At 57.1% G+C, this 228,840-nt stretch carries 217 protein-coding genes and 4 pseudogenes (2 of these 221 only partly in view); 107 read left to right on the top strand and 114 right to left on the bottom strand.

All coding sequences use genetic code 11. From position 1 onward, the window contains the following. Both purE and EAW52_RS02170 read right to left on the bottom strand, forming a co-directional pair. A protein-coding gene (gene purE, locus EAW52_RS02175; RefSeq protein WP_122041246.1) for a 5-(carboxyamino)imidazole ribonucleotide mutase crosses the window boundary here: on the bottom strand, positions 1-197 show its 5' portion. The gene continues 295 nt to the left of window position 1, outside the view; the window shows 197 of its 492 coding nt (coding positions 1-197); its start codon is at positions 195-197; its stop codon lies off the left edge, out of view. A gap of 207 nt (positions 198-404) precedes the next feature. Continuing rightward, a complete protein-coding gene (locus EAW52_RS02170) occupies positions 405-1,313 on the bottom strand; it encodes a LysR substrate-binding domain-containing protein (RefSeq protein ID WP_010796297.1) in 909 nt (302 codons plus the stop codon). Between the two features lie 168 nt (positions 1,314-1,481). Here EAW52_RS02170 and aspA point away from each other — a divergent pair, with 168 nt between their 5' ends. From aspA to EAW52_RS02150, 3 genes are all read left to right on the top strand, one after another. Next, on the top strand, positions 1,482-2,912 hold the full coding sequence (gene aspA, locus EAW52_RS02165; RefSeq protein WP_122041245.1) for an aspartate ammonia-lyase: 1,431 nt from the start codon (positions 1,482-1,484) through the stop codon (positions 2,910-2,912). A gap of 404 nt (positions 2,913-3,316) precedes the next feature. Next, positions 3,317-4,732, top strand: a complete 1,416-nt coding sequence (locus tag EAW52_RS02155) for a sodium:alanine symporter family protein (protein ID WP_122041244.1) — start codon at positions 3,317-3,319, stop codon at positions 4,730-4,732. After that, entirely contained in the window at positions 4,729-5,727 is a 999-nt protein-coding gene (locus tag EAW52_RS02150) for an asparaginase (protein ID WP_122041243.1), read from the top strand. Before EAW52_RS02155 ends, EAW52_RS02150 begins: the two co-directional genes overlap by 4 nt. 47 nt (positions 5,728-5,774) lie before the next feature. On the opposite strand, the gene EAW52_RS02145 is transcribed toward EAW52_RS02150, so the two are convergent. Next, positions 5,775-6,986, bottom strand: coding sequence for a YeeE/YedE family protein (locus tag EAW52_RS02145; protein ID WP_122041242.1), 1,212 nt, complete (start codon positions 6,984-6,986; stop codon positions 5,775-5,777). A 245-nt stretch (positions 6,987-7,231) separates the two neighbouring features. Here EAW52_RS02145 and EAW52_RS02140 point away from each other — a divergent pair, with 245 nt between their 5' ends. After that, positions 7,232-9,238 carry a bifunctional diguanylate cyclase/phosphodiesterase gene (locus EAW52_RS02140; protein WP_122041241.1) on the top strand — a complete coding sequence of 669 codons (2,007 nt, stop codon included), beginning with the start codon at positions 7,232-7,234 and terminating at the stop codon, positions 9,236-9,238. Between the two features lie 23 nt (positions 9,239-9,261). Here the strand turns inward: EAW52_RS02140 and oadA are convergent, their stop codons facing one another. Both oadA and EAW52_RS02130 read right to left on the bottom strand, forming a co-directional pair. Further along, positions 9,262-11,067 carry a sodium-extruding oxaloacetate decarboxylase subunit alpha gene (gene oadA / locus EAW52_RS02135; RefSeq protein WP_122041240.1) on the bottom strand — a complete coding sequence of 602 codons (1,806 nt, stop codon included), beginning with the start codon at positions 11,065-11,067 and terminating at the stop codon, positions 9,262-9,264. An 11-nt stretch (positions 11,068-11,078) separates the two neighbouring features. Then, positions 11,079-12,494 carry an acetyl-CoA carboxylase biotin carboxylase subunit gene (locus tag EAW52_RS02130; RefSeq protein WP_122041239.1) on the bottom strand — a complete coding sequence of 472 codons (1,416 nt, stop codon included), beginning with the start codon at positions 12,492-12,494 and terminating at the stop codon, positions 11,079-11,081. A 152-nt stretch (positions 12,495-12,646) separates the two neighbouring features. Between EAW52_RS02130 and EAW52_RS02125 the strand changes: the two genes are divergently transcribed. Beyond that, entirely contained in the window at positions 12,647-13,600 is a 954-nt protein-coding gene (locus EAW52_RS02125; protein ID WP_122041238.1) for a LysR family transcriptional regulator, read from the top strand. On the opposite strand, the gene EAW52_RS02120 is transcribed toward EAW52_RS02125, so the two are convergent. Both EAW52_RS02120 and hexR read right to left on the bottom strand, forming a co-directional pair. Then, the gene (locus tag EAW52_RS02120) at positions 13,572-13,763 is read right to left on the bottom strand and encodes a PA3496 family putative envelope integrity protein (protein ID WP_010796306.1); all 192 of its coding nucleotides are present in this window, start codon (positions 13,761-13,763) and stop codon (positions 13,572-13,574) included. The two genes, EAW52_RS02125 and EAW52_RS02120, sit on opposite strands and share 29 nt — an antisense overlap. Before the next feature lie 108 nt (positions 13,764-13,871). Beyond that, positions 13,872-14,750: a transcriptional regulator HexR gene (hexR, locus tag EAW52_RS02115; RefSeq protein ID WP_026004183.1), complete on the bottom strand. Its 879-nt coding sequence runs from the start codon at positions 14,748-14,750 to the stop codon at positions 13,872-13,874. A gap of 411 nt (positions 14,751-15,161) precedes the next feature. Between hexR and EAW52_RS02110 the strand changes: the two genes are divergently transcribed. The 15 genes from EAW52_RS02110 to EAW52_RS02040 all read left to right on the top strand — a co-directional run bounded on the left by EAW52_RS02110 (position 15,162) and on the right by EAW52_RS02040 (position 32,982). Further along, positions 15,162-15,680, top strand: coding sequence for an Hcp family type VI secretion system effector (locus EAW52_RS02110; protein ID WP_010796308.1), 519 nt, complete (start codon positions 15,162-15,164; stop codon positions 15,678-15,680). 233 nt (positions 15,681-15,913) lie between these two features. Continuing rightward, the gene (gene tssI / locus EAW52_RS02105) at positions 15,914-17,974 is read left to right on the top strand and encodes a type VI secretion system tip protein TssI/VgrG (protein ID WP_122041237.1); all 2,061 of its coding nucleotides are present in this window, start codon (positions 15,914-15,916) and stop codon (positions 17,972-17,974) included. Next, positions 17,964-18,704, top strand: coding sequence for a DUF4123 domain-containing protein (locus EAW52_RS02100; protein WP_122041236.1), 741 nt, complete (start codon positions 17,964-17,966; stop codon positions 18,702-18,704). The genes tssI and EAW52_RS02100 overlap by 11 nt, the downstream gene beginning before the upstream one ends. Further along, positions 18,701-23,509, top strand: coding sequence for an RHS repeat-associated core domain-containing protein (locus EAW52_RS26720; protein WP_122041235.1), 4,809 nt, complete (start codon positions 18,701-18,703; stop codon positions 23,507-23,509). The genes EAW52_RS02100 and EAW52_RS26720 overlap by 4 nt, the downstream gene beginning before the upstream one ends. Next, on the top strand, positions 23,506-23,922 hold the full coding sequence (locus EAW52_RS02090; RefSeq protein ID WP_122041234.1) for an Imm50 family immunity protein: 417 nt from the start codon (positions 23,506-23,508) through the stop codon (positions 23,920-23,922). The genes EAW52_RS26720 and EAW52_RS02090 overlap by 4 nt, the downstream gene beginning before the upstream one ends. Positions 23,923-23,998: 76 nt before the next feature. Further along, positions 23,999-24,244 carry a hypothetical protein gene (locus EAW52_RS02085; RefSeq protein WP_122041233.1) on the top strand — a complete coding sequence of 82 codons (246 nt, stop codon included), beginning with the start codon at positions 23,999-24,001 and terminating at the stop codon, positions 24,242-24,244. A gap of 295 nt (positions 24,245-24,539) precedes the next feature. Then, positions 24,540-24,956 carry a hypothetical protein gene (locus tag EAW52_RS02080; protein WP_122041232.1) on the top strand — a complete coding sequence of 139 codons (417 nt, stop codon included), beginning with the start codon at positions 24,540-24,542 and terminating at the stop codon, positions 24,954-24,956. A gap of 34 nt (positions 24,957-24,990) precedes the next feature. Beyond that, positions 24,991-25,314: a hypothetical protein gene (locus tag EAW52_RS02075; RefSeq protein WP_122041231.1), complete on the top strand. Its 324-nt coding sequence runs from the start codon at positions 24,991-24,993 to the stop codon at positions 25,312-25,314. Between the two features lie 131 nt (positions 25,315-25,445). Further along, positions 25,446-26,825, top strand: coding sequence for a tRNA 5-hydroxyuridine modification protein YegQ (gene yegQ, locus EAW52_RS02070; protein WP_122041230.1), 1,380 nt, complete (start codon positions 25,446-25,448; stop codon positions 26,823-26,825). Positions 26,826-26,898: 73 nt separating this feature from the next. After that, a complete protein-coding gene (uvrD, locus tag EAW52_RS02065) occupies positions 26,899-29,067 on the top strand; it encodes a DNA helicase II (RefSeq protein ID WP_122041229.1) in 2,169 nt (722 codons plus the stop codon). Between the two features lie 53 nt (positions 29,068-29,120). Continuing rightward, positions 29,121-29,549, top strand: coding sequence for an EamA family transporter (locus EAW52_RS02060; RefSeq protein ID WP_122041228.1), 429 nt, complete (start codon positions 29,121-29,123; stop codon positions 29,547-29,549). A gap of 509 nt (positions 29,550-30,058) precedes the next feature. Further along, positions 30,059-30,904 carry a Tim44 domain-containing protein gene (locus EAW52_RS02055; protein WP_010796317.1) on the top strand — a complete coding sequence of 282 codons (846 nt, stop codon included), beginning with the start codon at positions 30,059-30,061 and terminating at the stop codon, positions 30,902-30,904. 159 nt (positions 30,905-31,063) lie between these two features. Continuing rightward, positions 31,064-31,465 carry an SMI1/KNR4 family protein gene (locus tag EAW52_RS02050; RefSeq protein WP_010796318.1) on the top strand — a complete coding sequence of 134 codons (402 nt, stop codon included), beginning with the start codon at positions 31,064-31,066 and terminating at the stop codon, positions 31,463-31,465. Between the two features lie 156 nt (positions 31,466-31,621). Then, the gene (locus EAW52_RS02045) at positions 31,622-32,383 is read left to right on the top strand and encodes an SDR family NAD(P)-dependent oxidoreductase (RefSeq protein ID WP_010796319.1); all 762 of its coding nucleotides are present in this window, start codon (positions 31,622-31,624) and stop codon (positions 32,381-32,383) included. A 101-nt stretch (positions 32,384-32,484) separates the two neighbouring features. Then, positions 32,485-32,982 carry an acyl-CoA thioesterase gene (locus EAW52_RS02040; RefSeq protein WP_010796320.1) on the top strand — a complete coding sequence of 166 codons (498 nt, stop codon included), beginning with the start codon at positions 32,485-32,487 and terminating at the stop codon, positions 32,980-32,982. Between the two features lie 61 nt (positions 32,983-33,043). On the opposite strand, the gene EAW52_RS02035 is transcribed toward EAW52_RS02040, so the two are convergent. Both EAW52_RS02035 and EAW52_RS02030 read right to left on the bottom strand, forming a co-directional pair. Then, positions 33,044-34,108 carry an energy transducer TonB gene (locus EAW52_RS02035; RefSeq protein WP_122041227.1) on the bottom strand — a complete coding sequence of 355 codons (1,065 nt, stop codon included), beginning with the start codon at positions 34,106-34,108 and terminating at the stop codon, positions 33,044-33,046. A gap of 85 nt (positions 34,109-34,193) precedes the next feature. Next, positions 34,194-35,162 carry a GTP-binding protein gene (locus EAW52_RS02030; RefSeq protein ID WP_122041226.1) on the bottom strand — a complete coding sequence of 323 codons (969 nt, stop codon included), beginning with the start codon at positions 35,160-35,162 and terminating at the stop codon, positions 34,194-34,196. 55 nt (positions 35,163-35,217) lie between these two features. On the opposite strand from EAW52_RS02030, the gene EAW52_RS02025 reads away from it, so the two are divergent. Together EAW52_RS02025 and EAW52_RS25830 are read left to right on the top strand one after the other, a co-directional pair. Then, complete coding sequence (locus tag EAW52_RS02025) at positions 35,218-35,586, top strand: NADH:ubiquinone oxidoreductase (protein WP_122041225.1); 369 nt, start codon at positions 35,218-35,220, stop codon at positions 35,584-35,586. A gap of 200 nt (positions 35,587-35,786) precedes the next feature. Next, entirely contained in the window at positions 35,787-36,086 is a 300-nt protein-coding gene (locus EAW52_RS25830; RefSeq protein WP_125912912.1) for a glutamine synthetase, read from the top strand. 34 nt (positions 36,087-36,120) lie between these two features. On the opposite strand, the gene glmS is transcribed toward EAW52_RS25830, so the two are convergent. The 21 genes from glmS to rpmH form a co-directional block, all read right to left on the bottom strand. Further along, positions 36,121-37,956, bottom strand: a complete 1,836-nt coding sequence (gene glmS / locus EAW52_RS02020; protein WP_122041224.1) for a glutamine--fructose-6-phosphate transaminase (isomerizing) — start codon at positions 37,954-37,956, stop codon at positions 36,121-36,123. A gap of 77 nt (positions 37,957-38,033) precedes the next feature. Next, positions 38,034-38,804: a DeoR/GlpR family DNA-binding transcription regulator gene (locus tag EAW52_RS02015; RefSeq protein ID WP_122041223.1), complete on the bottom strand. Its 771-nt coding sequence runs from the start codon at positions 38,802-38,804 to the stop codon at positions 38,034-38,036. Between the two features lie 101 nt (positions 38,805-38,905). After that, complete coding sequence (glmU, locus tag EAW52_RS02010; RefSeq protein WP_122041222.1) at positions 38,906-40,267, bottom strand: bifunctional UDP-N-acetylglucosamine diphosphorylase/glucosamine-1-phosphate N-acetyltransferase GlmU; 1,362 nt, start codon at positions 40,265-40,267, stop codon at positions 38,906-38,908. A 141-nt stretch (positions 40,268-40,408) separates the two neighbouring features. After that, positions 40,409-40,834: a F0F1 ATP synthase subunit epsilon gene (locus tag EAW52_RS02005; protein ID WP_010796327.1), complete on the bottom strand. Its 426-nt coding sequence runs from the start codon at positions 40,832-40,834 to the stop codon at positions 40,409-40,411. Positions 40,835-40,873: 39 nt separating this feature from the next. Continuing rightward, positions 40,874-42,250 (bottom strand): F0F1 ATP synthase subunit beta, encoded by a 1,377-nt coding sequence (atpD, locus tag EAW52_RS02000; RefSeq protein WP_122041221.1) that lies wholly within the window; start codon positions 42,248-42,250, stop codon positions 40,874-40,876. A 32-nt stretch (positions 42,251-42,282) separates the two neighbouring features. Continuing rightward, on the bottom strand, positions 42,283-43,143 hold the full coding sequence (gene atpG, locus EAW52_RS01995; RefSeq protein WP_010796329.1) for a F0F1 ATP synthase subunit gamma: 861 nt from the start codon (positions 43,141-43,143) through the stop codon (positions 42,283-42,285). Positions 43,144-43,194: 51 nt separating this feature from the next. Continuing rightward, positions 43,195-44,739, bottom strand: a complete 1,545-nt coding sequence (gene atpA / locus EAW52_RS01990; RefSeq protein ID WP_010796330.1) for a F0F1 ATP synthase subunit alpha — start codon at positions 44,737-44,739, stop codon at positions 43,195-43,197. A gap of 18 nt (positions 44,740-44,757) precedes the next feature. Then, entirely contained in the window at positions 44,758-45,294 is a 537-nt protein-coding gene (locus tag EAW52_RS01985; protein WP_019366468.1) for a F0F1 ATP synthase subunit delta, read from the bottom strand. An 11-nt stretch (positions 45,295-45,305) separates the two neighbouring features. Continuing rightward, positions 45,306-45,776, bottom strand: coding sequence for a F0F1 ATP synthase subunit B (locus EAW52_RS01980; protein ID WP_010796332.1), 471 nt, complete (start codon positions 45,774-45,776; stop codon positions 45,306-45,308). Between the two features lie 56 nt (positions 45,777-45,832). Further along, on the bottom strand, positions 45,833-46,090 hold the full coding sequence (atpE, locus tag EAW52_RS01975; protein WP_010796333.1) for a F0F1 ATP synthase subunit C: 258 nt from the start codon (positions 46,088-46,090) through the stop codon (positions 45,833-45,835). 115 nt (positions 46,091-46,205) lie between these two features. Then, entirely contained in the window at positions 46,206-47,069 is an 864-nt protein-coding gene (gene atpB, locus EAW52_RS01970; protein ID WP_010796334.1) for a F0F1 ATP synthase subunit A, read from the bottom strand. A 16-nt stretch (positions 47,070-47,085) separates the two neighbouring features. Next, positions 47,086-47,490, bottom strand: a complete 405-nt coding sequence (locus EAW52_RS01965; protein ID WP_122041220.1) for a F0F1 ATP synthase subunit I — start codon at positions 47,488-47,490, stop codon at positions 47,086-47,088. Between the two features lie 144 nt (positions 47,491-47,634). Further along, positions 47,635-48,507 (bottom strand): ParB/RepB/Spo0J family partition protein, encoded by an 873-nt coding sequence (locus EAW52_RS01960; protein ID WP_122041219.1) that lies wholly within the window; start codon positions 48,505-48,507, stop codon positions 47,635-47,637. A 9-nt stretch (positions 48,508-48,516) separates the two neighbouring features. Continuing rightward, positions 48,517-49,302: a ParA family protein gene (locus EAW52_RS01955; protein WP_019366470.1), complete on the bottom strand. Its 786-nt coding sequence runs from the start codon at positions 49,300-49,302 to the stop codon at positions 48,517-48,519. 8 nt (positions 49,303-49,310) lie between these two features. Continuing rightward, on the bottom strand, positions 49,311-49,961 hold the full coding sequence (rsmG, locus tag EAW52_RS01950; protein ID WP_372238899.1) for a 16S rRNA (guanine(527)-N(7))-methyltransferase RsmG: 651 nt from the start codon (positions 49,959-49,961) through the stop codon (positions 49,311-49,313). Further along, the gene (gene mnmG / locus EAW52_RS01945; protein WP_122041218.1) at positions 49,961-51,853 is read right to left on the bottom strand and encodes a tRNA uridine-5-carboxymethylaminomethyl(34) synthesis enzyme MnmG; all 1,893 of its coding nucleotides are present in this window, start codon (positions 51,851-51,853) and stop codon (positions 49,961-49,963) included. The genes rsmG and mnmG overlap by 1 nt, the downstream gene beginning before the upstream one ends. Positions 51,854-52,290: 437 nt before the next feature. Next, entirely contained in the window at positions 52,291-53,658 is a 1,368-nt protein-coding gene (mnmE, locus tag EAW52_RS01940; protein ID WP_122041217.1) for a tRNA uridine-5-carboxymethylaminomethyl(34) synthesis GTPase MnmE, read from the bottom strand. A gap of 61 nt (positions 53,659-53,719) precedes the next feature. Then, positions 53,720-55,453: a membrane protein insertase YidC gene (gene yidC / locus EAW52_RS01935; RefSeq protein ID WP_122041216.1), complete on the bottom strand. Its 1,734-nt coding sequence runs from the start codon at positions 55,451-55,453 to the stop codon at positions 53,720-53,722. 14 nt (positions 55,454-55,467) lie between these two features. Then, positions 55,468-55,647: a membrane protein insertion efficiency factor YidD gene (yidD, locus tag EAW52_RS01930; protein ID WP_372238898.1), complete on the bottom strand. Its 180-nt coding sequence runs from the start codon at positions 55,645-55,647 to the stop codon at positions 55,468-55,470. Positions 55,648-55,696: 49 nt separating this feature from the next. After that, positions 55,697-56,104 (bottom strand): ribonuclease P protein component, encoded by a 408-nt coding sequence (gene rnpA / locus EAW52_RS01925; RefSeq protein ID WP_122041214.1) that lies wholly within the window; start codon positions 56,102-56,104, stop codon positions 55,697-55,699. A gap of 14 nt (positions 56,105-56,118) precedes the next feature. Then, the gene (gene rpmH / locus EAW52_RS01920; RefSeq protein WP_010796343.1) at positions 56,119-56,253 is read right to left on the bottom strand and encodes a 50S ribosomal protein L34; all 135 of its coding nucleotides are present in this window, start codon (positions 56,251-56,253) and stop codon (positions 56,119-56,121) included. Between the two features lie 547 nt (positions 56,254-56,800). Here rpmH and dnaA point away from each other — a divergent pair. From dnaA to EAW52_RS01895, 5 genes are all read left to right on the top strand, one after another. Then, the gene (gene dnaA / locus EAW52_RS01915; protein WP_122041213.1) at positions 56,801-58,294 is read left to right on the top strand and encodes a chromosomal replication initiator protein DnaA; all 1,494 of its coding nucleotides are present in this window, start codon (positions 56,801-56,803) and stop codon (positions 58,292-58,294) included. Positions 58,295-58,322: 28 nt separating this feature from the next. Further along, entirely contained in the window at positions 58,323-59,426 is a 1,104-nt protein-coding gene (gene dnaN / locus EAW52_RS01910; protein ID WP_122041212.1) for a DNA polymerase III subunit beta, read from the top strand. A 12-nt stretch (positions 59,427-59,438) separates the two neighbouring features. Continuing rightward, positions 59,439-60,548 carry a DNA replication/repair protein RecF gene (gene recF / locus EAW52_RS01905; RefSeq protein ID WP_122041211.1) on the top strand — a complete coding sequence of 370 codons (1,110 nt, stop codon included), beginning with the start codon at positions 59,439-59,441 and terminating at the stop codon, positions 60,546-60,548. Continuing rightward, positions 60,545-62,965: a DNA topoisomerase (ATP-hydrolyzing) subunit B gene (gene gyrB / locus EAW52_RS01900; protein WP_122041210.1), complete on the top strand. Its 2,421-nt coding sequence runs from the start codon at positions 60,545-60,547 to the stop codon at positions 62,963-62,965. Before recF ends, gyrB begins: the two co-directional genes overlap by 4 nt. A gap of 163 nt (positions 62,966-63,128) precedes the next feature. Next, positions 63,129-63,686, top strand: a complete 558-nt coding sequence (locus EAW52_RS01895) for a GNAT family N-acetyltransferase (RefSeq protein WP_122041209.1) — start codon at positions 63,129-63,131, stop codon at positions 63,684-63,686. 56 nt (positions 63,687-63,742) lie between these two features. Here the strand turns inward: EAW52_RS01895 and EAW52_RS01890 are convergent, their stop codons facing one another. Genes EAW52_RS01890 through glyQ form a run of 4 tightly spaced genes read right to left on the bottom strand, consistent with a single transcriptional unit; the run spans position 63,743 to position 68,063 of the window. Continuing rightward, positions 63,743-64,516, bottom strand: a complete 774-nt coding sequence (locus tag EAW52_RS01890) for a 1-acyl-sn-glycerol-3-phosphate acyltransferase (protein ID WP_122041208.1) — start codon at positions 64,514-64,516, stop codon at positions 63,743-63,745. A 3-nt stretch (positions 64,517-64,519) separates the two neighbouring features. Continuing rightward, positions 64,520-65,056, bottom strand: coding sequence for a D-glycero-beta-D-manno-heptose 1,7-bisphosphate 7-phosphatase (gmhB, locus tag EAW52_RS01885; RefSeq protein ID WP_122041207.1), 537 nt, complete (start codon positions 65,054-65,056; stop codon positions 64,520-64,522). 5 nt (positions 65,057-65,061) lie between these two features. Beyond that, the gene (glyS, locus tag EAW52_RS01880) at positions 65,062-67,116 is read right to left on the bottom strand and encodes a glycine--tRNA ligase subunit beta (protein WP_122041206.1); all 2,055 of its coding nucleotides are present in this window, start codon (positions 67,114-67,116) and stop codon (positions 65,062-65,064) included. Continuing rightward, positions 67,113-68,063, bottom strand: coding sequence for a glycine--tRNA ligase subunit alpha (glyQ, locus tag EAW52_RS01875; protein WP_026004032.1), 951 nt, complete (start codon positions 68,061-68,063; stop codon positions 67,113-67,115). The genes glyS and glyQ overlap by 4 nt, the downstream gene beginning before the upstream one ends. A gap of 102 nt (positions 68,064-68,165) precedes the next feature. Between glyQ and EAW52_RS01870 the strand changes: the two genes are divergently transcribed. The 4 genes from EAW52_RS01870 (at position 68,166) to EAW52_RS01855 (ending at position 71,413) form a co-directional block, all read left to right on the top strand. Continuing rightward, positions 68,166-68,735, top strand: coding sequence for a DNA-3-methyladenine glycosylase I (locus EAW52_RS01870; RefSeq protein WP_122041205.1), 570 nt, complete (start codon positions 68,166-68,168; stop codon positions 68,733-68,735). A 55-nt stretch (positions 68,736-68,790) separates the two neighbouring features. Beyond that, positions 68,791-69,678: a lysophospholipid acyltransferase gene (locus tag EAW52_RS01865; protein ID WP_122044697.1), complete on the top strand. Its 888-nt coding sequence runs from the start codon at positions 68,791-68,793 to the stop codon at positions 69,676-69,678. A gap of 120 nt (positions 69,679-69,798) precedes the next feature. After that, complete coding sequence (locus tag EAW52_RS01860) at positions 69,799-71,118, top strand: Nramp family divalent metal transporter (RefSeq protein ID WP_019366487.1); 1,320 nt, start codon at positions 69,799-69,801, stop codon at positions 71,116-71,118. A gap of 34 nt (positions 71,119-71,152) precedes the next feature. Beyond that, complete coding sequence (locus EAW52_RS01855) at positions 71,153-71,413, top strand: PilZ domain-containing protein (RefSeq protein ID WP_122041204.1); 261 nt, start codon at positions 71,153-71,155, stop codon at positions 71,411-71,413. Positions 71,414-71,432: 19 nt separating this feature from the next. Here the strand turns inward: EAW52_RS01855 and EAW52_RS01850 are convergent, their stop codons facing one another. The 4 genes from EAW52_RS01850 to def all read right to left on the bottom strand — a co-directional run bounded on the left by EAW52_RS01850 (position 71,433) and on the right by def (position 74,644). After that, positions 71,433-71,747 (bottom strand): tetratricopeptide repeat protein, encoded by a 315-nt coding sequence (locus EAW52_RS01850; RefSeq protein WP_122041203.1) that lies wholly within the window; start codon positions 71,745-71,747, stop codon positions 71,433-71,435. A 12-nt stretch (positions 71,748-71,759) separates the two neighbouring features. Next, positions 71,760-73,067: a 16S rRNA (cytosine(967)-C(5))-methyltransferase RsmB gene (gene rsmB / locus EAW52_RS01845; protein ID WP_122041202.1), complete on the bottom strand. Its 1,308-nt coding sequence runs from the start codon at positions 73,065-73,067 to the stop codon at positions 71,760-71,762. Beyond that, positions 73,064-74,008, bottom strand: a complete 945-nt coding sequence (gene fmt / locus EAW52_RS01840) for a methionyl-tRNA formyltransferase (protein ID WP_122041201.1) — start codon at positions 74,006-74,008, stop codon at positions 73,064-73,066. The genes rsmB and fmt overlap by 4 nt, the downstream gene beginning before the upstream one ends. A 123-nt stretch (positions 74,009-74,131) precedes the next feature. After that, the gene (gene def, locus EAW52_RS01835) at positions 74,132-74,644 is read right to left on the bottom strand and encodes a peptide deformylase (protein WP_010796360.1); all 513 of its coding nucleotides are present in this window, start codon (positions 74,642-74,644) and stop codon (positions 74,132-74,134) included. Positions 74,645-74,787: 143 nt separating this feature from the next. On the opposite strand from def, the gene EAW52_RS01830 reads away from it, so the two are divergent. Genes EAW52_RS01830 through EAW52_RS01820 form a run of 3 tightly spaced genes read left to right on the top strand, consistent with a single transcriptional unit; the run spans position 74,788 to position 77,589 of the window. Then, on the top strand, positions 74,788-75,813 hold the full coding sequence (locus EAW52_RS01830; RefSeq protein WP_122041200.1) for a LysM peptidoglycan-binding domain-containing protein: 1,026 nt from the start codon (positions 74,788-74,790) through the stop codon (positions 75,811-75,813). A 54-nt stretch (positions 75,814-75,867) separates the two neighbouring features. After that, a complete protein-coding gene (dprA, locus tag EAW52_RS01825; protein WP_122041199.1) occupies positions 75,868-76,983 on the top strand; it encodes a DNA-processing protein DprA in 1,116 nt (371 codons plus the stop codon). 51 nt (positions 76,984-77,034) lie between these two features. Continuing rightward, positions 77,035-77,589 (top strand): L-threonylcarbamoyladenylate synthase, encoded by a 555-nt coding sequence (locus tag EAW52_RS01820; RefSeq protein WP_010796363.1) that lies wholly within the window; start codon positions 77,035-77,037, stop codon positions 77,587-77,589. Between the two features lie 29 nt (positions 77,590-77,618). On the opposite strand, the gene EAW52_RS01815 is transcribed toward EAW52_RS01820, so the two are convergent. Continuing rightward, positions 77,619-81,269, bottom strand: coding sequence for a PAS domain S-box protein (locus EAW52_RS01815; RefSeq protein ID WP_122041198.1), 3,651 nt, complete (start codon positions 81,267-81,269; stop codon positions 77,619-77,621). Positions 81,270-81,339: 70 nt separating this feature from the next. Continuing rightward, positions 81,340-82,326: an NADPH:quinone reductase gene (locus EAW52_RS01810; RefSeq protein ID WP_122041197.1), complete on the bottom strand. Its 987-nt coding sequence runs from the start codon at positions 82,324-82,326 to the stop codon at positions 81,340-81,342. Between the two features lie 132 nt (positions 82,327-82,458). On the opposite strand from EAW52_RS01810, the gene hemF reads away from it, so the two are divergent. The 3 genes from hemF to EAW52_RS25825 all read left to right on the top strand — a co-directional run bounded on the left by hemF (position 82,459) and on the right by EAW52_RS25825 (position 84,579). Then, the gene (gene hemF / locus EAW52_RS01805; protein WP_026004033.1) at positions 82,459-83,373 is read left to right on the top strand and encodes an oxygen-dependent coproporphyrinogen oxidase; all 915 of its coding nucleotides are present in this window, start codon (positions 82,459-82,461) and stop codon (positions 83,371-83,373) included. 35 nt (positions 83,374-83,408) lie between these two features. Beyond that, positions 83,409-84,233: a shikimate dehydrogenase gene (aroE, locus tag EAW52_RS01800; protein WP_122041196.1), complete on the top strand. Its 825-nt coding sequence runs from the start codon at positions 83,409-83,411 to the stop codon at positions 84,231-84,233. Between the two features lie 187 nt (positions 84,234-84,420). Next, complete coding sequence (locus EAW52_RS25825; RefSeq protein ID WP_162997566.1) at positions 84,421-84,579, top strand: hypothetical protein; 159 nt, start codon at positions 84,421-84,423, stop codon at positions 84,577-84,579. 3 nt (positions 84,580-84,582) lie between these two features. On the opposite strand, the gene EAW52_RS01795 is transcribed toward EAW52_RS25825, so the two are convergent. After that, entirely contained in the window at positions 84,583-85,008 is a 426-nt protein-coding gene (locus EAW52_RS01795) for an OsmC family protein (protein ID WP_010796368.1), read from the bottom strand. 196 nt (positions 85,009-85,204) lie between these two features. On the opposite strand from EAW52_RS01795, the gene EAW52_RS01790 reads away from it, so the two are divergent. The 3 genes from EAW52_RS01790 (at position 85,205) to EAW52_RS01780 (ending at position 87,775) form a co-directional block, all read left to right on the top strand. After that, a complete protein-coding gene (locus EAW52_RS01790; RefSeq protein WP_122041195.1) occupies positions 85,205-86,185 on the top strand; it encodes an aldo/keto reductase in 981 nt (326 codons plus the stop codon). 160 nt (positions 86,186-86,345) lie between these two features. Beyond that, a complete protein-coding gene (locus EAW52_RS01785; RefSeq protein ID WP_019366498.1) occupies positions 86,346-86,780 on the top strand; it encodes a helix-turn-helix domain-containing protein in 435 nt (144 codons plus the stop codon). Beyond that, positions 86,777-87,775: an LLM class flavin-dependent oxidoreductase gene (locus EAW52_RS01780; RefSeq protein WP_019366499.1), complete on the top strand. Its 999-nt coding sequence runs from the start codon at positions 86,777-86,779 to the stop codon at positions 87,773-87,775. Before EAW52_RS01785 ends, EAW52_RS01780 begins: the two co-directional genes overlap by 4 nt. 116 nt (positions 87,776-87,891) lie before the next feature. Here EAW52_RS01780 and rfbD read toward each other — a convergent pair whose 3' ends face one another. The 3 genes from rfbD to EAW52_RS01765 form a co-directional block, all read right to left on the bottom strand. Next, entirely contained in the window at positions 87,892-88,770 is an 879-nt protein-coding gene (gene rfbD / locus EAW52_RS01775) for a dTDP-4-dehydrorhamnose reductase (protein ID WP_122041194.1), read from the bottom strand. A 495-nt stretch (positions 88,771-89,265) separates the two neighbouring features. Next, positions 89,266-89,910 carry a 3-oxoacid CoA-transferase subunit B gene (locus EAW52_RS01770; protein WP_122041193.1) on the bottom strand — a complete coding sequence of 215 codons (645 nt, stop codon included), beginning with the start codon at positions 89,908-89,910 and terminating at the stop codon, positions 89,266-89,268. Then, on the bottom strand, positions 89,907-90,581 hold the full coding sequence (locus tag EAW52_RS01765; RefSeq protein ID WP_074820994.1) for a 3-oxoacid CoA-transferase subunit A: 675 nt from the start codon (positions 90,579-90,581) through the stop codon (positions 89,907-89,909). The genes EAW52_RS01770 and EAW52_RS01765 overlap by 4 nt, the downstream gene beginning before the upstream one ends. A gap of 517 nt (positions 90,582-91,098) precedes the next feature. On the opposite strand from EAW52_RS01765, the gene EAW52_RS01760 reads away from it, so the two are divergent. Next, positions 91,099-91,392, top strand: a complete 294-nt coding sequence (locus tag EAW52_RS01760) for a hypothetical protein (RefSeq protein ID WP_122041192.1) — start codon at positions 91,099-91,101, stop codon at positions 91,390-91,392. 50 nt (positions 91,393-91,442) lie between these two features. Here EAW52_RS01760 and EAW52_RS01755 read toward each other — a convergent pair whose 3' ends face one another. Then, positions 91,443-91,742: a hypothetical protein gene (locus tag EAW52_RS01755; RefSeq protein ID WP_019366504.1), complete on the bottom strand. Its 300-nt coding sequence runs from the start codon at positions 91,740-91,742 to the stop codon at positions 91,443-91,445. Positions 91,743-92,405: 663 nt separating this feature from the next. Here EAW52_RS01755 and EAW52_RS01750 point away from each other — a divergent pair. Continuing rightward, positions 92,406-92,927 (top strand): hypothetical protein, encoded by a 522-nt coding sequence (locus EAW52_RS01750; protein WP_122041191.1) that lies wholly within the window; start codon positions 92,406-92,408, stop codon positions 92,925-92,927. Between the two features lie 23 nt (positions 92,928-92,950). Here EAW52_RS01750 and EAW52_RS01745 read toward each other — a convergent pair whose 3' ends face one another. The 6 genes from EAW52_RS01745 to EAW52_RS01720 form a co-directional block, all read right to left on the bottom strand. After that, positions 92,951-93,967 (bottom strand): MerR family transcriptional regulator, encoded by a 1,017-nt coding sequence (locus EAW52_RS01745; protein ID WP_122041190.1) that lies wholly within the window; start codon positions 93,965-93,967, stop codon positions 92,951-92,953. A gap of 119 nt (positions 93,968-94,086) precedes the next feature. Further along, on the bottom strand, positions 94,087-95,313 hold the full coding sequence (locus EAW52_RS01740; RefSeq protein WP_122041189.1) for a multidrug effflux MFS transporter: 1,227 nt from the start codon (positions 95,311-95,313) through the stop codon (positions 94,087-94,089). Between the two features lie 59 nt (positions 95,314-95,372). Beyond that, a complete protein-coding gene (locus tag EAW52_RS01735) occupies positions 95,373-95,990 on the bottom strand; it encodes a TPM domain-containing protein (RefSeq protein ID WP_010796380.1) in 618 nt (205 codons plus the stop codon). Positions 95,991-96,005: 15 nt separating this feature from the next. Continuing rightward, positions 96,006-96,785 (bottom strand): YgcG family protein, encoded by a 780-nt coding sequence (locus EAW52_RS01730; protein ID WP_122041188.1) that lies wholly within the window; start codon positions 96,783-96,785, stop codon positions 96,006-96,008. Next, entirely contained in the window at positions 96,782-97,390 is a 609-nt protein-coding gene (locus tag EAW52_RS01725) for a LemA family protein (protein ID WP_112297976.1), read from the bottom strand. Before EAW52_RS01725 ends, EAW52_RS01730 begins: the two co-directional genes overlap by 4 nt. Positions 97,391-97,797: 407 nt before the next feature. Further along, positions 97,798-98,013: a dodecin gene (locus EAW52_RS01720; protein ID WP_010796383.1), complete on the bottom strand. Its 216-nt coding sequence runs from the start codon at positions 98,011-98,013 to the stop codon at positions 97,798-97,800. A 179-nt stretch (positions 98,014-98,192) separates the two neighbouring features. Here EAW52_RS01720 and EAW52_RS01715 point away from each other — a divergent pair, with 179 nt between their 5' ends. Next, on the top strand, positions 98,193-98,513 hold the full coding sequence (locus EAW52_RS01715) for a YqjD family protein (protein WP_010796384.1): 321 nt from the start codon (positions 98,193-98,195) through the stop codon (positions 98,511-98,513). A gap of 49 nt (positions 98,514-98,562) precedes the next feature. On the opposite strand, the gene EAW52_RS01710 is transcribed toward EAW52_RS01715, so the two are convergent. Continuing rightward, positions 98,563-99,453, bottom strand: a complete 891-nt coding sequence (locus EAW52_RS01710) for a LysR family transcriptional regulator (RefSeq protein WP_122041187.1) — start codon at positions 99,451-99,453, stop codon at positions 98,563-98,565. Between the two features lie 99 nt (positions 99,454-99,552). On the opposite strand from EAW52_RS01710, the gene trpB reads away from it, so the two are divergent. Further along, the gene (trpB, locus tag EAW52_RS01705; RefSeq protein WP_122041186.1) at positions 99,553-100,761 is read left to right on the top strand and encodes a tryptophan synthase subunit beta; all 1,209 of its coding nucleotides are present in this window, start codon (positions 99,553-99,555) and stop codon (positions 100,759-100,761) included. Further along, positions 100,758-101,567 (top strand): tryptophan synthase subunit alpha, encoded by an 810-nt coding sequence (gene trpA, locus EAW52_RS01700; protein ID WP_122041185.1) that lies wholly within the window; start codon positions 100,758-100,760, stop codon positions 101,565-101,567. The genes trpB and trpA overlap by 4 nt, the downstream gene beginning before the upstream one ends. A gap of 179 nt (positions 101,568-101,746) precedes the next feature. Here trpA and pbpG read toward each other — a convergent pair whose 3' ends face one another. Continuing rightward, positions 101,747-102,667 (bottom strand): D-alanyl-D-alanine endopeptidase, encoded by a 921-nt coding sequence (gene pbpG / locus EAW52_RS01695; RefSeq protein ID WP_074821005.1) that lies wholly within the window; start codon positions 102,665-102,667, stop codon positions 101,747-101,749. A gap of 279 nt (positions 102,668-102,946) precedes the next feature. On the opposite strand from pbpG, the gene EAW52_RS01690 reads away from it, so the two are divergent. Next, complete coding sequence (locus EAW52_RS01690) at positions 102,947-103,453, top strand: anti-virulence regulator CigR family protein (RefSeq protein WP_177411886.1); 507 nt, start codon at positions 102,947-102,949, stop codon at positions 103,451-103,453. Between the two features lie 123 nt (positions 103,454-103,576). On the opposite strand, the gene EAW52_RS01685 is transcribed toward EAW52_RS01690, so the two are convergent. Both EAW52_RS01685 and EAW52_RS01680 read right to left on the bottom strand, forming a co-directional pair. Beyond that, entirely contained in the window at positions 103,577-103,912 is a 336-nt protein-coding gene (locus EAW52_RS01685) for a DOPA 4,5-dioxygenase family protein (protein WP_122041184.1), read from the bottom strand. A 3-nt stretch (positions 103,913-103,915) separates the two neighbouring features. Beyond that, positions 103,916-104,932: an NAD(P)-dependent alcohol dehydrogenase gene (locus EAW52_RS01680; protein ID WP_019366518.1), complete on the bottom strand. Its 1,017-nt coding sequence runs from the start codon at positions 104,930-104,932 to the stop codon at positions 103,916-103,918. Positions 104,933-105,126: 194 nt separating this feature from the next. Between EAW52_RS01680 and EAW52_RS01675 the strand changes: the two genes are divergently transcribed. Next, positions 105,127-106,296 carry a lactonase family protein gene (locus EAW52_RS01675; protein ID WP_122041183.1) on the top strand — a complete coding sequence of 390 codons (1,170 nt, stop codon included), beginning with the start codon at positions 105,127-105,129 and terminating at the stop codon, positions 106,294-106,296. After that, the gene (locus EAW52_RS01670; protein WP_019366520.1) at positions 106,296-106,679 is read left to right on the top strand and encodes a VOC family protein; all 384 of its coding nucleotides are present in this window, start codon (positions 106,296-106,298) and stop codon (positions 106,677-106,679) included. The genes EAW52_RS01675 and EAW52_RS01670 overlap by 1 nt, the downstream gene beginning before the upstream one ends. 64 nt (positions 106,680-106,743) lie before the next feature. Here the strand turns inward: EAW52_RS01670 and EAW52_RS26715 are convergent, their stop codons facing one another. The 3 genes and pseudogenes from EAW52_RS26715 to EAW52_RS01660 all read right to left on the bottom strand — a co-directional run bounded on the left by EAW52_RS26715 (position 106,744) and on the right by EAW52_RS01660 (position 109,407). Next, on the bottom strand, positions 106,744-107,505 hold the full coding sequence (locus EAW52_RS26715) for a methyl-accepting chemotaxis protein (RefSeq protein ID WP_372238897.1): 762 nt from the start codon (positions 107,503-107,505) through the stop codon (positions 106,744-106,746). A 93-nt stretch (positions 107,506-107,598) separates the two neighbouring features. Then, positions 107,599-108,369: pseudogene (locus tag EAW52_RS26710) on the bottom strand (MCP four helix bundle domain-containing protein); the annotation flags it as partial. Between the two features lie 102 nt (positions 108,370-108,471). Continuing rightward, positions 108,472-109,407, bottom strand: coding sequence for a LysR family transcriptional regulator (locus EAW52_RS01660; RefSeq protein WP_122041181.1), 936 nt, complete (start codon positions 109,405-109,407; stop codon positions 108,472-108,474). Positions 109,408-109,575: 168 nt separating this feature from the next. Between EAW52_RS01660 and EAW52_RS01655 the strand changes: the two genes are divergently transcribed. The 3 genes from EAW52_RS01655 (at position 109,576) to EAW52_RS01645 (ending at position 113,870) form a co-directional block, all read left to right on the top strand. Next, entirely contained in the window at positions 109,576-111,216 is a 1,641-nt protein-coding gene (locus tag EAW52_RS01655) for a methyl-accepting chemotaxis protein (protein WP_162997565.1), read from the top strand. A gap of 153 nt (positions 111,217-111,369) precedes the next feature. Next, a complete protein-coding gene (gene betC, locus EAW52_RS01650) occupies positions 111,370-112,881 on the top strand; it encodes a choline-sulfatase (RefSeq protein WP_122041179.1) in 1,512 nt (503 codons plus the stop codon). A gap of 68 nt (positions 112,882-112,949) precedes the next feature. Continuing rightward, positions 112,950-113,870, top strand: coding sequence for a choline ABC transporter substrate-binding protein (locus tag EAW52_RS01645; protein WP_122041178.1), 921 nt, complete (start codon positions 112,950-112,952; stop codon positions 113,868-113,870). Positions 113,871-114,348: 478 nt separating this feature from the next. Here EAW52_RS01645 and EAW52_RS01640 read toward each other — a convergent pair whose 3' ends face one another. Then, complete coding sequence (locus EAW52_RS01640) at positions 114,349-114,993, bottom strand: HAD family hydrolase (RefSeq protein WP_122041177.1); 645 nt, start codon at positions 114,991-114,993, stop codon at positions 114,349-114,351. Between the two features lie 97 nt (positions 114,994-115,090). On the opposite strand from EAW52_RS01640, the gene EAW52_RS01635 reads away from it, so the two are divergent. Then, entirely contained in the window at positions 115,091-115,849 is a 759-nt protein-coding gene (locus EAW52_RS01635) for an SDR family oxidoreductase (protein WP_122041176.1), read from the top strand. 121 nt (positions 115,850-115,970) lie between these two features. Further along, positions 115,971-116,510 carry a hypothetical protein gene (locus tag EAW52_RS01630; protein WP_122041175.1) on the top strand — a complete coding sequence of 180 codons (540 nt, stop codon included), beginning with the start codon at positions 115,971-115,973 and terminating at the stop codon, positions 116,508-116,510. Positions 116,511-116,945: 435 nt separating this feature from the next. Here EAW52_RS01630 and EAW52_RS01625 read toward each other — a convergent pair whose 3' ends face one another. Continuing rightward, a complete protein-coding gene (locus tag EAW52_RS01625) occupies positions 116,946-118,313 on the bottom strand; it encodes a glutamine synthetase family protein (protein ID WP_122041174.1) in 1,368 nt (455 codons plus the stop codon). A 23-nt stretch (positions 118,314-118,336) separates the two neighbouring features. After that, entirely contained in the window at positions 118,337-119,728 is a 1,392-nt protein-coding gene (locus EAW52_RS01620; RefSeq protein WP_122041173.1) for an aspartate aminotransferase family protein, read from the bottom strand. 173 nt (positions 119,729-119,901) lie between these two features. Here EAW52_RS01620 and EAW52_RS01615 point away from each other — a divergent pair, with 173 nt between their 5' ends. Continuing rightward, on the top strand, positions 119,902-120,525 hold the full coding sequence (locus EAW52_RS01615; protein WP_122041172.1) for a glutathione S-transferase family protein: 624 nt from the start codon (positions 119,902-119,904) through the stop codon (positions 120,523-120,525). A gap of 8 nt (positions 120,526-120,533) precedes the next feature. Here the strand turns inward: EAW52_RS01615 and EAW52_RS01610 are convergent, their stop codons facing one another. Then, a complete protein-coding gene (locus EAW52_RS01610) occupies positions 120,534-122,234 on the bottom strand; it encodes a sensor domain-containing diguanylate cyclase (protein WP_122041171.1) in 1,701 nt (566 codons plus the stop codon). A 198-nt stretch (positions 122,235-122,432) separates the two neighbouring features. Next, a complete protein-coding gene (locus tag EAW52_RS01605; protein WP_122041170.1) occupies positions 122,433-122,915 on the bottom strand; it encodes a GNAT family N-acetyltransferase in 483 nt (160 codons plus the stop codon). Positions 122,916-123,133: 218 nt separating this feature from the next. Here EAW52_RS01605 and EAW52_RS01600 point away from each other — a divergent pair, with 218 nt between their 5' ends. The 3 genes from EAW52_RS01600 to EAW52_RS01590 are packed head-to-tail and all read left to right on the top strand — an operon-like array spanning position 123,134 to position 126,492. Next, entirely contained in the window at positions 123,134-124,504 is a 1,371-nt protein-coding gene (locus tag EAW52_RS01600) for an aspartate aminotransferase family protein (RefSeq protein ID WP_010796407.1), read from the top strand. 4 nt (positions 124,505-124,508) lie between these two features. Then, the gene (locus EAW52_RS01595) at positions 124,509-125,621 is read left to right on the top strand and encodes a GNAT family N-acetyltransferase (RefSeq protein ID WP_256680712.1); all 1,113 of its coding nucleotides are present in this window, start codon (positions 124,509-124,511) and stop codon (positions 125,619-125,621) included. Then, on the top strand, positions 125,593-126,492 hold the full coding sequence (locus tag EAW52_RS01590) for an arginase family protein (RefSeq protein ID WP_256680711.1): 900 nt from the start codon (positions 125,593-125,595) through the stop codon (positions 126,490-126,492). Before EAW52_RS01595 ends, EAW52_RS01590 begins: the two co-directional genes overlap by 29 nt. Here the strand turns inward: EAW52_RS01590 and EAW52_RS01585 are convergent. From EAW52_RS01585 to EAW52_RS01545, 9 genes are read right to left on the bottom strand one after another with little or no spacing between them, the layout of a single operon-like run. Then, positions 126,465-127,715 (bottom strand): DegT/DnrJ/EryC1/StrS family aminotransferase, encoded by a 1,251-nt coding sequence (locus EAW52_RS01585; RefSeq protein ID WP_122041168.1) that lies wholly within the window; start codon positions 127,713-127,715, stop codon positions 126,465-126,467. The two genes, EAW52_RS01590 and EAW52_RS01585, sit on opposite strands and share 28 nt — an antisense overlap. After that, positions 127,696-128,079, bottom strand: a complete 384-nt coding sequence (locus tag EAW52_RS01580) for a multidrug efflux SMR transporter (RefSeq protein WP_122041167.1) — start codon at positions 128,077-128,079, stop codon at positions 127,696-127,698. The genes EAW52_RS01585 and EAW52_RS01580 overlap by 20 nt, the downstream gene beginning before the upstream one ends. Beyond that, positions 128,076-128,450 carry an EamA family transporter gene (locus EAW52_RS01575; protein WP_122041166.1) on the bottom strand — a complete coding sequence of 125 codons (375 nt, stop codon included), beginning with the start codon at positions 128,448-128,450 and terminating at the stop codon, positions 128,076-128,078. Before EAW52_RS01575 ends, EAW52_RS01580 begins: the two co-directional genes overlap by 4 nt. Beyond that, positions 128,447-129,295, bottom strand: coding sequence for a carboxylesterase (locus EAW52_RS01570; RefSeq protein WP_122041165.1), 849 nt, complete (start codon positions 129,293-129,295; stop codon positions 128,447-128,449). The genes EAW52_RS01575 and EAW52_RS01570 overlap by 4 nt, the downstream gene beginning before the upstream one ends. Next, positions 129,292-130,041, bottom strand: a complete 750-nt coding sequence (locus EAW52_RS01565; RefSeq protein ID WP_218567918.1) for an MtnX-like HAD-IB family phosphatase — start codon at positions 130,039-130,041, stop codon at positions 129,292-129,294. The genes EAW52_RS01570 and EAW52_RS01565 overlap by 4 nt, the downstream gene beginning before the upstream one ends. After that, positions 130,034-130,939, bottom strand: a complete 906-nt coding sequence (locus EAW52_RS01560; RefSeq protein WP_122041164.1) for an efflux RND transporter periplasmic adaptor subunit — start codon at positions 130,937-130,939, stop codon at positions 130,034-130,036. The genes EAW52_RS01565 and EAW52_RS01560 overlap by 8 nt, the downstream gene beginning before the upstream one ends. Next, positions 130,939-131,679, bottom strand: a complete 741-nt coding sequence (locus EAW52_RS01555) for an ABC transporter ATP-binding protein (protein ID WP_122041163.1) — start codon at positions 131,677-131,679, stop codon at positions 130,939-130,941. Before EAW52_RS01555 ends, EAW52_RS01560 begins: the two co-directional genes overlap by 1 nt. Positions 131,680-131,683: 4 nt before the next feature. Next, positions 131,684-132,820, bottom strand: coding sequence for an ABC transporter permease (locus tag EAW52_RS01550; protein WP_122041162.1), 1,137 nt, complete (start codon positions 132,818-132,820; stop codon positions 131,684-131,686). Continuing rightward, on the bottom strand, positions 132,817-134,217 hold the full coding sequence (locus EAW52_RS01545) for an efflux transporter outer membrane subunit (protein ID WP_122041161.1): 1,401 nt from the start codon (positions 134,215-134,217) through the stop codon (positions 132,817-132,819). The genes EAW52_RS01550 and EAW52_RS01545 overlap by 4 nt, the downstream gene beginning before the upstream one ends. A gap of 281 nt (positions 134,218-134,498) precedes the next feature. Between EAW52_RS01545 and EAW52_RS01540 the strand changes: the two genes are divergently transcribed. The 7 genes from EAW52_RS01540 (at position 134,499) to EAW52_RS01510 (ending at position 143,017) form a co-directional block, all read left to right on the top strand. Further along, a complete protein-coding gene (locus EAW52_RS01540; RefSeq protein ID WP_122041160.1) occupies positions 134,499-135,224 on the top strand; it encodes a response regulator in 726 nt (241 codons plus the stop codon). Continuing rightward, positions 135,209-136,366, top strand: coding sequence for a cell wall metabolism sensor histidine kinase WalK (locus EAW52_RS01535; protein ID WP_122041159.1), 1,158 nt, complete (start codon positions 135,209-135,211; stop codon positions 136,364-136,366). The genes EAW52_RS01540 and EAW52_RS01535 overlap by 16 nt, the downstream gene beginning before the upstream one ends. 149 nt (positions 136,367-136,515) lie before the next feature. Continuing rightward, entirely contained in the window at positions 136,516-138,009 is a 1,494-nt protein-coding gene (locus EAW52_RS01530; RefSeq protein WP_122041158.1) for a YdgA family protein, read from the top strand. Positions 138,010-138,129: 120 nt separating this feature from the next. Next, complete coding sequence (locus tag EAW52_RS01525; RefSeq protein WP_122041157.1) at positions 138,130-139,782, top strand: isovaleryl-CoA dehydrogenase; 1,653 nt, start codon at positions 138,130-138,132, stop codon at positions 139,780-139,782. A 90-nt stretch (positions 139,783-139,872) separates the two neighbouring features. Further along, positions 139,873-140,184: a hypothetical protein gene (locus tag EAW52_RS01520; RefSeq protein ID WP_162997564.1), complete on the top strand. Its 312-nt coding sequence runs from the start codon at positions 139,873-139,875 to the stop codon at positions 140,182-140,184. 39 nt (positions 140,185-140,223) lie between these two features. Then, positions 140,224-140,553: a four-helix bundle copper-binding protein gene (locus EAW52_RS01515; RefSeq protein WP_122041155.1), complete on the top strand. Its 330-nt coding sequence runs from the start codon at positions 140,224-140,226 to the stop codon at positions 140,551-140,553. A 103-nt stretch (positions 140,554-140,656) separates the two neighbouring features. Next, the gene (locus EAW52_RS01510; RefSeq protein WP_122041154.1) at positions 140,657-143,017 is read left to right on the top strand and encodes an FdhF/YdeP family oxidoreductase; all 2,361 of its coding nucleotides are present in this window, start codon (positions 140,657-140,659) and stop codon (positions 143,015-143,017) included. 31 nt (positions 143,018-143,048) lie between these two features. Here EAW52_RS01510 and EAW52_RS01505 read toward each other — a convergent pair whose 3' ends face one another. Further along, positions 143,049-143,249, bottom strand: a complete 201-nt coding sequence (locus EAW52_RS01505; protein WP_122044693.1) for a DUF2905 domain-containing protein — start codon at positions 143,247-143,249, stop codon at positions 143,049-143,051. Positions 143,250-143,271: 22 nt separating this feature from the next. On the opposite strand from EAW52_RS01505, the gene EAW52_RS01500 reads away from it, so the two are divergent. Further along, positions 143,272-145,941, top strand: a complete 2,670-nt coding sequence (locus tag EAW52_RS01500; protein ID WP_122041153.1) for a mechanosensitive ion channel family protein — start codon at positions 143,272-143,274, stop codon at positions 145,939-145,941. 84 nt (positions 145,942-146,025) lie between these two features. On the opposite strand, the gene EAW52_RS01495 is transcribed toward EAW52_RS01500, so the two are convergent. Beyond that, complete coding sequence (locus tag EAW52_RS01495) at positions 146,026-146,577, bottom strand: gamma carbonic anhydrase family protein (RefSeq protein WP_122041152.1); 552 nt, start codon at positions 146,575-146,577, stop codon at positions 146,026-146,028. 182 nt (positions 146,578-146,759) lie between these two features. On the opposite strand from EAW52_RS01495, the gene prlC reads away from it, so the two are divergent. From prlC to EAW52_RS01475, 4 genes are all read left to right on the top strand, one after another. Beyond that, entirely contained in the window at positions 146,760-148,811 is a 2,052-nt protein-coding gene (gene prlC / locus EAW52_RS01490; RefSeq protein ID WP_122041151.1) for an oligopeptidase A, read from the top strand. After that, on the top strand, positions 148,808-149,080 hold the full coding sequence (locus tag EAW52_RS01485; protein WP_122041150.1) for a YheV family putative zinc ribbon protein: 273 nt from the start codon (positions 148,808-148,810) through the stop codon (positions 149,078-149,080). Before prlC ends, EAW52_RS01485 begins: the two co-directional genes overlap by 4 nt. Then, entirely contained in the window at positions 149,080-149,850 is a 771-nt protein-coding gene (locus EAW52_RS01480) for a DUF1835 domain-containing protein (protein WP_122041149.1), read from the top strand. Before EAW52_RS01485 ends, EAW52_RS01480 begins: the two co-directional genes overlap by 1 nt. 100 nt (positions 149,851-149,950) lie before the next feature. After that, a complete protein-coding gene (locus EAW52_RS01475; RefSeq protein ID WP_256680710.1) occupies positions 149,951-151,501 on the top strand; it encodes a phosphatidylserine/phosphatidylglycerophosphate/cardiolipin synthase family protein in 1,551 nt (516 codons plus the stop codon). Here the strand turns inward: EAW52_RS01475 and EAW52_RS01470 are convergent, their stop codons facing one another. Continuing rightward, entirely contained in the window at positions 151,502-152,365 is an 864-nt protein-coding gene (locus tag EAW52_RS01470; protein WP_122041148.1) for a LysR family transcriptional regulator, read from the bottom strand. Positions 152,366-152,469: 104 nt separating this feature from the next. Here EAW52_RS01470 and EAW52_RS01465 point away from each other — a divergent pair, with 104 nt between their 5' ends. Then, positions 152,470-152,895 carry a VOC family protein gene (locus tag EAW52_RS01465; protein ID WP_122044691.1) on the top strand — a complete coding sequence of 142 codons (426 nt, stop codon included), beginning with the start codon at positions 152,470-152,472 and terminating at the stop codon, positions 152,893-152,895. Between the two features lie 5 nt (positions 152,896-152,900). Here the strand turns inward: EAW52_RS01465 and EAW52_RS01460 are convergent, their stop codons facing one another. From EAW52_RS01460 to EAW52_RS01435, 6 genes are all read right to left on the bottom strand, one after another. Then, on the bottom strand, positions 152,901-153,299 hold the full coding sequence (locus EAW52_RS01460; RefSeq protein WP_305955122.1) for a VOC family protein: 399 nt from the start codon (positions 153,297-153,299) through the stop codon (positions 152,901-152,903). Continuing rightward, positions 153,299-153,937, bottom strand: coding sequence for an SCO family protein (locus EAW52_RS01455; RefSeq protein WP_122041147.1), 639 nt, complete (start codon positions 153,935-153,937; stop codon positions 153,299-153,301). Before EAW52_RS01455 ends, EAW52_RS01460 begins: the two co-directional genes overlap by 1 nt. A gap of 122 nt (positions 153,938-154,059) precedes the next feature. Continuing rightward, positions 154,060-155,166: a Gfo/Idh/MocA family protein gene (locus EAW52_RS01450; RefSeq protein ID WP_122041146.1), complete on the bottom strand. Its 1,107-nt coding sequence runs from the start codon at positions 155,164-155,166 to the stop codon at positions 154,060-154,062. A 127-nt stretch (positions 155,167-155,293) separates the two neighbouring features. Continuing rightward, positions 155,294-156,697 (bottom strand): aminoacyl-tRNA deacylase and HDOD domain-containing protein, encoded by a 1,404-nt coding sequence (locus tag EAW52_RS01445; protein ID WP_010796438.1) that lies wholly within the window; start codon positions 156,695-156,697, stop codon positions 155,294-155,296. A gap of 85 nt (positions 156,698-156,782) precedes the next feature. After that, entirely contained in the window at positions 156,783-158,858 is a 2,076-nt protein-coding gene (gene recG, locus EAW52_RS01440; RefSeq protein WP_122041145.1) for an ATP-dependent DNA helicase RecG, read from the bottom strand. Beyond that, entirely contained in the window at positions 158,855-159,790 is a 936-nt protein-coding gene (locus EAW52_RS01435) for a hydrogen peroxide-inducible genes activator (RefSeq protein ID WP_010796440.1), read from the bottom strand. The genes recG and EAW52_RS01435 overlap by 4 nt, the downstream gene beginning before the upstream one ends. A 275-nt stretch (positions 159,791-160,065) precedes the next feature. Here EAW52_RS01435 and EAW52_RS01430 point away from each other — a divergent pair, with 275 nt between their 5' ends. Continuing rightward, a complete protein-coding gene (locus tag EAW52_RS01430; RefSeq protein ID WP_122041144.1) occupies positions 160,066-160,920 on the top strand; it encodes an NAD-dependent epimerase/dehydratase family protein in 855 nt (284 codons plus the stop codon). A 39-nt stretch (positions 160,921-160,959) separates the two neighbouring features. Here EAW52_RS01430 and EAW52_RS01425 read toward each other — a convergent pair whose 3' ends face one another. The 5 genes from EAW52_RS01425 to EAW52_RS01405 form a co-directional block, all read right to left on the bottom strand. Further along, positions 160,960-161,340 carry a RidA family protein gene (locus EAW52_RS01425; RefSeq protein ID WP_122041143.1) on the bottom strand — a complete coding sequence of 127 codons (381 nt, stop codon included), beginning with the start codon at positions 161,338-161,340 and terminating at the stop codon, positions 160,960-160,962. Positions 161,341-161,425: 85 nt separating this feature from the next. Further along, a complete protein-coding gene (gene spoT / locus EAW52_RS01420; protein WP_122041142.1) occupies positions 161,426-163,540 on the bottom strand; it encodes a bifunctional GTP diphosphokinase/guanosine-3',5'-bis pyrophosphate 3'-pyrophosphohydrolase in 2,115 nt (704 codons plus the stop codon). 50 nt (positions 163,541-163,590) lie between these two features. Continuing rightward, complete coding sequence (gene rpoZ, locus EAW52_RS01415; protein ID WP_122041141.1) at positions 163,591-163,863, bottom strand: DNA-directed RNA polymerase subunit omega; 273 nt, start codon at positions 163,861-163,863, stop codon at positions 163,591-163,593. Between the two features lie 86 nt (positions 163,864-163,949). Next, positions 163,950-164,579 carry a guanylate kinase gene (gene gmk / locus EAW52_RS01410; RefSeq protein ID WP_010796445.1) on the bottom strand — a complete coding sequence of 210 codons (630 nt, stop codon included), beginning with the start codon at positions 164,577-164,579 and terminating at the stop codon, positions 163,950-163,952. 10 nt (positions 164,580-164,589) lie between these two features. Next, positions 164,590-165,453 (bottom strand): YicC/YloC family endoribonuclease, encoded by an 864-nt coding sequence (locus tag EAW52_RS01405; RefSeq protein ID WP_010796446.1) that lies wholly within the window; start codon positions 165,451-165,453, stop codon positions 164,590-164,592. Between the two features lie 189 nt (positions 165,454-165,642). Between EAW52_RS01405 and rph the strand changes: the two genes are divergently transcribed. Together rph and EAW52_RS01395 are read left to right on the top strand one after the other, a co-directional pair. Continuing rightward, positions 165,643-166,362, top strand: coding sequence for a ribonuclease PH (gene rph / locus EAW52_RS01400; RefSeq protein ID WP_010796447.1), 720 nt, complete (start codon positions 165,643-165,645; stop codon positions 166,360-166,362). Positions 166,363-166,376: 14 nt separating this feature from the next. Further along, positions 166,377-166,739: a DUF4870 domain-containing protein gene (locus EAW52_RS01395; RefSeq protein WP_010796448.1), complete on the top strand. Its 363-nt coding sequence runs from the start codon at positions 166,377-166,379 to the stop codon at positions 166,737-166,739. 58 nt (positions 166,740-166,797) lie between these two features. Here EAW52_RS01395 and EAW52_RS01390 read toward each other — a convergent pair whose 3' ends face one another. Further along, positions 166,798-167,577 (bottom strand): exodeoxyribonuclease III, encoded by a 780-nt coding sequence (locus EAW52_RS01390; protein ID WP_037029885.1) that lies wholly within the window; start codon positions 167,575-167,577, stop codon positions 166,798-166,800. A gap of 82 nt (positions 167,578-167,659) precedes the next feature. Here EAW52_RS01390 and pyrE point away from each other — a divergent pair, with 82 nt between their 5' ends. Together pyrE and EAW52_RS01380 are read left to right on the top strand one after the other, a co-directional pair. Next, on the top strand, positions 167,660-168,301 hold the full coding sequence (gene pyrE / locus EAW52_RS01385) for an orotate phosphoribosyltransferase (protein WP_122041140.1): 642 nt from the start codon (positions 167,660-167,662) through the stop codon (positions 168,299-168,301). Between the two features lie 24 nt (positions 168,302-168,325). Further along, on the top strand, positions 168,326-168,925 hold the full coding sequence (locus tag EAW52_RS01380; protein ID WP_372238879.1) for a DUF4124 domain-containing protein: 600 nt from the start codon (positions 168,326-168,328) through the stop codon (positions 168,923-168,925). 41 nt (positions 168,926-168,966) lie between these two features. On the opposite strand, the gene argB is transcribed toward EAW52_RS01380, so the two are convergent. The 4 genes from argB to coaBC form a co-directional block, all read right to left on the bottom strand. Continuing rightward, positions 168,967-169,869: an acetylglutamate kinase gene (gene argB, locus EAW52_RS01375; RefSeq protein WP_010796452.1), complete on the bottom strand. Its 903-nt coding sequence runs from the start codon at positions 169,867-169,869 to the stop codon at positions 168,967-168,969. A 65-nt stretch (positions 169,870-169,934) separates the two neighbouring features. After that, positions 169,935-171,329 (bottom strand): phosphomannomutase/phosphoglucomutase, encoded by a 1,395-nt coding sequence (gene algC, locus EAW52_RS26705; protein ID WP_216822593.1) that lies wholly within the window; start codon positions 171,327-171,329, stop codon positions 169,935-169,937. A gap of 1,193 nt (positions 171,330-172,522) precedes the next feature. After that, positions 172,523-172,978: a dUTP diphosphatase gene (dut, locus tag EAW52_RS01365; protein WP_074821155.1), complete on the bottom strand. Its 456-nt coding sequence runs from the start codon at positions 172,976-172,978 to the stop codon at positions 172,523-172,525. After that, positions 172,971-174,191 carry a bifunctional phosphopantothenoylcysteine decarboxylase/phosphopantothenate--cysteine ligase CoaBC gene (gene coaBC, locus EAW52_RS01360; protein WP_010796455.1) on the bottom strand — a complete coding sequence of 407 codons (1,221 nt, stop codon included), beginning with the start codon at positions 174,189-174,191 and terminating at the stop codon, positions 172,971-172,973. The genes dut and coaBC overlap by 8 nt, the downstream gene beginning before the upstream one ends. Positions 174,192-174,367: 176 nt before the next feature. Here coaBC and radC point away from each other — a divergent pair, with 176 nt between their 5' ends. Next, positions 174,368-175,042, top strand: coding sequence for a DNA repair protein RadC (gene radC, locus EAW52_RS01355; protein WP_074821159.1), 675 nt, complete (start codon positions 174,368-174,370; stop codon positions 175,040-175,042). A 45-nt stretch (positions 175,043-175,087) separates the two neighbouring features. Here radC and EAW52_RS01350 read toward each other — a convergent pair whose 3' ends face one another. Further along, entirely contained in the window at positions 175,088-176,665 is a 1,578-nt protein-coding gene (locus tag EAW52_RS01350; RefSeq protein ID WP_122041137.1) for an ABC transporter substrate-binding protein, read from the bottom strand. A gap of 350 nt (positions 176,666-177,015) precedes the next feature. On the opposite strand from EAW52_RS01350, the gene rpmB reads away from it, so the two are divergent. Together rpmB and rpmG are read left to right on the top strand one after the other, a co-directional pair. Next, on the top strand, positions 177,016-177,252 hold the full coding sequence (gene rpmB, locus EAW52_RS01345; RefSeq protein ID WP_010796458.1) for a 50S ribosomal protein L28: 237 nt from the start codon (positions 177,016-177,018) through the stop codon (positions 177,250-177,252). An 11-nt stretch (positions 177,253-177,263) separates the two neighbouring features. Beyond that, the gene (gene rpmG / locus EAW52_RS01340; protein WP_010796459.1) at positions 177,264-177,419 is read left to right on the top strand and encodes a 50S ribosomal protein L33; all 156 of its coding nucleotides are present in this window, start codon (positions 177,264-177,266) and stop codon (positions 177,417-177,419) included. 108 nt (positions 177,420-177,527) lie between these two features. On the opposite strand, the gene EAW52_RS01335 is transcribed toward rpmG, so the two are convergent. From EAW52_RS01335 to xpt, 3 genes are all read right to left on the bottom strand, one after another. Next, a complete protein-coding gene (locus EAW52_RS01335) occupies positions 177,528-177,926 on the bottom strand; it encodes a YkgJ family cysteine cluster protein (RefSeq protein ID WP_010796460.1) in 399 nt (132 codons plus the stop codon). Positions 177,927-178,081: 155 nt separating this feature from the next. Then, positions 178,082-179,095: an SDR family oxidoreductase gene (locus EAW52_RS01330; RefSeq protein ID WP_122041136.1), complete on the bottom strand. Its 1,014-nt coding sequence runs from the start codon at positions 179,093-179,095 to the stop codon at positions 178,082-178,084. A gap of 203 nt (positions 179,096-179,298) precedes the next feature. Next, positions 179,299-179,871 (bottom strand): xanthine phosphoribosyltransferase, encoded by a 573-nt coding sequence (gene xpt, locus EAW52_RS01325; protein ID WP_010796462.1) that lies wholly within the window; start codon positions 179,869-179,871, stop codon positions 179,299-179,301. Positions 179,872-180,246: 375 nt separating this feature from the next. Between xpt and EAW52_RS01320 the strand changes: the two genes are divergently transcribed. The 3 genes from EAW52_RS01320 to EAW52_RS01310 all read left to right on the top strand — a co-directional run bounded on the left by EAW52_RS01320 (position 180,247) and on the right by EAW52_RS01310 (position 183,875). Beyond that, a complete protein-coding gene (locus EAW52_RS01320) occupies positions 180,247-182,187 on the top strand; it encodes an ATP-dependent DNA helicase RecQ (RefSeq protein WP_372238878.1) in 1,941 nt (646 codons plus the stop codon). A gap of 305 nt (positions 182,188-182,492) precedes the next feature. Further along, positions 182,493-183,221 (top strand): alpha/beta fold hydrolase, encoded by a 729-nt coding sequence (locus EAW52_RS01315; protein WP_122044688.1) that lies wholly within the window; start codon positions 182,493-182,495, stop codon positions 183,219-183,221. A 129-nt stretch (positions 183,222-183,350) separates the two neighbouring features. Beyond that, complete coding sequence (locus tag EAW52_RS01310; protein ID WP_122044687.1) at positions 183,351-183,875, top strand: cupin domain-containing protein; 525 nt, start codon at positions 183,351-183,353, stop codon at positions 183,873-183,875. Here the strand turns inward: EAW52_RS01310 and EAW52_RS01305 are convergent, their stop codons facing one another. Further along, positions 183,876-184,634 carry a DUF1080 domain-containing protein gene (locus tag EAW52_RS01305; protein WP_256680705.1) on the bottom strand — a complete coding sequence of 253 codons (759 nt, stop codon included), beginning with the start codon at positions 184,632-184,634 and terminating at the stop codon, positions 183,876-183,878. It lies immediately after the preceding gene. Here EAW52_RS01305 and EAW52_RS01300 point away from each other — a divergent pair. The 4 genes from EAW52_RS01300 (at position 184,626) to EAW52_RS01285 (ending at position 190,310) form a co-directional block, all read left to right on the top strand. Then, complete coding sequence (locus tag EAW52_RS01300) at positions 184,626-185,624, top strand: SDR family oxidoreductase (RefSeq protein ID WP_122041134.1); 999 nt, start codon at positions 184,626-184,628, stop codon at positions 185,622-185,624. The genes EAW52_RS01305 and EAW52_RS01300 overlap by 9 nt on opposite strands. A 153-nt stretch (positions 185,625-185,777) precedes the next feature. After that, positions 185,778-187,577, top strand: coding sequence for a thiamine pyrophosphate-requiring protein (locus EAW52_RS01295; RefSeq protein WP_122041133.1), 1,800 nt, complete (start codon positions 185,778-185,780; stop codon positions 187,575-187,577). A gap of 180 nt (positions 187,578-187,757) precedes the next feature. Continuing rightward, positions 187,758-188,804 (top strand): asparaginase, encoded by a 1,047-nt coding sequence (locus EAW52_RS01290; RefSeq protein WP_122041132.1) that lies wholly within the window; start codon positions 187,758-187,760, stop codon positions 188,802-188,804. 303 nt (positions 188,805-189,107) lie between these two features. Beyond that, positions 189,108-190,310 (top strand): MFS transporter, encoded by a 1,203-nt coding sequence (locus EAW52_RS01285; RefSeq protein WP_122041131.1) that lies wholly within the window; start codon positions 189,108-189,110, stop codon positions 190,308-190,310. Between the two features lie 45 nt (positions 190,311-190,355). Here EAW52_RS01285 and EAW52_RS01280 read toward each other — a convergent pair whose 3' ends face one another. Then, entirely contained in the window at positions 190,356-191,996 is a 1,641-nt protein-coding gene (locus EAW52_RS01280) for a sugar porter family MFS transporter (RefSeq protein WP_256680704.1), read from the bottom strand. 68 nt (positions 191,997-192,064) lie between these two features. On the opposite strand from EAW52_RS01280, the gene EAW52_RS01275 reads away from it, so the two are divergent. From EAW52_RS01275 to EAW52_RS01260, 4 genes are all read left to right on the top strand, one after another. After that, positions 192,065-192,667, top strand: coding sequence for a nitroreductase family protein (locus tag EAW52_RS01275; protein WP_122041130.1), 603 nt, complete (start codon positions 192,065-192,067; stop codon positions 192,665-192,667). 214 nt (positions 192,668-192,881) lie between these two features. Further along, entirely contained in the window at positions 192,882-193,073 is a 192-nt protein-coding gene (locus tag EAW52_RS01270; protein WP_010796474.1) for a hypothetical protein, read from the top strand. A 356-nt stretch (positions 193,074-193,429) separates the two neighbouring features. Continuing rightward, a complete protein-coding gene (shiA, locus tag EAW52_RS01265) occupies positions 193,430-194,734 on the top strand; it encodes a shikimate transporter (protein ID WP_122041129.1) in 1,305 nt (434 codons plus the stop codon). Positions 194,735-194,798: 64 nt separating this feature from the next. Then, positions 194,799-195,023 carry a hypothetical protein gene (locus EAW52_RS01260; protein WP_122041128.1) on the top strand — a complete coding sequence of 75 codons (225 nt, stop codon included), beginning with the start codon at positions 194,799-194,801 and terminating at the stop codon, positions 195,021-195,023. A 6-nt stretch (positions 195,024-195,029) separates the two neighbouring features. Here the strand turns inward: EAW52_RS01260 and EAW52_RS01255 are convergent, their stop codons facing one another. The 6 genes from EAW52_RS01255 to EAW52_RS25820 form a co-directional block, all read right to left on the bottom strand. Continuing rightward, complete coding sequence (locus EAW52_RS01255) at positions 195,030-195,710, bottom strand: methyltransferase (protein WP_122041127.1); 681 nt, start codon at positions 195,708-195,710, stop codon at positions 195,030-195,032. 184 nt (positions 195,711-195,894) lie between these two features. Further along, positions 195,895-196,104, bottom strand: a complete 210-nt coding sequence (locus EAW52_RS01250; protein WP_010796478.1) for a cold-shock protein — start codon at positions 196,102-196,104, stop codon at positions 195,895-195,897. A gap of 284 nt (positions 196,105-196,388) precedes the next feature. Next, the gene (locus tag EAW52_RS01245; RefSeq protein ID WP_122041126.1) at positions 196,389-196,940 is read right to left on the bottom strand and encodes a sugar ABC transporter ATPase; all 552 of its coding nucleotides are present in this window, start codon (positions 196,938-196,940) and stop codon (positions 196,389-196,391) included. 274 nt (positions 196,941-197,214) lie between these two features. Further along, a complete protein-coding gene (locus EAW52_RS01240; protein ID WP_122041125.1) occupies positions 197,215-197,745 on the bottom strand; it encodes a Dps family protein in 531 nt (176 codons plus the stop codon). A gap of 331 nt (positions 197,746-198,076) precedes the next feature. Beyond that, positions 198,077-200,086: a DNA helicase Rep gene (gene rep / locus EAW52_RS01235; RefSeq protein WP_122041124.1), complete on the bottom strand. Its 2,010-nt coding sequence runs from the start codon at positions 200,084-200,086 to the stop codon at positions 198,077-198,079. A gap of 203 nt (positions 200,087-200,289) precedes the next feature. Next, positions 200,290-200,457 (bottom strand): hypothetical protein, encoded by a 168-nt coding sequence (locus EAW52_RS25820; protein WP_162997563.1) that lies wholly within the window; start codon positions 200,455-200,457, stop codon positions 200,290-200,292. Between the two features lie 144 nt (positions 200,458-200,601). On the opposite strand from EAW52_RS25820, the gene EAW52_RS01230 reads away from it, so the two are divergent. Beyond that, positions 200,602-201,837, top strand: a complete 1,236-nt coding sequence (locus EAW52_RS01230) for a PrpF domain-containing protein (RefSeq protein WP_122041123.1) — start codon at positions 200,602-200,604, stop codon at positions 201,835-201,837. Positions 201,838-201,961: 124 nt separating this feature from the next. Here the strand turns inward: EAW52_RS01230 and EAW52_RS01225 are convergent, their stop codons facing one another. Beyond that, the gene (locus tag EAW52_RS01225) at positions 201,962-202,420 is read right to left on the bottom strand and encodes a GNAT family N-acetyltransferase (RefSeq protein ID WP_122041122.1); all 459 of its coding nucleotides are present in this window, start codon (positions 202,418-202,420) and stop codon (positions 201,962-201,964) included. A gap of 650 nt (positions 202,421-203,070) precedes the next feature. Then, the gene (locus tag EAW52_RS01220) at positions 203,071-203,781 is read right to left on the bottom strand and encodes a hypothetical protein (RefSeq protein ID WP_122041121.1); all 711 of its coding nucleotides are present in this window, start codon (positions 203,779-203,781) and stop codon (positions 203,071-203,073) included. A gap of 198 nt (positions 203,782-203,979) precedes the next feature. Here EAW52_RS01220 and EAW52_RS01215 point away from each other — a divergent pair, with 198 nt between their 5' ends. The 4 genes from EAW52_RS01215 to EAW52_RS01200 all read left to right on the top strand — a co-directional run bounded on the left by EAW52_RS01215 (position 203,980) and on the right by EAW52_RS01200 (position 209,087). Next, positions 203,980-204,852, top strand: a complete 873-nt coding sequence (locus EAW52_RS01215) for an alpha/beta fold hydrolase (RefSeq protein ID WP_122041120.1) — start codon at positions 203,980-203,982, stop codon at positions 204,850-204,852. 238 nt (positions 204,853-205,090) lie between these two features. Beyond that, a complete protein-coding gene (locus EAW52_RS01210) occupies positions 205,091-206,941 on the top strand; it encodes a sodium:proton antiporter (protein ID WP_122041119.1) in 1,851 nt (616 codons plus the stop codon). Between the two features lie 85 nt (positions 206,942-207,026). Next, positions 207,027-207,632, top strand: a complete 606-nt coding sequence (locus EAW52_RS01205; protein ID WP_122041118.1) for a flavin reductase family protein — start codon at positions 207,027-207,029, stop codon at positions 207,630-207,632. A 138-nt stretch (positions 207,633-207,770) separates the two neighbouring features. Then, on the top strand, positions 207,771-209,087 hold the full coding sequence (locus EAW52_RS01200) for a Na+/H+ antiporter family protein (RefSeq protein ID WP_122041117.1): 1,317 nt from the start codon (positions 207,771-207,773) through the stop codon (positions 209,085-209,087). 127 nt (positions 209,088-209,214) lie between these two features. Here EAW52_RS01200 and EAW52_RS01195 read toward each other — a convergent pair whose 3' ends face one another. Continuing rightward, positions 209,215-210,090, bottom strand: coding sequence for a CAP domain-containing protein (locus EAW52_RS01195; RefSeq protein ID WP_256680703.1), 876 nt, complete (start codon positions 210,088-210,090; stop codon positions 209,215-209,217). 156 nt (positions 210,091-210,246) lie between these two features. After that, positions 210,247-210,807 (bottom strand): histidine phosphatase family protein, encoded by a 561-nt coding sequence (locus tag EAW52_RS01190; protein ID WP_122041116.1) that lies wholly within the window; start codon positions 210,805-210,807, stop codon positions 210,247-210,249. Positions 210,808-211,451: 644 nt separating this feature from the next. Here EAW52_RS01190 and EAW52_RS01185 point away from each other — a divergent pair. The 4 genes and pseudogenes from EAW52_RS01185 to EAW52_RS01170 all read left to right on the top strand — a co-directional run. Further along, complete coding sequence (locus tag EAW52_RS01185) at positions 211,452-211,619, top strand: general stress protein (RefSeq protein WP_073450083.1); 168 nt, start codon at positions 211,452-211,454, stop codon at positions 211,617-211,619. 61 nt (positions 211,620-211,680) lie between these two features. After that, complete coding sequence (locus tag EAW52_RS01180; RefSeq protein WP_010796500.1) at positions 211,681-211,851, top strand: general stress protein; 171 nt, start codon at positions 211,681-211,683, stop codon at positions 211,849-211,851. A 91-nt stretch (positions 211,852-211,942) separates the two neighbouring features. Further along, positions 211,943-212,113, top strand: coding sequence for a general stress protein (locus EAW52_RS01175; protein ID WP_010796500.1), 171 nt, complete (start codon positions 211,943-211,945; stop codon positions 212,111-212,113). 116 nt (positions 212,114-212,229) lie between these two features. After that, a pseudogene (locus EAW52_RS01170) lies at positions 212,230-212,379 on the top strand (general stress protein); the annotation flags it as partial. Between the two features lie 232 nt (positions 212,380-212,611). Here the strand turns inward: EAW52_RS01170 and EAW52_RS01165 are convergent. Genes EAW52_RS01165 through EAW52_RS01155 form a run of 3 tightly spaced genes read right to left on the bottom strand, consistent with a single transcriptional unit; the run spans position 212,612 to position 216,026 of the window. Continuing rightward, complete coding sequence (locus EAW52_RS01165) at positions 212,612-213,283, bottom strand: cytochrome c (RefSeq protein WP_074821236.1); 672 nt, start codon at positions 213,281-213,283, stop codon at positions 212,612-212,614. Positions 213,284-213,286: 3 nt separating this feature from the next. Then, positions 213,287-214,276 carry a copper resistance protein B gene (locus tag EAW52_RS01160; protein WP_122041115.1) on the bottom strand — a complete coding sequence of 330 codons (990 nt, stop codon included), beginning with the start codon at positions 214,274-214,276 and terminating at the stop codon, positions 213,287-213,289. Then, on the bottom strand, positions 214,269-216,026 hold the full coding sequence (locus EAW52_RS01155; RefSeq protein WP_122041114.1) for a copper resistance system multicopper oxidase: 1,758 nt from the start codon (positions 216,024-216,026) through the stop codon (positions 214,269-214,271). The genes EAW52_RS01160 and EAW52_RS01155 overlap by 8 nt, the downstream gene beginning before the upstream one ends. Positions 216,027-216,260: 234 nt before the next feature. Between EAW52_RS01155 and EAW52_RS01150 the strand changes: the two genes are divergently transcribed. Continuing rightward, positions 216,261-216,698, top strand: coding sequence for a YqaA family protein (locus EAW52_RS01150; protein ID WP_122041113.1), 438 nt, complete (start codon positions 216,261-216,263; stop codon positions 216,696-216,698). A gap of 53 nt (positions 216,699-216,751) precedes the next feature. Here the strand turns inward: EAW52_RS01150 and EAW52_RS01145 are convergent, their stop codons facing one another. Next, on the bottom strand, positions 216,752-218,149 hold the full coding sequence (locus tag EAW52_RS01145; protein ID WP_122041112.1) for a NorM family multidrug efflux MATE transporter: 1,398 nt from the start codon (positions 218,147-218,149) through the stop codon (positions 216,752-216,754). A gap of 125 nt (positions 218,150-218,274) precedes the next feature. On the opposite strand from EAW52_RS01145, the gene EAW52_RS01140 reads away from it, so the two are divergent. From EAW52_RS01140 to EAW52_RS26695, 3 genes and pseudogenes are all read left to right on the top strand, one after another. After that, the gene (locus EAW52_RS01140; protein WP_122041111.1) at positions 218,275-219,201 is read left to right on the top strand and encodes a LysR substrate-binding domain-containing protein; all 927 of its coding nucleotides are present in this window, start codon (positions 218,275-218,277) and stop codon (positions 219,199-219,201) included. A 185-nt stretch (positions 219,202-219,386) separates the two neighbouring features. Next, positions 219,387-220,502: pseudogene (locus tag EAW52_RS26700) on the top strand (Cache 3/Cache 2 fusion domain-containing protein); the annotation flags it as partial. Continuing rightward, positions 220,497-221,357: a methyl-accepting chemotaxis protein gene (locus EAW52_RS26695; protein WP_372238896.1), complete on the top strand. Its 861-nt coding sequence runs from the start codon at positions 220,497-220,499 to the stop codon at positions 221,355-221,357. The pseudogene EAW52_RS26700 and the gene EAW52_RS26695, both read left to right, overlap by 6 nt. 62 nt (positions 221,358-221,419) lie before the next feature. On the opposite strand, the gene EAW52_RS01130 is transcribed toward EAW52_RS26695, so the two are convergent. The 3 genes and pseudogenes from EAW52_RS01130 to EAW52_RS01120 form a co-directional block, all read right to left on the bottom strand. After that, a complete protein-coding gene (locus EAW52_RS01130; RefSeq protein WP_122041109.1) occupies positions 221,420-223,408 on the bottom strand; it encodes a choline BCCT transporter BetT in 1,989 nt (662 codons plus the stop codon). 110 nt (positions 223,409-223,518) lie between these two features. Continuing rightward, the gene (locus EAW52_RS01125; RefSeq protein WP_122041108.1) at positions 223,519-225,024 is read right to left on the bottom strand and encodes a YifB family Mg chelatase-like AAA ATPase; all 1,506 of its coding nucleotides are present in this window, start codon (positions 225,022-225,024) and stop codon (positions 223,519-223,521) included. Between the two features lie 129 nt (positions 225,025-225,153). After that, positions 225,154-225,399: pseudogene (locus EAW52_RS01120) on the bottom strand (accessory factor UbiK family protein); the annotation flags it as partial. A gap of 395 nt (positions 225,400-225,794) precedes the next feature. Here EAW52_RS01120 and glnK point away from each other — a divergent pair. The 5 genes from glnK to cysE all read left to right on the top strand — a co-directional run. Continuing rightward, positions 225,795-226,133 (top strand): P-II family nitrogen regulator, encoded by a 339-nt coding sequence (gene glnK, locus EAW52_RS01115; RefSeq protein WP_003096476.1) that lies wholly within the window; start codon positions 225,795-225,797, stop codon positions 226,131-226,133. Positions 226,134-226,175: 42 nt separating this feature from the next. Continuing rightward, entirely contained in the window at positions 226,176-227,513 is a 1,338-nt protein-coding gene (locus EAW52_RS01110; protein ID WP_122041107.1) for an ammonium transporter, read from the top strand. Positions 227,514-227,714: 201 nt separating this feature from the next. After that, positions 227,715-228,140, top strand: a complete 426-nt coding sequence (locus EAW52_RS01105; protein WP_010796513.1) for a secondary thiamine-phosphate synthase enzyme YjbQ — start codon at positions 227,715-227,717, stop codon at positions 228,138-228,140. A 68-nt stretch (positions 228,141-228,208) separates the two neighbouring features. Next, positions 228,209-228,538 carry a transcriptional regulator SutA gene (gene sutA / locus EAW52_RS01100; RefSeq protein ID WP_010796514.1) on the top strand — a complete coding sequence of 110 codons (330 nt, stop codon included), beginning with the start codon at positions 228,209-228,211 and terminating at the stop codon, positions 228,536-228,538. Between the two features lie 96 nt (positions 228,539-228,634). Then, positions 228,635-228,840 carry the beginning of a serine O-acetyltransferase gene (gene cysE, locus EAW52_RS01095; protein ID WP_122041106.1) on the top strand. The gene runs 589 nt beyond the window's last position, so the window shows 206 of its 795 coding nt (coding positions 1-206); the start codon lies at positions 228,635-228,637; its stop codon lies off the right edge, out of view.

Here is a 228,840-nt window from a genome sequence, read left to right as displayed (position 1 = left end):
CCTGCGCCTGCAATGATGACCTCGATGCCGCGCCCTGCCGCTTCTTCAGCGTACCGGAACAGCAGGTCGGGAGTACGGTGGGCAGAGACCACCTTCACTTCAAAGGGAATGCCCAGCTTTTCCAGCATGTCGGCGGTGTGGCTCAAGGTAGACCAGTCGGACTTGGAGCCCATGATCACGCCTACGAGTGCGCTCATCGTCGTGCCTCTTGTCAGGCGCCCGCAGGCGCATCAGAAACCAACAAGCCACGTCGGAGGACCGCACGTGGCTTGTATATGCAGACCGGTATGTAGACCGGCCTCAGGGGCCACTGAGTATACCGTAAAGCCAGACCGGACAAAGGGGTTGAACGACCTTTTATAGCGACGGGTTATTTCATGTCTGGCTGCCTGTCCAGAGGCACTTCATGCAGTCGTCCCGGCGCCTGCTTCGAGCTTGCGCCATAACAGCCTCACCGCTGCCTTGCGCACGAGCGAGCAGCGATACAGGCGAATCTCCAGTGGAATCTGCCATTGCTCACCGCCACAGGGTACTAGCTCTCCCCGGGAGAGCTCGGCGGTCACACTCAGATGCGGAACCCAGGCAATGCCCAGCCCCTGTAAGGCCATGCTCTTGAGGCTATCGGCCATGGCCGTCTCGTAGACAGTGGTATAGCGCAGCTTGCGCTGACGTAGCAGCAAATTGACCGAGCGCCCGAGAAAGGCCCCGGCACTATAGGCAAGCAAGGGAAAGTTCTGCCCACTCTCCAGGTCGTACAACGGCGAGCCATCTTCCCGGGCTGCACACACGGGCAGCATTGAGGTCAGCGCCAGATGAATAGAAGGGAAGATCTCCGGATCCATCTGCAAGGCGGCGTCGGGATCGTAAAAAGCCATCATGAGATCGCAGCCGCCTTCCCTCAAGGCATGAACCGCTTCGCCGACGTTGGTGGCAATCAGACGACTCGCAATGTTGAGCCCTTCGCTTCGCAGACGAGCAATCCATCCCGGAAAGAACCCCAGCGCCAGGGAGTGTGCCGCCGCAAATTGCAGCACCTCGCCCTGCCCGCCTTCCAAGTGATGAAGGTGGCGGATCACTTCGCCAAGCTGCTCCACCACACTGCGCGCGGTGACCAGAAAGAGCTGTCCGGACTCGGTCAGCGATACTGGTGTACGCGATCGGTCAATCAGGGTCAGCCCCAGGCTTTGCTCCAGGCTGCGAATGCGTCGGCTGAACGCAGGTTGAGTCACGAAGCGGCGTTCGGCTGCCTGGGAAAAACTATGGGTAGCAGCCAGGGCAATAAAGTCTTCAAGCCATTTCAGTTCAAGGTTCATGGTCATACTCGAGGGGATGGATACGTCTGCCGATCCTGACGCGTCACATCACATCATATGCAATTTCGGCATAGGGTGCGCCGATACAGCATTGGTCAGCGTCTGGCTGGAAGCCTTATTGTATAACGCATCAGGCTTTTGCCACCCACCGGGAAGTGATCCCCTATCATGTCCGAATCTGCATTATCTCGCCTCGAAAAAGATCTGCTTGGTACCCTCGAAGTCCCCGCTGAAGCCTATTACGGCATTCAGACGCTGCGTGCGGTCAACAACTTCCGCCTCTCCGGCGTTACGCTGTCTCACTACCCCAAGCTGGTCGTTGCACTGGCGATGGTGAAGCAGGCCGCTGCCGAGGCGAACTATCGCCTGGGCTATCTGCCGGGAGACAAGTACGAAGCCATCGTGATGGCCTGTACCAAGATCATCAACGGCGAATACCACGAACAGTTCGTGGTGGACATGATTCAGGGTGGCGCGGGTACGTCCACCAATATGAATGCCAACGAGGTTATCGCCAACGTGGCGCTGGAAATCCTCGGCCATGGCAAGGGTGAGTACAAATACCTGCATCCGAATAATGATGTAAACATGGCGCAGTCCACCAACGATGCCTACCCAACAGCGATTCGCCTGGGTTTGCTGCTGGGCCATGACACCCTGCTTTCCAGCCTGGAGAGCCTGATCGAGTCGCTGTCAGGCAAGGCGGTGGAATTTGCCAGTGTTCTGAAGATGGGTCGTACCCAGCTTCAGGACGCTGTACCGATGACCCTCGGCCAGGAGTTCCGTGCCTTCGCTACTACGCTGGGCGAGGATCTGGGCAAATTGAAAACCATAGCGCCGGACCTGTTGACCGAAGTAAACCTGGGTGGTACGGCTATCGGTACCGGCATTAATGCGGACCCTGGTTATCAAACCCTGGCCGTGCGCAGCCTGGCTGAAATCAGTGGCCAACCGCTCAAGCCTGCCGCCGATCTGATCGAGGCCACCTCCGACATGGGTGCCTTCGTACTGTTCTCCGGCATGCTCAAACGCCTGGCGGTCAAGCTGTCCAAGATTTGCAACGACTTGCGCCTGCTCTCTAGCGGCCCGCGTACCGGCATCAACGAGATCAATCTGCCAGCCCGCCAGCCAGGCAGTTCGATCATGCCGGGTAAAGTGAATCCCGTTATTCCAGAAGCCGTTAATCAGGTCGCCTTCGAGGTGATCGGCAATGATCTGGCGCTGACTCTGGCAGCCGAAGGCGGACAGCTTCAGCTTAACGTGATGGAGCCCTTGATCGCCTACAAGATCTTTGACTCGATCCGCCTGCTCAAGCGTGCCATGGACATGCTGCGCGAGCACTGCATTGATGGCATCACGGCTAACGTCGACCGCTGCCGCGAGCTGGTGGAGCATTCCATTGGCCTGGTCACGGCGCTCAACCCGTACATCGGCTACGAAAACTCGACCCGTATTGCGCGTATGGCGCTGGAAACCGGCCGTGGTGTGCTGGAGCTGGTCCGAGAAGAAAACCTGCTCGACGAGATGACCCTAGCTGACATTCTGCGCCCGGAAAACATGATCGCTCCGCGCCTGGCGCCGAAAAAACTCAACGCTTAACCGGCGCTCCTCACACCCCCTCGTGAGGAGCTTTGAGCGGGTGCCCTCGGGTGCCCGCTTTTTTTTGAAGCTCTCTAAATCAGGCTTATCAGCCACATACGTTATCAAAGGCAGGTGTTTTACCGCTTGCCCGTTGCAACAAGCAGCACTGTTTCAATAGATCCTTTGAGGCAGTTAGATTTGATCTCTTCTGCTCTCTTCTGGATGATACGCGCGCTAACCTTGCCGCCTGCCGTGTTTCCGGCTCGCACACCTTGCGATTTAGGGGTTCTGTCATACCCTTGGGTTGGCACTGAAGGCAGCGGATATCCCATTGATGGCTTACCGCTCGCCCACATAATGCCTTGGCCAGGAATTATCCGGAGCCCAGGTGCTTCCATTACTACAATTAGGCGAAAGCACTCATGCTTGATCTCCTGAATGACTTTCTTTGGGGCAAACTGCTCATTGTCGGCCTGATTGGCCTGGGTATTGTCTTTACCTTGTTTTCGGGCTTTGTGCAGTTCCGCTATTTAGGCAGCATGTTCGGTATCCTTGGTGAAGCCTTTCAACGAAAACCCGGACAACTGAGCTCCTTCCAGGCGCTGATGCTTAGCGTGGCGGGCCGTGTAGGTGCCGGTAACATTGCAGGGGTTGCGGTTGCCGTTACGCTGGGTGGTCCAGGGGCGGTCTTCTGGATGTGGGTAGTAGCTCTGCTAGGCATGGCTACAAGCTATTTCGAATGTGCATTGGCCCAGCTGTACAAGCGTAGCGATGGCAACGGCCTGTACCGGGGCGGCCCTGCCTTCTATATTCAGCATGGCTTGAAGCAGCGCTGGCTGGGTATCCTGTTTTCGATCCTGCTGTTGGTGACGTTTGGTCTGGGCTTCAGCGCGCTGCAGTCCTATACGATCGCCTCCTCGCTCTCCGACTCGCTGGGCCTGCCTACACTAGTTACTGGACTGGCCTTCACGGCAGTAATAACCCTGATCATCTTTGGTGGCGTGGTACGGATCGCCAAGGTAGCCGACATTCTGGTACCGGTAATGGCGCTGTCTTACATAGCCATTGCGCTGGGTGTAATCGTTCTGCACATTGATCGTGTTCCCGAGGCGTTGACCCTGATCGTACGCAGTGCTTTTGGTCTTGAACCTGCGTTTGCCGGTGGCCTGGGTGCAGCGCTGATGATGGGCGTCAAGCGTGGCCTGTTCTCCAACGAGGCGGGTCTGGGTAGTGCTCCAAACGTGGCTGCCGTAGCGGAAGTTTCCCACCCGGCAGCCCAGGGCGTTGTGCAGTCCTTCAGCGTATTCATTGATACCCTGATCATCTGTACCTCCACCGCACTCATCATCCTGCTGTCTGGCGTCTATGAGCCGGGCGCCGATATCCCCGGTGTTGTTCTGACCCAGACGGCACTGGCCGCGACGGTTGGCGAGTGGGGCCGTGTCTTCATCAGTATCGCCCTGTTGCTGTTCGCCTTTACAACGATCATCTACAACTATTATCTGGGTGAGAATGCCTTGAGCTTCTTCACCAAAAGCCGCGTGGCGCTGATGATCTATCGGGTTCTGGTGGTGGCGCTGGTGATCTGGGGCTCACAACAAGACCTGACTACCGTGTTCGGCTTTGCCGACCTCACCATGGGCTTGCTGGCAGTGGTCAACCTGATCTCCCTGGCATTCCTGTTCAAGGTGGGTCTGCGCATCATGCGTGACTATGACCGTCAGATCCGGGCAGGAAACAAGGTTCCAACATTCGACCCCAAAGGCTTTGCCGATCTGGATCTTGATCCGGCGGTCTGGAAAGCCTCTGCCTCGGCCAAGGACATGACAAAGCCATGATTCAAACCGGTCACTCACAACGCCTGATGGTGCTTTATACCGGCGGCACCATCGGTATGCAGGCCACCGAAAACGGTTTGGCGCCGGCCTCAGGCTTTGAGGCACGCATGCGTGCCTTTCTGGCCCAGGCGCCTGAGCGGGCGTTACCGGAGTGGCAATTCCGGGAGGTGCTGCCTCTGATGGACAGCGCCAACATGACGCCAACCTATTGGCTAGCGCTCAGTGCAGCTATAGTCGAGGCAGCCGAACAGGGCTACACCGGCGTACTGGTGCTGCATGGAACCGATACGCTGGCCTACACCGCGGCGGCAATGAGTTTTCACCTGCTGGGGCTCGATATTCCTGTTGTACTGACAGGCTCGATGCTTCCGGCTGGCGTACCGGACAGCGACGCCTGGGAAAACCTGGACGGTGCCCTGCAGACGCTTGCAGACGGTGCCCCCCAGGGCGTGCACGTTTACTTTCACGGCGAGCTGTTACATGCGGCCCGCTGCAGCAAGATTCGCAGCTTTGGCCGTCATCCATTCAAGACACTCGCGCGCCAGCGGCTGGCCCAACCACGTCAGGCTGTACCCGCCGAGCTAAAGGCAGGCCAAGCCAGACAGGTTGCCCAAGTAGCGGTTCTACCGCTGTTTCCGGGCGTCTCGGCTCAGCACGTATCTGCCCTTGTAGGTACCGGCGTGCAGGGCCTGGTGCTCGAATGCTATGGCAGCGGAACAGGTCCCAGCGACAATGACGCCTTCCTGACCAGCCTGAGCGAAGCGTCTGCCAAGGGCGTTGTACTGCTTGCCGTCACGCAGTGCCACGAAGGGGGCGTCGAACTCGATGTCTACGAGGCAGGCAACAAGCTGCGTGCCTGCGGCGTTGTGTCGGGTGGCGGCATGACACGCGAGGCGGCTGTCGCCAAACTGCAGGTGCTGATTGGCTCGGGCTTAGCGCCTGAACAGGTCAACCACTGGCTGCAGCAGGATCTCTGCGGCGAGCTTGGCGAATAAGCCATACGAAAAAGGGCCCCAAAGGGCCCTTTTTTTACACCTACCGCTTAGCAACCGGTCAGCTGAGTAACAGGACGTTCACCCGGGAAGAACACCGGACGAATACGGACCCCTACGCTGTTGCCGATAAAGGCTGCGACCAGCCACAGCCAGCCATGCAGACTGCCGGAGGCGATACCACTAAAATACGCCCCGATGTTGCAACCGTAGGCCAGACGTGCGCCATAGCCCAGGAGCAGACCCCCTATCATGGCGGCTACCAGCGAGCGCGTCGGAATCTTCAGACTGGGCGCGAAGCGTCCAGCCAGACCCGCGGCAATCAGTGCCCCCAGGATAATACCAAAATTCATCACACTGGTAACATCGAACCAGACAGGCTGGCTCAGGGCCTTGGCATTAGCTGGCAACTGCCAGAAGTCCCAGCTGGCAACATCGATACCTAGCAGCTGAGCGCCTTTGGCACCCCAGACCGCAAAGGCTGACGTGATCCCCCACGGACGACCCGCCAGGGCCAGCGTACAGAAGTTCAGGATCGCCAAGGCAATAGCGCCCCAGACCAGCGGCCACGGCCCGCGCAGAAAACGCGCTGCGCCTTGATGCTCATTGGGTACCGTCGCTTCCAGACTGCCATAGCGACGGCGCTCCAGACGCACAGTCATCCAGGCAATAAAGGCAAACAGCGCCAGGCTGACTGCAATACCCGGCACAACGCCCAGGCTGGTCACCAGGGAGATCTTGGGCAATGAAGGCAACGCGAACCACCAGCCCAGATGATGCGTAGCGATAACGGAGCCAATCACGAAGAACAGCAGCGTTACCAGCATACGTGCATTACCACCTCCCACCGTGAACAGGGTTCCAGATGCACAGCCGCCGCCTAACTGCATACCGATGCCAAAAATGAAGGCACCAACTACAACGGAAGTGCCCGCAGGCGATACCAGGCCGGTAACCGGCTGGCCAAACAGCGTACCGGCACCCAGGGCCGGGAAAAACAGCACAACGGCAATGGCCAGCATGAGCATCTGGGCACGCAGGCCCGCGCCACGCCGGTCACGAATGAACACCCGCCAGGCAGACGTGAATCCGAAAGCGGCATGATAAAGCGTCAGCCCCAGTGCACCGCCCAGGATGAACAGCAAGGCTTGCCGTCCGCTGACAGCCATATCCAAAAACACAGCCCCCAGAACCACCAGCCCCAGCGCCACTACTGGCGTGGTGATCTGGCGAGGCGCCGTGGACGTAATAGAAAGGCTCATTGAGAATCCTCGACATCATTAAGCCTGACTATTTTAGTCAAGAATTAGCGCGATACCAATATCTAAATGTCATATCCACCATTAAGACGGCTATTAGTCCGCTGGTCCGGTGAAGATTACAGGATGTGAACTATTTCGCTAAATTTGGTCTTTTGGTGATGGCAAAAAGCTACATCCCTAAAAGGCCAGGTGCTGCTCATTTATGAGCTCTACCGTGACCTTCGCACTTTTAAACAGGTTCCGGCATGACCTTATCCAGCGATCTTGGCAAGCAAATCGAGATTGATATTGCTTATCCGTCTCGCGTGCTGATGTTTAGCGCCATGGTCGAGAATCAATACCAAGACGATATCCACAGGCGGCGCAAGCGACATATCTATCGGTCTCACGTAACGGCCTTCTTTGCCTACAACAGCTTTCTTTTCTGTGAATGGCTAATGTTGAAGGACATCTTCTTTCAAGCCGTTCTCTGGCACCTCTTCTGCGCCTCGCTGCCAACACTGGCCTGTCTTTTTACCCTGAAGAAAACGAATTCTTATCGACTCAGGGAGGTCTGTGCCTGGCTGCCCTGCCTTGCAGGATTTATCGCCGCGGTAGCCATTATCCTGTCGTCCTCGTCACCGGACAGAGCCTTGTGTCTGTTTTCACTCCCTTTGATCCTGATCTACGCTAATAACACCACGGCGTTGCCGTTCCGATACGCTTTGCCTTTTACGATACTGGTACTTCCAATCATCGTGGGCTGCGCCTTTACCGTGAACATGACCTTTCCCCAAGGGCTGTTTGCTACCTGCATTGCTCTGGTCACCGGTGCCTTTTCCCTACTGGCCAATTTCTGGCTGGAGCGCTCGGAGCGGTATTCCTATCTGCTTAATCTCAGGGAAAAACTGCGTGTTCAGAGTCTTTCCAGTACGAACCGTACCCTGCAGACGCTTTCAGATACCGACTCGCTGACCGGTATCGCCAACCGCCGCTATTTCGTCGCACAACTGGATGATCTGTGGAATCGGTACGAAGCAGGCGGTGCGCCTTTCTCCCTGCTAATCCTGGACGTTGACCACTTCAAGCGCTTCAACGACCTGTATGGGCATCCGGCCGGCGATAACTGCCTGCAGTGCATTGTTTCTGCCTTGCGTGAGCAGCTGCGTGAGGTCGATCTGCTGGCCCGGTATGGAGGTGAGGAATTCGCCGTTCTCCTGCCTAACTGCACCCTGGAACAGGCCCATATCACGGCCGAGCGCCTGCGGGCCGCCATTGAAACATTGGGCATTCCTCATCAGGCCCGGGGCGACGAGCTGCTGATTGTCTCTATCAGCATTGGCGCAGCGTGCAGCGATCAGGAATCACCCCAGCCAGATGACCAATCGCAATTGATCGAATTTGCCGACCGCGCGCTTTATCGGGCCAAACGGCTCGGGCGCAATCAGATTGCATTGGCCAGCCGAGCGGACAGCCAATTGTTCGAGACGCCTGATGGCCTGCCCGAATTGAAGCCGGCCGACCTGCGTCGCGCCCTGGATGAGGGTCGGCTGTACATGCAGTACCACTCGATCCATGACTGCTCGAGCACTGAAGTCGTCGGCTATGAGGCCCTGCTCCGCTGGGATGACCCGGCCCGGGGTCTGATATCCCCCAACTTTTTCATCCCTCTGGCCGAGCGAAGCGGATTCATCCTGGAGCTGGGCGAGTGGGCCCTGCGTACCGCCTGCCATCAGGCCGTTCAATGGCCAAAGGCCTATTCTCTTTCGGTAAATGTCTCGCCGCTGCAATTCGCCGATCCAAATTTCGCCGCGCGGGTAGCCGAGGTCTTGAGAGAAACCAAGCTGGCGCCTTCACGCCTGATCCTTGAGTTGACCGAAGGTGTTCCCTTGAACATCACCCCACAGGTCCGTGAGACGTTCGCCACCTTGCAAGCGTCCGGTATCCGCCTATCGCTGGATGACTACTGCACTGGGCATTCCAATATCGCCTATCTGCTTGCGCTACCGTTCAATACCGTAAAGATCGATTCTTCCATTATTCAGGTGGAAGATGCCGATAAGCGCCGGGCCCTGCTCAAGTCTCTGGTCGACATGAGCCGCGCGTTTGGTGCCAGGATCATTGCTGAGGGTATCGAGACCCAGGAGCACCTGGATCTCTTGTGTGAGCTGGGGTGCGATCTGGCCCAGGGCTTTTTCCTGGCAGAACCCCTCCTGCCGGAAGCTCTGGCACATCAACACACCCGTTGGACGGCAGAGCGGGCCGCTTTTTAAGCGCTAACAGCTCTGCCGTTGGCTCAAGCCTCGATCTCGACCAGAACCTCGCCTGGATTGACGCGATCGCCTTTCGCCACGTGTACAGCCTTGACGGTTCCGTTGATAGAGGCCTGGATCTCGGTCTCCATTTTCATCGCCTCGGTGATGAGTACCGACTGACCCGCCTTGACCACATCACCTTCCTTGACCAATACATCGACAATATTACCCGGCATGGTCGTACTGACATCCCCTGGCGCGCTGGCCTGACGGCGCTTGCCATCACCGCCTGAAACGTAGCTATTGAGCGGCTCGAAGACCACCTCTTCCGGCATACCATCAATGGACAGATAAAAGTGCCGCTTGCCCTCGCTCTTCAGACCGATACCTGTGATATCCACCCGATAGCTTTCACCGTGTACATCAATCACGAATTCAGTCGGCACGCCTTCACGCGCCAAAGGCGTACCGCTTCCATCCGGGATGGGCAGAAGCTCTTCAGGCTGCAAGGTTCCGGCTGCACGCGCCTCCAGAAACTTGCGTCCGATATCCGGGAACATGGCAAACGTCAGGACATCTTCCTCGCACCGGGCAAACTCTCCTGCCTCTCGGCGCAGGTTATCGAGTTCCGGCTTGAGCAAGTCGGCTGGACGCACCTCGATCACTTCCTCATTACCAATGGCTCGCTTGCGCAGCAGCTCGCAGACCTTGCCGGGTGCCTTGCCGTAACGGCCCTGCAAATACAGTTTCACTTCATTGGTGATGGTCTTGTAGCGCTCTCCCGCTAGGACATTGAAAAAGGCCTGGGTACCAACGATCTGTGATGTCGGCGTCACCAGCGGTGGATAACCCAGCTCGGCGCGTACACGGGGAATTTCTGCCAGCACCTCGCCCATGCGATTGAGTGCACCCTGCTCGCGCAGCTGGTTGGCCAGGTTGGAGATCATCCCGCCCGGCACCTGATTGACCTGTACGCGCGTATCCACTCCCGTAAATTCGCTTTCAAACTGGTGATACTTCTTGCGAACGGCATGGAAGTACAGGCCGATCTCCTGCAACAGCTCAAGGTCCAGCCCCGTGTCATAGGGCGTTCCACGCAACGCGGCAACCATGGATTCGGTCCCTGGATGGCTGGTCCCCCACGCCAGGCTGGAAATAGCGGTATCGATATGATCCGCTCCGTTTTCCACCGCCTTGAGCTGGCACATGGCAGCTACACCGGCCGTGTCATGGGAGTGGATAAACACCGGCAAATCCAATGCCTCTTTTAATGCCTTTACCAGCTCCCCCGTGGCGTAGGGTGTAAGCAACCCGGCCATGTCCTTGATCGCAATGGAGTCCACGCCCATGCCCGCCATGGTCCGGCCCATCTCGACGAACGCCTCGACGGTATGCACCGGGCTGGTTGTATAAGCAATGGTGCCTTGGGCGTGCTTGCCACTTTTCTTGACAGCCTTGATAGCCGTTTCCAGATTGCGCACATCGTTCATGGCATCGAAAATCCGGAAGACGTCGATTCCGTTTTCCGCCGCCTTGGCCACAAAGGCCTCGACCACATCGTCGCTATAGTGGCGATAACCCAACAGGTTCTGGCCCCGCAGCAGCATTTGCAGACGAGTGTTGGGCAAGGCGGCCCGCAGCGTGCGCAAACGCTCCCACGGGTCTTCTTTCAGAAACCGCACACAGGCATCGAACGTCGCACCGCCCCAGACTTCCAGTGACCAATACCCGACCCGATCCAGCTTGTCACAGATGGGCAGCATGTCTTCCGTACGCATGCGCGTTGCCAGCAGGGATTGGTGTGCGTCACGCAACACGGTGTCGGTAACAAAGATCTTTTTGGACATTCTTGTTTTCCTCACAGGCCCGCATGGGCGGCAATGGCGGCCGCGATGACCAGGGCCAGTTGCTCGGGGTTACGCTTGATCGAGTACTGCGTCAGCTCCGGATGGCTTTCCACAAAGCTCGTATTGAATTGGCCGCTACGAAATTCCGGGTTGCGCAGAATCGCTTCGTAATAAGGTGCTGTGGTCTTTACGCCCTGCACTCGCATGTCGTCCAGCGCCCGTAGGCCCCGCTCCAGTGCCTCTTCCCAGGTCAGCGCCCAGACAATCAGCTTCAAGCACATGGAGTCGTAGAACGGTGGGATCACATAGCCGGTATAGATGGCGGTATCCGTGCGCACCCCAGGGCCACCAGGTGCGTAATAGCGGGTGATCTTGCCAAAGCTGGGTAGAAAGTTGTTTTTAGGGTCTTCCGCATTGATACGAAACTGCAGGGCAAATCCACGATGGATGATGTCCTCCTGCTTGACCGACAGCGGTTGTCCAGCGGCAATCCGGATCTGCTCGCGAACGATATCGATCCCTGTAATTTCCTCGGTGATCGTATGTTCGACCTGAACCCGGGTGTTCATCTCCATGAAATACACTTCGCCTTCTGCGAGCAGGAACTCCACCGTACCGGCATTCTCGTATCTGACCGCCTTGGCAGCGCGTACCGCCAGATCGCCAATATAGGCACGCTGCTCAGGTGTCAGCTGCGGGCTGGGGGCAATCTCGATGAGCTTCTGGTTGCGACGCTGGATCGAGCAGTCCCGTTCGAACAGGTGAACGGTATTGCCCAGGCTGTCCGCCAGAATCTGAGCTTCGATATGCTTGGGATTGACGATGCACTTCTCGAGAAATACTTCAGCACTACCAAACGCCTTGGTTGCCTCGGAAATGACGCGGGGATAGGCCTGCTCCAGCTCCTCACGGCTATTACAGCGTCGGATACCACGACCGCCACCACCAGACGTGGCCTTGAGCATCACCGGATAGCCGATGCGCTCTGCTTCGATCAGTGCCTCATCCAGATCGGCTACGTTTCCTTCGGTACCGGGGGTACAGGGCACGCCTGCTGCAATCATGCTGCGACGCGCCTCGGTCTTGTCTCCCATCCGCCGAATCACGTCGGCGCTGGGCCCGATGAACTTGATGCCTCGTTGCGCGCAGATCTCTGCCAGCTCGGCATTCTCGGATAAGAAGCCATATCCCGGATGTAACGCATCACACCCGGTCTCAACTGCCAGGTTCACGAGCTTGCGAGGGTTCAGATAGCCTTCGAGCGGATCGCTGCCGATGCTATGTGCTTCATCGGCCCGTTTTACATGCAGCGCATGGCGGTCAGCCTCTGAATAGATGGCTACCGAGCGAATACCCATTTCGGCACACGCACGCACGATACGCACTGCGATTTCGCCACGATTGGCGATGAGGATTTTCTTGATCACACGCCGGCCTCTTGAGCGAGATAAGGAGCCCTTTGGGCATTTGTTCTTGTTCGCTCACAAACCTAGACGGCAATAAGGATTATGGAAAATCAATAATTATTAGCGTATCTATAAGGTATTACTTATAGATCAACGATGAGGCCGGCTCAGCCATGCGTAAACCTTTGATGCGTATCACCTTACGCCAGCTGCAAGTGTTTGAGGCCGTATGCGAGACACGCTCCTACAGCCGTGCAGCTGACGTCATGGCCCTAACGCAACCGGCCGTCAGCCTGCAGATTCGCCAGCTGGAAGAGCTGCTCGGACAACCACTGTTTGAATACAGTGGCAGAACCCTTTACCTGACCGAAGCCGCCGATGCCTTGCTGCGCGCCGGACAGGATATCTTTGGACGCCTCAACAGTCTCGATATGCAGCTCTCCAATCTCCTGGGCTCGCTTCACGGACAACTCCGTCTGGGGGTAGAAACCAGCGCGCAATACCTGGCGCCCCATCTGTTCGCTGCCTTCAAGCAGCAGCACCCGGAGGTCAGTGTTCATCTCTGCGTGGGCAACCACGATCACATGCTCAGACGGCTGTCTGAAAACCGTGACGAAATCATGATCATGTCTCTGGTACCGTCAGACCGAGACCTAGAGTTTCTTCCCTTTCTCAACAACGAGATTGTTGCAGTGGCCGCTCCGGAACATCCTGTCAGCCAAACCGGCAGCCTTACCTTGAAGGATCTGAGCGATTGTCCGCTGCTAGTACGAGAGTCGGGCTCCGGCACCCGTCAGGCGTGTGACGAGTACTTCAAGCAAAAGCGAGCCCACTTTTCAGACGTGCAAGAACTGACCTCGCTGGAAGCCATACGGGAAGGTGTCATTGCCGGATTGGGTATTGCACTGCTTCCACGACTGGCTGTTCACCGAGAGCTTAAAGCTGGCATACTGTGCGAGCTATCGGTACAGGAGCTTCCACTTTGCCGCAGCTGGTGCGTGGTTCATCCGCGCAGCAAACGCCTGTCTCCTGTGGCACAGGCGTTTTTTAACTTCATTCGGGAAGAACGGAGTCGAATCGCCGCGCTAGCCGAACGAATCAGTGCGCTGAGAGCTGAGCGCTCATAGCGACCGAAGCAGAAAATAGTTCGGGATAATCCGTTAACTCCTGCTCCAGACGTAACTGCTCGTTGCGATCCTCAATGGCACGTCGAAAGGCCATTCGGCGTTGATCCGCCAGTTTACGGCGAGTTTTGGCGTCGAGAAAATCGCTGTCCATAGACATGGCCATACCGTATCTCCCAAGCAAAGGTGGAGCCTTTAGCCTGCTCAGGAAAGATGACGGTTTGGCGAAGCCTTGGTGAAGCTTAAGGGACAGCCGAAGAGCTGCACCTGATCATCAATGCGAGTCGCGCTCGTCCTGATGTTTGATGCTCTTGGGTGATAACCGCAGGCTTCGCAGACTGCGCTTGACACCTTTGAGGTGGTTGACCAGCGTCGGGCCTCGGGACATCGCCACCCCCATCGCCAGCACATCGATAATGACCAGGTGTGCAATACGTGATGTCAGCGGCGTATAGATCTCAGTATCTTCCGGCACATCAATCGTCAGGCTGACATTGGCTAACTCTGCTAAAGGCGTCTGGCTTGGGCAGATCGTGATCAGCTTGGCCCCACTGTCCCGGACCAAGTTGGCCGTGATCAACAGGTCTTTCGAGCGTCCCGACTGGGAAATACAGATCGCCGCGTCATCTGGCGTCAGGGTTGCTGCCGACATCGCCTGCATGTGGGGATCAGAATAGGCAAACGCACTGAGCAAAAGACGGAAGAACTTGTGCTGGGCATCCGTCGCCACGGCGCCGGAAGCGCCAAAGCCATAGAACATTACCCGCTTGGCCTTGGAAATCTCTTCGATAGCCTGCTCGAGCGCCTGCATGTCCAAGCGCTCGCGGATATCCATCAGCGTGTGCAGCGTGGTATCGAAAATCTTCAGGCTGAAATCGACAACCGAGTCGTTCTCATGGATGGCGAACTGTCCAAAGCTCGCCCCTGAAGCCAGACTTTGGGCCAGACGCAGCTTCAAGTCCTGAAAACCATCGCACCCAATAGCACGGCAGAACCGCACGATAGTTGGCTCACTAACCCCTACCTCATGAGCAAGGTCCGCCATCGAACTGTGCATGACAGCCGCAGGATCCAGCATGACGTGCTCAGCCACCTTGAGCTCAGACTTGCGCAATAAATGGCGCGACTGGGCGATATGTTGCATCAGGTTCACAAGCGGCACTCGACTAGCAGAGGTGGAAAAGGCATGTAGTGGTACGTCTTTATACTACATCGACGCCAGGTCATTCATTCACTTAGTATTTCGCGTAATGGACATCTTTGCACTGAAGCCATAAGACAACCCGTCTACAGCGCAACTTTTGGCACACCCTCACCCGTTCACATCCTCGAAAAAAGCACAGACAAGGCGAGTTCACTCGCTTCTAGCGTAGTGCGCAAGATTTCTGCCTTAATGCGCAAAAAGCTGCGCACCTTTATGTGACAGCTGTCGCAAAGCTCATGCGGCACGCACTTCATTAAATCATAACTACTTGATTAATAAAGAATTTATTTTATTGGCACAGGGTTTGTAATAGGTATGGCTCCCGGGCCAAGGGCCCACTATTCAGGCAAGGAGAGCATCATGCCAACACCCGCGTATCTGTCCCTCGAAGGCACCAAGCAAGGTCTGATCACTGCAGGCACCTTCACGGAAGACTCCGTCGGCAACATCTTCCAGGAAGGCCATGAAGACCAGATTCTGGTTCAGGCTTTCAATCACCAGGTCATCATCCCACGCGATCCGCAGTCCGGTCAGCCGACTGGTCAGCGTGTACACAAGCCGCTGATGATCACCAAGGTCTTCGACAAGTCCTCTCCGCTGATCTTCAACGCACTGACCTCCGGCGAGCGCCTGAGCAAGTGCCGCCTGGAGTGGTACCGCACTTCTGCTACTGGTACTCAGGAACACTACTTCACCATCGAGCTGGAAGACGCCATCATCGTTGACGTGCAGTCCCGCATGCCGAACTGCCAGGACCCGAACATGGCTCATTTCACTCACCTGGAAGACGTGTACTTCACGTACCGCAAGATCGTCTGGACTCACGAAGTATCCGGCACTTCCGGCTCCGACGACTGGCGCTCCCCGATCTCCGCTTAATTTCGCGGCGATCCGTCAGACAGGTGTGAATCGGTGTCGGCTTCTGATCCCCTCCAGAAGCCGATTGGTCAGAAACAGACCCGATTCACTGCCTGCTAACCGATTGAGGTGGCACAATGAGTCAAGCGCCATGATGTCTGGCATTGGCTCATTCCATGCTAGTACGGTTAGCCTTTTCGGCCAGGTTTCCTGGCCGAAATTGTTTTTGCGACGACCATCTGGAGGAACACGGAATGTTCAACCCAGCGAATACGACTCACTTTTCGCTATCCATTCACGGATCGACCTCAGATGGGGTCACGCCTGATTTCCAAGTCCTGAGTTTTACGGGGCAGGAGTCGATCAGCCAGCCCTTTCGCTTTGACCTCGAACTGGTCAGCGAACGCCCCGACCTCGACCTTGAAGCCCTGCTGCATCAGCGCGCCTTTCTGGCCTTCTCGCCCAGCGGTAACGGCGTCCATGGTCAGCTCTACCAGATCGGCCAGGGCGATGCCGGCAAGCGCCTCACCCGCTATCACGTCGTGCTGGTGCCGCGTCTGACTTACCTTGCGCACCGTACCAACCAGCGCATCTTCCAGAAGCTCACCGTCCCGCAGATCATCGCCCAGGTGCTCGAAGACCACGGCATCCTGGCGGACGCCTACCGTTTCCAGCTGGGGCCAACGGTCTATCCGCCTCGCGAGTATTGCGTCCAATACGATGAGACCGACCTGCACTTCATTCAGCGGCTCTGCGAAGAGGAAGGCCTGCACTACCACTTCGAGCATACCCCGGATAACCACGTCCTGGTGTTTGGCGATGACCAGACCGGCTTTCCCAAGCTCACACCACCGACTGCTTATGTACAGGGCTCGGGGCTTGTAGCAGACGAGCCGGTAGTCAAGCGCTTTGGCGTACGCCTGGAAACCCGTACCGCCCGTGTCTCGCGTCGCGACTATGACTTCGAGCAACCGCGACTGCGCATGGAGGCCGCCTACAAGAGCGAGGCCAAGCCCGACCTGGAAGACTATGACTACCCGGGTCGCTTTACCGATCGCACCCGCGGTAAGCATCTCGCCCAGCGCGCCCTTGAACGTCACCGCAGCGACTATCAGCTGGCCGAAGGTGAAAGCGATCAACCCCAGCTGGTGACCGGCCACTTTTTGGAACTGTCCGAGCATCCCCGCCGTGACTGGAACCAGCTCTGGCTACTCACCGGCCTCTGGCATGAAGGCAAGCAGCCCCAGGTGCTGGAAGAGTCGGTTACCAGCGATGTGGACAAGCACGACGGCTTTACCCAGGGCTACCGCAACCGCTTCACAGCGACGCCCTGGGACGTACCCTTCCGTCCTGCGCTTGAGCATCCCAAGCCCAAGATCCTGGGCAGCCAGACCGCTGTGGTCACTGGACCCAAGGGCGAAGAGATCCATTGCGATGAGTACGGTCGGGTCAAGGTGCAGTTTCATTGGGACCGTGCAGGCCAGGCCAACGAGCAGACCAGCTGTTGGCTGCGCGTCTCGTCCAGCTGGGCGGGCGATCGCTACGGCGGCATCGCCATTCCTCGCATCGGCATGGAAGTACTGGTCACGTTTTTAGAGGGCGACCCGGACCAGCCCCTGGTCACGGGCTGCCTGTTCCACATGGAACATCAGGTGCCGTATGACCTGCCAGCCAACAAGACCCGCAGCGTTTTTAAGACCCTGAGCACACCCGGCGGTGGTGGCTATAACGAGCTGCGTATCGAGGACAAGAAAGGTCAGGAACAGATCTACATTCATGCCCAGCGGGACTGGGACGAGAACGTCGAGCACGACCAGAAGATCCGCGTAGGGCATGAGCGACACGACATTGTCGAGGCGAACAGCTATACGGAATACAAGGCTGAGGAGCATCGCACCACGGATGCGGACCGCAAGGTTGAGGTCAAGACCAACGACCACCTCACCATCGGGCAGAACCAGCATATCAAGATCGGTACGGGTCAGTTCGTCAGTGCGGGACAGGAAATCCACTTATCCAGTGGCTTGAAAGTTGTCCTGGAAGCTGGCAGCGAGCTTACGTTCAAGGCCGGCGGCAGCTTCATCAAACTGGACGCCAGCGGCATCACCATCGTCGGCCCAACGGTTCGTATCAATTCTGGCGGCAATGCTGGCAGCGGAACCGGTGCCGCTCCTCTGCTGCCGGGCCCTGTAAAGCCAGCCGACGCAGACAAGGCAGGTGCCCTGCTAACACCTGCACAGATCAATACCTTCAAGCGTAACGCACCCTTCTGCGAAGAATGCGAAAAGTGCAAGGAGGGGTTCTGTGCGTTCTGATAATTTGCTTACCCCTAAGGAGTGGTTGGCTCAACAGTCAACTGATAACTCATCCCTTTATGTCGTGATGAGTAACACCAGCGATGCCAATCCACTGAAGGCCTATTACGAAGCTCGTGAAGCTTTTGTCCCTTTGCCCATTTGGGAAGGTACCCCCTACGCTGACTGGCAGCCGGTGATGCCCTACCTAGGTAGGCTCAGTCTAAACAGTACATTTCTGGATTGGGCCGCTCAGGAAAAATATAAAGACTGGGGATGGCTAGCCCTATCCACGCATGAGCCAGCGGCTATCGTCGAACACCTCAAGAGTCTGACCAAAGTCTTTATGCCAGACGGTAGCGAAGTGTTTTTCCGCTTTTGGGATGGACGGCATCTGATCCCTGTGATTCAGACCCTGAATCAGCAGTTCTCTACCATATTACCTTGCTTCGATCAGTACTGGGTTAATCAATTCAACGCCAGCATAACCCCAAGTACTTACCAAATCGCTCGAACATACCCTTGGTGGAACGTGCCCCAGACGGTACTTGATGCATTGCATGAAAACGATGCCTCAACGCTGATCGATAACCTGATGCAGCACATTCAAGAAAATCACCCAGACATTTACTTCAAATTCCCAGAAATCAATCTTTTACAAAAGATCAAACGCTTTGTTCAGCGCCAGGAAACAGACATGGACGATACGGCGCAACTTATCGCTCAACTTGAAAAGGATGCTTCGCTATGATTCCTCGGCTCGGCTCGTTCTCGTTTATTGGTTTGGGTGCCGAGTCACCTGATGCAAGCAAAGTAATCTCTGAATTCAAGAGCTGCTTGGGCACCTATAAAGAGCTGGCAGAAAGCCTCTGGACCGGTTGGGCATTGGATGCCGATCAAACGTTCAAGATTGGCGATGAGTTAAGCATTAGCAAAGACAAGGATTACACCTCCCCTGTTACGAACTACGCAACGTGCCCGCTGAATGGAGAGTTCACGTTAGTTCATGCTTTTGAAGCCGCCCGCTTTGTTCCCATTGGCAATACACCCGTACGGCTGGAACCTGTCACGAGAGCCTGGAACGGAGATGAAGTTACAGGACCCGTCATTAATGATGAAATCGGCCCAAGCGGCATAAAAGTCATTTCTGGCTGCAAACGTGGACAGCTCTATCGCATTACGTTTTTCCCGAATGTAACAAAGGCTCAGGTAGAAGCCCTATATAGCTCTTATCAAGGCGTTATTCAAAAGCTTGCTGCATGGCTTCAAAGCGAATGGACCAATCAATTCCAACCTTTATGGAGCACCTATCAAAGCGCTAACTCGGGACAACGTTTAAAACTTCAACTGGAGGCTGCCCTAGAGGGCTTTGAGCATGCACTGCTCTCGCTCTGGGACGACATAAAGTCACTTTTTCAATTAATTGCTCATCCTTATGAGAATGCTAAAAAGCTCGCTAAATACCTGAGTTCAGACGAGCTGAAAAAGCTCTATACCGCCTCCAAGGAATCGCTAAGTACAGCCTTACTGATCGCTAGTGATGAGCCACTGATGTTTATTTACGTGGCGGCAATTGTTAGCTGGGTCAAGCTGTTACCGCCTCAGACATGTGTTGAAGTACTCGCTCAATTTACCGGCGAGCTTTTAATCAATATTGTCGTCGGGATTATTTTGAGCGGCGGTGCGGGGCTCGCAATCCGCGTTGGCACCAAAGCTTTGGAAACACTCAAGTCTGGTCAAGCGACGGCTTTAATCAGCAAGCTTGCCGATACGTTAATCAACGCAAGTCAATCCCATGCACTGTCTGTACATGCAGACACCTTAAAGCCTTTAGCGGCCCATGGTGAAATCAGCGAGGCGAATACAGCCCGTAAAATCAACGCCAAGGTGGCGCCTGCAAGCAAACGCCCTACCCCAGCCGATACGCCGAGCCAAACGATTGAAAATGCCTCGACAACAAGCCGAAATAAAACGCGGCGTCAAACGCGTCTGTCTCGTGAAGAAAAGGTTGATGACGTCTCCAAGCCGGCTAAGGATCCTAACGACAAACCTTCGCAGGAATGCGCCAAAACCTGCACTAACGGCTGTCCGGTTTCCATGGTTACAGGTGAGGAATTGCTTACCCTGACCGATGGAGAGCTGGATGGGGTGCTCGCCTTTCCCTGGTCTCGCCTCTATCGCACCAGTGCTGTCGAGTACAATGTTGGCTTGGGCTATGGATGGAGCCATAGTCTGGCCCACCGGCTAGACATTCAGGGCGACACGGTTATCTGGACAGACCATGAGAATCGCCGCACCGAGTTTCCGCTACCAAGCCAGCAACGCCCTGCCATTACGAACCGGCTTTCCGCTGCAGCGATCTATCTTGGTGAGGACCCAAGCGAGCTGGTTCTTGCGCAGGCGGGCGTAACGCCTCACTTTTATCACTTCCGTCGGATAGGTCAAAGCGCGCGTCTTATTTCGATAAGCGACTCATACAACAACGTCTTACGTATTTCTCGCGATGCGAGAGACCGTATTGTTCGCCTAACGAACACTGCGGGTCGCGCGCTGCGCTTCACGTATGAGCACGCTCATATCGTAGCGGTTGATTATCAAGTCTACCGCCCTGCCGATAATGAAGAAGCGAGTTGGCATACCGTCCAAACCCTGGCCACCTATGGGTATAACGCCCAAGGCCAGCTCTTGTCTGCTACAAACGCGGCAAGTGAAAGCGAGCATTATCGCTACAACGATCAGCACGTTATCCAAGAGCGCCAACTGGCGGGCGGAGCGACGTTCTTCTGGGAATGGGAAGGCGAAGGAAAACAGTCCCGTTGCGTCCATCACTGGGCCAATTTTGCCCAAATGGATACGCGTTACGTCTGGCAGGACAACGGTACCGTTACCGTTCATAACTCAGACGGCAGCCAGCAGGTCTACCAACATGATGAAAACGCTCGCCTCGTCCAACAGATAGACCCGGACGGCGCCAAGCATCACAAGGTATACGATGAAAAAGGCCAGCTGATTGCCGAGAAAGATCCGCTAGGCGCTATCACTGAATACCTGCATGACGAGGCGGGTCATCTCATTGCTGTCATTCCGCCTGAAGATGAGCCTACCTATTACGAATACCATAAAGGCTTCGTACGCATGGTCAGCCGAGGCAAGGCTGTCTGGAAATATCGGCGTAATACCCAAGGTGATATTACCGCTCAGACGGATCCGGACGGCAACACCACTCACTACCACTATGACAGCCGAGGCAACCTGCTCAGTATTCAACATCCTGATGATAGCCGTCATGAACTCACCTGGAATCCCCAAGGCCAGCTGATAGAAGAGTTGCTACCCGACGGTGGCAAGCGCCGCTATCGGTACGATGCGCTTGGCCGCCAAATCACTCGACAGGACGAATCAGGCGCTGTTACTCAGTATCAATGGGACGCCGTTGGCCGACTCAGTCAGGTTACGCTGCCGGGCGGTGGGACGCGCGCGTTTACCTACAATGCATACGGCAAAATAACAGCCGAGCGGGATGAGTTGGGACGCGTTACCCGCTACGAATACGCGGACAACCTGCACCTCGTCAGTCGCCGAATCAACCCTGATGGCAGCCAGCTGTGTTATCGATACGACAATGCTCGCCTGTTACTGACAGAGATCGAGAACGAGCGCGGTGAGCACTACCAACTTGATTACTATCCCAACGGCCTGATACGAGAAGAAACCGGCTTTGATGGCCGTACAACAGCCTATGCCTACGACCTTAACGGCCATCTGATAGAAAAAACGGAATTCGGCGAAGACGGTAGCCAGCTGGTTACCTGCTACCAGCGTGACTCGGCTGGACGGTTACTCGTTAAAACCCTCCCTGACGACCAGAAAATCCATTACGCCTACGATGCCCTTGGCCGGCTGGTCAGTATAGATGACGGCCAATGGCCGCTCGCCTATGAGTACGATCTTCAGGATCGCCTTATTACCGAGCATCAAGGTTGGGCAACGTTCCGTTATCAATATGATGCCCTTGGGCAGCTCAGCCATTGCCGCTTACCCGATGGCAGCCTGCTTGATTACCGCTATCGTAATGGCGGCCTGCTAAGCGCTATTGACCTGAATGGTCAGCCACTAACGGCCCACCAATACCTACCGGGCGGACGTGAGCAATACCGCCAGCAAGGTGCACTGCTTAGTCATTATCACTATGACGAGCAAGGCCGCCTCCAAGCCCACCGCATCAGCCAACAGGAGCGCAGCGTCTATCAACGTCGCTATGCCTACGATGCCAACGGCAATCTCGCTGCGATCGAAGACTCCCGCAAGGGCAACAAGCACTTCCATTACGACCCGCTGGATCGACTGATAGCTGTTCGGGGCGATCTGCCAGAGAGCTTTGCCCACGATCCTGCCGGTAACCTGCTTAGCCAGAAGGGGCAGGAAGGCGCACGCCTCGCCAACGTCAAAGGCAACCGTCTGTTGATGCAAGGCGATAGCCACTACGATTACGACGCCTATGGCAATCTGACTCGTGAACGACGCGGCGCAGGTCAACGACTGGTCACTGAATACCGCTATGACAGCCAGCACCGCCTGATTGCAGCGACACTCCCTGACGGGCGAATCGCCGAGTACCGTTACGACGCCTTCGGCCGACGCATCGCCAAAACTGTTGATGGCCAAACTACCGAGTTTCTCTGGCAAGGCGAACGGCTAATCGCCGAAAGCGGGAAAAACCATTACCGTAGCTATATCTACGAGCCCGGCACGTTCCGCCCCTTGGCAATGCTGCACGGTGAAGGGCAAGCAGCCGAACCTTATTACTACCAGCTCGACCACCTCGGCACACCACAGGAGATAACCAGTACGGCAGGCTCTATCGTCTGGTCTGCCAAGTATCGCGCCTACGGAAATGTGGCCAAGCTAGAAGTCGCTGAACTGGAAAACCCCCTGCGTTTCCAGGGGCAATACTTTGACCAAGAAACCGGCCTGCACTACAACCGACACCGCTACTACAATCCTAATACGGGCCACTTCCTAACACCCGACCCGATCAAATTAGCGGGTGGGTTGAATAACTATCAGTATGTGCCCAACCCAACGGGGTGGGTGGATCCGCTGGGCTTAGCAAGTTGTAAACCAGAGTGCCCTGGGAATAAAAAAAACATCTCAAATCAGCAAAAAGATGAGACTAAGGCCCCCGATGTATCTCGCAATGGAGCTTTCAACCAAGCTAAAAGAGATGCAGGAATACCTAAAAATCAACAACCCGATATAATATTTGATTCAAGAACGGGTAGAGAGCAACAATATAAATATGAACCCTTGACAGGAAGGGATAAGGAGCCAGTTCTTGATAATTCAGGAAAACCAATTTTAACAAGGGTCTACCAATTCACAAGAGCTGATGGCAGTAAAGTATTAATACAAGAGCACTCACTCGGACATAAGTTTAACGACATTGATGGTAAGGGTGACCAACCTCCACATTTTAATCTGCGTCCAGAGCATAATCCACGGACTGGCAAGGTAAATGGTGCAGACGACCATTATTATTTTAAGGTAAAAACATGAAATATTGGAATGAGCTTGAAGGTAGTAAACTTTTCAATATGGTTTTTAGCAAAAATATACCAATAGGCGAGCTTGAGCTATTTTCTATAAATATAGAAAATGACCAACCTAAGCTTGTATTTAGCTTTGATATACCTGAACTACCTGACTCCCCCCCTACAAAATGGGGTAAAAGCTTTAATAGGTGCAGACTTGGGCTGTACTGTCTATCGATCAAGGATTTATCTATAAGAAATCTTCCTTACCAAGGCAGATTTTTTATAGAAATTAGATTTTTAGAAGAAATCTTCACTGTGTCTTTATCAAATATTATGGACTCCTCTCCTAGCATTTATTTTAAATCAAAATACTTAAGCTTAAGTGGCCCTTCAGTTTATTTAAACGAGTTTTCTTTTCAAGAAACATATAATTAATTGTTTTCATGTTAAGCAAAAATCAATCAAAAAAACATGCTTTGATTTTATAAATTGATAAGCTATTGGAATAGTAATGCGCTCTGACTATCTTTACAATGAAGAGTTAGATGATCTATTTAGTTTCTTCACTTCCCATGCTGAAGAAATTAATCCAGATAAAATTCTTGATATTCTAGAGAAAATTAGATGTCTAAAAACAGTACCCATTAGAGCTATTCATCAACAATTCATGGAAATTAGAAAGTTTAATTCTTGCTATTTCTCGCTAACAACAAAAGAGAAAGAAATGTGGGATGATTTATTTCATTTTTGGGGATAGCTACATCTAAAGGACATGGATCTTTGCACAGCGGCACCAATTCCAATAGAAGAAATAAACAAACATTATTAATTTAAAATAATGAGATTAAATTTTTACCTGCACCTCTCTTGCATACCTCTGAAACTTCAACTTAAGTAAAGGCTTAGCTATAAGATCAATAACAGACTATCTCAGGTAAAACATTAAAGCCGGAAGCGAAAGAATCCATGATGATTTAGAAAAATAAAAACACCTATCTAACTTAAGCGCCATTGACCTGCTCTAATACAACCCTGACAAAAATTTATATATAATGCTTAAAGACCCTTTCCTAGACGAACCCTACATACCTGACATGAATTATTTCATAGGGGGTATCGAAATATATGATAGAGAAGAGACGTTAGGAGAGGAATTATGGAAATATGATCCAAATAAAGAATCTGATAGAGAAGAAATAATAAAAAAATATATTCTTGCCAGTTTGAGTTATCTTTCTTACAGGCATAAGTTTCTGCTTCTCGAGAAACTAGGAGAGCTATTAGCAAAGGAAGACCACGATTTTAGCTCTTATTTTGAATATTTAGAGGAAGAACATATAGCACTTGCCTGGTATGCAGATAAAATCGTCGATGCGAGAGGTTTCTTCTCAAACATCTATGAAATTGCTAAAATAGAGTGGAAGGAAGATCTTATAAAGGCAAAGTCTGAAGATCGCTCCACATGGTAGTTAATGTGTTACAACTCAATCAAGGAAGATAAACATGCTCTTAATATGGCAAGGTTTTGGTTTTTTAGTCGTCATCATTCCCCTTTTTGTAGCCTTGATTGGCTCCTTACTAGGTGGCTTTTTAGGCGCAAGTAATATCATCGTTTTTCCGCTAACGCTACTTGCATCTGCTATGGTCGTTTTCTATTTCGGTAAACAGCTGAATAGCCGTCCGGGAAAGATCCTGATTGACCCAGAAACCCAGCAAACCGTTGAGCTGCGAAAGCGTCACACCCTGTTCTGGATTCCAATGCAGTATTGGGCATTCCCGTTGGGGGTACTGGGATTTGCAATGCTGCTGGGCAATCTAGTCGCTTAATCGCATTCAAGTAAGGGTTCGCCAAGCGTTAGCGAATCCTTACTGCAAGCAGCATCAATAGGTTTGTAGATTTGGATCAATACCGTCCACAGTCTGCTCTCATAAGCTCATGGTTTTGAAGTCGCTATTCCATGAGCATAACGCCTTTATTCAAACCCGAACTCCTCTCCCCTGCCGGTACGCTCAAATCCATGCGTTACGCCTTCGCTTATGGGGCAGATGCTGTCTACGCGGGGCAGCCACGGTATAGCCTCCGGGTCAGAAATAATGAATTCGACCATGAGCACCTCGCGCTGGGCATTAATGAGGCACATGCGCAAGGCAAACGATTTTATGTGGTGGTGAACATTGCGCCGCATAACGCCAAACTGAAGACGTTTCTGAAGGATATCGAGCCCGTCATTGCGATGGGCCCGGATGCGTTGATCATGTCAGATCCTGGCTTGATCATGCTGGTGCGTCAGGCATTTCCCCAGATGCCGATTCATCTGTCAGTACAAGCCAATGCGGTGAACTGGGCGAGCGTGAAGTTTTGGGAGAGCCAAGGTCTGTCCCGTGTGATTCTGTCCCGAGAACTGTCGCTGGAGGAGATTGAAGAGATCCGCCAACAGGTGCCGGGAATGGAGCTGGAAGTGTTCGTTCACGGCGCGCTGTGCATGGCTTATTCCGGACGTTGCCTGCTGTCCGGCTATATCAACCGGCGTGACCCTAATCAGGGCACCTGCACCAATGCCTGTCGTTGGGAGTACAAGGCTCATCCAGGGAAAGAGGATGCATTAGGCGCTATCGTGCAGCACCATGACCCTATCGCACCCAACGTACCGGAACCAACGCTAGGCTCTGGTGCGCCTACAGATAAGATCTTTTTGCTGGAAGAGGCGGGTCGGCCCGGCGAGTTGATGGAGGCCTATGAGGATGAGCATGGCACCTACATCATGAATTCCAAGGACTTGCGAGCCGTGCACCATGTCGAGCGGCTGGCAAAGATAGGTGTGCACTCACTGAAAATCGAAGGCCGGACCAAGTCCCATTACTACGTGGCACGTACGGCGCAGATCTATCGCAAGGCTATCGATGATACAGTGGCGGGCCGCCCTTTCGATAAATCCTTGATGGATACCCTGGAGTCATTGGCTCACCGCGGTTACACCGAGGGTTTTCTGCGCCGCCATGTGCACGACGAATATCAGAATTATAACCAAGGCTATTCGGTATCCGAGCGCCAGCAGTTCGTGGGTGAGTTGACCGGTGAACGTCGCAACGGACTAGCTGAAGTAATCGTAAAGAATCGATTCGACTTGGGCGACTCTATCGAGGTCATGACGCCTAACGGCAATCTGAACCTTTCAGTCGAAGCGATGGAAAACGCACGTGGTATCCGCCTGGAAACCGCTCCGGGCAGTGGCCGTACCGTCTACCTGGCAGTTCCGGAAGGCATTGATCTCAGTTATGGATTATTGATGCGCAACCTGGAAGCGGGTACGACCACGCGAAACCCGCAATTTCAATAAAAAGCGGCTGGTTCGTGCATGAAGCTGACCAGCCGCCCATGCAGTCCAGCGCGCGAGTCGTTACAATGTGCTCATGCATGATGACCTCTCTCTCCTCCTGAATTTCCTGAATGCCGCCCAGCGTGAAGCGGTGGCGGCGCCTCTTGGCCGACAGTTAGTGCTTGCGGGTGCCGGTTCCGGCAAAACCCGGGTGCTGGTGCACCGCATCGCCTGGTTGATCCAGGTCGAGCATGCGTCGCCCCACTCGCTCCTGGCGGTGACCTTTACTAACAAAGCCGCTGCCGAAATGCGCTATCGGATCGAGCAGCTCTTGAACATGAATCCGCAAGGCATGTGGGTCGGCACGTTCCACGGGCTTGCCCATCGTTTGCTCAGAGCTCATTGGCAGGAAGCCAAGTTGTCTCAGAATTTTCAGATTCTGGACAGTGACGATCAGCAGCGCCTGGTCAAGCGGGTCATTCGGGATCTGGGGCTGGATGAGCAGCGCTGGCCGGCACGGCAGGCGCAGTGGTTCATCAACGGTCAGAAAGACGAAGGCCTACGTCCACAGCATATCCAGGCCAGTGGCGATCTGTTCCTGGCAACCATGCGCAGCATCTACGAGGCGTATGAAGCGGCGTGTGCTCGTGCCGGCGTCATCGACTTTTCCGAGTTGCTGCTCCGTGCCTTGGAGCTGTGGCGCGATAATCCGGACTTGCTTGCCCATTACCAGCGCCGTTTCCGCCATGTGCTGGTAGATGAATTCCAGGATACCAATGCCGTGCAGTACGCATGGCTCAAGCTGCTCGCCCAGGGCGGTGAAAGCCTGATGGTAGTGGGTGATGACGATCAGTCCATCTACGGTTGGCGTGGCGCGCGTATCGAGAATATCCAGCAGTTCAACCAGGACTTCTCTGCCGCCATCATTCGTCTAGAGCAGAATTACCGCTCCACCAGCACGATTTTGCAGGCAGCCAATGGCCTGATCGCCAACAATAGCGACCGGCTCGGCAAAGAGCTGTGGACAGATACGGGTGAAGGCGAAGCCATTACCCTTTACGCGGGCTTCAACGAGCACGATGAAGCCCGCTATATCGTCGAAACCATCGAAAGCGAATCGAAGAAGGGTCTCTCGCTAAGCGAAATGGCCATTCTGTATCGCTCCAACGCCCAGTCACGGGTATTGGAAGAAGCGTTGCTGAGGGAAAAAATCCCCTATCGCATCTATGGCGGCCAACGCTTCTTTGAACGCGCCGAAATTAAGAATGCGATGGCGTATTTGCGCCTGATTTGTCATCGCCATGACGATGCGGCGCTGGAGCGTGTCATCAATGTCCCGCCCCGCGGCATTGGTGAAAAGACGGTCGAGATCCTGCGTAACACTGCACGCACAAACGGCTACTCCATGTGGCAAGCACTACATGATGCGGTCGGCACCAAGTCCGTATCCGGTCGGGCGGCATCCAGTCTGAATGCCTTTGTCGAGTTGATCGATGAACTGGGGCTCAGGTCTGAAGATGTTCCGCTGCATACGTTGACTCAGATCGTGATCGAGCAGACAGGGCTTGTGGCCTATCACAAGGCTGAAAAGGGCGAGAAAGGTCAGGCACGGGTCGAAAACCTTGAGGAATTGATCAGCGCCGCGAAGTCCTTTGATTTCAGTGGTGACGATGATCGTTCTCCCCTGGCTAACTTCCTTGACCATGCGGCCTTGGAATCTGGGGATAATCAGGCAGACAGCCATGAAGACTGTGTACAGCTCATGACGCTGCACAGTGCGAAGGGTCTGGAGTTTCCGCTGGTCTTCCTGGCTGGTATGGAAGAAGGCCTGTTCCCTCACAAGATGAGCCTGGAAGAGTCCGGCCGCCTGGAGGAGGAACGCCGCTTGGCCTATGTGGGAATTACCCGGGCCATGAAACGTCTGGTGATGACCTATGCGGAAACGCGCCGGCTTCATGGAACCGAGACCTATAACAAGCTCTCGCGCTTTATCCGCGAAGTGCCACCAAACCTGATTCAGGAAGTCCGCCTGTCCAATTCGGTCAAGCAGCCGTTTGGCGTAGGTCGACCTAATCCGTTTGCAGGTGCCGCCATTCCAGACACGACGTTTGCATTGGGCCAACGAGTCAATCACGCCTTGTTTGGCGAAGGGGTCATTCTGAATTACGAGGGCTCAGGTCCACATGCACGTGTTCAGGTGAATTTCGACGCCGAAGGCAGCAAGTGGTTAATGGTGAGTTACGCCAAGCTGGAACCGGTTTAACGTATACCTCAGGGCGGCCAAGGTCGCCCTAACTGTTTAAAGAAGGACATTGCGTGGCGTCTTCCTGGCTCTTCTGGGCATTGCTGTCAGCCGTTTTTGCAGCGCTCACAGCCATTTTTGGCAAAATTGGCGTTGCCCAGGTCAATTCGGACTTTGCTACCTTGTTGCGGACTGGAGTAGTGCTCCTGTCGCTTGTGCTGATCGTTTATGCGACCCGCCAGTATCAGCCCTTAAGCTCGATCTCGCCAAAGAGCTATCTCTTCCTTGTGTTATCTGGATTGGCTACCGGTGCCTCCTGGATCTGTTATTTCCGAGCCTTGAAGATGGGTAACGCTTCGCTGGTAGCGCCAGTAGACAAGCTGAGCGTAGTGCTCGTGGCCCTATTCGGTGTACTGCTGCTAGGCGAAAAGCTGACGCTGCGCCAATGGTGCGGCATTGGCGCAATCGGTTTTGGCGTGGTGCTATTGGCGCTGAAACCCTAGGGTTGAAGGCGCAAGGAAAAGGCTTGTCAAACGGTGGGAGATTGCCGAAGCATGCAAGACAAGCCTATTCCCTGCATAGAGGTGCTCAGGCGCCCTACTCACCGAGCCCCGCCACGACTGCTTCTGTCAGGCATTTACAGGCCGGTATCCTTGTAAAGCGATAGCTACCATCCCTTGCATCACAACACTCCACTCCCGTAGCCCAAGATGCAAATGGTTTGGACAGCATACCGTCTCAAGGTAGTAATGAAATGATAGCGCTCAGCCATCAATTTCAGATCTGTGCTTTTAGCCACAGCCGATGTTTAGAAAACACCCTAATTGAGTACGCGCTAACGCTTTTTTGAAGCTGACCAGTGGTTTGAAATATTGCGCATAAAGCAATAGTCCAACAGCAAACGATAAGGCTTGAGTAAACCATGCAAAAAGCCGAAACAATTAGCGCTAGCCCTTACGCAATGTCCGGCGCAAGATGGACATCAACGTAGTTCACGATAAGAGATCTTACGATGCAACGCATAATGAGTTTTTTCATGATCATCTGCCTGGGCCTGACCCTGAGCCTTGATGCCAATGCCAAGCGCATGGGTGGAGGCAAGTCGGCTGGTGCAGCTCCCATTCACCAGACACGCCAGGCGGCACCGCCTCAACAGCAACCGGGCGCAGCGGCAGCCGCACCGGGTCGTCAGGCGCCAGCCGCTAGCGGTGCTTCTCGCTGGCTGGGTCCGTTAGCCGGTCTTGCCGCTGGTGGCTTATTGGCTTCCATGTTCATGGGTGACGGTTTCGAAGGCTTCCAGTTCTTCGACTTTCTGATCATGGCCCTGATAGCGTTTGTTCTGTTCAAGCTATTCACGCGCCGCCGTCAGCAGCAACATCAGCAGCATCAGCCCGCTCCGGCAGGCCACGCACCGATGTACCGTGAAGCGCCTGTACAGCAGCCTGGCGGATTCGGTCAGGGTGGTGCCGCGCCAGTCATGAATGCGCCTGCCTGGTTTGATGCAGAGCGTTTCGTTGCAGCTGGCCGTGAGCACTTCATGTCTCTGCAGCAGCACTGGGATGCCAACGAGATGGACAAAATCGCCGAGTTTGTGACGCCTCAGATGCTCCAGTGGCTGAAAGATGAGCGTGCCAGCTTGGGTGAAGGCTTCCAGTCCACCTACATCGAGAATTTGCAGGCCGAGCTGGATGGTGTGGAAGAGCTGGAAGGCAAGACCATTGCTACCATCACGTTCTCTGGCTTGTCGAAAGAGTCTCGCTTCGACCAGGGTCAGAATTTCAGCGAAAGCTGGCGTATGGAGCGCTTGGCAGGTAGCAACCAGCCCTGGCTGCTGGCCGGTATCCGTCAGAACGCTTGATCTCTCTGTGTTTCAGAAAAGCCCGGCCATGCCGGGCTTTTTCATTTCTACCGTTTGTCGCGCTGTTCGTACAGGTAGCGCTTTCTCGATGGCACCTTTTCCATCTTTTATATTCTTGACTAGGGTATAACACGCACCCCTGCATTAGAGGATGTATTGATGGAAGACGTGATTGAAAGGCTGCGCGAAGAGAACGAGCCTGTTCCGGTACCGCTCGAGCTGCCCGATGAGGACCTGTTGGTCGAAATCGAAGAAGAACTGTTGATCAGCCTTCCGCCCGAGTTTCGCGAGTTTCTTCTCACCGTCAGCGATGTGGTATATGGTAAGCTCGAGCCCGTAACGGTGACCGATCCGCAGTCCCATACCTACCTCCCAGAAGTGGCCGCTACAGCCTGGTCGGAAGGTCTACCTCGCGATCTAATACCCATTTGTGAGGACGGTGACGGCTACTACGCCGTCAGTCAGGAAGGCGAGGTTCTGCTCTGGACGGATGGTGAGCTGGACGATGACACCTGGGATTCCGTCTGGATCTGGGCACGGGATGTCTGGCTGGAAAGCTGATCATTGACCAGCTCTATAGCGTTAGCCTGCCGCTATTGGCAGGCTTTACGAGACGCTTGTAGCGGATTGCACGAGAATGGCAGGCCAGACGCTGAACGTAAGCGGCTGTGCAAGGTCTGGATATAGCTATCTTTTCCGCTAGAAGGTAATCCCTGGATGAGCACTCCTGTCGTTCTGATCACTGGTGCCGCTGGCGGGCTCGGTCGAGCACTGGCCCAGCGTTTTTCACAGAGTCACTGGCGCGTTGCAGCGGCAGATCTGGACAAGGATGGCCTGCATGATCTCAATGGCAATGTTCCCCTGGATTCGAGCGTCGTAGCTGATCTACGGACGGCCGAAGGCTGTCGTAACCTCATCAGCAAGGTGATGGCGCGTACCGGCCGCCTCGATGCTCTGATCAATGCGGCAGGTGTCTGGCGCGAAGGCCCTGTCGAGACGTTCAGCGAAGAGGATTATGACCTCGTCATGTCGGTCAACCTCAAGTCGACCTTCTTCATGTGCTCCGCTGCCATCCCGTTTCTCAAGGAAACCCGCGGAACGATCATCAATATTTCGAGCGGTGCGGGTCGCCAACCTGTCTCGGGTGCTGCCGCCTATGGCGCTGCTAAAGCTGCTATTCGTTTCTTCAGCCAGAACCTCGCCATTGAGCTGGCCAAGGACGGTGTGCGGGTCAATGCTGTCTCCCCAGGCGATATCGATACGCCCATGCTGGATTTTCAGGCGGCCCATTATGGCCAGGGCGACCCTACCGGCTACCGGCGCAACTTGCTTAATCGGTATCCGCAAGGTGATCAGGCCCGTTTTATCCAGCCTGAAGAAGTCGCTGAACTGGTGTACTTCCTATGCCAGCCGCAGGCCTCTGCTATTTCGGGGGCAGACATGCCTATCGATAGGGGATTGTCGGCGGGCCGCTCATAAGACAGATACAGCTAACGCATGAATTCTATGGCAAATCGCCATAACATTGCATACTGACGCCGCCGGAATTACCGGTGATTTGAGGATATGACGAGGCCTATATGGAAGCCGGTAATCACCAGCTCAGTATGACCATTCTGATGACGCCCGATTTGGCGAACTTCTCTGGCAAGGTGCACGGTGGCGCCTTGCTTAAACATCTGGATGAAGTGGCCTATGCCTGCGCCAGCCGTTATGCAGGCCGTTATGTGGTAACACTGTCGGTCGATCAGGTGATCTTTCGCGAACCGGTTAACGTAGGTGAATTGGTTACGTTTTTGGCATCGGTGAACTACACCGGAACGACGTCTATGGAGGTCGGTGTAAAGGTCATTACGGAAAACATTCAACAGCGCTCGGTACGCCATACCAACAGCTGCTTCTTCACGATGGTTGCATTGGGTGACGACGGCAAGCCCTGCCCCGTTCCTCAACTGGAACCCAAGACGTTCGACGAGAAACGCCGCTGCATACAGGCACAGCAACGCCGGCAAATTCGCCGAGAGTTGCAAGAACGGTATCAGGCGATCAAGGAAGACGTACTTCCTTCATCTGGCTGATCAGGGCCTAAACAAAAACGCCGCGATTATCCGCGGCGTTTTTATTGGAGCCAGTCGGCTGTTAGCGGCGTTGCAGCTTGAAAATAAATACTTTGGTAGCCTTGCGCGGTACGATTTGTCCACCTGATACACGAGGAGCAAAGCGCCAGCTGCTCAACGCATCGAGCACGGAGCGCTCGAACATCTTGTTGGACGACTCCAGTACTTCCACATCAGTAATACGGCCATCTGCGGTTACGGTAAATAGCACTTTGACCTCCCCGCTTAATCCGCGACGACGCAGCACATCAGGATATTTGGGCTGATCCATCTTTAAAGGACGGATATCGCTGTCGTCGATGCTCCCAGTAGGGAGGCCTGCAGGACCTGCAGAAGCGGCGGTCTTGGCGCCAGGCGTGGCCATGGGTGCCTGAACAGGTGCACTTGGTGCAGCCGCAGGCGTAGGAGCACTTGCTGCCGGTGCAGCAGGCGCAGGGGCTGGCTCAGGCTCTGCTTTAGGCTCAGGCTTCTTTTTGACCGGTAGCGGTTTTTGCTGGGTGTGCTCAACCGGCTTGGGTTTCGGCTTTGGCTTGGGCTTTTCGACTACCGGCTTGGGTGGTTCGACGGGCTTGGGCGGTTCAACCGGCTTAGGAGGCTCCGGCTTAGGCGGTTCGGGCTCTGGTGGGGCCGGAGGTGTAGGCGCTGCTGCCGGAGGCTCCGGGGCAGGCTCCTTTTTGGGCAGCTGGATAAAGCTGACCTTCAGCTCGCTTGGGCTATCACCCTTGCTGATTTTGAGTTCGGGCGGAGTCTGTACGACAAAAAACAATGCAGCCGCCAGCGCCGCGTGCATAACAAAGGAAGTCCCCGAGGCCAGCCACCAACGACGAGGAGGCGTTGTTTCGGTTGTCGGCTCGGCGTTGCCGACGTTCTCCTCCAGCGGAGGCACCTCATCGCTTCGTGAATACCCTTGCAGCGAAATGATCTCTGCGCCTGGATCCGTACGGCTGGCATTTACACCATCAACAGGCTCAACCTCACTGCGCACGACATACAGACGTACTCCTTCAGCCGATTCAGCAGGGTGCTCAGGCTGCAGCGAAGGGTCTTGCTCAGGCGATTTTGATCTCGCCGGCAACGTCAACGACATAGGAATGATCCACAAAGGCGGTCAGATTTAATAATCATTATCATTAAGATAACGAATTTATCAACTTTTAGCGACAACAGGATTCCTATTGCATGTAATTCATCAAATCTGACTCTAGGGCGGCTGCATCTATGACCGTTTCGAAGATCAATTCGACCCGGCTATCCTTGCGCCACTCACTGATCCGCCATTCACCTTGTCCACTAGCTTGATTGAAGCTCCACCACTGCCCATCTGCATGCAGAATGGCTTTTGCCCTGAGCAGTGCAGGTAATTCGCCCAGCCATGTCTGAACTGCTTGGCGGTTGAATTGGCTGCTATGGTGAAACCGCCACCCTATGGCGAAGCGCCCTTCAGCCTCATGAATTTGCCTTAAGGGCTGTCCAGGTAACAGCAGCGAAGGTAATGGTCCCTGCTGACCAGGGGGAGGCACTGGGAATGAATCGGGAGCACGTTGGCCAGCTATACAAGCGCTTCCGGGCAAAAGATTAAAAGGCAGCCTTCCCTGCTGGGTCCATTGCCACTGGATGTCGGGCAAGGAAGCTAGAAGCGCCTGTCGGCTTCTGTCATTCAACAACTCAGACTTGTTGAGTACCAGCAGCCCAACCCCGGGTAACGCCTCACGTTGAGCATCAGGCAGCTGTTCCCCGCTCGCCAAGCGGTGAGCATCAACCACCATGACTGCCGGTTGAATCGCCAGTACGCCCTGCCAGGTGCCTTCGGCGAGCTGCTTGAGCAATGTAGCCGGATGCCCCAGCCCTGACGGCTCAATGAAAAGGCGCTGGGGCTGAGCCCTGCGCAACAACTGCACCAGGGCTACCTGCAATGGCGCACCGTTGACGCAGCACAGGCATCCTCCCGGCAATTCAGTCAATGAGATACCGGCATCCGTGGTATGCAACAACGCAGCATCAAGCCCTATCTGACCGAACTCGTTAACCAGTACTGCCCACCGCTCGTGTTGAGGACGCTGCGTCAGCAAATGCCGGATGAGGCTGGTCTTGCCTGCCCCCAAAGGTCCTGTTATCACGTGGGTAGGTATATGCTTGAGCATGTTTATGTCTCGATTCGGTCAGTGGTAGAGTCGCCGATTTAAGCCGGTTACCTCTATGTATCGCCTATTTGCCTGCCTAGCCTTCCTCGCTCCGCTCTATGTGCAGGCCGAAGCGTGCCTGGTCCACAGCAAGGGTAAAGGCGTCGATGTGAAAGTCTGCCAGCAGAATCGCTCAATTCCAGCGAATCTATTTCATGATGGATTTTGTAAGCCTCAACTGGCAGAGCAGAACGTTGAGGTTACCTTTGCTGAACAATGCCCTACCGGCGGATTCGGTATCTGCCAGAACGCCCAAGTACAAGGCATGCCGTACAGACAGGACATCCATTATTACGGTATTGCTACGGATGCACGCTTCTTGAAGCCGTTCTGTGAACAGCAGAGCCAGGGCACGTGGCTGGATACATCCAAGCGGACTGAATGATGACAGGCTCTGATGCCTTTATGGATCATCCTGCTGATGGCAAAGGCTACTGGCACAAGGCAAATAGGTTATAAGATAACAACCTAATCTGTTTGACGGTTTTCTATCTTATGAAAAGACCGCCTGCCTGGTCTCTGCTACTTGCCCCTTCCTTGCTGTGCTCATCTTTTGCATTTGCCGATGGCTTACCTGTGAATTGTATGAGTACGGGGCAAATAGTCAGCTGCGAAGACCTTGCAGGCAGTCACTATCATGTATCGGTTGTGGATAAACATATTTTTATCCAAGGATACGATGCTGCAACCCAGCGCACCTGGACGCAAACCCAGGCACACTATGGTCGAATCAGTTTCTTGATGGGTTACGCCTCGGATGGCGAAATCTGGTCCGGCTTTACACGGGCCATTGGTTGGACTTCACGTGGACGCGTGTCCAGCTCGTCTGCAGGTCGACAAACACTTTTATGCGGCCGTATTGGTGGCTGCACGTCCAACCCATAAAAAAGCCCCGTTTAACGGGGCTTTGCTGAATACATTATTCAACCGTTACCGACTTGGCTAGATTGCGAGGCTGATCCACATCAGTCCCTTTCAATATAGCGACGTGATAAGACAGCAATTGCAGCGGTATGGTGTAGAGGATTGGCGCCAGCACATCATGAATGCTGGGCATACCGATTAGGTGGGTGCCTTCCCCGTTGGTAAGACCAGCTTCTGCATCCGCGAAGACAACCAGCTGACCGCCTCGAGCGCGTACTTCCTGAAGGTTGGATTTCAGCTTTTCCAACAACTCATTATTGGGCGCTACCGTAACCACAGGCATGTCGGTGTCCACCAGCGCCAGCGGGCCGTGCTTGAGCTCACCCGCCGGATAAGCCTCGGCATGAATATAGGAAATCTCCTTGAGCTTGAGCGCGCCTTCCATTGCCACTGGATACTGAGCACCTCGGCCGAGGAACAAGGTATGGTGCTTCTCTGCAAATAGCTCGGAAATCTTCTCTACATGCTTATCCATGGCAAGCGCTTCATCAAGACGCGCGGGCAAACGGCGAAGCTCTTCCACCAATTCAGCCTCAACGCCAGCCTCAAGACGGTTTTGAACACGGCCCAACGACAGCGTAAGCAGCAGCAGCGCAACCAGCTGAGTCGTGAACGCCTTGGTAGAAGCAACCCCGATCTCAGGGCCCGCCTGTGTCAGTAAGATCAGGTCCGACTCACGTACCAGCGAGCTGGTCGCAACGTTACAAATTGCAAGACTGCCCAAATAGCCCAGCGGCTTGGCATTTCTAAGCGCAGCCAAGGTATCCGCTGTCTCCCCTGATTGGGAGATGGTCACAAACAGCGTGTCAGCCTGTACCGCTACGCGCCGATAGCGGAACTCACTTGCCACCTCTACCTGGCAAGGGATACCCGTAAGCCCTTCCAGCCAATAGCGCGCCACCATACCGGCATGAAAACTTGTGCCGCAGGCAACGATCTGAATATTCCTGACACGCCCAAACAGGTCTGTTGCCTGAGGACCGAATGCCTCGGTCACCACACGGTCTAGACCTAACCGCCCTTCCAGGGTGCGCTGAACCACAGCAGGCTGCTCGTGAATTTCCTTGAGCATGAAGTGGCGGAACGAGCCTTTGTCAGCGGCTTCGGCCCCCTCGGTAAACTGAACAACTTCACGTGTTACCGGTTCACCGTCCACCGACCACAGCGAGACGCCATTCAGACGAATCTCTGCAATGTCGCCTTCTTCCAAGTAGATAAAACGATCCGTTACCTGCCGGAGCGCCAACTGGTCCGACGCCAGGTAGTTTTCCCCAATACCTAGGCCGATCACCAGGGGGCTGCCGCTTCTGGCAGCAACCAGACGATCAGGCTGGTCGATATTCATGACCGCTACACCGTAGGCACCATGCAGCTCTTTCACCGCTGCCTTCAGCGCATGCGTGATATCACCGGTTTCCTTCAGCTTGTGATGCAGAAGATGAACGATGACTTCGGTATCGGTCTGGGAGGTAAAGACATAACCGAGCCCCTTTAACCACTCGCGCAGGGGTTCATGGTTTTCAATGATCCCATTGTGGACCACTGCAATCTGACCATGGGAGAAATGAGGATGGGCATTCGCTTCAGTTGGCGCACCATGTGTGGCCCAGCGGGTATGGGCAATACCGAGGCGACCTGTCAGGCCTTCACTGTTAAGCGCGCTAGCCAGCTCGCTGACCTTGCCGGGGCGACGAATGCGCTCAAGGGTCTGCTGCGCCGTCAGTACGGCAAGACCTGCGCTGTCATACCCTCGGTATTCAAGGCGCTTGAGCCCTTCAACGAGGATAGCGGTGATATTACGCTCAGCAATGGCGCCTACGATGCCACACATGGAAAACTCCTAAACAAGCGATGCATATGAATGCTTCGTTCAAATTTTAAAGAGTGGCTGTGGATATTTGATGGAGATCATTTATCCACAGCCACACAAACGACAGTAATGCCCCGTTGTTCCAATTGGTGTCTGGCTTCATCAGGGAAACGCTCATCAGTCACAAGCGTGTGAATGTTCGACCAGGGCAGTTCCAGGTTGGGAATACGTCGACCAGCCTTGTCCCCTTCTGCCATAACGATAACTTCTCGGGCCACTTCAGCCATTACACGCGACAAGCCCAATAATTCATTGAACGTTGTCGTGCCCCGTTCAAGATCCAATCCGTCAGCACCAATGAATAGCTGATCGAAGTCGTAAGAGCGCAAGACCTGCTCAGCCACTTGCCCTTGAAAGGATTCCGAATGAGGGTCCCAGGTCCCGCCAGTCATTAACAAAACCGGCTCATGCTCAAGTTCACGCAAGGCATTGGCGATATGAAGCGAGTTGGTCATCACAACCAGACCTGCTTTGTTTTCCAATTCGGGAATAAGCGCAGCGGTCGTGCTGCCACTGTCAATAATGACCCGGGCATGTTCGCGGATACGTGAAGAGGCAGCCCGTGCAATGGCCTGCTTATACGGTGAGGGCGTTTGAGCAAGATCACTCAGAAGCTCATGGGGGATCGAAACGGCGCCACCGTATCGGCGTAGTAAAAGACCATTCTTTTCGAGCGCGGCCAAATCCTTTCGAATCGTAACTTCCGAGGTGGCAAACAGTTTGGTCAACTCATCAACTGTCACCTCGCCCTGATCATTCAAGCGGGCAAGAATGTCGTGGCGACGTTGTGGAGTGTTGCGCTTGGCCATAAGTTTCGATTCGAAATTTATATACTTCGAATCAAAACCTTTAACGGATAAAAAGTCAACCCAGAATGAAAAAGGCTGTGAGCATTTCACAGCCTTTTGGGTTACTTCTTCTTGAGAGGACGTTGCCAATCAGGCTTGTTAACCTGTCTTGCCCTACCCAGTGCCAGCGTCTGCGCAGGCACGTTTTCCGTAATGGTAGAACCTGCAGCCGTAGTTGCTCCATCGCCTAACGTGACTGGTGCTACCAACGAACTGTTGGAGCCAATGAAGACATCATCGCCAATCTCAGTTCTGTATTTGTTGGCACCATCATAGTTGCAGGTAATGGTGCCGGCGCCTACGTTACAGTTCTTTCCTAGAACAGCATCACCCAGATAAGACAGATGCCCCGCCTTGCTGCCTTCATTAAGATGAGCGTTTTTCAACTCAACGAAGTTACCTACATGAACCCTGGCTTCCAGAACAGAACCGGGACGTAGCCGAGCAAAGGGACCTACATCGGCACCCTCACCCACTACTGCGCCATCCAGATGACTGTTGGCCTTGATAACCGCCCCGCGTTTCAACGTGCTGTTGTGGATAACACAGTTGGGCCCAATTTCGACGTTGTCTTCGATAACCACCGTGCCACTCAGAATAACATTGATATCAATGGTGACATCACGGCCAGTCTGGACCTGCCCACGCAGATCAAATCGTGTCGGATCCAGTAGTGTTACACCTTGCGTCATGAGCGCTTGCGCAGCGCGCCATTGATAGTGTCGCTCAAGATCAGCCAACTGTTTTCTGTCATTGGCTCCCTGAACTTCCATAGCATCGTCTGGCTGAGCCGTTGCAACGCGCAAGCCATCGGATACTGCCATTGCGATGACATCCGTCAGGTAATACTCCCCTTGTGCATTGCTGTTGGAAAGTCTACCGAGCCACTCTCCCAACCGCTCGCCCGGAACGGCCAGAATACCGGTATTACCTTCGCGGATTGCCTTCTGCGTTGCATCGGCATCCTTATGCTCAACAATTGCATACACCTCACCGAGGTTATTCCGAAGGATACGTCCATAACCCGTGGGATCTGCCAGTTCTACAGTCAACAATGCCAGCTGCTGAACGCTAACCTGCTCTAGCAGGCGCTCAAGCGTAGACGTCTCAATCAGCGGAACATCGCCATACAGGATCAGTACCCGCTCCGCCGACAGATGGGGAAGCGCCTGGGCGACAGCATGGCCTGTACCCAACTGCTCCTGCTGAACGACGAAGTTGAGGTCATCTGCTGCCAGATGCTGCTTGACGGTTTCGGCTCCATGGCCGATCACTACATGGATCTTTTGCGGAGTCAGTTCGCGGGCGCGATCGATCACGTGTCCCAGCATGGCCTTCCCGGCAATCGGATGAAGAACCTTGGGCAGGGCGGAGCGCATACGGGTGCCTTGCCCCGCAGCAAGAATGACAATTTCAAGGGACATGTTTACGCCTCGATAGGGCCGTTAAGCCGTTAGACACGGATAAAGAGTCTCAGAAGAGAAACGGGCTCAGCAAGTGCTCACGGCCAGAAATGAAAAGGGGTAGCCGAAGCTACCCCTTTCATATACCCGAAGCGTATTGCTTCAGCGCTTGGCCTTGTTGCGTAGCTGCTGAATGGTACGCAGCTGAGCTGCGGCTTCAGCCAACTGTGCAGAGGCAGCGCTGTAATCGAAGTTCGAGCCTTTCTCGCTCAGCGTCTTCTCAGCCAGCTTCATGGCTTCCTGAGCAGCCGCTTCATCAAGATCGCTCGCCCGGCTGGCAATATCTGCCAACACTTCGACGACATTCGGCTGGACTTCGAGGAAACCACCAGAGATATAAAACACCTCTTCCTCGCCGCCCTGCTTGATCAGGCGAATCGGGCCAGGCATGAGATCAGTCAACAGCGGAGCATGGCCGGGAGAAATACCCAGATCCCCCAGGTTACCGTGGGCGATCACCATCTCCACCGCTCCGGAGAAGATGGCTCCTTCCGCGCTGACGATATCGCATTGGACTGTCTTGGCCATATGCATGCCTCGTAAGGCGCCCGTTTCCGGGCGCACGGATTACAGTTTCTTCGCTTTTTCGATAGCTTCGTCGATGCTGCCAACCATGTAGAATGCCTGCTCAGGCAAATGGTCGTAGTCACCTTTCAGAATGCCGCCGAAACCAGCGATGGTGTCCTTGAGCGAAACGTATTTACCTGGCGCACCGGTAAATACTTCTGCCACGAAGAACGGCTGGGACAGGAAGCGCTGGATCTTACGAGCACGGGATACCAACTGCTTGTCCGCTTCGGACAGTTCGTCCATACCCAGAATCGCAATGATGTCCTTCAGCTCCTTGTAGCGCTGCAGAACATACTGAACGCCGCGAGCAACGTCATAGTGCTCCTGACCGATCACCAGCGGATCAAGCTGGCGAGAAGTAGAGTCCAGCGGATCCACAGCTGGGTAGATACCCAGGGAAGCGATGTCACGGGACAGTACGACGGTTGCGTCCAGGTGAGCGAACGTGGTCGCAGGGGACGGGTCAGTCAAGTCATCCGCAGGTACGTATACAGCCTGGATGGATGTAATCGAACCGGTTTTGGTGGAGGTAATACGCTCCTGAAGAACGCCCATCTCCTCAGCCAGCGTCGGCTGATAACCTACTGCGGAAGGCATACGGCCCAGCAGAGCGGATACTTCCGTACCGGCCAGGGTGTAACGGTAGATGTTGTCGATGAACAACAGCACGTCACGGCCTTCGTCACGGAACTTTTCGGCCATGGTCAGGCCAGTCAGGGCCACGCGCAGACGGTTGCCCGGCGGCTCGTTCATCTGACCGTAAACCAGGGCTACCTTGTCCAGAACGTTGGAATCCTTCATCTCGTGGTAGAAGTCGTTACCCTCACGAGTACGCTCACCCACGCCTGCGAACACGGAATAGCCGCTGTGCTCGATGGCGATGTTACGGATCAGTTCCATCATGTTAACGGTCTTGCCTACACCGGCACCACCGAACAGACCAACCTTACCACCCTTCGCGAACGGGCAAACCAGGTCAATAACCTTGATGCCTGTTTCCAGCAGCTCGTTGCTACCGGACTGATCAGCATAGGACGGTGCCTTGCGGTGGATTTCCCAACGCTCTTCTTCACCGATGGGGCCCGCCTCGTCGATCGGGTTACCCAGAACGTCCATGATACGGCCCAGCGTCTTCACGCCTACCGGTACCTTGATCGCTTCACCAGTGTTGTTAACGTCCAGACCACGCTTCAGACCCTCGGTAGAGCCCATCGCAATGGAACGAACAATGCCGTCGCCCAGCTGCTGCTGAACTTCCAGCGTAGTTTCCACGCCCTGCACTTTCAGAGCGTCATAAACTTTCGGTACGGAATCGCGTGGGAATTCCACGTCGATTACGGCGCCGATGATTTGTACGATACGTCCGCTACTCATTTCGCGTTCCTCGAAGAATTAGAACCAGTCCGTCAAACCGCAGCGGCGCCGCCGACGATTTCCGAAATTTCCTGCGTAATCGCTGCCTGGCGTGCCTTGTTGTAGATCAGCTGCAGTTCGCTGATGATCTCGCCCGCGTTATCCGTAGCGTTCTTCATCGCGATCATCCGCGCCGCTTGTTCACAAGCGCTGTTTTCTACAACTGCCTGATACACCTGGGATTCCACGTAACGCACCAAGAGGCCGTCCAGCAACGTCTTGGCATCTGGTTCGTAGAGGTAGTCCCAATGCTTTTGCAGGCTGGTGTTCTGCTCAGCCACCAACGGAACCAGCTGCTCGATTGTCGGCTTCTGGACCATGGTGTTGACGAACTTGTTGGACACTACGTACAGGCGATCAATACGGCCATTCAGGTAAGCGTCGAGCATGACCTTGATACTACCGATCAGGTCGTTGATCGAAGGCTCTTCACCCAAATGGCTGATGGCTGCGACTACATTACCGCCGTAGCTGCGGAAGAAGGACGCACCCTTGCTGCCAATCACACCGAGATCGACTTCAGCATTGCGATCGCGTTGCTCTGCCATGTCGCGAATCAGCGTCTTGAACAGGTTGATGTTCAAGCCGCCCGCCAGACCACGGTCGGAGCTGACCACGATATAGCCCACGCGCTTTACCGGACGCTCCACCATAAACGGATGGCGATATTCCGGGTTCGCATTGGCCAAGTGGCCGATCACAGCACGAATACGCTCAGCGTAAGGCTTGCTGGCAGCCATGCGCGTCTGAGCTTTGCGCATCTTGCTGACAGCTACCTTTTCCATGGCGCTGGTGATCTTCTGTGTGCTTTTGATGCTCGCGATTTTACCGCGAATCTCTTTTGCGCCTGCCATGTAACACCTATCGGGTTAGCAAGCGGGAGCGCTTGACGCTCCCGCCTGGGCTTACCAGGTTTGAGTGGCCTTGAACTTCTCGAGACCGGCCTTGATGCCAGAATCGATTTCGTCGTTGAAGTCGCCCTTCTCGTTGATCTTGGCCATCAGTGCGGCGTGATCACGGTTGAAGTACGAAATCAGGGCCTGCTCGAAGCTGCCAATCTTGTCCAGCGGGATATCCGACAGGAAGCCACGCTCGGCGGCGTACAGCGACAGAGCCATCTCGGCGATGGACATCGGTGCATACTGCTTCTGCTTCATCAGCTCGGTAACACGCTGACCATGCTCAAGCTGCTTACGTGTTGCTTCGTCCAGGTCAGAAGCAAACTGGGCAAATGCTGCCAGTTCACGGTACTGAGCCAGTGCGGTACGGATACCACCGGACAGCTTCTTGATAATCTTGGTCTGAGCGGCACCACCCACACGGGATACGGAAATACCTGCGTTGACCGCAGGACGAATACCCGAGTTGAACAGACTGGTTTCCAGGAAGATCTGGCCGTCGGTAATCGAAATTACGTTGGTCGGAACGAACGCGGAAACGTCACCTGCCTGAGTCTCGATCAGCGGCAGAGCAGTCAAGGAACCTGTCTTACCGGTAACGGCGCCCTTGGTGAACTGTTCTACATACTCTTCGGATACGCGAGAAGCACGCTCCAGCAGACGGCTGTGTAGATAGAACACGTCGCCTGGGTAAGCTTCACGGCCCGGCGGACGACGCAGCAGCAGGGAAATCTGGCGGTAAGCTACAGCCTGCTTGGACAGATCGTCATAAACGATCAGTGCATCTTCACCGCGGTCACGGAAGTATTCACCCATGGTGCAGCCGGCATAGGGAGCCAGGAACTGCAGGGCTGCGGACTCAGAGGCACTGGCAGCTACCACGATGGTGTTCTGCAGTGCGCCGTGCTCTTCCAGCTTGCGTACGACGTTGGCAATGGTCGACTGCTTCTGACCGATGGCAACATAGACGCAACGAATGCCACTGTTGCGCTGGTTGATGATCGCATCCACCGCCATGGCAGTTTTACCTACCTGACGGTCACCGATGATCAGCTCACGCTGGCCACGGCCAACGGGGATCATGGCGTCAACGGCCTTGTAACCAGTCTGTACAGGCTGGTCTACCGACTTACGCCAGATTACACCCGGAGCGACTTTTTCAACCGCGTCGGTTTCTTTGGCGTTGATCGGGCCTTTGCCATCGATCGGATTACCCAGGGCATCAACAACGCGACCCAGAAGCTCCGGACCAACCGGTACTTCAAGGATACGGCCGGTGCACTTGGCACTCATGCCTTCAGCCAGGCCCAGGTAATTACCCAGAACCACGGCACCTACGGAGTCCTGCTCCAGGTTCAGTGCCATGCCGTAGACGCCGCCCGGGAACTCAATCATTTCCCCGTACATAACGTCGGCCAGACCAAAGATGCGCACGATACCGTCAGAAACACTGACGATAGTACCTTCGTTGCGCGGTTGCGAAGAGACATCGAGTTTCTCGATGCGGCTCTTGATGATTTCACTAATTTCGGAAGGATTGAGTTGCTGCATGCTACTGCCCCTTCAAACTCAAGGTTTCAACGCTTCGGCCAGTTGCGCGAGCTTGCCGCGAACGGAGCCATCGATTACCAAGTCGCCGGCGCGAATTACCACACCACCGATCAGGCTTGCATCCTCGGATGCATGAAGTCGCACATCGCGACCGAGCCTTGCGCTGAGAGCCTTGGCGAGTTTGTCTTGCTGTTCGTCGCTCAAAGCGAAAGCACTGGTGACTTCCGCCTCGATGGATCTTTCCTGCTCGGCCTTGAACTCTTCGTAGAGTTCAGCAATGGTCGGCATCAGGTCGATCCGGTTGTTTTCTGCCACGGTCCGAACAAAGTTCTGGGCCTGCACATCCAGCTGATCGCCGCACACGTCAATGAGCAGCTTGGCCTTGGCGTCCGCGGTCAACTGCGGTTGCTGAAGCAGCTGGCGCACGGTCCCATCCAGAGTTACCGCGGCGAGCAGTCTCAGCTCCTCGGACCATTTGGTCAGATTCTGCTGAGACTGTGCGAACTCGAAAGCTGCCTTGGCATATGGCCGGGCCAGCGTGTTCAGTTCTGCCATGATGGCCTCGCTTAGATTTCCGCAGCCAGTCGGTCGACCAACTGTGCGTGGGCTTGGGGATCAATCGTTTTGCCCAGGATCTTCTCTGCACCAGCGACAGCCAGAAGGCCGACCTGTGCACGCAGAGCTTCCTTGGCGCTATTGATTTCCCGGTCGATTTCAGCCTGAGCCTGCTCTTTCAGACGATCGCCTTCAGCACGGGCCTTGACCTGCGCTTCTTCGATGATCTGGGTAGCACGCTTGTTAGCTTGCTCGATGATTTCAGCTGCCTGGCCTTTCGCTTCGCTCAGTTTCTGGGTGGCTTGTTCCTGAGCCAATTCCAGGTCACGAGCCGCGCGGTTGGCAGCGTCCAGGCCGTCAGCAATCTTCTTTTCACGCTCACGCAAAGCCGCGATGACCGGAGGCCACACGAACTTCATGCAGAACAGCACGAAGATAAAGAAGGCAACGGACTGGCCAATCAGGGTTGCATTAATGTTCACGCCAACACCTCGCTCGTTCGTTGTCTGTCAATCATACGAATCATTGATTCGAGTGATTAACCAGCGATCTGACCAACGAAGGGGTTAGCGAAGGTGAAGAACAGGGCGATACCAACACCGATCATGGTTACGGCGTCGAGCAGACCCGCTACGATGAACATTTTCACCTGCAGCATCGGAACAAGTTCCGGCTGACGGGCAGCGCCTTCCAGGAACTTGCCGCCCAACAGGCCGAAGCCAATGGCAGTACCCAGTGCGCCCAGACCAATCAGCAGTGCTACGGCGATAGCGGTCAGTCCAACTACAGTTTCCATTTTTCCTCCCGACTTTTAAGTCGTCTTGGTTAAGGTTGAAGCAAAAAATTGTTATTCCCCATTGCCCTCACGGGCATCCTCCCCTTTCGGAGAGGATCATCAAGTGCTCTAGCTCTTAATGACTTTCTTCATGCGCCATCGACATATAGACGATGGTCAGCATCATGAAGATGAAGGCCTGCAAGGTAATGATCAGGATGTGGAAGACCGCCCACGCCCACTGCAGGACAATACCTAGACCACCCAGCGCCAGACCGTTGGCGAACATCATGGCGATCAGGATAAAGATCAGCTCACCGGCATACATATTGCCGAAGAGTCGCAAGGCCAAGGAAACGGGACGCGCCACCAGCGTTACGAACTCGAGCAGGAAGTTGATCGGAATCAGGATGATCTGAACCAGCATGTTCTTGCTATGGAACGGATGCAGAGTCAGCTCGCCCAGGAAACCACCAATTCCTTTTACCTTGATGCTATAGAAGATCAACAGGGCAAATACGGACAAGGCCATACCAATAGTAGCATTCGGGTCGGTAGTCGGAACCACACGGAAATATGTGTGCTCACCACCTATCAGGCCAGCCAGGGACGGCAACCAGTCAACCGGCACCAAGTCCATGAGGTTCATCAGGAAGATCCAGACGAAAATCGTCAGTGCCAGAGGCGCGATCAGCGGATTACGGCCATGGAAGGTGTCACGGACACTGCTGTCGACGAACTCGATAATGACTTCGACGAAATTTTGCAATTTACCGGGCTGGCCACTGGTTGCCTTGACCGCTACGGCACGGAAAATGCAAATAAAAATCAGGCCTAGAACGACCGACCAACCCAGAGTATCCAGGTGGAAGGCCCAAAAGCCCATTTCTTTCGCTTCTTGAGGGGTGTGGGCGAAACTCCAACCATTTGCCGGATGCAGACCATAGGTCAGATTCTGCAAGTGGTGCTGGATGTAACCCGAAGCGGATTCTGCTGCCATGTTTGCCTCGAACGCTTTAAGGTCTAGAAGATCGTTTGACAAGTAGGGGAGCGCATCCATTGACAAAAAGCGTCAATAGATAGACACCAAACAACGCCATTGGCATGAGTGGCTTTATCCCCGCAAACGCCACTGTAAAAAGCAGTGCCGTCAAAATTAGTTTTCCTGCTTCTCCCGCATAGAATGATCGAACTATGTCGCGAGCAGCTCGGGCGCCCGAATAACGGAACGCTTTATAAGAGAAATATGTATTGGGCAACCAGGCGATTAAACCACCCATCAAACCAGAATAAGCAGCGACCCTACCAACGAAGCAAAACAAAAATAACGCTGCACATATCGTGACGGCCAGTTGGACGAGCAGCAGGTTAAATGCTGGCTGACGGTGAAAAGGCAGGCGTTTGGGCGTGCGATCAACCATCGCGCTCGAAGTCCTCTGGCGTCGGCTTATTATTTAAGCCTTGGCATACTTTGTGCCGACGTAAAGCGCGCAGAGTATAGGAGTCTGCACGCGCCCATTCAAGCCATGCGGTAGTCTTTACGACTATTCGCTACCATTAGAATATTAGCGAATGTGAGCAAGAACGCCCTGCAGCTCATCAAGTGAGCTGTAGCGGATCACCAGCTGCCCCTTTCCCTTCTGCCCGTGGCGGATCTGTACGGGAGCGCCCAGACGCTCTGCCAGCCGTTGTTCCAGACGCATGATATCAGGATCAGCCTTTTCTGGAGGCTCAACTGCTTCTTTCTTATTCAACCATTGTCTTACTAAGGCTTCTGTCTGACGCACGGTCAATCCATGTGCGACAACATGACGCGCCCCCTCGACCTGTTTTGAGGCTGGCAAGCCCAACAATGCCCTGGCATGGCCCATTTCCAGGTCACCATGCGCCAACATGGTCTTGATCTCTTCAGGCAACGCTATCAGTCGAAGTAGGTTAGCCACACTGACGCGTGATTTGCCCACTGCATCGGCCACCTGCTGCTGCGTTAGCTGAAATTCCTGCTGCAGCCGCTGAAGGGCCATGGCCTCTTCTATCGGACTTAGGTTTTCACGCTGGATATTCTCGATCAACGCCATCGCAATGGCGGCTTCGTCAGGAATGTTTCTGACCAATGTTGGGATACGCTCAAGCCCTGCCTGCTGGCAGGCACGCCAGCGACGCTCTCCAGCAATAATCTCATAGCGATTGTCAGCAATGGGACGTACCACGATCGGCTGCATCAAGCCTTGGGCGCGAATCGACCTGGCAAGCTCTTCGAGCGCGACCGGGTCCATGTCACGGCGTGGTTGGTACTTGCCGCGCTGGATAATATCCAACGGCAGATGCTGCAACTCACGCTGGTCGGCCTTGACTGCTTCTTCCTGCAGTACGCTAGCCGTAGCCCCGCTCAGCAGCGCATCCAGACCGCGGCCCAGTCCCCTTTTCTTGACAGCCATGTGTATTCCTTAAGCGATTGCTTTTGCAGCTTTGCGCTGCCGACGAGCCAGTTCGTTTGCCAAGGCCAGGTAGGCTGCAGCCCCTGTTGACGCCTTGTCGTAAGTCAACGCGGGCATACCATGACTGGGAGCCTCGGCAAGACGCACGTTGCGCGGGATAACCGTATCGTACAGCGTATCGCCAAAATGCGCCTTGAGCTGGGCGGCTACGTCGTTCGCCAGATTGATACGCGGGTCGTACATCGTGCGCAGCACACCTTCGATCCTCAGGCCTGGATTCAGAGCCTGTCCGATGCGCTGGATGCTACCGATCAGGTCAGTCAGCCCTTCAAGTGCGAAATATTCGCACTGCATGGGAATGATAACTCCATCCGAAGCGACTAGGCCGTTGATGGTCAGCATCGACAATGACGGCGGGCAGTCAATCAGTACGTAATCGTAATTTTCCCGAATCGGCGCCAGCGCTTCACGCAAGCGGCTCTCGCGCTTGCTCATATCCAGAAGCTCAATTTCGGCAGCCGTCACATCACGGTTTGACGGTAGCAACTGGTAACCACCATGCTCGGAAAACTGCATGGCTTCGATGAGATCACACTGTCCGATCAGCACATCCAGAACCGAATGTTCCAGATTGTGCTTATCCACACCGCTTCCCATGGTCGCGTTGCCTTGTGGATCGAGATCGATCAACAGTACCCGACGTCGGGTAGCAACGAGCGAAGCAGCCAGATTGATGCAGGTCGTAGTTTTCCCCACCCCGCCTTTCTGGTTGGCTATCGCAAAAACCTTGGCCATGAGCCGCTTTACCCCTCTTCAACAATGCGGCGCAGTATCAATAGATGCCGCTGCCCTTGGCAACCTGGAACCTGCAAGGCGTGTTCTGCTTCAACCTTAAAATCCGTTGGCAACGCTGCAAGCTCATCCTCAGGATGCAATCCTTTCATGGCGAGCCATTGTGTCAATGAATCGCCCAGATGTCGTGTCCAGTTTGTAAAATCAGCGAGCGAGCTGAACGCTCGAGACACAATCCCGGTGAAACGATAGTCAGGCGTGAATTCTTCTACACGGCTGTGGATAACCTGAAGGTTATCCAAGCCGAGCTCAATTTTTGCCTGCGTGAGAAAACGTGTTTTCTTACCGTTGCTGTCCAGAACAGTAAAAGTGCTTTCCGGGAACAGGATGGATAGCGGGACTCCCGGCATACCCCCACCACTGCCCACATCCAGCCATCGACCAGCACTGATATGGGGGACAACACTTAAACTATCAAGCAAGTGACGTGAAACCATTTCATCTGGATCACGGACTGCCGTCAGGTTATAGGCTTTATTCCACTTTTGCAGCAGGCCCATGTAGGCCAGCAATTTCTCAACCTGTTCATCAGACAGCTCGACACCTAGAGACTTAGCTCCTGAGCGAAGCTCCTCGCCGTAACGAATCATTCCTTCCAACATCAAGCCATCTGCTCCAGCTGGCGTCCGGCCGAACGCTTTTTCAGGTAAATCATCAAAAGGGAAATGGCTGCAGGCGTTACACCGGGAATCCGCGAAGCCTGCCCAAGTGTTTCCGGGCGGCCCTGGCTCAGCTTGTGCTGAATTTCCTTCGACAAACCGGATATGGCGGTGTAATCCAGATCCGCCGGTAGACGAATGCTTTCACTGCTGCGCAGCCGCTCGATTTCGTCCTGCTGACGCTCGATGTAACCTGCGTATTTGGTCTTGATCTCTACCTGCTCGGCAACCTGCGCGTCTTCGATTATACCGCCGGTTACCTCCATCAAGCCGACATAGTCGATTTCCGGACGGCTCAGAAGATTTTGCAGATTGTACTCATGGGTCAGCGGTGTACCAAAGCGCTCAGCAATGGCATCACCTTGTACAGTCCCTGGACGCACCCAAGTACTCTTCAAGCGCTGCTCCTCAAGGGTGATGCGCTCACGCTTCAGGCAGAACGCCTTCCAACGAGCATCGTCTATCAGACCGAGCTGTCGGCCTTGCTCGGTCAGTCGCAGATCCGCATTGTCTTCACGCAGAATCAGTCGATACTCCGCACGGGAGGTAAACATCCGATACGGTTCCTGCGTCCCCAGCGTGATCAAATCATCGACCAACACACCCAAGTAAGCTTCGTCACGACGTGGACACCAGCTGTCCTTGCCCTGTGCACGCAAGGCTGCGTTGGCACCTGCCAGTAGCCCCTGGGCGCCAGCTTCCTCGTATCCTGTCGTTCCGTTGATCTGACCTGCAAAGAAGAGTCCACCAATGACCTTGGTTTCCAGGCTGTATTTCAGATCACGCGGGTCGAAAAAGTCATATTCGATGGCATAACCGGGACGCAGGATGTGGGCATTTTCCATACCCCGCATCGACCGCACCAACTCCAGCTGAACATCGAAGGGCAAGGATGTGGAAATGCCATTGGGATACAACTCGTGAGTTGTCAGTCCTTCAGGCTCCAGGAAAACCTGATGGCTGTCCTTGTCCGCGAAACGGTGGATCTTGTCTTCGATCGATGGACAGTAGCGTGGGCCAATCCCTTCGATAACGCCTGAATACATCGGCGAGCGATCAAGATTGTTGCGGATGATGTCATGGGTCCGACTGTTGGTATGAGTTATCCAACAGCTAACCTGCTGAGGATGCTCATCCACTGATCCCATGAATGACATTACGGGCAGAGGTTTATCCCCAGGCTGCTCCGTCATGACTGAGAAATCCACTGTACGACCGTCAATGCGTGGAGGTGTGCCGGTTTTCAACCGCGATACACGCAGTGGCTGCTCACGAAGCCGTGTAGACAATGCATTGGCAGGTGGATCCCCTGCCCGACCGCCTGAGTAATTCTGCAGGCCTATGTGGATAAGCCCACCCAGAAAGGTGCCTGTGGTCAACACAACGTTATCCCCAAGGAAACGTAGACCCATCTGGGTAACGACGCCTCTGACCTGATCCTGTTCAACAATCAAGTCGTCACAGGCCTGCTGAAATATCCACAGGTTAGGCTGATTTTCCAGCATATAGCGGATTGCAGCCTTGTAGAGGACGCGATCGGCTTGAGCGCGCGTTGCACGCACCGCAGGGCCTTTACGGCTATTGAGTATCCGGAACTGGATGCCTGCTTTGTCGGTAGCCGAAGCCATCGCACCGCCCAAGGCATCGATCTCCTTGACTAGATGGCTCTTGCCGATACCACCAATAGCCGGGTTGCAGCTCATCTGCCCCAATGTTTCAACATTGTGGGTCAGCAATAAAGTTTTGACACCCATGCGTGCAGCAGCAAGTGCAGCTTCGGTGCCGGCATGGCCGCCGCCGACCACTATGACGTCAAAACGGGAAGGGAAATCCACCACGCACCTCGTGCCTGTTTGGTTAGGGGATTAGGGAAGGCGCAGAAGTATAAGGGCTCCTCTGCTCTCTATGAAGTCCTTTTGAACAAAAAATGATCAACTGCAGACTTGGTGGCATCAGGTAATAGAAATAATAAGGAAGAAATATATAAAAGCTTGTTAATGCGATTATGTATGGTGAGCCTCTTTTCTGTGGATAACGTGCGTTTGCCTTTACCCACAGGGCGTTACAGCCAATGATAAGTCAGAGGAGAACCTGTCACTCTCCTTATCGAAAGCTCGTGAGTAGCTGTGGATAATTAGGAAGGTTACCAACAGCCCCTTTTCAGAACAGCTTAAGTCCTAACTTCTGCCCAGACCTCAGCTAGGGTTATCAACAGGCAAAAAAAAGCCCCATCGGGTAATCCCGTGGGGCTTCTTGAATCGATGAAATGCGGCTATTTGCCGATGCAAAAGCTGGAGAAGATCCTGCCCAGCAGATCATCGGAACTGAACGCTCCTGTAATCTCGCCCAATGCTTGCTGCGCCACTCTCAGGTCTTCCGCCAAGAGCTCCCCAGAGCCATTCACTACGAGTTGCTGGTGCCCGTGCTCCAGATAATGACGGGCTGTGTGTAACGCTTCGAGATGACGTTGGCGTGCGCTAAAACTGCTTTCGGCAGTCTGCTCAAATCCAACGCAGGCTTTAAGGTGCTCTCGAAGATGCTCGATGCCCTCACCCGTCATTGCACTAAGGCTTAAGGTATGAATACCTTCTGAGGTTTCCTGAAGCACGATAGGTTCACCCGAAAGATCAGCTTTGTTTCGGATGACTGTTACTTTGTTTTGATCAGGTCGCTGTGACAGAAACTCTGGCCAAAGTGCATCGGGATTCCGAGCCTCGGGTGCCGTGGAATCTACCACCAGCAGTATCCGGTCAGCGCTCTCAATAGCACTCAGGGCGCGCTGTACGCCGATCTTCTCAACCCGATCGGTAGTGTCCCGTAATCCCGCCGTGTCGATGACATGTAATGGCATACCGTCGATATGGATGTGCTCGCGTAAGACATCGCGGGTCGTGCCTGCAATGTCCGTCACAATGGCTGCTTCATGGCCTGCCAGCGCGTTGAGAAGACTCGATTTTCCTGCGTTGGGTCGTCCAGCAATCACCACCGTCATGCCATCGCGTAACAGTGCGCCACGACCGGCTTCTTTTTCCACCTGCGCCAGTTCCTGGCGCACACCGTTAAGCAGGCCCAGCACATGGCCATCCGCCAGAAAGTCGATTTCCTCTTCGGGAAAGTCGATGGCTGCCTCCACGTAAATCCGTAACTGGATCAGTTGTTCCGTCAGGCTTTCTACTCGCTTGGAGAATGCCCCTTGCAATGAACGTAGCGCATTACGGGCAGCTTGCTCGGAACTCGCCTCGATGAGGTCGGCGATAGCTTCTGCCTGGGCAAGGTCCAGCTTATCGTTGAGAAAGGCTCGTTCGCTGAACTCTCCCGGACGGGCTGAACGCGCACCTACCGCAATGACAGCCTTGAGCAGTAAATCCAGAACGACAGGACCGCCATGACCTTGAAGCTCAAGAACGTCCTCGCCTGTAAAAGAGTGGGGTCCTGGGAAGAACAAGGCGATTCCCTCATCAAGGGTAAGACCGGCGCTATCCCTGAAGGGGCCATAATGAGCATGGCGAGGTGTTAAAGAGCCACCACAGATTATTTCTGCGATGGTTCTTACCGCAGGTCCGGAAACCCTGACAATACCTACCCCACCTCGGCCTGTGGCTGTAGCGATGGCAGCAATGGTGTCTTGAATCGGATTCATTTTTCATTCTCCAGAATGCACAACGCCCCTCGAAAGGGGCGCTGTGTAAAGCGTAAGGCTATCAGGCCGGTTTGGCAGTGCCATTGATCCGACGATTGATATACCACTGCTGCGCGATCGACAGGCAGTTGTTCACGATCCAGTACAGCACCAAGCCAGACGGGAACCACAGGAAGAAGAAGGTAAAGATAATGGGCATCATCTTCATCATCTTGGCCTGCATGGGGTCCGGAGGCGTGGGGTTCAACATTTGCTGAACCAGCATGGTACCGCCCATAAGGATCGGCAGGATGAAGAAAGGATCCTTGGACGAAAGGTCAGTGATCCAGAACATCCAGGGGGACTGGCGCATTTCCACGCTCTCCAGTAGAACCCAGTACAAGGCCAGGAATACCGGCATCTGTACGAGGATCGGCAGGCAGCCACCCAGCGGATTGATCTTCTCCTTGCGGTACAGCTCCATCATCGCCTGGGACATCTTCTGGCGATCATCACCATACTGTTCCTTCAACGCCTGAAGACGCGGAGAAACTGCACGCATGCGAGCCATGGAACGATAGCTGGCTGCAGAAAGCGGGAAGAAAATAGCCTTGATGATGATAGTCAATACGATGATCGACCATCCCCAGTTTCCAAGGATGCTGTGGATATGTTGCAGCAGCCAGAAGATCGGCTGGGCAATGAACCACAGGAAACCATAGTCGACGGTCAATTCAAGACCTGGGGACAACTCCTTCAGATATTCCTGCAGCTTCGGACCGGCATAAAGGGTTGCCGATGTTTCTGCCTGGGTACCCGGTGCTACGCTAAGCTGCGGACCGGTAAAGCCCACCAGATAATTGCCCTGACTGTCCTTGCGACCCTGGATCTGGTGCTGCTCATCCTTGTTGGGTACCCAAGCCGTCACGAAGTAGTGCTGCAACCAGGCGACCCAACCGCCCTTGGCCGTTTCCTGCAGAGCCTGCTTGTCGATATCTTTCATCGACACCTTGCGATATTGCTCCTCCGGCGTCCCGACAGCAGCGCCCAAGTAAGTCGAAACCCCTGTGGCTGTTGTGGAAGATGGATCACCACTGGAGTCACGCTTCAGCTGTGCATAGAAAATACCATTCCAGTTCTGGCTGCTCTGGTTGTCGATGACATAGCTGACCTGCACCTGATAGGCATTGGGGTTGATGCAGGAAATTTTCTTCTGTGCCTTTTCGGTATCCGAGCAATCAAGCTTCAGGCCGCGATGGAAGGTAAAGCGCTTGACATAGTTGACGCCGTTTTCAGCAAAGTTCAGATCGACAGTCAGTTGATCCTGACCGTCTGCCAATACGTAGTTCTGCTGTGCACTCTGATAAACAGGGCGGCCTGTCTGACGTGCGTCCGGACCGTTGGATCCAGTTAAACCACTTTGCGCCAGATACAAACGTTCGTTGCCATTATCAAACAGGGTGAAGGGTACATCCGGATGATCCTGGCGACGTGGATACTGGACAAGTCCCAATTTGACGATGTCACCACCACGGGGATCAATCGTGACATCCATGACATCCGTACGGACATGAATGGGTTGACCATTGCCACTTACAGTCTGCGGAGCCGTTCCGTTCGTCGAGCTTTCGCCTGCAACGGTTGGAACATCGGCCGCAGCAGTATTGCCTGTTGGCGTGTCAGTCGGCAGCGCCGCAGCGGAGGATGGTGCTGAAGAAGGCGTTTCGGGCTGGCCGTAATCCTTATTCCATTGCAACACCGCTGTGTAAGACACAATCGCTAGAGCGGCGATGAGAAACGTGCGCTTTATATCCATGATTACTCGGCCATCTAAGAGGTCGGTGCTTGGGATGGGTCTGCTGGTACCGGATCATATCCATCAGCGAGCCTGAAATGGCAAAAACGCCATTGGCGCATTGCCATCCAGCCATCGTGCAAGAAATTGCACAGCGCAATCACTTGGGACGTATGGTTTGAACAACTGGGATAGAAACGGCAATGAGATGCCATCATCGGTGTGATGACATAACGGTAGAAGCGGATAAGCAGCAGAGCCGGCTTACGCATAAGAACCGTTTGCCTGTTTCGAATGTTCGGAAGGATCGGTCTTTTGTAGCTGTTTACGTGCCAGACGATTCCAGAGTTTGCCCAAGTGCTGATGCAAGTCGGGATTCTCAATATCACCGAAGCCTTTACGTGCAATCACAACGATATCCAGACCTCCAAGCATATGCTGATGGTGACGAAAGGAATCTCGAAGGACACGCTTGAGCCGGTTACGCTCGACTGACAGCTTGACGCTCTTCTTACCTATCACCAGCCCGAGGCGGGCATGCGACAAGCCATTCTGACGTACAAGCAGAAGAACACTATTACCAGGAACCTTGATAGTGGGAGAGTCGAAGACATTTTGAAACTGTCTTGAAGTCAGAAGCCGTTTTTCGCGGCTGAAGTCTCGACTCACCACCTGTACCGGGACTATCAGACTGCCAGACGCTTACGGCCTTTGGCACGGCGACGGGACAGAACCTGACGGCCATTCTTGGTAGCCATACGAGCACGGAAACCGTGAGTACGGGCGCGCTTCAGAGTACTGGGTTGGAAAGTGCGTTTCATGGTCATTTACCTAGGTGTGAACGAAGCGAGGCGAAATCACCCCGTTTAAATAGACCGGCGATTCTAGAGAAAGCCAGTGAATAGGTCAATTTCCATACAGCACCGGTTGTCAATAAAAATTCAGCAAAAAACAACAAAAGAACGAATTAAAAAGAAGATAGATACAGTGTTAATGTATGTAGGAGCCCTTTCCTGTGGATAAGAGCGTGAATGCTCCATTTCTGCTCACATCTGCCATTGTATAACTATGCGGTAAAGCCGTCGAACTGCTGTGCTGCGCCTGGATACTGCCTGTGGATATCTAAGGCACTTAGCCACAGCTGAGTTATCAACAGGCAGTTACCCTACGAACAAACCGCTTTCGACCTGCGCTTATCCACAGCAAAGATTTTTTGATTTTTCGCTCTCTATTTAACTGATTGAATGGTTGATGTGGATAAGTGACAGGGGCGACGGTACAATGTCGTGCTGCATTCACCTTTGCCTGAACACGTTGCTTCTTTATATACAGAGGCAATAACAGGGTGACTTTCTTTCTGGAGTGACTGTGTCAGTTGAACTTTGGCAGCGCTGTGTCGATGTACTGCGCGATGAGCTGCCTTCTCAGCAATTCAATACTTGGATCCGCCCTCTGCAAATAGAAGCAGAAGGAGCCGAGCTACGCGTTTATGCGCCGAATCGGTTCGTACTGGATTGGGTAAATGAAAAGTACGTTAGCCGGTTGCTTGAGCTGCTTGAGGAGCAATCCGATGATGGGTTGGTACCCGAGCTGACTCTGCTGATTGGAAGTCGCAAGAGCAGCAAACCTACGCGAGCGCCTTCCATGACGTCGCCGCCTGCTCCTGTCACATCCACTACACCTTCATTACCTGAGTCTACGGGTCGAGATCCGGTTGCCGAGCCTGAAACATCAGTGCAGCAGATCGAGATGCCGATCGCTGATGATGCCGATCCGCAGCCAGCGCCTCTGGTCGCCAACAAGACCGAGCGCAACGTTCAAGTAGAAGGGGCGCTCAAGCATACGAGCTACCTCAATCGTACTTTTACTTTCGAGAATTTTGTCGAGGGTAAGTCCAACCAGCTGGCTCGTGCTGCAGCCTGGCAGGTTGCGGATAACCCCAAGCATGGATACAACCCTCTCTTCCTTTATGGAGGGGTTGGCTTGGGCAAGACGCACCTCATGCATGCAGTGGGCAATCATCTGCTCAAGCGTAATCCCAATGCCAAGATTGTGTATCTGCATTCGGAGCGTTTCGTGGCTGACATGGTGAAAGCCCTGCAGCTGAACGCCATCAATGAATTCAAGCGTTTTTATCGCTCCGTTGATGCCCTGCTGATCGATGATATCCAGTTCTTCGCACGTAAGGAGCGTTCACAGGAAGAATTTTTCCATACGTTCAACGCCCTGCTTGAAGGCGGACAGCAGGTCATTCTGACAAGTGATCGTTACCCCAAGGAAATCGATGGGCTTGAAGAACGCCTCAAGTCCCGTTTCGGCTGGGGGCTGACAGTAGCTGTCGAACCGCCTGAGCTGGAAACGCGAGTGGCCATTCTCATGAAGAAGGCAGATCAGGCGAAGGTAGACCTTCCCCATGACGCTGCCTTCTTTATTGCCCAGCGGATTCGCTCGAACGTTCGAGAGCTTGAGGGTGCACTCAAGCGTGTTATCGCCCATGCTCATTTCATGGGGCGAGAAATTACGATTGAGCTGATTCGCGAGTCGCTCAAGGATCTGCTGGCGCTCCAGGACAAACTGGTCAGCATTGAAAATATCCAGCGAACGGCTGCTGAATATTACAAGATCAAGATCGCCGATCTGTTGTCGAAGCGACGTTCTCGTTCCGTTGCTCGTCCTCGCCAAGTGGCGATGGCCCTGTCGAAGGAATTGACCAATCACAGCCTGCCAGAAATAGGTGATGCCTTTGGCGGGCGCGATCACACGACAGTGCTGCACGCTTGTCGTAAGATTGCCGAACTCAGAGAGTCCGACGCTGATATTCGCGAGGACTACAAAAATCTATTGCGCACACTGACGACCTGATCAGAAGCACTTGGCAAGGGACAAGACCATGCATTTCACTATTCAACGCGAAGCCTTGTTGAAACCATTGCAGCTCGTGGCTGGTGTCGTGGAGCGTCGGCAGACATTACCGGTGCTGTCCAATGTGCTGCTGGTGGTCCAGGGCCAGGAACTGTCCTTGACAGGTACTGACCTTGAGGTTGAGCTGATCGGCCGTGTAACGCTCGAAGACAAAGCTGAGCCTGGTGAGATTACCGTACCGGCTCGCAAACTCATGGATATTTGCAAGAGTTTGCCAAGCGATGCCCTGATCGATATCCGGACCGATGAGCAGAAGCTGCTCGTCAAAGCTGGCCGCAGTCGCTTTACATTATCCACATTGCCGGCCAATGACTTCCCTACCGTTGAGGAAGGTCCCGGATCGATGAGCTTCAGCCTGCCGCAAAGCAAGTTGCGCCGTCTTATCGACCGCACTGGATTTGCCATGGCTCAGCAGGATGTCCGTTACTATCTGAACGGTATGCTGCTTGAGGTCAGCGAAGGCCATTTACGTGCAGTTGCGACCGATGGACACCGTCTTGCCATGTGCGTACAGGAAGCGGGAATCCAGTACGAAGGTCGTCATCAGGTAATTGTGCCGCGTAAAGGTATCCTAGAGTTGTCACGGTTGCTGCTCGAGCCTGAGGAGCCGGTCAATGTTACGTTGGGCCAGCACCACATTCGAGCGACGACCGCTGACTTTACCTTTACTTCAAAGCTGGTCGACGGGAAATTCCCTGACTACGAGCGTGTACTGCCACGCAACGGTGACAAGGTTCTGACTGGTGAGCGTCAGCTGTTACGGGAGGCGTTCAGCCGTACGGCTATCCTTTCTAATGAAAAATACCGTGGTATTCGCCTCCAGCTGGTAACCGATCAGCTGAAGATTCAGGCCAACAACCCTGAACAGGAAGAAGCTGAAGAAGAGTTGCAGGTGGATTATGCTGGTGCCGAGCTGGAAATCGGATTCAACGTAAGCTATTTGCTCGACGTCCTGGGCGTCATGACGACGGACCAGGTACGCATCACCCTTTCCGATTCCAATAGCAGTGCGTTGGTTCAGGAAGCTGGCAATGACGAGTCCTCTTACGTCATCATGCCGATGCGTCTGTAATCTCGAGGCGCGATGTCCCTTATCCGCCTGACCGTCACCGCTGTGCGTAACCTGCACACGGTGACGCTGACGCCTTCCCCGCGGATCAATATCCTCTACGGCGACAACGGTAGCGGCAAGACCAGTGTATTGGAGAGTATCCATCTGCTAGGACTTGCTCGCTCGTTTCGTAGCACCCGACTGTCACCCGTTATCCAGAACGAGCAAGCCGCCTGTACGGTCTTTGGCCAGGTCAGCTTGCCTAGTGATGGCATCAGTAGTCTGGGCGTCCAGCGTGAGCGTAATGGTGATTTCACTATTCGTATCGATGGGCAGAATGCTCGAAGTACAGCCCAACTTGCTGAAACTCTGCCGATTCAGTTGATCAATCCCGACAGTTTTCGATTGCTTGAAGGAAGCCCAAAGATCAGGCGGCAGTTTATAGATTGGGGTGTGTTCCACGTGGAACCGCGTTTTCTACAAGTGTGGCAAAGGCTTCAGAAAGCGCTAAGACAGCGGAACTCATGGCTGCGACATGGTAAAATGGATCCTGCCTCGCAACAGGCATGGGACAGAGAACTGACGCAAGCCAGCAACGAAATCGATGCGTTTCGGCGAGCCTATATTACAGAGCTCAAACCTGAGTTTCAGGCTGCTCTGGAAGAGCTGGTCGATATTGAAAACCTGACGTTCAGTTATTATCGCGGCTGGGACAAAGACCGCGAGCTGCAGGATGTGTTGAAGGCGTCCTTGACCCGAGACATGCAGCTTGGACATACGCAGGCCGGTCCGCAGAGAGCCGATCTACGAATTAGGCTAGGTAGCCACAACGCGGCAGATATCCTGTCGCGTGGCCAGCAAAAACTGGTGGTCTGTGCATTGAGAATTGCACAGGGAAGATTAATCAATCGAGTCAAGCGCGGCCAGTGTGTCTATCTGGTAGATGATTTGCCTTCCGAATTGGATGAACAGCACCGCAAGGCATTATGCCGTTTGCTGGAAGGCCTTAACTGCCAGATCTTCATCACGTGTGTCGAGAAAGAATCATTGGAATCCAACTGGCAAGACGACACGCCAGTGGCCCTGTTCCATGTTGAACAGGGATCCATTACGCAGACCCCAAGCGTTGGGAGTAAAGCATGAGCGAGAACCAGACTTACGATTCCTCCAGTATTAAGGTACTGAAGGGACTGGATGCAGTTCGCAAGCGTCCGGGAATGTACATCGGCGATACCGATGACGGTACCGGCTTGCATCACATGGTATTCGAAGTTGTCGATAACTCTATCGACGAGGCCCTGGCGGGGCATTGTGATGAAATCACCATTACGATCCACACGGATGAGTCCATAACCGTCCGCGACAATGGACGTGGAATTCCGGTCGATATCCACAAGGAAGAAGGCGTTTCGGCAGCAGAAGTCATCATGACGGTGCTGCACGCAGGCGGTAAGTTCGACGATAACACTTACAAAGTGTCCGGCGGCTTGCACGGTGTAGGTGTGTCCGTTGTAAACGCTTTGTCTGAAGAGCTGCGCCTGACGATCCGTCGACTCGGCCAGGTTTGGGAACAGGTCTATGTCCACGGCGTTCCGCAGGAGCCTCTCAAGGCGATTGGTGAAACGGACGGGACCGGCACTCAAATTCATTTCAAGCCGTCAGCCGAGACCTTCAATAACATCCATTTCAGCTGGGATATTCTGGCCAAGCGTTTGCGCGAACTGTCCTTTCTGAACTCGGGCGTGGGCATTCTGCTGCGAGACGAGCGCTCGGGCAAGGAGGAGATGTTCAAGTACGAAGGTGGACTGCGTGCATTCGTTGATTATCTCAACACTAACAAAACGCCTGTCAATCAAGTGTTCCACTTCAACGTAAGTGACCGCGAAGACGGTATCGGCGTGGAAGTGGCGTTGCAGTGGAATGACAGTTTCAACGAAAACATTCTCTGCTTTACCAACAATATTCCTCAGCGTGATGGCGGTACTCACCTTGCTGGTTTCCGTTCAGCGCTGACCCGTAACCTGAACACCTATATCGAGGCGGAAGGTCTGGCCAAGAAGTTCAAGGTTGCGACTACAGGTGACGATGCACGTGAAGGCTTGACGGCAATTATTTCCGTTAAGGTTCCGGATCCCAAGTTCTCTTCCCAGACGAAGGATAAATTGGTTTCTTCTGAAGTGAAGACTGCAGTAGAACAGGAAATGGGTAAGCAATTCGCTGATTTCCTGCTCGAAAATCCCGGTGAAGCCAAAGCGGTTGTCGGCAAGATGATCGATGCGGCACGCGCTCGTGAAGCGGCGCGCAAGGCACGCGAAATGACCCGACGTAAGGGCGCTCTGGATATCGCAGGTCTGCCCGGTAAGCTGGCGGACTGTCAGGAAAAGGATCCTGCGCTGTCAGAACTGTACATCGTGGAAGGTGACTCCGCAGGCGGTTCGGCGAAGCAAGGCCGTAACCGCCGTACGCAGGCCATTCTTCCACTAAAGGGCAAGATCCTGAACGTGGAGAAGGCGCGCTTTGACAAGATGCTGTCTTCTGCTGAAGTCGGTACGCTGATTACAGCGCTGGGCTGCGGCATTGGCCGTGAAGAATTCAACATCGATAAGCTGCGTTATCACAACATCATCATCATGACCGATGCTGACGTTGACGGATCGCACATCCGTACGCTGCTCTTGACGTTCTTCTTCCGTCAGATGCCTCTGTTGATCGAGCGTGGTTATATCTATATCGCTCAGCCTCCGCTGTATAAGGTCAAGCGTGGCAAGCAGGAGCAATACATCAAGGACGATGAGGCAATGGAGGAATACCTCACGCAGACCGCCCTTGAAGATGCAAGCCTGCACGTGAATGAGCATGCTCCAGGACTTTCCGGCGTTGAGCTGGAGAAAATGGTGAACAGCTATCGTACGGTGATGAAGTCACTCAAGCGACTGTCCCGCCTGTATCCGTCGGATATCAGCGAGCACATGCTTTACCTGCCTCGTGTTGAATTGGAGCAACTGGCTGACCAAGCGGCGATGAACGCATGGATCGACATGCTGCGTACGCGTCTGAAGACCAATGAGCGCTCCGGTCTTGCCTACGAAGTCAACTTGCGTGAAGACCGCGAACGTCATCTTTGGCTGCCAGAGGTTGAGACCAAAGCGCACGGGCTTTCAAGTTATGTCACCTTCAACCGGGATTTCTTCGGTAGCAATGACTATCGTCAGATCACGACGCTGGGCGCTCAGATCAACAACCTGCTTGAAGACAGCGCTTATGTGAAGCGTGGCGAGCGCCGCAAGGCGGTATCCACCTTCCGCGAAGCGCTCGAGTGGTTGATGGGCGAGACAGCGAAACGCTACAGTATTCAACGCTATAAGGGATTGGGCGAGATGAATCCGGATCAGCTGTGGGAAACCACAATGGATCCGAGTGTACGTCGCATGCTGCGTGTCACGATTGAAGATGCCATCGCTGCTGACCAGATCTTCAATACCCTAATGGGCGATCAGGTAGAGCCGCGTCGCGACTTTATTGAAAGCAATGCCCTGGCAGTATCGAACCTGGACGTCTGACCGCTACGTAACAAACAAAAGGCCAACGGAAACGTTGGCCTTTTTTATTGTGGTTAACTTTAACAGCACCAATGCAATGCGTTGATTTTCCACAGCTGTGTTGGAAATCTGCTGGTAACACAGCTTGTGTATATCTCAAAGATATACACAGTCGAGTTAACACATGTCTTCTCTTCCCTTGTTGAAAACACATCGTTTGCAGCTAAGGCCGTATGTCCCTGCCGATGCGCCTTTTCATTATCTGCTGGCTGACAATCCCGATATTGCTTCCATGACCGGGACGCTGCCCTCGCCTTATACCCTTGAACTGGCAGAGCACTGGATCTCCAATCATGAACGTTGGTTTATGGAAGGACGAAGCCTTAATCTGGCCGTTGTGCTTCAAGAACATGCTGCGTTGATTGGAACGATAAGCCTGAGCGGTTTTCGCTCTCCTCATCAAAAAGCTGGCTTGGCTTACTGGATAGGCAAAGCCCACTGGAATCAGGGCTACTGCAGCGAGGCAGCAAGGGCGGTAATTGAATATGGTTTTACTACGCTTGGACTCAATCGGATCTTCGGCGAGTGCTTCAAGCGAAATCGCGCATCTATCAGAGTGCTGGAAAAGCTAGGTATGAGCTATGAAGGGTGCCGGCGCGAAGATATGCACAAGGCAGAGCAATTCGAGGATGTGATGATGTATGGCTTGCTTCGAAAGGAATGGAAACAGACCGCTGTATAATGTTTCATCTGTGCATAAAAAAACCCGGTTATCCCGGGTTTTGTTTTTTGACCTGATCAACTATTAGTGGCGGGCCTGACTGGAGGGTCAGTCAACACTGAGTTATGCACAGGGGATATAGAGGCCAGCGCTTGATCGATAAAGAACTGACTACGGGTATTGAGGTCTACAATCGCACGGGGATCAGAGCCATTGGGCGATAGGGCCGGACCAATAATCACTTTGATGGTGCCGGGACGCTTGACCCAGCTCTTGTTTGGCCAGTATTCACCAGCGTTGTGAGCGATAGGCAGTACCGGCACGTTCAATGCACAAGCCAGCGCAGCGCCACCGCGAGAAAACTTGCCAGTCTCTCCCGGCGATACACGAGTACCTTGGGGAAAAATCAGTACCCAGCAGCCTTGCTTGATGTAGCGTCCGCCTTGTTCGGTAATCTGCTGAAGGGCAACCTTGCCATTGTTTCTATCGATAGCGATTGGCTTGAGCAAAGCAAAAGCCCAGCCGAAGAACGGTACCTTGAGCAACTCGCGCTTGATTACCTGCGAGGTGGGTTCAAACAGGGCAGACAGGAAAAAGGTTTCCCAGGTGCTCTGGTGGTTGGCAATAATGATGCAGGGTGTCTTGGGAATATTCTCAAGCCCTGAAATCTCATAACGGATACCGCAAACCACCTTGGCCAGCCAAACGGCAAAACCCGTCCAGGCCTTGACGATAAAGCGATAGCGCGCTCGATAGGAAAGCAGCGGAGCGACCAGCAGGGATACGCACGACCAGATGATACCGCTGGTGCCAAGGAGAATATAGAAGATCACAGTACGCAGGACGCGCATGGATTAGTCCTGTAGGAGATGTTGTACAACAGCCGCCAGATCGGGAAAGACCTGTGTTCCTTCCGGGAGCGGCTTCTGCAAGGTTCGCTCACCCTTCCCTGTTTTCACAAGGTAAGGCGTACAGCCCACGGCAATACCAGCAGTCAGATCACGCAGGCTGTCGCCGACCACAGGAACCCCGGTCAGGTCGGTCATGCCGTAATGCTGTGCCACCTGGCGGAACATACCCGGGCTTGGCTTGCGACAGTCACAGCCGTCATCCGGGCCGTGGGCGCAGTGAACGATCAGATCGACATGGCCGCCCTGCCCGCTCACCAGCTGCCTGAGCTTTGCGTGCATGGCCTCCAGTGTCTCGCCATCGAACAGCCCGCGCGAAATACCGGACTGGTTGGTGGCAATCGCCACCTTCCAGCCGGCTTGGCTCAATCGGGCCATGGCTTCGATACTGCCCGAGATCGGAATCCATTCCTCGACCGATTTAACAAACGCGTCGGAATCCTGATTGATGACGCCATCCCGGTCCAGCACGATCAGCTTCATATCGATCAACCCAGCAACGAGATATCGGCAATGCCCAGGAACAGCGCCCGTAGACGTGCCAGGAGCGCGTAGCGGTTTGCGCGGATATGCTCGTCTTCAGCGTTTACCAGTACCTGATCAAAGAAGCTATCGACCGGTTCACGCAGACTTGCCAGGCGGTTGAGTGCTTCGCGGTAGTTACGTGCCAGCGACAGCGGCTCGACGTTCTGCTCGGCATCAGTGATTGCTTCGAGCAATACCCGCTCGGCATCGTGTTCGAAGAGCTTGGCATCGACCTGGGCCAGTACCATGCCTTCGGCCTTGCCTAGAAGGTTGGATACACGCTTGTTGGCCGCTGCCAGCGAAGCGGCTTCCGGCAAGCCACGGAAAGCCTGAACGGCCTGCACTCGCTGATCAAAGTCAAGTGCCGAGTTGGGTTTCAGGGCGCGTACAGACAGATAGACTTCAGCGGCAACGCCTTCATCCTCATAGCGCGCGCGCAGGCGGTCAAAGATGAAATCCTGTACCTGCTGAGCCAGATCGCCCGCTTTGACCTTATCACCGTACAGTTCGATGGCCTTGTCGATCGCAGCCGGAATACTGAGGTCCAGCTGTTTTTCGATCAGGATGCGCAGCACACCCAGGGCCTGACGGCGCAGGGCGAACGGGTCCTTGCTACCGGTGGGCAGCATGCCGATGCCGAAGATACCAACCAAGGTATCGAACTTGTCTGCCAATGCAACAGCGGCGCCTGTAGCGGTACGAGGCAATTCAGCTCCTGCACCGCGGGGCATGTATTGTTCGTTCAACGCGTGCGCAACGTCTTCGGCTTCACCGCCATGCAGTGCATAGTAATAGCCGGCGACGCCCTGCATTTCAGGGAATTCACCTACCATTTCGGTAGCCAGATCGCACTTGGCCAGGATGCCTGCACGTGCTGCTTTTTCTACGTCGCTGCCCAGTTGTTCGGCGATGTATGCCGCCAGCTGGGAAACACGCTCGGACTTCTCATAGACAGTGCCAAGTTGAGCCTGGAAGACCACATTCTTCAATCGCTCGTTGAAGTGCTCCAGCGGCTGCTTCTTATCCTGTTTAAAAAAGAATTCGGCATCGGTCAGACGCGGGCGAACAACCTTCTCATTTCCAGAAACGATCTGGATTGGGTCCTTGCTTTCGACGTTTGCCACCGTGATGAAGCGCGGCAGAAGCTTGCCGTTGGCGTCCAGCAGGCAGAAGTACTTCTGGTTGTCCTGCATGGTAGCGATCAGTGCTTCCTGGGGAACCTCGAGGAAACGTTCCTCAAACGAGCACACCAGTGGTACCGGCCATTCGACCAGCGCGGTCACTTCATCCAGCAGATCCGCCGGCACAACGGCATTGCCCTGCTGTTCGGCGGCCAGTTCATTGACGCGGCGCTCGATCAACGCGCGACGTTCGGCAAAATCGGCCAGCACATAGGCTGCGCGAAGGTCTTCAGCATAGTTGGCAGGAGCCGTGATGTTTACGCTGCCTGGGCTATGGAAGCGGTGACCACGGGATTCGCGGCCGGCTTTCTGGGCCAGGATTTCGCAATCCAGTACGTTATTGCCAAACAGCATGACCAGCCATTGGGTTGGACGAACAAATTCTTCACGACGGGCGGCCCAGCGCATGCGCTTGGGAATAGGCAGTTCACTCAGGGAAGCTTCGACAATCCCGGGCAACAGGGTGCCGGCTGGTTGACCCTGAATTGTCTGGGAGAAACGAAGCTTCGGACCGCTACGGTCGATTTCGCTGATATCCACGCCGCACTTGCGGGCGAAACCCAGCGCCGCCTGTGTAGGGTTGCCGTCGGCATCAAAGGCTGCCTTGACCGGCGGGCCGTCCAGATTGACGCTGCGATCGGGTTGCTGCTCATCCAGCTGATTGACCAGTACGGCCAAACGGCGCGGTGCAGCGTAATAGCGGGCGCCGGTGTAGTTCAGCCCGGCCGCCTTGAGCCCTTTCTCGATACCGGCCAGGAAGGCTTCGCCCAGGTTCTTCAAGGCCTTGGGTGGCAGCTCTTCGGTGCCAAGTTCGACGAGGAAATCCTGGGCGCTCATTGTTCGGCCTCCTTGAGTTTGGCGAGTACTTCGTCACGCAATTCGGGCGTGGCCATGGGGAAGCCAAGGCGTGCACGGGCCTTGAGGTAGCTGTGTGCCACGGCGCGGGCCAGAGTACGGACGCGCAGGATATAGCGCTGGCGCTCGGTTACGGAGATAGCGCGACGGGCGTCCAGCAGGTTGAAGGTATGCGAGGCCTTCAGCACCATTTCATAGGTCGGCAATGGCAATTCGAGCTCAAGCAGGCGATTGGCTTCCGACTCATAAAAGTCGAACAGCTCGAACAGCTTGGGCACATTGGCATGTTCGAAGTTGTAGGTGGACTGTTCCACTTCGTTCTGGTGGAACACATCGCCATAGGTCACGGTACCGAATGGACCATCAGTCCAGATCAGGTCATAGACCGAGTCGACGCCCTGCAGGTACATGGCCAGACGTTCCAGGCCATAGGTAATCTCACCGGTCACCGGATAGCACTCGATGCCACCGGCCTGCTGGAAGTACGTGAATTGGGTAACTTCCATGCCGTTCAGCCAGACTTCCCAACCCAGACCCCAGGCACCCAGGGTAGGCGATTCCCAGTTGTCTTCCACGAAGCGGATGTCATGGACGAGCGGGTCAAGGCCGATGGCCTTCAGGGAGCCGAGGTAAAGCTCCTGGAAGTTTTCCGGGTTGGGCTTCAGGACTACCTGGAATTGGTAGTAGTGCTGCAGGCGGTTGGGGTTTTCGCCGTAGCGACCGTCGGTTGGACGGCGGCTGGGTTGTACGTAGGCGGCATTCCAGGTTTCCGGGCCGATGGCGCGAAGGAACGTGGCGGTATGGAACGTACCGGCGCCGACTTCCATGTCATAGGGCTGCAAAACAACGCAGCCCTGCTCCGCCCAGTAGTTTTGCAGGGCGAGGATCAGATCCTGGAAGGTGCGCACGGCGGGTGGAGTCGAAGTCACGGCGTTCACCTGTGCTGGAGACGGTAAAAGTCAGGCAGTATAACCGATTAGACTCGGATGATATTTAGGTGAACAGCCTGTTCTGACCATTAGGGAGCCCTCATGCCGCGTTGCTACTGGTGTACTGACGATCCGCTGTATATCGCTTACCACGATCAGGAGTGGGGAATACCGCTGAAAGATCCGCAGCGGCTGTTCGAGTTGCTGGTGCTAGAAGGCTTCCAGGCGGGATTATCGTGGATCACGATTCTGAAAAAACGCGCCCGCTATCGTGAGGTGCTGTTCGGTTTCGACCCTGGGCGACTGGCGGCCATGACAAATGAGGAGATTGAGATACGCATGCAGGATGCAGGCATCATTCGCAACCGGATGAAGCTCAAGGCTGCCCGGCAAAACGCCCAGGCGTGGCTGCGCCTGGAGGATCCGGTGACGTTTCTCTGGTCGTTCGTCGGTGGTGAGCCAAAGATCAACCATTTCCGCGATCGCAGCGAGGTCCCTGCCATCACGCCTGAGGCCGAGGCCATGAGCAAGGCGCTCAGGAAGGCAGGCTTCACGTTTGTCGGCCCGACCATCTGTTATGCCTATATGCAGGCCGCCGGGCTAGTGATGGATCACACGACGGACTGCGACCGTTACGCCGTGTTGTGTGGTGATCAGATGCCGAAAGGCTGATCAGCCCCGGCGTGCGGCAGTACAATAGTGGATTTTATGCTTGTGGGAGTTGCTCTTGGAAAAGCTCAAAGGCGCGCTGATTGTCGGCTTTTTGCGTCTGTTGGCCCTATTGCCTTGGTCCATGGTTCAGCGGCTGGGCTCCTTCATTGGCTGGTGCATGTGGAAACTGCCGACACGTGCCGGCAAGGTGACCCGCATCAATCTGGCCCATTGTTATCCAGAGCTTGAGGGCGAAGCGCTGGAGCACTTCTCCAAGGAGTGCCTGGCTGGTATCGGCAAGACCCTGACCGAAAGCGCCTGTGCCTGGATCTGGCCAGCAGAGCGCTCGCTCAAGCTGATTCGTGAAGTGGAAGGCATGGACGTGCTGCAGGAGGCATTGGCTTCAGGCGATGGCCTGGTGGGCATTACCAGCCATCTGGGTAACTGGGAGTTGCTCAACCACTTTTATTGCTCCCATGCCAAGCCGATCATTTTCTACCGTCCGCCCAAGCTGAAAGCAGTGGATGAGCTCCTGAAGAAACAGCGGGTTCAACTGGGCAACCGTGTGGCACCTTCTACCCCGGAAGGCATCATCAGTGTGATCAAGGAGGTGCGTCGGGGCGGCGCTGTGGGTATTCCGGCCGATCCCGAGCCCAGCCGAAGTGCGGGGCTGTTCGTGCCCTTCCTCGGCACTACGGCGCTGACCAGCAAATTTGTGCCGTCGCTGTTGGCCAAGGGTAAGGCGCGGGGGGTGTTCTTCCATGCGGTGCGCCTGCCGGATGGCAGTGGCTACAAGGTGATTCTCGAGGCTGCTCCACCGGAAATGTATGACAAGGATCCGGAAGTGTCCGTGGCCGCCATGAGCAAGGCGCTGGAGCGTTACGTCAGTACCTATCCTACGCAATACATGTGGAGCATGAAGCGCTTCAAGAACCGCCCGGATGGCGAGCCTCGCTGGTACTGAGCGTATTCCATGCATTTGTGTGGTCAATCATTCATATCCAGCCAAGTGTGATGCCTGGTCTGTTCGGGTTCAGACCAGGCCTTGATACAGGCAAACCGTCTTACTGATCGAGAGCAGCAGGTGAAATTCTCAATTCCCAAAATTGCTACAGCACCCTTCTGTCCCTCCGAGGTCAGTGGGTCGGTGACTGTCACGCCCGGTGCCCCCTTCTGGCGCAAGGCTTTCCAGTTTGCAGGTCCGGGTCTTCTGGTCTCGATCGGTTACATGGATCCTGGCAACTGGGCGACCGCCATCGAGGCAGGCTCCCGCTTTGGCTACAGCCTCTTGTTTGTGGTGTTGCTGGCCAGCCTGGCCGGCATGGTGGTTCAGTGCCTATGTGCGCGTCTGGGGCTTGCCACTGGCCGCGATCTGGCGCAGCTCTCTCGCGAGCGATACAGCCCGCGGACAGCCAAGACGCACTGGGCATTGGCACAGATATCCATCATCGCCACCGATCTGGCAGAGGTGCTGGGATGCGCGTTGGCATTTCATCTGCTGCTTGGGTGCTCGCTAACCACGGGGATCATCCTGACGGCTTTCGATACCTTGTTGATCCTGAGCTTGCAGCGTCGGGGGTTCCGTCAGTTGGAAGCTATCATGCTGGGGCTGGCCGCCACGATTGGTATCTGCTTCTTTATCGAGCTGATGCTGGTCAATCCATTCTGGCCCGACGTGGCGAAAGGCTTCGTACCGTCCTGGGAGGCGATCGCTCATCAGGAGCCCTTGTATCTGGCGATCGGCATCCTGGGCGCGACCGTCATGCCGCACAATCTTTACCTGCATTCTTCGGTGGTGCAGACACGTCTGGTGGCCAAGGATCAGGCCAGCCGACTGGAGGCCATTCGGCTGGCGCGTTTCGATACCATCGGCTCGCTGGCACTGGCCCTGCTGATCAATGCGGCGATCCTGATTCTGGCCGCTTCGGCATTCCATCGTACCGGCCATACGGATGTGGTCGAGATTCAGGATGCGTACCACCTGCTCGATCCGCTGGTTGGCGGTGCGCTCGCCAGCATTCTGTTTGGTGTGGCGCTGCTGGCTTCGGGACAAAGCTCGACCTTTACCGGGACGGTAGCCGGACAGGTCATCCTAGAAGGGTATCTGCAACTCAAGATTCCCTGCTGGCAGCAGCGATTGGCCACACGCGCCATGGCCCTGGTCCCGGCGCTGATTGGCGTGTGGTGGCTGGGTGAGGGTTCCGTGGGCAAGCTATTGGTGCTGAGTCAGGTTGTCCTGAGTCTGCAGCTTCCCTTTGCGCTCTACCCGCTCATTCGCATGACGAGCGATACGAAACTCATGGGCCCTTTTGCTAATCGCACCTATACCAAGCTGCTGGCCTGGTTTCTGTTCGGTATCATCAGTCTCGCCAACCTGTGGCTTCTGGTGCAGTGGTTATTCTGATGACAGACAGAAAAGCAGTAAGTAGGAGAGCCTGATGGGTATCAATCAGAGACGCCACCCCCGTGTAGCCATGAAGTGCCGGTTGCGCATTACGCACCCGGAGTTTGGCGAGCTGATCTGCCAGACGCGTGATCTTTCCGACGGTGGCGTCTATGTGCAGCACGAGATGCTGACGGAGTGGCCTGTGGGAACGCGGGTACAGGGACAGGTGCTGGACCTGCCCATCGAGGCACCTGTTGTCGACATGGAGTTGATGCGTGTGGATGCGCTCGGTGCAGGCTTTCGCTTTCTATGAGGGTAAGCCCTGCGTTGGCTTAGCCCTTCTTCTTGCCCAGGCGCTTCAGGAAAACCGTCATTTCCTTTTCCGACTGCTTATCGCCCTTGGTCTGCGCAGCAGTCAGGCCTGACTGCCAGGCCGCGCGGGCACCTTCACTGTCTCCCTGCTGTTCCAGGGCCTTGCCGAGCAGCTTCCAGGCGGCCGAATAAGTGGCATCCTGCTCTACGCAGCGTTGAAGATGTATAGCGGCCTGCGTGGCATTTCCGGCATCCAGATAGCCCTTGCCCAGCCCGAAACGCAACATGGGGTTATCCATGCCTTTGGCTAGCATGTTTTCCAATGATTCGAGCATGGGCATTTCCTCTTATTTGGCGATCTTGATCAGCTTGGCGTAGTAGAACCCGTCATGGCCATTTTCCTGGGGAAGTAACTGCCGGCCGTGGGGCTGTTTGATTCCCCAAGGGGCTGGAATATCCAACTCTCGAGCACCCGGTGTTCGGGCTAGAAACGCGCCGATGTTGTCGGTATTTTCGACCGGCATTACCGAGCACGTGGCGTACAGCAGAATGCCTCCCACCTCCAGCGTAGGCCAGAGTGCATCCAGGAGTTCGGCCTGCAGTTGGGCCAAGGCTGGGATATCTTCGGGTTTGCGGGTGAGCTTGATGTCGGGATGACGACGGATAACTCCAGTGGCTGAACAGGGTGCATCCAACAGGATGCGCTGGAACGGTTTGCCGTCCCACCAGCTGTCCACCGCACGGCCATCGGCAGCGATCAGGTTGGCAGAGAGATTGAGGCGGCTAAGGTTTTCACGCACACGTACCAGGCGCGATGCTTCCGCGTCGATCGCCACAACCTCTGCCAGCCGCTCTTCCCGCTCAAGGATATGGCACGTCTTGCCGCCCGGTGCGCAGCAGGCATCCAGGACACGTTGACCTGGGGCCAGCTCCAACAGCAGGGCTGACAGCTGCGCAGCTTCATCCTGAACGCTGACGCGTCCCTCGGCAAAGCCCGGCAGGGTTTTAACGTCCTGAGCGACCACCAGGCGAATACCGTCCTCGCTGTAGGCGCAGGCTTCGGCCTCGATACCGGCGGCGACCAGTTCAGCCAGGTAGGCATCGCGCGTTCCCAGGCGATGGTTTACCCGCAGCATAAGCGGCGGATGCAAATTGTTGGCGTGGCAGATCGCCTCCCACTGCTCCGGCCAGCGGGCCTTGAGTTCTTTCTGTAGCCAGCGCGGATGCGACAGCCGGGCAGCCGGATCACGCTCAAGACCTGCCAGCAGATCTTCGCCTTCGCGCTGGGCACGGCGCAGCACTGCATTGAGCAGGCTTTTTGCCCAAGGTTTTTTAAGCTTGTCCGCGCAGCCTACTGTTTCACCTAAAGCTGCATGGGCAGGCACGCGGGTGTAAAAAAGCTGATACAGACCAACCAGCAGCAGCGCTTCCACGTCGCGATCAGCTGCCTTGAACGGTTTTTGCAACAGCTTCTCGGCTAGCAGAGCCAACCGGGGTTGCCAACGCGCCGTGCCAAAAGCCAACTCCTGCACCAGCGCCCGATCTCGCGGATCAACCTTGTCCTGTTGGGCTGGCAGGCTGCTACCCAGCGAGGCGCGGCCTGCCAGCACGGCAGCCAGTGCCCGAGCCGCAGCAAGACGGGGATTAAGACTCATAAGCCAAGTACCTGACCTTCGGCAAAGCGCTCACGGCGGGCATTGAACAAGTCAGCAAACGTAAGCGGTTTACCGCCAGGAAACTGTATACGCGTTAACAGCAACGCGCCTTCACCACAGGCAACCCGTAAGCCTTCACGGCTGGCCTCCAGAATCTCACCTGGCTGTCCGTTACCGTCTACTACTGTTGCTGCGTAGATTTTCACGCCCTCTCCCGCCAAGGTGCTGTGGCATAACGGCCATGGGTTGAAGGCACGAATCAGCCGTTCCAGATCGACAGCAGGACGACTCCAGTCCAGCTTGGCTTCTTCCTTATTAAGCTTATGAGCATAGGTTGCCAAGGCATCATCTTGCAGTTTGTCTGGCAACGTACCGGCTGCCAGCGCAGGAATGGCTTCGACAACCGCTTCTGCGCCGAGTAAGGCGAGACGATCATGTAAGCTGCCACCGGTGTCCTCGGCGGTAATCGGTGTGCTTACCTTGCTCAGCATGGGACCGGTATCCAGGCCCGCTTCCATCCGCATGACCGTGACGCCCGTTTCGGTATCGCCCGCTTCGATGGCACGTTGAATTGGCGCAGCCCCTCGCCAGCGAGGCAATAGCGAGGCATGGCTGTTAATGCAGCCCAGGCGCGGAATATCCAGGACAGCTTGAGGCAGAATCAACCCATAGGCTACGACGATCAGAAGATCAGGCTTAAGGGCTGCAAGCTCTGCCTGTGCATCAGCGTTGCGTAGCGTCTGAGGTTGATACACCGGAATATTGTGAGATTCCGCCAGCTGCTTGACGGGACTCATCGCCAGTTTCTGCCCTCGTCCGGCTGGGCGGTCAGGTTGTGTATACACGGCGGCTATCGAGTAGCCTACCCTTAACAAGGCATGCAGATGGCGGGCGGCAAATTCTGGTGTACCAGCAAAGACAATACGCAACGGTTGAGTCATGGGGCTCTCATGGATCAGTACAAGGCAGCAACTGCTCGCTACTATAAAGACGAGTCTTGCATAGGATAGAGGTCTTGGCACCAGAATGAAAAAGGCCTGCTGCTGCAGGCCTTTTCAGAGCGATCAGGCGTTCTGCTGGATACGGTGCTGCTTTTCCAGCTTTTTCTTGATGCGGTCACGCTTGAGCGAGGACAGATAGTCCACAAACAGCTTACCGTTGAGGTGGTCGACCTCATGCTGGATGCACACAGCCAGCAGACCTTCACAGATCATCTCGAACGGCTCGCCGTTACGATCAAGGGCATTCACCTTGACGCGCTCGGGCCGCTCTACTTTCTCGTAGAAGCCCGGCACGGACAGGCAGCCTTCCTGGTACTCGCCCAGATCCTGGGTCAGGGGTTCCAGTTTGGGGTTGATGAACACGAGCGGCTGACTCTTGTCTTCACTGATATCGATGACGATCAGCTGCTTGTGAACATTGACTTGGGTAGCGGCCAATCCTATGCCAGGTGCTTCGTACATGGTTTCGAACATGTCATCGATCACCTGACGAAGGGCATCGTCCACCTCCGCAACCGGCTTGGCGATAGTACGCAAGCGGGGATCAGGGAATTCTAGGATATTTAAAAGGGCCATGATGTGTGTGAAGCACGTGTGGAATAAATTCGAAAGGCACTGCTAAGATGCAGCAGCGTTGATTTAACAGCCCCGCCAGGGAGTGATTGGGGCATTCCCTCAGGGTTTTTTTGCATATTGCACATAGTAAAGGGATTCACCGGATGAGGAAATCGTTGTTCGCCCTGTTGCTGGTGGCGGCTAGCAGTTGGGTGCAGGCCGACGTACAGCTGCGCCAAGGGCATCCAGACAGTTACACGGTGGTGCGCGGCGATACCCTTTGGGATATTTCCGGCAAGTTTTTGAGCAAGCCCTGGCAGTGGCCAGAAATATGGCATGCCAACCCACAGGTCGAAAACCCGCATTTGATCTATCCCGGCGATAGACTGAGTCTTGTCTACGTGGACGGGCAGCCTCGGCTGATGCTCAACCGTGGCGAGTCCCGCGGCACGATCAAACTGTCGCCTACCATCCGGTCGACACCGATTACCGAAGCGATACCGACGATTCCGCTGGAGGCCATCAACAGCTTCCTGCTGTCGAACCGTGTGATCGATGATGCCAATCAATTCAGGAACGCCCCCTATATCGTGGCCGGCAATGCCGAGCGTGTTGTCAGTGGCGCCGGTGATCGAGTCTACGCACGTGGCCACTTCACCGAGGACCAGCCTGCCTACAGTATTTATCGGCAGGGAAAAGCGTATAAAGATCCCCAGACCGAAGAATTTCTGGGCATAAACGCCGATTATATCGGTAGCGGCGACAAGGTGACTTCTGAAGGCGACATGACCACGCTGGTGCTCAGCCGCTCCAATGAAGAGGTTCGCCTGGGCGATCGCCTTTTCCCCACCGAGCAGCGTGTCGTCAACTCGACCTTTATGCCCAGTGCACCCGACAGGGACATCAACGGAATCATTCTTGATGTTCCGCGTGGTGTTACCCAGATCGGCCAGTTCGATGTGGTCATCATCAACAAGGGTATGCGCGACGGGTTGGTCGAAGGCAACGTACTGGCTGTCTACAAGACCGGCGAAACCGTACGCGACCGGGTAACAGGTGATAACGTCAAGGTGCCCGACGAGCGCTCTGGTCTGCTGATGATCTTTCGCACCTATGACAAGCTCAGCTATGGCCTGGTCCTGAATGCGACTCGTCAGCTCTCGGTTCTGGACAAGGTCCGTAACCCCTAAATAGTCACACTGGCGCAGCCTTTCAAGGGGTGCGCCACGATCAAGGATGATCGTATGTCGTTTTCTTCTCCGGCGGAGCTTGAAGCCCGCCTGCGTCTGCATAACCTCCCTGAGATTGGTCCGCGCCGCTTTCACCATCTGATTCATGCCTTTGGCAGTGCTTCGGCAGCGCTCAGTGCGCCGGCTTCCGCCTGGCAGGCATTGGGTATTCCGGGCGTTTGCGCAGACGCCCGCCGTACCGCTGAAACCCGTGAACGTGCAGCCCATGCTCTCGCCTGGCTAGAAGGTGAACATCACCATGTGGTGTGTTGGGATGATCCCCGCTATTCCGCACTACTGGCCGAAACCAAGGGGGCGCCGCCTCTGCTCTATTTAGCGGGAGCCGTGGAACTGCTGGAGAGGCCCCAGCTCGCCCTGGTCGGCAGCCGCCAGGCAAGTGCTTATGGGCTCGATAACGCTCGCCGGTTTTCCAGAAGCCTTGCGGCGGCAGGTTTCTGCGTAACCAGTGGCCTTGCGCTCGGTGTCGATGGTGCAGCTCACGAAGGTGCGCTGGAAGCCAGCGGCGCTACGATTGCTGTATTGGGCACAGGACTTGAGCGACTCTATCCTCGTCGCCATATCAGCCTTGCTCGTCGTATCGTTGAGCACGGTGGCGCGCTGGTGTCAGAGTTACCCTTGGATGCAGCACCCAACGCCGCCAACTTTCCGCGGCGTAACCGTATTATCAGCGGGCTTTCACTCGGTGTACTGGTGGTTGAGGCGAGTCCTTCGAGCGGCTCCCTGATCACAGCGCGGCTGGCAGCAGAGCAAGGACGTGAAGTGTTTGCCATTCCCGGCTCGATTCATCATCCAGGCGCACGTGGCTGCCATCAGCTGGTCCGTGAGGGAGCGCAACTGGTCGAGAGTATCGAACATATTCTGGAATCGCTCAGAGGCTGGCAGGCACCGTTTGGACAGTCGTCCCTGCCGTTGATGAATGAGCCTGAACCAGCAGATGTTCCACGTGAAACGCATCCTTTGCTGGACGTGCTGAGGGCTTCCCCCCAGAACAGCGAGACGCTTGCCCAGCTCAGCGGTTACGAGGTTTCTCATTTGCTGGCTGAGCTGACGGAGCTTGAGCTGGATGGCCGTGTGGCCCGTGAAAATGGACTTTGGGTCTATCGAGCGTGACGGGTCAGTCTCGGTTAAACTCGTGATCTTTTTATGGACAGGAGTGAACCGATGCTCAGCTGCTGGCGCGTTCAATATGCTGCTCACGTCATACGTCACGGCGGTGTAATCGCCTACCCGACCGAGGCAGTCTGGGGCCTGGGATGTGATCCCTGGGATGCGGCTGCGGTCTATCGGTTGCTGCGTATCAAGCAGCGCCCGCTGGAAAAAGGTTTGATTGTAGTGGCCGACAACATCAGGCAGTTCGATTTCCTGCTGCATGATCTGCCCAAGGAATGGAAGGACAAACTGTCGAGCACATGGCCGGGGCCCAATACTTGGCTGGTGCCGCACCAGAACCGCTTGCCGGGCTGGGTGACGGGTGTGCATCAAACGGTAGCGTTGCGTGTGACTGACCACCCTCTGGTGCGTGAACTGTGTGCCTTGAGCGGCCCAATCATTTCTACCTCCGCCAACCCGGCGGGACGTCCGGCCGCCCGTTCACGGCTTAAGGTTGAGCAGTATTTTTCCGGAGAGCTGGACGCCGTGCTGGGCGGTGCGCTGGGTGGTCGCAGAAGCCCCAGCGTTATCCGCGATCTGGAAACAGGTCAGGTCTTTCGTCCCTGATAGTAGAGCTGACCTCTATGGCTAAATGGTCAGCTCTGGGGTTCGTCAACAAGCATATGACGGACCCGGTTGGCCAGCTCATCGATCAGGAAAGGCTTGCCGATTATGTCGGTACCTTCAGTCAGACTACCCTTGGGCTGGACGGCTTCGCCCGCATAGCCGGTCATGAAGAGAATCTTCAATGTCGGACGTGACGCTCGTGCCCGCTCGGCCAGTTGCGTACCGCTCATGCCGGGTAGCCCTACATCGGTAATCAGTAGATCCACCGGCGCTTCGGATTCCAGGATAGCCAGGGCCTCATGTGCATGGTGAGTATCCTGGGCCGCGTACCCCAACTCATTGAGTACTTCGACCACGAGCAGGCGAACGGCCGAGTCATCACCCACGACCAGAATAGACTCGCCGTTTCCTGGTGCTACGACTGCTTCGACTTCCTCTTGATCCAGAGACTCGGCTTGAAGTGCACGGGGGAAATACAGGGTAATCGTTGTGCCTTGCCCTACTTCGCTTTGCAAGGTGACATGGCCGCCGGACTGTTTGACGAAACCATAGATCATCGACAGACCCAGGCCTGTGCCCTGCCCGATGGGCTTGGTAGTAAAGAACGGGTCGAAGGCCTTGGCTACGACCTCCGGACTCATGCCGGTCCCGCTGTCCCGTACCGTTAGCGTGACGTAGTGACCTGGATTCAGATCTTCCAGCGGATGGGTTGCCTCATTGAAAAAATGGCCTGTCTTGAGTACCAAGGTGCCCCCGTCAGGCATTGCATCGCGCGCGTTGATGACCAGGTTCAATAGGGCGTTTTCCAGCTGGTTGGTATCCGACAAGGCATGCCAGAGATGGGGATGCAGTTGGGTGATGATTTCGATGTGCTCGCCGAGGGTTCGCCGGACCAGATCTTCCAGGGAAGTGACGAGGGCATTCAGATCGATGGGTTGAGGATCGAGTGTCTGACGACGAGCAAAGGCCAGCAGGCGCTGCGTCAATGTGGCAGCACGATGAGCCGAGACACTCGCGGCCTCCATGTAGCGCTCCAGCCCTTGAAGCTGCTGGCTGCCAATTCGGCGCTTCATGATTTCAAGCGAACCAATAATGCCAGTCAGCAGGTTATTAAAGTCATGGGCAATACCGCCGGTGAGTTGCCCGACCGCTTCCATCTTCTGAGACTGGCGTAGGGCTTCCTCGGTCTGCTTGAGCATGACCGCCGCCTCTACTTCAGCTGTGACATCCCGCGCAAAGACATAAACCTGTCCATCCTTGTCGGCCGTGGCCTTCCAATCGATCCAATGCCATTCGCCTGAGCGGGCTCGGTAGCGGCTGCGAAGGCCATTGATCGTCTCGCCGATCGGGAGCTGTCGAAAATGCTGTGTGGGCGATGGATCGTCGGGATACTCGAGTCGGGAAGGCTCAAATGCCAGCAGCTCCGATTGGGGCCAGCCCAGCTGGCGCGTCCAGGCCGGGTTCAGGCTTTGCCAGCGCTCACGCGCGAACACACCCAAGAGATCGTCAGACAGTGCCCAGGTGCGGTCGCGTTCGGCGGTTCGTTCGGCAACCCGTTGCTCCAGGGTTTCGTTCAGTTGGCGCAAACGCTGCTCGACCTGGCGAATCTCGGTGATGTCGGTGTGCACGCCTACCCATTCGACAATAACGCCCTCTTCGAGAACCGGAATGGCCCTAACTGAGAAGATCCGCCATTTGCCGTTCTGGCAACGCACGCGCTGTTCGTCGTGAAAGGTCTTACGTCCACGTAGAGCAGCACGCCACCGCTTGAGCGAGCGAGGCGCATCTTCGGGATGCAGCGCGCGGGTCCAGCCCGTGCCTTGGTATTCCTCATACGTCTGACCCGTCAGGGCACTCCAGGCGGGCTGTTCTCCAATCATGCGGCCCTTGGCGTTGTTGGTCCACAGCACCCCCTGAACCGCATCGACTGCGGCGCGGAACCGCTGGTTGGACAGGTGCAGCGACGCTTCGGCCTGCTTGCGCTGGGTAATGTCCACAACCACGGCACTGACATACTGAGGCATGCCCTCCGCATCGTGGGCCAGCGAGACGTGCAGGCTGGTCCAGACATGGGAGCCATCCGGCCGCATATAGCGCTTGTCGACCAGATAGGACTCCCCCGTCTTGAACATCTGTTGGGTCAGCACCTTGCTGGTCTTGCGATCTGACGGATGCGTCAGTGCATCGACATTGCTGCCGATCAACTCTTCTTCGGAGCGCCCGAGAATATCGCAATAGCGTGCATTGACGAGCACAATCGTGCCGTTGAGGTCCGTCTGGCAGATACCGACCGCAGCCTGGTTGATCAACGTGAACAGGCGGTTGGTACGGTCCTGCAGGGTGGCTTCGGCCTGAAGCCGATCTTCGATATCGATGGAAACAGTCACCGAGGCGATGACCTCGCCTTCGGAATTACGCACGGGCGCGCTGGAAACTTCAAATGTGCGAACGGTCCCGTCCGCGCGCCGATAGATCATGGGCTCCGGTGGTATGGGATTTCCAGAGGAAAGCGCTCGTACCGTCGGGTAGTCCTCAATGGCGTAGGGTCGGCCATCAGGATGAACCGCTCCCAGATGCTTGTAGCGATGCAGACTCTCCCCGCCCGGTGTAATGCCAAGTTGGTTCTGAATCTGCTTGTTCAGCATCAACGAGCGCCCGGTGCCCGCTTCGGAGATGGAGATACCCAGAGGGGCCTGCTCCAGGACGCTGGTCAGCAAGCCACTTTCGAGTTGTAGCCGGGCTTGGCTCTGGTGAAGTTGATCCTGTGTCCTGGCCTTTTCGATAGCGACCGACGCGAACTGCGCCAACTGCACCACAATGGCTTCGTCCGCCTCATCGAACTCACCTGTGAACTTATCCGAAAGCTGGATCAGACCCAGATTGGTGCCCTGATGGCTGATCAACGGGACCGCCAGCCAACCGCGCATGGGTGGATGTTCATTGACATAGGTGCCAAAGTTCTTCCAGCGCGTATGCGCTTCCAACTCGGCCTGGGTCATGCGCACGGGCTGATTGGTCTCGCAGACCATGGCATAGATGCCACCGCCGCTGGGCAGGGCGTCGAGATGGCGCCACTTCGCGTATTTCTCGGAAAGCGACACGCTGGTGATGGATTGGCTCCAGTCTTCACCCTGGGTCATGCTGACTACGGATTGGTGAGCCCCAACGATCAGGCGGGCCTGCTCGGTAATGGCGTCCACGGTGGTTTTCATGTCGGGCGCCGAGGTAATCGCCCGCGTTGCTTCGGCCAATGCCTTGAGCTGGGTCACGCGGCGGCTGAGCGTGTCAGTCAGATGATCGCGGTCGCGCTCGGTATGCAGGGATTGGGTTCGATCCCGCAGGGTCAGCAGAAAGCCGAGATGAAGGTCGTTTTTCATGAGCGGTACGGTTCGCGCACTTCCCCAGAACTGCGTGCCGTCGCGGCGTACATACCAGCGCTGGCTGTTCACATGACCTTTCGCTCGGGCCGTTTGCCGTTCCTGATGAAGAATGGGACCGATGAGGTCTTCGGCGTTGAGCAGGAACTCTACAGTCTTCCCGACCGCCTCGGCCTCGCTCCAGCCGAACAGCGTCTGGGCACCGGCATTCCAGCTGGTCAGTCGCCCGTCCAGGTCCGTGGTAATGATGGCGTAATCCGTAGCGCTGTCGAGGATCGCAGCGAGGAGGGCTTGATGAGGCATACGATCGACACAGGCTCCAAATCAGCGGTACTACGGAGGAGGCAAGCCAGGCTAGCCTCCTTTCCTGCAATTATGACCGTTCCAGGATCAGAACGGTTGACCCCGTTGTTTCGCGGCCTGCCAGAGCACGTTGCGCCTGGGCGGCTTCGGATAACGGGTAGCGTTGGTTGATCTCGATCTTGAGCGTACCGTTGGCGACCAGGCCGAAGAGTTCGTCTGCCATGGATTGCAGCCGTTCTGGCGTATCGGCATAGCCTGCCAGGGACGGACGTGTGACAAACAGCGAGCCTTTCTGGTTCAAGATCGCCAGGTTGACCCCTGTCACAGCGCCAGACGAATTTCCAAAACTGACCATCAGGCCACGCGGTGAGATGCAGTCCAGCGACGCCTCCCAGGTATCCTTGCCGACACTGTCATAAACGACCGGACACTTCCTGCCATTGGTCAGCTCAAGGACTCGCTTGGCGATATCCTCTTCCTTGTAATTGATTGTCTCCCAGGCGCCCAGGCGACGGGCATGCTCGGCCTTGGCCGCAGAGCCCACAGTGCCGATCACGCGCACACCCAGCGATTTTGCCCACTGACAGGCCAGGGAGCCGACGCCGCCCGCAGCGGCATGAAACAGGATGGTTTCGCCCGCTTCGACACGATAGGTCTGGCGCAGCAGGTACTGGACGGTCAGCCCCTTGAGCATGACCGCTGCCGCTTGCTCAAAGCTGACGCTTGCTGGCAGGTGAACCAGATTACGCTCCGGCAGGGTGTGGACCTCGGCATAGGCGCCCAGCGGGCCGGTGGCATAGGCAACCCGATCTCCAACCTTGAACCGCGTTACGCCACTGCCGATGGATTCGACGATCCCTGCGCCTTCACTGCCCAGCCCGGATGGCAAAGTACCAAGGGGATACAGGCCGCCCCGGTAGTAGGTATCGATAAAATTGAGTCCGATGGCCTCATTGCGGACACGTACCTCGTTCGGCCCTGGTTCGGCAGGTGTGAAATCGACATATTCGAGCACTTCCGGGCCGCCGGTGCGGCTGAACTGGATACGTTTTGCCATGGGGATTTCCTTGTAAGAATAGTGGCTGAACCTTAATCCAATCCCTTGCAGAGGCCTGCGTCAACCGGCAAAGCACCCTCCGGTGGTATGATTCAGGACTTTCTTTACCCTGCCCTACTCCAGGTGATGACCGTGAAAGACCGAATCGAAGCCGTAAAGGCATACCTGCTCGATCTACAGGATCGCATCTGCCAGTCCTTGGAAGCGGAGGATGGTCATGCCCGGTTCATGGAGGAGGCCTGGACACGCCCTACCGGCGGCGGTGGTCGTACGCGTGTGATTGGTGAAGGTGCCGTCATCGAAAAAGGCGGTGTGAACTTTTCTCATGTCCACGGCGACAGCATGCCGCCTTCGGCCAGCGCCCATCGTCCTGAGCTGGCAGGTCGTAGTTTCGAGGCCATGGGCGTCTCGCTGGTGATCCACCCTGAAAACCCGAATGTACCCACCTCCCACGCCAATGTGCGTTTCTTCATCGCTGAAAAAGACGGTGAAGAACCGGTCTGGTGGTTTGGCGGCGGTCTGGATCTGACGCCTTATTATGGTAACGAGGAAGACTGTATCCACTGGCACCGGGTGGCACGGGATGCCTGTGTACCATTCGGTGAAGACGTCTACCCGCGTTACAAAGCCTGGTGTGATCGTTACTTCCAGATCAAGCATCGCAACGAGCCGCGTGGAATCGGTGGCCTGTTCTTCGATGATCTGAACGAGTGGGACTTCGAGACCAGCTTTGCCTTTCTGCGGGCTATTGGCGATGCCTACCTGAACGCCTACCTGCCGATTGTACAGCGTCGTCGGAACGAGCCTTTTACCGAAGCACAGCGCGAGTTCCAGGCCTATCGTCGCGGCCGCTACGTGGAGTTCAACCTGGTCTATGACCGCGGCACCCTGTTCGGTCTGCAATCGGGAGGCCGTACCGAGTCGATCCTGATGTCCCTGCCACCCATCGTGCGTTGGGGATATGACTGGAAGCCGGCGCCCGGTAGCGAAGAGGCTCGTTTGACCGAGTACTTCCTGACCGACCGTGACTGGTTGGCTGATACCTGATACCGACCCATTGATCTTTGCTTCAAGGACATTCCATGGACCGTTATGCCGTCATTGGCAACCCTGTCGCCCATAGCAAGTCGCCTGCCATTCATAGCCGCTTTGCCGAGCAGACAGGACAGGCCATGCGCTACGACACCTGGCTTGCGCCGCTTGGCGAGTTCGAGCGCAGCGCGCGTGAGTTTTTTGCCAATGCGGCAGGCGCTAATGTGACGGTCCCGTTCAAAGAGGATGCCTTTCGATTTGCCGATGAGCTGACTGAGCGTGCCCGACGTGCCGGTGCGGTCAATACGCTAAAGAAGCGGAAAGACGGGACCTTTCTGGGCGACAACACTGACGGTGCCGGACTGGTTCGTGATCTGACGGTCAATGCAGGCCTGTCCCTGACTGGCAAGCGTATCCTCATCCTGGGCGCTGGTGGTGCCGTACGTGGCGTGTTGGAGCCTATCCTGGCGGAGCGGCCTGCCGCTCTGGTCATTGCCAATCGGACCGAGAGCAAGGCCATACAACTGGCGCGTGAATTTGCAGTGCTGGGAATGATCGAGGCGGCAGCGTTCAACCTTGAGGCGGAGCCGTTCGACCTGATCGTCAATGGCACTGCTGCCAGCCTTTCCGGCGATGTTCCCCCTATCACCCCTGCCCTGGTCCGCGCTGGGGTAACCGTTACTTACGACATGATGTACAGCAAGGAGCCAACGCCCTTCTGTTGTTGGTCAACCACACACGGCGCAGTACAAGCCCTGGATGGTCTGGGTATGCTGGTTGAGCAGGCTGCCGAAGCATTTTACCTTTGGCGCGGCATACGGCCGGAGAGCGGCCCGGTATTGCATGAACTCAGACAGCAGCTAGCGGCGTCCTGATTAGAGCATTGCGTCCTCTGGATAGCTTTATTAAGAGACCTGCTGCTGACGCATGTGGATAAGTAATGCCTGTACAAAACGATCCGAACATTATCCACGCTGAAAATGGATATTGCAGCAGGCCTTTTTTGACTGACAGGATTTATGGCTTGAAGGCAAAAGACAGGCGTATTAAGACGAAGTAGCAATGGAGTTTGCCATAGCGCATGTGGATAAGCTTCAACTCCTGTGCATAATTGAAGATATATCCACAGACTTCATGTTGTCTTTATCTACGCTTGAAGAAGGACGCTGGAAGGTATTTGCGGCAACCAGTGCCCGGCAGCGTAGCCAGGCACTGAGTTGAATATCAGTTCAGCAATGTGGCATCCAGGCTGATCTTGGCGTTCAGTACCTTAGAGACCGGGCAGCCTTCCTTCGCCTTGTTGGCGATGGCCTGGAATTGGTCGTTGTCAATGCCTGGGATTTTGGCCGACATGGTCAAATCAATCGTCGTGATTTCGAAGCCTTCGCCTACTTTATCGAGCGTAACCACTGCCTTGGTTTCGATACGCTCGGCTGTGAAGTTCTCCATCCCCAGCATCATGGAAAAGGCCATGGAGAAGCAGCCCGCATGCGCTGCGCCAATCAGCTCCTCAGGGTTAGTGCCGGGCTGGTCTTCGAAGCGAGTGTTGAAACCGTAGGGATTTTCCTTCAGCGCGCCGCTGCCTGTGGAAATCGTACCTTTACCGTCCTTCAAACCACCTTGCCATACAGCAGATGCTGTCTTTTTCATGGTTCCTCTCCTGTGGATGACTCGAGTTATATGTGAAATCGGATGCTGGGCAAAGTTCGTTGGAGGGTGCGGCGAAACGTAAGGCGTACAGGTGGTGTTCATCAGGGTAAGGTAAAAAGGCCGGAGCAAATGGCCAGGGTTGTGGTCAGCCTATGACCTGCCTTTTCTCCGGTCTGATTCATTTCAAGGAGTCGTCATGGACTATAAGAACCTCGGGTCTACGGGCCTGAAAATTTCTCCGCTGTGCCTGGGCTGTATGACCTACGGCGTGCCTGAACGTGGTAATCATCCATGGACGATGGGTGAAGAAGAGAGTCGCCCGCTACTCAAGAAAGCCCTCGACATGGGCATTAACTTCTTTGATACCGCCAACGCCTATTCTGATGGTACCAGTGAGGAAATCGTCGGTCGGGCGCTAAAGGACTTTGCCCAGCGTGACGAGATTGTGCTGGCCACCAAGGTCTATTTTCCGATGCGCAACAAGCCCAACGTGGGCGGCCTGTCACGTAAGGCGATCTTTGCCAGTATCGATGCCAGCCTCAAGCGCTTGGGCACTGACTACGTGGACCTGTACCAGATCCACCGCTGGGATTATGAAACGCCCATCGAAGAAACCATGGAAGCGCTGCACGATGTGGTGAAGGCGGGTAAGGCGCTGCATATCGGTGCCTCCAGCATGTACGCCTGGCAATTCGCCAAGGCTCTGCATGTGGCGGATCGAAATGGTTGGACCCGTTTCGTCACCATGCAGAATTATGTGAACCTGCTGTATCGCGAAGAAGAGCGCGAAATGCTGCCGCTCTGCCGTGATGAGGGTATTGGGGTGATTCCCTGGAGCCCCATGGCGCGTGGAAGGCTGACCCGAGATTGGGATACCAGCAGCGCACGCGTTGAGAGTGACGAGTTTGGCAAGAGCCTGTATGCCAATACGGCCGATGCCGACCGCCGTGTGGTTGAGCGTGTGGCCGAGATTGCTAACGAGCGTGGCGTACCGCGTGCACAAGTGGCACTGGCCTGGGTTGTGCAAAAACCGGGCATCAGTGCACCCATCATTGGTGCGTCCAAACCGCAGCACCTCGGAGACGCTGTGGCCGCCCTCTCGCTCAACCTGACCGCCGAAGAGATCGCCCGCCTTGAGGAACCTTACGTCCCTCATGGTGTGGTCGGTTTTGCCTGATCACGGTCTTTCCGGTACGACACCTGTCGTACCGGACCTACCGCGCCATTACCTCACCCTATCGGTTTCATAGTCACTAAAAAGAGCCAGGTTACTTTTAATAACTGCCTTAAAGGCGTAGAGTGAGTTTCTTGATGTAATCACGCTCAGCGAGGTTGCCATGGACGATTCGAACAAGTCCGCTACCGGGCGCCGCCGACTGAAAAACCACGACTGCCCTATCCGTGATGTGCTGGACCGTGTAGGCGATGCCTGGTCGGTACTGGCTGTTTTCAAGCTGGACAGCGGACCACTGCGTTTCAATGAACTCAAGCGTCAGATCGATGGCATTTCCCAACGAATGCTGACCGTCACGTTGCGCAACCTGGAGCGCGATGGATTGATTACCCGAACGGTCATTCCCTCAACGCCGCCCCAGGTGGAATACGCCCTGACCGGGATCGGGCAAAGCCTGGTTATTCCCATCAGAGCCTTGGCCGATTGGGCCGCTCAATCGCAGCCGATCATTCAGCAGGCGCGCGATACCTACGATCTGGCCGTGCGGCAGCGGCAAATTGAAGAGCCTGCCGCGGCTAACGAGGAGACTTCTGCATGACTCAACTCAAAGACACTGCCATTTCCGTTCTGGACTTGGCGCCGGTACGGGACGATGGCAACGCCGCCCAGGCTCTGCACAATTCACTCGACCTTGCTCGCCATGCGGAGCGGCTGGGCTATAACCGATTCTGGGTCGCTGAGCATCACAACATGGACGGTATCGCCAGCTCGGCCACGGCCGTTCTGCTCGGATACCTGGCGGGTGGTACATCCACGATCCGCATCGGCTCCGGTGGCATCATGCTGCCTAACCATGCCCCTCTTGTTGTGGCCGAGCAGTTCGGCACGCTGGATGCTCTGTATCCGGGCCGTATCGATCTGGGGCTTGGTCGTGCGCCTGGGTCCGATCAGATGACCGCCCATGCGCTGCGTCGCGATCGTTTGGGAAGCGCCGATGACTTCCCTTCCGACGTAGAGGAGCTGCAGTACTTCCTGGGTCCACGACAGGAAGAACAGCGGGTAATCGCCGTGCCGGGTGTCGATAGCAACATACCGATCTGGCTGTTGGGATCGAGCCTGTTCAGTGCTCAGCTAGCGGCTGCCAAAGGTTTGCCGTATGCCTTTGCATCCCATTTTGCGCCACGCTATATGCATGAAGCGATTCGTCTGTACCGTGAAAACTTCCGCCCTTCCGAGGTGCTGGACAAGCCCTATGTCATGCTGGGTGTTCCGCTGGTTGCAGCAGACAGCGACGAGGAAGCCAATTACCTGGCCAGCACGGTTTATCAGCGCGTCCTGGCATTGATGCGTGGCCAAAGCCTGGTGCTTCGCCCGCCGGTTCGAAACATGAGCCCTGAGTGGTTGCCCCATGAAAAAGACGCTGTGCTGAACATGCTGGGCATGGCGATTATTGGTGGGCCGGACAAGGTACGCGAGCGGGTCGATTTGCTGCTTGAGAAGACCGATGCCGATGAATTGATTTTCACCTGCGACGTGTATGAACATGCTGATCGACTCAGGTCGTATCAGATTCTGGCCGAACTTAAAGGCTGATATAAAAAGGGCGCTACAGCGCCCTTTTTATTAACACTAAAATTAATAAAGCTGATATCAGTGCATCCCAAAGAGATATCAATAGGCTATTAAATTAGTATTAACTAGTTAGCGCGCTACTTATCTGCAAAATTCTGTTGCCAGAACTGTTCGAAGGCTTCTTTCCACTCGGGTAATTGCACACCCCAGTTGGTCTGAATACGTGAGCAATCCATTCGTGAATTAGCTGGGCGTTTCGCTGGAGTGGGATACTCATACGTGGCAATAGGATAAAGCCGGGCACGTAAACGGCCTTGCTCTTCAAGTTTCTGAGCAATCGTTTCGGTAAAGCCAAACCAGGATGTCTTGCCAGTCGAGGTAAGGTGGTAAATACCCCAGGGGCCTGGGTTCCCCATGGCAATGCGACTCACGATGTGAGCAGTGGCTGCCGCGATTGTATCGGACCATGTCGGTATGCCGATCTGATCGTCTACAACGCGCAACTCGTCTTTTTCCTGCAGCAGGCGATGCATGGTACGAACGAAGTTATGGCCATCCTGGGAGTAGACCCAACTGGTTCGTAGAATCAGATATTGTCCACCTACGGCCTGTACCGCCTGTTCGCCAGCCAGCTTGCTTTCGCCATATACGCTGGTGGGATGGGTAGCATCTTCTTCACTATAGGGCCCGTTCTTGTCACCATCAAACACATAGTCGGTCGAATAGTGGATGAACGGAATGGCTCGTGCCACGGCTTCCTCCGCCAGAATCCGCGGTGCCTCTGCGTTTACCTTGAAAGCCATTTCGGCGTCGGTCTCAGCCTTATCCACAGCTGTATATGCAGCAGCATTGATGATCAGGTCTGGCTGCACACGTCGAACGGTTTCACGGATAGCTTCTTCATTTGCAAGATCCATGGCATCACGACCTAGGACAACAAGTTCATGGCCGGTTTTAAGGTTTCTTTGCAGCGCTTGAGAGACCTGACCGCTTCGACCTGTAATTAAAATCTTCATAGTTCTCCAGCCTGATCGAGCGGTACTAATCAAAAAGCATAGTGCTAGTTAATTACGAACCCGATAGTGGTTGGTTTAATAATGAGCGACTGATGCTCAATTATTGCCCAACAGTAAATCAATGTGATGGTCGCTATGTTGAACGCGTTTAAAAGTTAAGCAAACTTTAAATAAAGCGAAAAACACAGAGCACCGCAGTTTATAAAAAACCAGGGCGATAGTGTGCCTGCCTATACGGGCAAGGCCAGAGGCGGGGCGGAGCGCTATGGCGGCGTGGGCAGCCAGAAAAGGAGATTGGTCATAAAACGTGCCAATAACAGCGTGCTTAGTCGGCGAACACTAACACACCTTTGTGACGGTTTGTCAGCAAAGTTGTTTCAAGACAGACAAACCTTTACAGAGGCTGTTGAAAGGCCATGAAGTTGGCAGAAGAAGCGGGCCTAGTACCTTGAGGCTTGTGAGTTCCATGGCAAGGCCGCTCTTCTTTAATAAGGGTCAAACCGGCTTTTGTACCAGTGCAAGGCCAGTCATTTCCCGAAGACTTTCAAGTGTGAGGCCTTCGACGAGTTCGCTGGCATACACGCGGCCGTCAGCAATATCGAAAATAGCCAGATCGGTATACACACGAGATACGCAGCCTACGCCCGTCAGCGGGTAGGTACAGTGCTCGACCAGCTTGCTTTGCCCGGCTTTGGTCATGAGATCCATCATGACAAAGACCTGCTTGGCACCTATTGCAAGGTCCATAGCACCCCCTACGGCAGGAATCGCATCAGGCTCGCCGGTGTGCCAGTTGGCCAGATCGCCTGTGACGGATACCTGGAAAGCGCCGAGCACGCAGATATCCAAATGGCCGCCGCGCATCATTGCAAACGAATCCGCATGGTGAAAAAACGCACCGCCTGGCAGCAGGGTGACAGGCTGCTTGCCAGCGTTGATCAAATCAGAATCTTCCTTGCCCTCCTCTGGCGCCGGACCCATGCCCAGTATGCCGTTCTCGCTGTGCAGAAAAATTTCGCGGTCAGCTGGCAGGTGGTTGGCCACTAGCGTCGGCAGTCCAATCCCCAGATTGACGTAGGCTCCTTCCGGGATGTCCTGGGCGACTCGGGCAGCGATCTGGTTGCGGTTGAGTCTGTTCATTCCTGATCTCCTGAAACACGAACGACGCGTTGCACAAAAATGCCTGGCGTAACGATGATTTCCGGATCGATCTCGCCCAGCTCCACGATTTCACGGGTTTGCACGATGGTAGTCTTTGCGGCCGTCGCCATGATGGGACCAAAATTGCGGGCAGCCTTGCGGTAGGTCAGGTTGCCCCAACGGTCGGCACGGTCCGCGCGAATCAGAGCAAAGTCGGCATGAATGGGATATTGGATAACGTAGTGCTTGCCGTTGATTTCGCGTGTTTCCACGCCTTCGGCCAGAATCGTGCCGTAGCTGGTCGGCGTGAAAAAGGCGCCGATACCGGCACCCGCAGCGCGGATACGCTCGGCCAGATTGCCTTGCGGCACTAACTCCAGTTCAATTTTGCCGGCACGGTAAAGTTCGTCGAATACATAGGAGTCGGTCTGGCGTGGAAATGAACAGATGATTTTGCGAACCTGACCTGCCTTGAGCAGGGCTGCCAGGCCTACATCGCCATTGCCCGCATTGTTGTTGATGATGGTGAGATCTTTCGCACCGTGCGCTATCAACGCATCAATCAGCTCAGAAGGCTGTCCGGATGGGCCGAAGCCGCCAATCATCACGGTGGCACCATCGTGGATGTCTTCCACCGCCTGGCTCAGGCTCTCGACAATCTTGTTGATCATTGTATGTCCTCATTCAAGGGTCTCGCTGTTGCTCATGCACCAGCCGAGGAGGTAAGCCGCATGCACCGAGCATATGCGATTGCATCTCTTGAAAAAGGTGGTTGTGTCCGATAATCGGACACAAAACGCTTCATATGTGCGTTTATCGATCGGCACCCGTATTAGTACGCCGTCGTAAAGCAAGTAGACCATTTCAGTATTTCAATACGGCCTTTGGAGAATTAACCGGCACAGCGCTGGTCATTTTAATGACTTACACAAATGCGATGATGGCAAAAGGCTCTAGGTCAAGCATTGGCGATTAGGTTAACCAAATAATTGTGTGCACTAATTCACGGTATTGTAGGGAAATCTGAATCATTCCTGAACACGGGAGAATCGGTTAAGCAAAAAGCATTGTGATCCTAAAGTTTCCTTTTACTGTGTCGACTTACTAAAGAGGCCACAGGAAATTCGGCTTTCGCGCTAACGCTATCAACACAAGGGATTTGAATGAATATTCTTCAGGAAACACTGAATGAGCTATCTTCACTCCGCGTCCAGTATTGGACGTTTTGTACCCAAAGAGCAGCATGTCTTTTGGGGTGAGCGAGTCAGCGAGCTGCTGCAGATCGTTGCGATCAGTCACGGCTTTGATTTAATGCGCCTTGGCGCAAGCGAGGCATACCGCCTCAAGGGCTTTCTGGATACGCTCGAACAGAATGACTATCCGGAACTGGCCGACTGGAATGACCGAGTTTTTGCCTGCACCCGCCTTACATGCCGGGTCGAGCTTGAGAAGTACATGCTGGAAGGCATGCCCAAGTCCTGACGTACCCCCTCTCCTTTCTGGGCTGCCCACCTGATGTGGCAGCCGGACGCTCATGGTGAAACCGCCTCTTCTTCAGCCGATGCAGGTTTGGTCAGGCGCATTGAGGTCAGGTAGAGCGAAAATACCAGAACGAAAGCACCCAGAAGAAAGCCGACATAGGGAATTCTGAAGGCAATCAACAGGGCGGCGGCGGCACCGCTGGCTGCTGCTGGGATGGCTCTGAACACATCGAGCTTCAAGGTAAAGGGTTTGCGGCATTCGGGGCATAATCGGCTTCCATCCGATTCAGGCGGACCAAAGAGTGCAGCGTGGAAGGCGCTGATGCTTTGTTTGCAGTGGGGGCATTTCATGCTGAATTCCTTTTCAAGCAGTCAGGCAGGTTAACTGCACTCTGAAATCCTACGCGGGCTCCGAATAAAATGGGGAGTTACCGCGCGGACCTGTGAGCAGGTTCATGTAAATGAGCATGGGTTTGTGCTAAAGCCACACGCCGTTAGCTCAAGTGCCTGGACTATGTTTTCAAACGGATAGGATCCTCCGGACTGTCGATCGTTTCTGGCCTTATTACGTCTTGTTGCCTTGGCTGGACCAGCCCTGCTTCAAAACGTCAGTCACGGTATTGCCCGTCCCTGCCGTCGCCAGGATATGCTGGCATAGCCTTTCGTCTAAAAATGTATAAGGTGACTCAACGCTTACAGGCGCGCTCTGAAGCGAGTCTTCTTCTCCCTGCGCATCGAAGCGGTTTCGCTGGAATGGTTTCAGTAGAGGCACTCCAGCGCAGCGGCTCAAAGTGACCCCGTCAGTGAGGTCTTTTGGATCTGTCCAGTCCTAGTCGTATTGCTTCCCATCGACATGTGCCGGGCGGACGAAATGCTCTCACCCACCCTTTTTACCTTGTTGCAGAATCCCTTGGCAGGCAGATGAGCCCTTTCCCTTCAGGTGGCGCTGTCTGCCTTTAGCGGCAGGCCCGGCTAAGCGGGCTGTGAACACAATAACTAAAAAGGGTGGTAGCGATGGAGCACATTCTCAAAGCAGCCTTCGGCTGCCAAAGCGAAGCCGAGCATGTCCGACATGAGTTGATCGCAAAAGGCGTAGCCGGTCGGCATATCTCACTTTCAGCCTCTCGAAATGAGACGGCAGGTTCTTCCACAGGTTCGCTGGGTGAACGAATCAGCCATTTCTTCTGTTCGCTTTTCGACCTAGCCGATGATGAGCCCGCGCGCGAGGCCATTACCGAGCACTTGACTGTCCTGACGGTCACGCTTACCAAGTACCAGCAGCAGGCCGTAGTCGAGGCCGTGCTCGCGCAGAACGGCGCAATGAGTGCCCATGCCCTGACGGATGACTATGCCATCTCCAGTCACTATCCAAGTTCGGCCTGTACGCTCGGCATGGGCTCCTTCGCCTTGGCCGGTCAGGTACCACAAGAGGCGACAGGAGACCGGTTCGTGCCGACCCAGGCGGAAGAGGAGGCCTGGTTGACCAAGCCTCCACTGGAGCTGCCCTCGCTGTCTCTCTCATTTGCCAAGCCCTGATCACAGGATCAGGGCTTACAGGGCTAGGTGTGCAGTGCTGCCATGGCCTGGCCGAGATAGCGCTGGATATCGTCTGTCATCCAGGTGCCCTCAGCCAGTTGCGGTTCGCAGGCATGGGCCTGACGCAGTTTATGGTGGGTCTCGGGATTTGTGCCTGCATAGGCGGTAAACAATGCGGTCCAGCGTTGCGCCAGCTGCAGCGCCTCTGGAGAGTGAGGAGGCAGTCCGTTATCCATAATGCGGCGTAAATCGGCCAGAAGCGGTAGCCATTTCGGAACCTGCTCGCCATAGTTTGCCTGCATGAAGGCGAACTCTTCGGGTGTGAGATACCGTTCATAGATCGCAAGCTTGCCGGCCGTGAAGGCCTTCAGGATAAAGTTGGTCATCTCGGTGGTGACACCCGTCTGCTCCTGTAGCGGGGCCTCCTGGCGGAACAGCTCGTTGAGCCGTACGGCCAGGGCCGGGTTGGTTGATGTATTGCGCTCCAGGAGCGTCATCCAGCGCCGTGCCAGCGACTGTGCTTGAACGGACTCAGGGGGGAGCCCTTGTTGGAGGAGCTGATGGGCTTCCTGCACCAGTGCGCGCCAAGCCTGCTGGTTGGCGGGAGTGTAGAAAGGCAGATCATTCAGGTCTTCAGGGGCGAAATGCTGTTCGTACATGGTCATCAATTCCAGGGTCTTCAACCAATCGGCCAGGTCAGGCTCCTCTCCTTCACTGAGTTGGCGATGCAGGTCTGCTAGGCGATTACGCAGATTCGTTTGCCGGGTAATCTGTCGGTCCAGCCGGCGGATCTGCTGCTCGGTGATAGTCAGGAGCGCAACGTCTGGCCGCGCCAGAAGGGCTCCGATCTCGGCCAGCGACAGGCCCATGCCACGCAGGGCCTGGATCTGGTGCAGCCGGGCAATATCGGCCCGGTTGTACAGTCGGTAGCCGGCATCGGAACGCGCGGAGGGTGTGAGCAGGCCGATGCTGTCGTAATGGTGAAGAGCCCGAATCGTAAGACCCGACTGTCTAGCCAGTTCGCCCACTTTCAATAGCATCGAATTGCTCCTTTCTTCCACGTGCGGAATTGATCCTGAGGCCTCACGTTACGATAGGGTCAAGGGGGCTGTGAACAAAGACGCGGGCTGGCTATTTAAATGGCCAGCCCGGAAAGACATTACCGCGTTGAGGCGGGCTCGGCCGATGAGGAAAGGCGCGTGACCAGCGCCCAACCCAAGCCACTTACCACGACTCCAATGGACAGCGCCACGGCCAGGCGGAAGGCGCTGCCGTACACCAGCGGTGCAAGCCAGCCGCTGACGATGGAAAAGAAGATCATCTGGACAAACCCCAGGACTGACGCGGCGGTGCCGGACAGCTCCGGTACGCGCTCAAGGATGCGTAGCGTCATGGTAGGAATGCCCAGCGACAGGCCGAAGACAAATAGCCCGTGCGGGATAACGGCCGCATAGACATTCAGGTCGGTAGCCAGACCTGTATAGGTCAGGTTGATCAAGCAGCTCAGGCCAAGCATGGCGTAGGCAAAGCCGATCAGTCGACCGGAAGGCAATTGTGAGGAAAGCCGTGCTGCCAGAAAGGACCCGCTGGTCAATCCGATCACGATGGGAATGAACAGATAGCCAAAGTCGGTTTCGGCCAGCCCCAGTACCTGGGTGACAAAATCGGGGGCGGCGCCGATCAGGAAGGCGAAGCCGCCAAACAGGGCGCCGAAGACCACGGCGCGTGCCATGAACTGCCCGTCCCGCATGACTCGTCCGTAATTGCGCGACAGGACGCTCAGATCGAAGGCTTGTCTGCGTTCTGGCGCCAGGGTTTCGGGCATCAGGAACGCGCAGAGCGAGGCGCTGAAAACGGCAAGCGCCGCGAGGAAAAAGAATACGCCGCGCCAGCCGGTGTGTTCTGACAGGTAGCCGCCAATGATCGGCGCAAAGGCCGGGGACACGCTGAAGACCATGATGATGTAGGACATGGTTTTCTGGGCCACCGGACCCTTGTAACAGTCCGTCACGATGGCCTGTCCCACCACCATTCCTGCACCAGCGGACAGGCCCTGGCAGACACGGCCTGCCAGCAGCCAGTCGAAGCTCGGGCCGAGCGCCGCGATCAGCGAGCCGGCAATGTACACCGCCAGGGCCGAAAGAATGACCCGCCGGCGGCCGAACGAGTCGGACAGGGTGCCATGCAGAAGCGTCATGAATGCGAACGCCAGCATATACAGGCCGAGCGTCAATTGGGTCTTTTCAGGTGTCAGCTGAAAATCTCGGCCGATGGCGCCAAAGGCCGGCAGGTAGGCATCAATCGACATGGGACCGATACAGGCCAGGGCGCCGAGGATCAGCACCATCACGGGATAGCGAGGAATAGAGGTGGTGGTCGTTTGCAAGGGGAATAACCTGTCACGGGCCACAGTGGCCCGCGTCAAACAAGGGAAACGCCTACCCCTCAGGGCAGGATGATCAGCCGGTCCGGTAGCTCGTTACGCGTATGGGTTGCCGGCAGGTGTTGCTTCAGGTGCTCACCGCATGCGTCGATACAGGTCAGAAAGCCCTGCAAGGTTTCACCGCGACGAACCTGCTGTGTAAAGGTTGCGATGATCGACTGCCAGGTTTCGTCACTCAGCTTTTGCGAAATACCTCGGTCTACGAGGATTTCCACATAGCGTTCGGCTTCCGATACAAAGATCAGCATGCCAGTTTCCGCCTGTGTGTGGTGAAGGTTGTGCTCGAGAAACTGACGGCGTGCCAGGTTGGACGCGCGCCAGCAACGCACCTGGCGTGGAATCAGACGCGTCGTGATAGCTGGAATGCGGAAGATCAAACTCAGCGCAATCAACGTGCCCCATTGGACCAGCAGGAGTTCATGGGGACTCAACCAACCTGGGTAGTAATTGATTGCGCCTGGAACGATCAATGCAATGAGGCTCGCCCAGAGTAACGGGATATAGGTGTAATCATCAGCCCGTGCGGCCAGCACCGTGACCAGCTCTGCATCGGTATCGCGTTCAACGCGAGAGATGGCTTCAGCGACCTGTCGCTGCTCGTGCTCGTTGAGTAATGTCATAGAGGTCCGCTCTCCTTACCAATCACCTGAAGCCCCGCCGCCGCCAAAGCTGCCGCCGCCCCCACCAAAACCACCTCCTCCAAGGCCACCGCCTCCCGAGCGGCCACCACCGCCGAGAACACTGCCAAGGATTGCGCCGGTTAGCACCGAGTTGCCTCGCCCGCCACGTCCACCATGTCCGCCTCCGCCACCTTTCATCATGAACAGGATGATGACGAACAGGACGATGAACAGAATCGGGGTAGGACGATCTTCACTGCCGTGATATGTATCATCCTGTGCCGGGCGTGCCAGCGGATCGCCGCCCAGCACCTTGAGCATGGCACTGGCTCCCTCGCTGATGCCTTGGGCAAACTGACCCTGCCGGAACGCGGGAACGATCACCTGATTGATGATCAGGAAGGACTGTGCATCCGTCAGGCGGTCTTCCAGACCATAGCCGACTTCGATTCGGACCTTGCGGTCGTCACGCGAGACAAGAAGTAGCGCACCATTGTCTTTGCCTTTCTGCCCGATCCCCCAATGGCGACCGAGCTGATAGCCATACTCCTCAATGGAACGGCCTTGCAGGCTGGGGATGGTAGCGACCACCACCTGTTCGCTCGTCGCCTGCTCATGGGCCTTGAGCATCTGCTCCAGCCGGGCTTTGGTCTGGGCGTCCAGCATTCCGGCCTGATCAACGACCCGACCGGTCAAGGGTGGGAAACCAGGAGCCTGCTGGGCCTGTGCCACTGCTGCACAGGCCCAGAACAGGATCCACAGCGCAAAGGCGCGAAACACCGGGCGATCAATCATTGATTGAAGTTGACCTTGGGTGCCTGATCAGCGTTGGGCGTCGTGGCTTTGAAGTTCTCGCGAACCGGCAGGTCGCTATAGAAGATCTTGTGCCAGATACTGCCCGGGAAAGTGCGGATTTCGGTGTTATAGCGCTCGACCGAGGCGATGAAGTCACGGCGGGCCACAGCGATACGGTTTTCGGTACCTTCCAGCTGGGATTGCAGGGCCATGAAGTTCTGGTTCGATTTCAGATCCGGATAACGTTCGGACACCACCATCAACCGGCTCAGGGCACCGCTCAGCTGCTGCTGGGCCTGATCGAACTGTTGAAGTTTCTGGGGATCGTTAAGCGTACTGGCATCGACCTGAATAGAGGTCGCCTTGGCACGGGCCTCGATCACAGCGGTGAGGGTATCCTGCTCCTGCTTGGCGTAACCCTTTACAGTCTCAACCAGGTTCGGGATGAGATCGGCACGGCGCTGATACTGGTTTTCCACCTGCGCCCAAGCCGACTTCACCTGCTCGTCGTAGGTAGGGATAGTGTTGATGCCGCAGCCGCTCAAGAGCGAAGCCAGCACGGCGAAGACCGCAATCTTCCAGCTCAAGCGTAGTCCCTGGGTCATGTACATTGCGTATAACTCTCCGTTTGTATACCTGAATATGGGTGGCAGTCATGGCTTCGTGATGACGAAGCGTGCGTATAAATACGGATAGCGCGACCCCGCAAGAGTTCAGGCCAATCGCCTCCGCTGTTGCCACGAAAATCGCAACCACTGCCCATTGAGGTAAGGCGAGCGAGGCTCATTATCTGGCAGACGGAACTGCCCGGAACAGGTGTTAGGGTTTTGTTGCAGATGGGATAAAAAGAGGGGGAAATGCAGAGGAATGGGATTACGGAGCTGCGCGGGGGTTGATAGCGGATCGGCGCAAAGGCCGCTGCGCTATCACCTGCCGGGCAGCTCCGGGAAGTTCTCGCAGCAATAGAGCGTTTCGCCGCTTATTGGTTCACTGCGAGATCTTTTTTATCAGATCAGCTGTTTTCGATACGGAAACCGATTTTCAGCGTTACCTGGTAGTGTGCCACCTTGCCGTCTTGAATATGACCGCGCGTCTCGGCGACTTCAAACCACTCCATGTTCTTGATGGACTTGCTGGTCTCCGCCAAGGCGTTGTTGATGGCATCTTCGACGCTGGTGGTGGAGGAGCCGACAATTTCCAGCTTCTTGTACGTGTGATGATCAGACATGTAAACCTCCTGGTTGTAGTTGGCCAATCATCTGGCCAAGGAAAAAACCGCTTGTTTAATGAGTCTCATCAAAACGAGGATTAGTTCAGTGTGTACAAGTGTTGATCAAGTTTGTGTCGCACTTTCGCTGCCGGGTGAAGTCAGACCCGGAACACCCAATGAAACAGGAGGTTCACGCCATGGCTCGTAACAGTTCCTATCAGGCAACCCTTGAAAATCTTGAAGACCAGATTCAGACACTGAAAGATTCTCTCTCCTCCTTGAAGCGCAGTGCTTCGGCGGAGTCCCGTCATTCGTTGAAGTCGTTCAAGGACAACACCAGCCACGCGCTGCACCGCTCGGGTGAGAGCCTGGAAGATTTTTATGACGAAGCACGTGTACTGGCACTAGAAGCCAGCAAAATAGCCGGTACAAGTGTGCGCAAGCACCCTTGGGCTACTGTTGGCGTGGTGGCCGGTCTGACTGTACTGGCAGGCTGGTGGCTGCTGCGCGACGAATAATAATGTCGCCTTTTTCGCCGCTCGCCTTGCCGGGCGGCGATGATCCTTCCTAATCTTCTGCCAGCGCTGCTCGCAGCCACTGTGCAAGCCGCTGTGCCCGCTGATCCGCCAGCCGCCCCGGCACCCATAATGCCAAAACCGCTTCGGTCTCAACGAATCCCCACGGTGCTATCAGCCGTCCTGCCGCCAGATCTCCAGCCACCAGGGGTTTAGGCGCAATGGCGACGCCCAACCCGGCCACGGCTGCTTCCAATAGGTAATACAGGTGCTCGAAGCCTGCGCCAGCCGTCAGGCTGTCAGCTGGCAGACCATGGCGTTGCGCCCATGCAGGCCAGGCCTGTGGACGGGAAGCAGTATGTAATAGTGGCTCGCCCAGTAATGCCGTAGGTGGTGCGTTCTGAAACAGGGACGCATTGGCATACCGAGGACTGACGACCGGGCCGATACATTCAGTGGCCAGTACGTGTACGTGCATGTCCGGCGGTGCAGTTGGCTCGGCAAACAAGAGCGTGGCGTTGAGGCCGGGACGGCGGGGATCGAGCTCGCCCTCGCTGGTGGACAGGCTCAGCCGTAGTTCAGGCAATTCACGGTTGAGTCGATCCAGCCGCGGAATGAACCAGCGAGCCAGAAGGCTGCCCGAACAGCCCAGCACAAAGGGGGCATCGCTGGCGCCGCATTTGAGATCGGCGCAGACGCTGCGCAGCCGCTCGAACGCTTCGGCACTGGCGTCCCGCAGTCGAAGACCCGCTTCGGTTAGCGCAAGGCCCCGCCCTTCCCTGACGAACAGCACCACGCCCAGCTGTTCCTCCAATGCACGAATCTGACGGCTTACCGCGCCATGGGTAACGAACAGCTCCGCTCCTGCCTTGCTGACGCTACCCAGGCGTGCAGCTGCCTCAAAGGCACGCAGAGCATTTAAAGGAGGAAGATCGTTCATTATTCGACCTGTGAGTTTTTCTAACAGATATAGGCGATCTTATCGATTTATTCCTGTCCAGCAACCGGTTAGTGTAAAACCATATTCACAGGGAGCTCTCCCATGACAGACATGACCTACAGCCAAGGCCCTGATGCTCAGGGCATGTTCGGCCAGTTTGGTGGCCGCTACGTGGCCGAAACCCTGATGCCGCTGATTCTGGATCTCGAGCGTGAGTACACCGCCGCGATGAAGGATCAGGCGTTTCTGGATGAGCTGGCCTATTTCCAGCGCGACTACATTGGCCGCCCCAATCCGCTGTATTTCGCCGAGCGCCTGACCGAGCATTTTGGTGGCGCCAAGATCTATCTGAAGCGCGAAGAGCTAAACCACACCGGCGCGCACAAGATCAACAACTGCATCGGCCAGATTCTCCTGGCCAAGCGTATGGGCAAGACCCGCATCATTGCGGAGACTGGCGCCGGCATGCACGGCGTGGCCACTGCCACCGTAGCGGCCCGCTTCGGCCTGCCCTGTGTGATCTACATGGGCACCACCGATATCGACCGGCAACAGGCCAACGTCTTTCGCATGAAGCTCCTGGGGGCGACGGTGATCCCGGTCACTGCCGGTACGGGCACACTCAAGGATGCGATGAACGAGGCACTACGTGATTGGGTGACCAATGTCGCCGATACCTTCTACCTGATTGGCACCGTTGCCGGTCCACACCCCTACCCGGCCATGGTTCGTGATTTCCAGGCCGTAATCGGTCGTGAGGCCAAGGCGCAGATTCTTGAGAAAGAGGGTCGTCTACCTGACAGCCTGATCGCCTGTGTGGGCGGTGGATCAAACGCCATGGGGCTGTTCCATGAATTCGTGGATGACAAGGACGTGGCGATCATTGGCGTTGAAGCCGGTGGTCACGGTGTCAGTACCGACAAGCACGCTGCCAGCCTGAACGGTGGCGTTCCTGGTGTCCTGCACGGCAACCGTACGTTTCTTCTACAGGACGACGACGGCCAGATCATCGACGCGCATTCCATCTCCGCCGGCCTGGACTATCCGGGCATTGGTCCGGAGCACGCCTGGTTGCATGATGTGAAGCGCGTGGAGTATGTGCCGATCAATGACGACGAGGCACTGGCGGCTTTCCACCAGACCTGCCGTCTGGAAGGCATCATTCCAGCGCTGGAGTCCGCCCACGCTCTGGCTGAAGCCTACAAGCGCGCGCCTACGCTGCCCAAGGATCACATCATGATCGTCTGCCTTTCCGGCCGCGGCGATAAGGACATGCAAACCGTGATGAGCCATCTGGGAGACAAGCTATGAGTCGTCTGGAAACCCGTTTCGCCCAGCTGAAGCAAGAGGGCCGCGCCGCGCTCGTGACCTATACCACCGGGGGTGATCCGGACTATGCCACGTCGCTGGCAATCCTCAAGGGCCTGCCCAAGGCGGGTGCCGATGTGATCGAGCTGGGCATGCCCTTCACCGATCCCATGGCGGATGGCCCGGCCATTCAGGCCGCGGCCCTGCGTGCATTAAAGAACGGACAGACCCTGGCAAAGACGCTGGAGATGGTGCGTGAATTTCGCCAGGAAGAGGCCGAAACACCCCTGGTGCTGATGGGGTATTACAACCCGATCCACCGTTATGGCGTTGAACGCTTCCTGACCGAAGCCAGGGATGCCGGTGTAGACGGCTTGATCGTGGTGGATCTGCCGCCCGAGCACGACGCCGAGCTGTGTGACCCGGCTCAGGCCATAGGCATCGACTTTATCCGGCTGACGACACCTACTACAGACAATAACCGCCTGCCGCGTGTGCTGAACAGCAGCTCAGGCTTTGTATATTACGTCTCGGTGGCGGGTGTGACAGGGGCGGGCTCAGCCACGACCGAGCACATCGAGCATGCGGTCGAGCGGCTGCGGCAGTTCACCCAGCTTCCGTTGTGCGTAGGCTTCGGTATCCGGACGCCCGAGCAGGCCAGAGTGGTCGCTCAGCTGGCGGATGGGGTGGTAGTGGGCTCCGCCCTGGTCGACCAGATCGCCAAGGCGCAAAGCAGCACCGAGGCCGTCGAAGGTGTATTGAGCCTGTGTGGCAGTCTGGCGGAAGCGGTACGCAGCGCGAGGCGGTGATAGATAAGTGGCCTGAGTGATGGATATCGCTTCGCTCAATCTATCCTATGGGCTAATACCCTGCCGGTACTGCGCGTAACGCACTCGCCTCAAACAAAAGCCGCTGCATTTGCAGCGGCTTTTGTTTTGCAGGATGGGTTGAGCTTGGCGATACCCATCATTCCCGTACATACCGCGTCTTACTGCGCGGCAACCGCCTGGCGAGCGGCCATATGGCGCTGCTGCTTGTAGGCCTTGGCCACTTCCGGGATAGGCGTGACCTGGCCGGTTTCTATCCACTTGCGCAGGCGACTCGCATCAGCCATGTGGGTGTATTTGCCAAAGGCATCCAGTACTACGAACGCAACCGGGCGGTTGTTCATGACCGTACGCATGACCAGACAGTGACCCGCTGCGTTGGTAAAGCCGGTTTTGGTGACCTGAATATTCCAGTCGCTCTTGCCCACGAGGTGATTGGTGTTGTGGAAGCCCAGCGTGTAGTTGGGCTTGCGGAACGCCACGGTTTTCTCTTGCGTGGTGCTCAGCTGACCAATCAGCGGGTAATTGCGGGTGGCCTGGAGCAGCTTGACTAGGTCACGGGCGGTCGAGACGTTGTTCAGGGACAGACCTGTCGGCTCGGTATAGTGGGTATTGGTCATGCCCAGGGCGCGTGCCTTGGCGTTCATGGCGGCCACAAAGGCCTTTACACCGCCCGGATAATGCTCGGCCAGACTGGTGGCAGCACGGTTTTCCGACGACATCAGCGCCAGCAACAGCATGTCATGACGGCTGATCTCGCTGCCCAGACGCACACGCGAATACACACCGCGCATTTCCGGCACATCGTCAATCTTGACGGTCAGCATTTCATCCATGGGTTGCTTGGCATCCAGAGTCACCATCGCGGTCATCAGCTTGGTCACGGACGCAATGGGAGCCACGACGTCGGGGTTGCTGGAATACAAGGGCTGGCCTGTTTGCATGTCGACCAGCAGGGCGCTGCCCGATGCCAGTTCTTGCCGCATCGGCACAGTGGCCTTGGCCTCGGCTGCACTGACATTTGCAGCCCCCAGGCTGCCCCCGATCAATACAGCACTCAATACGAGAGAAAGATATTTCACGTGAATATCGTCCGGCTGAAGAGGTAAATAGCAGACTCGACCTGTCTGGCGTCTCGAAAGGCACTCTGGCAGGTCCCGAGTCCGGCGCAGCGGCAGTATAAAGGGCACCCTCCCGGGCGATGGAACCCCCTTACCCAAGTTTTTTCGTGGCGCGAAGGTAAAGGTTTGCTGACATAGCGCTCTGACGACGCGGATGACGATAGACTGAAAACAGCCCATGCCGTTAGTAACGGATTGTTTTGAATCAGGATCCTCTGGATCGCCATGTGGGAGACCACCATGAATCGCATGAAAAAAGCCATCGCCAGCGTATGCGTTACGTTGTGTGTGGGATCGCCACTTGCGCTGGCTGCGCCGCCGGATCAAATGAATGGGCCGCAGGGCGGCGGCAAGGGACACGGTCAGGGCGCGCAGATGCCGCATGGCCAGGACCATAAAGGCGGTTCTGCCCAGTCGAAGGGTAACCAGGGCAATCAAGGACATGGCGGTCCGCAGGCCAGCCAGGGCCATGGCAAGCGGTTACCTCCGCAGGATTTCAGCCCGGTACGTGAAACCATACGGGCCCACAAAGGCGAGATCGGCCGCGGCTCACCGCTTCCGCCGGGGCTGGTGATCGCCAAGGGCAAGCCGCTACCCCATGGGTATGGCAAGCCGCTGCCACCCGGCATCGCCAAGCAGCTGCCCCGCTATGACGGTTATGAATGGCGCCGCTTGGGCACGGACATGGTGCTGATCGCTATCACGACCGGCATCGTGTATGAGGTCCTGCACAACGTGCTGGATTGATTGGTCAATCCTTTGGGTGGTGGCGCAGTAACCCTGCGTTAGTGCGCCTTTGCCTAGACTGAAGCAATCCGTGGTGCTGCACAGTGCGTCATAACGGGCTTACTGAAAGTCGTATTGCACGGGTTATTCGGGTAGCACGGACAGGTCAAGCGGCCTTACCGCACCCATCCATAGGGCATGGTCGCGGTGATCGGCACGATCATGGCCGGTCACGGGATGAAGAAAGATCACCAGCCCGTTCCGGTTGAGCGCCAGCCAGGGCACCACGTCCGCAAACACCTCTGGACGAAACGACAGCTGACAACTCCAGTCCGGGTGAGGGCCGACCGGTCGCTGGTGAACCCGGCCCATCGTCACGGCAAAGCGGCGCGCGGCCTCTTCGCACAGCGCCCTGGCCTGCTCCAGTGTCGTGGCGTCGAAATAGACATGGGCGTGGTAGCCCTGGATAGCCGCTGTCATGTCTTACCCTTCAAAGCGAATGACGACTTTGCCCACATGGCTCTGTCCGTCCATGTAGCGATACGCCGCTTCGGCCTCGTCGAAGCTGAAGACTTTGTCGATCACCGGCTCGATGCGATGCAGGGCGATGGCACGGTTCATGGCATCGAACATCTCGCGTGAGCCGACATAGATACCCTCCAGTACGACAGAGCGCTGGATCAGCGCTGCCGGGTTGATCTCTCCACCCGTCAGCACACCGATCAGGTGGGTGGCGCCGCCCGGACGAGTCGAGCGCAGCGAGCGAGGCAGCGTACCGGCGCCGCCGACTTCTACCACATGGTCAACGCCGATCCCTTCGGTCAGGCCTAGCACCTGCTCCTGCCACTCTGGATGCTGCTTGTAGTTCACGGTCTCGTGGGCACCCAAGGCCTTGGTCTTTTGTAGCTTCTCATCGCTGGATGAGGTGATGATGGTACGCGCCCCGGCTGCACGGGCGAACTGGAGACCAAAGATGGACACACCGCCTGTACCCAGCAGCAGCACGGTCTGACCAGCCACCAATGGCTGAACACTGCCAAACAGTGCATGCCAGGCGGTTACACCGGCGCAAGGCAAGGTAGCGCCAGCCTCATAGGACAGGTGCTCCGGCAGTGTAACCACGCCGTTCTGGTCGAACAGTACGTACTCGGACAGCACCCCGTCGATGGCGCCACCGAGGGCGGAGGCGCCGTGGGTGGGGTCCAGATGGCCGCCAATCCAGGTCTGCATGAAGATACCGGCCACGCGATCGCCTACTTTGACGCGGTCAACGTCATCTCCGATCTCCACTACTTCCCCTGCACCATCGGACAGGGGCACCAGATCCTTGGGCAGACCGCCACGTGCATAACGGCCGGTTGCGACCATGAGGTCGCGGTAGTTCAGCGAGGCGGCCTTCATCTTGACCAGAACCTGGCCGCGTCCCGGCTTGGGTGTATCACGCTCGCGCAGGGTCAGGTCGGCATAGGATTCGGCTTTAGGCAGGCAATAGAAACGCATCGTACTCTCCTGTTTGAGAAATGAGCGGGCTCAGGGCCGCCACAGAAAAAGGTTCAAACCGTTACACTTGGGTCGGACCGCATGGAAACGATGAAGCTCAACAGAATGTGTCACAAAGCGAACTGATATCACCGGTTCAGGTCTGTTAGCTAACTTTTTTGCCCGTGCCTCACTGATCAGAATGAGTAAACGCCATGAAGCTGCCCTCTTTGCTACCACTGTTCCTGCTCGCGCCACTGACCGGCATCGCGACCACCGCCAGCGCTGAGCCGGGACTGTATAACCTGCTGGTAGGGACCTACACCAACGGCAGTAGCCAGGGGCTTTATGTCTACCGATTCGACAGCCGCGCCGGGCAGGTGACCGGACCGCTGCGCGTTGTCAAAGCCCACAACCCGTCCTATCTGACGCTGGCGCGCGACGGCCGTACCGTATTTGTCGTCAACGAGAATGGTCGTGGCAGCCAGGGCGATGACATTGGCCGCGCCACGTCTTATCGCTTCGATCCAGAAAGCGGCCGGCTGCAACAAATCAGTCAGGTCAAGACCCTGGGTGATCATCCAACTCACTCGACGCTCAGCCCTGACGGACAGTTCCTGTTTGTCGCCAACTATTCCGTCGAGCCCGAAGGCTCTCTTGCCGCGCTGCCGGTGCAAAGCAACGGTGTGCTGAGCCCGGTTGCCCAGATCGAATTCTTCCAGGCCAGTAATAATCACCCGGAGCGGCAGACGTCCGGCCATGTACATGGGGTGACGTTTACGCCAGACGGCCAGTATCTGTTCTCGCCAGACCTCGGCGCTGACAAGATTTTTGCCTATCGCTACAACCCTGCGCGACAGGAACGTCCGCTATCTCCGGCTGAAACTCCCTACACGCCCGTTCCATCAGGCAGCGGCCCGCGCCATATCGTCTTTAGCGGTGATGGCCGTTTCGCCTACCTGACTCTTGAGCTGACCGGACAGGTCATGGTGTTCGCCCATGAAAACGGTGCACTGCGACAGTTACAGGTCTACACCTTGGCGCCGGAAGGTTTCAGCGGCAAGGTAGGAGCAGGCGCCATCCATCTCTCCAACGATGGTCGCTTCCTCTACGCTGCCAACCGAGGCGATGACAACCATATCGATGTGTTTGCCGTCGATCCGGTGGAAGGCACGTTGACCTTTGTTGATCGCCGCTCCGTCAACGGTCGCGAGCCCCGCGAGTTCAGCATTGATCCGACGGGACGCTACATGCTGGTGGCCAACCAGGGCAGCAGCCAGCTGAAGGTGTTCGCGCGTGATCCGCAGACTGGCAAGCTGGGCGAAGAGCTGCAGAGTGTCGACGTAGCCATGCCGTCCGACCTGAAGTTCGTGGCGGTGCCCTGATGTTCGACCGTTTGCACCATGTGGCGCTGATCTGCTCCGACTACCCCACGTCCAAGCGTTTTTACACCGAGGTGCTGGGGCTCAGGGTGATAGCTGAGACCTTTCGTGAGGCGCGCCAGTCCTGGAAGCTGGATCTGGCTGTTGGTGATCACGCCCAGCTCGAGCTGTTCTCCTTCCCAGACGCGCCACCGCGCCCTTCCCGGCCGGAAGCGCAAGGCCTGCGCCATCTGTCCTTTGCCGTGGAAGATCTGGACGCTGCCGTTGCGCATCTCAAGCAGCATGACGTTGCCGTAGAGCCTATCCGGGTAGATGAGCTGACGCAGAAACGCTTCACTTTTTTCAGCGATCCGGACGACTTGCCCCTTGAGCTCTACGAGCGCTAAGGACAATACCCGGCGGCAATAAAAAAGGCAGCTCTAGGAGCTGCCTTTTTCGTAGGCGTCAGCGTTAGATCTCGAAACGTTTCACCAGACCGTTCAGGTCCACCGCCAGGCGAGACAGTTCCGCACTGGCAGCATTGCATTGGGCCGCACCGGTTGCAGACTGGGAGGCCAGGTCACGGATGTTGACGAGGTTACGGTCCACTTCACGAGACACCTGCGCCTGCTCTTCCGACGCGCTGGCAATCACGATGTTGCGCTCGTTGATCTCGGCAATGAGCTGGGTGATTTCTTCAAGCGCCGCACCGGCAGACTGGGCAATCGCCAACGTGTTTTGCGCTTGGCTGGCGCTGCTCTGCATGGATGTTACGGCTTCCTGCGTACCGCCCTGGATGGCGCTGATCATCTGTTCGATTTCACGGGTGGACTCCTGGGTGCGGTGGGCCAGGGCACGCACCTCATCCGCGACCACGGCAAAGCCGCGCCCCGCTTCACCGGCCCGTGCTGCCTCGATGGCCGCGTTCAGGGCCAGCAGATTGGTCTGCTCGGCAATGGCTCGAATTACATCCAGCACCTTGCCAATATCGTGGGCCTGTTCGGCCAGTCCGCTGACCAGTGTGGACGTCTTGTCCACCTCGCCGGCCATGTGCTCAATGGCTGTAACTGTATTGTCGACCTTGGTGCGGCCTTCATGAGCGGCCTGCGCCGAGCGCTTGGACGATTCGGAGGTGGACACGGCGTTACGGGCCACTTCCTCGACAGCGGTGCTCATCTGGGTCACGGCAGTTGCAGCCTGCTCTATCTCGTGGTTCTGCTGGGTCAGGTTCATGGATGAACTTTCCGTAACCAGATTCAGCTCCTCTGCCGCAGAGGCCAGTTGTGTGGAGGACGAGGAGATCTGTTCGATCGCATCGCGCAGGTTGCCTTGCATGACGGCGAGGGATTCGAGCAGCTGCCCTACTTCATCCTTGCCGTCTACCAGAACCGGCATGCTCAGGTTGCCGGATGCTACGGCGCGCGCACTGCTCACAGCCTGACCCAGCGGACGTACGATGCTGCGACTCATGACCCAGGCCAGCAATACGGTGATTGCAAACGCCAGGGCGATAGCAAGGCTGACGCCCAGCTTGCCGGCGTTATAGGCTGCCTCCGCCTTGTCAGCGGCCTTGCCGGATTCGTCCGCACTGAGCGCCGCCAGATTTTTGAGTTGGAGCGCCATCTGGTTGGCGTATTCGTTCAGGCTCTTATTAAGCACAACTGAAGCTGATTGAATATCGCCTGCCAGTGCTAGGCGTGTTACTTCAGCTTGATCGGTAAAGTACTTTTCCTGCCATTGCTTGAAGTGAGCGTAAGCTTCTTTTTCAGCGTCTAGTACCAGAAGCGCTTCATAGCGGGCCTGAGTATTACGAAGACTCGCCTTGATATCGCTTGCCTTCTGGCTATCCTCCAGACGATGCTGCGCCGTATCTGCAGTAAACAGGCGCAAGGTAAAGACACGGATACGCATCATGTCCATGTTGATCTCGCCCAGCGCATTGATAGCTGGCAACCAATGCGTATCAACCTGCCGTGATTGCTCACGCATGTTGCTCATCTGGCTCATTGAAAACAGGCCGAGCCCTAGAACGATGAGTGCCATAAGGCCAAAGCCTACGGCCAGGCGGGGAGCGATTTTCAGAGTGCGTAACGCCATGAGTCCATCCTCAGGAGCAATAGGCAAAAAGCCTTTGCTTGTCCTATCGGTCCAGGCGCTATTAGCTTGATAGGCTTTTTACATATCGCAATACAAGGGTTTTCATACACTGAGGCGAAAGCGGTCTAGCACAAGGGTTTCGCCGTTGATCTCATTATGCAGCCATCCGACGAACTGCTCGACCAACCTGCCCCGCCGCTTCCGCTCGGGAATCAGTGCATGATAGCCATAGGCAGACGTGGCGCATTCGGCAATCGGACGACATAGCAGCCCTTGCTCGACCAGATTGTCCACCAGATGCCGCCAGCCAATCGCAACGCCCTGGCCGGCGATAGCGGCTTGAATGACCAGAGTGTAGTTATCAAAGCTCAACACCGCCGGAATAGGCGGTGCCTGAATATCCAGCGCCTGGAAGAGTCCTTTCCAGTCGAACCACTTGCTCGACAGCTCCGGCTTCAAATGCAGCATGGGCAGGCTGGCCAGCGTCTGTTTGGGGAGCGGCAGTGTCATGCTCTGAACAAGGCGCGGACTACAGACCGGGAAGACCTCTTCTCGAAACAAGGCCAGCGACTCACCATGCTTGAAGCGACCATCGCCAAAGGTCAGAGCTACATCGATATCTTCACGCATCAGATTCATCATCCTGTCGCTTGTAATCAGGCTGACATCCAGCTCGGGGTGGGCAGCATGAAAGCGCGGCAGACGAGGCATCAGCCAATAGGACGCAAAGGCAAAATCAGTCGCCACCTGCAAAACCTCATGGGCAGGGTACTCCCTTAGCGTAGCCAATCCCGTTTCGATGTTTTCCATTCCCATCTGTACGTGGTGATGGAGCAACTTACCCGCTTCAGTCAGGACAAGGCCACGGTAGATTCGATCAAAAAGCCGTACGCCTAGGTCTTGCTCCAGACGCTTGATCTGCTGGCTGACCGCTGGCTGGGTTGTTCCTAATTCCAAGGCTGCGGCTGTAAAGCTGAGCAGGCGTGCAGCAACACTGAAAATTCTTAATGTATCCAAGGAGGGCGAGGCGTTAATCATGGCAATCCCTTTGACAGTGATCCATAGGAGCGAATCGGCTATGGCTCTCTCTGATAGGGAGGATCATCAACAACCATAAAGAAAAACTATGCGAACTGTTTCACAATTCTTCGCTCCAAGCTCGCGATATTAAATTGCCATCTTGCAGCAACTATCGAGGCTAATCCCATGAGCTGGTTTATGCAGTTAAAGCTCGCGTACAAGTTGACCCTGACATTTATCCTGTGTGCTTTCATTACTTTGGGCGTAGGAGCTTTAGGTCTGCAAGGTATCAATCGCCTGGCAGGCATGATGGATGAATTAACCACCAATAATCTGGTTTCGGTGAGCCGGGCCAACGAAGCGTTGGGAAGCGTCATCTCTCAAAACCGCTACCTTTATCGTCTATTGGCTGTCACGGTAGGCGGCGCGACGGAAGCTGAAAAAGCTGAAACTCTGCAAAACCTCAAGGCAGAACAAGCGGCAGGTGAAAATGCCTTTACCACCTACCGGAACACACGCCTGGCACCGGATGAAAAGCAGGCGGGTGATCATTTCGCACGTATCTGGCCTGCTTATTTGGTCAGCGTTGACCAATATTTGAACAACCTGGCTCAGGGTGATATCAGCCATGCCCGGGAACTACTGATCTCGACGATCCAGCCTCAATTCGAGCAACTGATTGGCGACCTCAAAACTATTCTTGCGTCTAATAACCGCCAGGTTGAAGAAAGCACCAAAGTATCTAAAGCATTGCAATCCAGCGCAATGCTGACCCTGTTTGGTGGTGTTGCATTGGCCTTTGTATTGGCAATTGGGCTGGGCCTCTTTATTACCCGCCTGATTACTCGTCCTATCGCTGAGGCAGTGGCCAGTGCCAAGCGTATCGCCGCGGGTGATCTAACTCAGCGTATTGAAACAACTCGTCAAGATGAGCCTGGCCAGATGTTGCTGGCCTTGGTGGATATGCAGGATAGCCTCAAGAGTACGCTCCAACAGATTGCCAGCGCATCGGATCAACTGGCTTCCGCTGCTGAAGAGCTGAGCGCTGTAACCGAGGAAAGCTCAAGAGGGCTGGTTCGCCAGAATGACGAAGTCCAGCTGGCAGCAACGGCCGTCAATCAAATGACCTCAGCCGTTGAAGAGGTAGCCCGTAACGCCGTGTCTACATCCGAAGCGTCGCAAAGCTCTACTGAAGAAGCACGTTTGGGTCGCCAGCAGGTACAGGAAGCGGCTACAGCCATTACCAGCATGGTCAATGAGCTTGATGTCTCGACAGGAACAGTTGAAAACCTGGCCGAGCAGGTACGCGATATCAGCAAGGTTGTGGACGTCATCCGTACGGTAGCGGAACAAACCAATCTACTCGCGCTTAATGCCGCCATTGAAGCCGCCCGTGCCGGTGAGCAAGGCCGTGGTTTTGCAGTGGTTGCAGATGAGGTCCGCTCGCTTGCTCACCGGACCCAGGCTTCGACAGGTGAGATTGAAACCATGATTGCTAGTGTGCAGGCGCGCGCCGAGGAAGCTGTTCGCGCTATGGAAAATAGCCAGACACTGGCTCGCAACACTCAGCAAATGGCGCAGTCGGCCGATCAGGCGCTGGAGCGGATCACCGACAAGATCGTTAGCATCAACGAGCGTAATCTGGTGATTGCCAGTGCAACGGAAGAACAAGCACTGGTTGCTCGTGAGGTAGACCGTAATCTGCTGAATATCCGCGACCTATCTACCCAGACTGCCACAGGCGCTCACCAGACCAGTGCCTCCAGCCAAGAGTTGTCACGTCTTGCTGGTTCCTTTAATGAGTTGGTTGCTCAGTTCAAATTGTAAGTACAGGATCCGGCTCCACGGATGGAGCCCGGTTATGGCATAAGCTGTACTTATCCAAGTCATGCCTCCCTATGCGGTTTACCGATCAGGAGCCCTCGTCTGATGATGATTACAAGTGTGAGTACGTAATCATCAACACAGGTCGGAGGGTATGTGAAAAAGCCAAACATCCTTTTCATCATGGCGGATCAGATGGCTGCGCCGCTGCTGCCGCTCCACCGTGCCGACTCACCCATCAAGGTTCCCAATCTTGAGCGTCTGGCACAGCAGGCCGTGGTGTTCGATTCGGCATACTGCAACAGCCCGTTGTGTGCGCCCTCTCGCTTTGTCCTGATGAGTGGGCAATTGCCTTCCAGAATCGGGGCCTACGATAACGCCGCTGACTTTCCTGCGGACGTTCCGACCTATGCCCATTACCTGCGCCGCCTGGGCTATCGCACTGCCCTCTCCGGCAAGATGCATTTCTGCGGACCGGACCAGCTCCACGGCTTCGAGGAACGTCTGACCAGCGACATCTACCCTGCCGATTATGGCTGGGCGGTGAACTGGGACGAGCCGGATGTGCGTGCAAGCTGGTATCACAACATGTCATCCGTGCTGCAGGCCGGGCCTTCCATCCGCACCAATCAGCTGGACTTCGATGAGGAAGTGGTCTTCAAGGCCAGGCAATACCTCTACGACCATGTCCGCCGGGGGGATGACCAGCCCTTCTGCCTGACTGTCTCCATGACCCACCCGCATGACCCCTACACGATTACCAAGGAATTCTGGGATCTGTATGAGGAAACGGACATCGAATTGCCACAGGTGACGTTGTCCCAGGATGAGCAGGACCCTCACAGCCAGCGCCTGCTCAAGGTCATCGACCTGTGGGATAAGCCGTTGCCGGAGCAAAAGATTCGGGATGCGCGCCGCGCCTACTACGGGGCATGCAGTTATGTGGATGCCAATATCGGCAAGCTGCTCAAGACTCTGGAAGAGTGCGGACTTGCAGAGGATACGATCATTGTCTTCTCGGGCGATCATGGCGACATGCTGGGTGAACGCGGCCTCTGGTACAAGATGCACTGGTTCGAGATGTCTGCCCGTGTACCCCTGCTTATCCACGCCCCCAAACAGTTTGCGGCGCGGCACGTCAGTGCGTCGGTTTCCACCATGGACCTCTTGCCGACCCTCGTGGAGCTGGCCGGAGGCTGTGTGCAGGACGGCCTGCCCCTGGATGGTCAATCACTGCTGCCGCACCTGGAAAACCGTGAGGGCCACGATGAAGTGATCGGCGAATACATGGCCGAAGGTACTCATAGCCCGCTGATGATGATTCGGCGTGGCCGCTACAAGTTCATCTACTCCGAGCAGGACCCGCTGCTTCTGTTTGATCTCGCCAATGATCCCCAGGAGCTGGAGAACCTTGCAACCAGCAGTGAATACCAGAGCGTGTTGGATACCTTTGTACAGGAGGCCCGTACCCGATGGTCCATACCCCATATCCATGCCGATGTGCTGGCCAGCCAGCGGCGTCGCCGCTTTGTCGCCGAGGCGCTGAATAAAGGCGTACGTACAGCATGGGATCACCAGCCGTTCGTGGATGCGAGCCAGCAATACATGCGCAACCACATCGACCTGGATGATCTGGAGCGGCGTGCCCGTTATCCACAGCCGCTGTAATCAACCCTTGCTCGAAGGATGCTGACGGGCCACTGTAGACCCGATAACACACGCTGAAGGACGCACGCATGAAACCAATACCCACGCTCTTGATGGTTGGTGCCGCCCTGTTTGGTACGCAGGTTCACGCTGAAGATGCCGCTTGCGGCACTGTTCGTATGGCTGATCCGGGTTGGAGCGATATATCCACTACCAACGCCGTTGCCGGCTTTCTGCTCGAATCGCTGGGCTACCAGAGCACGGTCGACACGCTTTCCGTCCCCATCGTGTTTGGCGGCTTGAAGGATGGCAAGATCGACGCCTTCCTGGGCAACTGGATGCCTGCGCAGCAAGGGTACTACGACCAATTCGTTAAAAGCGGCCAGGTGACCGACCTCAGGGAAAACCTGAACGGGACTGAATTCACCCTGGCCGTGCCCAAGTATGTCTGGGATGCCGGTGTGAAAGACTTTAGCGATCTGGCCAAGCATGCTGGCAAGTTCAACAAGAAAGTCTACGGCATCGGCTCGGGTGCCCCAGGTAACCAGTCGATCCAGAAGATGATCGACGGTAACGAGTTCGATCTGGGCGGCTGGCAACTGGTGGAATCGAGTGAGCAGGCCATGCTGGCGCAGGTAGGCCGCTCTGTGAAGCGCAACCAGTGGGTGGTCTTCCTGGGCTGGACGCCCCACCCCATGAACATCAATTACGAGATGAAGTACCTCACCGGCGGTGAGAAATACTTTGGCGAGGCGGGCACGGTTCATACGTTGACACGTAAAGGGTATGCCGAGCAGTGCCCGAACGTAGGCAAGCTACTCTCCAACCTTGCGTTCACGCTGGATATGGAAAACGCCATCATGAACGACGTGGTGGAGAAAAAGATCAGTTATGCCGACTCTGTACAGAACTGGCTCAAGGCTAATCCACAGGCCATTGAGCCCTGGCTGCAGGGTGTGAAAACCAAGGACGGCAACGACGGTCTGGACGCGGTCAAGGCAAAGTTGTAGAACATGATTGCGCAGGAAAAACGGGATGTATCACTAACCCGTTTTCCCTGCAGCTACAGGCTGAACCAGCCCCTATCGATAGCCATATTCACCAGGCTGTCACAACACGGCGATAGCCTTTATCGCACCGTGTGCAGCGGGCAAAAAATGTCCCTTATCGGCTACACCCCCCTTATTTCCTGTATTCCACAAACTTATGAAACGTCACACGTCAGACATCGTATGACTTAAAAGGCTGTGCGAAATCGCCAGATAAATAGTCATACCTATTGCTAACGAAGTGGGGCTGTTATGAGTAACTTCACTGGGTCATGTAGCGAGCTTTAGAGAGCGCTACACATGATTTCGCGGCCTACATTGGAGGGAATATCGGCGGTTAAGGAGCATGTTGAGCGAAGCGATTTTGCTGCTTTTCTCTGTATTCAGTGGCATGAGTGTTTTGATGATGGGTATCGCGCAGCTCAACCCATCCTGCTCGTCACGCCAGCGCTTCTTTCAACGCCTCCAGTGTCTCAAACACAAACCGCGGCCCTTCCGCTTCCAGCTCTGCACGGCCTCCATAACCGTAGCTCACACCGGCTGCATCTACACCATTGCGTCGAGCACCTATGAGGTCGTGTTTGCGGTCCCCAATCATCAGGCAGGTCTCGGGCTGCAGCTTTTCCGTCTCCAGCACATGTTTGATCAGCTCGCCCTTATCCGTACGCGTGCCATCCAGCTCGCTGCCATAAATGGCCTTGAAATACCCCGTTAGCTCAAAGTGGCGCGCGATTTCATTAGCAAACACCCAAGGCTTGGACGTCACCACATACAGGCTGTACCCCTTCTCTTTGAGCGCTGCCAACGTCTCGCGGATGCCTGGGTACGGCGTGTTTTCATACAGGCCCTTCTCTTTAAAGCGCACCCGATAGTGCTCCACGGCTTGCCAGGCCTGGGCATCGTCGAATCCATAAGACGCCATAAAAGCGCTGTGCAGCGGCGGGCCGATAAAATGAGTGAGCGTGTCTGGATCGGGCTCATTGATACCCATCTGAGCCAGTGCATATTGGATGGACAGTGTTATGCCGAGCTTGGGATCGGTCAGTGTGCCGTCCAGATCGAACAGGAGATTGGCATAAGGCATAAAGTCTTCTCATCAAGTCTGTGGATAACAGAGCCTACCCTAACCGCGCGGGCTGGTTTAGGCTCAGGCCTTACCTAATAAGAAGAAGGATTCACGCATGAACGCAGCCGGTAAAGTCGCGCTTGTCACCGGGGCCTCTCAAGGAATCGGCAAGGCCGTTGCCCAGGCGCTATTGAATGATGGGTATCGCGTCGTAGTCGCTGCTCGCCGCGAAGCGCCGTTGCAGGCGTTTATGGAAGAAGCCAAGGCTGCAGGTCAGGAGGCCCTAGCCGTTGTGTGCGATGTGACGGACGAGCAAAGCGTAGACAGCCTGTTCGAGCGCATTAACGCAACTTATGGCCGGCTCGACGTCTTATTCAACAATGCCGGTATCGGTGCCCAGGCCGTACCTATTGATGAGCTGGACGTTAGTGCCTGGCGTGCTACGGTCGACACCAACCTGACCGGCGTCTTTCTGTGCAGCCGCGCCGCCTTCCGCCTCATGCGCCACCAGATACCCCGCGGCGGTCGGATCATCAATAATGGCTCCATCTCCGCCCACGCCCCACGGCCCTTCAGCGTAGCCTACACCGCGACCAAACATGCCATTACCGGCCTGACCAAATCCCTCTCCCTCGACGGCCGCGCCTATGACATCGCGTGCAGCCAGATCGACATCGGCAACGCCGCCACCGAAATGACCGAGCGCATGAGCACAGGCATCTTGCAAGCCAACGGCGAAAAAGCCATCGAGCCACGCATGGATGTGCAGCACGTGGCAGACGCGGTGCGTTATATGGCCGGTTTGCCTCTGGAGGCGAATGTGCAATTTATGACGGTGATGGCGACAAAGATGCCGTATGTGGGGCGGGGGTAATACTTAACCAGTAATTTATGAACTCGTTACTTAGAGTTTACTAGCTGTCTTTTTGGGCGGGAGCATGCATTCAAGAAATGATGTATATAAAACTCCTTAACTAATAATCTAGGAATTCCGCATGAGGTTTTGGTTATTATTTATCGCGTTAATACTAATTGGTATGTGGTGTGGCCTCAGTGGGATTCTGCTTGGATATATAGATTTATCTTTGGCAAATTTAAAGCTGCCTAAAAACACAGCTGAATATGGTGATTCTTTAGGTATTTTAAATGGCCTGTTTTCAGCAGTAGCAATATTTCTTGCGCTTATAGCCGTTCTTTTACAAGGTAAAGAGTTAAAAGCTTCCACTAGAGCACAGAATGAACAAGCAGAAGCACTTTTAAAACAAATTATATATCAAAAAGAGTTAAATGATAGAAACTTAGAAATTTCTAGCACCATGCTACAGCAACTTAGGCAGCAGCAAATCAAGAATCAGATTCATATCTTACAGGCAAAGCAGCAGTATCATTCTTCAGAAATAGATAGGATGGACAAGGTGCTGGAGAAAATTTCTGGAAATAGAGAAAAAGCGGATCTTTTTGAAAGCTGTGTTGCAAAGAAAAAAGAACACATACATGAGCTTAATAATATTAAAAAGGAAATGAGTAATTTGTAGTTAAAGATAAATATTGATGCAATAAAAAGTAGTTTTGGATCTTAAAATTAACTAATTATATATTGAAGTTGAGAAATTTGCCCATGCCGTCGACTAAGTATAGTAATGTTTATTGTCCTGCGATATCAGTATCTTCATTCCATGCTGCTTACTCCGTCATTTATAATTAATCGATTTATGGCCTTTCGCTTCAAACTACGGCTTAGCTATTTACGGTCTACCTCAACCTGTTGGGCTTGGTCCTCTTAGTTTTTACCGAGTATTGGGGGGATGACGTATATACTAGTTCGGCTCAGATTCAAAAAAATTTACCTGATCCAGCCTCTCAAACTAGACACAGTGCAGCCGCGTCCACACCACATTTCTGCTGCTCCCTTCCAAATAGGGTGTGCTTCTCTTTAGCCTGATGACTTTATTCACTGTTTCACCGCGTCATCACACATGCGTCAAATACCACCGCCAATCCTGCTCCCCTACCTCCCCCATGAACTGACGGTACTCGGCCCATTTAATGGCGAGATAGACCTTCAAGAACTCCTCACCCAAAGCCTCCCGTGCCCAGGTTGAAGTTTCCAGACTGCGCAGCGCTGTGAGCCAATCGGTGGACAGGGTTTCGCGGGCTTGTTGATAGCCGTTGCCGGTGATGGGCTCGCCGGGATCGATTTCTTCACGAATCCCTTTATGAATACCGGAGAGGATCGCGGCGGCAGTGAGGTACGGGTTGGCGTCGGCGCCGCAGATGCGGTGCTCGATATGGCGGCTGTGTGCCGGGCCGCCAGGAACACGGAAAGAGACGGTGCGGTTGTTAACACCCCAGCTCTTGGCCAACGGGGCGTAGCTGTTGGCCTGGAAACGACGGAACGAGTTGGCGTTGGGGCAAAAGATCGCCAAGGCGTCATTCAGCGTCGCCATCATGCCGCCAATACTGTGGCGCAGTAACGGCGTACCGTGTGGGTCTTCGCTGGCCATAAGGTTGTTACCGTTGGCATCGGCCAGGCTCACGTGCAAATGCAGGCCGCTACCCGCCAGATCACCAAAGGGTTTGGCCATAAAGCAGGCCTGCAAGCCGTGCCGGTTGGCTACGCCACGGACCAGCCGCTTGTAACGTACGCCCTCATCTACCGCCTGCAGCGCATCGAAGCGGTGCTCCAGGGTCAGTTCAATCTGGGATGGAGCGTATTCGGAGATGGCTGTGCGTACCGGAAGCCCTTGCACCTGGCAGGCGGCGTACAGGTCATCCAGGAACGGCTGTAGCTGCTCCAGCTCATACACTCCGTATACCTGCGGAGCCTGTGGGCGGATGCCATTCATTTGCACGGCAGGCTGTGGGCGACCCTGGGCGTCGCGCTGCTTGTCCAACAGATAGAACTCAAGCTCCACCGCCATGACCGGGTGATAACCGTCCGCCTTGAGTCGATCCACGGCGCGCACCAGCACATGCCGAGGGTCTGCCGGAGCGGCAGGCAGGCCCTTCTCCGGGTGCATGCTGACCTGCACCTGCCCGGTGGGCACGGTGCGCCAGGGTTGCAGCGTCAGGCTGCCGGGCAGTGGGTATGTCCAACAGTCGGCATCCGCCACGTCCCAGACGAGCCCGGTCTCGTCAACGTCCTCCCCCTGGATGGTCAGCGCCAGGATAGAGCTGGGCAGCGGACGACCATTTTCATAGATGGCCAGCAGCTCATCGCGATGCAGGAGCTTGCCGCGTGGGACACCGTTGGCGTCGATCAATATCAGCTCGATGCTACGCACGTCAGGGTGCTGGGCAAGAAAATCGCGGGCTTCCTGGGGATCGGCAAAGGTCATGATCAGGGCTCTTGTTGTTGGGGTTATTCGCGGGCGTTGGGCAGGGCCAGCAGATCGATCAAGGCATTATCCAGCGTGGCGATGAGACGATCCACGTCTGCCTCGGTGGTGTCGGGGCAGCACAACGTCATGTTGTGAAACGGCGTGATCAGGATGCCGCGATTGATCAGATACAGGTGCAGCGCCATCTGTAATTCATCATGAAAGGCTGCCTCGGCTTCGGCACCCGTCTTGGGCGGGACTGGGCAGAACTGAAACTCGCACCGTGCGCCCAGCTCGGTCACAGACCACTTCAAGCCATGTCCGGCGATCAATCGGCGGAAGCCATCAGCGAGGCGCTTGGCTAGCGGCAGCATGTGGGCATAGGCAGCGGGTGTCATCACCTGTTCCAGGTTGGCGCGCATGCAGTGCATGGCCAGGGCGTTGGCGGAAAGTGTGGTGCCCATGCCGCTGTGGCCGTGTCCGTGGCTATGCGCCTGCGCCTGTTCGCGCGCCGTGTGCATGCGTTCGGCCATTTCCGCACTGCAACCAAACACGCCGCAGGGTACGCCGCCAGCGATGGGTTTGCCCATCACAAAAAAGTCTGGCTCAAGGTTCCACAGGCGGGTGCAGCCGCCAATGTCAGTAGAAATGGTATGGGTCTCGTCGATGATCAACAGCGCGCCATACTGGCGGGTCAGCTCCCTGCACTGTTGTAGAAAGCCCGGCTCAGGCAGGACCATGCCAATATTGGTCATGGCGGGCTCGCATAACAGCGCGCAGACGTCCCCTTCGGCCAGGGCCGCCTCCAAGGCTGCCACATCGTTGAAGGAAATGGCGCGGCTGTACTCGGTCAGGTCATACGCTTGGCCAATCAGGCCGGAACGAGGCACCGTCTGACCGTTGCGATGGCGCACCATCACATCGTCCACCGTGCCGTGGTAGCAGCCATCGAACACCAGAAGCGTCTTGCGCCCGGTTACGGCGCGGGCCCAGCGCAGTACGTAGCGATTGGCATCGGTTGCCGTGGCGGTGACCTGCCAATACGGCAAGCCGAAGCGTTCGGCCAGCAACTCGCCGCATACGACTGCATCCTCGCCCGGCAACATGGTGGTAAGGCCGTTGGATGCCTGTTCGGCCAAGGCCCTGGCAATGGGGTCCGGTGAGTGACCAAACATGGTGCCGGTATCGCCCAGGCAGAAGTCGATGTATTCATGGCCATCCACATCGTAGAAGCGTGCACCCTTGGCACGTTCGACGAACAGCGGCACCGGTGTTGACCAGTCGGCCATCCAGTGCATGGGAACGCCCCCGTAAAGCGATTTTCGGGCGCGCTCGGCCAGTGCCACGGAGTTCGGGTTGTTGGCGAGAAAACGCTCGCGCTCTTGAGCGGTAAAGGCTTCTATAGCAGATGGGTGGATGCCACTGGCGGTCATGCAGATCACCTCGCTTGGACGTCTCCTCATGCTATGAGTAACTGCGTAAAACGCAAGGTGTTGGCGAGAGGCCGTTTTCTATTAGAAGGGCCTTACAACGTGTTCATGTCCCGGACATTGTAAGATGACGTTTTTGCTGCCGTGCGGCCTGACTCCTGTATGAGGTTACAGCCTTGATTCTTTACGATCTGGAACGATCCGGTAATTGCTACAAGATCCGTCTGCTGCTGTCTGTGCTGGAGTTGAACTATCAACGGGTCAAGGTCGATCTCAATGCCGGCGAGAACCGGCAGCCGGAGTTTCTGGCCATCAACCCCCGGGGGCAGATTCCGGTTCTGGTGGATGACAGCGTGACGTTCTGGGATTCCACATCGATCCTGGTGTATCTGGCTCGCCAGTATGGGCGTGGCTTGTGGCTGCCTACCGATCCCGTGACCATGGCCAAGGTGATGCAATGGCTGGCCTTCGAACAGAACGAGGGTCGCTATGGACTGGGCCGTGCCCGATCGATCAGCCTTAACAACACGTCGGTCTTTGCGCGTACCGGCAACCTGACGGATTGTCAGGCCTTGGGTCTGGCTGGGCTAGAGGTTCTGGAGAAACAGCTGACCGGCGAAGAGTGGCTGGTGCCGGAAGCCGGCGGCCCGACGATTGCGGATATCGCCTGCTACCCGTACACCGCCATGGCGCCGGAAGGTGGCATTGATCTGACGCCGTTTGTAGCGGTTCAAAAATGGCTGCGTCGTGTACAGGCGTTGAAAGGTTATGTAGAGCTGCCAAAGGCTGCCCCTGCCTGAGCTTGACCTTAGGAAAGGTCCTGCTCAGTCGGGGCCTTAAGGGCCGATGCTTTTATGAGCGCTGTGTCCTGGGTGATTTGGGTGGCAGCTGCCTCATGGAAGTGAGCCCGGCCTTTACCGGCGCGCTTGGCGCTGTACAGCGCTTGGTCAGCCAAGGTTATAGCCTCTTCAATGTCCATCGCATCCTGTGGCCACAGGGCTACGCCTATGCTGCACCCTACCTTGATTTTTTCGTTGGCCAAGAAGAAAGGGTTATCAAGGGAACGGATGATACGCAGGGCAATGGCATCGATAACCTCTTTCGTATCGGTGATAGCGAACGGTACAAGCATCAGAAATTCGTCACCGCCTAGCCGTACAACTAGATCATTCTCTCGAAAACATGTGAGTAATCGTTGTGCAACGCCTTGCAGAAGCAGGTCTCCCGTACCATGGCCGAAACGGTCATTGACGGGCTTGAACCCATCAAGGTCCAGGCATAGCAAAGCAAGGCTACCGCCCTGCTGTTGGATATGTTGTTGAACCTGCGGTAGATAGCGTTCAAGCGCAGCTCTATTGGCTAAACCAGTCAATGTGTCCTGGTAGGCAATGCTTTCCATCGCATCCAGTTTGTCTCCCTGATGGCTCAGGCTCTGAACGAGTTGGCGGATGGCCTGGCTCAAGCTGTGTACTTCGACAGTTCCCTTCAATTCAGGAATCTCAACGTTTTCACCGGCTGATAAACGCCTGGCGGCCGTTACGATTTGATTGAGCGGTTTGGTAATGAACCCCGCCAGCAGCCAGCCGATGACGGCAAATATCACAGCCAGCACAATGCCCCCTGTGAGTATTTCTGTCTGTAGTTCATGGGCAGAGGCATATGCAGCGTCCAGTGGTTGGCGTGCTACAACAGTCCAGCCCAGGCCGGGATAGTCACCGTGCCCATCACTCATTGCGAAGCCGGTAAGGTAAACCTGTCCATTCGGCCAACGTTGAAGCGACCAAGACTGTTGTTCAATAGCGTCCCATTTGAAGTTCAGCTGTTGGCCAATCATCTCCTTCGGGCCTAAGAGGATGGTGTGGTCTTTGCTGACCACCATGAACTCAAGCCCTGGCAAGCGTTGCTGAATGGGCTTGAGCAAAGACTGCCTCACCTCATCAGCCCAGCCCCAGGAGAGATGCGACGCCAATACCCCAATCAATTTTCCATTGTCGTCCTTGATGGGCAGGCTTATATCCACAAATTTCATTGCCTCACCAGTAGGGTTAGGCAAAAGTTTGGCCAGCAGTACAGCTTCGTGCACATCTCCTATAAAAGGCTCTTGCAGCGCGTTCAAGTAAACCGGACGCTTGGCGATGCTGGCGCCTTCCAGAATACCGTCATTGGATGCCATGACGTTTCCTTGGGCATCTGTGAGCCCAATCCAGGCAATGCTGGGGAACTGCTCCTGCAGGTGATTAAGTAGCCGCTTCGCCTCTTTGTTGTGACTAGGATCGCGCAGTGCCTGGAGCTGGCTTAATACGGTCAGCTCTCGGGCGCGGCCATCCATGTCCCGGTCGAGATGATCGACCATGTTGAGTGCCGATTCGGCCAGTTCGCGTCCGATCTGATCCCTCAAGCGGTTGACCGAGGCGGTTCCGATGAGCGCGCCAAAGATCCAGCTTAGAGAAATAATGAGAAGCGCCACAATTAACGCGAATCGAGTACGTAAACTGGAGAAAATGAGCATTTGTTCAGGACTGCATGTGCAAGAGCAACAAGAAGCGCTGCGGCTTGTTAAGGGGAGGAAGTGTGAGACTTATCGGCCATTGGTGGCAAAGCTGTAGGCCATCAAAAAGTGCTGGAGGCCTACAATTATCTGGTATGAAGCGAAACGGCCAATAGACGTTAACCGTTTCGTGGGCGGTTCGCTTAGGCAGACTAACTGTTACAACGCGCGGAACATCACGTAGCAGTCCACAAGCCCTTGGGTGCGGTGACGGTAGGCCTTGGGCAGCGTACCGACGACCTCAAAGCCATGCTTTTTCCACAGCGCGACCGCCACCTGATTGGTGGAGACCACCGAGTTGAACTGCATCGCCAGAAAGCCCAGCTCGCGGCCTGTTTCCAGCGAATGGGCGCACAAGGCACTGGCGACTCCCTGCCCGCGTGCAGCTTCGGCAGTCATGTAGCCGCAGTTGCACACATGGCTGCCTGGCCCGGCGGCATTGGGCTTGATGTAATAAGTACCCAGAATCTGCCCGTCCCGCTCCGCGACAAAGGTGGCCTTGGGTAGCTCGACCCAGAGCTTCCAGGCGGCGTCACGGTCCATGGCCGGATCAAGCGCATAGGTTTCCTGGCTTTGGACGACTGCCTGGATGATCGGCCAGACCTGATCAAAGTCAGCGGCGGTAATGGGACGAATATTCATAAGAGTACTCCTGCGTTCGTTCTGGCTTTGATAATGCCAGCTCACGCCTGAAAACGTTACGTTTGTCGCTTTGCGAAACGTTCTGTTTCATCTCCACACTTTGCACACAATCCCTCGACAGGCTAGCAAGGTTGCCTTTGCACAATGCCTGGCAGTTGTCATCGCGCGTCTGCTGTAGACCACGGTGATCCTCACCCAATCGCAGTCTGGAGCAATCCATGAACAACGAAGCCTTGCTGGCTGACGAAGCCAAATACTGTTCTTTTGGCGACACCGTCCACTACGTTAATCCGCCCAAGATTTTTACTGGCTGTGAAGGCAGCTACATGTATGACGCCGAGGGTACGCCCTACCTCGACCTGCAGATGTGGTACTCGGCCGTCAACTTCGGCTACAAAAACCCGCGTCTCGACGCCGTGATGCGCAAGCAGCTGGATGTCCTGCCCCAGGTTGCCAGCCAGTATCTGCACCCGACCAAGATCGAGCTGGCCAAGACCATCGCTCAGGACGCCGAGCGCAAGTTTGGTCTGCCGGGCCGCGTGCATTTCAACGTTGGTGGCTCTCAGTCCGTTGAAGACTCCCTGAAGATCGTCCGTAACGCTACTGGCGGCAAGAGCCTGATGTTTGCCTTCGAAGGCGGCTACCATGGCCGTACGCTGGGCGCATCGAGCATCACCTCCAGCTACCGCTACCGTCGCCGTTATGGCCACTTTGGCGAGCGCGCCAACTTCGTGCCGTTCCCCTATCCCTTCCGCCGCCCGAAAGGCATGACGGCCGAAGAGTACGGCGAGCACCTGGTGAAGGACTTTGCCCGTAAGTTCGAGAACGAATACCACGCGGTATGGGACCCCAAGGCGAAGGAGTCGGAATATGCGGCCTTCTACGTCGAGGCTATCCAGGGCACCGGTGGCTATATCGTTCCACCGAAAAACTACTATACCGGCCTGAAAAAGGTCTTGGACGACCACGGCATTCTGATGGTGGTCGACGAGATCCAGATGGGCTTCTACCGTACCGGCAAGCTGTGGTCGATCGAGCATTTTGGCGTGAAGCCGGACATCATCGTCTTCGGCAAGGCCCTCACCAACGGCATGAACCCGCTAGGTGGTGTGTGGGCCCGCGAAGAGCTGATCAATCCCGATGTATTCCCGCCGGGCTCCACGCACTCCACTTTCGCGTCCAACCCGTTGGGTACGGCGCTGGGCCTCGAAACCCTGCGCATGACCTCGGAAGTGGACTACGAAAAGCACGTGATGGATCGCGGTGCGTACTTCCTGGAAGGCCTGAAGGACCTGCAGAAGCGTCACAAGGAAATCGGTGATGTCGACGGTCTGGGTCTGGCCCTGCGCGCCGAGATCTGCACTGAAGACGGCTTTACCCCGAACCGCGAGCTGCTGGACAAGATGGTGGACATCGGTCTGGCTGGCGATCTCGAATACCAGGGCAAGAAGACCGGTCTGGTGCTGGACGTGGGCGGCTACTACAAGAACGTCATCACGTTTGCACCGTCGCTGGAAATCTCGTTCGCCGAGATCGATCAGGCGATGGTACTGCTTGACCAGTTGATCACTCGCGCCAAGCAGGCCTGACGCGGTGGGGCTCGAACAAAGGCCCGGTACCGCCGGGCCGCTGTACGGCAATCAGCTCGAGCCTGGGGCGCTGATCGATCAGTTCAGCGCCCATCCGCCCGATGGGTTTCAGGTGCTGCGCCTGCCCCAGGCCACACCGGGCTTCGAGGCGGAGTTCGATCTGCTGACTACAGTAGACGGATCGCTCAAGCGCAGGATCGAATCACTCCCCCTTTATCGCCATTGGTCCAAATGGCTGCGTGTCCGTACGGCCTTCATCGGCACGACGGTTTCCGAATATGCCCTCTTCCCGGCAGCCTGGTCGGCCCGCTCGCTGGTCAAGCGTCTGCGTAAGGCGCTGGGGTGGTGCTATCCGATGATGATCATCAAGGATATTCCCCAACACTCCCCCCTGCTGGACGACTCGGCCAATCGGTATGCGGAGCGGCTGCTTGAGGCCTGCAAGGCAGAGGGCTTCGTCCTGGTGGAAGGTCAGGCGCTGGCCTATGTGCCTATCGACTTTACGTCGGTAGAGGAATACCTGGGTCGTCTTTCATCCAGCCGCCGCAAGGATATTCGGCGTAAATGGCGCAAGCGTGAAGACTTGACGATTCGCGAGGTTCCGACAGGCGATGCGCAGTTCCAGCTTGACGCCTTGATCGACGAATACTACCGGCTGTACCTGAACGTATATGACCAGAGCGAGATTCACTTCGACCGTCTGTCTCGAGAGTTTTTCGAGCAGATGCTGAGAGACGCAGGCAGCGGTGGAATGGTGTTCGAGTATCGCCATGAGGATCGTCTGATCGGCTATAACGTGTGCTTCGTGCATGACGGCAAGCTGATCGACAAGTACATCGGCCTGCAATATCCCGAAGCCCGGTCGTTCAACCTGTACTTCATCAGTTGGCTCATCAATCTGGACTATGCCCTCAGCCACGGTCTGACCCATTACGTAGCCGGCTGGACAGACCCGGAAATCAAATCCTACCTGGGTGCTTCCTTTACCTTCACCTGTCACGCCGTCTATGTGCGCAACGCCCTGTTGCGTGGCCTGGCGCGACGCTTTTCCCGGTACTTTGAAAGTGACCGCCAATGGAGTGACCGCCGTGAACCAGCCAATCGTTCTGGATCTTGATGGCTCTATCGGTGCAGTAGACAACGCCCTGCGCCTGGACCTGCGTGACTGGCAGGCACGGGTGCGGTTTGGCTGCCGCGTCTCGACTCTCGATACCTTCGGCCGTGATGTGGTGGCCCGCCTACCCGTTAACCACGGCCCTGTACTGATGGGTAGTGGTGATTTTCATCATTTGAGCTGGCCGCTCATTGCCCGGCAGACGTCCCGTACACGGGGCGTTCGGGTCGTAGTGTTCGATAATCACCCGGACAACATGCGTTATCTGTTTGGTATCCATTGCGGTTCCTGGGTGCGTCGTGTTGCCCTGTTGCCGCAGGTCAGCCACGTTCATGTGGTGGGTATCACCTCGCCAGACATCGGCCGTGGACATGCCTGGGAGAATTACCTGACGCCACTGCGCAGCGGTAAGCTGAGCTACTGGAGCCTGGGCGTAGACACGGGGTGGGCGCGTTGGCTGGGTGTGCAGTCGTCCTTTCGCAACTTTGCCGATGCCGACACCCTGGCTGATACCCTGAGTGAACTCCTGATTCGTGAGCAGCAACCCACGTACCTATCCATCGACAAGGATGTTTTCAGTCCTTCGGTCGTCCGCACCAACTGGGATCAGGGTGTCATGCTTGAGCATCATGTCATGCAGGCGATCGAGGCCTTGAAAGGGCAGCTCTTGGGCAGTGATATTACCGGCGACGTGTCGGTTTATCGGCATCCCAGTGCCTGGAAGCGTTGGCTAAGCGCCGGAGATGGCCAGACGCTGGACATCCCCGACCTTACCCTGCAGTCCTGGCAGGCGGAGCAGCATGTGCTCAATCAGCGTCTGGTCAGTCGGCTGAACGCGGCGCAAGGTTACAAGCGCGTCATGCGCTCCGCCTGACAGGCCTTTTCGAGCGCTGCATACACCACCTCGAAATCAGCCTCGCTCAACCAGGGGCTGTTGCTGATGGCCAGGATTCGACCCGCCAGCCGGCGGGCTTCCTGGCATTCGACGGGCGGCTTGTAGGTAAGCGTCGTGTTCAGATAGTGGTAATCCGGCAGGGCATGCACGAAGGGAATGCTCAGACCATAGCCATTTCCCCAGAGTGCTTCCAGTACCGAGTCACGGGCCTCGCGGCTGGGCATGAGCACTAATAAAACGGGCCAACTCCCCTCGCCCTCATGACCTTCAAGGGGAACCAGCCCAGAAAGGGTGCGCAGGCGCTTGAGCCTGTGCTCGGCCTGTATGCGCTGTTGTGCGAGGAAGTCAGGCAGGCGCTTCAGTGCGCGAACGCCCACGGCCTGCCGCCAGGACCCAACTTGATGCAATGTAATGGGCAGGGAAAAATATTCATCGGCCGCAGCGACCCAGTCGCCTTTCTTCAGCGCCCGCCGCAGCGGAAGGCCATAGGCGAGCCGCAGACCTGCAGGTCGATAAAGGGCGGCATAGCCCAGTAGCTCAACACTGCGCTTGAGTTCAAGCCAAGGCTTTGGCTGCGCCAGCGTCTGACTGGCATGACGCAAGGCCTGACGAATCGTCTCGTCACGGGCGATGAGCGCACCGCCTTCAAAAATCGTAAGCCCCTTGCCCACCGCCAGGCTGAAAAAGGCAATGTCGCTGCGTGTGCCGATGCTGCGGCCATCGATACGGCTGCCCAAGCCCTGGGCGGCATCCTCGATCACCCAGGCACCTACCGCCCGGGCGCATTCGAGCGCTGGGTCGATATCGCTGATCCGGCCGCATAGGTGCGTTGGAACGACGGCCAGGGTCCGCTCGTTGCACAGAGCCTTGAGCATGGATGGATCAAGGTCGAGGCTGTCCGGCTCGAGGTCACAGAGTTGCAGCTCAAGTCCGCACTGGGCCACCGCCAGCGCCACCAGCGGGCAGGTATAGGCTGGAACGATAACGGTTGTACGCGCAGGTGACAGCCTTTTCAGCGCTGTAAGCGCAATGACCAACGCCGCGGTGCCAGAGCTTTCCAACTGAACATGCTCTACGCCCAGAAAACGCGCCAGGGTGGTACTCAGGTTACTCTCGCCGCCGGGCAGCAGGTCGCGCAACCACAAGGGCAGACCCGCTGTGGGCGGTGCGTCGAAGTAGGCTTTACGAGGAAGCGGCTTCACGGTGTTCACTCAGGGCCAGGCAAGCGATGCCCAGGATGATCAAACCGGCAGCCAGCAGTTGCGGCCAACCCAAATGCTCGTTGAACAGCCACACGGACAGCAGCATCACGGAGACGATTTCCAGGTGCGAGGCCGCAAAGGCCGGGCCGACCGGCACATGCTTGAGCAGGGTCATCCAGCAGAAAAAGGCGCCGATGTAGCCTACGAACGCACCGTAGATCCATAGATGGCCGAATACCCGCCACAGCCACTCGGTGGTCATCGACAGGGGTTCGGCCTGCATGGCGGCGTATTTGAAGCTCAGCTGCGCCAGCGTATCGAACGCCATGAGCAGCAGAAAACCAATCAGGTAGAAACGCTTCATGCCTGTATCCCCACTACGGCAACGCCAATGGAAATGAGGCTGATGCCCAGCACCCGCAATGGCGTGAGCTTTTCAGCGAAGAAAAAGCGCCCCGCCAGCATGATGGCCACAATATTGATCGAGCCCAGCAGTACCCCCTGGGACAGCGGCACCAACGACAGAAACGCCAGCCACACGACAAACTCCATCACGTAGCAGCCGATCCCCAGCCACAGCCACGGGCGACGGCTCATCTCTATCCAGTGCGCAAGTCCGTCCTTGTCCGCCGACTCGGTCGCTGCAGCCTTGAACGCCAGCTGGCCGACGCTGTCGATCACCACATTGGCGATCCACAGCACGATGACGAGTCCCGGAAAGGTTTCGGCCGTCATGCCGTGACCCTGTCTGCTACAGGCGATACTGCCTGCTCGCCCAGCGCGCTCTTGATGAACGCAACCGTTTCGGAGGCCACCTTGCGCCGCTCACGGTCCACTGTGATCATGTGGTAGCTGTCTTCCAGCCAGACCGTTGTCACCGGGCCCTTGACCGAGCGCTCTACCAATCGCGCGTTGTAGTCGAGGCTGGCAATGTCGTCCTGAGTCGCGTGCATCACGAGACAGGGGGAGGTGATGTCGCCGAGCTGTTTGCGTACTTGGGTAGCCAGGGCATACATCTCCGCCACAGCCCACCAGGGATTGCCCGGCAAGCCTGCTGCGGCGCTGTCGCCGGAATTCATCTGGTCGACGATATAGGTGCGCAGCATTTCATCCTTGATGCCATAGGGCGGCTGCTCGATGAACATGGTCTTGCGACCGATGCCCAGCGCCTTGCAGATCGGAAGGATGAAGCAGAAACGGGTGTAGAACGGCATACTCCAGCCGTCGTGGCGGAACATGGTCGCCAGCGCGGCTACGCCGGCAATCCGGTCCGGCTGATCGGCTGCCAGCTTGAGTGCCAGTAGCGCGCCCATGGACAGGCCCGCCACGAAGACATGATCGACCTGCTCGCGCAGCTTGTCCGCTGCGGCGCAGACACTCGCATACCAGTCCTGCCAGCGCGTTTCGACCAGGTCATCGGCTGTGCCGCAGTGGCCGGCTAGTTGAACACCATAGACCGTGAAGCCAGCCTTGTTCAGCCCACGGCCGAACAGGCGCATCTCATTAGGGGTTCCGGTCAGGCCGTGGATCAGAAGGACGCCGGTGCGGCCGCCTTCCAGAAGAAATTCATGTTCAGTCATCGAGAGGGTTGCTCTTGAGGAACGAGCTCGTCCAGCCAGGACAGGGCGTCGTTGAAAGTGGAAATCGGTGCGAAGGGATAGCCGCGCTGGCGGCAATGATCTATCAGCTTGTACTTGGCCAGCACAAAGTCAGCCCGGCCCGAGACACAGAAGTCCGAAGTGCTGTCGCCGATGAATAACACGCGTTGCTGGCGCTGGTGCTGAAGGGCAAGCCGCTCGCACTTGCAGGTGCCGCTGTCGCGAAGGCAGTGCGGGCTGGCGAATGGGGATGCAAGCTCCCAGCTTCGCTCGCCGGTCTGGGTCAGGTAATTGGCCTGCACAGGCAGCCCGCCCAGGCCGTGACGTCGGAGGATATAGCGAATCGCATAATCCAGCCCGTCGCTGATGACTTGAATCAACAGGCCCCGCTCGCCAGCGGCCTCGACAAAAGCACGAAAGCCCGGATCGATGGCGATGCCGTCGAGATGCGCGTGGAACTCCTCCTGCGACATGTCCAGCAGCGCGACTTGGCCCTGCATGCAGTCACGGGAGCCGATCCGACCGGCTTCCCAATCGTCTTCCAGCTCTTGCCAGCCGGGGCGACCAAAGCGTTCGAGCAGGGAGTCGATCACATCGACCTGGCTGATGGTGCCGTCGAAATCGCACTGGATCATCCAGGGTTGCGAAGGGTTCGGCAAAACCTCGCGAACGACAGGCGTATAGGGCCTGAGCGATTCGTCGAGCACGGAGTGTGAAACGTTATTCATGGAAAGTCACCCGTACATTCTGGCCGATACGAAGCGTCGGCGGCTGATCGAACGCGAGCAGGCAGTCGATCACTCGCACGTTGGGATGTCCCTGGCTGTCGTCGTCCAGGTGGCTGCTGCCAAAGAGATCGCCCAGGCGTGTAACGTGCGCCTTCAGGGGCGGCTGGCCGGGCTCGGCTTCCAGCACAACATCTGCCGTCATGCCCGGCTTCACACGATGCACAAAGCTTTCATTGAGTTCGGCGCGGATTTGCAGTGGGCGCTCCGGCAGAATCACCAGCAGCGGCCTGGCATCCTCTGGCGAAACGAGCGAACCCTGGGTGGCGTTGACGCGCACTACCGTCCCGGCCTGCGGTGCGTGCAGAACGCGCTCGGCCAGCCGATCCTTGGCCAGCGCGACATGCTGGCGGGCAATCTCGACCCCTGCCTTGGCAACGGCCTGTGCCGATTCCAGCTGCTGAACCTGTTGCCGGGCCTCGGTTGCCTGTTGCGGGTCCACTGCACCCTGACGGGCGGCCTTCTGCAATTGCTGCGCACGCTGGCGCGCTGGCGGCAGACGCTGCTCCGCCGCTTTCTGCCGGGCCTGCGCCTGCGCCAGCTCTGCTTCATAGGCCTTGAGTTCGGTACGGGCGCTTCGGTCGTCCAGCGCTGCCAGTTCGGCGCCGCGCTGGACCGTATCGCCTTCGGCTACGGTAAGACGTGCAAGTCGGCCGGCCTGCAGGGACTTAAGCTCCAGCAGCCCACCCTGCACCTCTACCTTGCCCCTCGCCATGGCTACATATTTTGCGGCTTCGGTCGCAGCCGGTTTCGCCGGTCGCGGAGGTTTCTTGTCCGAGCAGCCTACGACCGACGTGATCATCAAGGCGGCCAGCAGACTGTGGGTAATACGCATGTTCATCAGGCAAACTCCCTGCGGGCGTGGCTGCCCTGTTCGGAGGGTCGCCAGTCACGTTGAATCTGGCCGTCCTCCATCTCCAGTACCCGGTCGGCATGACGGATCAGGCGCGGATCGTGGCTGACGCACAGCACGGTCGAACCTTGCTCATGGGCGATGCGTTGCAGCATCCGGGCGACGTTTTGTCCGTTTTCGGCATCCAGGGCACTGGTAGGCTCATCGGCAAACAGCAGTTGAGGGCGCTTTGCCAGGGCGCGGGCAAGTGCCACACGCTGCCGCTCGCCGCCAGACAGCGAAGCCGGGCGCAGGTCGAGCCGGTGAGCCAGCCCCACTTCCTTGAGCACCTGCCGGGCGCGCTCCAGGGCGTCCTGGTTGGAAAAGCCCAGATAGCCCAGCGGCAATGCCACCTGCTCGGTAGCGGTCAGTGCCGGAAACAGATTGAAGCCCTGAAAGACAAAGCCGGTGTGCTTGAGACGAAAGCGCTCAAGGGCACGCTTGGCCAGACCACCCAACTCCTGGCCCAGAGCGCGGGTCTCACCTTCGTCCGGCGCCTGCAACCCACTGAGCAGCGACAGCAAGGTGCTCTTGCCACAGCCCGAAGGCCCTGAAATCAGGGTCAGCTCACCCGGATAGATGGAGACGGACAGCCGTTGCAATACGTGCAGGCGAACCATGCCCATGAGGAAGGATTTGCTGACCTCATCGGCTTCCAGGCTGGGAGCGGGACGCTTCACAGGAGTCATGTCATTACCTCAACAGCAGTGCAGGGTCAGCGCGCAGCAGGCCGCGCATGGCAATGAGCCCGGACACGAGCGCAAGGCCCAGGACCAGGGCGGCGCAAATCAACGCGATCGGGGTGTTCATGGCCACGGGGACGTCATGGCGGGCGGCGACGCTTAGCAGGACCGTGCTGGTAAGCCCGGTAACAAGCAAGCCGAGCCCGCCAACCCAGCAGGACTGTTCAAGCACCACCTGACACAGTGATCGGAAGCTGGCGCCCAAGGCGTTGAGCACCGCATATTCGCGGGCAGAGGCGGCTACCATGGCCATAAGCGACTGGCTGGTGATCACCCCGCCGACCAGGCAGACAATGCCTGCCATGAACAGTACGGCTACCCCCGCGCCGGTATCGAACATCCAGTAGAGCTGGGAGCGCCAGGCAAACTGCTTGGCTGTCCAGACCTCGAAGGGACCAAAAGATGGGTTGGCGACCAGGCGGGCCTGGGCCGCCTCGACATGGCTGGGCTTGCGCACCTTGGCAACGTAATAGGTCGGTCCGCTGCCAGGATTGTCATCCCCCTGCAGCAGGCGGGCTGTGTCCAGTGAGGCCAGCACGTTGACGCCACCCAGGCCGCGCAGACCGGCAATGGCCGCGACGACATGAACGCGATGGCCATTGATCCATGCGGATTGATCCAGGCTGACGCCCAGCTGATTCAGTTCCGAGCGGTCGACGATGACGGCGTTGGGCTCTTCCAGGCGATGGCGCAGTCCTGAGGAGAGCAGGCTGGAAAACATCATGCCCTGGCGGCCCGGATTGATCCCCGATACAAAGACCGAGACGCCACCGCTTTTCTCATGGGTGCCATGCCAGTCGCCTTCCACCCAGATATAGGGTTCTACATCGGTAACATCCGGGTCCATGCGCAGGCGCATTTCCACGTCAGGACTGATCGTCCGACCAAAGTTGACGCTTTGAGTGCCGGGATAGCCTGCCCACAAATCGGCGGAAGAAGACGATACATAGACGGCCGCGCTGCCAAATATACCCAGCACGAGGGCCGCCTGAACCGTTAGCAGGACGCCAGAGAAGCCAATGGCCAGAATGGCTGGCAGAAAGCGGCGCCACTCATGGAACAGCGTCTTGCGGGCCAGGGCAATCATGTGTGCTTCTCCCCGGCTCCGGCAGGAAGCGGTGCGCCGCCCAGCGCCTTATAGAGCGCCACGAATGCCAGGCTTCGACGAGCCTGGGCCGTGGTAAGTTGAAGCGAGGCCTGCAACTGGTCACGCTGGGCGTCTAGCTGCTCCCATTGGCTGGTCAGGCCTAGTTGAGTCAGGGTCAGGCCGTGCTGCGCCCGTTCGTCCAGTGCCGCTTCTGCCTGCTGCAGGTGCTCGACCCGCTCCTGCTCCTGGCCAAAGGCCGCCAGGGCTGCTTCGGTCTGGGCAACGCTGTCGAGCAAGACCTGGCGGTAACCCTGCAAGGCGGCCTTCATAGCGTACTTCTGGGCTTTCTCTGCGGCTTTGCGCTGGCCCCAATTGAAGATAGGCAGGTCGATAATCGGGCCTACCATGGGAACGCTGTTTGAGCGGACCTTTTCGTGCATTGTCATGTTGTAGGCATACAGATAGGAAGTACCCAGCGCGACGTGAGGATAGAGATTGGCATGGGCCAGACCCAGCTCACCGGCTGCCTGCAGGACGTCGGCTTCTGCCCTTTGGATATCGGGGCGCGTACGCAAGAGGTCGCTGGGTACCTGCTGCACCGAGATCTGCTCAATGCGCGGCAGCGGTTGTACCGTATTCCAAGAGGCATCTGGCGAGGTTTGCCCCAGCAGGGCGGCCAGGGATTGCAGGGCTCGTGCCTGGACCTGGCGGGGTTGCGCCAGGCGTGCCAGGGTCTCGGCTCGTTGGGCCTGGAGTTGCAGGCGCTGATCGGGCGACGCCAGATGGCTGGGAATACGGATATCCAGCAGGGCCAGGGCCTTCTGATCCAGCGCCGCCAGGGTTTCGAGCGTCTGGATCTGTTGCTGGGCGGCGCGCAGTTCGAGATACTGGCGCACCACTTCCGAAACTACAGTGACCTGGGCGGCCTGCTGCTCGGCTTTGGCCTGCTTTATCCTGGCTTTGGCCTGCTTTTCAGCACCTTCACGCTCGCCAAACAATCCCAGGTCCCAGACCGCGTCCAGGCTGATCTGGAAAAAGGTATCCGTGGCTGAGACTTCCTCGCTGCTGCGGGTTGCCAGTGACAGGTGGGGCAAATAATTGGCGTCAGTCTGGCGTGTCAGCGCTCGGGCCTGCTTCAGACGGCTCGAGGCTTGGGCCAGCGTCAGGTTATCGGATACCGCACGTGCTACCAGCTTATCCAGTACGGGATCGTTGAAGGACTTCCACCAGCCGTGCAGATCAACGGTCGGCGCTGCCGATGCAGGCTGGGCAACCTGTTGCTGCCACTGGCCCGGCAGCGTCTGGGGCAGCGCCGGTGCATCGATCTGCGAGCAGCCCGCCAGCACCGTGAGTGCCAGGCTGCAGGTAGAGCGAAACGTGACCGGAAAGCGAACCATACGACAGCGAACCCTGGACAGCGAGTATCCAATCGAAAGAGGTTTGTGTAGCCCGAGGCTACGGCGTGAGGGGATTGTGCAAAGTCAAACTTGCGTGGCTTTGCACGTTTTGTGGAGGAACGATGGAGACGCGAACGTCCGGTGCGGATGAATAAACGTACAGGCATGAAATCCAAGTCGATACGCTTGGTTTGCGCTAGTTTGGTAGTCCGCGGAGCTACCCTCGTAGAGGTGTGAGCAGGTCCGTATACTGCTTCGGATTGAACTCAGAGGCGCTATGTATGAGTAACGACCCCCGGCCATCAGGTCCTCTCGTCTTGTTCGTGGAGGATGAGCCGAGCATCTCGGATATTCTGGTGGCCTATCTGCAACGTGACGGCTTGCGTACCGTGCATACGGCGGACGGGCTCGAAGCCCTCCAGCTGTTCCGCCGGCTGCGTCCAGATATCGTACTGCTCGATATCCGCCTGCCCGGCATGGATGGCGTAGACATCCTCAAGACCATCCGCAACGAAAGCGAGACGCCGGTCATCATGGTCAGCGCCCTGGCCGACGATCTCGACAAGATGCTCAGCCTCCGCCTAGGGGCTGACGACTATGTGGTCAAACCGTATAACCCGGCCGAGGTTGTGGCCCGCGTCCGGGCGGTACTGCGCCGCACCAGCGCTGTCCAAGCGCAGACGCATACGTCTGCCCCGCTGCGCGTAGGTCGTCTGGAAATCGATCAGCAGGCCTACATGGCCCGGGCATACAGCGAAGGTGGCGAAGCTCAGGTCCTGCCACTGACCCTGACCGAATTTCGTCTGTTGAGCACGCTGGCCAACCAGCCTCGCCGCTGCTTTTCGCGCAGCGAGCTGATCGAAGCCTGCCTGCCGGAAAGCGACGCGCTGGACCGGGTCATCGACTCGCACCTGAGCAAGCTGCGGCGCAAGCTTCAGGATGCCGCCTGTGATGATCTGATCGAAACCGTACGGGGCATCGGGTATCGACTATGGCCCGAGTCTTAGACCGCATATGGGTCCGCTTCGGCCTGAGTATTGTTGCCACGGTCTTTGTGACCATCGGCCTGCTCTGGGCCACCATATTCGTCTACACGCAGTACGAGTACGACCGCTTCTACAACAACCTACCCGTCAACGTCCGGCAGGAGATGGATCAGCTCGAGGCGCAGGATCAGGACAATAGTCCCCGGATGATCGAGATCTACAGCCAGTACTGGCGGGGAGACCCCTGGGACGGTGAGCAGCTGGCGCTTGTCTTGGGGCTGGTGTTCTGTCTGCCGTTCGGTCTGATCGCCGGGCTCTGGACGTCGCGACTTGTGACCTTGCCGGTGGGGTCCATTGCCGAGGCGGCCAACCGGATCGCCCTGGGAGATTTCAGCGTGCGGGCGCACAGCAAGAGCCAGCGTGGCGAGCTGGCGGATCTAGTACGCGATTTCAACCACATGACCGATTCCCTGGAATCTTTAGAGCATGAGCGCAAGGCCACTGCGGCTGCCATCTCCCATGAGCTGCGCACGCCTATTGCCATTCTGCAGGCCCGGCTGCATGCCCTGTGCGATGGAGTCATTCCGGCTGAGCCGCTGGAGTTTCAAAAGCTACTCGAACAGGCCGAGCATCTGGGCCGTCTGGTGGATGATCTGCATACCCTGTCGGTAGCCGATGCCGGGCGTTTGTCGCTCCATATGGTCACGGTGGATCTGGCTGAAGTGGCGCGGGATACCCTGGGCAAATATGCCAGCCGTCTGGACAGTTATGGGATTGAGGCCGAGCTGGCGGTGGAGGCCCCGGACCTCACGGTCAAGGCCGACGAGGATCGGCTGCGACAGATCCTCAACAACCTGATCGAAAATGCGCTGCGCTATGCACGGGAAGGCGGCTGGCTGGAGCTTCGCCTGAGTACCCATGCCGAACAGGCCGTTATTGTGCTGAGCGACGCCGGTCCCGGCCTGCCCGATGTCATCAAGGCCAATCTGTTCAAACGCTTTCAACGCGCGGATGCCTCGCGCAATCGGGCCAGTGGCGGAACCGGCCTGGGCCTTGCCATCGTTAAGACGCTCACGGTGCTGCAGGGTGGTCGCATTGAGGCCGGTGAGTCGACGCGTGGCGGAGCACAGTTTCGTATCTATCTGCCGTTGAGCCGTGCCTGATCACGTATCAACATAGCCGATACCCGAGGCGATTGGCATAATCGCGCCGGCTTGCAGGCCTGAAGCCGCAAGCCGGACCTTTCGACTGGCCGCGCCGCTGGCGCTCGACCGGCTGAAAATGGACTTTCACCCCTTATACGAGTTCTCTCATGAAAAAAGCAGCTGGAATTGCTGTCGGTGTTGCCCTGGTCGTTGGAGCGGTCGCTGTGGGCGGTGCCTGGTATACAAGTACCCAACTGGAAGGTGCGCTCAACCAGGCCATTGACCAGACCAATGCACAATGGGCCAAGACGCTACCTGATCAATCGGTACATATGGAACTGGTCAGCCTGGACAAGGGACTCTTCAAGAGTACCGCCCATTACCGCATCGTCCTGCCGGGTAGCGGCTTGGGTCTGGACACGCCGATTGAAGTGCTCATGGTCGACCACCTGGAGCACGGTCCTTTCCCTGCGTCCCGTCTGGCCTCCTTCAAGCTGGCGCCGGTCATGGCCAGCAGCCACTTTGCACTGGAATCCAGCCCCAGCCTGCAGGCCTGGTTTACGGCTGCCAATAATGCAGTACCGGCATACGGCACAGCGGTAATTGGTTACGACCAGCAGGTGAATGGCACGCTGACACTGCAGCCCTTCGAGCTGAATGAGGATGAGCGACACGTAGCCTTCGCTGGGGCAACGCTTGGGTTCAAGACTGACCTTGAGCTGAAACGCTATCAGCTCGACCTGTCGGCGGACAGCCTGGTGTTGACCTCGCCGACCAAAAACGGAGCGATGGTCAGCACGACGTTGAAAGGCATGCGTGTTACCGCCGATCGCAGCCTGGGACAGAGCGGGCTGTATACGGGCCGCTCGGACCTGGGCCTTCAGTCGATGCAGATCCAGGGAGACACCCTTCCACCGGTAGTCATGCGCGATATCACTGCCCAGGACAATCTGCAGGAGCACGGCCTGCGGCTCGCCGATACCATCCACTACACACTGGGTGGCATGACGGTTGACGGTAAGGAGGTAGGAAGTGGCCGTATGTCCCTGAGTTTCAGGGATATCGATGCGGCAGCCTTGCAAGGCATGGCGACCACCTATTCGCAGTATGCCGAGCGTGTCCAGATCGATCCGGAAACCCAGCAGATGCCCGCGATGCTGCCGGAAGAGCGGGCCCGTATGCAGGCCTTTGGTAGTACGTTGCTGGCGGCCAATCCCGTGGTCACGCTGGACGAGTTGTCCTTCAAGACCGCCCACGGCGAGAGCCGCTTCAACATGGCGGTCAATCTGACGCGTCCGGTGGAATATGACCATCTGTCGCCCGCCGAGGTGTACCAGCAGATGATCAGCCGGCTGGATATGCAGCTTCGCCTTTCCAAGCCGATGATTGCTGACCTGCTCTCGCTCAAGCGCGATCCGTCCCAGGATGCTGCCGACGCTGCCCAGGAGGCCAAGGCGGCAGGTGAGGCGATAGGCGACATGGCGGCGTCGTCGCAGATGGCTCGGGTGGAAGGCGATGACATTATCGCTACGCTCAACTATGCCGACCACATGGTCGACTTCAACGGCCAGAAAATGACCCCGGAGCAGTTCGCCATGCTGATGCAGAACACCGCGCTGGCGGCTATCACCATGTCAGCACTGGCGCCCCAAGCACAGTGATTCTGGTGCGCGCGGTGGCTGGCTGATGCCGCCGCGTTTCATCGGTCTCGGCAAATAGCACTCCCCGCCCCCCGGACAATGGCGCTATAACTAACCCACCTTAGTCAGGGAGCGGTCGCCATGTTGTGGAGTCAGTTCGCCGAAACGCACGAGGTGTTAAATCAGGTCCCGCCGTTGGAAGGAGTCAACCTCTATCGGCTGGATACGCCACTTCAGGAGTGGATACACCGCTACCGCGGTGGTTGGGCGGATGACCGTCTCGGCGTCTATGGGGCGCTGGCAGGAGGACCTCTGGTGGCGGCCGGTTTTCTGGCGAACCGGTATCCTCCCGAATTTCACAGCCATGACCGGTACGGCCATCGTATCGACCAGGTCGAGTTTCACCCTGCCTATCACGAGTTGATGCGTACCGCCGTCGAGCACGGTATCCCTTCCCTACCATGGACCGATCCGCAGCCTGGCGCTCACGTGGCACGGGCAGGCCTCATGTACCTGCATAATCAAGCCGAAGCCGGTACGAGCTGCCCGCTGACCATGACCTTTGCCAGCGTACCGGCCCTGTTGCACCAGCCGGAGCTGGCTGCGCGCTGGCTTCCCAAGGTCACGGCGCGTGTTTACGATCCGTCCCATGCGCCCATGGAGACCAAGGGCGGTGTGACACTTGGCATGGCCATGACCGAGAAGCAAGGCGGCACTGATGTGCGCGCCAACACTACTCAGGCTCACCCTGTGGGCTCCCCTGGCCCGGGCGAGGCCTATGAACTGGTTGGCCATAAGTGGTTCTGCTCGGCGCCCATGTGTGATGCCTTCCTGACGCTGGCGCAGACCGCCCAAGGGCTTTCGTGCTTCCTGCTGCCGCGCTTCCGGCCGGACGGCAGCCGCAATCAGTTTCACATCCAGCGCCTCAAGGACAAGTTGGGTAACCGCTCCAATGCCTCCAGCGAGGTGGAATACCGCGGTGCGCTGGCCTGGCTGATCGGCGAGGAAGGCCGTGGTGTGGCGAATATCCTGACCATGGTGGGGATGACCCGCTTCGACTGCATGATTGGTTCCAGCTCGCTCATGCGGCAGGCGCTTACACAAGCCATGCACCATTGTGCTCACCGGCAGGTCAGCGGCAAACGGTTGGTTGAGCAACCGCTCATGCAAAATGTTCTGGCTGACCTGGCCTTGGAAAGCGAGGCCGCTCTGGCACTCACGCTGCGTCTGGCACAAGCGTTGGATCAGCCGGACGATATGAGCGAACGGGCCTTCGCGCGGTTGGTCACGGCGGTGGGTAAATACTGGATCTGCAAGCGGGCCCCCGCCTTTATCAACGAGGCGCAGGAGTGCCTGGGCGGGGCGGGCTATATCGAGGACAGCCTCCTGCCACGGTTGTATCGCGAGGCGCCGGTGAACTCCATCTGGGAGGGCTCCGGCAATGTGCAGTGTCTGGATGTGCTTCGTACGCTGTCGCGCGATCCGAATGTGGCGGCCGTCCTGTTCCAACATCTGGATGAAGGCCGTGGAGATGTGCGGTTGCAAACCCATGTAGCGCGGCTGAAGGCCGCCTTGGCTGAGCAGGATGATCTGCCGTACCGCGCCCGACAGGTCACCGAGAGCATCGCCCTGGCCCTCCAGGCGCGTCTGTTGCTGGATGCGGGCAATCATGAGGTAAGCGATGCCTTTCTGGCCAGCCGGTTGGGCGAGCGCCACGGTTATGTCTATGGCACGCTGCCTCTGGGCGTGGCGCATGAGGCAATCCTGCGCCGCAGCGCACCCTTGATGGTATAGCGCCAGCTTTCCTGCCCAGGGATGAAACCTTGGGCGGCTCCTGCGGTTCATACCTGTATCGTGTACAAGCAGGTGACGACAGGCATGGGTATGCGCGCCTCCTTTCTGGTGCTGTTGCTGGGCTTCTTCCTTGGAAGTGGCTACGCCCAGGCATGCTGTGCGCCCGGATCTCCGTGCCCTTTCATGCAGGCCGAACAGATTGACGTTCGCCACTCGTCGCCCTCTCCTGCCTCTCAGAATACCCTGATGGTCAAGGCATGCTGCTGCGTTCCGGCACAGGCTGCTGCGGTACGGCTAACACTTGCCCGTGCCCCCCTTCCTTCGGACCCTTACGCGCCGTCCTTCTACCACTCTGTATACCCCTCCCTGCCTGATCCGCCTCCCAAGGCCATGCCCGTTTGAGCCCATCAATCAAACCTTTATTTCAAACGGAGAACGATCATGACGACTTCTGCTTACGACGCCTGCATCAAAGCCTGCTCCAACTGTGCCCTCGTCTGCGAAATGTGCGCATCGGCGTGCCTACGAGAAGAAGACATGAAAATGATGGCGCGCTGTATCCAGCTTGACCGGGACTGCGCCGACCTGTGCGCCCTGGCAGCGGTGCTGATGCAGCGCGAGAGCCCTTTGGCCAAGGAGTTTTGTGCGCTGTGCGCCAAGGCCTGCCGTGCTTGCGGTGAAGAGTGTGCCAAGCATGACATGGACCACTGCCAGGCCTGTGCCAAGGCTTGCCTGAGCTGCGCGGAAGAATGCGAGCGCATGGCGGCCTGATCCATCCGTATCCCGGCGCTCCGGCGCCGGGCCCTTTTGCTTTGGAATGTGGCCAACCGTGAGCTGACAAGGTCAGCGGCCATCTGCCTGCAAGGAGCTACGCGTGAACAAACCTCGTTTCAAGCCTTATAAATCACCCTCTGGTGGTTGGGGTTCGGCTTTCTCAGTCGCGAATATCCTGATCCGTGAGAAGTCGCCTGTCGGCTCCGGTCTTCTTCTACTCAAGCAAAACAAGCCGATCGAAGGCTTTGCCTGCGTCAGCTGCGCCTGGGCCAAGCCCCACCCGGCCCGCCCTTTTGAGTTCTGCGAAAACGGGGCCAAGGCCACCGCCTGGGAAAACACCAGCAACCGCTGCGGACCTGATTTTTTCGCGCAACATACCGTGACGGAATTACTCAACTGGCGTGACTACGACCTAGAGCAACAAGGTCGACTTACTCACCCGCTGCGCTGGAACGCCGAGACGGACAAATACGAGCCGATTCGCTGGGACGTTGCCTTTCGCGAGATTGGCGATGAGCTGAGGGCCATGGCCGATCCGAACGACGTGGTGTTCTACACCTCGGGCCGGGCGGCGCTGGAAACCTCCTACATGTTTCAGCTGTTTGCCCGTATGTATGGGACAAACAACCTGCCCGACAGCTCCAACATGTGTCACGAGAGCACCTCCATCGCCCTGCCGGAAAGCATAGGTGTGCCGGTGGCCACTGTGACGCTTAACGACATGGAGAAAACCGACGGCCTGTTTTTCTTCGGTCAGAACGTCGGCACCAGTAGTCCGCGCATGCTTCACCAGCTTGAAGAGGCGCGTCAGCGCGGCGCGCCTATCGTTACCTTCAACCCGATCCGCGAGCGCGGGCTGGAGAAGTTTACTAACCCGCAGTCCCCGACCGAGATGGCGACCGGCAAGGAAATCACCATCAGCACCCATTACAATCAGGTCGCCATTGGGGGTGATATTGCGGCCATGGCCGGGATGTGCAAAAAGCTGTTTGAGATGGACGACCAGGCGCGTGCCGCCGGGAAGCCACGCGTGCTGGATGTAGCGTTCATCGAACAGCACACTCACGGCCTGGAGGCCTTCGAAGCGAAGATCCGCCGTTACACCTGGGAGGAGCTGGAGCGCCGTTCCGGCCTTACCCGCAGTGCCATGGAGCTGGCGGCGATGGTCTATGCCCGCTGCGAGCGCGTCATTGGCGTGTATGGCATGGGGCTTACCCAGCACCGCCAGGGCGTAATGAACATCCAAATGCTCGTCAATTTGCTACTACTGCGCGGCAACATGGGCAAGGAAGGCGCCGGTATCCTGCCCGTCCGTGGTCACTCGAATGTGCAAGGGCAACGCACTGTTGGGATTACCGAAAAGGCCAGCCACGTCCCGGCGGAAAACCTCAAGAAGCAGTTCGGCTTCCAAGCGCCCCAGGATGACGGCGTGAACACCGTCGAGGCGTGCGAAGGCATTGTTAGCGGTAAGGTAAAGGCCTTTATCGGTTTGGGCGGCAACTTTGTACGAGCCGTTCCGGAAACACTGCTGATGGAGCCGGCCTGGCGCAAGCTCAGGCTTACCGTGCAGATTTCCACCAAGCTCAACCGTAACCATCTGGTGCACGGTGAGAAATCCTACATCCTGCCATGCCTGGGTCGTACGGAAATCGATGTGCAGGCCACCGGTGAGCAGCGCCATACCACCGAAGACAGCACAGGGTGTATCCGGGCCTGGCGCGGCGTTGCCAAGCCGGCGGCGCCTAATCTGTTATCGGAGCCCGCCATCGTGGCGGCACTGGCCAAGGCAACACTGGAGCCCAATCCCCGGCTCGACTGGGATGCCTGGGTCGCCGACTACAGTCTGATCCGTGACGCCATCGCCGAGAGCTATCCCGATATCTTCCATGACTTCAACGTGCGGATGCTGGAGCCCGGCGGTTTCCATCGTCCACTCGGTGCCTCCGAGCGCAAGTGGGCGACCGAGACCGGCAAGGCCAACTTCATCACTCCCGACAAGCTCACACCCGATGACGACATCGAGCCTGATCTCAAAAAGCAGGGCGTGCTGCAGCTGATGACGCTGCGCAGTAACGATCAGTTCAACACCACCGTTTATGGCTACAGCGACCGCTTCCGCGGCGTCTATGGGACGCGGGCGGTCATCCTCATGAACCGTCGTGATATGGCCCGCCACGGGCTGGCCGAAGGTGACATGATCCAGGCCATTACTGCGGTGGACGATGGCGTACACCGGGAAGTCGGCCCACTCCGGGTGACGCCGTACGACATCCCCGAGGGCTGTTGCGGTGGCTACTACCCCGAATGCAATCCGCTGATTCCGCTCTGGCATTACGCGGAGCGCAGCAAGGTGCCTGCCGCCAAGTCCATTCCGATTCGGCTGCGCAAGGTCATCGCCGTGGTGAAGGATCGCAACGTCCCGTCCGAGCCGGCCTCACCGGCCGGAGTGGGCGCGGTGTAAGTGAACTGAGCCCCGGCGGTCCGGCCAGGGCTCAGCGATTGATCAGCCACAGCACGATGGATACCACCGCACTGATCAGAATCATGGTGGTGATAGGGAAAAAGAACGAGACGTTCTCCCGTTTGATCACGATATCGCCCGGTAAATGACCCAGCGGTAGCCGTCCGATCCAGGGCCATAACAGGCCGACGGCAACTATCAGCAGTCCTATGACGATCAGGGTACGAGACATATCATCATCCGATTCGAGAGCCATGCCTAAACAGATTTCGCGAGTGTGCCTTGCGTTCCTTTTAATCCTTTCTCTAGGCCACGCCCTGGCGGCTGAGCAATCCGCCACGGGTGAGGAAACCATTTCTCCAGGCGATGCTCGCCGCGCCGTTAGCGTACTGCAGGATGAACAGCAGCGCGCCGAGGCGGTGCGGGCCCTCAAGGCGATTGCCGACACGGCCCCAGCCAAGGACGCCGATGCAGCGAAGTCCGATGATCAATCAACGGACGATACTGCTGCCGATACCGCTGCCCCAGCCCCTGCCGAAGCACCTGCTGCCGTGGCGATCGAAGCGAACGGTCTGATTGCCAGAACGCTCCGTCAGGTCAGTCGGTGGGGCGATGGGCTGGAAGATCAGCTTCACCAGATCAAACAGGCCGCCCTGGCGTTCCCGGTGTGGTTACGAACCCATTCCGCCAGTGGCCAGGGCAAACATATCCTGAGCGAAGCACTGATCGATCTGACCATTGTTTTCGGCGTAGGCCTCGTCCTTGAATGGGGGTTGCGCTACCTGTTGGGCAGACCGCGCCGCGCCTTGATCCAGCATGCTGAAGAAGCAGACGAACGCGCCCGACGCGAGCAGGCCGAGCGGGATGAGCAGCAGCGACTGGCTCAGGCCCAAGCCAGGGCGCAGGCCGAGCGGGAACAGGCCGAGCAGGCAGCTGCCGTCAATGCTGCCGAGGTGGGCGGTATTCGCCCGGCCAGCGAAGAGGTGGCGCTGGTACAGACGACGCGTGATGGCGTCGAGCAGATCGAGGCCATACCGGTCGGTACGACAAATGCCGCCAAGAGTGGCCCCGCCAGTACCGCCTCCGACTCCCCAGCCCAATCCCAACAGCAGGCGACTGCCGATACCTTTAGCCGTGATACAGCTGCTTCACCCCGGCATACCGCCATGCCGGGCGAGCATTGGAGCACCCTGCGCCACCTGCCCTATGCACTGGGCTCGCTAATCTTCGACCTGTTGCCGCTGGCATTATTCTTTGGTGCAGCGGCGCTGATCATGCGGGCGCTGTCGGGTGATGAACAGAGCGTCATGACGGTCGTACAGGGCTTCGTGGGCGCCTACGTTACAGTGCGCGTCTGCATGGCCGTGGTTCGCCTGCTGATCTCGCCGATAGGCCACGGGATGCGTATTATTCGTGTCAGAACCGATATTGCCCGGACTCTGGAAACCTGGATACGGTTCACCGTTGTGCTGGCGGCGTTCGGTATCGCCCTGGCTGAGGCAGTCGAGGCGCTGGGCGCAGGCCGGGCGGGCCATCTGGCAATCGTCAAACTGTTCTCGCTGCTGGTTCACCTCTGCCTGGTCGTGCTTATCTTCAAGATCCGCAAGCCGGTCGGTGCGTTGATCGAAGCACCTGCCGAGGCAACCGGGCCGGTGGCCGCCCTTCGTAACTGGCTGGCGCTCGTCTGGGCCTTCTTTGCCGCAGCATTCGTCATCGGGCTGTGGGTGGTGTGGGCGCTGGGTGTCGAGAACGGCTTTCCCAAACTGATCAACTTTATTGCCCTATCGGGGACGGTGGTCATTGCAGCGCGGCTGCTGGCGATCCTCGTCCTGGGTGCAGTAGGGCGTGCTTTTCAACCCAAGACCGACGCGCCTTCAGATGAGAGCAATACGCCTGCCTCGTCTGTACGCAGCCGCTTGGCTGATCGTTATTACCCGCTTGCCCGCCGGTTAATCACCGCGGCCATCACTGTGTGCACCGTCATTGTCCTGTTTCAGCTCTGGGGCCTTGACGCACTGGGCTGGTTTGCCAGTGGCACCATTGGGCGCAGTCTGCTTTCTGCCGTATTGACGATCCTGGTGGCGGCTCTTGTGGCGATTGTTGTCTGGGAGTCGGCCAACGCCTCGGTGCAGCGGCGTCTGACGCGGTGGACAAACGAGGGGGATCTGGTCCGGGCTGCGCGCCTGCGTACGCTCCTGCCCATGCTACGCAGCTTCCTGCTCATCATTATCGTGCTGGTGGTCGGCCTTACAGCACTCAGCCAGATCGGTATCAACACCACGCCGCTGCTGGCCGGTGCCAGTATTATCGGTGTGGCCGTCGGTTTCGGCTCGCAGAAACTGGTGCAGGACTTCATTACCGGTATCTTCCTGCTGATGGAAAACGCCATGCAGGTGGGGGACTGGGTCACCGTGGCAGGCGTCTCCGGTACGGTAGAGTACCTGTCGATTCGGACGGTACGTATCCGGGCCGGTGACGGTTCGCTGCATATCGTGCCGTTCAGCTCAGTCTCGACGGTCAACAATATCAACCGTGGAATCGGCAATGCGTCCATTCGTATCAACGTGGGCTACAACACTGACATCGATCAGGTCTTTGACGAGCTGAAAGCCATCGGTGCAGAAATGCGAGAGGACCCGGCCTTCAAGGATCTGATCATTAATGATCTGGAGATTTGGGGTGTGGATGCAGTAGACGGCTCGATGGTGACGGTGCTGGGTCAGATGCGGTGTATCGACAAGGGCCGCTGGGGTGTGCAGCGCGAAACCAACCGCCGCATCCTCAAGCGCTTCCGAGAGCTGGGTATCACCATTGCCGACCCACGTACCTATCTGGTCATGCCAAGCGAAACTGCTGCCACGGATCGGTCGCCCTTGCCACACGGTAACCATCTGCCCAGCAATCAGCCAAGCCCCGACGCCTGAGGGCTTGGCTGATAGGAGGAAGAGCGCTGTGCTCCGGCAAAGCGCTCTTCCTCTTCCCAACCGTAAATCCGTTGCCGCCGTGGCTCAGGCGTCGCGTTGGTCGTAGCCCTCGGCAAGGTGTTGATCCTTCAACTTCACGTAGTTGGCTGCGCTGTACTCAAAGAAGCTACGCTCCTTTTCCGTGAGCGGGCGCGCCTGCTTGACCGGGCTGCCCACATACAAGAACCCGCTTTCCAGTGTCTTGCCTGGCGGCACCAGACTACCGGCACCGATGATCACCTGACTCTCCACCACGGCCCCGTCCATGACGATGCTGCCCATCCCCACCAGGACCTGATTGCCGATGGTGCAGCCATGCAGGGTGACCTTGTGGCCGACCGTCACATCATCGCCTACGATCAGGGGATAGCCGTCCGGGTTGTATGGGCCAGCGTGGGTAATGTGCAGCACGCTGCCGTCCTGAATGCTGGTACGGGCACCGATGCGTACGCGGTGCATGTCACCGCGGATCACGGTCAGCGGCCAGACGGAGCTGTCTGCGCCCAGCTCCACGTCACCGATGACCACGGCGGTGGCGTCCACAAAAGCGCGTTCGCCCAGTACGGGCGTTTTATTCTGGTAAGTGCGAATGGTCACGATAGATACCTTTTCTAATCAGGCGAGCCTTGAGTCTGGTTAAGATGGGCTCCATATAGTCTTCTTTGAGAGCCTTTCGTTGACTGGGCAGACCAGGCCAATGCGTCCTCCAGGACAGCATAGTCGTATCGCCGGCCAGCGTAAGGCTCAAGCTACCCGTATATATCCTTAAGGGGAACACCGTGAGCGTCAGCAATCCTCTGTTACAGCCCTACGATCTGCCACCCTATTCTGCGATCAAGCCCGAGTCTGTCGAGCCGGCCATTGATCAGATCCTGGCAGACAACCGCGCCGCCATTGCCGAGCTGCTGAAGACCCAAAAGGAAAACCCCACCTGGCAAGGGCTGGTCGTGGCGTTCGACGAGCTGAACGACCGTTTGGGCCAGGCATGGAGCCCGGTTACTCATCTGAATGCCGTGTGCAATAATCCCGAGCTGCGTACTGCGTACGAAGCTTGTCTACCCAAGCTCTCCGCCTATTCCACTGAGATCGGACAGAACAAGGATTTGTTCGAGGCCTACCAGCGGCTATCCGAGAGCGAAGAGGCCAAGGGCTTTGACGCAGCCCAGAAAAAGATCCTCGATAATGCCCTACGCGATTTCCGGCTGTCCGGTATCGACCTGCCGCCTGAGCAGCAGAAGCGCTACGGCGAGATCCAGTCGCGCAAGTCTGAGCTATCTAGCAAGTTTTCCAACCAATTGTTGGACGCTACCCAGGCGTGGACCAAGCATGTGACTGACGAATCTGCTTTGGCTGGTCTGCCAGATTCCGCCAAGGCTCAGATGGCAGCTGCAGCCCAGGCTAAGGGACTCGACGGCTGGCTGATCAACCTCGAATTCCCAAGCTACTACGCAGTGATGACTTACGCCGATGACCGCGCTCTGCGCGAGGAAGTCTATGCGGCCTATTGCACCCGCGCCTCCGACCAGGGCCCCAATGCCGGCCAGTTCAACAACGGTCCGGTGATGGAAGAGATCCTCGACCTGCGCCAGGAGCTGGCGCGCCTGCTGGGCTATGCCAACTATGCCGAACTATCTTTGGCTACCAAGATGGCTGAGTCCAGCGAACAGGTCCTGAGTTTCCTGCGTGATTTGGCTCAGCGCAGCAAGCCCTTCGCCCAGCGTGACTTGGATCAGCTCAAGGCCTTTGCTGCTGAGCATGGCGTAGCTGAACTCAAGAGCTGGGATACTGGCTACTTTGCCGAGAAGCTGCGTCAAGCACGTTACTCCCTGTCGCAGGAAGAGCTGCGCGCCTACTTCCCTGTCGACAAGGTTCTCTCCGGCCTATTCGCTGTAGTACAAAAGCTCTACGGTATCGAAATCAGCGAAATCAAGGAGGGCTTTGATAAGTGGCATCCCGATGTTCGTCTGTTCGAGATTACCGAGAACGGCAAGCACGTCGGCCGCTTCTTCTTCGATCTTTATGCCCGTGCCAACAAGCGTGGCGGCGCATGGATGGACGGTGCCCGTGACAAGCGTCGCAATGCCCAGGGTGAGCTGATCAACCCGATCGCTTACCTTGTCTGCAACTTCACCCCGGCCAGCGGTGGCAAGCCCGCCCTGCTGACCCATGATGAAGTGACCACTCTGTTCCACGAGTTCGGTCATGGCCTGCATCACCTGCTTACCCGCATTGAGCATGCCGGTGTATCTGGTATCAACGGCGTGGCATGGGATGCGGTCGAGCTGCCAAGCCAGTTCATGGAAAACTGGTGCTGGGAGCCGGAAGGTCTGGCGCTGATCTCGGGCCATTACGAGACCGGCGAGCCACTGCCCCAGGAACTCCTAGACAAAATGCTGGCTGCAAAGAACTTCCAGTCCGGCTTGATGATGGTCCGCCAGCTGGAGTTCTCATTGTTCGACTTCGAACTGCACGCCACTCACGGCGATGGCCGTAATGTGCTGGATGTATTGGAGTCCATCCGAGACGAAGTGTCGGTCATGCGTCCACCCGCTTATAACCGCTTCGCCAACAGCTTTGCCCACATTTTTGCGGGCGGGTATGCGGCTGGTTATTACAGCTACAAGTGGGCGGAAGTTCTTTCGGCCGATGCCTTCTCCAAGTTCGAGGAAGAAGGCGTGTTCAATGCTGAAACCGGCCGCGCCTTCCGTGAGGCCGTCCTGGCTCGTGGTGGTTCGCTTGAGCCTATGGTGCTGTTCGTGGACTTCCGTGGCCGCGAGCCTAGCATCGATGCCCTGCTGCGCCATTCCGGTCTTACCGAGGAGGCTGCATGAGCGGACCGGTAAAACGCTTCATCGCCGGGGCCGTGTGCCCCGCCTGCCAGACGGTGGACACGATGAAGATGTGGAATGAGGATGGCGTGCCGCACCGCGAGTGCGCCTCCTGTGGCTATGGGGATACGCTGGACGAGCGCGGCAATTCGGTTCCCAAGGAATTGCCTACGCGCGTCAATGCGCCCAAGCAGCCAAAGCCTGCCACGGCTCAGGTCAAGGTGGCTCAGTTCTTTCCGAATCCCAAGCTCAAGAAGGACAAGCCTGACTGATGTGGCACGTTGTCTGTGGTGATGTCGCGGCTGAAGGTGTCCGTCAGGTGATTGATACCGAGGCCACTTCATCGCTACGGATAATGCGTGACGATCTGGCCGTAGGGCCGCTGGTGGATGTACATCAGCCGCCCTGTCCGGTTCGGTCGGCATTCTGGGAGGCCGTCTGGCCAGACGATGCTCCCGCTCCCGACTTTTCCCGCCAACTGGCGGACGATGCCACGTGGCTTGAGCATGCAGCACAAGGCAATCGCCCCATTACTGTCTGGCACGGCGACAGTGCTTCCGAACAACTTCTGCTCTGTCGTATCGCTGCCGCTCTGCATGATTCTTCTGTTGCGCTATACAGTGTTCCATGTGGAACACATCATAGCGATGTACAGACTCGCCGTGCGGTTGGCCAATGCGCACCTGAGTTGTTGAAGCAACTGTATAGCCCTGTCCTCATCCTGCCCGAGCAGCAACAGGAGCTGGCCAGAGCCTGGCATGAGGCAGTCGAAGCCATGGCCAGTATCAGACGATGGTTAGATGGTAGTTTTTGGTACAGCGACTACGAAACGGTCGACACTATCCTCCTCCAGCATTGCACGCCAGAATGGCAACCGCTCGCACGAGTGATAGCCGAAGTCATGGTACGCAGCGAAGGATTTTTCGCGACGGATACCTTTCTAGGCTGGCGTGCCCGCGATTTGGCTCATAGAGGCCTCCTTGTTCTGCAAGGGCCTGAAAAGGGGCATTACTCCCAGCAAATGGTCTGCCTGCCAAAATGACAGGCACAGGCCGGTCTTATCATGGCCTTCTGCCCTGATCTTCTGAATTTAACCGCAACGCAAGCGTCGAAGGGATACGCATTCGACCTGGAGGGAATCTGTGTACGCCCGTTTATTACTGCTGTCCTTCGTCCTGTTGACGGGTTGCGCTCAGGTCCAGACACCAACTCCCTCCTCCATGCTCGTGCCAGCCGGCACGCACCTCAACAGTGTGCTTCAACGGCAGGCCGTCAAGCATCCCGGACAATCAGGGTTTCGCCTTCTGGAGTCCAGCACCGACGCCTTTACCGCTCGCGCCGAGCTGATCCGCATGGCCCAGCGCAGTTTGGATATTCAGTACTACATTGTTCACGATGGGGTGACCACGCGCATGCTGGTCAATGAGCTGCTGGCCGCTGCTGACCGTGGTGTGCGGATTCGCTTCCTGCTTGACGACACCAGCAGCGATGGTAATGACTATGCCCTGGCGGCACTGGCAGCCCATCCCAACATCGAAGTTCGCGTCTTCAACCCGCTGCATATCGGCCGCAGTACCGGCGTTACGCGTTACATGGGGCGCTTCCTGCACTTGTCGCAGCAGCATCGCCGCATGCATAACAAGCTATTGCTTGCCGATAACAGCGTAGCCATTGTAGGCGGTCGCAACCTGGGGGATGAGTATTTCGATGCCAAGCCCGAAATGAATTTCACGGACCTCGACCTGCTTGGAGCGGGTCCTGTCGCCCATCAGCTCGGCGTAAGCTTCGACCAGTACTGGAACAGCGAGATCAGCCAGCCCATTACAGGTTTTCTGCGCCGCCCGCCCACAGCTCACGCGCTGACTCGAATGCGCACGGGGCTCAAGCGTTACCTGGACAGCGAGCGGGTAAAGGATTCTGCGCTCTATAACCGGTTGCGCCGTTACGACACTGCACCGCAAATGGAGGGTTGGCTTCATGAGCTGACCTGGGCCAATGGCAAGGCGCTCTGGGACGCGCCACGTAAAGTGTTGGCAGAGGGCGAGCCGGACCGAAATCTGTTACTGACGACTCAGTTGATGCCCAGCCTTGACGACGTGCACAAGGAGCTTTTCCTGGTCTCTGCCTATTTCGTTCCAACCCAGACAGGAGTGGAATACTTGGGTGAGAAAGCCCACGAGGGGGTAGATATTCGCGTGCTGACCAACTCGCTGGAGGCAACGGACGTTCCCGCTGTTCATGGCGGATACGCGCCGTACCGCGACGAACTGCTCAAGCAGGGCATCAAGCTCTATGAAATGCGCAACCGCCCGGAAAAGGGCCTGCATGCCTCGCCTTATAGCTTTGGTCAGTCGGCTTCCAGCCTGCACAGCAAAGCCATGGTGATTGACCGTGAGCATACCTTTGTCGGGTCCTTCAACTTCGACCCGCGTTCTATCCTGTGGAATACCGAGGTTGGCATCATGGTAGACAGCCCTGCCCTTGCCGGCCGGGTCCGTCAGCTGATTCTCGATGGTATGGCCTTGGGTGTCAGCTATCAGGTGAAGCGGGTCGACCGCGACGGAACAACCAAGCTGATCTGGCTGGGAGAACGCGACGGCAAACTGTATGAGCTGGACCATGAGCCTGGCGGCTTGTGGCGCCGACTCAACGCCTGGATCGTGCGTGCAGTAGGCCTTGAGCGTATGCTCTGATCAGCCTTTTGCCGCCTTTACGCATTCCAGAAAGAACGACAGCGCCGCTTGCTTGCGCAGACCCCGACGGCAAATGGCGACCAGCTCGCGGTGAAACGTGAGCGGTCCTAGGGAAAGCGTGCGCACGCTCGCCTGAGCCAGCTGCAGACCAGCCTGAGGAATCAACGCTACCCCCAGGCCACACTCGACCATTCTGACGATAGCTTCCAGCTCATCAAGCTCTAGCGCTTCGCGAACGGTAATCCGGTGCTCCTGAAGGAACCGGCTCACCTGTCGGCCACCAAAGGAGCCTCGGTCATAACGAACGAAAGGCTGTGTTGCCAATAAGGCCAGCGGATCGTCGCCTGGCAACGTGGCGGGTGTGATGAGCACGAATGGCTCCTGGGCCAACGGGATTTCATCCAGTTCCTTGGGTAAGGCAAATGGTGGTTTGATCAGTAGCGCCAGGTCGATTTCGCCAGCGTCCACGCGGCCCAGGAGCTGCAGCGAGACGCCAGGAATCAGCTTGAGGTCTACCTGGGGGGCGTCCTGACGAAAGCGCATCAGTGCCTTGGGCAGCACGCCGGTTTGAACCGTGGCGATTGCGCCGATCTTTAGTTCGCCCTGCCAGTGGGCGACATCTGTGGGGGCCGCCATCTGCTCGTACAGCGAGAGGATCTGCTCCGCCAGCGGAAGCGCTTGCTGGCCGGAAGCATTGAGCAGCGCCGCGCGGCCGGTCCGGTCAAAGAGCCGTACGCCCAGGTCGCGTTCCAGCTGGCGCATTTGTGCACTGACTGCCGACTGCGTCAGGCCAACCTGTTGCCCAGCCGCTGAAAAGGTGCCATGTCGTGCAACTGCAATAAAGGTCTTCAATTCCCGAAGCACTGTCAGCCTCAAAATAGTTGCTGCTCGGCAGCAAGAATATTCGTTTTTCCATCGAAACGCTTGTGGCTGACAATAGGGTCTTGCCCAACCTGATGAGGTTTCTCATGGCGCTCTCCCCTTTCCACCTGGCTATTCCTGTGTACGACCTGGCGGCCGCCCGGCATTTTTATGGTGACGTTTTTGGCTGCCCTGAAGGTCGCAGCAGCGAGCAGTGGGTCGATTTCGACTTTTTTGGCCATCAGTTGGTGATTCATGAACACCCGCGTACCGCGGCGCAGGAACATGCCCATACCAACCCTGTGGATGGCCATAACGTGCCTGTGCCGCACTTTGGTGTCGTATTGGGTTGGGCGGAGTGGGAAGCGTTGGCGGATCGCCTGAAGGCACGTGAAATAGCGTTTGTAATCGAGCCCTATGTACGCTTCAAGGGACAAGTAGGTGAACAGGCCACCATGTTCCTGCTGGACCCTTGCGGTAACGCGCTGGAGTTCAAGGCGTTCAAGGACATCGATCAACTATTCGCCAAGTGAGGCTATTAGCCGTCGCTATAGGGTTCGCCATAAAAGCGCAGCAGGCAGAAGCCATGGCCAAAAGGATCACGAAGCACGGCCATGTCTCGAAATGCCGAACGCCGGACGTCACCCTCCAATGTAGCCCCGGCGGCTAGTACTTTTGCCAGGGCAACATCGAGGTTATCGACTACAACGTCGAGATGTACAGGTGTCCAGTGCTGGCCGTACTGGCGCACCTGTCCTGCGGTTTCGCTACCCGCTGGCTTTTGTAGCAGATAGATCGGAACATCTGCCCCGGCTAGCTCAACGACTTGTCCATCATAGAGCTTACGCTGCACCGTCAGATCCAGCACCTGCGTATAAAACTGGATGCCGCGCTCCAGGTCGTCGACATCCAGATTGATCAGCAAGCGTATAGTCATTAGCGCTTGGCTTCCATCAGACGTGGCAATTGCTGGGCCAACAGATCCAGCTGCATGGGCTGGCGTACATAACCGACAGCACGGCCGTTCGGGTCGATCAGAACCAGATTGGCGCCATGGTCCACGGTGTAGCTCTGCTGGGTGGTATCGGCCGGAATGAAGGGAATCCCGACGGTACTGGCCAGCGTCTGGGTGTCGGCCATGTCACCTGCCAGGGCTTTGAAGCCTGGATTGAAAAACTCTACGTATTGTTTCAGCCGCTCCGGTGTATCCCGGGCAGGATCGACGGTTACAAACGTTACGCCCAGCGCATTGCGATCCTTTTCAGGCAGTTTGGTGAACAGCTGCTTGAGTTGCGCCAGGGTCGCCGGACAGACGTCCGGGCAGAAGGTATAGCCGAAGAACATCAATCGCCACTGCCCTTTCAGCGAGTCGAGCGTAATCGCTTCCTTGTCCTGATTCGTAAAGTTGAGTGCAGGAAGTGCCTTGCCTTGAGGCAGCATGACGATGCCCGCGTCCATCAGCTCGGCAGGTGTTGGCGCCGCATCGGTTCGATAGGCACGGTAGCCGAGGGCTGCCACCGCAATCACGGCAAGAAAGATGGCAAGAATAAGAACGAGACGGCGAGCATTGGTCATGACGGACAACCTTGAGCAACGGAATGTGCATCAGGGTACTGGATGTGGGCCCGCCTCGCACCGTCAGCAGGCCGGATCGACCCGCGAAGCGTTTCAAGACGCTTCGCGAGCCTGTAACAACATCAGGTGGTAGGTTCGGTAGTATTGATGTAGTCCGGCACCTTGGCGAGCGGCAGTGTACGCACCTGCGCCTGAGTAGGACCCTGGCGGGGCGGCAATGGCTCCAGCGTCTGGGTCTGTCCGGTTTCCAGCGCCCGCTCGATGGCAGCCAACACCCGAATGTCCCGCCAGCCTTCATCACCGTCCATCTCAGGTGCCCGATTATTCAGGATGCAGTCGGAAAAATACTCGGTCTCGCCACCGAACTGGTCGACAACAGGATGTTCATGTTCCTGTGTCTCACCCTCGATGGTCGCACGATAGGTGATAGCTACACCTTCACCAAAACCGAAACAGGGCGACGCCTCGATTTCGCCTTTCGAGCCGACTACCTGGAAGCGCTCGGTATTGGGTGCGCTGTAGCTAACGGTAAACTGCGCCAGGCGCTCCTCAGGGAAGCGCAGGGTGACGGACACTGCGTCATAGGTCGTGATGTCACGCCCGGGTGTATTGACACCCACGGCATGCACTTCAATCGGCTCGTCACCAAACAGGTTGCGAACGGCATTGAGCGGATATGGCCCCATGTCCGGTACTGGTCCTGCCCAGTAACCATTCAGGGCGCGATGATTCTGAGGGTCTAAAGGCTGGGCGAACGTGGAAGTGAAGATACGCGGGTCGCCAATGTCGCCGTTGCGAATGCGCTCGACCATCTCGACCGTCCCCGGCTCGCAGTGCAGCCTGTAAGCGATCATGAGCTTGGCACCCGACTTCTTGGACGCCTCGATAATGGCCTTACAATCGTCCTCGCTGGTGGCCATGGGCTTTTCCAGCAGCACGTGGATACCTGCCTCAAGTGCCGGTACGGCAAATTCGCGGTGGCGGAAGTTGGGTGTAGCCAGGTAAATGGCGTCGATCTCACCGGAGGACAGCAGTGCCGGAAAGTCCTCGTAGCGATAGCTCTTGAGGTTGTACCGTTTGGCCAGTTCGTCGGCCTTGACCGGATCGCCTGTCACCAACGCCGTCATGACCGAATTGCTGGTCTGGCCAACACCCGGCATGAACGCACCCTGGGAAATCCAGCCACCCGCGACAACCGCATAACGGATCTTGCCCTCTGCACTTGGCATGTTGCTTGTCCTCCATTCGATGGGCAGGCGAAAAGCCTGACCCTTATTTCTGTCGGCAAGCAAGCGAGGGGTGAAGTTCCTCAGGCTGGACGACTGCTCGTTAAGAAAGCCGTCTAGCCTGCGGTATTTACTGAGGCAGTTGAGACGCCAGTTCGCGCAGGGCCGCTTCGGCACCCATAATGCGGCTCAGGCATTCCTGCGCCTTTTCAGGAGTCAGCCCCAGGCGCTCATACAGCTCAGGCGGAATGGGGCGTGCCGGGCCGCTGCCAATGCCTTCGGCGCGCAGCAGTTGCACGGCCATGAAGGTCAGGTTGGCATAGATGGCGTTGGGCCCGTCATAGGCCGGATAGGCCTGGAAGCGAAGCGCGGCTACCAGTTCTTCCGGCATTTCCCAGTTACGCATCAGCCAGGCGCCGATCTGCTCACGGGTGATGCCGATCAGGTGGCGCTCAATCAGGCTGCTGTCCAGATGCGGGTTGGCTTCCACGTGACGGCAGATCAGTGAGAAATGCGGCGGGAACACGTGAGCCAGCACCAGATAGCCAAAGTTATGCAACAGCCCGCACAGGTAGGCAATGCCCATCTCAGGACGAACCTTGCGTGGCATGGCGCGCGCCAGCCCTTCGATGACGGCGGCGGTAAAGATGGACTGCTTCCAGTACGGCGTTGCGCTTTGCGGCTTGTCTTTGGGCAATGTGATCGTCTTGCCCAGTGTCAGGCCCAGCGCCAGGTTGATGACCAGGTCGAAACCCAGAACCCGGACGATTGCATCTTCCACGGAGCGAATCTTGCCGGGCGCCGCGTAATACGGAGAAGACGCCCAGCTGATGACCTGGGCGGCTAGCGCCGGGTCGGTTTCCACTACGCCGGCCAGATCATCGACTGTTGCTTCGGGATTGACGCGCAGCTTGATGATTTTCTCGGCTGTCTTGGACAGCGGCGGAATTTCCAACGTCTCATCGAGGCGCTGCTTGATACGGCGCGCCGTGAAATGTGTGACGGCGCGGGTGATTTCCGCATCGTCCGCTTCCGGGCGCGTCTGATTAGGCTGAATATCCAGCAGCGGCTCGCCGAAACGGCCCGGGTTGGCCTCGGCCAGCAGGCGACGGAAATCATCCACGGAGACTTCCAGCAAGACATCTTCCTCGCCGGACTCCAACAGCAGGTTGGGCTCCTTGAGCAGGCGTTCGTCATACAGGCAGGGCGAACTACTCAACGTAGGCAAGCCCGGCAGCACCTTGAGTTCGTGCTTGTGCAGCGCCTGGGACAGCCGTTCAGGCTTCATGACGGTCAGCGTGCGGCCGGTTAATTCCGACAGACGGTTAAGGTCGAGCAGCTGATTCTGCGGAAAAAGAACCATCAGAACCCCGGTCGAGTCATCCAGCAGGACGGCCTGTACGCGTTGGGCATTGGAAGAGAGGCCCATCGTGGAATTCACTTCACGATAGGACACCCCCAGCTTATCCAGCATCTCCTTGATGGGTGCTGGTGCATGAGGGGTTGGCTCGGAGGTGTGGGCTACGTCAGTCATGGTATTTCCGCTAGGCCAGATGTAGCCAGTATAACTACCTCGCGCCGCACTGGAATGCCTCTGACCAAAGGTCACAAACTTTTATTTAGACCTGGCCGTATTGCTGACCATGGCGTAGCCAACGTTCCAACAGTGGACTGACATGGGCGGGCCATTTTGCCAGCAGTTCCTGAGCGGCATCCCGTACCGCCGGGAGCAGATCGGCATCGCGCATCAGATCAGCGACCTTGAATTGCAGGAGACCGGTTTGCCGGGTACCCAGCATTTCACCCGGGCCACGCAATTCCAGATCCCGTTCGGCAATCACGAAGCCGTCGTTCGTCTCCCGCATGATCGCCAGCCGCTCACGGCCAATATGCGACAGCGGAGGATGGAACAGCAGCACACAGTGGCTGACCGCACTGCCCCGCCCTACCCGGCCGCGCAACTGGTGCAACTGGGCAAGGCCCAGCCGCTCGGGGTTCTCGATGATCATGAGGCTCGCGTTGGGTACGTCCACGCCAACCTCGATCACTGTGGTGGCTACCAGCAGCTGCAACTCGCCCGCCTTGAACTGCGCCATGATTTCGGCTTTCTCGGCGGGCTTCATCCGGCCATGGATCAGGCCGACCCGCAGCTCGCCCAGGGCCAGCGACAATTCCTCGAAGGTGGTTTCCGCGGCCTGACAGGTCAGCTCCTCGGACTCTTCAATCAGCGTACACACCCAATAGGCCTGTCGGCCTTCCAGGCAGGCGGCGCGCACACGCTCCACGACTTCTTCGCGACGGGTATCGGTAATGGTGACGGTATTGACCGGCGTACGGCCTGGGGGCAATTCGTCCAGCACCGAGGTATCCAGATCCGCATAGGCGCTCATGGCTAGTGTGCGCGGAATGGGCGTCGCGGTCATGATGAGTTGATGGGGGCTCAGGCGCCCTTCTACACCCTTCTGCCTCAAGGCCAGCCGCTGTTGAACACCGAAGCGGTGCTGCTCATCAATGATGACCAGGGCCAGCCGTGCAAAGTGGACTTCACTTTGAAACAGAGCATGCGTGCCGACAACCATGGGCGTTGCGGCCGCAATGCGCTCCAGTGACGCGGCGCGCGCCTTGCCCTTGAGCTTGCCAGCCAGCCAGGCAACCTCTAGCCCCAAAGGCTCGAACCAACGTTGAAAATTCAGGTAGTGCTGCTCGGCCAGGATTTCCGTCGGCGCCATCAGGGCGACCTGATACCCAGCCTCAATGGCCTGCAGTGCAGCCATGGCCGCGACCACGGTCTTGCCTGCCCCTACGTCACCCTGTACCAGACGCAGCATGGGTTCATGCTGGGCCAGATCATGGGCAATTTCTGCACCGACCCGCTGCTGGGCGCCGGTAGGCTTGAAGCCCAGGTTGGCCAGGTATTGTTTGGGTAGTTTTTTAGCAGGTGGCAATGGCGGTGCCTGCTGCGCGCGCATGGTTTCACGCAGGCGTTGCAGGGAGAGCTGATGGGTCAACAGCTCCTCGAAAACCAGCCGGCGCTGTGCCCAGTGATGACCTATTGCCAGCTCCTCGACATCGGCGTCCGGCGGAGGGCGGTGGAGATAGCGCAGGGCCTCGGCCAGAGGGCCAAGCTTGTACTGTTTTGCCATTTCCGGCGGCAGCCAGTCTGGCAGGCTATGCGGCCCCAGTCGCTCCAGTGCCTGTTCGGTCAACTGTCGCAGGCGCAGCTGGGTCAGCCCTTCGGTGGTCGGATAGATCGGCGTCAGTGTCTGTTCGACAGGCGCTGGCGCGTCATCCTTCAGGGCCCGGTATTCCGGATGATAGATTTCAAGCCCCGATGCACCGGGCCGTACTTCACCGTAGCAGCGCAGGTGCGTGCCATGCTTCATGCCATCCTTCTGGGCCTGGCTGAAATGAAAGAAGCGCAGGCTCAATGTGCCACTGCCGTCCTGCAGGCGAACCAGCAGGCTGCGTCGGCGACCCATGATGACATCAGCGGTGGCTACGACGCCTTCTACAACAGCGTCCTGCCCAGGGCGCAAGGCCCCGATCGGGACGACCCGGGTACGGTCCTGGTAGCGCAAAGGCAGATGAAACAGGACATCCTGCAGATTTTCGAGCCCTACCCTGGCCAACTTCTCTGCCATGGCCGCGCCGATGCCTTTCAGCGCGGTGACCGGGATCGCAGACAGTTCGGTCATGCCGGTTGTACGACTCCTGCCGCTTCAGGTCGGGCCACGGAGCACAGGCGTACCGAGTCGGCCAGCACCTCGATGGCGCGTGGACGGGGGAAGCTGGCTCGCCAGGCAATGGCGACCGTACGATAAGGCACCGGCGCGGTGAACGGGCGAACCTCGATCACGCCCGGCGCATAATGATGGCTTTCCACTGCCGAGAACGGCAGGACAGACACGCCTAGCCCGGAGGCCACCATGTGGCGGATGGTTTCCAGCGACGAGGACTCGACCTGGGTATGCTTGGCTTCGTCCCCATGCTTGCGCACCGTCGGACAGGCTTCAAGCACCTGATCGCGGAAGCAGTGCCCTTCACCCAGCAGCAACAGGCTCTTGTCGCTGAGCTGGGCATTATCGATCGACTTGAGCTCCGTCCATGGGTGGCGTGCGGGCATCATGACGTAGAAGGGCTCGTCATAGAGCGCCTTGGTCAGAACGTCCGGCTCGCTAAACGGCAACGCGATGATGATGGCGTCCAGTTCACCGGTGCGCAGCTTGTCCCGCAGGACGTGCGTGAAATTCTCTTCGATATACAGCGGCATTTCCGGCGCCACACGGTTCAGCTGGGGAACCAGGTGGGGAAACAGATAAGGGCCAATCGTATAGATGGCGCCAATTTTCAGCGGAGCGCTGAGCTGGTTCTTGCCCGCCTGGGCCAGCTCGCGAATACCCTGGGCCTGTTCCAGTACTTTCTGGGCCTGGGCCACGATGCTTTCACCCGTGGGTGTCAGGCGAACCGCACTCTTGCTGCGTTCAAAGATCAGGATGCCCAATTCGTCCTCAAGCTTCTTCACCCCGACCGACAGGGTCGGCTGGCTGACATGGCAACGTTCGGCGGCACGGCCGAAATGCTGCTCCTGGGCAAGAGTCACGATATAGCGCAGTTCAGTGAGGGTCATGATTGAATCAATCCTTAGAGCCTTTCCATACACAGCGGCGCACGAGGCTCGGCGAGGTGTCAGGCAAGGCGCCATTCCGAAATGACGGCGACGCTTGAAGGTCGTCCGTTCCGAGTCGTTCGCCAGACGGGTCAGCTAATGACCAATTAACAAATACTATCACCTGCAAGCATAACGGCTGCTCTTTTTTGAACCAAGCTGTGTTGCAACGCTTGAGGCTTAAAACGTGACTCGGCAAGCTACTCCATTCGATCGCTATTGATGCAGGTATTCCTATGTCCGTCTCCCCTCGTGTTCTGATTGCCGGCTGTGGTGACGTTGGCAGTCGCCTGGGTGTACGCCTGCAGGCAGCTGGCTGGACGGTGCATGGGCTGCGCCGCTCGGTGGAGCAACTGCCCAAGGCTATTCTACCGGTCGCAGGCGACCTGACCGCCGCGGAGGCGCCAGCGCAATGGCCGACCGAGCCGCTGGATTACGTTGTATACGCCGCCGCGGCGACGCAGCACGATGAGGCCGGTTACCGTACTGCCTACGTCGAGGGCCTTCAGCATGTGCTGGCGTGGCTTACACAGCGCCAGCAGAAGCCGCGTCGGCTGGTCTTTATTTCCAGCTCTGGCGTATACGGGCAGAAAAACGGCGAGTGGGTCGACGAGACCGCCGCTACCGAGCCCGAAGGTTATTCCGGAAAGATTCTGCTGGAAGCCGAACAGGTGGCTCAGGCAAGCGGCCTGCCCGCTACAGCTGTGCGTTTGAGCGGTATTTATGGCCCTGGCCGCGAATGGCTACTCAATCAGGTTCGCCAGGGGTATCGCGTCGCCAGTGAGCCACCTCTGTATGGCAACCGTATTCACGCTGATGATGCTGCCGCGCTGCTCGCTCATCTGTTGAGCGCGGATCAACAGGGCGTTGCGCTGGAGTCTGTTTACTTAGGGGTGGATGACGAGCCTGCTCCGCTCCACGATGTCGTCATGTGGTTGCGTGAGCAACTGGGCGTTACCCATTGGGCGGAGGAATCTGCCGTACGCCGGGCCGGTAGTAAGCGCTGCCGCAATACGCGCGCCCGAGCCTTGGGATGGGCGCCGCAATACCCCAGCTTTCGCGAAGGCTATTCCGCTATCCTGAATCCTTAGTGCAAGCAGGCGCAGCCGTGGAGCTGCGCCCTGTCGTGCTTATTCCAGAACCAGGATACCGTCCATTTCAACCTGGGCACCCTTGGGCAGCGCTGCTACGCCAATGGCAGCACGCGCCGGATAGGGCTGCTGGAAGTAACGACCCATGATCTCGTTCACTTTGGCAAAGTGGCTGAGGTCAGTCAGGAAGATGTTCAGCTTGGCGATATCGGCCAGCGAACCGCCCGCGGCTTCCGCAACGGCTTTCAGGTTCTCGAATACCTGTACGGTCTGCGCCTCGAAGCCTTCTACCAGCTCCATGGTCTTGGGATCCAGCGGGATCTGCCCGGACAGGTAAACCGTATTCCCGATTTTGATCGCCTGGGAGTAGGTGCCGATGGCGGCCGGTGCATTCTCGGTATGGATCACGGTCTTGCTCATGGGGTCGCTCCTTTATCCAGATGACAAAAAGCCTGTCGATAGAACCGACAGGCTAGCAGGCATCAGGGATAGGTGGAAAGGCTCGTTAACTGCGAACGCGTGTGATGCTGGCGACGCCGGAAAGCGTACGCAGTTTTCGAATGACCCGAGCCAGGTGTACACGGTCATGCACGCTGACCACCAGCTGAACCACGCTGATGCGGCCGTCGCGCTCGTTCATGCTGATCTTTTCAACGTTGGCATCCACTGCCGTTACGCTGGTCGCCAGCATGGCGATCAGGCCGCGCTGATGTTCCAGTTGAACGCGTAGCTCTACATTGAATTCGCCCACTACATCCTTTGCCCAGGTGAGCGGGATGCATTTCTCGGGATTCTGGCGAATCTCGGCGATGTTCTTGCAGGTATCCAGATGGACGACCATGCCCTTGCCCGCCGACAGGTGCCCAACGATCGGGTCGCCTGGAATCGGCGTACAGCACTTGGCATAGCTGAGGACCAGCCCTTCGGTACCCCGAATCGCGAGCGGGCCTTCAGTTTGCGCCTTGTCTTCCTGGCTTTCGGCATCGGCCGATACCAGGCGACGGGCGACCACGTAGGCCATCTGGTTGCCCAGGCCGATCTCTTCCAGCAGGTCTTCGAGTACCACTACCTTGTATTCCGCCAGAACCGGCAGGATACGCGGCAGAGAAATCTTGGAGAGCTGGGTATTGAAGTTGGCCAGCGCCTTGTTGAGCAGACGCTCGCCCAGGCTGATCGATTCGGATCGGCGCTGCTGCTTGAGTGCATGGCGGATATTTGTCCGCGCTTTGCCGGTCACGACAAAATTCAGCCAGGCCGGATTGGGCCGTGTGCCGGGTGCAGTAATGATCTCTACCGTCTCGCCACTGTTGAGCGGCTGCGACAGCGGTGCCAGACGGCGGTTGATACGGCAGGCAATGCAGCTGTTGCCCACATCGGTGTGTACCGCATAAGCAAAGTCGACCGGCGTGGAGCCCTTGGGCAGCTCCATGATCCGGCCTTTTGGCGTGAAGACGTAGACCTCGTCCGGGAACAGGTCGATCTTCACATTCTCGATGAATTCAAGGGAATTGCCGGCACGTTGCTGGAGTTCAAGGATGCCCTTTACCCACTGGCGAGCACGGGCGTGGGAGCCCTTTGGCTCCTCTTCACCTGACTTGTAGAGCCAGTGCGCTGCAATGCCGTTGTTAGCCATGTCTTCCATTTCGCGGGTGCGAATCTGGATTTCAATCGGTACGCCATGCATGCCGAACAGGGTCGTATGCAGGGATTGGTAACCGTTGGCCTTGGGGATGGCGATGTAATCCTTGAAGCGGCCCGGAATCGGCTTGTACAGGCTATGCACCGCGCCCAGTACGCGGTAGCAGGTATCGACCTTATCGACGATGAGGCGGAAGGCATAGACGTCCATGATTTCATTGAACGACTTACGCTTGCCCCGCATCTTCTGATAGATGCTGTAGAGGTGCTTTTCGCGACCGATCACCTCGCCCGGAAGCCCTTCACGCTGAAGACAGCTGGTCAGCGACTCTTGGATCTTGCTGACGATCTCGCGGCGATTGCCCCGGGCGGCCTTGACTGCACGCCGGATACGCTCGGCGCGCATGGGATGCATGGCCCGAAAACCCAGATCCTCGAACTCGGCATACATATTGTGCATGCCCAGCCGGTTGGCGATCGGTGCATAGATTTCCAGGGTTTCCTTGGCGATGCGGCGGCTCTTGTCCGGCGGCATGGCATCAAGGGTGCGCATGTTGTGCAGCCGGTCGGCCAGCTTGACCAGAATGACGCGAATGTCACGCGCCATGGCCATGGCCATTTTCTGGAAGTTTTCCGCCTGGGCCTCGGCCTTGGTCTCGAATTGCATCTGGGTCAGTTTGCTGACCCCATCCACCAGCTCGGCCACTGTTTCGCCGAACTGCGCCGTGAGCGCCTCTTTGGCAATGCCGGTATCCTCGATGACGTCGTGCAGCATGGCGGCCATCAGGCTTTGATGGTCCATGTGCATATCGGCCAGGATATTAGCGACCGCAAGCGGGTGGGTCACGTAGGGCTCGCCGCTGCGGCGGCGCTGCCCATCGTGAGCTTGCTCGGCGTAGTAATAGGCGCGGCGGACCAGGTTGACCTGATCAGGGCCCAAATAGGACGCGAGCCGTTCGGAGAACGTGTCTATGGCTGGCATGGATGGCTTATCTCCTGCCGGCCCACGTAACGGCTCGTCGGTCCGGCATCTTACAGCGCCTCGCTATCGGCCTCGTTGTTTTCTTCGAAAGCAGCGAACAGCGGCTCTTCTTCAATGATATCTTCCTGACGAACCACTTCGTCATCGACCAGGCCTTCAGCGATTTCACGCAGGGCCACTACGGTCGGCTTGTCATTATCCCACGGTACTTTGGGCTCTTTGCCGCCGGTTGCGAGCTGACGCGAGCGCTTGGTGGCGAGCATGACCAGTTCGAAACGGTTATCGACGTTATCCAGGCAGTCTTCAACGGTGACGCGGGCCATGGTGTTCCTCGGTGGTAATGTGATCCCGAAGCGGGAGGACTGTGTAGTCTAAAAAATCGGCAGTGCTAAGGGAAGTGCCGTTTGGCTCATGACCGCTGGATCAGGAGCTTTTCGAGCAATTCGTTGTGCCGACGCTGCTGGCGGTCCAGACGCAGCTGCCTGGCCCGGAAGACGGACTTCAGATCTTCCAGCGCCGAGGCGAAGTCATCGTTGATGATCAGGTAGTCATATTCGACATAGTGGCTCATCTCGCTGACCGCTTCGTGCATGCGTCGCTCGATCACCTCGTGGCTGTCCTGCCCGCGGTTGTTCAGTCGCTGGCGCAGGGCTTCCTGGCTGGGCGGCAGGATAAAGATGGACTGAGCATGAGGCATCTTGCGACGCACCTGTTGGGCACCCTGCCAATCGATCTCGAGGATCAGGTCGTGACCTTCAGCAAGGGTCTGCTCCAGCTGGCGCTGGGACGTACCGTAGTAGTTGCCGAACACTTCGGCATGCTCCAGGAAGTCGCCATGCTCCAGCAGGCCCTGAAAGGTCGAGACATCCACGAAGTGATAGTTGACCCCGTCGACCTCGCCCGGGCGCATGGCGCGCGTGGTGTGGGAGACGGATACACGGACTTCAGGCAGGGCATCGAGCAGGGCCTTGACCAGGCTGGTCTTGCCTGCACCCGAAGGCGCCGAAACGATATAAAGGGTGCCAGGAAGGGCTGTCATAGTGAATGGCCTATTCGATGTTCTGCACTTGTTCGCGCATTTGCTCTATCAATACTTTGAGATTGACCGCCGCCTGGGTGGAGCGCGGGTCAAAGGCCTTTGAGCCTAGGGTGTTGGCTTCGCGGTTGAGTTCCTGCATGAGGAAGTCCAGGCGACGGCCGGCGGCGCCTCCGGCCTTGAGCACACGGCTTACCTCGCCTACGTGCGTCGTCAGACGGTCCAGCTCTTCTGCCACGTCGCTTTTCTGGGCCAGCATGACCAGCTCCTGTTCGAGCCGCTGTGGATCGGCCTCAAGGCTTAGCTCGGCAAAGCGGTCGAGAATCTTCTGGCGCTGGGCGGCGAGCATCTCGGGAATCAGCTCACGAAGCGCGGCCACCTCGACCAGAATGGCCTGCAGGCGCTCCTCGATCAGGCGGGCCAGCTCCGCTCCCTCACGGTTGCGACCGGCCTTGAGTTCATCCAGTGCGGCTGCAAACAGGGCTTTTGCCTCGGCATTCAGGGCCTGTGGATCGGCGCTCTGGGAGATCAGCACACCCGGCCAGCTCAGGACGGTCATCGGATCGATCAGGGCGGGCTGTTGGATCATCGACGCCAAGCGTTCGGCTGCTGCAATCAGCTGACCGGCGCGCTGTTCATCAATCTGTAGGCTGGGTGCGGCATTCTCTTCGCTGAAACGCAGGGTGCATTCCACCTTGCCACGTGACAGGCCCTGGCGCAGTGCCTCGCGGACACTGCCTTCAAGATCGCGAAACGCTTCAGGCAAACGCAGGTGCGGCTCCAGATAGCGATGATTGACCGAGCGCAACTCCCAGCTCAGCGTACCGTACACACCCGCGCGTTCAACGCGGGCGAAGGCCGTCATGCTATGCACCATGGAATGTCCTCGCTTAAGCAGTGCGGGAATACCCGGCAACGATCACGGAAGCGTTTTCGCTGCAGAGCGGTCCGCAAAAAAGAGGTAAGTCTACCCCAGCCTGACGGTGGGCCCAACGTAGTGATGTCGCATGATCCTCTATGGGGCCTATAATGACGACCAGTTTTCTCCTGCAACAGGTATCCCTACATGAATCGTCCGAGTGGTCGCGCTGCCGACCAGTTACGCGAGATCCGCATCACCCGTCACTACACCAAGCATGCCGAAGGTTCGGTTCTGGTGGAGTTCGGTGACACCAAAGTGATCTGCACGGTCAGCGTCGAGGCCGGAGTGCCACGCTTCCTGAAGGGCAAGGGTCAAGGTTGGCTGACGGCCGAATACGGCATGCTGCCACGTGCGACCGGCGAACGTACCCAGCGTGAAGCCTCCCGTGGCAAGCAGGGTGGCCGTACCCTGGAAATCCAGCGCCTGATCGGTCGCTCGCTGCGTGCGGCGGTAGATCTGACCAAGCTGGGCGAGAACACCCTATACATCGACTGCGACGTGATCCAGGCCGATGGCGGTACCCGTACGGCCTCTGTGACCGGAGCCTGTGTGGCGCTGGTCGATGCGCTGGCGGCGCTCAAGAAGCGTAGCGGGCTCAAGGGCAACCCGCTCAAGCAGATGGTTGCAGCCGTCTCTGTTGGCATCTACCAGGGCGCACCGGTGCTGGATCTGGACTATCTTGAAGATTCCACTGCCGAGACCGATCTGAATGTGATCATGACCGATGCTGGCGGCTTCATCGAAGTCCAGGGCACGGCAGAAGGTGCACCCTTCCAGCCTGAAGAGTTCAACGCCATGCTGGCGCTGGCTCAGAAAGGCATCAAGGATCTGTTCGAGATACAAAAGGCCGCCTTGGCCGAATGACCTGATGAGGGCGTATGAACGAACTACAGCAAGTCCCCAGTGCAGATGCACGCCGTTGGGCCATGCTCTGCCATTATTCGGCGTTTCTGTGGTTCGTGGCGCCCATGATCGGCAATGTCATCGGACCGCTCGTCGTCTGGCAGTTCAAGCGGGAGGCTGATCCATTCATTGATGATCAGGGCAAGGAAGCACTCAACTTCCAGCTCACCATCACGGTGGCCACCCTGCTCTGCTGGCTGCTCGCCTGGGTTCTGATCGGCTTTCCCCTGATGGTTCTTGTAGGTGTGTGGGCCTTTGTTCTGACCGTTATTGCAGGCCTCAAGGCCAACAAGGGCCGCCCTTACCGGTATCCCTTCTGCTGGCGACCGGTGGACTGAGCGTCAGACAATAAAAAACCGGCCCTGGGCCGGTTTTTTTATTTATTACCAACAACTCTCAGATGCTGAGCGCCCAATCGTAATCGATCATCAGCGGAGCATGCTGTGAGAAGCGCGGCTGCCGAGGCAGACGTGCCGAACGCACGAAACGGCGCAGACCCGGTGTCAGGATCTGATAGTCGAAGCGCCAGCCAAGGTTCAGGTGCTCGGCCTGCTCACTGTCCGGCCACCAGCTGAACTGGTCGCCATCACGGCTGATCTCGCGCAGGGCATCCACATAGCCCATATTGCCGATCACTTCGTCCATCCAGGCCCGCTCAGGTGCCAGGAAGCCCGGCATCTGCTGGCATTCGCGCCAGTTCTTCACATCGATCTTCTGATGTGCGACGTAGAGCGAACCGCAATAGATGTACTCGCGGCGCTTGCGGCGCTGCTTGTTCAGGTAATTGGTGAAGTCGTCCATGAACTTGAACTTGTGGTTCAGTTCATCATCACCGCCCATGCCAGAAGGCAAAAGCAGTGTGGCGATACTCACCTTGTCAAAATCAGCTTGCAGGTAGCGTCCGTAACGATCTGCAGTCTCAAAACCCAGGCCGCTGATGACCGCTTTGGGCTGGAGCTTGCTATACAGCGCAACACCGCCCTGGCTGGGTACCTCGGCGTCGCAGGCATAGAGGAAGTAGCCATCCAGTTGGTAGGCAGGATCTTCCAGATCGAAGGCGGAGGCGCGGGTGTCCTGCAAGCAGATCACGTCGGCATTCTGGCCTTGAAGCCAATTGAGCAACCCTCGCTCAACGGCAGCCTGAATACCATTCACGTTCATACTAATGATCCGCATAAATGGCCCCCAAAAAATCGTGGATGTATGATACCCGAGCTCAAACGCTTTAGCTAAATTCATGCCGCCCGGGATTTTCGTAATGCAGGCGTATCAACGCAATTTCATTCGTTTTGCTATCGAGCGCGGAGTTCTGCGCTTCGGTGAATTCACATTGAAGTCCGGACGTGTTAGTCCGTATTTCTTCAATGCCGGTTTGTTCAACAGCGGAAACGCCTTGGCTCAGCTAGGACGTTTCTACGCCGCTGCGGTCACAGATTCAGGCCTTAATTTCGACGTATTGTTCGGTCCGGCCTATAAAGGGATTCCGTTGGCTGCCGCTACAGCCGTTGCGCTGGCCGAAGAACATGGTCGTGACCTGCCTTGGTGCTTCAACCGAAAAGAAGCCAAGGACCACGGTGAAGGAGGCATGTTGGTAGGGGCTCCGTTGGCAGGTCGGGTCCTGATTATCGACGATGTCATCACGGCCGGTACTGCGATCCGCGAGGTCATGCAGATCATCCAGGCACAAGGCGCCACGCCTGCTGGCGTATTGATTGCATTGAATCGTCAGGAGCGTGGTAAAGGCGAGTTGTCGGCCATTCAAGAGGTCGAGCGGGACTTTGGAATGCCGGTCGTCAGTATCGTGGCCCTGGATCAGGTACTGGAGTATCTGGCCGGTGACACTGAGCTGAAGCAGCATCTGCCGGCTGTTGAAGCCTACCGCGCGAATTACGGTATCTGAACTGACGCATGAGGCGAGATGGCGGTGGCGAGAAGAAAAAAGGCGGTGCTTGGGAGCGCCCTGATTTTACTGACAAGTAGTGTTCTGGCTGCTGAGTCCACCCCCATCCAGCTGTATCGCTATGTGGATCGCAACGGTGTGACCGTAATCGATCGGCAGGGCGTGCCGGCCGAATATGCAGGCAAGGGATACGATATTCTCAACGAGCAGGGGCGCGTCATGAAGGTCGTGCCCCCTGCCCCGCCTGCTGAAGAAATTCTCCGACGGGCGGCAGCCAAGCAGCAGGCCCAGGCGGACGCAAATCTCCTCAGGCTGTACAGCAGTGTGGCGGATGTCGACCGCGCCAAGGTGCGTAAACTGAACGAGCTGGACGGCTTGGCGGCCGTCAAGCGCGGGAATCTTCAGGCACTCAACCAGCAGCGCGACACGCTCATGAGCCAGGCGGCCAGTTATCAGCGTGGTGGTCAGGCTGTGCCGGACGATCTGCTTCAGCGGATCGAGGCGCTCAAGGGGGAAGAGCATCGCCTGCAGAGCGAGCTGGACCGGTATATCAAGGATCGCCAGACGGCAGAGGCTAACTTCAATACGGATCGCGCCCGGATCGTACAGCTTCTGGGTGAGTAAGCGATTCCACTGAAAACGGGGCCTGAGCCCCGTTTTTATGCTTACAGCTGCTGATTGGTAATCAATGTGCCTACACCGATATCGGTGAAGATCTCCAGCAGTACAGCATTAGGGACGCGGCCATCAATAATGTGGGCGCTTTGTACTCCGCCCTGTACCGCTTCCAAGGCACAGCGAATCTTGGGCAGCATGCCCCCGTAAATGGTGCCGTCGGCAATCAGGCCGTTTACCTGCTCAGTGGTTAATCCGGTCAGAACCTGCCCTTCTTTGTCCATCAAACCGGCGATATTTGTGAGAAGCATCAACTTTTCAGCCTTGAGGGCTTCGGCTACCTTCCCTGCCACCAGGTCCGCGTTGATGTTGTAGGATTCCCCGTTTGCGCCCACGCCAATGGGTGCAATGACGGGAATGAAATCGCCCGATACCAGCATATTCAGAAGTTCGGTGTTTACACCGCTGACCTCCCCGACCTGACCGATATCGATGATTTCCGGCTTGGTCATTTCCGGTGTCTGACGGCTAACAGTGAGCTTGGTCGCTCGAATCAGGTTGGCATCCTTGCCGGTCAGGCCAATGGCACGACCGCCATGACGGTTGATCAGATTGACGATGTCCTTGTTCACCTGACCGCCCAGCACCATTTCCACGACGTCCATGGTCTGGCTGTCGGTGACACGCATGCCGTCGATGAAATTACTTTCGATGCTCAGGCGCTTGAGCAGATCACCGATCTGGGGGCCGCCACCATGCACCACGACCGGGTTGATCCCCACGGCCTTCATCAACACGATGTCTCGGGCGAAGCCGGCCTTGAGCTCATCGCTTTCCATGGCGTTGCCGCCGTACTTGATTACCAGCGTCTTGCCGACGAAACGGCGAATATAGGGCAGCGCTTCGGAAAGCACTTGGGCGACATGCGAGGCATCATCGCGGCTCAGGGTCATGGCGTACTCCTCAGGTCGATAAAAATAAAGGGCGCCTGGGCGCCCTTTATTCTGCGGTTCGAATGTTAGAACGGCAGGTTCAGGTCAGGCTGAACGGCAAGCAGCTGCTTGCGGAAGACATCCTTGATACGGTCCAGCTCTTCTTGGGTTTCAGCCTCGAAGCGCAGCACCAGTACCGGCGTGGTGTTGGACGCACGGACCAGACCCCAGCCTTCTTGATAGTCGACACGCACGCCGTCCAATGTGGTGATCTGTGCGTCACCCCACTTGGCATCGCGCTGCAGGGCATCGATGATGCCGAACTTGCCTTCTTCGGTCACCTGGATATTGATCTCGGGTGTAGAGATATCCACCGGGAAGGTATCAAATACTTGCTGGGCGGTGCCCTTCTCCTGGCTCAGGATCTCGAGCAGACGCACGGCGCTGTAGATGCCATCGTCAAAGCCATACCAGCGCTCTTTGAAGAACACATGACCGCTCATCTCGCCCGCCAGCAGAGCACCGGTTTCCTTCATCTTCTTCTTGATGAGGGAGTGACCGGTTTTCCACATGATCGGACGACCGCCGTAGCCGGCAATCAGGTTGTTCAGGCGGCGGGTGCACTTAACGTCAAAGATGATATCGGCGCCCGGGTTGCGGGATACCACATCCTTGGCGAAAAGCATCAGCAGCTGGTCGGGATAAATGATGTTGCCTTCGTTGGTCACGACGCCTACGCGGTCGCCGTCGCCATCAAAGGCCAGACCCAGGTCGGCGCCGGTTTCCTTGACCTTGGCAATCAGGTCTTCCAGGTTCTCGGGCTTGCCCGGATCCGGATGGTGGTTCGGGAAGTTGCCGTCAACGTCGCAGAACAGCGGAATAACGGTGCAGCCCAGGGCTTCGATCAGCTGGGGTGCAACCACACCGGCCACACCGTTGCCGCAGTCGACCACGACTTTCAGCTTCTTGGCCAGGACGATGTCGTTCTTGATCTGGTCGAAATAACGCTCCAGGACGTCGATCTTCTCAACGGTGCCCTGGCCGGTTGCAACGTCGCCGGTCTCGATGCGCTCGCGCAGGCGCTGAATGCTTTCGTTGGCCAGGGTCTCGCCGGCGATCACGATCTTGAAACCGTTATAATCCGGCGGATTGTGGCTACCTGTGAGCATCACACCGGACTTGCCAGCCAGAACGTTGGCTGCGTAGTACAGGACGGGTGTAGGCACCATGCCGATGTCGCTGACGGTTGCGCCGGTATCAGCGATCCCCTTGATCAGCTGCTCGACCAGTTCCGGGCCGGACAGACGGCCATCACGGCCTACGGCCACGTTGGGCTCGTTACGGGCCAGACTTTCGGAGCCGATGGCGCGACCGATCCAGTACGCGGTTTCCGGCGTCAGGGAGTCGCCCACTACGCCACGGATGTCGTAGGCGCGGAAAATGCTGGTATTGAGTTTCGGGGCTTGAACGGTGTTGCTCATTAGGGGTTTCTCCAATCCCAGGAGATCCTGGTCTTCGTCGAGGATATCGATATCAAGTATGTCGTCACTGCTTGGAAACATCGGGTCTGTATACGACGCGCTGCCTTGCTTGGCCAATGCCGTTACGGTTGCCTCTACAGGCGCCGTGACCGAAGCGGCTGCTTCGGTGGATTTCGGCGGTGGCCCGACCAGTGCCTGTGTCAGGGGTTCGAGTTGTGAGAACCGCAAAACAGGCCGTTGGGCCACAAGACCGCTAACAAGTTCCTGATGAAAACGGGAGAGACTGCACACATCGTCAACGAGACGCCGTTGCAGGTGCCTGCGCAGCAGCAAAAGCCCAGCCCCGGCCCCGGCCAGCGACAGGATGAGCGCCGCTGGCAACGTCCATAACGGCCAGCCGGCACTGAACGAGGTGGCCGGTATTACTTCCAGCGTCCAGAGAGGGTTATTGGTCTTGAAGGTATGCGTATCGGCAGTGACCGGTATGCCGCCCTCTGCCAACCGTTGAGGCGCAGCCTGGTTGAAGCGCTGGGTCAGCTGCCAGTGGCCCGCCTCGATGGGCATGCCTGTCAGGCCGCTTAGCAGGACGCGCAGGTCCTGTACCAGCAGGACGGTGCCAACGACCCGGCTGTCGCTTGCAGTAACGGGGGCTGCGGTATAAACCAGCCATTTCTGGCCGACCCGGTAGGCTTCTGATCCGGCAGGCTGCCCTGAGCTGACACGACGTGCCAGATCCAGAGCGGCGAAGTTCAAGGGCCCCGGCCTTGTCTCGTTAGGCTGGCTGGTGTTCTGACGAACCAGATGGGCATCGATCAGGCCGCCGTGCTGAAGAATCTGCTCGGCTGATGAGCGCAAGTCCTCGTTGGACTGGGTCAGTGCCTGGACTACCATGGGCTCGGCAGCAGTCATGCGGGCGCGATTTTCCAGCTGGCTCAGCGCCTGGCTCACAGCGGCGGCCTGCCCTTGTCCCCAGGCCTGGGTCAATTGTGTCTGGGAGTCCCGCTGCAGCGGCTCGATGGCGAGACCCCACAGCAGGCCCAGTCCCAGGAGGGAGCCCGCCAGGGCAGGTAGAAGACCGGGTAGCAGAGAGACGTTCTTGTTCTTTTCTTGAGCGGGGCCTTTGGGCGTGGCCTTGCGCTTGGTGTTTTTCAATGCAGCACCTCGTTTCTGTCCCCGGGAGGCAGGCTCGGCGGTCAGCGGGTACCGGAGTGTCCGAAACCGCCTGCGCCTCGCTCGGTTTGCTCGAACTCGTCCACCAGTTTGAAATGCGCCTGAACGACCGGTACCAGCATGAGCTGGGCGATGCGTTCACCCACAGTAATGGTGAAAGTGGTTTGACCACGGTTCCAGCATGAGACCATCAGTTCGCCCTGATAGTCCGAGTCGATCAGACCAACCAGATTGCCCAGCACGATGCCGTGCTTATGGCCCAGGCCCGAGCGCGGCAGAACAAGCGCCGCCAGGCCCGGATCGGCAATGTAGATGGACAGGCCGGTTGGAATCAGAACCGTCTGGCCCGGCTCCAGGGTTATGTCTTCCTTGAGCATGGCACGTAAGTCGAGCCCGGCAGAGCCGGACGTTGCGTAGGCTGGCAACGGAAAATCAGTACCGAGGCGGGGATCGAGAATCTTGGCTTGAAGGTTATGCATGAGTCTGGGTTTGTCTGAGTCGGTTGGCGATAAAGTCGATCAGCTGGCGGGCGATCTTGCCCTTGCTGGTCTGGGCGAAGCGGGTTTCGTGCAGGTCACGGTCAATGACGCTGACGGCATTGTCTTCGCTGTTGAAGCCAATGGCCGGGTTGGCTACGTCGTTGGCGACGATGAGGTCGAGATTCTTGTCCACCAGCTTGCGCGAGGCGTAGTCGAGCAGGTGCTCCGTCTCGGCGGCAAAACCTACGCTGAACGGACGATCCGGGCGGCGCGCCAGCGTGGCCAGGATATCCGGGTTGCGCACCATCTGAAGCAGCATGCCCTCGCCGCTGGCGGGATCTTTCTTGAGCTTGTGTGGCGCGACGACTTCTGGGCGGAAGTCAGCCACGGCGGCCGCGGCGATCAACACATCACATGGCATGGCCGCCTCACAGGCGGCCAGCATGTCGCGGGCACTGACGACATCCACACGGCTGACGCGATCAGGCGTCGGCAGGTGGACGGGGCCTGTGACCAGGGTGACGCGAGCCCCTGCTTCCACAGCTGCCTCGGCCAGGGCAAAGCCCATTTTCCCAGAGCTGTGATTGGTGATGTAGCGCACCGGGTCGATGTTTTCCTGCGTGGGGCCTGCAGTGATCAGCATGTGCTGACCCGTCAGGCTCTGCCGGGCGAAACAGTCAGCGGCAAGTTGCGCCAGATCATCCGGTTCGAGCATGCGACCCATGCCCACATCTCCGCAGGCCTGGCTGCCCGAGGCGGGGCCGAAGAGCTTGAAGCCACGGCTTTTCAGCAGTTCGGTGTTGGCCAGGGTCGCCGGGTCACGCCACATGGCCTGGTTCATGGCCGGGGCCAGCGCCACAGGCGCATCGGTTGCCAGCACGACTGTGGTCAACAGGTCATTGGCGATGCCCTGGCTCAGGCGGGCCATCAGATCGGCTGTAGCCGGCGCTATCAGGACGAGGTCCGCCCAGCGGGCCAGCTCGATATGCCCCATCGCCGCTTCGGCTGCCGGATCGAGCAGATCAAGATGCACCGGGTGGCCCGATAGGGCCTGAAGGGTCAGGGGAGTGATGAATTCACGGCCGCCCTGAGTCATGACGACCCGGACTTCCGCGCCACAGGTGCGCAAGCGACGCACCAGCTCGGCACTCTTGTATGCGGCGATTCCGCCGCCGACGCCAAGCACGATGCGTTTACGATAAAGCCGTTGCATGAGCCTGCCTTATGTTGAGCCTGACTGGCCCGGAGGCCGGTTACAGGAGCTTTTTATGACGGATATCGCGTCTGCACGAACGGCGGTCGATAAGCCGTTCGCCAGGCAAAAAGTGCGGCTAAGATAGCACAGCGCCCGCCATGGAGTAGCGGGCCGATATCGACAAGGAGCGTTCGATGAGTATTCGTGACTGGCCCGCCAACGAGCGGCCCCGTGAGAAGCTGCTGGAACAGGGCGCGGCTGCCCTGACCGATGCCGAGCTGCTGGCTATCTTTCTGCGTACCGGTGTGACCGGAAAGAGCGCGGTAGACCTGGCGCGCCACCTGTTGCAGGAATTCGGCAGCCTGCGGGCGCTTCTAGAGGCTGATCTGGCCTCGTTCAGCGCGCATCTGGGACTGGGACCGGCCAAGTTCACCCAGCTGCAGGCCGTCCTGGAAATGGGCCGCCGCCACTTGGCAGAGCGTCTGCGGCGTGATTCCGCGCTAGAAAGTCCGCAAGCCGTCAAGGACTACCTGAAGGCCCGCCTGCGTCATGAGCCCCATGAGATCTTCGGCTGCCTGTTCCTGGACGCCAAACACCGTGTTCTGGCGTTCGAAGCGCTGTTTCACGGCACCATCGATGGTGCTAGCGTCTATCCACGGCAGGTCGTCAAGCGCGCCCTGGCTCATAACGCAGCGGCCCTGATCCTCACCCATAACCACCCTTCCGGCATCGCAGAACCCAGCCAGTCGGACCGCATCCTCACCCAGCGGCTCAAGGAAGCGCTTTCGCTGATCGATGTGCGGGTGCTCGATCACTTCATCGTGGGCGAAGGCGAGCCGTTGTCCATGGCTGAATATGGTTGGCTGTAAGAGCAGTCGGGCGACAGGCCATTGCGCAAGCCTGCCGCCCTCGCCTCATCGATTGACGCTGACCTTGGAGAAGTCCTGGCGACCGAAGGGGTTGGCCTGATAACCCTCTACACCCTGGCGGGTCAGAACCGAGACGGTGGGATGAGCCAGCGGTAGCCACAAGGCCTGATCGTGAATGATCTGCTGAGCCGTATGATAACGCTTGGTGCGTTCCGCCTGATTGGACACCGCCTTGCCCTCGCGTATGGCTGTATCGAGCGTCTGATTGCAATAACGGGCGAAGTTAAGGCCGGATTTGACCGAAGCACAGGAGAACTGCGGTGTCAGATAGTTATCCGGGTCGCCGTTATCGCCTGCCCAACCCATGAACAGGAGGTCGTGCTCGCCATTTTTGGCGCGGCGGATCAGCTCACCCCATTCAATCACGCGGATGTCTGCTTTGACGCCGATCTTGGCCAGATCCGCCTGCAGCATCTGCGCGCCCAGGCTGGGATTGGGGTTCAACAGGCTGCCGCTGGGGCGCGTCCAGATGGTGGTACTGAAACCCTCTTTCTGCCCTGCGTCGGCCAGCAGCGCCTTGGCTTTTTCCGGATCGTAGGCATACGGCGTGATGTCCTTGGCATAGCCCCAGGTAGTGGGTGGGTAGATGCCGTCAGCCGGAGTGGCGCTGTTTTCAAATACAGCCTTCACATAGTTCTTCTTGTCGAACGCCAGGTTGATGGCCTGCCGGACCTTGGGATTATCAAGGGGAGCATGCTGGGTATTGATCCCTACGAACGCGGTCATGAATGCTGGCGTCTGGACAACCTTCAGGGTCGAATCCTTCTGAGCATCGGTGACATCCTGTGGTTTGGGGGAAAGTGCAACCTGGCACTCGCCACGCTTGAGACGCTGCATGCGCACAGCGGCATCGGGCGTGATGGCATAGATCAGGTTATCGACCTTGGGCTTGCCGCCAAAATAATTGGCATTGGCCTCATAACGGATGGCTGCATCTTTCTGAAAGCGGTGAAACACAAACGGGCCGGTGCCGATGGGCTCGCTGTTGAGCTGTTCGGGCTTGCCTGCCTTGAGCAGCTGATCGGCGTACTCGGCGGAATAGATCGAGGCGAACCCCATGCTCAGCGTGGGCAGGAATGTCGCATCCGGACGGTTCAGGACGATACGCACCTGATGGTCGCCAACCTTTTCCACTGACTTGATCAGGTCAGGCCACTGCATGGATTGCGCATGAGGATAGCCACCCTTGGCCACCCCATGCCAGGGATGCTTGGAGACGAGCATACGCTCGAAGCTGAACACCACATCGTCCGCATTGAGGTCCCGACTGGGCTTGAAGTAGTCGGTCTGGTGAAATTTCACATCCGGGCGCAGCGTGAAATCATAGGTTAGACCGTCCTGGGAGACCTGCCACCGCTCGGCAAGGCTCGGGACCAGCTCTCCACGCGTCGGATCGAACTCCACCAGTCGGTTCATCAACACATCTGCTGAAGCATTCGTCGTGGTCAGCGAGTTATACTGCACCACATCAAAGCCGTCGGGGCTTGCTTCGGTACAGACGCTCAATGTGGCGGCCTGGGCCAGCAGCGGCGCGAACAGCAGTGGCAAAGCGGCAAAGCGCATGGGGTGCTCCTTTTGAATAGGTAGGTGGCCGTCCATGGAGCTCATGGTGCCAAGGGTCTACGCTAGACCACTGCACCGTTCATCTCAATTCAATTTCACGACGAATGGTCGAATTGTTTTGGGAAGCCCTTCTGCAACGCAGTATCCATGCGGGTCTCAACTGGTCGGCCCAATAGGTTATGTCCTTGATGTATCAAGGCTCTTCTGGTATAAAACAGCGCTCTTTTTTCGGGGCATGGCTCTGTGAGTGTTGCAGAAAAGCCGACACCGCCCCGACTAAACGGAATTTTCAAACGATTCAAGCGGCCAACCCATGCCGGGTTTGGCATGTGGTTTATGAGGGCTGAGGCATGTCTAGAGTCTGTCAAGTGACCGGTAAGGGTCCGGTTACTGGGAACAATGTTTCCCACGCTAACAACAAAACCCGTCGTCGTTTCCTGCCGAATCTGCACTACCATCGTTTCTGGGTTGAGTCCGAGAAGCGTTTCGTGCGTCTGCGCGTTTCTGCCAAGGGCATGCGTATCATCGACAAGCGCGGTATTGATACCGTACTGTCCGAGCTGCGCACTCGCGGCGAAAAATTCTAAGGAGCTTCATCATGCGTGAATTGATCCGTTTGGTGTCCAGTGCCGGTACCGGTCACTTCTACACCACCGACAAGAACAAGCGCACCAAGCCCGAAAAGATCGAAATCAAAAAGTTCGATCCGGTTGTGCGTAAGCACGTGATGTACAAGGAAGCCAAGATCAAGTAATTGATCCTGTCTTTCGTGACCGCTTCGGCGGAATCACGGCACACAAAAAACCCAGCCTAACCGCTGGGTTTTTTGCTTTCTGATATCGAAAAACGGTGTGCTGAAGCCTTAGCCCTTGGGCTTGTAGGCGCAGTAGCCTGGACGCGGCCCAATCTGCGGGTGGTTGCGGCACGTATCGGGGCGCTTATCGTAGATGGTGCACAGGCGGCTTTTGCGATCCAGATAGAGGCAGTCGTTATTGGCCAGGCGGGTCAGGGTAAAGATGCCGCTTTTCTGGTTGAAGCGCTCGACAATGCCTTCCTTCATGAGGCGCTTGGCGACATTCTTGGGCGGCTCGCCCGCTTCGAACTCATCCACTACACCGATGCGGATCAGGTCCTTGATGCGGACCTCTACGGGAAGCGTGCAGCAGGTAGCCATGCAATCACGGCACAGCCCTTTATAGTATTTGGCCCAGGTATCAAGACGGTCGAGTTCGGCCGCGGCGACCAGTTGCGGTTTTTTCATGGATCAATCAGCAGGAGAAGCAGGGCGCGGATCATACCGGGCCTGACGAGCGTTTGCTCGCCGATTGATCGATCACATACGGCGATCCGTCGCTTTTATCGCGCGGTGCAAGCCCTGCCTGCGCGGGTGCTAAGCGGCAGGCAGGGTAGGCAGCGTCAGTGTCGGCGTCCTTTTACCAGCGCACCAATGACGAGACCGCCCAGAACAGCCAGGGCTGTGCTGGCAATTGGATGCTGGGAGGCCTGGGTGTACAGGCTGTGCTGCATCTTGGGACCGGGATTGCGGCCGCTGGCCTGACCGTAATTGCCTGGGGTGTAATCAGCCGAATACATCTCGCCCTCACGGTTATTGTCGGGGCGTCCGCTGGGAATGACATTAGCCAGGAGCTTCTCGCTGATGAGGTCATACAGCTGCGGGAAGTTTTGAGCGATCTTGGTCATGGTCTTGGCGGGGCTGCCGACAAACACATCGCGTTGCGGGTGGACGGCTGCCTTCAGGATGGCTCTGGCGACGGTTTCCGGGGTATAGATGGGTGGAGGAAGCACAGGCGCACTGGACAAGTAATTCTTGGCGTGGTCATTGAACAGCGTGTCGATGGAGGCTGGGCGGACCAGCGTCACCGATACAGGTGTCTTCTCCTTGCGCAGTTCGACCCGCAATACATCCGTCATCGCCTTGATAGCGTGTTTGCTGGCGCTGTACATGGAGTGGTAGGGAAGCGGTGCGGCGGACTCGAGGCTACCGATGTTAATGATCGAACCGCCACGCTCACGTAGGTGGGCCGCCGCGATTTTTGAGCCATATACGGTACCCCAGAAATTGGTCTCGAACAGTTGGCGGCAGTCCTCGTCGCTGACCTCCTCAACCGTGCCCCAGACGGAGGTCGCCGCGTTATTGATCCACGTATCGAAGCCACCAAAGCGCTCCAGTGCTTTATCGGCCACCTTCTGCAGCTCGTCACGCTGGCCGACATCGGCAACAACCGTCACTACCGTATCGCCGCCTCCAAGGCTGCGCTCGATCTCCTGTAGCGCTTCTTCATTGCGTGCCGTCAGTACCAGACGGGCACCCTGCTGCGCAGCCATTCGGGCCGTTGCAAGACCGATACCACTGGAGGCACCGGTAATAACGATCACTTGCTCGTTGAGCGGTTTAAGCCTGACGTTCATGTGTCCTCCTTTCTGTGAGGAAAAGAAACCGAGCACAGCCGCTGGCTGTGTCGGGCATTCACATCAGTAGAAGGTCAGGCATTCAGCGAGGTTCCTTGTTCCGGGAACCGACTGTCGATCAATCGTGAAGGATCGCAACCGTTTATGGCAAAAGACGGCTGTTTTCGTGCTAACGGCTTCGCGCGTTGCTGTCGAGTCCAGAATTACTCGACGAACGTGACCTGTCCGCCTTCCAGCGATTTCACCCGAGCCAGGGACTCGACACGGTACCCTTGTTTCTCAAGCTCCTGACGGCCGACCTGGAAGGATTTCTCGATCACGATGCCCAGTCCGGCGATGCTGGCGCCAGCCTGCTGGATGATAGAGATCAGTGCCTGGGCCGCCTTACCGTTGGCCAGGAAGTCATCAATGATCAGGACGTGGTCGTCGCTGGACAGATGCGTCATGGAGATCGCGATGGTGCTCTCGACACGCTTGGTGAACGAGTAGACCGTGGAGGTCAGCAGGTTGTCGGTAAGCGTCAGGGACTGATGCTTGCGAGCGAAAATCACCGGCACACCCATCTTCAGACCAGTCATGATGGCGGGCGCGATGCCGGAGGCCTCGATCGTAACGATCTTGGTCACGCCTGCATCGGCGAACCGGCGGGCAAACTCGTCGCCAATTTCACCCATCAGGCTCGGATCGATCTGATGGTTTAGAAAAGCATCGACTTTCAGTACTTGGTCGGAAAGAACTTGGCCTTCAGCCTGGATCTTGCTTTTAAGGGTGTCCACACAGGTGTCCTTCAAAGGCGATCAGAGACGGTAAAAAAATACTGTCAACGCCTTGGTAAGAGGCGCTGCTGATCGAAATCGTTTAAGGGGAAAAGACAATTTTGCCGGATATTAAGACGTATCGACATACCACTAATAAAAAACAGCAGTAATTTTGTTTCATCTCATCGTTTTTTGGCGTTATTACGCCTGCAGATCACCTTTGAAGTGACTCTGTGCATGGATTGTTTACAGCACACCGCCCATGTTGAAAGCTAGCGTGATACAACCGCTTTATCGAAAAGGCGCGTACCGCTTCGATGGACTAAAGACTTCTTGCATGACAGCACCGGCTTGCTCACTCTTTAGCGATTACACCCATTTCCTGGAAGCGCTGTGATTGAGCAAACTCTGGCCGATGTGTTCGGCTATACCTCTTTTCGTCCTGGTCAGGGTCAGGTAGTTCGTACCGTCATGGCTGGCCGTTCGGCTGCTGCTATCTTTCCAACCGGCTCGGGTAAGTCGCTGTGCTATCAATTGCCCGCCTTGCTTCTGCCGCACCTCACCCTGGTCATTTCGCCTCTGCTGGCCCTGATGCAGGACCAACTTGCGTTTCTGAAGGCCCGCGGGATCGCTGCTGCCAGTATCGATTCGGCACAGTGCCGTGAAGATATCCAAGCCACTATGGCCAGGGCCCGCTCCGGTGAATTGAAGATTCTGATGATCTCGGTAGAGCGGCTTAAGAATGAACGCTTTCGCCAGTTTATCGCCCAGGTACCTATTTCCTTGCTGGTAATCGACGAAGCCCACTGCCTATCCGAGTGGGGCCATAATTTTCGTCCTGACTACCTTAAGCTCCCTGATTATCAGCGTGATTTCAGGATCCCTCAGGTCTTGCTGCTAACTGCGACGGCAACGCCTCGGGTTATTGCAGACATGCAGGCCCGCTTTGGAATCGCTCATGACGATGTGGTGACGACCGGCTTCTATCGCTCCAATCTGGACTTGCAGGTCGAACCTGTCAGCGGGGAGGACAAACGACGTTATTTGCTGGATTGGATTGCGCCACGGACCAGTCAGTCCGGCATTGTTTATGTCACGCAGCAGAAAACAGCCGAGCAGCTGGCGGATGAGTTGGTACGTGCCGGGATTCGTGCCGGTGCTTACCACGCTGGCCTGCCTCATGACCGGCGCGACAGCATTCAGCAGCAGTTCATGGCCGGCACACTGACCTGCATTGCGGCCACCATTGCCTTTGGCATGGGAATCGACAAGCGCGATATCCGTTACGTAGTGCATTACGACCTGCCCAAATCAATCGAGAGCTATAGCCAGGAAATCGGTCGCGCCGGACGTGACGGTGAGCGCTCCGAGTGCCTGGTACTGGCTAACCGCGATGCCTTGAATGTGCTGGAAAATTTTGTTTATGGTGACACTCCGGAACTGAGTGGTATCCGCAGCGTTCTTGAGGACTTGCAGGCGGCGCCGAAAGGCGAATGGGTGTTGCAGTTCAACAGCCTGTCCGATCAAAGTGACATTCGCCTGTTGCCGCTCAAGACCTTGCTCGTACAACTGGAGCTTCAGGGCCTGATTGCACCGCAATACAGTTATTTCGCTGATTATCGTTTCAAATACCTTCGTGAGCCTGAAGCCTTGATTGAACGATTTGAAGGTGAGCGTCGGCAATTTGTTGAGGCTATTGTCGAAACCTCTGTTCGGGCGCGTACCTGGTGCACGGTCAATTTTGATCAGTTGCACCGTGAGTATCGCGCTGAACGTAGCCGGGTAATCACTGCGCTGGAGTGGTTTCACGAGCAAGGCTGGATTGAGCTGGAAAGTAAGCAGATGACCGATGTGTATCGTCGCTTACAGGCTGCAATCGACGTCGAGACACTAGGCGCTACGTTGCATCGGTACTTCCAGGAAAAAGAGCAGGCCGAGGTTGCACGAACCCACGCCATGCTTGATCTATTCGCCAGTGACCGTTGCCTGAGCCACCGTCTGGCTGAGTGGTTTGGTGATACGCAGGCGCCTGAGCAATGCGGGCATTGTTCCGTCTGCCGCGGCACGGTGGCAGTCCTTCCAGCTCCGGCCGTCTTACCGCCTTTGGATAGGCAAAACCCTGAAACGCTATGTGGCGCCTTTCGGGAGCACTATATGGCCTCCCGGGGAGGCGTACCCAGTGTTGAGTCCATGACACGGTTTCTATGTGGCCTCAACACACCCGCCTTCACTCGACTCAAAGCCAGAAGCTTGCCTGGTTTTGCTGCGCTGGAGGCTTATCCCTATGCGGAAGTAAGAGCCTGGCTGGCCCAGGCCGGCTTTAACGTCAAATGATGACGTGCCCGTGATAAGATCACTGCGTCTGCCCATAACAGACGCAACTGTGCCACGGCTGCCCTGTCATGAGGCTTGATGGCCCGTTGCTAGGCTAGTCGCGCTCCTCCAGCGGGTGAGAGTCGATAGAGTGTGCCTGAATCAACGGCTTACGCGGTCCGGCGTTCTGTGGGCATCACTCTGTGGTGCAGGGCAGCTTGATGCAGGTGTGATCCATCCTGTTTTGCGCTGCCATAAGGGGTCAGTACTTGCATCGCTGACGAAGGCCGTATAGAACGCAGCTTTTGCTGCTGAATAACCCTCTGATGATCACTTCTGCTGCATCCTCCAGACCTGAGGCCCGCGTCCCGCTGTTGTTTCTTCCCGGACTTCTGTGCGATGCCGCCTTGTGGCGTTTGCAAGCCGAAGCGCTGGCCGACGTGGCCGATACGCACATTGCCGACCTGACCCGTGACGGAAGCATTCAAGGCATGGCGAGACGGGTACTGGCCGAGGCACCGGCCCGGTTTGCGCTGGCGGGGTTGTCCATGGGGGAATACGTGGCGCTCGAGATCATGCGCCAGGCGCCGGAGCGGGTCATGCGGCTGGCGCTTGTCGACACCATGGCCAGCCTCGATGCTCCTGAGCGTACCCGCCAGCGGGTCGGCATGAAGGCCCTGGCCGAGCGTGGACGCTTCTTGGGAATCAGCCCTCAGTTGTTGCCAAACCTGATCCATCCAAGCCGGATCGGTACGCCGGTTGCCGATGAGGTGATCGCCATGGGCAAGCGGGTAGGGCGCGATGCGTTTCTACGCCAGCAGCAGGCCATTATCGATCGTCCGGATTCGATTCCGACCCTGGCGAGCATTACTGTGCCGACGCTGATTGTCGTGGGTGAAAACGACAAGTTCACGCCTGTGGCTGAGGCACAGAAGATGCACGCCGGCATCCCGGGCTCATGCCTGGAGATACTGCCCGAGTGCGGTCATTTACCGCCCCTGGAATGGCCGGAGCGGACTACCGAGCTGCTGAGGAACTGGCTGCACGGCCTGTGAAACTTCCCACCCGGATAGCCCTTCGAATCTGTTATACCTATCGGGGGAATAGCTATGGGTTCCACACGCTCTACCTACAATGCGGTGCTGTTTGCCTTGAGTCTTGCGCCCGCGGTGTCGGCGCTGAGTATGCCCGCCCAGGCGGGCGAGCCGGATCGGTTGTTCTTCAAGGATGATGGACGTATTCCCAACAGCCCATTCCCGGTGCTGGTCTATCGTGCCGTACCGCTTGAGGGTAAGGACAACGCCGCCGCCTTCGAAAAGCTGTTCGCTGCGAACGACTGGCCACCGCAATGGCAGGCCGGTATCTTCGACTATCACCATTACCACTCGACTGCTCACGAGGTGCTAGGTGTGGCATCCGGGCACGCGCGGATCATTCTGGGAGGCGAGTCCGGCCAAGAGCTGACGGTGGAGGCAGGGGATGTGCTGGTGTTGCCCGCCGGAACCGGGCACTGCCGCATCGAGGAAAGCGATGACTTCGTGGTCGTTGGGGCCTATCCGCGCGGGCAGGAGGACTATGATATCCAGCGTGCCAATGCCGCCACTCATGATGCCTCGGTTACTCGTATCGCCCAGGTGCCTATGCCTGAGGCCGATCCGGTCACAGGCAAGGACGGCGTACTGCTTAAGGCATGGCGTCTACAGCAGTGATCAGAGCAAGGCTTCGACTTGCAGGCAACGAAAACACACTTCATCGCCATGGTGCTGAAGGATGATATGTCCCTCTGTGAGACCAAAATCAGGATTGTGTTTGAACTTACTCTGGCTGATGGCCTCACGCAGGGCAGTATCGTATAGGTCGTAGCGTAATACACATCGTCCAGCGAGCCAGTGTTCAACGTAGTTTTCGCGAACGATGAGTTGGCCGCTCATGAATTCGCCGGGCTGAATCGGAGTGGGCTCGGTAGGTGCCAATAGCTGATAAAGCGCGCCATGGGTGGTGAGCGGATTCTGCCCGTCCGGATGGCTGGCATTGTCCAGGAGCTGCATCTCCGGGCCGCCCTGCCAGGATTCGGGCCAGGATTCGGCAACCCGGTACAGCACCCCGGCATTTCCACCCGCCGCCAAGCTGAATTCAAACGTCAGGGAAAAGTTTCGATACGATTGCCGTGAGATCAGATCGACTCGCGCGGCAGCAGGATCGGCACGCAGGATTCCGTTGTCGTCTTTCCAGTTGCCAAGCGGGAAGTCTTCACCTTGATAAGCCCGCCACTGATGGGCATCGAGTACCTCGATCATGGTGTTGCGCCTCCTGTAAAGCGATACGCCTGACCATAAGACTGGCATCCCGTCTGCCCGGTTCAGAGCCGTAAACCCGATGGGCGTCATCGCAGCGGATTGAACCGGCTTCCTGACAGGGCAGTCCGTTGAAGACACCTCCAACAATGTCGGGGCATCAACATGGCGCATGAATCACCTGTAGTCGTCATCACGGGCGGCACGGCCGGTATCGGTCGCGCAACCGCTCACTATTTTGCTCAAGCGGGTTACAAGGTCGCAGTCATCGCCCGAGGCGAGCAGGGGCTGACCGAGACGGTCGCCGAGCTGGAGGCCTTGGGTTCCAAGGCGTTGGGCTGCAAGGCTGATGTGGCTGATGCCGCCCAGGTCGAGCAGGCCGCGGAGCGTGTAGAAACAGAACTCGGACCGATCAACGTCTGGGTCAACGCCGCCATGACTACGGTTCTTGGGGCTTTTGGCTCGATGACGCCGGAGGAATACCGCCGCGTGACAGATGTGACCTACCTGGGCTGCACGTACGGCACCATGGCTGCCCTCAAGCGCATGAAGGTGCGGGACCGTGGCACTATCGTGCAGGTCGGCTCGGCGGTGGCGTACCGGTCGATTCCACTGCAATCGGCCTATTGCGGTGCCAAGGCGGCCATTCGTGGATTTACTGATTCCCTGCGCAGTGAGCTGATCCATGACAAGAGTCGTGTCCGGCTTACCATGGTTCACCTGCCAGCCCTCAACACGCCGCAATTCGACTGGGCCCGCAACAAGTTGGGCAAGCGCGGCCAGCCACTGCCTCCCATCTATCAGCCGGAAGTCGCAGCACGGGCCATCTTTGATGCCGCCATGCGTGCGCCCCGCGAAATCTGGCTGGGCAAGACTACGATCCAGGCCATCCTGGGCAATATGGTGGCGCCAGGGCTTCTGGATACGGTTATGGCTAAACAGGCCTACAGCGGGCAGATGACCAACGAGCCGGAAAACCCCGATCGGGCGGATTACCTGTTCGAGCCGGTCGAAGGGTTGCACCGCACCCACGGGCGCTTCAACCAAAAGGCCAGCAACAAGGCCGTATCGGTGGATTCGGATATCGTCAGCATGGTGGCCCTTGTGGCTGCGGGTGCCGGACTAATGGCGTTGGCCAAGCTGCGTCGCCTGAAGCCCTTCTAAATGCCTGTGCGGGAGGCACAAGGCTCCTGCAGACGCAGAGGCTCACGGACGAGTCGGCCATCTATTTTCAGATATCGAGGACCTTCTCGCCGAGTGAGCCTGTCTAGGTCAGTAAGCACCCATTCCGCTTACAGCCGATCTAGGGAGGTTCTCATGGCGATGACCGTCGGTGATTTCATAGTCGAACGCTTGTACCAGTGGGGCGTACGCCGCATCTATGGCTACCCGGGTGACGGGATCAATGGTGTCTTTGGTGCACTGAACCGTTCGAACGAGAAGATCAAGTTCATCCAGGCCCGCCATGAGGAAATGGCCGCCTTCATGGCGGCAGCCGATGCAAAGTTTACCGGCGAGTTGGGCGTTTGCATCTCCACTTCGGGGCCAGGTGCCTCGCATTTGCTGACTGGCCTTTATGATGCCCGCATGGACCATGTTCCGGTTCTGGCCATCTGTGGTCAGCAGGCCCGAGCAGCCCTGGGTGGCCACTATCAACAGGAACTGGATCTGGTGTCCATGTTCAAGGACGTGGCTGGCGCGTTTGTCCAACAGGCTTCGGTGCCCTCTCAGGTCCGTCATCTGGTGGATCGTGCGATTCGTACGGCGGTAGGTGAGCGGCGTGTCACGGCCATCATCCTGCCCAATGACATTCAGGAGCTTGAGTACTCCGATCCGCCCCACAAGCACGGCACCATCCACTCCGGTGTGGGCTACAGCAAGCCCAAGGTCGTACCCTACGAGGCGGATCTGCAACGCGCCGCCGACGTCCTCAATGCGGGCGAGAAGGTTGCCATCCTGGTGGGCGCCGGTGCGCTGGGGGCAACAGATGAGGTAATCGCAGTAGCCGAAAAACTGGGTGCCGGCGTAGCCAAGGCACTGTTGGGCAAGGCCGCGCTTCCCGATGCGCTGCCTTGGGTGACAGGCTCTATCGGTCTGCTCGGCACCGAGGCGAGCTACAAGCTGATGAGTGAATGCGACACGCTCCTGATGATCGGTTCCGGTTTTCCTTATTCCGAATTCCTGCCTGAAGAAGGCAAGGCCCGCGGCGTGCAAATCGACCTAAAGGCCGACATGCTCAGCCTGCGCTATCCCATGGAAGTGAACCTTGAGGGCGATTCAGCCGAGACCCTGCATGCGCTATTACCGCTGCTGCACGAGAAGACAGATCGCACCTGGCGCTCGTCTATCGAAAACTGGCGCAAGGACTCGGACGAGACGCTCAAGGCCCGTGCGCTTACCGATGCCAAACCGATCAATCCACAGCGGGTGGCCTACGAGCTGTCGCCACGCCTGCCGGATCGCGCGATCGTGACGAGTGATTCGGGCTCCTGCGCCAACTGGTTTGCCCGCGATGTCCAGATGCGCCGCGGCATGATGTGCTCGTTGTCCGGTGGCCTTGCCTCCATGGGCGCGGCAGTGCCATACGCCATCGCCGCCAAGTTTGCCCACCCGGACCGCCCGGTGGTGGCCCTGGTGGGTGACGGTGCGATGCAGATGAACAACATGGCCGAGCTGATCACGGTAGCGAAATACTGGCGCGAGTGGGGCAACGGCAAGTGGATCTGCGCCGTCTTCAACAATGAAGACCTGAACCAGGTGACTTGGGAGCAGCGGGTCATGAACGGCGATCCTAAGTTCGAAGCCTCGCAAAACATTCCGGATGTGCCCTATCACCAGTTCGCCGAGTCCATCGGTCTCAAGGGTATCTATGTCGACAGCGCCGACCGGGTAGCTTCTGCCTGGGAAGAGGCACTCGCCTCCGAGCGTCCAGTCGTTATCACCTTCAAGACCGATCCGGATGTGCCACCGCTGCCGCCGCATTTCACTATCGAGCAGGCCAAGAGCTTTGCCTCATCGCTTCTGCATGGCGACCCGAACGAAGGCGGCATTATCAAGGAAACGGCCAAGCAGGTACTTAATTCAGTGCTGCCCGGACGCAAGAACAAGGACAAGTAGGACCGCCGTTTCGGCGCTGCCAATAGACCGGGCGTGTAGCGAATACAGCGCCCCGATCTATCCATGTACTCTCCCTTGGCAAGAGGGCGATCCCCATCGCTTTATCAGCAGGGCACAGTCCTTGCGTAAGGAAATACGTGGTCACAGCCACGTTTTCCCGGTTCACAGTAAGGACATTGCATGCCTGTTCGTTTTGCCCCTGCGTTTCTGAGCGTCGCCCTTGCGCTCTCTACAGCCTCCCTGTTTGCCGCAGACGCCAAGCCCGGCGTCGTCATCTACGCGACTGGCGGCACCATTGCCGGCAGCTCGGCCTCCAGCACCGATACCACTGACTACGACGCCGGTAAGCTGGGTATCGAAACCCTGATCAAGGCTGTGCCGGAGCTGAATCAGGTGGCTACGGTAACAGGCGAGCAACTCGCCAACATGCCCAGTCAAGACATGGACCAGAAGACACTGCTAAAGCTGTCAAAAACGATCAGCCAAAAACTGGAAGACCCGGCAGTACATGGCGTGGTCGTAACCCATGGTACCGATACGCTGGAAGAAACGGCTTTCTTCCTCGACCTGACCGTCAAAAGCGAAAAGCCCGTGGTAGTGGTGGGAGCGATGCGCCCTGCTACAGCTGTAGGGGCCGACGGGCCCATGAACCTGCTCGAAGCGGTCAGTCTGGCAGCCAATGACAAGGCCAACGGTCGTGGCACCCTGGTCGTTCTGAACGACCGCATCGGCTCGGCCTTCTATACCACTAAGACCAACTCCACCACGCCCGACACCTTCCGCGCGGCCGAGCAGGGCTACCTGGGCGGTTTTGTCGGCATTACGCCCCGGTTCTACTATTCTCCTGCCACACCGACCGGCAAGAGGCATTTCGATGTCTCCAAGCAGGAAAGCTTGCCCAAAGTAGTGATCTTGTACAGCTATCAGGACCAGGACAGTGCACTCATTGACGCCGCGCTCAAGGATGGTGCAAAGGGCATTGTGATCGCCGCTACGGGTAACGGCTCCATCCCCACGCGCACCAAGGAGACGGTCAAACGGCTCATGGAGCAGGGCATTCCCGTGATCCGCTCCACCCGGACTGGCTCTGGGTTCGTCAGTAGGAAGGAAGAGGGCATTGGCAGCGGCTTTTTCAATCCTCAGAAGTCACGCATTCTCCTGTCGCTGGCCCTGGCGAGCGGGGCGGACATGGCAACTATCGAGCGGTATTTCAGCGCGGAGGAATAGGGCGCGGTTGTGGCCGATATGGCTAGTCAGGTTGGCATATGCGAGAGGGATATCGCTTCGCCTATTCTCTGTATGTGCCACTCACCGGCCTCGTCACAAAACGCTTCTTGGGATGAGTTGAGCAGAGCCATACCCATCATTTCATTCTCACAAGACACCCGTCGAGCTAGGCATTCCGCCAGGCTAAACCCTCTCCGGGCTGTCCTTCATACCGAACGCTTCGCCATCGCGTTCGGTCTACCGCTTTCCCGACCACCTCCGGTCGGGCTGTTCAAATAATGATCAATACGCCTAGGAGCAAGCATGCCTGCGAGTGCTTCACATCCCCGTCGCGCCTTTATTTGGGTGGCCTGTGCCTTTCTGATCACGATGATGGGTACCACACTGCCCACGCCGCTGTATGTGTTTTATCAACGGGAGATGGGCTTTGGTGAAACATGGGTGACGTTGATCTTTTCCATTTATGCGGCAGGCGTGATTGCGGCGCTGCTGGTGGCGGGACGCTGGTCTGATCAGCTGGGACGGCGACCGATGCTGTTGGCCGGTATCGCGTTGTCGGCCATCAGTACGGTGATGTTTCTTTTCAGCCACAGCATTGGCGGATTGATGCTGGCACGGTTGTTCTCCGGTTTTTCCGCCGGGATTTATACCGGTACGGCCACTGTGGCCGTCTTGGAGCTAGCGCCTGAGCCGTGGCGCAATATCTCGACCCTGGTGGCTACGGCCTCCAATATGCTTGGGTTGGGGTTGGGCCCTCTGGTAGCAGGCCTCCTATCGACGTATCTGCCCTATCCGACGCACCTGGTGTTCAGCCTGTACCTGATCTTATTGGTTGTTGCAGCAGTGGGTGTGCTGTTGGCACACGAGACGGTCCAGCGCCCGGCTAAGCCGAGGTTACGAATACAGAAGCCTCATCTGCCGCGGGAGGTGCGAGCCCTGTTTATCCCAGCTGCCCTCTCGGGGATGGCGGGTTTTAGCGTGGCGGGGCTGTTTACAGCGGTTGTGCCGGCCATTATGGGCCAAGTCATGGGGCATACCCATGGCGTTACCATTGGCGCGGTTATCTGCCTGCTGTTTGTCTCATCCATCATCGGGCAGGCATTGCTGAAAAAGCTGCCCGCACACTTACACATGACGATTGGCTGCATTGCCCTATCACTGGGCACGGCCACTATTGGTGTCAGCATTGCCACTGCACAGGTCGGGTTTCTGCTATTGGGAACGGTAATCGCAGGAGTGGGCCAGGGCATCGTGTTTCGAGCCGGTATGAACGCCGTGACAGGTGCCAGCCCACGTGAACACAAGGCAGCTGTAACCTCAACGCTCTTTGTGACCTATTACGTGGCGATGTCGGTGCCGGTAATTGGCGTAGGGGTATCGGCGGAGGCATTCGGGCTACGGCAGACAGGGGAATTCTTTGCCGCCGTGGTGACGCTGGTGCCGCTTCTGGCGATGGTGATCATGTGGATCGTGCAGTCCCGCCAGCGCAGGACTGGCAGGGCGTAAGGAGAAATGGCCCAACCTCATGCGGTTGGGCCATGCCATGCAGCGTCAGTGGTCGTGGCGCTGCTGGTAGGGGTAGAAGCGGTGCTCACGCAGCTCGTGTTCGATCTTCTCCAGGCTCTTGCCACGGGTTTCAGGCACGAAGCGCCAGATGAAGACCAGAGCCAGCAACGAGATTCCGGCATAAACCCAGAACGTATGGGCAGCGCCCAGCCACGTTACTAGGCTCAGCGTAGTCAGCGTGACGACCAGATCGAAGAACCAGTGGCTGAAGGCCCCAACGCTGGCGCCCTTGCCGCGCACGAACAGTGGGTAGACTTCCGAGTTGATCAGCCAGATGCACACACCGAAGCCGCCGCAGTTGAACATCAGGTAGGCCGCCAGACAACCCACGACCAGCCAGCGCTGCACGTCAGTGGTGGGGCCTGCACCCTGGAACAGGTAGCCCATGATGGCCAGCGCAATGATCGAGCCGGGGATCAGGATCAGCAGGTAGCGACGGCGGCCGATGCGGTCCACCAGGAGGCTGCCGATCACGGTCATGATCACCACCAGGATGGTGCTGCAGCCAGTGGCCAGAACCGCCGTCTGATCGGAAAAGCCCGCCTGAGTCAGAATAGTCGGTGCGTAATAGACAAGGGCGTTGTTGCCGGTGATCTGCGAGAACATAGAGATGCAGGCACCCACGAGCAACGCAGGGCGAACCCAGGGCTGGAGCAGGTCCCGCCAGGTGCCTTCCGGTGCATCGCTCACGGTCTTGATTTCGGTCAGCTCCCGGCGGGCAGCCGCCTCATCACCACGGACGCGCTCCAGGACCGCCAGTGCGTCCTGCTCGCGTCCACGGGACAGGAGCCAGCGTGGACTTTCAGGCAGTACCGACATACCGGCGAGCAGGATCACGGCCGGAACCACGCCCAGCGCAAACATCCAGCGCCAGTGCTCGTCCAGCGCAAAGCCGGTGAAATAGGCGACGGTAATGCCGCTGACCACCATGAATTGGAACAGTACCACCAGCTTTCCGCGATGCTGTGGCGGGGCCACTTCGGCAATGTAGACCGGAATGATCTGCGTCGAGCTGCCGGCACTCAGGCCAAGCAGAAAGCGCGACAGGATCAGCAGCGTTACGTTGGGCGAGACGGCCGACAGGATCGACCCGAGCGCAAATACTATGCCCACCAGGATGATGGTTCGGCGCCGGCCGAGTCGATCGGAGATCGGACCGGTACCCAGGCAACCAAACAGCGCACCAAAGATGATGGCACCCGTGACGAGCTGCTTGAGGGTGTCATTCAGGGCGAACTCACGGCCAAGGCCGAGCAGGGCGACGCCAATGATGCCAGTGTCGTAACCGAAGAGAAGGCCACCCAGGGCGGCGATGATTGCGATGAGAAGGACGAGGCCTTTACGTGCCGGAGCGGCAGGGGCCGAGAGGGTGAGCGTGGGAGATTCCATGTAATGCTGCCTGCTTTTATTGTATCCAGACGCGCCTGCCAGAGCAGGCGAACCGCTAAAAGACTGCTCTGACTCCACAGGGTTCAGAAACAAATTGTCATCAAACGGGATTCGATCACCTTTTTGCGCAATCGTTTCAGCAAAAACAGCTAGCGAAGCGGTATTGGCGATATCGATGGAATGAATCAGTACGCTTGATTGGATAAATACGCGGCTATCCTTTACGTTCTGCGCCACGATTTCCAAACGGCCGTTGCGGCTCCAAACGCTTGTGCTGGCCTGACTTTTCTTTAAAGGAACGCAGTATGAATATCCTTGAAACCATCGATGCACGTCGCGCTATCCGTCATTACGATGCTTCTCACCGCATGAGCGATGACGAGCAGCGCCAACTGCTGAGCCATGCCCTGCTGGCGCCGACGTCGTTCAACCTGCAGCATGTGCGTCTGGTGGCAGTGACAGATCCGGCGCTGCGTCAGCAGATTCGTGCGGTAGGTTGGGATCAGGCCCAGATTACCGATTCCTCTTTGCTCGTCATCGTGTGTGCCGATGTTGCCAGCTGGGAGAAGAATGCCGCCCGTATCTGGAGCGAAGCTCCCCAGGCCGTGCAGGACTTCATGGTGCCCGCTATCGACGCGTACTATCGTGACAAGCCACAGACCCAGCGTGACGAAGCCATGCGCAGCACTGGCCTGGTGGCCCAGACGCTGATGCTGGCTGCCAAGGGCATGGGCTATGACAGCTGCCCTATGGTCGGCTTTGATTTCGAGGCCGTTGGCCAGCTGATCAATCTGCCGGACGACCATGTCGTCAGCCTGATGATTTCCGTCGGCAAGGCCGCCGAGCCGGCGCATGCGCGCACTGGCAAGCTGCCCTACGACGAAGTGGTCATTCGCGACCGCTTCTAAGCTGTCCGTTATCAGGCGCCTGATCTTCGAGATCAGGCGCCTGTGATGAGAGCCGCTGCGTTCAACCATCCTGTGTATGAAAGTCGGATAGCCATCCGCCTCTTCAGCAAGACACCCTTCGCCACACCAACCGATGATCGGTTGCAACCTCCCGCTGCGATTACCGGACTAAGCTAAAACAGCATTCATCGGTATTTCCTGGGAGGGACTCAAGATGATTACCGGTATTCCTGCACACACCTGCCGCCTGGCCAACTACAGCACCCTGCTTGCGGCCAATGAGCTCTGGTGCGCGGATCAGGCTCCTCTTAATGACCTGGACGAAGCCGACGGCGAACTGGAGGATCTCGATCCCGAGACCCGCAGCCTGCCGGTGGAAGATCGCAAGAAGTTAATGGACGAATGATTTGCCGCTCCTTTGGCGTCCTGCCACAGGTGTCAATCGACTAACGGTCACGTTCTTCATGAGCTGTACGTGACCCTACAGTTGACCTTATAACCCCTCGCAACACACTATCCCGTCCTCTGGTGCGAAGCCTTCTCTTCGTATAGCCCATTAAAACTATAAGGACGTCCCTATGTATCTCTCTGCGCCTTGCCTGTTTGCTCCGTCCTGTATGACGTACGAGTAATCGGCCACCCCTGCGCCTGTTTCACACCTTCCCGTCTGCTTTCCCTCCTGTACCTGCAGTATGAACATGCCGACGGGCGGATTTTTGAGCTACTTCTGACGGCTCGCCTCCTGTTATCAGTACCCAAGCCATGACCGCAATGACCCACGCAACCGACGCATCGCCCCCGGGGCGCTCCGATTCACAGGCCCGCAAGGCCGCCCTTGGCAGTTTTGTCGGGGCGGTTGTGGACTGGTACGACTTTCTGCTCTACGGCATCGTGGCGGCGCTGATTTTCAACAAGGAGTTCTTTCCCAACGTAAGCCCGGCCATGGGGACATTGGCTGCCTTCGCCACCTTTGGCGTGGGCTTTCTGTTCCGTCCCCTGGGTGGTTTTATATTCGGTCACTACGGCGACAAGCTTGGCCGCAAACGCATGCTGGTGCTGACGGTTATGCTCATGGGCATTTCGACCGCCCTGATTGGCCTATTGCCGACTTATGCGAGCATTGGCTGGTGGGCACCTGTGCTGTTGGTTATTTTGCGTGCCATCCAGGGGTTTGCCGTAGGCGGCGAGTGGGGCGGCGCGGCCCTGATGGCCGTGGAGAGTGCACCGCCGCTCCGGCGTGCCTTCTACAGTAGCGGCGTGCAGGTAGGCTTTGGCGTAGGGTTGATCCTGGCCACGGGCAGCGTATCGCTACTTGATCGTTTTTTGAGCGATGAAGCCTTTCACAGCTGGGGCTGGCGCCTGCCATTTCTGTTTAGCATCGTGCTTGTGCTGATTGCATTATGGGTGCGCTCCAGTATGGAAGAATCCCGCGAGTTCGTGCGTGAGGTCAGACAGGCTCACAAGGCCGTCAAGCTACCCATCGTGGAAGCGCTACGTCGCCATCCACGCGCGTTCCTCCTGATCATCGCGCTGCGTATGGCTGAATTGTTCACCATGTACATCGTGACGACCTTTGCGCTCAGTTATTCGATTGCCAACCTGGGCCTTTCCCGCGAGCTGTTCCTGAATATCGGCCTGCTGGTGGGTGCCATCAGCTGCGTAACCATTCCCTGTTTTGCCTGGCTGGCGGACCGCTACGGGCTGCGCCGCATCTACCTGATCGGCGCCACGATTGGTGTGCTCTCGGCTGTGCCCTTCTTCCTGGCCCTGGAAGCGCGCTCGATTGGCTGGATCGTGTTCTTTGCCGTCATGCTTGCCAACATGGCCCATGACATGATCGTCAGCGTGCAACAGCCGCTGTTCACGGAAGCCTTTGGCACCGAGTATCGCTACAGCGGGGCCGGTGTCGGTTATCAGGTTGCCAGCGTGGTGGGCGGCGGCTTTACACCGTTCATTGCCGCCTCGCTGGTCAGTGCCAACAACGGGTCCTGGCATCTGGTCGCGGCGTATCTGGCTGGCGGCTGCCTCGTGTCCTTACTCGTAGCGGCACGGATGCGCCATCGGTAAGCGGTTGCAACCTATCCTCGGGTGGCTGGACTAAACAAAAGAGCCCAGCCATGAGGATATTCCGATGCTGACGTACCCGAACCTTTCAGCGGTCGCGCCTTATCCGGCCGTTATAGGCCTCTTTTGTGCTGATCAGGCGCCTTTGAACGACCTCGACGAAGCCGATAGCGAGCTGGAAAGCGAACTCGATCCTGAGACCCGCCCGGAAGACCTGCCTGAAGAAGCGCGCGAGAACCTGGAAGAGCCAGCCAAGATTCCCGGCCCGATTCCAGACCCCGGCCCGCTGTAGGAAAACCTAACCGATGGCGAGGCCCAGTGTGGCCTCGTCCCGATGAAAATGCAGGAATGACCCTTTATAGGCTTCGCCGGTACTCAGTACACAGTCTGCTCGCGTACTTCGATACGAGTATTCCAGCTCCTCCATCTCACGGCAGAAGCTAGAGCGCTGGCGGCGGTCTGGGTCGACAATGATGATGTCCACTTCATCCGCCGAATGTCGGTCAATGAAGTCGGCCAGGATGGCAGGCTGGTCGCGCTCGTAGATCAGGTCACTGCCGATGATGAGATCGAACTGGCCCAGGTCCAGATCAGTGCTGCCCCAATCTGCCGCCTGGTATTTGATCGGCCCCAGGTTATTGAGCCGTAGGTTCTCGTTCAGAAAGGTCGGGATCAACGGGTGGTAGTCACTCACCGTCATGTTGCCGCCCCGGCTATGCACTACGAGGCTGGCCAAGGCGAGACCCGCCCCCAACTCCAGGATACGTTTGCCCTTGAGATCAATGGTCTGCATGGCCGTAGCCAGTACATAGCTTGAAGGCCAGACCTGACCAAACAGCGGCCAGCTTTCGGGCGAGATACCCAGCAGCTCCGCTTCGCCGTTGGGATCATAGTATTGCTGATGGTCTTTCAGGGACTGGATGTGAAAATCCACATCACCAACGGTGACGGTTTGATATTTGATTCGATAACCGGACATGCTGATCCATTAGGTTGGATGATGTTGGCGTCAAGACAGGGCTTGATCGAACAGGCACCACTCTGAAAGAGCAGCAGTACAGGACGAAGGGCTTGCCATTGAGGCGATAGCGGCGAACAGCCGACTTTAAAAAACGCAGGCAATAAAAAAGCCCCGCTAGGCGGGGCTTTTTGGATCAGGCGTCTTAGACGACTTGAACCTGATCAGCCTGCATGCCTTTCTGGCCCTTGACGGCCACGAAAGAAACGCGCTGACCTTCGCTCAGGCTCTTGAAGCCGGCGCTTTCGATCGAACGGTAATGAACGAACAGGTCAGGACCGCTCTCAGGCGTGATGAAGCCGAAACCTTTCTCATCGTTGAACCACTTGACGGTACCCGTTTGGCGAGTAGACATGATGTATCTCCAAGGTAAAATTAAGACTGCGGCGCTGAACCGTTCAGGCCGAGACTGAGATGCGAAAGTAAAACGAGCCAAGGAGATGAAACGTGAAGCAGTACATCAAGCCAGGGTATCGAAGTGACAATTGCAGAGCAGTGACGTCACCATACGCGCTTTTGAGCCGTTGTATACCTTTATTTTCCGGCAAGCAGCGGCAGTAGGCACAATTCTCTTATTTATCAACGCTCTGCCTGTTTAATTATTTTTGTGTTCCTCGCCTTCTATTACCGGATCCTCGTTCAGAGCTCAACCGTTACCTGTGTAATGCCATAGCCAAGCCGTTCGGCAAACTCTTCAAGAAAGGTGGGCTGAAAGACCGCTTTTGCCCAGCCGTTGAAAATAAAGCCCAGATTGGAAAAGCCACAGGGCTGCAGGAACAGGAACCCGTTGATGTCATCTTCGTGTCCACATTCGGGGCAGCGAAAATTATCGGTATGGCCGGGCATCCAGTCTTCCAGGCTATCGAACAGCGCTTCACCGATCTCCTGGCGGCACTCCGGGCAGCCCGCCTCCTCCTTGAATCCCTTGTCCGGCGTAAAGATGCAGCGGCGAGTGATGATTTCCAGTCCGTTGACAGGATGACCGAACGGCAGACGTTCGGGGTATCTGACCACCCGTTCGGCACCTGGGGCAATGCCGTAGGCCATGCCCCGCGAGCCGCGGCCGCAGGTCGTTACCTGTTCCTGTACGATGCCCCTGCGTATCAGCCAGCGCAGCGCGCTCAATGCCTTGGCTTCATGGCCTGGCAGGGTGGAAATGGATGGAACGAGGATAAGCTGGTTATCGTACATACGTGCGGTCTGTGTAGGGGCTGGGAAGACGCGGCCTGAACAGGGTTACATTCACGTTCGGGTCTTAAAACAACAAACCGTTATTTTCGCTCAGATCGACCCGTTGTACAGGGAATGTTATGTATGCGCCGAGGCAGAGGGAGTTATGGCAGCTGGCAGAGCGAACATAAGCGACAGGCATAAAAAATCCGGAACCCTGCAGGATTCCGGATTGATCGAATTCAGCAGTGCTCAGGCGTCTCTACAAAAGAGAGCCAAAGCCTGCCAATGATACTTACTTACCGACAGTCTTGCCTAGGAACCAGGCGCGCTCTTCAGCTTGGTCGATCCACTCTTCCAGCAGGCTGGTGGTCGCCACATCATTACCATCGCTGGTCAGGGTGTGGGTAGTGCGCATGAACGCAGCCAGCGCCTGGTTATCGGCATACAGCTCTTCCAGCATCTGCTCAGCGGTCAGGTCTTCAGCTTCGCTGCTGGCCAGACGCTTTTGCTGCACCATCTGCTCCAGGGAGCGAATGGTGGGCTGACCGATCTTGCGTGCACGCTCGGCCATGGGGTCAGTCATGGCGAACAACTGGGTTGCCTGCTCTTCCAGCAACAGGTGATAGTCGCGGAAGTGGGTGCCGTGCATGTGCCAGTGGTAATTCTTGGTCTTGATATACAGAGCGAAAACGTCAGACAACAGTACGCTCAACGCCTTACCAATTTCACCCTGTTGAGTCAGGGTAGCGTCCTGACCAGTGGACGCGCGGGCATTAATGGTTTCAACGGATTTCAGTTCTTGCTTGGCATTTGCAGTAGCCATATCTAGACCTCTCTGTTGAATATCGAAAAAGACCGTTAGAGATAAACGGTCATACAAAACCGATATTCAATTGACCCCAGAAACCCTCAGTTTGCTCATGGCTTTTTTCCATCAGGCTGATTACCGGTCGTTTTGGCCTTGAAGTGTGAACAAAGCGGCAAGCCTGAAAATAGGGGTGAACGTTCCCTGCAAGGGGTAGGTCAAGGGGCGCGCTTTAGGTGTGTGAAGCGATGGAAAAGGCCAAAGGCCAGGGCGCTTGCGTTGGCGCCTTATGGGTATCGCTTCGCTCAATCCATCGCGCTTAACCTTTCTCATCGTTCCACAAGCAAATCTACCGCTTGAGCATAGCCCGCATCGCGGCCAGCGCATCATTGCCCCGTGCCGCCTTGACCTCTACCGGCGCATCCTCCTGACCCTCCCACTCCAGATCCTCCGGTGGCAGTTCATCCAGGAAGCGACTTGGCGTGCAGTCGATCACCTCGCCGTATTGCTTTCGCTTGGCGGCAAAGGTAAAGGCCAGCGTCTGGCGAGCGCGGGTAATGCCTACATAGGCCAGGCGGCGTTCTTCTTCCACGCTGTCCGTCTCGATGCTGGAGCGGTGCGGAAGAATTTCTTCCTCCATGCCCATGATGAACACGTAGGGAAACTCCAGGCCCTTGGAGGCGTGCAGCGTCATCATCTGCACACCATCGGCGCCTTCCTCTTCTTCCTGCTGGCGTTCAAGCATGTCCCGCAGGACGAGCTTGGCGATGGCCTCTTCAATGGTCATGTCGCCGTCTTCGTCCTTTTCGAGCGTGTTCTTCAGCGCGTCGATCAGGAACCAGACGTTGCCCATGCGGAATTCGGCCACCTTGTCGCTGGAGGCGTTCTGGCGAATCCAATTCTCGTAGTCGATGTCCATGACCATGCTGCGTAGCGCCATGATCGGGTCATTCTGGGCGCACTGCTGGCGCACGCCATCGATAAAGCGCTTGAAGCGGGCAAGGCGCTCGGTGTAGCGCGCGTCCAGGTGCTCGGACAGCCCCATCTCATCGGCTGCGGCATACATGGAGATCTGCCGCTGCGTGGCGTAGTTGCCAAGCTTTTCAAGCGTTGTCGAGCCGATCTCGCGGCGCGGTACGTTGATCACACGCAGGAAAGCGTTGTCATCGTCCGGGTTTACCAGCAGGCGGAAATAGGACATCAGGTCCTTTACCTCCTGTCGGGAAAAGAAGCTCGTGCCGCCCGACAGCCGATACGGAATCTGATGGTGCTGGAGCTTGAGTTCCATCAGTTTGGCCTGGTGGTTGCCCCGGTAGAGGATGGCAAAGTCCGAGTATGGGCGTTGCGTCTTCAGGTGCAGGGTAAGGATTTCCAGCGCGATGCGCTCGGCCTCGGCATCCTCGTTGCGGCAGCGGATCACGCGGATCGGGTCGCCATGACCCATCTCGCTCCACAGCTGCTTTTCGAACACGTGCGGGTTGTTAGCGATCAGGATATTTGCGCACTTGAGAATACGGCTGGTGGAGCGATAGTTCTGCTCCAGCATCACGACCTTGAGCGAAGGAAAGTCATCCTTGAGCTGCATGAGGTTTTCCGGCCGTGCCCCACGCCACGCATAAATGGACTGGTCATCGTCGCCCACTACGGTGAACTGCGCGCGATCCTGCACCAGAAGTTTGACCAGCAGGTACTGGCTCGCGTTGGTGTCCTGGTATTCGTCCACCAGCATGTAGCGAATACGGTTGCGCCATTTTTCCAGGACGTCGGGGTTGTCCTGGAAGAGCTTGACCGGCATCAGGATCAGATCGTCAAAATCCACCGCGTTGTACGCTTTGAGCGTGCGCTGGTAGTGCATGTACACCACGGCGGCGGTCTGCTCCTTGGGATTACGGGCCTTGGCCAGCGCCTCTTCAGGCAAAATCAGGTCATTCTTCCAGGTACCAATGTAATTTTTGATCTCATCGGCGCCGTCGTCTCCGGAATACTCCTTCTGCATGATGTCCGTGAGCAGCGCCTTGATGTCGCCCTCATCGAAGATGGAGAAGCCCGGCTTGTAACCCAGCTTGGCGTATTCCTTGCGGATAATGTTTAGGCCCAGGTTGTGGAAGGTCGATACGGTCAGACCCTTGCCTTCCCCGCCACGCAACAGGCTGCTGACCCGCTCCTTCATCTCCCGCGCGGCCTTGTTGGTAAAGGTCACGGCACAAATGTACTGGGCGCGGATACCGCACTGCTGGATCAGGTAGGCGATCTTGCGGGTGATCACGCTGGTCTTGCCGGAACCGGCACCGGCCAGCACCAGGAGCGGCCCGCTGATGTAATTTACGGCTTCCTGTTGACGAGGATTCAATCGGGACATGGAGACATCGAGGGCTGGTGGAACAGGCGGCGCATTCTACCAGCGGTGATGGCACGATAGGGCACCGGTTGGCTGACGGTAGTCATATAGCGCCGCAGCCTGGATCGGAGCACCTAACCCGTAGGCAAGGCGATATCCATCAAGGGGAGAGGCATCCGACATGGCCGTGCCAAGCGCCTCCTTCCAATCACGCCTGCACTCTATCAAGGTGCGGGTGCAATGAACCTCAGCCTTTTCGGATATCCCACCAGGTCTGGATTCAATACGGTGGCCAACTGAGTGCTGTTGTCGGTGAGTACCGTATGCACTTTATAAGGTAACGTCTTAAGCGTAGCTCCCAGAAAGCCAACCGCATCTTTAAGCAGTTTCATCCGATCAATCATGAGACAGAGAAGAAGAGGCACTACTCAAGGAGCAGTCCGGCTCGTTTACACTACATACCATGCCATGACTGAGCCCCATTACAGCTACCGAGGCCTGCCCATCTACCGTTCCGAATCATTAAGGTAAAAGATATGCACGAATTTAAAATACCAGCGATTAACGGAAACGAGTTTCGGTGCCGCTTCAGTTCTGGCGTTCCGGAGATTCCGGTGCACTATATGAGGGGTGGGACCTCTACAGGTGTGGTGATCTGGGAGCCGCTGGTGCCCGGTGATGAAGCGCTTCGGGCAGAGCTCCTGCGCCATATTATGGGGGTTCCGTCCTCCGGTCACATCTCCGGCAATCGTCAGCTAACAGGGCTTGGGCGAGGGCCAGCGACCAGTAACAAGGTATTCTTGGCAAGGATCGAAAAGTCCCCCACAGGTGACCGAATCATTAGCACCCTTGCGCAATTGGCCAGTGACCATGGTGAGATTGACTGGAGTGTGAATTGCGGAAATATGTCTTCAGCACTATCTCTCTGGGCGATCGATACCGGCATGATAGCTGCGCCGGCAGTTGGTGCGTTCGACATTGAGATTCAGAATACCAATACCGGTGTCTTAACCGTCAGCCGCATGTCACGTGAAGAGAACGGTAAGTTTTCGGTTGCCGAAATACCCGGTGTGCTCGGTGCATTTCCAAGTGTTGATCTGTTTTTGCAATCCCCGGTAGGCAATAAGACTGGCACGTTACTGCCAACAGGCGCGGTAGTCGATGTGATCGCGGGACATGAGGTGTCATGTGTCGATGTCGCCGTGCCTATGGTAATCGCCAACGCTGCCAGCTTTGGTAAAACAGGTCATGAGCCTATGGCAGAACTTGAAAGCGATACGGAGTTCATGGCTCAACTTCGACACGTCTGGGTTGAGGCAGGACTTAAGATGAAGCTTTGCCGACGAGATGGCAAACTCATGACTCGAGCAGAAATTGAGCGGAGCGAGACAATTCCCAAAGTCTGTATCGTTGGCTCTCCTCGCAATGGGGGGCATGTGGCGGTGCGTTACTTCACTCCGCAAACAGGTCATGCATCAATGGCCGTTTCAGGCGGATGCTGCCTGGCTGCAGCCTGTTTGTTGCCTGGCAGTACGGCAAGCAGGGTGGCGGTGGGGGTAAAGACGCTTAAAACAGAATATTGCGATATCCAGGTCAGCATCGAAAACCCGGCTGGCAAGTTGGATACAATTGTGACAGCTAGAAGTGCTGCCGATCATATTGAGATCAAGGCCGCTGCCTACCGACGCAGTACTCAAATCCTCATGCGGGGACACGTACCGCTGTACCAAGCCTCTAGCGAGCTGATTAGGGCCTTGAAAGAGCTCTCCTAGCATTTAGTCGAACCTAACAGACTGTCTAGACTGAACATGCCGTTAGGTTATAGGCGCTGTCACAGCGGGGTGCTTGCAGCCTTCCACAAATGCAAGCCACTTGTTGAGCATGTCGTTTATAGGATCAGAGCTTCATTTTGAAACCCGTATGGCTTGGTGTGAAACCTAGCGATTCGTAAAATCGATGAGCATCTGGCCGGGCACGGTCGCAGGTGAGCTGGATCATTCGGCAGCCTCGCTGACGAGCCTGATCGAATGCCCATTCGAATAGACGTCGGCCCAGTCCACTTCCTCGCATCTGCTCGTGTACGCGCACGGCCTCAATCTGAGCTCGCCATGAACCCAAGTGGGAGATATAGGGCAAAAAGGATAGTTGCAATGTACCTACTGCCAGCCCATCAACTACCGCGACAGCCAGAAATTGATTGGCGTCTGCGTTAATGGCCTCAAACGCTTGTACATAAGCAGCCTGTAGCGGAAGACTATTGTCTTCGCGTGTTGCGCCAAGCGTATCATTGGCCAATAGCGAAACGATGGAGGGAAGGTCATCAAGCGTAGCGCGTCGTATGGTAAGTGAGGTCATAGCATTCTCTTGCAAAGTAGTCAGAAGGAAAGACTTTTCAAGATGTGCTCTAAAGCCTCCTATCAGCTCTGAAACGAGTCAACAAATTATTGATTATGCTCTGTCTGAAAGTCTTGTTACCCAGCCTATAGCTTCTTTTAACATCTTATCTTCACGTAACGTTAATAAGTTAGAGAAGCGTCTCAAATTGCTCATGATGGCAATCTAAGTTTTTTAGATAGATCCCGGCTGGCGATAGGTGTCTTTATACCCCCGCATTCTATCCTGAGTCACATATATATTTATATGTTAAGCCTGTTGTTTCTAAAATAAGTTTTCCTATTTTAAATAATGCCTGTCGCTATATAAAACATTTAAAATAAATTTCTGATTTGGCGTGCGTGATGCCTTGGAGATGTTACTGAAGACGTTAAAAACGCAAGCCAATTAAGCCAAATAAGGCCCAAAGCTAATATATGGGGGTGCCTAGAGCTGCAATAGCAAATGTAAAGAAAAGCACCCCTGTTATTGTGTTTAAATACAACTGCCATTCTTTTATTTCGGAATTAATTATTTCTAGATCATTAGCTAAGTCAGGCTTTTTATCATGGCTTGCTATCTTTGCTATGTTTTACGGGTCTTCGCTAGTTTTAGCTAGGCTAGTTAACCTATCAAGGTGCGGGTGCAATGAACCTCAGTCTTTTCGGATATCCCACCAATTCTGGATTCAATACGGGACTGTCCAGAAACACCGCCATGCTTGTCCCCACTACCTGGGCGGATTTCACCAGCAGCTCTTGCCCATCTCCCAGGCGTACGGTTGCGCCGGGCTTGAAGCCCTTGCGGTTCATGGCGGTAACGGGAATGGAAAAACCGGCTGCCTTTCGATACACGCCTTTGAGCCAGTCCTCGTTCGTAAGGTTATTGATACGCGTGCTGAACTCTTCCTGCGGCACGACCTTGGGCGGGACGGGATCGCTGCCATTGAGCCCAACCGTCAGCCGACGCGGATAACCTACAGCGCTGCCATCCAGCAGCGGACCCTCTACCCACACGGCCATGTTCTTGTCGCCAACCTGCACCTGCTTGACCGACACAACCGCGCCTGTTGCCAGGAGCACCTTTGCTCCAGGCTTGAACGCATTCTGGTTGGTCTGCGTGGCCGGAATCGAAAAGCCTGCGGCCTTGCGATAGACCCCGTTCTGCCAGTCCTCATTAGTGAAGTCATTGATGGAGCTGGTAACGGAAGCGTTCACCTGACTGACGGCGGCTGGCACAGCGGTAGACGGCTCGGCAGCCAGCGCCGCATGGCTCCCCAAGGCTAAGGTCGTGAAGGCCAGCGCGTTCAGTAAGGGGCGGGAAAGGAGAGTAGGTAGTCTCATATTGTTTTAGGGTATGAGTGACGGAGCCCCTTTGAGTGCAAAAATGTGAAATAAATCGCTCTTGGCAAAAAAATAATGGCCGTTTGCCAACGATAGTTAAAACAGCGTGTCGTCCACCTTTTTAGGCACCGGCTCTTTTCAACGGGGCCGCTAATCGGTACACCGGATAAACCTGACCTCAGCCTGGAGCGCCCACCCATGTTCTCTGGTTTTCAAAAAGCGCAGTGCCATGTTAACGGTGTCGATATTGCCTACCGGATCGGAGGTAGTGGGCCTGGATTGCTCCTGCTGCATGGGCATCCGCAAACACATATTATCTGGCGCAAGGTAGCGCCTGTGCTGGCTGAGCGATTCACCGTTGTGGCGGCGGACCTGCGCGGTTATGGCGATAGCGGCAAGCCGCCTGCTGACCCGCAGCACCTGACGTATGCCAAGCGCACTCTGGCGCAAGACAATATCGAGCTCATGCAAACGTTGGGCTTCGACACATTTGATCTGCTCGCCCATGACCGCGGCGCCCGAGTGGCCCACCGTCTGGCGATGGATCACCCCGCCGCGGTACGGCGAATGATCCTGCTCGACATCGCCCCTACGCTGGCTATGTACAACCAGACCGACGAAGCCTTTGCTCGCGCCTATTGGCACTGGTTTTTCCTGATCCGCCCGGCGCCGCTGCCAGAAACCCTTATCGACGCCGACCCGGATCTCTACCTGCGCAGCGTTATGGGCACTCGCAGCGCAGGCCTTGCACCGTTCATGGATGGCGCGTTTGAAGAGTATCTGCGCTGCCTCAAATTGCCCGGCACGGCCAGAGGCATCTGCGAAGACTACCGGGCCAGCGCCACGATCGATCTTGAGCACGACCGCGCCGATCGCGCCGCCAATCGAATGCTGACCATGCCCACCCTTGCGCTCTGGGGGGCTAACGGCATCGTAGGTAAATGCTTTGATCCGCTGGCGGAGTGGCAGAAGGTGGCGATGGATGTGCAGGGCAAGGCGTTGCCCGGTGGGCATTACTTGCCGGAAGAAGTGCCGGAAGCCTTATTGGATGAGGTAACGGCGTTTTTGTAGGCATGAATAAAAAGAAGGGTGTCGGCTCACTCGTCAGGCTGACTGTTTAAATGTGCATACCCGCAACGCCTCGAATGATTCGGGGCGTTGTTGTTTCCGGCCTTTATCTCGCAATTCGTGGCAGGCGGGATGCCGACGTAAGGTCAGGAATTGCTGCAAAGGCGCTACGGTCTAGTCATGACAGCTTTTTGCGCTGTCCCTCGCTTGATGTTTTTCCCCTCGTATTCCAAGGACCGTTATGCACGAACAACAGCTCTTGTTCGCCTTTGCCGGTATCGGCGTTATTGCCCTGATGTGCCAGTGGCTGGCCTGGCGGCTGCGCTTGCCGGCGATTCTGTTTCTGTTGGTCTGCGGCATCCTGGCGGGTCCGGTCACGGGCTGGCTCGATCCGCAGGCGCTGCTGGGACCCCTCCTGTTTCCTGTCGTCTCGATGGCAGTGGCGCTGATCCTGTTCGAAGGCAGCCTTACGCTGCATCTGTCCGAATGGCGGGAGATCGGCAGTGTGGTGCACCGGCTGGTGACGGCCGGAGCGCTGGTGACGTGGGCCGTCATTACCATTGCCACCCACTATCTGCTCGACTTTCCTTGGGATCTGGCTCTGCTGTTTGGCAGCATGACGCTGGTAACCGGCCCGACGGTGATCGTGCCGATGCTGAGGGTGGTGCGCCCCCGGGCGTCGGTGGCCAATATCCTGCGTTGGGAAGGCATCGTCATCGACCCTATTGGCGCGCTGCTGGCGGTAGTGGTGTACAGCTTTGTGGTCGCCCATGATGCCGGTAGCGGGGTCAGCCAGAGCCTGACGACGTTTGCCGCGGTAATCGTGTGCGGCTGTGTGTTCGGCCTGGCTGGTGGCTGGCTGTTGGGGCAGGTACTGAGACGGCAGTGGTTGCCGGATTACCTGTACAACCTGGCGAGCCTGGCAGCAGTGTTGGGCGTCTTCATTGTGTCCAACCACTTTGTTCATGAGTCGGGTCTCCTGGCGGTTACGCTGATGGGCATGTGCTTGGCGAACATGAAGGATGTCGATGTACGGGAGATCCTGCATTTCAAGGAGAACCTGAGCGTTCTGCTCATTTCCGGGCTGTTTATTCTCTTGGCGGCGCGGCTGGACCTGAATGCCTTGCTGGCGCTAGGACCTGCGGTACTCGTCCTGCTGCTGGTAATCCTGTTCGTGGCGCGACCGCTGAACGTGCTGGTCTCGACCTGGGGGTCGACGCTGTCCTGGCGCGAGCGGGTGCTGCTGGGCTGGATTGCGCCGCGTGGCATCGTGGCGGCCGCCGTCTCGGCAATCTTTGCGATTCGCCTGACCAGCGAAGGGAATGATGATGCCGCTTTACTGGTGCCGCTCACCTTTGCAGTTATCATCGGTACGGTGGTGCTGCAAAGCGCAACGGCTCGCCCGCTGGCCCGTCTGCTCAAGGTGGCCGAACCCGCGCCGACCGGCTTTCTCATCATCGGTGCCAACCCAGTGGCTCGCGCCTTGGGCAAAGCCCTGCAACAGCTGGGTGTGCGCGTCATGTTGACCGACTCGAACTGGGACAACATCAGTAGCGCGCGCATGGATGAGCTGCCCACCTACTTTGGCAATCCGGCGTCGCAGCACGCCGAGGCGCATATGGATCTGGTAGGGATTGGTCGTCTGCTTGGCGTATCTCCCGCGGGCGAACTGAACACCCTCGCCAGCATGCGGTTTCGCCATGAGTTCGGTGCCAACGAGCTGTACACCGTGTACAGCGGCAAGGACAGCCAGCGAAGCGACAAGCACCGCGCGAGTGAAGAGCACCGTGGTCAGGCGCTTGGCAGTCCGGCCCTTACTTATCCACAGCTGGCCGGGCGACTGGCGCGGGGAGACGAGATCCGAACCACGCGGCTAACGGACGGTTTTGGCTGGGCTGACTATCAGGCGCTGCATGAAGGCAAGGCGCTGGTACTGTTCGCCCGCGACCCGCAGGACAAGATCCGTGTCGTCACACCGGACAGCAGCTGGCAGCCCCAGTCCGGCTGGACGGTGGTGGCGCTGATCGAGCCAACGGAGGATGACGCCGCCCGTGAGCCGGCAGCTAACGTCGCGCCTACGCTGCCGGGCTGATCAAGCCCGGCGTACCCCTTATGATGACATTCTTCTATGCCCGGCCGCTAAACAAGGCCGCGCCTCATCTTTCTGGAGTCCCTTCATGACCACAACCACTCGCCGCCCCGTTCCTCTTCCCAAGGCCTATCGGCTGCTTAACCATGGGCCGACGGTGCTGGTCAGCGCGGCACACGAAGGCAAGCGCAACATCATGGCAGCGGCCTGGGCGATGGCGATCGATTTCGAGCCGCCCAAAGTGGCGGTTGTCCTGGATAAGTCCACCTGGACGCGGGAGCTGCTGGAGCAGTCCGGCACCTTTGTGCTGAACGTGCCGGTGGTGACGCAGGCGGACATCGCCCAGACCGTAGGAACCACTTCGGGCCGCGAGCTGGATCGGGGTGAAAAGGACAAGTTTGCGCTGTATGGGCTGGAGACCTTCACCGGTGAGCAGGTCGAAGCACCGCTGCTGGAAGGCTGCGTGGCGTGGCTGGAGTGCCGCCTGCTGCCGGAGCCGCACAATGAACAGCAGTATGATTTGTTCCTGGGTGAAGTGATTGCTGCCCAGGCCGACGAGCGCGTCTTCAAGGAGGGGCACTGGTCATTCGAGGGGCACGATGAGCTGCGCACGCTGCACCATATTGCGGGGGGACACTTTCTGGTAATTGGCGATTCGGTGGTGGGAACGCCGCTGTCCCCCAAACAGGAATAGCCCCGCATTCACCGGCCCGGCAGCCTACCGGGTCAGCCTTGACGCCTGCACTTCGGCATCCGTTTTTGACTCCATCTACTGCATTACGGCAGAGTACGCGCCTTTTTGGGTAGGCTTGCACTCCGCTGGAGGATGGTAATGAATGCAGTAGTCGCGGCCGTAGGACTCATGTTGGTCCTCAGCCTGTGCCGCGTAAACGTGGTGATCGCCATGGTCGCCAGTGCGCTCGTCGGTGGGATGCTGGGCGGGTTGGGAATGGATGGCACGCTCAAGGCCTTCAATACGGGGCTGGGTTCAGGTGCCACCGTGGCGTTGTCCTACGCCATGTTGGGGGCCTTTGCGGTCGCCATCAGCAAATCCGGGCTGGCGCATGCGCTGGCGAGCAAGGTGCTCGTCATGGTCGGTCGCAGCGAGAACAAGGGCGGCGGCATGGTGAAATGGATCCTGATGGCCCTGATCCTGGCGGTTTCCATCTCGTCGCAAAACATCCTGCCGATTCATATTGCGTTTATTCCGTTGCTGATTCCGCCGCTCCTGTATGTGTTGACACGTCTGCAGATCGACCGTCGGCTGATTGCCTGCGTGATGACGTTTGGTCTGGTAACGCCCTACATGTTCCTGCCGGTGGGATTTGGCACCATCTTCCTGAACGATATCCTGCTGGCCAATGTGGCAAAGGCGGGCGTGGATATCAGTGGTATCAGCATCACGCACGCGATGGCCCTTCCGGCGCTGGGGATGGTGTGCGGGCTGGCAATCGCCTCTTTCAGCTATCGCCGCAAGCGTGTCTATGATCTGGCGCGGCTGGAGCAGGCCGAGCATGTCGAGGCGAGCTACAACCCCAAGAGTTTGCTGATGGCGGGTGTGGCGGTTGCGGTTGCCTTTAGCGTACAGCTGTGGCTGGACTCCATGATTATCGGCGCACTGGCCGGTTTTCTGGTGTTCTCGGCCTCCGGCGTTGTGCGGTGGAAGGAGTCGGATGACCTCTTTACCGAAGGCATGAAGATGATGGCGGCTATCGGCTTTATCATGATTACCGCCCAGGGCTTTGCCGAGGTAATGACCGCAACAGGACAGGTGAAGAGCCTGGTGGATGCGTCTGCGGACTGGATTGGCCATAGCAAGGCGGTAGGGGCATTCCTGATGCTGCTGGTAGGCCTTCTGGTCACCATGGGGATTGGTTCGTCGTTCTCGACGGTCCCGATTATTGCCGCGATCTTTGTGCCGCTCAGCGTGCAGCTGGGCTTTAGCCCGCTGGCTATCGTGACCCTGATCGGAACCGCAGGTGCGCTGGGTGACGCGGGTTCGCCGGCGTCTGACTCCACCCTTGGCCCAACCGCCGGCCTCAACGTGGACGGTCAGCACAACCACATCTGGGATACCGTGGTGCCCACCTTTCTGCATTACAACCTGCCGCTGCTGGTGTTCGGCTGGGTTGCCGCGATGGTGTTGTAAGCCTCGCTGCATACAAAAAAGCCGCCCATTCGAGGCGGCTTTTTTGTGGGTTAAGAATGTGGGGCATAGCGTTTGTTGATGGGTTGAACAACGCGATACCCATCACTCCCACATCCCTGCCCCTTACTCAACGCGGTGTCCCAAACACCTGCGTCCAGTAGATAACCTCGCTGCTCTTGGGATTGACGGCATAAGCCGTACCCATCTGGGTGTAGTCCGGGTTCATGATGTTGCTGCAATGGCCAGGGCTGGCCAGCCAGCCGGAGACGACCTGCTTGGGTGAGCCGGGACCACCGGCAATGTTCTCGCCGATCCGTCGCCATTGATAACCCTGTTGCTGGGCGCGCTTGTCCACCTGACTGCCATCCTTGCCGGCATGGCTGAAGTAATCGAGCGAGGCCATCTCGCGGCTGTGAGCGAGGGCGGCGTTGGCCAGCTTGGCGTCCCAGGTGAGCGGCTTGGCACTCTTGAAGGATTGACTCCCGCAGCGGCGCGGCTTGGCGCGCGCCTCGTTGACCAGCCTGAGGACTTCCTTACCGGCAGACTGCCAGTCGCCGATATTGCCCGACAACACCGGCTGGGCCAGGACGATTTGCCAGCGATTACCCGAACGCGAGACGCCAACCTCTGCGTAATGTGAGTCCAAGAGCGCCTTGCAATAACTCTGGGTCAACACCTGCATGGCAGCTTCCGCACCGGCCGGTGCCGAAATAGCCATGGCTTGCACCTGGGCTGCCTGATAACCCGCCCCGCGCAAGACCTCACGCAGCTGCATGCCCTGTGAAAGACGCACCTGGGCCAGTTTTTCGTTGGCGGCCAGTGGGCCGGCAGGAGCCGTATGCTGCCCGTTACAGCGTTGTGGCGCAGCACGGTACTGGTTGATCAGGCTGATGAGCTGACTGCTGTCGCTGGCCTGCGCAAAAGGCATCATGGACAGGTTTGCCAGCAGCGCGGCCCCCATCACGGTGGATAAACGAAGCGTGGAGCAGGACGAAGTAGGCATGATAGTCATTGGCTGAACGGCAACCGATAGAAACAGTGGCTGCTCCAGGCTGGAACAGTCATCACCGCGCAGGCATGACGATACGTCAATTTGCCTGTATGGGATCTGAAAAAAGCGATTTTCGTTTAGCCAATCACTGGAGTGTCATGGATTGACTCATGCCTTCCTGTAAACGGTAGGGTGCCAGAAGTCCTTCAGGATCAAGTGAAGCGGTCCGGCCCAGCCCTGTTTACGCAAGTGGTGAGCGATCAGCACGTTCATGATCCCATGGCCCATCAACAGAACCGAGCCATGTTCCTGGGCGAGGGCGATCAGCTTGTCGGCGGCCTGCTTGGCCCGTCGGTTGGATGCAAAGATGGACTCAGTGTGAGTGGATAAGCCCAGAAACCAGGCTGATCGCAGCGTCAAACGCCACATTTTTACGGGGAGTTTGGGCCAAGGGAGATCGAACCCAGGCAGGTGCGCCTCAGCAAAGGTTTTATCGCACGTATAAGGACGCTCACCGGCCAGATGATTGAGCGATTGCATGCAGCGTGACAAGGAACTGCAAACCAACACACCGGCACTGCTCGCCAGCTCGACGAGATCGGCTGGAAGCTTACGGCAGAGTACATCGGCCTTCTGGTAGCCTTCGACCCACTCCATCATCTCTCGGGGTGACAGCCATTTCGTGCCGGAGTGATCGGGTTTGCCATGGCGTACAAGGGTGATTTGCATGAAGTCTCCGCTCCCGCGGGTGAGTCCGTTCAAAGGCAGGCGATACCTGTGAAGCGATATGACGGCTGCGCTCGCGTTTTATTCCGTAGGGGATAAAAAATAGCTGCCCTGAGTGTCGTCGAGTCATGAAATTGAGCATCAGCACCGGAATGCTCAGAAGTTTTCTGACCGGTCAGGATGGATTGCGTTTGAGTATGTCTTGGGTTACGCATTCGAACTGATGTCGCTCTTGAATGGACATGCAAGTTCGATCGATTCCAGGAAAGTTTTTGAAATATTCCGCTGCTTCAAACGAGTCCGGCCTAACGCCTAACTACATGTTTATTTGCATGTAAAAGTATATATTAAGGGACGCCAAAACGAAACGGTTACCGCTCCGCTATAAAGCAGACTAGATGCCGCCTTGATGAGTATTGCCTCATTTTGGTGCCAGTCACCTGAAACCTAAAAACACTTATAAATCAGCCGCTTCGCTTGTTGTAGGCGGTAGCTGAACAGCTCCTGTACCGCTCGTCTGCACCTGATCGAGACGGTTAAAAAGCAGGAACTCCCTTCAATAACAACCCTCAGAAATTACGAACGCTGACGGAAAACGGTTAGCGAAAACACAAGGCATGACGTCCCAATCCATTAGGAGAAAGACAATGGCAAACAGTAACTCAGGCAACTTTGCAAACGATCGTGAAAAAGCATCTGAAGCTGGAAAGAAAGGTGGTCAGAACAGCGGCGGTAACTTCGCCAATGACCGCGAAAAAGCTTCCGAAGCGGGCCGCAAAGGTGGTCAGAACAGCCACGGCGGTGGTCGTAGCTAATTCCTGAGCCGAACAGGTTTTTACAGTCCGTCCCAATCCGAAAGTAAAGAGGAGCAAGACCATGACTCAGAATTCCAATCCGGGCAACTTTGCCAACGATCGCGAAAAAGCGTCTGAAGCCGGTAAAAAAGGCGGCCAAAACAGTGGCGGTAATTTTGCCAATGATCGTGAAAAGGCTTCCGAAGCAGGCAAGAAAGGTGGTCAGAACAGCCATGGCGGTGGCCGTAGCTGATTGATCACTAAGAGGATGGAGCATGTGACTCCATCCACTCTGAACTGAGATGTTTATCAGTCCAGTCTCAATCCGAAAGAGGAGCAAGACCATGACTCAGAATAGCAATCCAGGCAACTTTGCAAACGATCGTGAAAAAGCGTCCGAAGCCGGCAAGAAAGGCGGACAGAACAGCGGCGGTAATTTCGCCAATGATCGCGAGAAAGCATCCGAAGCAGGTAAGAAAGGCGGTCAGAATAGCCACGGCGGCGGCCGTAGCTAAGTGACCCCAGACAGGCGAAGTCTTGTGCTTCGCTCACCTAGCTGAACTGACACGTTGTATTTCAGTCCAGTCCGAATCCGTATATGAGGAGAAAGACAATGGCAAATAACAACCCAGGCAATTTCGCAAACGATCGTGAGAAAGCATCTGAAGCAGGTCGTAAAGGCGGTCACAACAGCGGCGGTAACTTTGCCAATGACCGTGAAAAGGCTTCCGAAGCGGGCCGCAAAGGCGGTCAGAACAGCCACGGCGGTGGCCGTAGCTAAGTAGTATCAGGGGCAGTGGTGTCAAGCCATTGCCCCATTTCTTCATCCGTCCTGTTCTTGGCCGGATTCAGTTTCTACTTTATACAGCCAGTTATGAGCATCCGTACGGCAGCTCTGTATGGCGTACCGTCTGCCTCCTGTTTTCGCTTACACCACTCCGTTTTCAAGGCGCTGTTACCAAGCAGTTTTGAACAGAATTTAAGCCGCTTCGAGTTATCCACATACCTTTTATTTAATGCACATGGTCTTCGCCATCAGCGTGCTTGTGTATAACTCTGGGCTGGTGAGTGGATGGAGTAATCTTTTCCACAGGCTGATTTTCCTGGGCTTCACGCTCATCCTGTGGATAGCTCAGCGTTCCGTGTGCATGATGGTCTAGTTGTCCACCGCTGTGAGAATGCCCTTCGCTGGAAGCTACTAATACATGATACTGCTGGGCATCCAAGGTTGGCAGTTTTTGCAGGAACGCGACAAGTCCCCAGATATAGTCGTCGCTCATGCTTTTGCCCCAAGCCGGCATACCGGTGGCCTTGACGCCATGCTTGATAATCCAGAACGCCTCTGCCGGATCGGTGATTCCCTGCTGGCTGAGGTTGGGAGGAGGCGGATAAAGGCCTTTGCTCAGCTCCGTCTCATTGATTCCGGGTGCAAGATGGCAGGCGGCACACATCGCATCGTAATTACCCGCGCCGCTGCGAATCAGTGCCTTGCTTTCCAGGTTGGGGACCGTAATCCGTTCGGATCGCACTTCAATGGAGCGATCACGCAACATGACGATCAAGCGGTGTACCGGCTCTACGTGAGGCGTATCCGCTCCTATGTTGATCACACCTGAATAGACTGCCACTGCAATGAGCGCCAGAACGGCAAGCGTCAGCAGCAGGGCAGCCTTCAGGAAGGTCATGGGTTAGAACCACATACGAACACCGGCTACCAGCCGAGCATCGTGAGTATCTTCGCCTTCTTCTTGGGCATAGGATGCCGTCTGACCATGGGTGTTGTTCCATGACACGCCAACATAGGGCGCAAACTGCGGAGTGATTTCGTAGCGCAAGCGCAGACCAAACTCGGTTTCGGAAATCCCGGACCCCGTGCCACGAGCCTCATCGTTCTTGCCGTAGAAGTTGAGCTCGGTATGCGGCTGCAAGATGAGATTGTTGGTCAGCATCATGTCGTACTCGGCCTCTATGCGCAGACCGGTCTGGCTGCCTTCGCCAAGGAAGGCCGTTATTTCCAGATCCAGATCCTTGATGGCTTCGCCCTGGATACCAAACGCTGCCCATGTTTGAGGCGAACCGGGTTTGAAATCCTGCCGGACACCGGCCACCGTTTCCCACCAGGGCGTGATGGCATGTCCCCAGAGTGCCTGAATTTCGGCCTCTTCGGTATGACCGTTGGTACGCTGGCCTTCGGAGCGGAAGTTAAATCGGTTTATATCGCCACCAATCCAACCTTCGGCCTGCCAGTTAAGCGTGCTGCCCTCCTTGGCGTCCTGCCACTCCAGTTGATCGAAGAGCAAATAGCTGTGGATGGCGCTGTCGTGTACGGCATGGCCAGCGAGAGGAGGGAAGGCCGCCTCGCGCATGGCCGCGGTGACAGGCGGGATGGGTGTACGGCTCTGGGATGTGGCCGTGCTGTCTGGAGTAGGGCTGCCGTGCGCCATGCCGTCATGATTCATCGAGTGGGGGTCCATGGAGCCGTGCGACATCCGGCTATGGTCCATCTGCCCATGATCCATGCCACCATGCGCGTGTTGCGCCTGGGTCGGATTTCCCGTGGCGTCAGCCTGGGAGGCCGGATCTGCCGCATGGGCAACAGAGATGCTGCCCAGTACCAGCGCAAACGTACAGGCCGGCAGGCGGGTCGATAATGTGCTCACAGGCCTCTCCTTAAACATCGACAATAACTTCGCGGAACATGCCGGTTTCCATGTGGAAAAGCATGTGACAATGGTAGGCCCAGCGGCCTAGTGCATCGGCTGTTACGCGGTAACTGCGCTTCGAGCCGGGCGGCATGTCGATGGTGTGTTTGCGGACCATAAAGCGGCCGTGTTCGTCTTCCAGGTCACTCCACATGCCGTGCAGGTGGATGGGGTGCATCATCATGGTGTCGTTGACCAGCACGATACGAACCCGCTCGCCGTAAGTAAGCCTAATGGGCTCGGCATCCGAGAATTTCATCCCGTCGAATGACCAGGCAAAGCGCTCCATATGCCCCGTCAGGTGCAGCTCCAGGGTGCGGGTTGGCTCACGGCCATCCGGGTCGGGAAAGGTACTTTTGAGATCGGCATAGGTGAGAACACGGCGGCCGTTGTCCCGCAGGCCCATTCCGGGGTCGTCCAGTTTGGGGGCAGGCATCATGGTCTGCATGTCTACCAGTGGATTGCCGTCTTCGCTAGCCGGGTGCGTCTGCATGGCTCCGGTGTCATGCCCGCCGTGTGGTGTGCCATGGTTCATGGCGCTGTGATCCATGCCGTGACTGCCGTGATCCATCCCTGCGTGGCCCTGGGACGACGGTGCGCTGTGGTCGCCGTGACCCATGTCCGCCATGCTTACCAGCGGGCGCGGGTCCATGTCCGGTACCGGTGCGTTAAGGCCTTCGCGAAGGGCCAGCGTGCCGCGGGCATAACCGGTGCGGTCCAGGGACTGGGCGAAAATCGTGTAGGCCTGCTGGTCGGACGGCTCGACGATGACGTCATAGGTCTCCGCCACCGCGATACGGAATTCGTCTACGCTGACCGGCTCGATGGGTTGGCCATCTGCCGCCACGACTGTCATCTTCAGACCGGGAATGCGCACATCGAAATAGGACATGGCCGACCCATTGATGAAGCGCAGCCGAATCTTTTCCCCAGGCTTGAAAAGGCCGGTCCAGTTGCCGTCAGGCGCTGCCCCGTTCATGAGATAGGTGTAGGTAGCGCCTGTCACATCAGCCAGATCGGTAGGCGTCATCCGCATCTCGGCCCACATTGCGCGGTCCTTTACCGTGGCGGACCAGCCTTTCTCGCTCACATCGTTGACGAAGTCGACCACGGTGCGCTGGTTGTTGTTGTAGTAATCGGCCTGCTTCTTGAGCGTCGAGAGGATGTGCTCGGGCTTTTCATCGCTCCAGTCCGTCAGCATCACTACATAATCACGGTCATAGGCAAAGGCCTCCGGTTCACGCGGCTCGATGATCAGCGGGCCATAGCCCCCCCGCTGCTCCTGAAAGCCCGAGTGGCTGTGATACCAGTACGTGCCGTGCTGCTGGACCTTGAAGCGGTACTCGTACAGACCGTCAGGTGCGATGCCGCTAAAGCTCAGCCCAGGTACGCCATCCATCGTGGCCGGCAGGATGATGCCGTGCCAGTGGATTGAGGTGGCCTCATCGAGTTGGTTGCGAACGCGCAGCGTAACGGTATCCCCTTCGCGCCAGCGCAGAAGCGGGCCGGGCAGGCTGCCATTGATGGTCAGGGCGGTGCGCTTGGCGCCGGTGATGGTGACGGGCGTTTCGCCAATGACCAGATCGAATTCGGTGCCGGACAGCACGGTGGGTTGTCCTGGGCTGGTCAATGCCCAAACGGGGGTTCGCCAGAGGCCTAGGCCGCTCAGCAGACTGCCTGCTGCCAAGCCTTTTACGAACGTACGCCTCGATGTAGTGGATGCCATGCAGTTGTTATCCCGTCGGTGGGCCGTTAGGGCCTTGTTCTTTTCACATAATCCGTTTCGGCTGAGGCGTATAAACCGCTTCGCCGCTGCCTGTGGACGTTGCATAGACTGCCGATATGGCTGAGCGCTCCGTAACATCCGGAAATATTTAGCCGCCCTCTAGCCGATGCCGTATCGATAGCCTGAGGGGATGACAGTAGCGGAGCCAGGAGATGGTGGAAACAGGCAGAGCGCATGGCTGAGCTGACGGTATATGTCGGGTTGTTTCTGGTTGCTCTGGCGGCTGCTACCTTGTTGCCAGCCCAGTCCGAGGCAGCGCTGGCCGCGTTGTTATTACAGGGCAGTTATTCCGTGCCCTTGTTACTCTTGGCGGCGATTCTCGGTAATACGCTGGGCTCGGTGATGAACTGGTTTCTGGGGCGCTCAATCGAACACTTTCGGAGCCGTCGCTGGTTCCCTGTTTCGCCCCGTCAACTCGAACGCGCGCAACGAGGGTATCACCGCTACGGACGTTGGTCGCTGCTACTGAGCTGGGTACCGGTCATTGGCGATCCGCTGACGCTGGTAGCAGGCGTTATGCGCGAACCGCTGCCCGTTTTTATCCTGCTTGTCGGCTTCGCCAAGACGGCGCGTTATCTGGCCGTCTCGGCCCTAGTCCTTGGCTGGTACTGAGCGGACCGCGTGTCACCGCGGCTGCCATCACTGACAATCCTCGAAAAGCGCGCTTAACTCTGGGTAGCCCATTGTTTTTCCGCAGGCGATTCGACGTTCTCATGGTAGAGCAGACCCCGCATATGCCGCTCGAAGGCCCAGGTGAGCGCAACCGCTGCGCAGGCCAGACCCAGAGCCATTCCCCACCAGACGCCACGGGCATCAAAGCTTAATACCAGCCCTAAGAGCCAGGCTGAGACAATTCCCACACAGCAGTAGCAAGCCAGGCCGATCAGCATGGCTTGGCGAGCCTGCCGGATACCCCGCAGCGCGCCCGAGGCGATGCCCTGGATACCATCGAAGAACTCAAACCAGGCGGCGATCGCCAGCAGGCTTACGGCCAATGCCATAACGGTGCGGCCGGCAGGGTCGTCCCGATCAATGAACAGACCGACCAGGGTCTCCGGCATGAGCCAGAATGCAATGGCGACGGCCAGCATGCAGGTGGCGCCAATGGTAATGCCGATACGGCCAGCCAGACGTGATTCCGCAAACCGGCCCGCGCCAAAGTGCAGCCCGACCCGCAGGCTGGAGGCATAAGCCAACCCCACCGGGATCATGAAGGCAACGTACACTAGCTGATTGGCGATCTGGTGCGCGGCGAGCTGAGTGCTTCCCAGCGCGCCCATGCACAGGGCAGCGGCGGCAAACAGGGCGGTCTCGACGGCATAGGTGCCGCCGATGGGCAGGCCCAGGCGCAGGGTTTCGCTGATAGCGCCCCGGTTGAGGCTGAGCAGTTTCCGCGCGATCGGGTAGGCTGCATAGGCACTGCGTGCCCGGATGGTCAGCGCCATGGCCAGCGCCATGACTGTCATGACCAGCGCCGTGATCAGGCCGATACCCTTCAAACCAAGAAACGGCAGACCCATCCAGCCTTCGATAAAGGCCAGATTGAGCACCAGATTGGCCAGTGCGCCGCCAATAGCAATCGACATCACCGGCCCAGGGCGGCCGATACCGCTGGTAAAGCCGCGCAGGGACATGAACACCAGATAGCCGGGCAGGGCAAAGCTTACGGCGTGGATAAAGCCCATGGCTTCGCCTGTTGTCGCCGGAGCCTGCCCCAGGGCCAGCAGCGCAGGCTCCAGACTCCAGAGAATAAGTCCGGCGATCAATGCAAGGCCCAGGGCGATCCAGACGCCCGCGCAGGCGACATCCGTTACACCCTCGGTATCGTCTTGACCGTGCCGGATGGCCGCCAGATTACCGACCGCGGCGATGATCCCCACGCAAACCACCGTCACGAAGGAATAAGTGGCGGCCCCTAGTCCTCCACTGGCCAGCGCCTCGGGGCCGAGGCGGCCCATCATGACCGTGTCGGTAAAGACCATGGCCACGTAGGCCAGCTGGGCGGTAATCAGTGGAACGGCCAGACGAGCCAACGCGGACAGTTCGGTACGTAGCAGGGTCATGAATGAGTCAAACTCACAAAGGCAGAGAAGACGTCTGCCAGACAGGCAGAAAGGCAGGGTTATTGTGGGTACACTTGGGCTGTCCCACAAACCGAAAATAAACCTGTCTGCCATGAGTTTTAATCATGTCTGAGTCGACTCGTCTTCCTCCGCTTTATGCCTTGCGAGCCTTTGAGTCGGCGGCCCGGCATTCGTCTTTCACGCGTGCCGCGCAGGAGCTTTCACTGACCCAGAGCGCCGTAAGCCGACATATCCGCACCCTGGAGGCCCATTTTGGGTGTCGACTGTTCGAGCGCTCGGGACGTCAGCTGATCCTTACGGAACCAGCCAAGCTGTTGCTGCCAGGCATCAGCGAAGGTTTCGAGGCATTGGGCCGGGCGTGCTCCGTGCTGTCGGTGGACGAAGGTACGCTCCGGCTCAAGGCGCCTTCCACATTGTCCCTGCGCTGGTTGCTGGCTCGGCTGTCCCGCTTTCGGCAGGCGAATGAGGGGATCGAAGTGCAGCTGACCAGTGCCTGGATGGACAGTGATCATGTCGACTTCATCCACGAACCCTTCGATTGTGCGGTGCTGCTGAGCCACGGTCGTTTCCCTGAAGAGTGGGAAAGCACCTTGTTGTTTCAGGAATGGCTGATTCCGGTTTGCTCACCCGAAGCCGCAGCGGAGGGACCCTGGGATATACAGCGGTTGCGGGAGACCGAGCTGCTGCATCCCACGCCCGATCGTCGCGATTGGCGTCGCTGGCTTCAAGCTATGGCGCTGTCGGACGACATACCGATCAGAGGCGGACAGGTATTCGATACGTTGGAGCTTGGAATGGCGGCCGCTGCCCGTGGGTATGGGGTATCCATTGGAGATCTGGTAATGGTCTCGGAGGATCTTCAACTGGGGCGGACGGCGCTCCCCTGGCCTACAGCGGTGGCGAGTGGTGAGGCGTATTACCTGGTATGGCCCAAGGCTCGACGCAACCCGAAGCGTTTCTCCCTGCTGAGGGATTTTCTTCTGGCTGAGGTTAACGCCATGACCTTACCTGATGTGACCTACCACTCATAAGGAACATCCCGACGCCCATCGTGCTGATGGATCAAGTTGTCTTACATCCCGCCGATAATCAAACGACCGACTTAGAAGATTCGCCCCGAAGAGGGCCTTGCGTGTACAGCATCTCAGGTCGTCAAAAGCCAACCTAACGCGAATGCCAGTCGGGGAATGCTGGTGTTCTTGAGGAGAATACCCCCATGTCGGGACGTCGTTTCGGTATCGCCGGGCAGCTTGCGCTTGCTCTGACGGTCATATTGGTTGTGGTTATCACAGGAAGTGGATTGTTTGCGTTGCGCTCCCTGAGTGTTTCCACTGAGGAAAGTCACCATCATCACCTCTCTGGTGAGGCCCAGCTTTTAGCCAACCAGCTCAATACGTTTCACGATACGCTGAAAATCAGTACAGAACGTCTAGCCGGTGTGTTTGAGCGACGTTTCGGTGCAGGCCTTGCGCGTGATCCCAGCGAGCGAGTATCCGTGGGTGGAACGTCGACACCTGTACTAATGCTCCAAGGCCAGCCGCTGAACAATGATTTCACCTCGGTTGACGAATTCACTGCACTGACTAGCGGTGCGGCAACTGTCTTTGTGCGTGATGGCAACGAGTTCATCCGTGTAACGACGTCTGTCAAGAAAGAAGACGGCACGCGTGCCATTGGTACACAACTTGACCATAAGCATCCCGCTTACGACAAGCTGCTTAATGGACAGCCTTACGTGGGGCGCGCCGTATTGTTCGGTCGTAACTTCATGAACCAGTACACGCCCGTACGTGATGCTTCCGGTCAGGTCATCGCGGTGCTGTATGTCGGTTTTGATTACACTGATGCGCAGAAAAAGCAGTTCGCCAGCCTGTCAGCCTTTCGAATTGGTCGAGAAGGTTCTCTGGCCATTCTGGACGAGCAGAACAAATGGTTGATTACCCCGGCAGGCACTACCAAGCCTGACGCTGCGCTTGCGGCATTGAGCATGGATAAGGGTGGTGACTTCATCGAATGGGAAGATGACAAGCAGGCGTTCCAGAGTGTTCTTGTTTCGGTCCCGGGCGATACCTGGAAAGTAGTAGCGACTGTTCCTGTCGCTGAAGAACAGGAATTGCTCTGGAACGTAGGCCTTAAATTGGCGTTTGGTAGTGTACTGGCACTGGTTCTCGCTATTCTGGCTTCTGTACTGATGCTACGCCACAAGCTGAAACCGCTGGGGCACCTCGTCAAGCAGGCCCAGGCTCTGGGCGAAGGCCAGCTGAGCGTTCGTCTGAAGGTCGAAAGCCACGATGAAATCGGCCAGCTCTCCCATAGCTTCAACCAGATGGCCGAAGCCCTGTCGAACACAGTAGATCGCGTACGTCATTCATCTCACGATGTGACCACTCGCTCCGATCAGCTGAGCACCCTGTCCGGTGCTACGCAGCGCCGGTCGGCTGAACAGTCTTCCCAGATCGACAGCATGGCGAGCGCGGTGGAAGAGTTCAGCGCCACCGCGCAGAACATTGCCGACAGCATGCGCAAGACCGAGCAGCTGACCAACGAAAACGCCGCCGAAACCCGTAACGGTACGGCCTCCATGCGTGCTGCCTCAAAAGCGCTGGAGCAGATCGCCCAGTCGCTGGGCACGACAGCTACGGTGGTCAATAACCTGGGCGAGCGTTCCCAGCAGATTGGTGGGATCATCAGCGTGATCAGTGGCATCGCCGAGCAGACCAACCTGTTGGCGCTCAACGCCGCCATCGAGGCTGCGCGAGCGGGTGAGCAGGGCCGTGGCTTTGCCGTGGTGGCTGACGAGGTTCGCAGCCTGGCCGGCCGCACCAGTCAGGCAACGCGTGAAATCTCCGAGATGATCGGTTCAGTGCAGGAAGAAACCAACCGCGCCATGAGCTCTATCGATGAAGGCAACCGCCTGATGCAGCAAGGTTTGTCGCTTAACGGTGACGTTGCCCAGGCCCTGCAGCGTATTGAAGCGCAGATCGATCAGGCTGTGGAGCAGTTCACCAGCATTGCCCAGGCCACCCAGGAGCAGAGCAGCACGGCGACTGCCCTGAGCCGCAACATCCAGACCATTGCCGTCGATAACGCCTCCCAGCGTGAAGCGGCGGAAGAGCTGGCCAGCACGGCCTATGAGCTCAAGCGTCTGGCAGAAGAGCTGAGCCATGAGGTAAATCGCTTCAGCTGATCGATGCGGTAGCAGGCACAAAAAAGCCGGTGCAGAGGCACCGGCTTTTTTATGGGTAACGATCAGCGAACGATATGCAGGAAGTGCATGTGACGCTCGTATTGATCCAGGATGTCGCCAATCACGTCGTCCCGGCTCCAGCCCATCACATCGTAGTCCTGGCCGCCTTCCTTCAAGTGCACATCGGCACGGAAGTATTTGCGATCCTCGCGCTCGTTCTGGTCGCTCTGTGTGTCCCCCATGACAAAGCTCGGCATGGCATACGCGCGCGGGCGAACCTCATACACGAACTCAGGGTTCTCCTCAGGGCCGACCTCAATACGTACCCGGCCATCGTCGCCATCCTTTACGCTAACCAGATAGCTCTGCTTACGCAGCTCTTCAGCAACAGATTCACACGCAGGCTTAACCACTTCCCCGATGAAGCGCACCACGTGGGTACGACGCGGGAACATGGCCAGATTACGTAGGCGACGCTGCCAGCCACCGGCTGAACGAGGCGCAGGGCGGGAGATGTTCAGCGCCTGGTAGCGGATACCCCGTTTGGTGGCATCGAGCTTGAGCGCCTTGAGTAGGCCCCACATCGAACAGAGCAGTGCGATGGTAAAGGGTAGCGCCGTGGCAATCGTGGCTGTTTGCAGGGCCTTGAGACCATCGGCCAAGAGCAGCGCAATCGCCACGACGCCCATGGAGGCCGCCCAGAAGACTCGTTGCCAGACCGGCGTCTTGTCCATGCCGCCGGAGGCGAGCATGTCGACCACCATCGCGCCTGAGTCCGCCGATGTTACGAAGAACACCACAACCATGATGATGGCTACCATGGAAATAGCCGACGCAAAGGGGAAATGCTCGAGGAAGGCAAACAACGCCAGGGAGCTGTCTTTGTTCACGGCATCGCCTAGTGACGTAATGCCCTGCCAGGAGATCATGTGAATGGCGGTATCACCAAATACGGTCATCCAGAACAGCGTAAAGCCGGCCGGTACCAGCAGCACCCCGGAGACAAACTCGCGGATCGTGCGGCCGCGGGAGATGCGGGCAATGAACAGGCCGACGAAAGGCGACCATGCCAGCCACCAGCCCCAGTAGAACAGCGTCCAGCCGCCGATCCAGTCGTTGGGCTTATAGGCATAGAGGTTAAAGGTACGGCTGACAATCTCGGTCAGGTAGCCACCGGTATTCTGCACAAAGGTTTGCAGAATGAACACGGTGGGCCCCAGGACCAGCACCATCAGGAGCAGCAGCACGGCCAATCCCAGGTTCAGCTCCGACAGGCGACGAACCCCCTTGTCCAGGCCGGTAACCACCGATAGGGTCGCCAGGGCCGTAGTCGCAATGATCAGGCCGATCTGCACCGGTACCGACACTTCCAGGCCAAACAGGTAGTTGAGACCGGTGTTGATCTGTGCGACCCCAAAGCCCAGTGATGTTGCCACCCCCAGGACGGTACCTAGGATGGCGAAGATATCCACGGCATGGCCGATCGGCCCGTAGATACGCTCGCCAATGAGGGGATACAGGGCCGAGCGCAGGGTCAGCGGAAGCCCGTGACGGAAGCTGAAGTACGCCAGGATCAGCGCCACGATGGCGTAGATGGCCCAGGCATGCAGGCCCCAGTGGAAGAAGGTGATGATCAACGCCTCACGGGCGGCCTCCACCGTGCCAGACTGGCCAGTGGGCGGCGACAGGAAGTGCATGACCGGCTCGGCCACGCCAAAGAACATCAGGCCGATCCCCATGCCCGCCGAAAACAGCATGGCAAACCAGGTCGTGCTGCTGTAGTCCGGCTCGCTGTGGTCCGGGCCGAGCTTGATGTCGCCATAACGGCTGACGCCCAGAAAGACTACGGTCAAGAGGATCAGCGCCACCGCCAGAATGTAGAACCAGCTGACGTTCGTAATAATCCAGGATTGAATGAGACCAAAGACGTTTTGCGCGCTCGCGTGAAAGGCACTGGCATAGATGACCAGGATAAGAATGAGCAAGGTCGAGCCCCAGAAAACCGGGGGATTGAGGGTACGGGTAGGTGGTGATTGGCTTTCGGTGGCCATCAGGCACTTTCTCCTTTTCTGTCGGCGCCAAGGTGGCTGCAAAGGAGTGCCTAGCCGACCCGCTCCGAGGGTCGGCATTGAAACACGAGGTGGTTGTCGCTCAGGTCACCTCAGGCACTCGCGGGTCTGTACTGCAATGCTTCAGCCAGATGAGACCGCAAAATCTGCGGCTCTGCTGCAAGATCGGCTAACGTACGTGCCACCTTGATCACTCGGTGCAGGGCGCGCAGGGACAGCCCCAGCCGTTCACCTGCGCTCTCGATCCACCGCTGGTCGTCTACCGTCAATGCACAGTGTTGGTGCAAGGCACGCAAATCCAGAAAGGCATTCGCCACCCCTTGGCGAGCCAGTTGCCGCTCACGGGCGGCGGCGACCTGTTCGGCAGCCTGTTGCGTTGTAAGGCGGCCGGAATCGTTCTTGGTGTCAGGGCCGCCCAGACGCACACTTTCCCGGGCGACAGTGATATGCATGTCGATCCGGTCCAGCAGTGGACCGGAAAGTTTACCACGATAACGTTGTACCTGGTCGGGCGAGCAACGGCAGCGGCCGGCCGGATCACCCAGATAGCCGCATGGGCAGGGGTTCATGGCGGCGACCAGCTGGAAGCGGGCCGGAAAGCGGACACGGTCCCGGGCGCGGGAAATCACAATCTCGCCGCTTTCCAGCGGCTCGCGCAGAACCTCTAGCACCTTGCGGTCAAATTCGGGCAGCTCGTCCAGAAACAGCACGCCTTGATGCGCCAGAGTGATCTCGCCCGGGCGAGGGCGACTACCGCCACCCACCAGGGCGGGGCCCGAGGCCGAGTGATGCGGCTGCCGGAATGGCCGCTGCGGCCAGTGAGCCATGGGGGTATGGCTGGCGACCGAGTGAATCGCGGCCACTTCCAGGGCTTCGAACTCATTCAGAGGCGGCAGCAGACCGGGCAGGCGGCTGGCCAATAGGGTTTTCCCGGTCCCGGGTGGGCCTGCCAGCAAGAGGTTGTGCGAGCCTGCCGCTGCAACCACCAGAGCGCGTTTGGCAGCCACTTGGCCCTGCACGTCAACAAGGTCGGGATAGGGTTGCTCCTGCCGTCTCAGGCCCTGGGCCTCGTACGGCGTAAGGGGCGTCTGCCCGGTAAAGTGCGCTGCGATCTCCAGCAGATGGCCCACCGCGATGACCTTGAGCCCGCCAGCCAGGCTGGCTTCCTCAGCGTTTTCGTGGGGCACGATCAGTGTGCGTCCGGCTTCCCGTGCGGCAAGCGCTGCGGGTAATACGCCCTGGACGGGGCGCAGTGCACCAGAGAGCGCCAGCTCACCCAGGCATTCGATATCGGCCAGGGCATCCGCGGGTAACTGCGCACTGGCCGCCAGAATGCCAAGGGCAATGGCCAGATCGAAGCGGCCACCATCCTTGGGCAGGTCGGCAGGAGCAAGATTTAGGGTGATGCGGCGTGCCGGAAAGTCGAAGCCTGAATTGAGGATGGCGCTACGCACGCGATCCTTACTCTCCTTGACAGCGGTTTCCGGCAGGCCGACCAGGGTTAATGCTGGCAGACCGTTGGCCAGATGCGCTTCTACAGTGACGCAGGGGGCTTCCACGCCTACCTGGGCGCGGCTACAAACGATGGCGAGGGACATGATCACTCCTTGATCAGTGTCCCGCCGGCCGGGTTATTCGGCGGTCGGCGGGGTGGGTTCCGTTTTGTTGTTCTGGAAAGCCATTTTGGCTGATGTCGGTATGTCCTGTGCAGGCTGGGCGGCAGCAACAGGCTCTTTGCCCTGGCCTTCCAATTCGGCCAGGCGAGCTTCCAAGGCCTCAAGGCGAGCGCGGGTGCGTTCAAGGACCAGCATCTGGGTGTCGAATTCTTCACGGCTAACCAGATCGAGCTTGCTGAATCCGCTCTGCATCAGAGCCTTGAACTGGTTTTCGATATCGGCACGGGGCGAGCCTTCTCCGAACAGGCGGCTGGCTTGTTGGGTCAGGGAGTCGAGTAGCGCTTTGGGTGGGAACATACGCTTCATCCATTAAAAAGTGTTTGGACCAGTGTATCACGCTCCTTTCCAGCGCTAGGATGCCGGGCATCTGCACATTTTTTGGGCGCCTCTTCCGGGCACTGTGCGCCAGGATGGTGCGATCTGCTGTGAAATGGACACTATCTTATCCAACCGAAGCGCATAGAGGCGTTGCGCCATGCGGCTTTGCACGAAATGGCAAGGTTTCTGCTTTAGCCGTTATGACAGAGGCATCACGCACCAGGGATGCGGAAGCGAAGCGGTGATTGCTTCGTAGGCGGGCGAGGGTGGCGGCGAACCGTTTTAGAGCGGGGCGACGTTACAAAGCCACAGACTGCGCTTAGACTTGAGACGGGGTTCGTTCCTGGGGCAAGTCCACTTTTCGGGAGAAGTTCATGAAACTAGTCACCGCCATCATCAAGCCGTTCAAGCTCGACGACGTCCGCGAGTCGTTGTCCGAGATCGGCGTTCAAGGCATCACCGTCACCGAGGTCAAGGGTTTCGGTCGCCAGAAGGGGCACACGGAGCTATACCGTGGCGCCGAGTACGTTGTCGATTTCCTGCCCAAGGTGAAGATCGACGTCGCCATTGCCGATGACCAGCTCGATCGTGTCATCGAGGCCATTACCAAGGCAGCCAACACCGGCAAGATCGGTGACGGCAAGATTTTCGTTGTAAATCTGGAACAAGCCATCCGCATCCGGACCGGCGAAACCGATACCGACGCTATTTAAAAAACACCGTACTCCATACCCCCAAAGCCCCAGGAGAACATCATGACTCTGCGCAAGTACGCAGGGCTAGGAGCCCTTTTGTCCCTCGCTATGCCGAGCCTTGCCATGGCTCAGGAAGCAGCAGCGGAGCCGACGTTGAATAGCGGCGATACGGCATGGATGCTGGTGTCTACAGCACTCGTGCTTTTCATGACCATTCCGGGTCTGGCGCTGTTTTATGGCGGCATGGTTCGTGCCAAGAACATCCTGTCGGTAATGATGCAGTGTTTCGCCATTACCGGCCTGATCAGTATTCTCTGGATGATCTACGGTTATAGCCTTGCCTTCGATACCACAGGCATGGAAAAAGGCGTAACCAATTTCAATTCCTTTATTGGCGGTTTCGGCAAGGCCTTCCTGAGTTCCATTACCCATGATGGGCTGACAGGACCGGCTGCGCTGTTCCCCGAAAGTATTTTCGTCACCTTTCAGATGACCTTTGCGATCATCACCCCGGCGCTGATCGTGGGTGCATTCGCCGAGCGCATGAAGTTCTCTGCCATGCTGGTCTTTACCGGTGTGTGGTTCACCTTGGTCTATGCACCGATCGCCCACATGGTGTGGAGCGGTGACGGTGGCCTGATGTGGGATTGGGGCGTGCTGGATTTTGCTGGTGGCACCGTGGTTCACATCAACGCCGGTATTGCTGGTCTCGTGGCTGCCCTGGTGCTGGGCAAGCGCAAGGGCTATCCGACCACCCCGATGGCACCGCACAACCTGGGGTATACCTTGGTCGGTGCTGCCATGCTGTGGGTGGGCTGGTTCGGTTTCAACGCAGGCTCCGCCGTTGCGGCAAACGGCACTGCCGGCATGGCGATGCTGGTTACCCAGATCGCAACCGCCTCGGCAGCTCTGGCCTGGATGTTTGCTGAATGGATCACCCACGGTAAGCCCAGCGCCCTGGGGATCGCCTCGGGTGTGGTTGCCGGTCTGGTGGCCATTACTCCGGCTGCCGGTACAGTCGGCCCGATGGGTGCGCTGATCATCGGTGCGGTCGCGGGTGTGATCTGTTTCTTCTGCGCCACCAGCCTCAAGCGCAAGATTGGGTATGACGATTCCCTGGACGCCTTTGGTGTGCATGGTGTCGGCGGTATCGTGGGCGCGCTGCTGACCGGTATCTTCGCAGCACCGGCTCTGGGCGGCTTCGGCACCGTGACCGATATTGGCGGCCAGCTGTGGATTCAGCTCAAGGGCGTGCTGTTCACACTGGTGTATACCGGCATCCTGACCTTCGTCATCCTGAAGGTGATCGACATGGTCATGGGCCTGCGTGTCAGCGATGAGGAAGAGACCGTGGGTCTGGACCTGACGCTGCACAACGAGCGTGGTTACAATATGTAATAGCGAGCCGGCTACCGTTTATCGGTCAAAAAAGGGCGCCTTCGGGCGCTCTTTTCGTATGCGCGAAAGAAAGTCATTTTTCGTGCGTTATTGCCCGGAACACCGGCTCGCAGCCCCGGTCTGAACGTCAGCTTTAAAGAGCCTCTTTGTTTTTTCGAAAGCCGCGCTAGAATGCGCGCCCAGCAAGCCTAGGAGTCCGCCATGTGGCATCAGCGACAGATCACGCTGCGCGCCCGAAGCCGTGGATTCCATCTCATCACGGATGAGGTGGAATCGGCTTTGCCCGAACTGAAAAGCTGTCAGATCGGGCTGCTGAACCTGTGGCTGCAGCACACGTCGGCTTCATTGACGATCAATGAAAATGCCGACAGTGCGGTGCGTCGCGATTTCGAGCGGTTCTTCAACCAGCTCGTGCCGCAGAACGTGCCAGGGTACGAACACGATTACGAAGGGCCGGACGATCTACCGGCGCACTTCAAGAGCAGCCTTCTGGGCTGCAGCCTGACCATACCCGTGCAGGCCGGAAGGCTGGCGCTAGGGACGTGGCAGGGGATTTACCTGGGTGAGCACCGCGACCATGGCGGCGCTCGTCGGATAATGGCTACCTTGCAAGGTATGCCAGCATGAATTTTTCTTGAGCAGCCACGTCAAACTCGCGGCTGGTCAATAACTAACCTGGTTTTCGAGGGTTTTTTATGAGTGATGAAGAGCTGGAACAGGACGATATCGAGTCCACTGACGATGACGATACCGAGGACTTTGCTGCGGCCGCAGACGAGCCCGATGTAGAAGTCGACGACAGTGCCGAGGCGGAAGAACCTGCTGCAGGCAAAGGGAAGAAGAAAAAAGAAGCCGAGCCCGAGGAGTTGCCCTCCATCGAGGCCAAGCAGAAGGAGCGTGATGCGCTCGCCAAGGCCATGGAAGAGTTTCTGGCCCGTGGCGGTAAAGTGCAGGAGATCGACGCGAATGTTGTTGCTGACCCGCCTAAAAAGCCTGACAGCAAGTACGGCAGCCGCCCGATATGATTTTAAAACCCGCCTGTATGGCGGGTTTTTTATGGGTGGCGGATTCTGGCGTGGACATTATCCTGTGCAGTCCATCTGCAGGAAGACTTCATACCGATGACCTCAACCCCAACCCTTCAGGCGCGCTGGCAGAGCCTGCGTGACCTTGCCTCCAGTGCCATTGTCCAGGAGCGCGCCCTGGAGCCCTGGCTGACCGAATCCATTCTGGAGCAGAAAGCGCTGGGGAGTGCCCTGGCATTTCGCCTGAGCCGAACGCTTACCGTCGATGCGGTGCAGCGGCAGACGCTGCACGCGCGTTTCGT

Source organism: Pseudomonas sp. LTJR-52, assembly GCF_003691465.1.
Classification (GTDB): domain Bacteria; phylum Pseudomonadota; class Gammaproteobacteria; order Pseudomonadales; family Pseudomonadaceae; genus Chryseomonas; species Chryseomonas luteola.
This window is presented reverse-complemented; position numbering and strand designations above follow the sequence as displayed.

Coding starts and splice junctions, on each gene's coding strand:
- sutA (WP_010796514.1), top strand. CDS start 228,209: ATGAGTGATGAAGAGCTGGAACAGGACGATATCGAGTCCACTGACGAT.
- EAW52_RS01130 (WP_122041109.1), bottom strand. CDS start 223,408: ATGGCCACCGAAAGCCAATCACCACCTACCCGTACCCTCAATCCCCCG.
- EAW52_RS01765 (WP_074820994.1), bottom strand. CDS start 90,581: ATGATCAACAAGATTGTCGAGAGCCTGAGCCAGGCGGTGGAAGACATC.
- EAW52_RS01785 (WP_019366498.1), top strand. CDS start 86,346: ATGGACGATTCGAACAAGTCCGCTACCGGGCGCCGCCGACTGAAAAAC.
- EAW52_RS01610 (WP_122041171.1), bottom strand. CDS start 122,234: ATGCTCATTTTCTCCAGTTTACGTACTCGATTCGCGTTAATTGTGGCG.
- fmt (WP_122041201.1), bottom strand. CDS start 74,008: ATGACTCAACCGTTGCGTATTGTCTTTGCTGGTACACCAGAATTTGCC.
- EAW52_RS02005 (WP_010796327.1), bottom strand. CDS start 40,834: ATGGCCAAGACAGTCCAATGCGATATCGTCAGCGCGGAAGGAGCCATC.
- atpB (WP_010796334.1), bottom strand. CDS start 47,069: ATGGCAGCAGAATCCGCTTCGGGTTACATCCAGCACCACTTGCAGAAT.
- EAW52_RS01795 (WP_010796368.1), bottom strand. CDS start 85,008: ATGAAAAAGACAGCATCTGCTGTATGGCAAGGTGGTTTGAAGGACGGT.
- EAW52_RS01185 (WP_073450083.1), top strand. CDS start 211,452: ATGGCAAACAGTAACTCAGGCAACTTTGCAAACGATCGTGAAAAAGCA.
- EAW52_RS01240 (WP_122041125.1), bottom strand. CDS start 197,745: ATGGCTACTGCAAATGCCAAGCAAGAACTGAAATCCGTTGAAACCATT.
- dut (WP_074821155.1), bottom strand. CDS start 172,978: ATGCATAACCTTCAAGCCAAGATTCTCGATCCCCGCCTCGGTACTGAT.
- EAW52_RS25825 (WP_162997566.1), top strand. CDS start 84,421: ATGGAGTTTGCCATAGCGCATGTGGATAAGCTTCAACTCCTGTGCATA.
- EAW52_RS02040 (WP_010796320.1), top strand. CDS start 32,485: ATGGAAGCCGGTAATCACCAGCTCAGTATGACCATTCTGATGACGCCC.
- EAW52_RS01445 (WP_010796438.1), bottom strand. CDS start 156,697: ATGACTGACGTAGCCCACACCTCCGAGCCAACCCCTCATGCACCAGCA.
- EAW52_RS01150 (WP_122041113.1), top strand. CDS start 216,261: ATGGCTGAGCTGACGGTATATGTCGGGTTGTTTCTGGTTGCTCTGGCG.
- EAW52_RS01145 (WP_122041112.1), bottom strand. CDS start 218,149: ATGACCCTGCTACGTACCGAACTGTCCGCGTTGGCTCGTCTGGCCGTT.
- glmS (WP_122041224.1), bottom strand. CDS start 37,956: ATGTGTGGCATCGTAGGCGCCATTGCTGAGCGTAATATCACCGCTATC.
- EAW52_RS26715 (WP_372238897.1), bottom strand. CDS start 107,505: ATGAACCTGACCCAGCAGAACCACGAGATAGAGCAGGCTGCAACTGCC.
- glnK (WP_003096476.1), top strand. CDS start 225,795: ATGAAACTAGTCACCGCCATCATCAAGCCGTTCAAGCTCGACGACGTC.
- atpG (WP_010796329.1), bottom strand. CDS start 43,143: ATGGCAGGCGCAAAAGAGATTCGCGGTAAAATCGCGAGCATCAAAAGC.
- EAW52_RS01250 (WP_010796478.1), bottom strand. CDS start 196,104: ATGTCTACTCGCCAAACGGGTACCGTCAAGTGGTTCAACGATGAGAAA.
- EAW52_RS01890 (WP_122041208.1), bottom strand. CDS start 64,516: ATGCGCGTCCTGCGTACTGTGATCTTCTATATTCTCCTTGGCACCAGC.
- EAW52_RS01870 (WP_122041205.1), top strand. CDS start 68,166: ATGCCGCGTTGCTACTGGTGTACTGACGATCCGCTGTATATCGCTTAC.
- mnmE (WP_122041217.1), bottom strand. CDS start 53,658: ATGAATCCGATTCAAGACACCATTGCTGCCATCGCTACAGCCACAGGC.
- rsmG (WP_372238899.1), bottom strand. CDS start 49,961: ATGTTGGAAGGAATGATTCGTTACGGCGAGGAGCTTCGCTCAGGAGCT.
- EAW52_RS01395 (WP_010796448.1), top strand. CDS start 166,377: ATGAACGAACTACAGCAAGTCCCCAGTGCAGATGCACGCCGTTGGGCC.
- EAW52_RS02085 (WP_122041233.1), top strand. CDS start 23,999: ATGCGCTCTGACTATCTTTACAATGAAGAGTTAGATGATCTATTTAGT.
- EAW52_RS02050 (WP_010796318.1), top strand. CDS start 31,064: ATGGAAGACGTGATTGAAAGGCTGCGCGAAGAGAACGAGCCTGTTCCG.
- EAW52_RS01405 (WP_010796446.1), bottom strand. CDS start 165,453: ATGGTGCATAGCATGACGGCCTTCGCCCGCGTTGAACGCGCGGGTGTG.
- gmhB (WP_122041207.1), bottom strand. CDS start 65,056: ATGAAGCTGATCGTGCTGGACCGGGATGGCGTCATCAATCAGGATTCC.
- EAW52_RS01450 (WP_122041146.1), bottom strand. CDS start 155,166: ATGCCAAGTGCAGAGGGCAAGATCCGTTATGCGGTTGTCGCGGGTGGC.
- EAW52_RS01285 (WP_122041131.1), top strand. CDS start 189,108: ATGCCTGCGAGTGCTTCACATCCCCGTCGCGCCTTTATTTGGGTGGCC.
- EAW52_RS01535 (WP_122041159.1), top strand. CDS start 135,209: ATGGCCCGAGTCTTAGACCGCATATGGGTCCGCTTCGGCCTGAGTATT.
- dprA (WP_122041199.1), top strand. CDS start 75,868: ATGTCGTTTTCTTCTCCGGCGGAGCTTGAAGCCCGCCTGCGTCTGCAT.
- EAW52_RS01545 (WP_122041161.1), bottom strand. CDS start 134,217: ATGGTTCGCTTTCCGGTCACGTTTCGCTCTACCTGCAGCCTGGCACTC.
- EAW52_RS02025 (WP_122041225.1), top strand. CDS start 35,218: ATGTATCGCCTATTTGCCTGCCTAGCCTTCCTCGCTCCGCTCTATGTG.
- EAW52_RS01635 (WP_122041176.1), top strand. CDS start 115,091: ATGAACGCAGCCGGTAAAGTCGCGCTTGTCACCGGGGCCTCTCAAGGA.
- rpmH (WP_010796343.1), bottom strand. CDS start 56,253: ATGAAACGCACTTTCCAACCCAGTACTCTGAAGCGCGCCCGTACTCAC.
- EAW52_RS02090 (WP_122041234.1), top strand. CDS start 23,506: ATGAAATATTGGAATGAGCTTGAAGGTAGTAAACTTTTCAATATGGTT.
- atpE (WP_010796333.1), bottom strand. CDS start 46,090: ATGGAAACTGTAGTTGGACTGACCGCTATCGCCGTAGCACTGCTGATT.
- EAW52_RS01570 (WP_122041165.1), bottom strand. CDS start 129,295: ATGACTGAACATGAATTTCTTCTGGAAGGCGGCCGCACCGGCGTCCTT.
- EAW52_RS01895 (WP_122041209.1), top strand. CDS start 63,129: ATGTCTTCTCTTCCCTTGTTGAAAACACATCGTTTGCAGCTAAGGCCG.
- EAW52_RS01985 (WP_019366468.1), bottom strand. CDS start 45,294: ATGGCAGAACTGAACACGCTGGCCCGGCCATATGCCAAGGCAGCTTTC.
- atpA (WP_010796330.1), bottom strand. CDS start 44,739: ATGCAGCAACTCAATCCTTCCGAAATTAGTGAAATCATCAAGAGCCGC.
- EAW52_RS26720 (WP_122041235.1), top strand. CDS start 18,701: ATGATTCCTCGGCTCGGCTCGTTCTCGTTTATTGGTTTGGGTGCCGAG.
- EAW52_RS02080 (WP_122041232.1), top strand. CDS start 24,540: ATGCTTAAAGACCCTTTCCTAGACGAACCCTACATACCTGACATGAAT.
- oadA (WP_122041240.1), bottom strand. CDS start 11,067: ATGTCCAAAAAGATCTTTGTTACCGACACCGTGTTGCGTGACGCACAC.
- EAW52_RS01300 (WP_122041134.1), top strand. CDS start 184,626: ATGGCGCATGAATCACCTGTAGTCGTCATCACGGGCGGCACGGCCGGT.
- aspA (WP_122041245.1), top strand. CDS start 1,482: ATGTCCGAATCTGCATTATCTCGCCTCGAAAAAGATCTGCTTGGTACC.
- EAW52_RS01620 (WP_122041173.1), bottom strand. CDS start 119,728: ATGACCGCCAGTGGCATCCACCCATCTGCTATAGAAGCCTTTACCGCT.
- EAW52_RS02110 (WP_010796308.1), top strand. CDS start 15,162: ATGCCAACACCCGCGTATCTGTCCCTCGAAGGCACCAAGCAAGGTCTG.
- EAW52_RS01770 (WP_122041193.1), bottom strand. CDS start 89,910: ATGAACAGACTCAACCGCAACCAGATCGCTGCCCGAGTCGCCCAGGAC.
- spoT (WP_122041142.1), bottom strand. CDS start 163,540: ATGCCAGCCATAGACACGTTCTCCGAACGGCTCGCGTCCTATTTGGGC.
- algC (WP_216822593.1), bottom strand. CDS start 171,329: ATGAGCAACACCGTTCAAGCCCCGAAACTCAATACCAGCATTTTCCGC.
- EAW52_RS01425 (WP_122041143.1), bottom strand. CDS start 161,340: ATGAGCAAGACCGTGATCCATACCGAGAATGCACCGGCCGCCATCGGC.
- recF (WP_122041211.1), top strand. CDS start 59,439: ATGTCCCTTATCCGCCTGACCGTCACCGCTGTGCGTAACCTGCACACG.
- yidD (WP_372238898.1), bottom strand. CDS start 55,647: ATGGCATCTCATTGCCGTTTCTATCCCAGTTGTTCAAACCATACGTCC.
- EAW52_RS01505 (WP_122044693.1), bottom strand. CDS start 143,249: ATGTCTCGTACCCTGATCGTCATAGGACTGCTGATAGTTGCCGTCGGC.
- EAW52_RS01515 (WP_122041155.1), top strand. CDS start 140,224: ATGACGACTTCTGCTTACGACGCCTGCATCAAAGCCTGCTCCAACTGT.
- EAW52_RS01965 (WP_122041220.1), bottom strand. CDS start 47,490: ATGGTTGATCGCACGCCCAAACGCCTGCCTTTTCACCGTCAGCCAGCA.
- EAW52_RS01260 (WP_122041128.1), top strand. CDS start 194,799: ATGCTGACGTACCCGAACCTTTCAGCGGTCGCGCCTTATCCGGCCGTT.
- EAW52_RS02075 (WP_122041231.1), top strand. CDS start 24,991: ATGCTCTTAATATGGCAAGGTTTTGGTTTTTTAGTCGTCATCATTCCC.
- uvrD (WP_122041229.1), top strand. CDS start 26,899: ATGCATGATGACCTCTCTCTCCTCCTGAATTTCCTGAATGCCGCCCAG.
- rep (WP_122041124.1), bottom strand. CDS start 200,086: ATGTCCCGATTGAATCCTCGTCAACAGGAAGCCGTAAATTACATCAGC.
- EAW52_RS02140 (WP_122041241.1), top strand. CDS start 7,232: ATGACCTTATCCAGCGATCTTGGCAAGCAAATCGAGATTGATATTGCT.
- EAW52_RS25820 (WP_162997563.1), bottom strand. CDS start 200,457: ATGAAACTGCTTAAAGATGCGGTTGGCTTTCTGGGAGCTACGCTTAAG.
- EAW52_RS02015 (WP_122041223.1), bottom strand. CDS start 38,804: ATGGCCAAGCGCAACACTCCACAACGTCGCCACGACATTCTTGCCCGC.
- EAW52_RS01855 (WP_122041204.1), top strand. CDS start 71,153: ATGGGTATCAATCAGAGACGCCACCCCCGTGTAGCCATGAAGTGCCGG.
- recG (WP_122041145.1), bottom strand. CDS start 158,858: ATGACCGAACTGTCTGCGATCCCGGTCACCGCGCTGAAAGGCATCGGC.
- EAW52_RS01220 (WP_122041121.1), bottom strand. CDS start 203,781: ATGAGACTACCTACTCTCCTTTCCCGCCCCTTACTGAACGCGCTGGCC.
- EAW52_RS01165 (WP_074821236.1), bottom strand. CDS start 213,283: ATGACCTTCCTGAAGGCTGCCCTGCTGCTGACGCTTGCCGTTCTGGCG.
- EAW52_RS01630 (WP_122041175.1), top strand. CDS start 115,971: ATGAGGTTTTGGTTATTATTTATCGCGTTAATACTAATTGGTATGTGG.
- EAW52_RS01735 (WP_010796380.1), bottom strand. CDS start 95,990: ATGACATTACTCAACGAGCACGAGCAGCGACAGGTCGCTGAAGCCATC.
- EAW52_RS01270 (WP_010796474.1), top strand. CDS start 192,882: ATGATTACCGGTATTCCTGCACACACCTGCCGCCTGGCCAACTACAGC.
- EAW52_RS01205 (WP_122041118.1), top strand. CDS start 207,027: ATGACCACAACCACTCGCCGCCCCGTTCCTCTTCCCAAGGCCTATCGG.
- EAW52_RS01715 (WP_010796384.1), top strand. CDS start 98,193: ATGGCTCGTAACAGTTCCTATCAGGCAACCCTTGAAAATCTTGAAGAC.
- EAW52_RS02170 (WP_010796297.1), bottom strand. CDS start 1,313: ATGAACCTTGAACTGAAATGGCTTGAAGACTTTATTGCCCTGGCTGCT.
- EAW52_RS01255 (WP_122041127.1), bottom strand. CDS start 195,710: ATGTCCGGTTATCGAATCAAATATCAAACCGTCACCGTTGGTGATGTG.
- EAW52_RS01555 (WP_122041163.1), bottom strand. CDS start 131,679: ATGACTCCTGTGAAGCGTCCCGCTCCCAGCCTGGAAGCCGATGAGGTC.
- EAW52_RS01640 (WP_122041177.1), bottom strand. CDS start 114,993: ATGCCTTATGCCAATCTCCTGTTCGATCTGGACGGCACACTGACCGAT.
- gyrB (WP_122041210.1), top strand. CDS start 60,545: ATGAGCGAGAACCAGACTTACGATTCCTCCAGTATTAAGGTACTGAAG.
- EAW52_RS01215 (WP_122041120.1), top strand. CDS start 203,980: ATGTTCTCTGGTTTTCAAAAAGCGCAGTGCCATGTTAACGGTGTCGAT.
- EAW52_RS02055 (WP_010796317.1), top strand. CDS start 30,059: ATGCAACGCATAATGAGTTTTTTCATGATCATCTGCCTGGGCCTGACC.
- EAW52_RS01245 (WP_122041126.1), bottom strand. CDS start 196,940: ATGTACGATAACCAGCTTATCCTCGTTCCATCCATTTCCACCCTGCCA.
- EAW52_RS01160 (WP_122041115.1), bottom strand. CDS start 214,276: ATGTTTAAGGAGAGGCCTGTGAGCACATTATCGACCCGCCTGCCGGCC.
- EAW52_RS02150 (WP_122041243.1), top strand. CDS start 4,729: ATGATTCAAACCGGTCACTCACAACGCCTGATGGTGCTTTATACCGGC.
- dnaN (WP_122041212.1), top strand. CDS start 58,323: ATGCATTTCACTATTCAACGCGAAGCCTTGTTGAAACCATTGCAGCTC.
- EAW52_RS01110 (WP_122041107.1), top strand. CDS start 226,176: ATGACTCTGCGCAAGTACGCAGGGCTAGGAGCCCTTTTGTCCCTCGCT.
- yidC (WP_122041216.1), bottom strand. CDS start 55,453: ATGGATATAAAGCGCACGTTTCTCATCGCCGCTCTAGCGATTGTGTCT.
- EAW52_RS01745 (WP_122041190.1), bottom strand. CDS start 93,967: ATGCTATTGAAAGTGGGCGAACTGGCTAGACAGTCGGGTCTTACGATT.
- EAW52_RS01530 (WP_122041158.1), top strand. CDS start 136,516: ATGAAAAAAGCAGCTGGAATTGCTGTCGGTGTTGCCCTGGTCGTTGGA.
- EAW52_RS01820 (WP_010796363.1), top strand. CDS start 77,035: ATGCTCAGCTGCTGGCGCGTTCAATATGCTGCTCACGTCATACGTCAC.
- EAW52_RS01810 (WP_122041197.1), bottom strand. CDS start 82,326: ATGGCAAAACGTATCCAGTTCAGCCGCACCGGCGGCCCGGAAGTGCTC.
- EAW52_RS01140 (WP_122041111.1), top strand. CDS start 218,275: ATGTCTGAGTCGACTCGTCTTCCTCCGCTTTATGCCTTGCGAGCCTTT.
- EAW52_RS01625 (WP_122041174.1), bottom strand. CDS start 118,313: ATGACCTTTGCCGATCCCCAGGAAGCCCGCGATTTTCTTGCCCAGCAC.
- argB (WP_010796452.1), bottom strand. CDS start 169,869: ATGACCCTGAGCCGCGATGATGCCTCGCATGTCGCCCAAGTGCTTTCC.
- EAW52_RS01605 (WP_122041170.1), bottom strand. CDS start 122,915: ATGAATATTCGTCCCATTACCGCCGCTGACTTTGATCAGGTCTGGCCG.
- EAW52_RS02145 (WP_122041242.1), bottom strand. CDS start 6,986: ATGAGCCTTTCTATTACGTCCACGGCGCCTCGCCAGATCACCACGCCA.
- EAW52_RS01645 (WP_122041178.1), top strand. CDS start 112,950: ATGAAACCAATACCCACGCTCTTGATGGTTGGTGCCGCCCTGTTTGGT.
- EAW52_RS01290 (WP_122041132.1), top strand. CDS start 187,758: ATGCCTGTTCGTTTTGCCCCTGCGTTTCTGAGCGTCGCCCTTGCGCTC.
- EAW52_RS01655 (WP_162997565.1), top strand. CDS start 109,576: ATGAGCTGGTTTATGCAGTTAAAGCTCGCGTACAAGTTGACCCTGACA.
- EAW52_RS01190 (WP_122041116.1), bottom strand. CDS start 210,807: ATGCAAATCACCCTTGTACGCCATGGCAAACCCGATCACTCCGGCACG.
- EAW52_RS02155 (WP_122041244.1), top strand. CDS start 3,317: ATGCTTGATCTCCTGAATGACTTTCTTTGGGGCAAACTGCTCATTGTC.
- EAW52_RS01600 (WP_010796407.1), top strand. CDS start 123,134: ATGAACAACGAAGCCTTGCTGGCTGACGAAGCCAAATACTGTTCTTTT.
- def (WP_010796360.1), bottom strand. CDS start 74,644: ATGGCCCTTTTAAATATCCTAGAATTCCCTGATCCCCGCTTGCGTACT.
- EAW52_RS01210 (WP_122041119.1), top strand. CDS start 205,091: ATGCACGAACAACAGCTCTTGTTCGCCTTTGCCGGTATCGGCGTTATT.
- EAW52_RS01455 (WP_122041147.1), bottom strand. CDS start 153,937: ATGACCAATGCTCGCCGTCTCGTTCTTATTCTTGCCATCTTTCTTGCC.
- coaBC (WP_010796455.1), bottom strand. CDS start 174,191: ATGCAACGGCTTTATCGTAAACGCATCGTGCTTGGCGTCGGCGGCGGA.
- pyrE (WP_122041140.1), top strand. CDS start 167,660: ATGCAGGCGTATCAACGCAATTTCATTCGTTTTGCTATCGAGCGCGGA.
- EAW52_RS25830 (WP_125912912.1), top strand. CDS start 35,787: ATGAGTACGGGGCAAATAGTCAGCTGCGAAGACCTTGCAGGCAGTCAC.
- EAW52_RS01560 (WP_122041164.1), bottom strand. CDS start 130,939: ATGAACATGCGTATTACCCACAGTCTGCTGGCCGCCTTGATGATCACG.
- glmU (WP_122041222.1), bottom strand. CDS start 40,267: ATGTCCCTTGAAATTGTCATTCTTGCTGCGGGGCAAGGCACCCGTATG.
- EAW52_RS01315 (WP_122044688.1), top strand. CDS start 182,493: ATGATCACTTCTGCTGCATCCTCCAGACCTGAGGCCCGCGTCCCGCTG.
- EAW52_RS01180 (WP_010796500.1), top strand. CDS start 211,681: ATGACTCAGAATTCCAATCCGGGCAACTTTGCCAACGATCGCGAAAAA.
- EAW52_RS01660 (WP_122041181.1), bottom strand. CDS start 109,407: ATGATTAACGCCTCGCCCTCCTTGGATACATTAAGAATTTTCAGTGTT.
- EAW52_RS02035 (WP_122041227.1), bottom strand. CDS start 34,108: ATGTCGTTGACGTTGCCGGCGAGATCAAAATCGCCTGAGCAAGACCCT.
- EAW52_RS01195 (WP_256680703.1), bottom strand. CDS start 210,090: ATGCCTACTTCGTCCTGCTCCACGCTTCGTTTATCCACCGTGATGGGG.
- rpmG (WP_010796459.1), top strand. CDS start 177,264: ATGCGTGAATTGATCCGTTTGGTGTCCAGTGCCGGTACCGGTCACTTC.
- EAW52_RS01430 (WP_122041144.1), top strand. CDS start 160,066: ATGTCCGTCTCCCCTCGTGTTCTGATTGCCGGCTGTGGTGACGTTGGC.
- EAW52_RS02125 (WP_122041238.1), top strand. CDS start 12,647: ATGCGTAAACCTTTGATGCGTATCACCTTACGCCAGCTGCAAGTGTTT.
- glyS (WP_122041206.1), bottom strand. CDS start 67,116: ATGAGCGCCCAGGATTTCCTCGTCGAACTTGGCACCGAAGAGCTGCCA.
- EAW52_RS01480 (WP_122041149.1), top strand. CDS start 149,080: ATGTGGCACGTTGTCTGTGGTGATGTCGCGGCTGAAGGTGTCCGTCAG.
- EAW52_RS02045 (WP_010796319.1), top strand. CDS start 31,622: ATGAGCACTCCTGTCGTTCTGATCACTGGTGCCGCTGGCGGGCTCGGT.
- EAW52_RS01460 (WP_305955122.1), bottom strand. CDS start 153,299: ATGACTATACGCTTGCTGATCAATCTGGATGTCGACGACCTGGAGCGC.
- EAW52_RS01815 (WP_122041198.1), bottom strand. CDS start 81,269: ATGCCTCATCAAGCCCTCCTCGCTGCGATCCTCGACAGCGCTACGGAT.
- rpmB (WP_010796458.1), top strand. CDS start 177,016: ATGTCTAGAGTCTGTCAAGTGACCGGTAAGGGTCCGGTTACTGGGAAC.
- EAW52_RS01575 (WP_122041166.1), bottom strand. CDS start 128,450: ATGACGGCCGAAACCTTTCCGGGACTCGTCATCGTGCTGTGGATCGCC.
- rsmB (WP_122041202.1), bottom strand. CDS start 73,067: ATGAGTCTTAATCCCCGTCTTGCTGCGGCTCGGGCACTGGCTGCCGTG.
- EAW52_RS01520 (WP_162997564.1), top strand. CDS start 139,873: ATGCGCGCCTCCTTTCTGGTGCTGTTGCTGGGCTTCTTCCTTGGAAGT.
- EAW52_RS01310 (WP_122044687.1), top strand. CDS start 183,351: ATGCCCGCCCAGGCGGGCGAGCCGGATCGGTTGTTCTTCAAGGATGAT.
- EAW52_RS01850 (WP_122041203.1), bottom strand. CDS start 71,747: ATGCTCGAATCATTGGAAAACATGCTAGCCAAAGGCATGGATAACCCC.
- EAW52_RS01305 (WP_256680705.1), bottom strand. CDS start 184,634: ATGCGCCATGTTGATGCCCCGACATTGTTGGAGGTGTCTTCAACGGAC.
- EAW52_RS01525 (WP_122041157.1), top strand. CDS start 138,130: ATGTTGTGGAGTCAGTTCGCCGAAACGCACGAGGTGTTAAATCAGGTC.
- EAW52_RS02030 (WP_122041226.1), bottom strand. CDS start 35,162: ATGCTCAAGCATATACCTACCCACGTGATAACAGGACCTTTGGGGGCA.
- aroE (WP_122041196.1), top strand. CDS start 83,409: ATGGACCGTTATGCCGTCATTGGCAACCCTGTCGCCCATAGCAAGTCG.
- atpD (WP_122041221.1), bottom strand. CDS start 42,250: ATGAGTAGCGGACGTATCGTACAAATCATCGGCGCCGTAATCGACGTG.
- EAW52_RS01690 (WP_177411886.1), top strand. CDS start 102,947: ATGAATCGCATGAAAAAAGCCATCGCCAGCGTATGCGTTACGTTGTGT.
- EAW52_RS01680 (WP_019366518.1), bottom strand. CDS start 104,932: ATGCGTTTCTATTGCCTGCCTAAAGCCGAATCCTATGCCGACCTGACC.
- EAW52_RS01960 (WP_122041219.1), bottom strand. CDS start 48,507: ATGGCTGTCAAGAAAAGGGGACTGGGCCGCGGTCTGGATGCGCTGCTG.
- EAW52_RS01465 (WP_122044691.1), top strand. CDS start 152,470: ATGGCGCTCTCCCCTTTCCACCTGGCTATTCCTGTGTACGACCTGGCG.
- EAW52_RS01390 (WP_037029885.1), bottom strand. CDS start 167,577: ATGCGGATCATTAGTATGAACGTGAATGGTATTCAGGCTGCCGTTGAG.
- EAW52_RS01295 (WP_122041133.1), top strand. CDS start 185,778: ATGGCGATGACCGTCGGTGATTTCATAGTCGAACGCTTGTACCAGTGG.
- EAW52_RS01565 (WP_218567918.1), bottom strand. CDS start 130,041: ATGAATAACGTTTCACACTCCGTGCTCGACGAATCGCTCAGGCCCTAT.
- rpoZ (WP_122041141.1), bottom strand. CDS start 163,863: ATGGCCCGCGTCACCGTTGAAGACTGCCTGGATAACGTCGATAACCGT.
- EAW52_RS01760 (WP_122041192.1), top strand. CDS start 91,099: ATGAGCTATCTTCACTCCGCGTCCAGTATTGGACGTTTTGTACCCAAA.
- EAW52_RS01230 (WP_122041123.1), top strand. CDS start 200,602: ATGCACGAATTTAAAATACCAGCGATTAACGGAAACGAGTTTCGGTGC.
- gmk (WP_010796445.1), bottom strand. CDS start 164,579: ATGACAGCCCTTCCTGGCACCCTTTATATCGTTTCGGCGCCTTCGGGT.
- EAW52_RS01350 (WP_122041137.1), bottom strand. CDS start 176,665: ATGCGCTTTGCCGCTTTGCCACTGCTGTTCGCGCCGCTGCTGGCCCAG.
- rph (WP_010796447.1), top strand. CDS start 165,643: ATGAATCGTCCGAGTGGTCGCGCTGCCGACCAGTTACGCGAGATCCGC.
- EAW52_RS01730 (WP_122041188.1), bottom strand. CDS start 96,785: ATGATTGATCGCCCGGTGTTTCGCGCCTTTGCGCTGTGGATCCTGTTC.
- EAW52_RS01500 (WP_122041153.1), top strand. CDS start 143,272: ATGCCTAAACAGATTTCGCGAGTGTGCCTTGCGTTCCTTTTAATCCTT.
- EAW52_RS01725 (WP_112297976.1), bottom strand. CDS start 97,390: ATGACCCAGGGACTACGCTTGAGCTGGAAGATTGCGGTCTTCGCCGTG.
- EAW52_RS01335 (WP_010796460.1), bottom strand. CDS start 177,926: ATGAAAAAACCGCAACTGGTCGCCGCGGCCGAACTCGACCGTCTTGAT.
- EAW52_RS01720 (WP_010796383.1), bottom strand. CDS start 98,013: ATGTCTGATCATCACACGTACAAGAAGCTGGAAATTGTCGGCTCCTCC.
- EAW52_RS01830 (WP_122041200.1), top strand. CDS start 74,788: ATGAGGAAATCGTTGTTCGCCCTGTTGCTGGTGGCGGCTAGCAGTTGG.
- EAW52_RS01225 (WP_122041122.1), bottom strand. CDS start 202,420: ATGACCTCACTTACCATACGACGCGCTACGCTTGATGACCTTCCCTCC.
- EAW52_RS01330 (WP_122041136.1), bottom strand. CDS start 179,095: ATGAACGTCAGGCTTAAACCGCTCAACGAGCAAGTGATCGTTATTACC.
- radC (WP_074821159.1), top strand. CDS start 174,368: ATGAGTATTCGTGACTGGCCCGCCAACGAGCGGCCCCGTGAGAAGCTG.
- EAW52_RS01755 (WP_019366504.1), bottom strand. CDS start 91,742: ATGAAATGCCCCCACTGCAAACAAAGCATCAGCGCCTTCCACGCTGCA.
- EAW52_RS01685 (WP_122041184.1), bottom strand. CDS start 103,912: ATGACAGCGGCTATCCAGGGCTACCACGCCCATGTCTATTTCGACGCC.
- shiA (WP_122041129.1), top strand. CDS start 193,430: ATGACCGCAATGACCCACGCAACCGACGCATCGCCCCCGGGGCGCTCC.
- EAW52_RS01155 (WP_122041114.1), bottom strand. CDS start 216,026: ATGGCATCCACTACATCGAGGCGTACGTTCGTAAAAGGCTTGGCAGCA.
- EAW52_RS26695 (WP_372238896.1), top strand. CDS start 220,497: ATGGCCGAAGCCCTGTCGAACACAGTAGATCGCGTACGTCATTCATCT.
- EAW52_RS01105 (WP_010796513.1), top strand. CDS start 227,715: ATGTGGCATCAGCGACAGATCACGCTGCGCGCCCGAAGCCGTGGATTC.
- EAW52_RS01790 (WP_122041195.1), top strand. CDS start 85,205: ATGGACTATAAGAACCTCGGGTCTACGGGCCTGAAAATTTCTCCGCTG.
- EAW52_RS01780 (WP_019366499.1), top strand. CDS start 86,777: ATGACTCAACTCAAAGACACTGCCATTTCCGTTCTGGACTTGGCGCCG.
- trpB (WP_122041186.1), top strand. CDS start 99,553: ATGACAGACATGACCTACAGCCAAGGCCCTGATGCTCAGGGCATGTTC.
- tssI (WP_122041237.1), top strand. CDS start 15,914: ATGTTCAACCCAGCGAATACGACTCACTTTTCGCTATCCATTCACGGA.
- EAW52_RS01275 (WP_122041130.1), top strand. CDS start 192,065: ATGAATATCCTTGAAACCATCGATGCACGTCGCGCTATCCGTCATTAC.
- EAW52_RS01955 (WP_019366470.1), bottom strand. CDS start 49,302: ATGGCCAAGGTTTTTGCGATAGCCAACCAGAAAGGCGGGGTGGGGAAA.
- yegQ (WP_122041230.1), top strand. CDS start 25,446: ATGAGCATAACGCCTTTATTCAAACCCGAACTCCTCTCCCCTGCCGGT.
- EAW52_RS01675 (WP_122041183.1), top strand. CDS start 105,127: ATGAAGCTGCCCTCTTTGCTACCACTGTTCCTGCTCGCGCCACTGACC.
- EAW52_RS01540 (WP_122041160.1), top strand. CDS start 134,499: ATGAGTAACGACCCCCGGCCATCAGGTCCTCTCGTCTTGTTCGTGGAG.
- trpA (WP_122041185.1), top strand. CDS start 100,758: ATGAGTCGTCTGGAAACCCGTTTCGCCCAGCTGAAGCAAGAGGGCCGC.
- EAW52_RS01175 (WP_010796500.1), top strand. CDS start 211,943: ATGACTCAGAATAGCAATCCAGGCAACTTTGCAAACGATCGTGAAAAA.
- EAW52_RS01580 (WP_122041167.1), bottom strand. CDS start 128,079: ATGAAGCGTTTCTACCTGATTGGTTTTCTGCTGCTCATGGCGTTCGAT.
- EAW52_RS01125 (WP_122041108.1), bottom strand. CDS start 225,024: ATGTCCCTCGCCATCGTTTGTAGCCGCGCCCAGGTAGGCGTGGAAGCC.
- rfbD (WP_122041194.1), bottom strand. CDS start 88,770: ATGAAGATTTTAATTACAGGTCGAAGCGGTCAGGTCTCTCAAGCGCTG.
- EAW52_RS02120 (WP_010796306.1), bottom strand. CDS start 13,763: ATGGCCATGTCTATGGACAGCGATTTTCTCGACGCCAAAACTCGCCGT.
- EAW52_RS01435 (WP_010796440.1), bottom strand. CDS start 159,790: ATGACCCTCACTGAACTGCGCTATATCGTGACTCTTGCCCAGGAGCAG.
- EAW52_RS01670 (WP_019366520.1), top strand. CDS start 106,296: ATGTTCGACCGTTTGCACCATGTGGCGCTGATCTGCTCCGACTACCCC.
- EAW52_RS01750 (WP_122041191.1), top strand. CDS start 92,406: ATGGAGCACATTCTCAAAGCAGCCTTCGGCTGCCAAAGCGAAGCCGAG.
- EAW52_RS01485 (WP_122041150.1), top strand. CDS start 148,808: ATGAGCGGACCGGTAAAACGCTTCATCGCCGGGGCCGTGTGCCCCGCC.
- EAW52_RS01550 (WP_122041162.1), bottom strand. CDS start 132,820: ATGATTGCCCTGGCCCGCAAGACGCTGTTCCATGAGTGGCGCCGCTTT.
- EAW52_RS01200 (WP_122041117.1), top strand. CDS start 207,771: ATGAATGCAGTAGTCGCGGCCGTAGGACTCATGTTGGTCCTCAGCCTG.